Origin of the sequence: uncultured Halopseudomonas sp., from assembly GCF_963977355.1 — a bacterium.
Taxonomy (GTDB): domain Bacteria; phylum Pseudomonadota; class Gammaproteobacteria; order Pseudomonadales; family Pseudomonadaceae; genus Halopseudomonas.
In genome coordinates this window covers 1-174,864 of the sequence record NZ_CAXBOV010000003.1, presented here as the reverse complement: position 1 = coordinate 174,864, position 174,864 = coordinate 1, and the positions used below count along the sequence as shown (strand labels likewise).

General features: G+C 55.7%; 157 protein-coding genes and 2 pseudogenes. 105 read left to right on the top strand and 54 right to left on the bottom strand.

The genetic code is table 11. The annotated features are described in order from the left end of the window. Positions 1-335 precede the first annotated feature (335 nt). The 4 genes from AAC076_RS02610 to AAC076_RS02595 all read left to right on the top strand — a co-directional run bounded on the left by AAC076_RS02610 (position 336) and on the right by AAC076_RS02595 (position 4,103). Positions 336-554, top strand: coding sequence for a DUF1653 domain-containing protein (locus AAC076_RS02610; RefSeq protein ID WP_339842801.1), 219 nt, complete (start codon positions 336-338; stop codon positions 552-554). A 104-nt stretch (positions 555-658) separates the two neighbouring features. Next, positions 659-3,283: a type I DNA topoisomerase gene (topA, locus tag AAC076_RS02605; RefSeq protein ID WP_339842800.1), complete on the top strand. Its 2,625-nt coding sequence runs from the start codon at positions 659-661 to the stop codon at positions 3,281-3,283. Positions 3,284-3,293: 10 nt separating this feature from the next. Continuing rightward, on the top strand, positions 3,294-3,803 hold the full coding sequence (locus AAC076_RS02600) for a DUF6586 family protein (RefSeq protein WP_339842799.1): 510 nt from the start codon (positions 3,294-3,296) through the stop codon (positions 3,801-3,803). Between the two features lie 63 nt (positions 3,804-3,866). Then, positions 3,867-4,103, top strand: coding sequence for a hypothetical protein (locus AAC076_RS02595; protein ID WP_339842798.1), 237 nt, complete (start codon positions 3,867-3,869; stop codon positions 4,101-4,103). Between the two features lie 42 nt (positions 4,104-4,145). On the opposite strand, the gene sulA is transcribed toward AAC076_RS02595, so the two are convergent. Both sulA and lexA read right to left on the bottom strand, forming a co-directional pair. Then, positions 4,146-4,670 carry an SOS-induced cell division inhibitor SulA gene (gene sulA / locus AAC076_RS02590; RefSeq protein ID WP_339842797.1) on the bottom strand — a complete coding sequence of 175 codons (525 nt, stop codon included), beginning with the start codon at positions 4,668-4,670 and terminating at the stop codon, positions 4,146-4,148. Positions 4,671-4,681: 11 nt separating this feature from the next. Beyond that, entirely contained in the window at positions 4,682-5,290 is a 609-nt protein-coding gene (gene lexA / locus AAC076_RS02585) for a transcriptional repressor LexA (RefSeq protein ID WP_339842796.1), read from the bottom strand. A gap of 167 nt (positions 5,291-5,457) precedes the next feature. Here lexA and AAC076_RS02580 point away from each other — a divergent pair. The 5 genes and pseudogenes from AAC076_RS02580 to AAC076_RS02560 all read left to right on the top strand — a co-directional run. Then, positions 5,458-6,090 (top strand): annotated as a pseudogene (locus AAC076_RS02580) (TetR family transcriptional regulator); the annotation flags it as partial. A 186-nt stretch (positions 6,091-6,276) separates the two neighbouring features. Then, a complete protein-coding gene (locus AAC076_RS02575) occupies positions 6,277-6,804 on the top strand; it encodes a L,D-transpeptidase (RefSeq protein WP_339842795.1) in 528 nt (175 codons plus the stop codon). 23 nt (positions 6,805-6,827) lie between these two features. Beyond that, a complete protein-coding gene (gene nagZ, locus AAC076_RS02570; RefSeq protein ID WP_339842809.1) occupies positions 6,828-7,838 on the top strand; it encodes a beta-N-acetylhexosaminidase in 1,011 nt (336 codons plus the stop codon). Next, on the top strand, positions 7,835-8,983 hold the full coding sequence (locus tag AAC076_RS02565; protein ID WP_339842794.1) for a mechanosensitive ion channel family protein: 1,149 nt from the start codon (positions 7,835-7,837) through the stop codon (positions 8,981-8,983). Before nagZ ends, AAC076_RS02565 begins: the two co-directional genes overlap by 4 nt. Further along, the gene (locus AAC076_RS02560) at positions 8,980-9,720 is read left to right on the top strand and encodes an S-methyl-5'-thioinosine phosphorylase (protein ID WP_339842793.1); all 741 of its coding nucleotides are present in this window, start codon (positions 8,980-8,982) and stop codon (positions 9,718-9,720) included. Before AAC076_RS02565 ends, AAC076_RS02560 begins: the two co-directional genes overlap by 4 nt. Before the next feature lie 29 nt (positions 9,721-9,749). Here AAC076_RS02560 and AAC076_RS02555 read toward each other — a convergent pair whose 3' ends face one another. Then, positions 9,750-10,328, bottom strand: coding sequence for a CsiV family protein (locus AAC076_RS02555; protein ID WP_339842792.1), 579 nt, complete (start codon positions 10,326-10,328; stop codon positions 9,750-9,752). Beyond that, positions 10,325-13,819, bottom strand: a complete 3,495-nt coding sequence (mfd, locus tag AAC076_RS02550; protein WP_339842791.1) for a transcription-repair coupling factor — start codon at positions 13,817-13,819, stop codon at positions 10,325-10,327. Before mfd ends, AAC076_RS02555 begins: the two co-directional genes overlap by 4 nt. 152 nt (positions 13,820-13,971) lie before the next feature. Here mfd and AAC076_RS02545 point away from each other — a divergent pair, with 152 nt between their 5' ends. Next, a complete protein-coding gene (locus AAC076_RS02545; protein WP_339842789.1) occupies positions 13,972-15,411 on the top strand; it encodes a glyceraldehyde-3-phosphate dehydrogenase in 1,440 nt (479 codons plus the stop codon). Positions 15,412-15,504: 93 nt separating this feature from the next. Here the strand turns inward: AAC076_RS02545 and AAC076_RS02540 are convergent, their stop codons facing one another. Further along, on the bottom strand, positions 15,505-16,065 hold the full coding sequence (locus AAC076_RS02540) for a chalcone isomerase family protein (RefSeq protein ID WP_339842788.1): 561 nt from the start codon (positions 16,063-16,065) through the stop codon (positions 15,505-15,507). 282 nt (positions 16,066-16,347) lie between these two features. On the opposite strand from AAC076_RS02540, the gene AAC076_RS02535 reads away from it, so the two are divergent. The 9 genes from AAC076_RS02535 to sthA all read left to right on the top strand — a co-directional run bounded on the left by AAC076_RS02535 (position 16,348) and on the right by sthA (position 24,927). Next, positions 16,348-17,685, top strand: a complete 1,338-nt coding sequence (locus tag AAC076_RS02535; RefSeq protein ID WP_339842787.1) for a Na(+)-translocating NADH-quinone reductase subunit A — start codon at positions 16,348-16,350, stop codon at positions 17,683-17,685. A 3-nt stretch (positions 17,686-17,688) separates the two neighbouring features. Next, positions 17,689-18,903: an NADH:ubiquinone reductase (Na(+)-transporting) subunit B gene (locus AAC076_RS02530; protein ID WP_339842786.1), complete on the top strand. Its 1,215-nt coding sequence runs from the start codon at positions 17,689-17,691 to the stop codon at positions 18,901-18,903. Next, on the top strand, positions 18,893-19,669 hold the full coding sequence (locus tag AAC076_RS02525; RefSeq protein WP_339842785.1) for a Na(+)-translocating NADH-quinone reductase subunit C: 777 nt from the start codon (positions 18,893-18,895) through the stop codon (positions 19,667-19,669). The genes AAC076_RS02530 and AAC076_RS02525 overlap by 11 nt, the downstream gene beginning before the upstream one ends. Beyond that, complete coding sequence (locus AAC076_RS02520) at positions 19,666-20,343, top strand: NADH:ubiquinone reductase (Na(+)-transporting) subunit D (protein ID WP_339842808.1); 678 nt, start codon at positions 19,666-19,668, stop codon at positions 20,341-20,343. Before AAC076_RS02525 ends, AAC076_RS02520 begins: the two co-directional genes overlap by 4 nt. A 6-nt stretch (positions 20,344-20,349) precedes the next feature. Next, positions 20,350-20,958, top strand: coding sequence for an NADH:ubiquinone reductase (Na(+)-transporting) subunit E (gene nqrE, locus AAC076_RS02515; protein ID WP_150277097.1), 609 nt, complete (start codon positions 20,350-20,352; stop codon positions 20,956-20,958). Positions 20,959-20,971: 13 nt separating this feature from the next. Beyond that, the gene (nqrF, locus tag AAC076_RS02510) at positions 20,972-22,198 is read left to right on the top strand and encodes an NADH:ubiquinone reductase (Na(+)-transporting) subunit F (RefSeq protein WP_339842807.1); all 1,227 of its coding nucleotides are present in this window, start codon (positions 20,972-20,974) and stop codon (positions 22,196-22,198) included. 106 nt (positions 22,199-22,304) lie between these two features. Continuing rightward, a complete protein-coding gene (locus AAC076_RS02505) occupies positions 22,305-23,222 on the top strand; it encodes an FAD:protein FMN transferase (RefSeq protein ID WP_339842784.1) in 918 nt (305 codons plus the stop codon). Positions 23,223-23,225: 3 nt separating this feature from the next. Further along, positions 23,226-23,474 carry a (Na+)-NQR maturation NqrM gene (gene nqrM / locus AAC076_RS02500; RefSeq protein WP_339842783.1) on the top strand — a complete coding sequence of 83 codons (249 nt, stop codon included), beginning with the start codon at positions 23,226-23,228 and terminating at the stop codon, positions 23,472-23,474. Between the two features lie 55 nt (positions 23,475-23,529). Next, the gene (gene sthA, locus AAC076_RS02495; protein ID WP_339842782.1) at positions 23,530-24,927 is read left to right on the top strand and encodes a Si-specific NAD(P)(+) transhydrogenase; all 1,398 of its coding nucleotides are present in this window, start codon (positions 23,530-23,532) and stop codon (positions 24,925-24,927) included. 54 nt (positions 24,928-24,981) lie between these two features. Here sthA and AAC076_RS02490 read toward each other — a convergent pair whose 3' ends face one another. Genes AAC076_RS02490 through AAC076_RS02480 form a run of 3 tightly spaced genes read right to left on the bottom strand, consistent with a single transcriptional unit; the run spans position 24,982 to position 26,626 of the window. Then, positions 24,982-25,710 carry a glycerophosphodiester phosphodiesterase gene (locus tag AAC076_RS02490; protein WP_339842781.1) on the bottom strand — a complete coding sequence of 243 codons (729 nt, stop codon included), beginning with the start codon at positions 25,708-25,710 and terminating at the stop codon, positions 24,982-24,984. Continuing rightward, complete coding sequence (locus AAC076_RS02485; protein WP_339842780.1) at positions 25,707-26,024, bottom strand: phosphodiesterase; 318 nt, start codon at positions 26,022-26,024, stop codon at positions 25,707-25,709. Before AAC076_RS02485 ends, AAC076_RS02490 begins: the two co-directional genes overlap by 4 nt. After that, the gene (locus AAC076_RS02480) at positions 26,021-26,626 is read right to left on the bottom strand and encodes a PilZ domain-containing protein (protein ID WP_339842779.1); all 606 of its coding nucleotides are present in this window, start codon (positions 26,624-26,626) and stop codon (positions 26,021-26,023) included. The genes AAC076_RS02485 and AAC076_RS02480 overlap by 4 nt, the downstream gene beginning before the upstream one ends. A 109-nt stretch (positions 26,627-26,735) precedes the next feature. Here AAC076_RS02480 and AAC076_RS02475 point away from each other — a divergent pair, with 109 nt between their 5' ends. Both AAC076_RS02475 and lolD read left to right on the top strand, forming a co-directional pair. After that, positions 26,736-27,980: a lipoprotein-releasing ABC transporter permease subunit gene (locus AAC076_RS02475; protein ID WP_339842778.1), complete on the top strand. Its 1,245-nt coding sequence runs from the start codon at positions 26,736-26,738 to the stop codon at positions 27,978-27,980. After that, positions 27,973-28,659, top strand: coding sequence for a lipoprotein-releasing ABC transporter ATP-binding protein LolD (gene lolD / locus AAC076_RS02470; RefSeq protein WP_339842777.1), 687 nt, complete (start codon positions 27,973-27,975; stop codon positions 28,657-28,659). The genes AAC076_RS02475 and lolD overlap by 8 nt, the downstream gene beginning before the upstream one ends. Before the next feature lie 5 nt (positions 28,660-28,664). Here lolD and AAC076_RS02465 read toward each other — a convergent pair whose 3' ends face one another. Further along, positions 28,665-29,189 (bottom strand): DUF2062 domain-containing protein, encoded by a 525-nt coding sequence (locus AAC076_RS02465; RefSeq protein WP_339842776.1) that lies wholly within the window; start codon positions 29,187-29,189, stop codon positions 28,665-28,667. 32 nt (positions 29,190-29,221) lie between these two features. Between AAC076_RS02465 and AAC076_RS02460 the strand changes: the two genes are divergently transcribed. The 7 genes from AAC076_RS02460 to murB all read left to right on the top strand — a co-directional run bounded on the left by AAC076_RS02460 (position 29,222) and on the right by murB (position 35,764). Then, complete coding sequence (locus tag AAC076_RS02460) at positions 29,222-31,549, top strand: DNA internalization-related competence protein ComEC/Rec2 (protein WP_339842775.1); 2,328 nt, start codon at positions 29,222-29,224, stop codon at positions 31,547-31,549. Positions 31,550-31,615: 66 nt separating this feature from the next. Then, positions 31,616-32,302, top strand: a complete 687-nt coding sequence (locus tag AAC076_RS02455; protein WP_339842774.1) for a MotA/TolQ/ExbB proton channel family protein — start codon at positions 31,616-31,618, stop codon at positions 32,300-32,302. Further along, on the top strand, positions 32,299-32,733 hold the full coding sequence (locus tag AAC076_RS02450; protein WP_339842772.1) for a biopolymer transporter ExbD: 435 nt from the start codon (positions 32,299-32,301) through the stop codon (positions 32,731-32,733). Before AAC076_RS02455 ends, AAC076_RS02450 begins: the two co-directional genes overlap by 4 nt. Positions 32,734-32,756: 23 nt before the next feature. Then, complete coding sequence (gene lpxK, locus AAC076_RS02445) at positions 32,757-33,749, top strand: tetraacyldisaccharide 4'-kinase (protein WP_339842806.1); 993 nt, start codon at positions 32,757-32,759, stop codon at positions 33,747-33,749. 49 nt (positions 33,750-33,798) lie between these two features. Then, positions 33,799-33,984 (top strand): Trm112 family protein, encoded by a 186-nt coding sequence (locus AAC076_RS02440; protein ID WP_339842771.1) that lies wholly within the window; start codon positions 33,799-33,801, stop codon positions 33,982-33,984. A gap of 2 nt (positions 33,985-33,986) precedes the next feature. Then, the gene (gene kdsB, locus AAC076_RS02435; RefSeq protein WP_339842770.1) at positions 33,987-34,745 is read left to right on the top strand and encodes a 3-deoxy-manno-octulosonate cytidylyltransferase; all 759 of its coding nucleotides are present in this window, start codon (positions 33,987-33,989) and stop codon (positions 34,743-34,745) included. Beyond that, the gene (gene murB / locus AAC076_RS02430; RefSeq protein WP_339842769.1) at positions 34,745-35,764 is read left to right on the top strand and encodes a UDP-N-acetylmuramate dehydrogenase; all 1,020 of its coding nucleotides are present in this window, start codon (positions 34,745-34,747) and stop codon (positions 35,762-35,764) included. The genes kdsB and murB overlap by 1 nt, the downstream gene beginning before the upstream one ends. A gap of 76 nt (positions 35,765-35,840) precedes the next feature. On the opposite strand, the gene rne is transcribed toward murB, so the two are convergent. Beyond that, positions 35,841-39,110 (bottom strand): ribonuclease E, encoded by a 3,270-nt coding sequence (rne, locus tag AAC076_RS02425; RefSeq protein ID WP_339842768.1) that lies wholly within the window; start codon positions 39,108-39,110, stop codon positions 35,841-35,843. A gap of 677 nt (positions 39,111-39,787) precedes the next feature. Between rne and rluC the strand changes: the two genes are divergently transcribed. The 3 genes from rluC to AAC076_RS02410 are packed head-to-tail and all read left to right on the top strand — an operon-like array spanning position 39,788 to position 42,423. Then, entirely contained in the window at positions 39,788-40,747 is a 960-nt protein-coding gene (rluC, locus tag AAC076_RS02420) for a 23S rRNA pseudouridine(955/2504/2580) synthase RluC (RefSeq protein ID WP_339842767.1), read from the top strand. Continuing rightward, positions 40,740-41,408, top strand: a complete 669-nt coding sequence (locus AAC076_RS02415; protein ID WP_339842766.1) for an HAD-IA family hydrolase — start codon at positions 40,740-40,742, stop codon at positions 41,406-41,408. The genes rluC and AAC076_RS02415 overlap by 8 nt, the downstream gene beginning before the upstream one ends. Before the next feature lie 46 nt (positions 41,409-41,454). Beyond that, a complete protein-coding gene (locus AAC076_RS02410) occupies positions 41,455-42,423 on the top strand; it encodes a S49 family peptidase (protein ID WP_339842765.1) in 969 nt (322 codons plus the stop codon). Positions 42,424-42,429: 6 nt separating this feature from the next. On the opposite strand, the gene AAC076_RS02405 is transcribed toward AAC076_RS02410, so the two are convergent. After that, positions 42,430-43,008 (bottom strand): Maf family nucleotide pyrophosphatase, encoded by a 579-nt coding sequence (locus AAC076_RS02405; protein WP_339842764.1) that lies wholly within the window; start codon positions 43,006-43,008, stop codon positions 42,430-42,432. 116 nt (positions 43,009-43,124) lie between these two features. Between AAC076_RS02405 and AAC076_RS02400 the strand changes: the two genes are divergently transcribed. The 26 genes from AAC076_RS02400 (at position 43,125) to AAC076_RS02275 (ending at position 69,785) form a co-directional block, all read left to right on the top strand. Next, positions 43,125-43,646, top strand: coding sequence for a YceD family protein (locus AAC076_RS02400; protein ID WP_339842762.1), 522 nt, complete (start codon positions 43,125-43,127; stop codon positions 43,644-43,646). A gap of 21 nt (positions 43,647-43,667) precedes the next feature. Further along, the gene (gene rpmF, locus AAC076_RS02395) at positions 43,668-43,850 is read left to right on the top strand and encodes a 50S ribosomal protein L32 (protein WP_150276786.1); all 183 of its coding nucleotides are present in this window, start codon (positions 43,668-43,670) and stop codon (positions 43,848-43,850) included. Between the two features lie 3 nt (positions 43,851-43,853). After that, positions 43,854-44,891, top strand: a complete 1,038-nt coding sequence (gene plsX / locus AAC076_RS02390) for a phosphate acyltransferase PlsX (protein ID WP_339842761.1) — start codon at positions 43,854-43,856, stop codon at positions 44,889-44,891. Between the two features lie 85 nt (positions 44,892-44,976). Beyond that, positions 44,977-45,924 carry an ACP S-malonyltransferase gene (fabD, locus tag AAC076_RS02385; protein ID WP_339842760.1) on the top strand — a complete coding sequence of 316 codons (948 nt, stop codon included), beginning with the start codon at positions 44,977-44,979 and terminating at the stop codon, positions 45,922-45,924. A gap of 2 nt (positions 45,925-45,926) precedes the next feature. Beyond that, positions 45,927-46,670 carry a 3-oxoacyl-ACP reductase FabG gene (gene fabG, locus AAC076_RS02380; protein WP_339842759.1) on the top strand — a complete coding sequence of 248 codons (744 nt, stop codon included), beginning with the start codon at positions 45,927-45,929 and terminating at the stop codon, positions 46,668-46,670. 184 nt (positions 46,671-46,854) lie between these two features. Further along, positions 46,855-47,091, top strand: coding sequence for an acyl carrier protein (acpP, locus tag AAC076_RS02375; RefSeq protein ID WP_092385036.1), 237 nt, complete (start codon positions 46,855-46,857; stop codon positions 47,089-47,091). A gap of 202 nt (positions 47,092-47,293) precedes the next feature. Next, the gene (gene fabF, locus AAC076_RS02370) at positions 47,294-48,532 is read left to right on the top strand and encodes a beta-ketoacyl-ACP synthase II (protein WP_339842758.1); all 1,239 of its coding nucleotides are present in this window, start codon (positions 47,294-47,296) and stop codon (positions 48,530-48,532) included. Then, positions 48,532-49,374, top strand: coding sequence for an aminodeoxychorismate lyase (gene pabC, locus AAC076_RS02365; protein ID WP_339842757.1), 843 nt, complete (start codon positions 48,532-48,534; stop codon positions 49,372-49,374). Before fabF ends, pabC begins: the two co-directional genes overlap by 1 nt. A gap of 5 nt (positions 49,375-49,379) precedes the next feature. Beyond that, the gene (gene mltG / locus AAC076_RS02360; protein ID WP_339842805.1) at positions 49,380-50,441 is read left to right on the top strand and encodes an endolytic transglycosylase MltG; all 1,062 of its coding nucleotides are present in this window, start codon (positions 49,380-49,382) and stop codon (positions 50,439-50,441) included. Next, positions 50,438-51,070: a dTMP kinase gene (tmk, locus tag AAC076_RS02355; protein WP_339842756.1), complete on the top strand. Its 633-nt coding sequence runs from the start codon at positions 50,438-50,440 to the stop codon at positions 51,068-51,070. The genes mltG and tmk overlap by 4 nt, the downstream gene beginning before the upstream one ends. After that, a complete protein-coding gene (locus AAC076_RS02350) occupies positions 51,063-52,049 on the top strand; it encodes a DNA polymerase III subunit delta' (protein WP_339842755.1) in 987 nt (328 codons plus the stop codon). Before tmk ends, AAC076_RS02350 begins: the two co-directional genes overlap by 8 nt. A gap of 33 nt (positions 52,050-52,082) precedes the next feature. After that, complete coding sequence (locus AAC076_RS02345; RefSeq protein ID WP_150276793.1) at positions 52,083-52,439, top strand: PilZ domain-containing protein; 357 nt, start codon at positions 52,083-52,085, stop codon at positions 52,437-52,439. A gap of 11 nt (positions 52,440-52,450) precedes the next feature. Then, entirely contained in the window at positions 52,451-53,227 is a 777-nt protein-coding gene (locus AAC076_RS02340) for a TatD family hydrolase (protein ID WP_339842754.1), read from the top strand. Between the two features lie 327 nt (positions 53,228-53,554). Beyond that, a complete protein-coding gene (locus tag AAC076_RS02335) occupies positions 53,555-54,616 on the top strand; it encodes an extracellular solute-binding protein (RefSeq protein WP_339842752.1) in 1,062 nt (353 codons plus the stop codon). Between the two features lie 66 nt (positions 54,617-54,682). Further along, the gene (locus AAC076_RS02330; RefSeq protein ID WP_339842751.1) at positions 54,683-55,786 is read left to right on the top strand and encodes an ABC transporter ATP-binding protein; all 1,104 of its coding nucleotides are present in this window, start codon (positions 54,683-54,685) and stop codon (positions 55,784-55,786) included. Continuing rightward, a complete protein-coding gene (locus AAC076_RS02325; protein ID WP_339842750.1) occupies positions 55,783-56,658 on the top strand; it encodes an ABC transporter permease in 876 nt (291 codons plus the stop codon). The genes AAC076_RS02330 and AAC076_RS02325 overlap by 4 nt, the downstream gene beginning before the upstream one ends. Then, positions 56,655-57,506, top strand: coding sequence for an ABC transporter permease (locus AAC076_RS02320; protein ID WP_339842749.1), 852 nt, complete (start codon positions 56,655-56,657; stop codon positions 57,504-57,506). Before AAC076_RS02325 ends, AAC076_RS02320 begins: the two co-directional genes overlap by 4 nt. 84 nt (positions 57,507-57,590) lie before the next feature. Beyond that, a complete protein-coding gene (locus AAC076_RS02315; protein WP_339842748.1) occupies positions 57,591-58,241 on the top strand; it encodes a TetR/AcrR family transcriptional regulator in 651 nt (216 codons plus the stop codon). A gap of 114 nt (positions 58,242-58,355) precedes the next feature. Then, entirely contained in the window at positions 58,356-59,252 is an 897-nt protein-coding gene (locus tag AAC076_RS02310) for a radical SAM protein (RefSeq protein WP_339842747.1), read from the top strand. 43 nt (positions 59,253-59,295) lie between these two features. After that, entirely contained in the window at positions 59,296-59,901 is a 606-nt protein-coding gene (locus AAC076_RS02305; protein ID WP_339842745.1) for a DUF4823 domain-containing protein, read from the top strand. Between the two features lie 13 nt (positions 59,902-59,914). Beyond that, positions 59,915-60,499, top strand: a complete 585-nt coding sequence (locus tag AAC076_RS02300) for a DUF1285 domain-containing protein (RefSeq protein ID WP_339842744.1) — start codon at positions 59,915-59,917, stop codon at positions 60,497-60,499. A gap of 248 nt (positions 60,500-60,747) precedes the next feature. Further along, positions 60,748-62,901: an adenosylcobalamin-dependent ribonucleoside-diphosphate reductase gene (locus AAC076_RS02295; RefSeq protein WP_339842743.1), complete on the top strand. Its 2,154-nt coding sequence runs from the start codon at positions 60,748-60,750 to the stop codon at positions 62,899-62,901. Between the two features lie 76 nt (positions 62,902-62,977). Beyond that, complete coding sequence (locus tag AAC076_RS02290; protein ID WP_339842742.1) at positions 62,978-63,682, top strand: NrdJb; 705 nt, start codon at positions 62,978-62,980, stop codon at positions 63,680-63,682. A 255-nt stretch (positions 63,683-63,937) separates the two neighbouring features. Beyond that, positions 63,938-64,726, top strand: coding sequence for an alpha/beta hydrolase (locus AAC076_RS02285; protein WP_339842741.1), 789 nt, complete (start codon positions 63,938-63,940; stop codon positions 64,724-64,726). Between the two features lie 29 nt (positions 64,727-64,755). Next, a complete protein-coding gene (locus AAC076_RS02280; RefSeq protein WP_339842740.1) occupies positions 64,756-66,882 on the top strand; it encodes a PQQ-dependent dehydrogenase, methanol/ethanol family in 2,127 nt (708 codons plus the stop codon). A gap of 173 nt (positions 66,883-67,055) precedes the next feature. Further along, positions 67,056-69,785 carry a LuxR C-terminal-related transcriptional regulator gene (locus tag AAC076_RS02275; protein WP_339842739.1) on the top strand — a complete coding sequence of 910 codons (2,730 nt, stop codon included), beginning with the start codon at positions 67,056-67,058 and terminating at the stop codon, positions 69,783-69,785. Between the two features lie 100 nt (positions 69,786-69,885). Here the strand turns inward: AAC076_RS02275 and AAC076_RS02270 are convergent, their stop codons facing one another. Both AAC076_RS02270 and AAC076_RS02265 read right to left on the bottom strand, forming a co-directional pair. Next, on the bottom strand, positions 69,886-71,259 hold the full coding sequence (locus AAC076_RS02270; protein WP_339842738.1) for a DUF1329 domain-containing protein: 1,374 nt from the start codon (positions 71,257-71,259) through the stop codon (positions 69,886-69,888). A 17-nt stretch (positions 71,260-71,276) separates the two neighbouring features. Next, a complete protein-coding gene (locus AAC076_RS02265) occupies positions 71,277-73,091 on the bottom strand; it encodes a DUF1302 domain-containing protein (RefSeq protein WP_339842737.1) in 1,815 nt (604 codons plus the stop codon). 263 nt (positions 73,092-73,354) lie between these two features. Here AAC076_RS02265 and rmuC point away from each other — a divergent pair, with 263 nt between their 5' ends. Together rmuC and AAC076_RS02255 are read left to right on the top strand one after the other, a co-directional pair. After that, positions 73,355-74,929: a DNA recombination protein RmuC gene (gene rmuC, locus AAC076_RS02260; RefSeq protein WP_339842736.1), complete on the top strand. Its 1,575-nt coding sequence runs from the start codon at positions 73,355-73,357 to the stop codon at positions 74,927-74,929. A 67-nt stretch (positions 74,930-74,996) separates the two neighbouring features. Then, positions 74,997-76,352, top strand: a complete 1,356-nt coding sequence (locus AAC076_RS02255) for a TAXI family TRAP transporter solute-binding subunit (RefSeq protein WP_339842735.1) — start codon at positions 74,997-74,999, stop codon at positions 76,350-76,352. Here the strand turns inward: AAC076_RS02255 and AAC076_RS02250 are convergent. After that, positions 76,319-77,203, bottom strand: coding sequence for an alpha/beta hydrolase (locus AAC076_RS02250; protein ID WP_339842734.1), 885 nt, complete (start codon positions 77,201-77,203; stop codon positions 76,319-76,321). The two genes, AAC076_RS02255 and AAC076_RS02250, sit on opposite strands and share 34 nt — an antisense overlap. A 203-nt stretch (positions 77,204-77,406) precedes the next feature. Between AAC076_RS02250 and AAC076_RS02245 the strand changes: the two genes are divergently transcribed. Genes AAC076_RS02245 through AAC076_RS02230 form a run of 4 tightly spaced genes read left to right on the top strand, consistent with a single transcriptional unit; the run spans position 77,407 to position 81,859 of the window. Further along, positions 77,407-78,324: a MoxR family ATPase gene (locus AAC076_RS02245; protein ID WP_339842733.1), complete on the top strand. Its 918-nt coding sequence runs from the start codon at positions 77,407-77,409 to the stop codon at positions 78,322-78,324. Between the two features lie 5 nt (positions 78,325-78,329). Next, a complete protein-coding gene (locus AAC076_RS02240; protein WP_339842732.1) occupies positions 78,330-79,280 on the top strand; it encodes a DUF58 domain-containing protein in 951 nt (316 codons plus the stop codon). Further along, positions 79,277-81,346 (top strand): DUF3488 and transglutaminase-like domain-containing protein, encoded by a 2,070-nt coding sequence (locus tag AAC076_RS02235; protein WP_339842731.1) that lies wholly within the window; start codon positions 79,277-79,279, stop codon positions 81,344-81,346. The genes AAC076_RS02240 and AAC076_RS02235 overlap by 4 nt, the downstream gene beginning before the upstream one ends. A gap of 48 nt (positions 81,347-81,394) precedes the next feature. After that, positions 81,395-81,859: a DUF3429 domain-containing protein gene (locus AAC076_RS02230; protein WP_339842730.1), complete on the top strand. Its 465-nt coding sequence runs from the start codon at positions 81,395-81,397 to the stop codon at positions 81,857-81,859. Between the two features lie 8 nt (positions 81,860-81,867). On the opposite strand, the gene AAC076_RS02225 is transcribed toward AAC076_RS02230, so the two are convergent. The 5 genes from AAC076_RS02225 to AAC076_RS02205 all read right to left on the bottom strand — a co-directional run bounded on the left by AAC076_RS02225 (position 81,868) and on the right by AAC076_RS02205 (position 87,179). Beyond that, a complete protein-coding gene (locus AAC076_RS02225; protein ID WP_339842729.1) occupies positions 81,868-82,209 on the bottom strand; it encodes a zinc ribbon domain-containing protein YjdM in 342 nt (113 codons plus the stop codon). A 45-nt stretch (positions 82,210-82,254) separates the two neighbouring features. Beyond that, a complete protein-coding gene (locus AAC076_RS02220) occupies positions 82,255-82,866 on the bottom strand; it encodes a DJ-1/PfpI family protein (protein WP_339842728.1) in 612 nt (203 codons plus the stop codon). 11 nt (positions 82,867-82,877) lie between these two features. After that, entirely contained in the window at positions 82,878-83,081 is a 204-nt protein-coding gene (locus tag AAC076_RS02215) for a DUF3185 family protein (RefSeq protein WP_339842727.1), read from the bottom strand. 82 nt (positions 83,082-83,163) lie between these two features. Continuing rightward, entirely contained in the window at positions 83,164-85,521 is a 2,358-nt protein-coding gene (locus tag AAC076_RS02210) for an ATP-dependent DNA helicase (protein ID WP_339842726.1), read from the bottom strand. Further along, on the bottom strand, positions 85,518-87,179 hold the full coding sequence (locus AAC076_RS02205) for a VRR-NUC domain-containing protein (protein WP_339842725.1): 1,662 nt from the start codon (positions 87,177-87,179) through the stop codon (positions 85,518-85,520). The genes AAC076_RS02210 and AAC076_RS02205 overlap by 4 nt, the downstream gene beginning before the upstream one ends. A 156-nt stretch (positions 87,180-87,335) precedes the next feature. On the opposite strand from AAC076_RS02205, the gene AAC076_RS02200 reads away from it, so the two are divergent. Both AAC076_RS02200 and AAC076_RS02195 read left to right on the top strand, forming a co-directional pair. After that, on the top strand, positions 87,336-88,364 hold the full coding sequence (locus tag AAC076_RS02200; protein WP_339842724.1) for a DUF4105 domain-containing protein: 1,029 nt from the start codon (positions 87,336-87,338) through the stop codon (positions 88,362-88,364). Between the two features lie 64 nt (positions 88,365-88,428). Further along, positions 88,429-88,812: a hypothetical protein gene (locus AAC076_RS02195; protein ID WP_339842723.1), complete on the top strand. Its 384-nt coding sequence runs from the start codon at positions 88,429-88,431 to the stop codon at positions 88,810-88,812. A gap of 9 nt (positions 88,813-88,821) precedes the next feature. Here AAC076_RS02195 and AAC076_RS02190 read toward each other — a convergent pair whose 3' ends face one another. Beyond that, positions 88,822-89,883 carry an AI-2E family transporter gene (locus AAC076_RS02190; RefSeq protein ID WP_339842722.1) on the bottom strand — a complete coding sequence of 354 codons (1,062 nt, stop codon included), beginning with the start codon at positions 89,881-89,883 and terminating at the stop codon, positions 88,822-88,824. Positions 89,884-90,060: 177 nt separating this feature from the next. Here AAC076_RS02190 and AAC076_RS02185 point away from each other — a divergent pair, with 177 nt between their 5' ends. The 3 genes from AAC076_RS02185 to arfB all read left to right on the top strand — a co-directional run bounded on the left by AAC076_RS02185 (position 90,061) and on the right by arfB (position 91,936). Then, positions 90,061-90,459, top strand: a complete 399-nt coding sequence (locus tag AAC076_RS02185; RefSeq protein ID WP_339842804.1) for a nucleoside deaminase — start codon at positions 90,061-90,063, stop codon at positions 90,457-90,459. Positions 90,460-90,750: 291 nt separating this feature from the next. Beyond that, positions 90,751-91,482 carry a gamma-glutamyl-gamma-aminobutyrate hydrolase family protein gene (locus AAC076_RS02180; RefSeq protein WP_339842721.1) on the top strand — a complete coding sequence of 244 codons (732 nt, stop codon included), beginning with the start codon at positions 90,751-90,753 and terminating at the stop codon, positions 91,480-91,482. Between the two features lie 40 nt (positions 91,483-91,522). Then, entirely contained in the window at positions 91,523-91,936 is a 414-nt protein-coding gene (gene arfB, locus AAC076_RS02175; RefSeq protein WP_339842720.1) for an alternative ribosome rescue aminoacyl-tRNA hydrolase ArfB, read from the top strand. 24 nt (positions 91,937-91,960) lie between these two features. On the opposite strand, the gene AAC076_RS02170 is transcribed toward arfB, so the two are convergent. From AAC076_RS02170 to AAC076_RS02160, 3 genes are all read right to left on the bottom strand, one after another. Beyond that, a complete protein-coding gene (locus tag AAC076_RS02170) occupies positions 91,961-92,818 on the bottom strand; it encodes a PA4780 family RIO1-like protein kinase (RefSeq protein WP_339842718.1) in 858 nt (285 codons plus the stop codon). A gap of 49 nt (positions 92,819-92,867) precedes the next feature. After that, the gene (locus AAC076_RS02165; protein WP_339842717.1) at positions 92,868-93,920 is read right to left on the bottom strand and encodes a M14 family zinc carboxypeptidase; all 1,053 of its coding nucleotides are present in this window, start codon (positions 93,918-93,920) and stop codon (positions 92,868-92,870) included. A 125-nt stretch (positions 93,921-94,045) separates the two neighbouring features. Next, a complete protein-coding gene (locus AAC076_RS02160) occupies positions 94,046-95,263 on the bottom strand; it encodes a serine hydrolase domain-containing protein (protein WP_339842716.1) in 1,218 nt (405 codons plus the stop codon). A gap of 223 nt (positions 95,264-95,486) precedes the next feature. On the opposite strand from AAC076_RS02160, the gene AAC076_RS02155 reads away from it, so the two are divergent. After that, positions 95,487-95,876, top strand: a complete 390-nt coding sequence (locus AAC076_RS02155; protein WP_339842715.1) for a YkgJ family cysteine cluster protein — start codon at positions 95,487-95,489, stop codon at positions 95,874-95,876. Here AAC076_RS02155 and AAC076_RS02150 read toward each other — a convergent pair whose 3' ends face one another. From AAC076_RS02150 to AAC076_RS02140, 3 genes are read right to left on the bottom strand one after another with little or no spacing between them, the layout of a single operon-like run. Further along, entirely contained in the window at positions 95,877-97,031 is a 1,155-nt protein-coding gene (locus tag AAC076_RS02150; RefSeq protein WP_339842714.1) for a putative zinc-binding metallopeptidase, read from the bottom strand. It abuts the gene before it with no gap. 30 nt (positions 97,032-97,061) lie between these two features. Continuing rightward, on the bottom strand, positions 97,062-98,078 hold the full coding sequence (locus AAC076_RS02145; protein WP_339842713.1) for an alpha-E domain-containing protein: 1,017 nt from the start codon (positions 98,076-98,078) through the stop codon (positions 97,062-97,064). Positions 98,079-98,080: 2 nt separating this feature from the next. Next, positions 98,081-99,535, bottom strand: coding sequence for a circularly permuted type 2 ATP-grasp protein (locus AAC076_RS02140; RefSeq protein ID WP_339842712.1), 1,455 nt, complete (start codon positions 99,533-99,535; stop codon positions 98,081-98,083). Positions 99,536-99,777: 242 nt separating this feature from the next. Between AAC076_RS02140 and AAC076_RS02135 the strand changes: the two genes are divergently transcribed. The 3 genes from AAC076_RS02135 to AAC076_RS02125 all read left to right on the top strand — a co-directional run bounded on the left by AAC076_RS02135 (position 99,778) and on the right by AAC076_RS02125 (position 106,753). Then, the gene (locus tag AAC076_RS02135) at positions 99,778-103,104 is read left to right on the top strand and encodes a transglutaminase family protein (RefSeq protein ID WP_339842711.1); all 3,327 of its coding nucleotides are present in this window, start codon (positions 99,778-99,780) and stop codon (positions 103,102-103,104) included. Positions 103,105-103,228: 124 nt separating this feature from the next. Continuing rightward, positions 103,229-105,832 (top strand): circularly permuted type 2 ATP-grasp protein, encoded by a 2,604-nt coding sequence (locus tag AAC076_RS02130; RefSeq protein ID WP_339842710.1) that lies wholly within the window; start codon positions 103,229-103,231, stop codon positions 105,830-105,832. A gap of 6 nt (positions 105,833-105,838) precedes the next feature. Further along, positions 105,839-106,753 carry a transglutaminase family protein gene (locus tag AAC076_RS02125; protein WP_339842709.1) on the top strand — a complete coding sequence of 305 codons (915 nt, stop codon included), beginning with the start codon at positions 105,839-105,841 and terminating at the stop codon, positions 106,751-106,753. Positions 106,754-106,828: 75 nt separating this feature from the next. Here AAC076_RS02125 and AAC076_RS02120 read toward each other — a convergent pair whose 3' ends face one another. From AAC076_RS02120 to AAC076_RS02110, 3 genes are all read right to left on the bottom strand, one after another. After that, positions 106,829-108,493, bottom strand: coding sequence for an electron transfer flavoprotein-ubiquinone oxidoreductase (locus tag AAC076_RS02120; protein ID WP_339842708.1), 1,665 nt, complete (start codon positions 108,491-108,493; stop codon positions 106,829-106,831). Positions 108,494-108,638: 145 nt separating this feature from the next. Next, a complete protein-coding gene (locus AAC076_RS02115) occupies positions 108,639-109,364 on the bottom strand; it encodes a UDP-2,3-diacylglucosamine diphosphatase (RefSeq protein ID WP_339842707.1) in 726 nt (241 codons plus the stop codon). A gap of 9 nt (positions 109,365-109,373) precedes the next feature. Beyond that, entirely contained in the window at positions 109,374-109,868 is a 495-nt protein-coding gene (locus AAC076_RS02110; RefSeq protein WP_339842706.1) for a peptidylprolyl isomerase, read from the bottom strand. A gap of 163 nt (positions 109,869-110,031) precedes the next feature. Between AAC076_RS02110 and AAC076_RS02105 the strand changes: the two genes are divergently transcribed. Both AAC076_RS02105 and cysS read left to right on the top strand, forming a co-directional pair. Next, positions 110,032-111,699: a glutamine--tRNA ligase/YqeY domain fusion protein gene (locus AAC076_RS02105; protein WP_339842705.1), complete on the top strand. Its 1,668-nt coding sequence runs from the start codon at positions 110,032-110,034 to the stop codon at positions 111,697-111,699. Continuing rightward, positions 111,699-113,084: a cysteine--tRNA ligase gene (cysS, locus tag AAC076_RS02100; protein ID WP_339842704.1), complete on the top strand. Its 1,386-nt coding sequence runs from the start codon at positions 111,699-111,701 to the stop codon at positions 113,082-113,084. The genes AAC076_RS02105 and cysS overlap by 1 nt, the downstream gene beginning before the upstream one ends. A 67-nt stretch (positions 113,085-113,151) precedes the next feature. On the opposite strand, the gene AAC076_RS02095 is transcribed toward cysS, so the two are convergent. Then, on the bottom strand, positions 113,152-114,564 hold the full coding sequence (locus tag AAC076_RS02095) for an alanine/glycine:cation symporter family protein (RefSeq protein WP_339842703.1): 1,413 nt from the start codon (positions 114,562-114,564) through the stop codon (positions 113,152-113,154). A 212-nt stretch (positions 114,565-114,776) separates the two neighbouring features. Here AAC076_RS02095 and AAC076_RS02090 point away from each other — a divergent pair, with 212 nt between their 5' ends. From AAC076_RS02090 to AAC076_RS02075, 4 genes are all read left to right on the top strand, one after another. Beyond that, complete coding sequence (locus AAC076_RS02090; RefSeq protein ID WP_339842702.1) at positions 114,777-115,598, top strand: metal-dependent hydrolase; 822 nt, start codon at positions 114,777-114,779, stop codon at positions 115,596-115,598. A 91-nt stretch (positions 115,599-115,689) separates the two neighbouring features. Further along, a complete protein-coding gene (locus AAC076_RS02085) occupies positions 115,690-116,820 on the top strand; it encodes an NAD(P) transhydrogenase subunit alpha (RefSeq protein ID WP_339842701.1) in 1,131 nt (376 codons plus the stop codon). 2 nt (positions 116,821-116,822) lie between these two features. Continuing rightward, a complete protein-coding gene (locus AAC076_RS02080) occupies positions 116,823-117,155 on the top strand; it encodes an NAD(P) transhydrogenase subunit alpha (RefSeq protein ID WP_339842700.1) in 333 nt (110 codons plus the stop codon). Between the two features lie 3 nt (positions 117,156-117,158). Beyond that, positions 117,159-118,580, top strand: a complete 1,422-nt coding sequence (locus AAC076_RS02075; RefSeq protein ID WP_339842699.1) for an NAD(P)(+) transhydrogenase (Re/Si-specific) subunit beta — start codon at positions 117,159-117,161, stop codon at positions 118,578-118,580. 155 nt (positions 118,581-118,735) lie between these two features. Here AAC076_RS02075 and AAC076_RS02070 read toward each other — a convergent pair whose 3' ends face one another. After that, entirely contained in the window at positions 118,736-120,172 is a 1,437-nt protein-coding gene (locus tag AAC076_RS02070) for an aldehyde dehydrogenase family protein (protein WP_339842698.1), read from the bottom strand. 299 nt (positions 120,173-120,471) lie between these two features. On the opposite strand from AAC076_RS02070, the gene iscR reads away from it, so the two are divergent. The 9 genes from iscR to AAC076_RS02025 all read left to right on the top strand — a co-directional run bounded on the left by iscR (position 120,472) and on the right by AAC076_RS02025 (position 128,500). Then, positions 120,472-120,960 (top strand): Fe-S cluster assembly transcriptional regulator IscR, encoded by a 489-nt coding sequence (gene iscR, locus AAC076_RS02065; protein WP_339842697.1) that lies wholly within the window; start codon positions 120,472-120,474, stop codon positions 120,958-120,960. Between the two features lie 117 nt (positions 120,961-121,077). After that, a complete protein-coding gene (gene sufB, locus AAC076_RS02060; protein WP_339842696.1) occupies positions 121,078-122,514 on the top strand; it encodes a Fe-S cluster assembly protein SufB in 1,437 nt (478 codons plus the stop codon). Between the two features lie 58 nt (positions 122,515-122,572). Further along, complete coding sequence (gene sufC, locus AAC076_RS02055; protein ID WP_339842695.1) at positions 122,573-123,322, top strand: Fe-S cluster assembly ATPase SufC; 750 nt, start codon at positions 122,573-122,575, stop codon at positions 123,320-123,322. Positions 123,323-123,327: 5 nt separating this feature from the next. Further along, positions 123,328-124,638: a Fe-S cluster assembly protein SufD gene (gene sufD, locus AAC076_RS02050; RefSeq protein WP_339842694.1), complete on the top strand. Its 1,311-nt coding sequence runs from the start codon at positions 123,328-123,330 to the stop codon at positions 124,636-124,638. Continuing rightward, positions 124,631-125,875, top strand: a complete 1,245-nt coding sequence (locus tag AAC076_RS02045; protein ID WP_339842693.1) for a cysteine desulfurase — start codon at positions 124,631-124,633, stop codon at positions 125,873-125,875. The genes sufD and AAC076_RS02045 overlap by 8 nt, the downstream gene beginning before the upstream one ends. Positions 125,876-125,884: 9 nt before the next feature. Then, complete coding sequence (locus AAC076_RS02040; RefSeq protein ID WP_339842692.1) at positions 125,885-126,241, top strand: iron-sulfur cluster assembly accessory protein; 357 nt, start codon at positions 125,885-125,887, stop codon at positions 126,239-126,241. Between the two features lie 13 nt (positions 126,242-126,254). After that, entirely contained in the window at positions 126,255-126,788 is a 534-nt protein-coding gene (gene sufT / locus AAC076_RS02035; protein WP_339842691.1) for a putative Fe-S cluster assembly protein SufT, read from the top strand. Positions 126,789-126,801: 13 nt separating this feature from the next. Continuing rightward, the gene (locus AAC076_RS02030; protein WP_339842690.1) at positions 126,802-127,224 is read left to right on the top strand and encodes a SufE family protein; all 423 of its coding nucleotides are present in this window, start codon (positions 126,802-126,804) and stop codon (positions 127,222-127,224) included. Positions 127,225-127,426: 202 nt separating this feature from the next. Beyond that, positions 127,427-128,500 carry a GGDEF domain-containing protein gene (locus AAC076_RS02025; RefSeq protein WP_339842689.1) on the top strand — a complete coding sequence of 358 codons (1,074 nt, stop codon included), beginning with the start codon at positions 127,427-127,429 and terminating at the stop codon, positions 128,498-128,500. Here AAC076_RS02025 and AAC076_RS02020 read toward each other — a convergent pair. The 8 genes from AAC076_RS02020 to AAC076_RS01985 all read right to left on the bottom strand — a co-directional run bounded on the left by AAC076_RS02020 (position 128,491) and on the right by AAC076_RS01985 (position 135,622). Further along, on the bottom strand, positions 128,491-128,919 hold the full coding sequence (locus AAC076_RS02020) for a DUF411 domain-containing protein (protein WP_339842803.1): 429 nt from the start codon (positions 128,917-128,919) through the stop codon (positions 128,491-128,493). The two genes, AAC076_RS02025 and AAC076_RS02020, sit on opposite strands and share 10 nt — an antisense overlap. A 120-nt stretch (positions 128,920-129,039) precedes the next feature. Beyond that, the gene (locus tag AAC076_RS02015) at positions 129,040-129,198 is read right to left on the bottom strand and encodes a YqaE/Pmp3 family membrane protein (RefSeq protein ID WP_339842688.1); all 159 of its coding nucleotides are present in this window, start codon (positions 129,196-129,198) and stop codon (positions 129,040-129,042) included. A 30-nt stretch (positions 129,199-129,228) separates the two neighbouring features. Beyond that, positions 129,229-130,470: a benzoate/H(+) symporter BenE family transporter gene (locus tag AAC076_RS02010; RefSeq protein ID WP_339842687.1), complete on the bottom strand. Its 1,242-nt coding sequence runs from the start codon at positions 130,468-130,470 to the stop codon at positions 129,229-129,231. Between the two features lie 184 nt (positions 130,471-130,654). Next, positions 130,655-131,218, bottom strand: coding sequence for a flavodoxin domain-containing protein (locus tag AAC076_RS02005; protein ID WP_339842686.1), 564 nt, complete (start codon positions 131,216-131,218; stop codon positions 130,655-130,657). A gap of 18 nt (positions 131,219-131,236) precedes the next feature. Beyond that, positions 131,237-132,100 carry a DUF4198 domain-containing protein gene (locus AAC076_RS02000; RefSeq protein WP_339842685.1) on the bottom strand — a complete coding sequence of 288 codons (864 nt, stop codon included), beginning with the start codon at positions 132,098-132,100 and terminating at the stop codon, positions 131,237-131,239. A 56-nt stretch (positions 132,101-132,156) separates the two neighbouring features. Continuing rightward, entirely contained in the window at positions 132,157-132,678 is a 522-nt protein-coding gene (locus tag AAC076_RS01995) for a DUF2271 domain-containing protein (RefSeq protein ID WP_339842684.1), read from the bottom strand. A gap of 13 nt (positions 132,679-132,691) precedes the next feature. Next, positions 132,692-133,294: a PepSY-associated TM helix domain-containing protein gene (locus tag AAC076_RS01990; RefSeq protein ID WP_339842683.1), complete on the bottom strand. Its 603-nt coding sequence runs from the start codon at positions 133,292-133,294 to the stop codon at positions 132,692-132,694. A 72-nt stretch (positions 133,295-133,366) separates the two neighbouring features. Continuing rightward, positions 133,367-135,622 (bottom strand): TonB-dependent receptor, encoded by a 2,256-nt coding sequence (locus AAC076_RS01985; protein WP_339842682.1) that lies wholly within the window; start codon positions 135,620-135,622, stop codon positions 133,367-133,369. Between the two features lie 190 nt (positions 135,623-135,812). Between AAC076_RS01985 and AAC076_RS01980 the strand changes: the two genes are divergently transcribed. After that, a complete protein-coding gene (locus tag AAC076_RS01980; protein WP_339842681.1) occupies positions 135,813-136,814 on the top strand; it encodes a LysR family transcriptional regulator in 1,002 nt (333 codons plus the stop codon). Positions 136,815-136,816: 2 nt separating this feature from the next. On the opposite strand, the gene AAC076_RS01975 is transcribed toward AAC076_RS01980, so the two are convergent. Then, complete coding sequence (locus AAC076_RS01975) at positions 136,817-137,635, bottom strand: pyruvate, water dikinase regulatory protein (protein ID WP_339842680.1); 819 nt, start codon at positions 137,633-137,635, stop codon at positions 136,817-136,819. Between the two features lie 147 nt (positions 137,636-137,782). Here AAC076_RS01975 and ppsA point away from each other — a divergent pair, with 147 nt between their 5' ends. The 6 genes from ppsA to AAC076_RS01945 all read left to right on the top strand — a co-directional run bounded on the left by ppsA (position 137,783) and on the right by AAC076_RS01945 (position 143,533). Continuing rightward, positions 137,783-140,152 carry a phosphoenolpyruvate synthase gene (gene ppsA / locus AAC076_RS01970; RefSeq protein WP_339842679.1) on the top strand — a complete coding sequence of 790 codons (2,370 nt, stop codon included), beginning with the start codon at positions 137,783-137,785 and terminating at the stop codon, positions 140,150-140,152. A gap of 41 nt (positions 140,153-140,193) precedes the next feature. Further along, on the top strand, positions 140,194-140,679 hold the full coding sequence (gene rraA / locus AAC076_RS01965) for a ribonuclease E activity regulator RraA (protein WP_339842678.1): 486 nt from the start codon (positions 140,194-140,196) through the stop codon (positions 140,677-140,679). 83 nt (positions 140,680-140,762) lie between these two features. Further along, positions 140,763-141,023, top strand: a complete 261-nt coding sequence (locus tag AAC076_RS01960) for a hypothetical protein (RefSeq protein ID WP_339842677.1) — start codon at positions 140,763-140,765, stop codon at positions 141,021-141,023. A 1-nt stretch (position 141,024) separates the two neighbouring features. Beyond that, entirely contained in the window at positions 141,025-141,846 is an 822-nt protein-coding gene (locus AAC076_RS01955) for a mechanosensitive ion channel domain-containing protein (protein ID WP_339842676.1), read from the top strand. 44 nt (positions 141,847-141,890) lie between these two features. After that, complete coding sequence (sigX, locus tag AAC076_RS01950) at positions 141,891-142,478, top strand: RNA polymerase sigma factor SigX (protein ID WP_339842802.1); 588 nt, start codon at positions 141,891-141,893, stop codon at positions 142,476-142,478. A 92-nt stretch (positions 142,479-142,570) separates the two neighbouring features. Then, a complete protein-coding gene (locus AAC076_RS01945) occupies positions 142,571-143,533 on the top strand; it encodes an OmpA family protein (protein ID WP_339842675.1) in 963 nt (320 codons plus the stop codon). A 62-nt stretch (positions 143,534-143,595) separates the two neighbouring features. Here AAC076_RS01945 and AAC076_RS01940 read toward each other — a convergent pair whose 3' ends face one another. From AAC076_RS01940 to AAC076_RS01895, 10 genes and pseudogenes are all read right to left on the bottom strand, one after another. Beyond that, positions 143,596-144,036 (bottom strand): thioesterase family protein, encoded by a 441-nt coding sequence (locus AAC076_RS01940; protein ID WP_335607238.1) that lies wholly within the window; start codon positions 144,034-144,036, stop codon positions 143,596-143,598. A 165-nt stretch (positions 144,037-144,201) separates the two neighbouring features. Beyond that, positions 144,202-145,797 (bottom strand): isocitrate lyase, encoded by a 1,596-nt coding sequence (locus AAC076_RS01935; protein ID WP_339842674.1) that lies wholly within the window; start codon positions 145,795-145,797, stop codon positions 144,202-144,204. A gap of 484 nt (positions 145,798-146,281) precedes the next feature. Further along, positions 146,282-147,094 (bottom strand): secretin N-terminal domain-containing protein, encoded by an 813-nt coding sequence (locus AAC076_RS01930; RefSeq protein ID WP_339842673.1) that lies wholly within the window; start codon positions 147,092-147,094, stop codon positions 146,282-146,284. Between the two features lie 596 nt (positions 147,095-147,690). Next, positions 147,691-148,101: pseudogene (locus tag AAC076_RS01925) on the bottom strand (GNAT family N-acetyltransferase); the annotation flags it as partial. Further along, complete coding sequence (locus AAC076_RS01920) at positions 148,094-149,269, bottom strand: cupin domain-containing protein (RefSeq protein WP_339842672.1); 1,176 nt, start codon at positions 149,267-149,269, stop codon at positions 148,094-148,096. The gene AAC076_RS01920 and the pseudogene AAC076_RS01925, both read right to left, overlap by 8 nt. A gap of 30 nt (positions 149,270-149,299) precedes the next feature. Beyond that, a complete protein-coding gene (gene purB, locus AAC076_RS01915; RefSeq protein ID WP_339842671.1) occupies positions 149,300-150,670 on the bottom strand; it encodes an adenylosuccinate lyase in 1,371 nt (456 codons plus the stop codon). A gap of 66 nt (positions 150,671-150,736) precedes the next feature. Beyond that, a complete protein-coding gene (locus AAC076_RS01910) occupies positions 150,737-151,615 on the bottom strand; it encodes a DMT family transporter (protein ID WP_339842670.1) in 879 nt (292 codons plus the stop codon). Beyond that, on the bottom strand, positions 151,608-152,228 hold the full coding sequence (gene hflD / locus AAC076_RS01905) for a high frequency lysogenization protein HflD (RefSeq protein ID WP_339842669.1): 621 nt from the start codon (positions 152,226-152,228) through the stop codon (positions 151,608-151,610). Before hflD ends, AAC076_RS01910 begins: the two co-directional genes overlap by 8 nt. Continuing rightward, a complete protein-coding gene (gene mnmA, locus AAC076_RS01900) occupies positions 152,225-153,355 on the bottom strand; it encodes a tRNA 2-thiouridine(34) synthase MnmA (RefSeq protein ID WP_339842668.1) in 1,131 nt (376 codons plus the stop codon). The genes hflD and mnmA overlap by 4 nt, the downstream gene beginning before the upstream one ends. Position 153,356: 1 nt before the next feature. Continuing rightward, a complete protein-coding gene (locus tag AAC076_RS01895; RefSeq protein ID WP_339842667.1) occupies positions 153,357-153,791 on the bottom strand; it encodes an NUDIX hydrolase in 435 nt (144 codons plus the stop codon). A 356-nt stretch (positions 153,792-154,147) separates the two neighbouring features. On the opposite strand from AAC076_RS01895, the gene icd reads away from it, so the two are divergent. Next, complete coding sequence (gene icd / locus AAC076_RS01890) at positions 154,148-155,407, top strand: NADP-dependent isocitrate dehydrogenase (RefSeq protein WP_339842666.1); 1,260 nt, start codon at positions 154,148-154,150, stop codon at positions 155,405-155,407. 76 nt (positions 155,408-155,483) lie between these two features. Here icd and cspD read toward each other — a convergent pair whose 3' ends face one another. After that, positions 155,484-155,756, bottom strand: a complete 273-nt coding sequence (gene cspD / locus AAC076_RS01885) for a cold shock domain-containing protein CspD (RefSeq protein ID WP_339842665.1) — start codon at positions 155,754-155,756, stop codon at positions 155,484-155,486. A gap of 216 nt (positions 155,757-155,972) precedes the next feature. Between cspD and clpS the strand changes: the two genes are divergently transcribed. Then, positions 155,973-156,335 carry an ATP-dependent Clp protease adapter ClpS gene (gene clpS / locus AAC076_RS01880; protein WP_339842664.1) on the top strand — a complete coding sequence of 121 codons (363 nt, stop codon included), beginning with the start codon at positions 155,973-155,975 and terminating at the stop codon, positions 156,333-156,335. Between the two features lie 34 nt (positions 156,336-156,369). Further along, on the top strand, positions 156,370-158,637 hold the full coding sequence (clpA, locus tag AAC076_RS01875) for an ATP-dependent Clp protease ATP-binding subunit ClpA (RefSeq protein ID WP_339842663.1): 2,268 nt from the start codon (positions 156,370-156,372) through the stop codon (positions 158,635-158,637). A 94-nt stretch (positions 158,638-158,731) separates the two neighbouring features. Here clpA and xthA read toward each other — a convergent pair whose 3' ends face one another. After that, positions 158,732-159,547: an exodeoxyribonuclease III gene (gene xthA / locus AAC076_RS01870; RefSeq protein ID WP_339842662.1), complete on the bottom strand. Its 816-nt coding sequence runs from the start codon at positions 159,545-159,547 to the stop codon at positions 158,732-158,734. A gap of 118 nt (positions 159,548-159,665) precedes the next feature. Between xthA and AAC076_RS01865 the strand changes: the two genes are divergently transcribed. The 3 genes from AAC076_RS01865 (at position 159,666) to tpx (ending at position 165,661) form a co-directional block, all read left to right on the top strand. Next, entirely contained in the window at positions 159,666-161,378 is a 1,713-nt protein-coding gene (locus AAC076_RS01865; RefSeq protein ID WP_339842661.1) for an autotransporter assembly complex family protein, read from the top strand. After that, complete coding sequence (locus AAC076_RS01860; protein WP_339842660.1) at positions 161,375-165,082, top strand: translocation/assembly module TamB domain-containing protein; 3,708 nt, start codon at positions 161,375-161,377, stop codon at positions 165,080-165,082. The genes AAC076_RS01865 and AAC076_RS01860 overlap by 4 nt, the downstream gene beginning before the upstream one ends. Before the next feature lie 75 nt (positions 165,083-165,157). After that, positions 165,158-165,661, top strand: coding sequence for a thiol peroxidase (tpx, locus tag AAC076_RS01855; RefSeq protein WP_339842659.1), 504 nt, complete (start codon positions 165,158-165,160; stop codon positions 165,659-165,661). 98 nt (positions 165,662-165,759) lie between these two features. On the opposite strand, the gene wrbA is transcribed toward tpx, so the two are convergent. Next, positions 165,760-166,359, bottom strand: a complete 600-nt coding sequence (gene wrbA / locus AAC076_RS01850) for an NAD(P)H:quinone oxidoreductase (protein WP_339842658.1) — start codon at positions 166,357-166,359, stop codon at positions 165,760-165,762. Positions 166,360-166,832: 473 nt separating this feature from the next. Between wrbA and AAC076_RS01845 the strand changes: the two genes are divergently transcribed. From AAC076_RS01845 to AAC076_RS01830, 4 genes are all read left to right on the top strand, one after another. After that, positions 166,833-167,435 (top strand): SDR family oxidoreductase, encoded by a 603-nt coding sequence (locus AAC076_RS01845; protein WP_339842657.1) that lies wholly within the window; start codon positions 166,833-166,835, stop codon positions 167,433-167,435. A 75-nt stretch (positions 167,436-167,510) separates the two neighbouring features. Further along, the gene (locus AAC076_RS01840) at positions 167,511-168,248 is read left to right on the top strand and encodes an SDR family oxidoreductase (protein ID WP_339842656.1); all 738 of its coding nucleotides are present in this window, start codon (positions 167,511-167,513) and stop codon (positions 168,246-168,248) included. A 264-nt stretch (positions 168,249-168,512) separates the two neighbouring features. Next, a complete protein-coding gene (katG, locus tag AAC076_RS01835) occupies positions 168,513-170,768 on the top strand; it encodes a catalase/peroxidase HPI (RefSeq protein WP_339842655.1) in 2,256 nt (751 codons plus the stop codon). Between the two features lie 478 nt (positions 170,769-171,246). Then, positions 171,247-172,452 carry an integrase gene (locus tag AAC076_RS01830; RefSeq protein ID WP_339842654.1) on the top strand — a complete coding sequence of 402 codons (1,206 nt, stop codon included), beginning with the start codon at positions 171,247-171,249 and terminating at the stop codon, positions 172,450-172,452. 244 nt (positions 172,453-172,696) lie between these two features. Here the strand turns inward: AAC076_RS01830 and AAC076_RS01825 are convergent, their stop codons facing one another. Beyond that, positions 172,697-173,569 carry a DNA-binding protein gene (locus AAC076_RS01825; protein WP_339842653.1) on the bottom strand — a complete coding sequence of 291 codons (873 nt, stop codon included), beginning with the start codon at positions 173,567-173,569 and terminating at the stop codon, positions 172,697-172,699. Positions 173,570-173,649: 80 nt separating this feature from the next. Between AAC076_RS01825 and AAC076_RS01820 the strand changes: the two genes are divergently transcribed. Beyond that, entirely contained in the window at positions 173,650-174,777 is a 1,128-nt protein-coding gene (locus tag AAC076_RS01820; RefSeq protein WP_339842652.1) for a site-specific integrase, read from the top strand. Positions 174,778-174,864 lie beyond the last annotated feature (87 nt).

Below are 174,864 nucleotides of genomic sequence, written 5' to 3'. Positions count from 1 at the left end.
GCTCGTCGATGGCCGTCCCTGGCCATCGACGGCACTCACACAGGCCCTTGGTCGCCGACGCCAACGTAAATCGAGCCTCCTGCACGGAACCCGTTCTTTGGGTTCGTTCGTTGGTCCAGGATCCGAGTCAGTATCAGCGCAGCGCCCCGAAGGCCTTGGCGCGACCGTCGGAGCACAGGGATGTGCGACGACGAGCCCCATGGATGGCTAGTAGCGTGTCGTGCCAAGGCCTTCGGGGTGCTGAGCCAGGCACAGAGAGTGCAGAATCAATCCCGACAGATAAGTTAGTCTGCTTAACAAGCACCTTCGTCAGCACAATATACAAGGACCAAAGCATGTCACTAAAGCCAGGCCTCTACCGCCACTATAAAGGAAAGGACTATCAGGTCCTGGGTGTGGCGACACACTCGGAGACAGAAGAATCGCTGGTGGTCTACCGCACGTTATACGGGGATTTTGATCTGTGGGTGCGGCCCCTGGACATGTTTGTCGGCACAGTCGAGCTTGACGGCGAGCCTACACCACGCTTTACCTTTATCAGCGAAGACGTGTAGGCTCTGGCCCTCCGTGGGTCTGTGCGAGCTTCCAGACGCCGCGGCGCATTACTCCTTGTCCGACAGGACATCCAGATTCGATAGAGCTAGGAATACAGTTACCCATGGGAAAAGCACTGGTCATTGTTGAGTCTCCCGCCAAGGCGAAGACGATCAACAAGTATCTTGGCAACGATTTCATTGTGAAGTCGAGCATCGGTCACATCCGTGATCTGCCTACCAGCGGCAGCGGCAAGACCGAGACCAAAGCCAAGGGCGGCCGCAAGGCGGCCTCTGCTGCTCCCGAGGTGGACAAGAAGACCAAGGCCCGGATGCAGCTGGTCAAGCGCATGGGTGTCGATCCAGAGAATGGCTGGAAGGCGCACTACGAAATCCTGCCCGGCAAGGAAAAGGTCGTAGAAGAACTGCGCCGCCTGGCCAAGGACGCTGACGCCATCTACCTCGCGACGGATTTGGACCGCGAAGGGGAGGCGATTGCCTGGCACCTGCGCGAATCCATTGGTGGTGATGAAAGCCGTTACAAGCGAGTGGTTTTTAACGAGATTACCAAGAAGGCGATCCAGGGCGCGTTTGCCAAACCAGGCGAGTTGGATATCAACCGCGTCAACGCCCAGCAGGCTCGTCGCTTTCTAGACCGCGTAGTGGGTTATATGGTTTCGCCCCTGCTGTGGCAGAAGATTGCCCGTGGCCTGTCAGCCGGCCGAGTGCAATCTGTTGCAGTGAAACTGATTGTGGATCGCGAGCGTGAGATCCGTGCGTTCATACCCGAGGAGTTCTGGGAGATCCATGCCCTGCTTGATACGCCCCAGAGCGATTCGGTTCGCTTCGAAGTGGCCAAGCACAATGGCACCAACTTCCGTCCGGTCAACAAGGCCGAGACCGATGCTGCCCTGAAAGTACTCAAGGGTGCCGATTACACGGTTGCCAAGCGCGAAGACAAACCGACCAGTTCCAGGCCTAGCGCACCCTTCATTACCTCCACCCTGCAGCAGGCCGCAAGCACTCGCCTGGGTTTCGGTGTGAAGAAGACCATGATGATGGCCCAGCGTCTCTACGAGGCGGGTTATATCACTTACATGCGAACCGACTCGACCAACCTGTCCGCCGATGCTATTGCCATGGCGCGGGGCTACATCGAGAAGAACTTTGGCGAGAAGTACCTGCCAGAGAAGCCCAACATGTATAGCAGCAAGGAAGGCGCTCAAGAGGCCCATGAAGCCATCAGGCCCTCTGAAGTGAAGCTCAAGACCGGTGACCTCAAAGGCATGGAGAAAGACGCAGAGCGGCTCTATGAGCTGATCTGGCGCCAGTTCCTGGCCTGTCAGATGGTACCGGCACAGTACCTTTCCACATTGATCACGGTCGAAGCGGGTGATTTCGAGCTACGTGCCAAGGGCCGCATTCTCAAGTTTGACGGTTACACCCGCGTGATGCCCACCCAGGGCAAGGGCGGCGAAGATGAAGTGCTGCCTGACATGAAGGTCAAGGATTCGCTGGCTCTCCAGAAGCTCGATCCCAAGCAGCACTTTACCAAGCCACCGGCCCGTTACTCCGAAGCCAATCTGGTCAAGGAGCTGGAGAAGCGTGGTATCGGCCGTCCATCGACCTACGCATCGATTATCTCGACCATTCAGGATCGAGGCTATGTGTCGCAGAATAATCGTCGGTTCTACGCCGAAAAGATGGGCGATATCGTTACTGAGCGCCTGGCAGAAAGCTTTCCGAACCTGATGGACTACAGCTTTACCGCCAATATGGAAGAATCCCTGGATGAAGTTGCCCAGGGCGGTGTGGTCTGGAAGAAGGTGCTGGATAATTTCTATGCCGACTTCAGTGCCAAGCTGAGCGCCGCCGAGTCTGCTGAAGAAGGCAAGGGCATGCGCTCCAACGAGCCGACCCTGACCGATATCAAGTGTAAGGATTGTGGCCGACCAATGATGATCAGGACCGCGTCTACTGGCGTGTTCCTAGGGTGCTCGGGTTATGCCTTGCCGCCCAAGGAACGTTGCAAGACGACGGTGAACCTTGTGCCTGGCAATGAAGTGGCTGGCGACGATGAAGAGGGCGAGTCACGCGTACTTCGTAACAAGCGCCGCTGCCCGGTCTGCAGCACAGCGATGGACAGTTACCTGGTCGATGAACAGCATAAGCTGCATGTATGTGGTAACAACCCCGATTGCACCGGATTCGAGATCGAGGAAGGTGCTTTCAAGATCAAGGGTTATGACGGTCCGCGACTGGATTGCGACAAATGTGGCAGCGAGATGCAGCTCAAGACGGGTCGTTTTGGCAAGTATTTCGGTTGCACCAACAGCGAATGCAAGAACACCCGTAAGTTGCTGAGAAATGGTGAGGCGGCGCCGCCGAAGATGGATCCGGTACCAATGCCAGAGCTGGCCTGTGAAAAGGTCGACGACGTTTATGTGCTGCGTGATGGTGCTTCGGGGATGTTTCTGGCGGCCAGCCAGTTTCCCAAGAACCGCGAAACCCGCGCACCGCTGGTCAAGGAGCTGTTGCCGCACCGCAAGGAAATCGATCCCAAGTATCATTTCCTGCTCGAAGCGCCGGTTGCTGATCCTGATGGCATTGCAACGGTTATTCGTTACAGCCGCAAGACCAAAGAGCAGTACGTACAGAGTGAAGTCGATGGCAAGCCTAATGGATGGCGCGCCTATCATGACGGTAAGCGCTGGGTCGAGGATGACAAGCGGCCGAAACCGAAGAGCTGAGGGTTGAGTCATGGCTAACGAAGTCTATACCCGCACTAATCAGGCTTTGCATTTTGCCCGTATGGCGATCGATGCCTGGTACGAGGCTGAGAACTCCAATGCGTTATCGGCCATCACCATGGCGCGTTATCACCGTGAGCACGCACTTTTTCATCTGCACCGTGGGGTTCTGGCTGTTGCCCATGAGGTAGCTGATCGCTATCGGTGGCCTCTGCTGGAGGTTCGCTCGCTGGATGTGATGCTCGAGCCTCAGACCTCCGAACGCTTTCCGGGGCCCGAGTTTGCCGAGCTGAGCGAACTGGCGCATGCGCCTGATAGCTGGCTGGGGCGACTGCTGCGCGGTTGGGATATCTTGAACCTCCCTCCGCGGCCGGAAGAGGCCAAAGCTCCGGCCGATGATCTGATCGCTGTCAGTGCAGTGAAAGCCTCGGTGGATTGGTCACTGGACGATGCCCGTGAAGCCCACGCTGCTCTGACTGAGCGGGTTGCTTGCTATCGAGAAGGCATGGTCGAGTGGTAGCAGTGTCTGCGATTGGCCGCAGCATTGTGATAAACTGCTCGGCCAATCAACAGGAGACCCGACATGTCATCTTCATCTTTTCTGGAGATAGTAGAGCTTGAAAACGGCAAGGTAGCTCTGCGCCGCTCCAATGAAGAAGCCGAGCCTCTGGTGGTTATCGAGTTCTCTGCTGATGCTCAGGATTTTCTGCAAGGCCATTACATCGAAGTTGCCAAGGCGATGATCAGCGCTGGTATGCAGGTCGCCGGACAGGTAATGGAAGAGGGTGAGCCCTACTCGGAAGACCGTACAGTCCACTGAGGACAGGGCGGCAGATGTGCCTGCCCTGATCGTCCTGTTGAATCACGCAGCCAGGCAGCTATCCAGACACACATTCAGACTCTGACAACGTCCCTTGTTAGCGGCTGAGCGCAGCAGTCCGCTTGTCCGGCCGTTCTGGCCATCAGTTGCCAGCCAACTGACAACCGTATGGCTGCAGCCCAGACTGAGCAACTCACAGCACAGATCAAGGCTGTCCATCCCCGGCTTGCATCTCACGATCAAAATCCGTTCCGGATTGAGTCCTGCGTTGCGCAACCATTGATGGCTTACTGTTTCGGGTGGATCAAGCAGTGTCAGCCAGCCGGGCGCATCAGCGCGGCTCAGTTCACGCAGAACCGGAGCCAACCATTGAAGGCACTGTCTGGGTGCGCCATTGAGACGAATTTCGCTGAAGGCGTCTTCGGGCTCGGCCTGGCGCGTTGGTCGTGTGCTTGCCAGTGCCGGCTTGGAGGGCATCGCGTAACGGGACGCCATCAGAGCGTTATGGAAAAGCTCTGGTTGTACTGCAGCACTGATGGATCGGTTGTGGTCGTGGGAATACAACATAATGAACCCCTCTAGCGGCGTATTACGCCGACACTCAAGCCTTCGATGGTCAGTTCCTCTTCACCCAGATCAATTTCAATTGGTGCGAAATCCGGGTTTTCTGCGTGAAGCAGAACCTTGCGGCCCTGTTTCTGAAAACGCTTGACCGTGACTTCATCGCCGATGCGGGCGACTACGATCTGTCCGTTACGGGCAACGGCGGTGCGATGAACTGCCAGCAGATCACCATCCAGAATGCCGACGTCACGCATACTCAGACCCTGCACCCGAAGCAGATAATCTGCCCTGGGGCGGAAAAATCCGGGGTCTATCTGGCAGTGATCCTCGATATTTTCCAGAGCCAGTACCGGTGCGCCTGCGGCAACGCGGCCTATTACCGGTAGACGTCCTTCAGGTGTGTCTACGTCCTGCTCCGGTAGCCGAATGCCCCTGGATGCTCCAGGGATCATTTCAATTGCACCCTTGCGGGCCAGTGCACGCAGATGATCTTCCGCAGCGTTTGGTGATTTGAATCCGAGCACCCGGGCTATGTCGACGCGGGTAGGCGGATAGCCATTGGCATCCATGTACTCCTTGATGAAGGCAAGGATTTGTTGTTGTCTGGCGGTCAGTTTTTGCATCCGGCTCTACCTGTTTGTATATACAGTAACTGTGATTATATACAGTTGTTGGCAGAGGGCAAGCGTCGGCGTCATTTCCATGATTAACCGCAAATCGTTTCGGCTGCTTGACATGGAATGCGTTTGAAACGTATGTTTGAAACAATTGTTTATGAGTGTAATCGCCCATGGCCCAGTCTGATACCGTCGAACGCATTCTTGATGCTGCCGAGCAACTTTTCGCCGAGAAGGGTTTTGCCGAGACCTCGCTGCGCCTGATCACCAGCAAGGCCGGGGTGAATCTGGCGGCGGTCAATTATCACTTCGGGTCCAAGAAGGCATTGATTCAGGCGGTCTTTGTGCGTTTTCTCAATCCCTTTGTCAGCAGCCTGGATCAGGAGCTTGACCGCCACCAGCAGCAGGGCGGCAATACCCAGCTTACATTGGAGCAGTTGCTTGAGATGCTGGTCAGGCAGGCGCTGACAGTCAAGCCGCGTAGTGGCAATGATCTGGCTATTTTCATGCGCTTGCTGGGCCTGGCCTTCAGCCAGAGTCAGGGTCATTTGCGCAAGTATCTGGCAGAGGTGTACGGCAAGGTGTTCCAGCGTTATATGCAGTTGGTTTATGTTGCCGCGCCGCAATTGCCACCTACTGAACTCTTCTGGCGGGTGCATTTCATGTTGGGTAGCGCCGCCTTTACGATGTCGAGCATGAAAGCCCTGCGTGCGATTGCCGAAGCCGAGTTTGGTGTTCAGACCGGCATCGACCAGGTTCTCAAGCTTATGGTCCCGTTCCTCGCCGCCGGGATGCGCGCCGAGAGCGTCAAGCCGCCGGTAACCATCGAGTCCAATACTCGGTCAAGGCTTGAACACGTGTGAAGGGCTCGCACTTAGTTGCTGCCTGTGAGCCCTAACGCTATTCCCAAGTAGTCTCTCGTTTCCCCTGTGTGCCGGTTTCCTAGCGCAGTCTGATCCGTTATCGTGTGTGCACTTTTAACGGAGGTGGCAATGCCGCTGGATCTGATCCTTATATCCCTTGCATCCCAGCGCCTTATTGGGCTCAGTGGCGGTGTGCGGGTATGCGAATTTCCTGTCTCTACAGCACTCAATGGTCCTGGCGAACAGGACGGTTCCGGATGCACTCCACGGGGTGCGCACAGGGTCAGAGCACGCATTGGTGCAGGCCAGCCACTGGCCTCGGTGTATATAGGTCGCCGGCCCACCGATGAAATCTGGTCGCCTGAGCTTGCCCGCGAACACCCACACAGGGACTGGATTCTGACCCGCATACTCTGGTTGTGTGGTGAAGAATCAGGATTCAATCGCGGTGGTAGTCAGGATTCCCAGCGCCGCTATATATATCTGCACGGTACCCCGGACGATCAACCCATGGGTGTGGCCCTTTCCCATGGTTGTGTTCGGCTGCGCAACAGCGACATGCTTGCGCTGTTCGATTGCACGCCAGTAGGCTGCCGCGTTGAAATTCACGAGCAGGCCATCGATCTGCTCATGCACGCCAATTCCCGAACGGAGTAACACTGTTGAAACAAGGCACCCTGATGCTTGATGTGGCCGGCACCTGGCTTGATGCAGCTGACCGCCATTTGCTCAGACAACCCGAAGTGGGTGGCATCATTCTGTTTGCTCGCAATACCGAGTCGCCCCGTCAGGTTCGCGAACTGGTCCAGTCGATCCGGGCGGTCCGTCCGGAGATGTTGATCGCGATAGACCAGGAGGGCGGTCGGGTACAACGGTTGCGTAACGGCGTCGAGCGCTTGCCGGCGCTGGGCCGCATCGCTGCGCTGGTCGACTCTCAAGGCAGTAGCCAGGCTGAAATGGCGGCGAGAAGTGCGGCATGGGTGATGGCTACCGAGATGCTTGCCTGTGGCATTGATATCAGTTTCGCGCCGGTACTGGATCTTGATCACGGGCGAAGCGAAGTCATTGGCGATCGCTCCCTGGGCGGTGATCCCGAACAGGTGGTCAGTTTGGGGCGCGCTTACATCGACGGGTTGCACACGGCGGGTATGGCGGCAACGGGCAAGCATTTTCCCGGTCATGGCTGGGCTGAGGCGGATTCCCATACGGATCTGCCGGTGGATGAGCGCAGCGAAGCACAGATCCGCGCGCAGGATCTCGTACCCTTTGCAGGCCTTGCCGCCGTGCTGGATGGCATCATGCCGGCCCACGTAGTGTATCCCGCGATAGACGATCAACCGGCGGGATTTTCCACTCGTTGGCTGCAGGACATCCTGCGCAGCGAGCTGGGATTTAGCGGAGTGATTTTCAGCGACGATCTCACCATGGCAGGCGCCCATGTTGTGGGCGGTATTACCCAGAGGGTTGATGCTGCTCTGTCTTCGGGTTGCGACATGTTGCTGGTATGCAATGATCGGGGCGCAGCCGAGGAAGCTCTGATGCATTGCCAGCAGGTTGGGCTTCATCCGCCGAAGCATCTGGCAAGCATGCTCGCCCGGCACCAGCCCGGTGTCGATTACAAGGCCCAGCCCCAATGGTCTACCGCCATTCAGCTACTGCGCCAACTTGAACTGCTAGGGGAGCATGCATGAATGAGTTAATCGACAGTTTACCTCTTGATAGCCTTCCCCTCGCGGGGCAGTTTTGGGTTTACAAGGTTTTTGCGATTGTCTTTGCGTCGCTGGTAATGGCCTACGTGGGCAAACTGGTGCTTGACCGTCTGCAAGCGCGCGCGTCGATCAGCCCGAACGTCTGGGATGATGCAGTGGTCATCGCGATGCGTCGGCCGCTATGGGTGCTCATATGGAGTATGGGGCTGTTGTGGGCGGCGCGTATAACGGCCGTCGAAATGGACGAGGATTTTGCGGACGTACTCGAGACGGTTCAGAGTGTTCTGCTGATTGGCCTGCTTGCCTGGTTCTTGCTGCGGCTATCGAGCAGGATCGAGGAGCGTCTCGTCGATTCGCGTTATCTGCAAAAGCCCATGGATCAGACAACGGTCAGTGCTATCGGCAAGCTGCTGCGAATTTCCGTCATCATTACCTGTGGCCTGGTGATATTGCAAACCCTGGGCTACAGCATAGGCGGTGTACTTGCCTTTGGTGGCATCGGTGGCATTGCGGTGGGCTTTGCTGCCAAGGATCTGCTGGCAAACTTTTTTGGTGGATTGATGGTCTATCTTGATAGACCTTTCTCGGTGGGAGAGTGGGTGCGCTCACCGGACAGGGAAATCGAGGGCACGGTTGAACACATTGGCTGGCGATTGACACGCATTCGGACCTTCGATAAACGGCCTATCTATGTGCCGAACGCGATCTTCACCAATGTGGTCCTGCAGAACCCATCAAGGATGACCCACAGGCGGATATACGAACATATCGGTATTCGTTACGACGACATCCAGCATATGGAGCCCATCGTCAAGGCGGTTCGAGAGATGCTCAAGGAGCACCCTGATATCGCACAGAATGTGACCCAGATGGTGTACTTCGATCGTTGCGCGGCTTCATCGGTGGATTTTTTCATCTATTGTTTCACTACCCCCGTGTGGGCCGAATATCACCGGGTGAAGGAGGATGTACTGTTGAAGATTCTGGCAATCGTCACTGAGCACGAGGCGCAGGTGGCGTTCCCCACCTCGACACTGCATGTGCCAGATGGGTTGGCGCTGCGTGGCGGTGAGGTTGATCCCCGGGCTTCGGAGCAGGGTGGCAGCAGCGCAAAGGTGAGCCCATGAATGCTCTAGCGATCATTGGCGGTAGCGGTCTGACACGACTGGCTGGCCTGAAGCAAACCGGCGAAGCCAGCTCGGATACGCCCTACGGTCCGACCTCGGCACCCATCATCAAGGGGCTCATGGCTGGCCGCGAGGTATTCTTCATGGCGCGCCATGGCGATCCGCATCGGATTCCGCCCCATCGGGTAAATTACCGCGCCAACCTCTGGGCTCTCAAGCAGGCGGGAGCCGATGAGATACTGGCAGTCAATGCAGTAGGCGGTATACACCCAGCCATGGGCGTGGGGCACTTTTGTGTGCCCCACCAGTTGATCGACTACACCTGGGGGCGCCATAGCACCTTCTTCGAGGAAGATCTGGATGCAGTCACGCATATCGACTTTACCCATCCCTACGACGAGGGACTGCGTCAGCGTTTGATCGGTGTACTGGCCAGGGTCGGCGTGGCGCACAGTGCCTATGGCGTTTATGCGGCGACCCAGGGTCCCCGGCTGGAAACGGCAGCAGAGATCAGTCTGCTTGAGCGTGACGGTTGCGACATAGTTGGCATGACGGGAATGCCTGAGGCGGCGCTGGCCCGTGAACTGGAATTGCCCTATGCCAGTCTGTCGCTGGTAGTCAATCCAGCTGCTGGCAAGGGTTCGGGTGTGATAACCATGGCGGATATCGAAAAGGTCATGGAGAGCGGTATGGAGCAGGCCCGGATGATTATCAACGCAATGGTTGCCGGCGCCTGACCCTGACCTCAACCCCAACCCAGACCCGCCTAGCGGCGGGTAACCCTGACCAGCATGCCCATGCTTTGGTGATCGAGATAATGTACCTCGTCCAGGCGCAGGCGGCGGGACTGATGCAGTTTCTCGCTGACGACGGTGTTGGCCAGGCCATCCTGACTGCGCACGCCCGTGTGCCGCCAGGCCATGACCCCCAATAGCATTGATTCCTGTCCGCGCTCCAGGCCGACTACGGCTTCGACGGGATAATGCTCACCCAGCGATTCACCTTCGTGCAAGGCCACTGTCAGATTGCTGTCGGCCGGCTGAATCCATGCCTGATGCATGAGTATCTGGTAACCACTGGCCGCGAGCTTGTCTGCTTCCCTATCCATGCGATGCTGGGTCACATCCAGCTTGCGCACATCGCTGCGGGCGGTATCTTCGAGCACGACTGCATCGTCGGCCCAGTTGTACTCGGGTGTGCGACTTCCACTGAGTGGGGCGGAGGGTTGGGCGAACACAATGGTTTCAACCTGATAGGCTCCCAGGTCCTGTGCCTGGACGTTACTGGTCAATAGTGTGACGGCCAGCAGGGCGGGCACCTGCAAAGTGCGAATGACTGAGTTCATGAACGTTTTCCTTTCCCTTTGGGTGGCTGGGATTGCGGGGCTGGTGATTCAAGGCGATCAATCAATGCCTCAACCGTGTTCAAACGCAAATCCGATGCGCCCATTGGCGCACTGAAACGAAATACGGTAGCACCCTCAAGCTTATAGCGGTTGGGCTGGTCCTGAATCAGTTTGACCAGCGTCATTGGATCTACCTGGGTGTCGGCAGCGAATTCCAGGCGGCCATGTTCGGGTCCGACATCTACCTTGCTGATCCCTATTGGAGTGCAGCGCAATTTCAGGGATGTAACGCGGAAAAGCGTCTTGGCTGCCTCGGGCAACAGACCAAACCGGTCGATCATTTCCACCTGCAGATCTTTCAAGGCTTCCTCATCGGCAGCATTGGCGATGCGTTTGTAGAGTATCAGGCGGCTATGTACGTCGGGCAGGTAGTCATCCGGAATCAGTGCGGGCAACCGCAGGTTGATGTCCGGTCCGCCGCCCAGCGGCTGGTCGAGGGAAGGTTGGTTCCCTGACTTGATTGCCTTGATGGCGCGGTCGAGCATGTCCATGTACAGGGTGAAGCCAATGGCCTGAATCTGGCCGCTCTGGCCTTCGCCGAGCAGTTCACCCGCGCCACGGATTTCCAGATCGTGGGTGGCCAGGGTAAAGCCGGCACCCAGTTCCTGGGCTGCGGCAATTGCCTCCAGGCGCTTTTCCGCATCGCCTGTGAGTTTCTTGCCGTGGGGCGTGAGCAGATAGGCATAGGCCTGGTGGTGGCTGCGGCCAACGCGCCCGCGCAACTGGTGTAGCTGGGCCAGGCCGAATTTGTCGGCCCGCTCGATGATGATGGTATTGGCGTTGGGTACGTCGATGCCGGTTTCGATGATGGTCGTGGTCACCAGGACGTTAAAACGCCGGTGATAGAAGTCTCCCATCACCTGCTCGAGAGCCCGCTCAGGCATTTGTCCGTGACTGATGCCGATTCGTGCTTCGGGTACCAGTTCGGCCAGATCCGCAGCGCATTTCTCGATTGTCTGTACCTCATTGTGCAGGTAATAGACCTGCCCGCCGCGCAACAATTCACGCAGGATGGCTTCCTTGAGTACCGGCGCCTGTTGCTGCATGACGAATGTGCGTACGGATAATCGGCGTGCCGGTGGCGTGGCAATGATCGACAGCTCACGCATTCCCGACATGGCCATGTTCAGGGTACGCGGGATGGGCGTGGCGGTGAGCGTAAGAACATCGACTTCACTGCGCAGGGCTTTGAGCTGTTCTTTCTGGCGGACGCCGAAGCGGTGTTCTTCGTCGATGATCATCAGCCCCAGATTCTGGAACTGGGTATCGCCCTGCAGCAGCTTGTGGGTACCGATCATGATATCCACCTTGCCCTCAGCGAGTTCACCAATGGCTGACTTGATTTCCTTGGTGGACTTGAAGCGTGACATGACCTCGACCTTGACCGGCCAGTCGGCAAAGCGATCGCGAAAGCTGTTGTAGTGCTGCTGGGCGAGGAGGGTAGTAGGCACCAGTACAGCAACCTGCTTGCCGCCATGCACTGCCAGGAACGCGGCGCGCATGGCGACTTCGGTCTTGCCAAAGCCAACGTCGCCGCAAACCAGCCGGTCCATGGGCTGCGACTTGACCATATCGTTGATCACCGCCTCGATGGCCGCTTCCTGATCAGCGGTTTCCTCAAACGGGAAGGCATCGGCGAATACCTGATAGTCACGTTCCGGTGCGCTGAAGCTGAAGCCCTTGCGAGCGCCACGGCGGGCGTACACATCAAGCAGTTCGGCAGCCACGTCGCGGACCTTTTCGGCTGCCTTGCGCTTGGCTTTCTGCCATTGTTCGGAGCCCAGGCGATGCAGTGGGGCGTTATCGTCCTCGCCGCCGGTGTAGCGGGCGATCAGATGCAGGTTGGCCACAGGGACGTAGAGTTTGGCTTCGTCTGCATACTCCAGGGTCAGAAACTCTGCCTGTTGGTCCTCTACTGTCAGATTGACCAATCCCAGGAATCGGCCGACACCATGGTCGATATGCACCACAGGTGAGCCTTCACGCAATTCGGTCAGGTTGCGAATGACTGCGTCGCCAAGGTCGGTTGCCTTGCCGCGACGCCGACGCTGCATGACGCGCTGGCCAAATAGCTGATTCTCGGCAATCAATGCGATGGCCGGCGAGCCGCAGAGCATGCCCTGGTCTATGGCCGCGACCATGATCGAGTGCGCTGAGCCGCCAGTAAGAAACGCCGGCCAGCCATCGACAGTGTCGGGCTTGATCTCGATGCCCGCTAGCAGGTCGAGCATGGCCTCCCGACGACCGGCACTTTCCACGACATAAAGGATTCGCCCCTCGAAGGAGCGGGCAAATGACTCCAGGGCTGCAAGGGGCTGATCCAGACGATTGTCTATCGGCAGCTCAGGAGGCGGCTGACAGCTGAAATGGGTATTGCCCGCAGCAGGTCCGATGGCTTCCTGATGACAGACAACCCTTGGAAAACGCTTGATCAGGGCAAAGCAGTCCTCGACGCTCAGAAAGAGCTCTGCCGGCGACAGCAACGGGCGGGTCTTATCGACACTCTGTTCCTGATAACGATTGCGTACGTCTGTCCAGAAATGTTCTGCGCTAGCTTCGATTCCAGGCAGGCTGAAAAGCAGGGTGTTGTCTGGCAAGTAGTCAAACAGGCTCTGCAGTTCTTCGAAGAACAGGGGCAGATAATACTCTACGCCTGCGGGCACCATACCTTCGCTGAGGTCCTGGTATACAGGGCAGCGCCGATAGTCGACATCAAAGCGTTCGCGAAAACGAGCACGGAAACCGGTCAGCGCCGCCTTGTCGAGCGGGAATTCCTTGGCAGGTAGCAGGTGAACTTGTTCAACCTTGTCGATTGAGCGCTGGGTCTCGGGATCGAAGGTGCGCAGGGTCTCGATTTCATCATCAAACAGGTCGATGCGCAGCGGCAGACGGCTGCCCATCGGATACAGGTCCAGAAGCGCACCGCGAACGGCGTAATCGCCGTGTTCGTACACTGTATCGACGCAACGATACCCTGCGGAGTCCAGATCGAGCCGCATCTTGTCCATATCCAGCTGCTGACCCAGCTCCAGCATCAGCACCGAGCCGCCCAGGAAGGTCCGGGGAGCTATCCGGTGCAACAGGGTCGTCATCGGCACCACGATTATGCCCTGGGTGACCGACGGTAGCTGGTAAAGGGTCTTAAGACGCTGGGAAATGATGTCCTGATGCGGTGAAAAACGATCATATGGGAGGGTTTCCCAGTCCGGGAAGCTCAGCACTGGCAGGTCGGGTGCGAAGAAGCGCAGTTCCCGTTCCAACTGACCGGCCATTGCCGTATCGGTCGTTATTACCAGGCTCAGGCCCGGGTGCAACAGGGCGCCTTCAGCTATAGCGAGCGCCCGGGATGCGCCGGTCAGGTTGCCCCAGGCCGTCTTGCCGTGTCCGGCGAGTGCGTCGACGGAGGCAAGAATGGTTTTGTTCGCAGGCATGCGTTGACTGTCCATCTGTAAAAAACGCCAAGTGTACCTGTCTACGCATGACTATGCCGCGCTTACAGCGCTTTTTCCGGGAAGATTGCCTCGGTGCCAGAACAAAAGCATAATATGTGCCCTTTAGAGCCCATGACCTGGAAGGAAAAGCCGTGACTCAAGCCCAATATGACCAATGTCTGGAAAGCTGGACTGATCGTGAATCTACCGCAGAAGCAATGATTCCGCTGATTGGCCGACTATACCGTGAGCACAACGTGGTCACATCGATCTATGGTCGGGGGCTGGTCAACCGCTCTGTGATCAGTATTCTCAAGTCTCACCGCTTTGCGCGTCAGATTGACGACACCGAGCTGTCAGTGCACGACACCTTCCCTGTGATCAAGGCGCTGCTGGATTTGGATCTGGGGCCTGCGTCCATTGACCTGGCACGGCTGGTAGACAAGTTCCGCCGGGAAGGTGGAGACAATCTGGAGGCCTTCCTGCGTGAGGAGCTGGCCGACGTGATCGGGCACAAGGGCGAGCGTCGCCAGGGCCGTGATGTCGTACTCTACGGTTTTGGTCGTATTGGCCGGTTGCTGGCACGCATCATGGTCGAGAAGATCGGTGTGGGTGATGGCCTGCGTCTGCGCGCCATCGTTGTACGCAAGGGTGCGAGCAATGACCTGGTCAAGCGTGCCAGTCTCCTGCGTCGTGATTCGGTACATGGATCTTTCCAGGGCACGATCAAGGTGGATGAGGAAAACAATACCCTGACTGCCAACGGCATGATCATTCAGGTGATCTACGCAAGTAACCCCAGCGAAGTCGATTACACCAAGTACGGTATCGAAAACGCCATCGTTGTCGACAATACAGGCGTATGGCGCGATGCAGAGGGCTTGTCCCAGCATCTTGAATGCCCCGGTGCTTCCCAGGTGGTTCTGACCGCTCCGGGCAAGGGCGATCTCAAGAACATCGTTCACGGTATCAATCACGCGACTATTTCGCCGGATGACAAGATCATTTCTGCCGCGTCCTGTACCACCAACGCTATCGTGCCGGTGCTCAAGGCGATCAATGATAAATACGGTATCGTCAATGGGCACGTCGAGACTGTTCACTCGTACACCAACGACCAGAACCTGATCGACAACTTCCACAAGGGCAATCGCCGGGGTCGCAGTGCTGCCCTGAACATGGTTATTACCGAAACAGGTGCTGCCAAGGCTGTCGCCAAGGCGCTGCCGGAGCTGGGTGGAAAGCTGAGTGGTAACGCGATTCGGGTACCCACTCCCAACGTATCCATGGCTATCCTCAACCTGAACCTGGAGAAGGCAACCGATCGTGACGAGGTTAATGAATACCTGCGTTACATGGCGTTGCATTCGGATCTGCACAAGCAGATCGACTTCACCAACTCCCAGGAAGTGGTTTCCAGTGACTTCGTTGGCTCGCGCCATGCTGGCGTGGTCGATGCCGAGGCTACAATCTGCAATGACAGCCATTTGATCCTCTACGTCTGGTATGACAACGAGTTCGGTTACAGCTGTCAGGTTGTGCGGATTCTGGAAGATCTTGCCAACGTCAACCCGCCAGCATTCCCGGTCTGACAATAGCTGCTCGCTGATTTTAAAATCAGCTGAGAAAAAGAAAGGCGCCTAGGCGCCTTTCTTTTTGTTCGGAATTTATCAAGCTAAGTAAAATCAACGGGTTGCAATTAATCTTTTGCGAAGTTTGTCAGAAAGGCCGTTTTCCCTGAGCCAGATACCCACATAAGCCTGGGCAAGCTCTTTGTCATCGGAGCTGAAGGATTCCTTGCCGTTGTATTTCAGGCTAAGTGAATGTCCAGCATCAAGGGTCAAGGCATAGCGATCGCCGGCGCTTATGTCGGTGAAAGTGGCATGCAACTTATCAATCTCGGGCCGCAGCTCGCTAAGTGTCTGCTCGTCATATTGCCGCTCCAGGGCTACCCATGCAGCCTTGATCACGTCTTCCCGGTCGATATCACGGTAATAATACAATTCCAGATGCAGTGGCTCCCCATCGGTTATCGGGTTGTCCAGCGGTTGCTCTGGCGGTGTGAGTAGGGCGGCGCTGTATACGTCTACGAACAGATATTCGAGTACGCTGGCGTTACGCAACACCAGTTCCTGATCGCCAACTTCAATGCTTTGTGGAAAATCGGCTTCGGCCAAGCGCTTTTCGTTTGCGGCTGCACTTAGCGGCAGAAGACAACAGATCAGGACGAGGATCCGGGTGAGCATGTTTTTCCTTCGAATTGCAATGGGTTAACCCCCATTAAGTACTCTGGACAACTTATGGTCAATTCACCCGACGGCAGATTGTGTAACAGCAAAAAACCTGAAAAAACCAAGGCCTTGAGTAGCATTGACTGGCCATGATCTTTATACTTGACGGGATTTTTGATGAGGGTTTGTGGTCACATTCTGCTGGGTTCCTGTCTGCTTCCTGAAGCGTTCGGCGGCCCTTTTCGCCGGATGGCCGATCCACCCTTGACGATTCCAACCAGTGATTAGGCTATACGTATGATAAAAATCAAACGGGGCTTGGATCTGCCAATCACCGGCTCACCCGAGCAACTCATGGACGACGCGCGCAACGTGCGCAGTGTCGGCGTGGTCGGTTTTGATTACCACGGTATGAAACCAACCATGGAAGTTAAAGAGGGTGACCGGGTCAAGCTAGGCCAGATTCTTTTCAGTGACAAGAAGACCCCCGGCGTTATCTATACCGCTCCGGCGTCAGGTGTGATCAGTGCGATCAATCGTGGCGAAAAGCGCGTCCTGCAGTCGGTCGTGATCGACATTGAGGGTGATGAAGCGGTCAGCTTTGCCGCCCATGATGAAGCATCGCTGGCGGGTCTCGATCCGAAACTGGTACGCGAACAGTTGATTGAGTCGGGTATGTGGACCGCGTTACGTACGCGTCCTTACAGCCGAGTTCCTGCTGTAGACAGCGAGCCGCATTCCATTTTTGTCACCGCCATGGATACCAATCCGCTCGCGGCAGACCCTGCTCTGGTGCTCAAGGAGTACGCAGCTGCCTTCGAAAACGGTCTGAAGGTGCTGGCTCGTCTCGGTCGCATCTGGCTGTGCCGCGCCGAAGGCGTGTCTGTACCCGGTGAGAATCTTGACGGCGTGCGCTGCGAAAGCTTCGCGGGCCCCCATCCGGCCGGTTTGCCTGGTACGCACATTCACATGCTGGACCCTGTCAGCGTGAGCAAGAGCGTTTGGCAGGTCAATTATCAGGATGTGATCGCGATCGGCCATCTTTTCACTGACGGCAAGTTGTGGACAGAGCGGGTTGTGGCATTGGGCGGACCCATGGTTGAGCGTCCCCGGTTGCTCCGCACGCGTTTGGGTGCCAACCTGGAAGAGCTCACCGCTGGTGAACTCCAGCCCGGTAATAACCGGGTTATCTCCGGTTCGGTATTTGGTGGTCGTCTGGCACAGGGTCCGGTTGCGTTCCTTGGCCGCTACCATCAGCAGGTTTCCGTACTGGCTGAAGGCACTGATCGTGAGATGATTCACTATCTGCGTCCTGGCGTGAATAAACACTCGGTATTGAATATTTTCGTTTCCAAGTTGAAATCCAACAAGCAATTCGATTTCACTACAACAACTAACGGCAGCCCGCGAGCAATGGTTCCACTCGGCAATTACGAGATGGTCATGCCTCTTGATATTCTGCCAACGCAACTCTTGCGCTACCTCATCATCGGTGACACTGACATGGCCCAGAAGTTGGGCTGTCTGGAGCTGGACGAAGAAGATCTGGCCCTGTGCAGTTACGTGTGCGCCGGCAAATATGAATACGGCCCGATTCTGCGTGACAACCTCACGCGAATTGAGAAGGAGGGTTAAGCCATGGGTTTGCGTACATTCCTCGACAAGATCGAGCACAACTTCGAAAAAGGTGGCAAGCACGAAAAGTTCTATGCCCTTTACGAAGCGATCGATACGTTCTTCTACCGTCCCGGTAGCGTGACCCGGACCACCTCGCACGTACGCGATGGCCTGGATCTCAAGCGCATGATGATTACCGTTTGGCTCTGTACCTTCCCGGCGATTTTCTACGGGATGTATAACATCGGTTATCAGGCCAACATCATCTATGCGGCCAACCCTGAACTGCTTGCAGCACAGGAAGGCTGGCGCTTTGCCCTGATCGGGTCGCTAGCCGGCTTCAACGCAGAGAGTCTCTGGGATAATCTGATTCATGGTGCAGCCTACTTTCTGCCCGTATATGCAGTGACCTTCCTGGTAGGTGGCTTCTGGGAGGTGCTCTTTGCATCGATCCGCAAGCATGAGGTCAACGAAGGTTTCTTTGTTACCTCGATCCTGTTTGCGCTGATTCTGCCGCCAAGCATCCCCCTGTGGCAGGTCGCACTGGGTATCAGCTTCGGTATCGTGATCGGCAAGGAAGTGTTCGGTGGTACTGGCAAAAACTTCCTCAACCCGGCACTGACCGGCCGGGCATTCCTCTACTTCGCCTATCCCGCGGCATCATCCGGTGATGCCGTATGGACCGCAGTTGATGGCTACGCCGGTGCGACAGCACTGAGCCTGGCGGCTTCTGGTGGTGTCGAAGCGGTAATGTCCCAGGGGATCAGCTGGTTTGATGCCTTTGTCGGCAATATCCACGGCTCGATGGGTGAAACCTCGACTCTGGCGATTTTCCTTGGTGGTGCGATACTGCTGACAACCAAGATTGCCAACTGGCGAATTGTTGCAGGCGTCATGCTTGGCATGATTGGCTTGAGTCTGCTGTTCAACATGCTTGGTTCGACGACTAATCCCATGTTTTCGGTTCCCTGGTACTGGCATATGGTTGTTGGTGGGTTCGCCTTCGGTATGATCTTCATGGCTACCGATCCAGTGTCGGCATCCATGACCAATCAGGGCAAGTGGATTTTTGGTGCGCTTATCGGCGTCATGGTTGTGCTGATTCGGGTCGTCAACCCTGCTTTCCCTGAGGGCATCATGCTGGCAATTCTGTTTGCCAACCTGTTCGCACCCCTGATCGACCACTTTGTTGTTCAGGCCAATATAAAGCGGAGGCTTGTGCGTAATGTCCAGTAATAGAGAATCCGTCAGTCGTACTATCATGGTGGCATTGCTGGTCTGCCTGGTGTGCTCGGTGGTCGTATCGGTCGCTGCTGTATCGCTCAAGCCCGTGCAGATAACCAACCAGTTGCTGGACAAGAAGCGCAATATTCTGTCCATCGCAGGCTTGTTGGAAGAGGGCACCAGTGTCGAAGAGCAGTTCAAGAAGGTGACTGCTCGTCTGGTTGACCTGCGCACCGGCGAGTTCAGCGATGAAATGGATCCATTGACCTACGATCAGCAGAAGGCATCCAAGGAACCTGCGATGTCAAAGCAGTTGGATGCATCTGCCGATATCGCGAGTATTCGTCGTCGTGCCGATTACGCAACTGTCTATATGGTTGAAAACGAGGAGGGTATCCAGACCCTTATTCTGCCTATCCATGGCTACGGTCTCTGGTCGACGCTGTATGGCTTCGTTGCTCTTGAAGGTGATCTGGAGACTGTAGTAGGTCTCGGGTTCTATCAGCATGCGGAAACGCCCGGTCTGGGCGGTGAAGTCGACAACCCGAACTGGAAACAGCAGTGGACCGGTAAGGTTGTTTATGATGAGCAGGATGAAGTAGCTATCCAGGTCATCAAAGGCAGCGTGGATCCCGGTATGGCCAATGCCGAACACAAGATCGACGGCCTTGCTGGTGCAACACTGACCAGTCGTGGCGTAGAAAAACTGGTGCAGTTCTGGATGGGTGAAAATGGTTTCCGTCCGTTCCTCGATAACCTTAGCGCGGGAGAAGCATAATCATGGCCAAAGCAAGCGCCAGACAGGTGCTCTTCGAACCTATCTTCAGTAACAACCCAATCGCCTTGCAGATCCTCGGGATCTGTTCGGCACTGGCGGTCACTACCAGCTTGAGCGTCACATTGGTGATGTGCCTGGCACTGACCTCGGTAACAGCGTTTTCCAACCTGTTTATCTCGACCATCCGTAGTCACATTCCGGGCTCGATCCGGATGATTGTGCAGATGGTGATCATCGCGTCGCTGGTAATTGTGGTCGACCAGGTCCTGAAGGCCTACGCCTACAACATCAGCAAGCAGCTGTCGGTTTTTGTCGGACTGATCATCACCAACTGTATCGTGATGGGCCGCGCGGAAGCCTTTGCCATGCAGAACCCGCCACACATGAGTTTTCTTGATGGTGTGGGTAACGGTCTTGGTTACAGCTTTATCCTCATCGTGGTCGCGACGGTACGTGAGCTTTTTGGGGCAGGCAAATTGCTTGGCTTCGAAATCTTGCCGCTGGTCAATGTGGGCGGTTGGTATCAGCCCAACGGTCTGCTGCTGCTGCCACCTTCGGCGTTCTTCATCATCGGCCTGATCATCTGGGCCCTTCGTTCCTGGAAAACCGAGCAGGTTGAAGAGGCGGAGTTCAAGATGGCGCCACAGAGCCGTGCCCTGAAGGAGGCTATGTAAGCCATGATTGAACACTATATAAGCCTTATGGTCAGGGCCATTTTCGTAGAGAACATGGCTCTGGCGTTCTTCCTCGGCATGTGTACCTTTATTGCCATTTCGAAAAAGGTGCAGACCTCCCTGGGTCTGGGTATCGCGGTGGTAGTGGTACTGACCATCACGGTACCTGCCAACAACCTGATCTATACCTATCTGTTGCGTGATGGCGCGTTGGCGTGGGCCGGCTTGCCTAATGTGGACCTGAGCTTCCTGGGTCTGCTCAGCTATATCGGAGTAATCGCTGCGCTGGTTCAGATCCTCGAGATGTTGCTCGACAAGTTCGTGCCTTCGCTCTACAACGCACTGGGTGTCTTTCTGCCGTTGATCACTGTGAACTGCGCGATTCTGGGTGCTTCCCTGTTCATGGTTGAACGTGACTACTCACTCGGTGAGAGTACCGTTTACGGCTTTGGTGCCGGTGTGGGCTGGGCCCTGGCCATCGTTGCACTGGCAGGTATTCGCGAAAAGCTCAAGTACAGCGATGTACCTGATGGTCTGCGTGGTCTCGGGATAACCTTCATCACCGTGGGACTCATGTCCCTGGGGTTCATGTCGTTCTCCGGCGTGCAACTGTAAACAGGAGCTGTAACTGATGAACATGGAAATCTATCTGGGCGTTGGGATGTTCACGGCAATAGTGCTGTTTCTGGTTGCCGTGATCCTGATTGCCCGCTCCAAGCTGGTCACCAGCGGTGACGTAAGTATCGAGATTAACGGCGAACGCACGATCACCGTGCCCGCCGGTGGAAAGCTACTCAATACCCTGTCTTCCAACGGTATTTTCCTGTCCTCTGCCTGTGGCGGCGGCGGCACATGCGCGCAATGCAAGTGCATCGTGGAAGAGGGCGGTGGATCGATGCTGCCCACAGAGGAGTCGCACTTTACCAAACGCGAAGCCAATGAAGGCTGGCGTCTTTCCTGCCAGGCTCCGGTCAAGCAGGATATGAAGATCGAAGTGCCTGAAGAAGTCTTCGGCGTGAAGAAGTGGGAATGTACCGTTGAGGCTAACCCCAACGTTGCAACTTTCATCAAGGAACTGACACTCAAGCTGCCTGAAGGTGAGAACGTCGACTTCCGCGCTGGTGGTTATGTACAGCTGGAATGCCCCCCGCATACCGTGAACTACAAGGATTTCGACATTCAGCCGGAATTCCGTGGTGACTGGGACAAGTTCGACATGTGGCGCTTCGTCTCCAAAGTGGATGAAACTGTCATCCGCGCCTACTCCATGGCTAACTATCCCGAAGAGCGCGGCGTGGTCAAATTCAACCTGCGCGTTGCATCGCCTCCGCCGGGCCGTGACGACTTGCCGCCGGGCAAGATGTCTTCATGGTGTTTTGCGCTGAAGCCAGGTGACAAGGTCACCGTATACGGACCTTTCGGTGAGTTCTTTGCCAAGGAAACCGAAGCAGAGATGGTATTCATCGGTGGTGGTGCTGGCATGGCGCCCATGCGTTCGCACATCTTTGACCAGTTGGGTCGGATCAAGACTGATCGCAAGATTTCCTTCTGGTATGGCGCCCGCTCACTGCGCGAGGCCTTCTACGTCGAGGAATTCGACAAGCTGCAAGAAGAAAATGATAACTTCGAGTGGCATCTGGCCTTGTCTGATGCGCTACCTGAAGATAACTGGAAGGGTGCGACCGGCTTTATCCACAATGTGTTGCTCGACAACTATCTGAAGGACCACCCGGCTCCCGAAGACTGCGAGTACTACATGTGTGGTCCGCCGATGATGAACGCCTCTGTAATCAAGATGTTGCAGGACATGGGTGTCGAACCGGAAAATATCATGCTTGATGATTTCGGCGGCTAGAGTGATCCCACGCAACCTTCGGCCCGCTATTGTTGTTGCCCTGGCAACAGCTCTAGCGGGCTGTTTCAATTCTGCGGTGCCAGTATCGGAAATTTCCGGTAGCACTATGGGCAGCACCTATTCCATCAAATGGGTAGGAGTTGATGGCTCTCCCGGCCCGCAAGAGCTTCAAGCCAGTCTGGATAACCAGTTCGACGAATTTGATGCCGAGGTGTCGACCTGGCGTGATGATTCGTATCTATCCCGATTCAACGCGTTGCCGACCAACGGCTGTCAGGTTATGCCGCAATCCGTTCTGGATATGGTCGCCTTTGCGCAAAGGCTCAATCACGACAGTGAAGGTGGATTCGATGTCACCGTCGGGCCGCTGCTGGACGTCTGGGGTTTTCACCGCAGTGACGGGGTGCAGGTAGTCCCTGAGCAGTCTGACATTGATGTTGCATTGCAGAATGTTGGTCAGCAGCACCTGCGGGTTCAAGGTGACCAGTTATGCAAGGAGCATGATCTGGAGGTTGATCTCAGTAGTATTGCCGCTGGTTATATGGTCGACCGCGTTGCGGAACATCTTCTTTCCCTGGGAATCAAAGACTATATGGTCGAGATAACCGGGGAGCTGAAGGCGGCAGGGCTGAAACCTGGGGGGAATCCCTGGCGAATTGCGGTGGAGGAACCACGCGACGACGAGCGTACTGCTAGTCTGATAGTTGAGCTGGATGGCTACTCTGTATCGACCTCCGGTGATTATCGCAATTATTTCGAGTACGAAGGCCAGCGTTATTCGCATACAGTAGATCCTGGAACTGGTTGGCCGGTCATGCATAATCTGACGGCGGTCACCGTGATGGACCCCTCTGCCATGATGGCCGACGGGCTTTCCACCGTTTTATTGGTTCTTGGCCCAGAAAGAGGCTGGGAATATGCACTGAAAAACAATGTCGCGGCTATGTTTGTGCTGCGCGAGGGGACCGAGTTTGTTTCTCGGTCCACACCGCTATTTGAGGTTCTGGTAAAGAGCGAGGAGTAATTTATGGTTTGGCTTCTGGCATTTTTGTTGATGACTTTGGTTGTAGTCGGCATGTCCGTGGGCGTGATGATGGGTCGTAAACCCATTGCCGGTTCCTGTGGCGGGATCGGTGCGACTGGCCTGGATAAGTCCTGTGGTATTTGTGGCGGCGACGTCACCAAGTGCGAAGAGGCGAGTGAGAACGCTGGTGTAGAGGTTCGGGCCAAGCGTCCCGGCAATGATCTGGGGTACGACGCGACCAAGGTCGACTAGTGGCAGAAGGTTCTGGATGAGAGCATGCCCTCGAGCACAACAAGGAAATCAGTGAATGGCTGTATACAATTATGACGTGGTAGTGCTGGGCTCGGGTCCAGCCGGTGAGGGTGCTGCAATGAATGCGGCCAAGCACGGCCGTAAGGTGGCTGTGGTTGAAGAGCGCGATTCGGTGGGAGGTAATTGTACTCACCTCGGCACTATTCCCTCCAAAGCGCTGCGTTATTCTGTCAAGCAGATCATTAACTTCAATACCAATCCGATGTTCCGAACTATCGGTGAGCCCCGTTGGTTTTCCTTTCCGAATGTGCTGAAAAGTGCTGAAAAGGTAATGGCCAAACAGGTTACCTCACGGACCAGTTACTACGCTCGTAATCGGGTAGATCTGTTTTTTGGCAAGGGTAGCTTCTCCGCCGATAACACCATCGAACTGGTCAATTCCTCGGGAGCAGTCGAAAAACTGATCGCGAAGGAAGTTATCATTGCCACCGGTTCCAGACCCTATCGTCCCGCAGATGTGAATTTCAGCCATCCTCGGATCTACGATAGCGATACCATCCTCAAGCTCAATCATACGCCCCGTACCCTGATTATTTACGGTGCGGGTGTTATTGGCTGTGAATACGCGTCTATCTTCTGTGGTCTTGGAGTGAAGGTGGATCTGATCAACAATCGAGATCGGTTGCTCAGCTTCCTGGATGATGAGATCTCCGATGCGTTGAGCTATCACCTGCGCAACAACAGCGTATTGATTCGGCATAACGAGGATTACGACAAGATTGAAGGGCTGGATAGCCGGGGTGTCGTATTGCATCTCAAGTCGGGTAAGAAGCTCAAGGCTGATGCGTTGCTTTGGTGTAATGGTCGCACCGGTAATACTGATGGCCTGGGATTGGAAAATGTCGGGTTGAAGGCCAATGGCCGCGGTCAATTAAGCGTGGATGAAAACTACCGAACTCAGGTGCCCAATATCTATGCTGTAGGTGATGTGATTGGTTGGCCGAGTCTGGCCAGTGCGGCATTTGATCAGGGCCGTTCTGCTGCGGGTAACATTGTCAGTAATGATGCCTGGCGCTTTGTCGACGACGTACCCACCGGTATCTATACCATTCCGGAGATCAGCTCCCTAGGCAAGACCGAGCGCGAGCTCACCGATGCTCAGGTGCCTTATGAAATTGGTCAGGCCTTCTTCAAGTCCATGGCACGTGCGCAGATCACCAGTGAGCAGGTTGGGATGCTGAAGATTCTGTTTAACCGCGACACGCTGGAAGTGTTGGGAATCCATTGTTTTGGCGACCAGGCATCGGAAATTGTGCATATCGGTCAGGCCGTGATGAACCAGAAGGGGGAGGCGAATACCATCAAGTATTTCGTCAACACCACCTTCAATTATCCGACCATGGCTGAGGCCTATCGTGTGGCGGCGCTGGATGGATTGAACCGGCTTTTCTAGTTGCTGCCTGGTATCAATACAACAATCAGGCCCCGCTCAGCGGGGCCTTTTTCGTTATGGGCGCTGAGCCAGGGTTTCCACTGCCAGATGTGGCAGGTCAGTGATCAGACTATCGACGCCCATGTCCGCCAGTCGTGCCATCATCACGGGATCATTCACTGTCCATACCGACACATGCAGACCCATGGCCTGGGCCTTTCGTATGCGTGCGGGGCTACATAGTTTCCAGTTGAGGATCAGGTAGCGACAGCCATAACGGCGAGCACTCTTCAAAGGATCAATCAGGCCGTATTCTTCAACCAGCCCGGTCGGCAGTGAGTAGTTATGCTGGTAGGCGGTTTTCAGCAGGGTACGGCTGCTGGAGGTAAGTACCACCTTGTCCTGGAGCCCGTAGCGTTCGACCAGCTCACCTACAGCATCCAGTACGATACGCGACTGACCACTTGAGCCGCTCTTGACCTCGAGCTGATAATGTTCGAGCTCTGGGCAAGCCTGGAACAGCTGTTCCAGACTGGGAATCGGGCAGGGTTCCGGCCAGACTGGACCATCTCGACGTGCATCCAGGCGCATTAGTTCAGCTGCGGTATGTTTGCTGACCTTGCCACCCAGACCCGTTGTGCGCTTGAGGGTCGGATCGTGAATTACCATGAGCTGCTGGTCAGCAGACAGGTGCAGGTCAAGTTCTACACGGTTGACGCCTGCGGCCAGGGCCTGCTTGAAGCTTGGCAGCGTGTTTTCTGGTGCTTCGCCGCGTGCCCCTCGGTGGCCGTAAATCAAGGTCATGGGGTAATAGCGCTCCCGGATTGACGATGGCGTACGCTATCGATGACCTTGTCATATTCAAAATAGACGCTGAAGCCGGGATAGTCCCAACGTGTAATGGGCGGTTGCCCGACTGCGGCGTGGCGGGTTGTCGGCTCACCATGGCGCTGGGACACCGCTCCCTTAGTCTGACCCCGTTGGGGCATGGCAGAGATATTATCCGTTGCCTGCTGACCGAGGGGAATGACCAGTGTCTCTGCGTGTGCGGGCAGTGCGGTGAGTGCCATACCCAGCATCAGGGTGGTGGCAAATAGGGTAGAAGTACGGTTGTTCATAATTCTGTCCTTTCCTTGGTTGAGGCCTGAGTCTTGGTGACGCGGATTTCCTGCGCCTGTTTTTGCAAAATATGTCTTGCAAGCATCTGACGCTGGTTGTCCGCCAGGGCGTGGAAGCTCACGGCAATGATCCAGCCGTCGGTGTCTGTATCTGGCTCACAGCGGATAACCTGAGAAGGTAGTACGAGACCCAGGGGGGAGGGCAGCAATACCATGCGCAGCGCCAACCAGGCTCCGATTTCCAGGGTCTCCGGGTAGGCAAACGAAATGCCACCTTCACTTAACGTGACTTCCTGTGGTTCACCGACTTCATCCACAAGCTGAAGTGCCAGTGCCTTGCTGACCAGGTCGACTCGCTTGTTGATGATCTTGAGGTAATGCGCCAGCGGCCGGTCACGCTCGGCAATCTGACGCAGCAGATGCTGGGATTCATAATCCAGGGTGTGGAGGTCGCTCAGGAGACTGAACAGCGGCGATTCCTCGTCAAACGCAGCCTCCTCCATGTCGGCGCTGCTGACTTTACGTACATCCAGGGCGAGGCTGTCGCGAATTCTGAAAAAATCCCGTTTATCCTCTGCTGAGTCTTCTTCTTTGTCTGTCATTTGACCTGCCTGAGCCTATGCGAAGCGCTGAACAAATATGCATTTCAGTGTACCATGCCAATCCGAACTGCCATTCAACGGGCACCGCCCATCAGGTAACCGGTACTCCATGTTCAGACCCTTGCCATTCTTTATCGGCCTGCGTTATACGCGCGCCAAACGCCGTAATCATTTCATTTCCTTTATTTCATTGATCTCGATGCTGGGCCTTACCCTGGGCGTGCTGGTCATGATCCTGGTGCTGTCGGTGATGAACGGTTTTGACCGTGAGTTGCGTACCCGCATCCTGGGCATGGTGCCCCATGCGACGGTCAGCTCCCAGCAGCCTATCAATGACTGGCCGATGCTGGCTGATACCTTGCTTGAGCATCCCGATGTTGAAGCGGTTGCCCCCTTCGTCCAGCTGCAGGGAATGCTTACGCATGATGGCAGTGTAGCTCCTGTTCTGGTGAACGGTATTCTGCCGGAGCAAGAGAAGGATGTTTCCATCGTCGATCAGCACATGACCCGCGGTGCCCTGACCGACCTGGAGGATGGAGAATTCGGCATTATTGTCGGCGAGCAGATTGCCAGTCGCTTTGGCGTGGGTATTGGCGACAAACTCACTTTCGTATTGCCTGAAGCTTCGGTTACCCCTGCGGGCGTCTTCCCCCGACTCAAGCGCTTCCATGTGGTAGGCACTTTCAAAGTCGGCGCGGAGCTGGATGGTTCACTGGCACTGATCCATGCCGGCGATGCAGCACGATTGTCCCGCTGGCAACCCGGCCAGGTGCAGGGTTTACGTGTCAGGCTGGGTGACCTTTTCCAGGCACCACGTGTCGCATGGGAATTGGCATCGCTGCTGCCAGGCGACTACTACGCACAGGACTGGACGCGTACCCACGGTAATCTGTTTGCCGCGATCCGGATGGAAAAGACCATGATTGGTTTGCTGCTCCTGCTGATCGTTGCCGTGGCTGCATTCAATATCATTTCTACCCTGGTTATGGTGGTAACTGACAAGAAAGCGGATATCGCTATTCTGCGGACGCTTGGTGCCTCGCCCGGAACCATCATGGGTATATTCATGGTCCAGGGTTCGGTCATTGGCGTGGTAGGTACACTGGCAGGCTGTGTACTCGGTGTGTTGGCTGCGCTTAATGTGTCGGCCATGGTTGCAGGGCTGGAAAATCTGTTCGGTATCCAGTTCCTCAGTTCCGATGTGTACTTCATCAGTTATCTGCCGTCGCAGCTTATCTGGAGCGATGTTGTGTTGATCTGTACTGCAGCTCTGGGCATGAGCTTCCTGGCCACACTATATCCGGCCTGGCGCGCCTCGCGCACCGAGCCAGCGGAGGCGTTGCGTTATGACTGATTTTGTCCTGGAATGCCGGAACCTGAGTATGGAATATGCGATCGGACCGCAGCGCTTGCGTGTTCTCGATGGCATCAACATGCAACTGGTAGCGGGGGAGCGTGTGGCTATCGTTGGCAGCTCGGGGTCGGGTAAGACGACACTGCTAAACCTGCTTGGCGGGCTGGATACACCAACCGAAGGGGAGGTCTGGTTGGCGGGCAGGCAGATGTCATCCCTGAAGGAATCAGAGCGTGGGAAGCTTCGCAATAGCGGTCTGGGCTTTGTCTACCAGTTCCATCACCTGCTGGCCGAGTTCAGCGCCCTGGAAAACGTATGCATGCCACTGTTGATTGGCAATACGCCCATCAGCGAGGCACACCGACGCGGGCAGCAGATGCTTGAGCGTGTAGGGCTGGCCAAGCGTGCCGGACACAAGCCGGGTGAATTGTCAGGGGGTGAGCGGCAGCGCGTGGCCATTGCACGGGCGCTGATCAACGAGCCTGCCTGCGTATTGCTCGATGAGCCCACCGGCAATCTTGATCAGCATACGGCGCGGAGCATTCAGCAATTGATGCTTGAACTCAGCCAGAGTCTCAAGACTGCCTTCATGGTCGTTACCCATGACCTGGCCCTTGCGTCGCAAATGGACAGGGTGCTTACCCTGGTCGAAGGCCAACTGGCTGCGCGAACCGAATAACGCCATCAGTTCTGACGACGACGTCGCATTTTGCGCTTCTGCCAGTTGCGCCCCACCCATATTCGCCAATACAACATGGTAGCGGCATAGCCCGCTACCGCGAAAACGATCCCCAGAAGAACGGAACCGAGAAGCAGCGGCTGCCATATGTGGTGGATTTCGCTGGCCAACCAGGTCATCGACAGTTCCATGGGCATGCTGCGCTCAGGTGCGCCCAGCAACATGGTGCCAATCTTGTACTCTGCGAAAAGAATCATTGGCATGGTGACCGGGTTGGTCAGCCATACCAGGCCTACCGATATGGGCAGGTTGGCGCGCGCCGGCACCGCTATAAAGGCCGAGAGCAGCATTTGCATTGGGAGGGGTAGCATCGACACGAACAGTCCGATGGCCATTGCCCGCGCAACGCTATGACGGTTGAGGTGCCATAGGTTTGGATCGTGCAGCATGCTGCCCATAAAGCGAAGCGATTTGCTTTCCTTTATGCGTTCGGGACTGGGCATGTAGCGTTTCAGGAACCGGCGTGGCATTACTAGGGTAGCCAGGGAAATGTCACTCAATTATGCATGGAATGTCAGGCGCAGACTACTGCCTGGCTGCAAAGGAAGGCCGTACAGTGGATGTATTTCGCCGCCCTCAACCCAGGGTCGTCCTGACAGGATTTTTCCTGGGGCTGATCAGTCCCCTGATGCTGGAGCAGTTGCCGTCGCTACTGGTCACTGGGGTGTTGGCCCTACTCATTCCCCTGATCTTGCTCGTCGGGCCCAGTGGCCGCCTGTTGGCGGCCGGCCTGAGTGGAATGGTCTGGGCGCTACTGGCTCATCATCTTGTACTGCATGAGCGGCTCCCCATCGAGCTTGATCAACAAGTACTCTCAATCGAAGGGCATGTTGCCGGGCTGCCTGAAGCTACTGCCACTGGTTGGCGATTCCAGCTGCAAGACGCGCTGATAGTCGATACAGGTGAATCCCTGCCTTTCATGCGTGTTCACTGGTATGCAGGCGAGCCCGTGCTGCAAGGTGAATACTGGCGATTCGAGGCCCGTGTGCGTCGCCCCCGGGGCATGTCCAATCCCGGCGCCTTTGATTATGAAGCCTGGTTATACGCCCAGGGTATTGGTGCCCTGGCGAGTATCCGTAGCGGTCAGCGTCTGGACGGCCTGCGCCATGGTGGTGTTGATGGCACGCGCACGTTTGTACGTGATCGGATATTGCATGCCCTGGGGCCGACTTCCAGTACCGAGCGGCTTCTGGCTCTGATTGTCGGCGACCGCAGCGTGCTCAGTCGGGATGATTGGCTGATACTGCAGGCGACGGGTACCAGCCACCTGATGGTAATCTCCGGCCTGCATGTGGGTCTGTTCGCCGCTGGGATATTTGCTCTGGTCACACTCGCAGGTCGACTGGGGCTGCTGCATTTGTCTTTTCCGCGTATCTGGATGGCGGCTCCGCTGGCCATCCTGGCTGCTGCAATCTATGCCGCGCTTGCCGGCTTTGCCGTGCCCACGCAGCGTGCCTTGCTGATGGTGAGCATGGTCTTGCTGGCGCGGCTGCTCTATCGACAGCCTGGGCCCTGGCTCTTCTGGTTGCTTGCCCTGTGTCTGGTTGTGATGGCCGATCCTGCCGCGCCGTTGCTGGCCGGGTTCTGGTTATCGTTCATGGCCGTCGGTCTGCTTATTTTCGGGATGGCCGGCAGACTTAGGCAGAGCGGACTCTGGTGGCGCTGGGGTCGTGCGCAATGGGTTATTTTTATCGGACTCTGGCCATGGTTGCTGTTGTGGGGCATGCCGGGCAGTCTGATTGCGCCCTGGGTAAACATCCTGGCGATTCCCTTTGTCAGTCTGCTGGTGGTGCCTTCTGCGTTACTGGGTACGCTACTGGAGCTGACCCTCGGGGTTCCCTGGCTCCTCTGGTTTGCTGCCGAGGCGCTCGATGGGTTGTTTCTTGCGCTGCAATGGGCGTCCGGCTGGCATGTACCCACCTATCTGGCGTTCCCGGGCTGGATCAACTGGGTGTTGGGAGTGACTGGGGTTCTGGCCTTGCTGAGTCCGCTGTCGCGATTGCTTTGGGTGCCCGCTCTGGCATGCTTGCCGGTGCTACTTGCAGAGCCGCAGCCAAGGCCGGAAGAGGGTGAGTTCTGGGTAACTGTGCTGGACGTGGGGCAGGGATTGTCGGTGCTGGTGCAGACCCGACAGCACGCACTTCTCTACGATGCCGGGGCGCGCTTCTCCAGTGGTTTTGATCTGGGTGAAGCCGTGGTGCATCCGGCTCTCACAAACCTGGGAGTAACCGGCCTGGATACACTTTTGGTCAGTCACGCTGATAACGATCATGCGGGTGGAGCACCGGCGATTGTGCGTCTTTTATCCGTGGACCGCGTGGTCGCCGGACAGATCGAGGACCAGAGCCCCCAGCTCGATGCTGCCGCGTGTCGCCCAGGGGAAAGCTGGAGTTGGAATGCGGTGGACTTCGAGATTGTCTACAGTGCTCCGGCGCCCGCACCGGCCAACGAACGGTCCTGCGTGCTGCGTGTGACGACGGGCAGTAGTGGAGTATTGCTGACTGGCGACGTCGGCATTCGCGGTGAGTACCAGATGCTGGCCCATGACCTGTCTGCGGAGCTGCTGTTGGCTCCTCACCATGGAAGCAGAACCTCCTCTTCCTACGCCTTGATTCGAGCGGTGGAGCCCCGATGGGTGGTCTTCAGTGCGGGCCACAGTAATCGTTTCAACCACCCGCATCCAAATGTTGTGGCGCGCTACCGGGAATTGGCTGTCGAACCTGTTTATACTAGCCGCGCCGGTGCCGTTCGTTTCGTCTTTGACAAACAACACGGCGGCCACCGTGACTGGAACTGGCGAGACAGCGCCAAGCGCTTCTGGCATGAATAACAAGAGCGCACGGGGAGTGGCTGGCCCTGTGCTAAAGTATGCTGAATTTTTGGGGAGGGATCGCTTGTGTGGGAACTGATCAGTGCGGGCGGCTGGCTGATGCTGCCGATTATCTTGTCTTCGGTTATTGCTGCTGCCATCGTGATAGAGCGTCTCTGGGCACTGCGTAGCGCCCGTGTGGCGCCCCCAGCGTTATTGGGTCAGGTCTGGCAATGGGTGCGCGAGGGCAAGCTGGATCCCGAACGTCTGAAAACCCTGCGTAGCGATTCGCCCCTGGGCGAAATCATGGCTGCAGGCCTGAACAATTCCAAGCATGGTCGGGAGATCATGAAGGAGAGCATTCAGGAAGCCGCTGGCAAGGTCATTCATGAGCTCGAGCGGTATCTCAATACCCTCGGCACGGTCGCGGCCATTACGCCTCTTCTAGGTTTGCTCGGCACAGTGATCGGCATGATCGACGTCTTCAGCGCGATCATGATCCAGGGAACCGGTAATACCGGGGTGCTGGCTGGTGGCATTTCCAAGGCGTTGATAACCACTGCCGCTGGCCTGACTGTCGCGATTCCGGCATTGTTCTTCCATCGTTTCTTTGTGCGTCGGGTGGATGAGCTGGTCGTGGCCATGGAGCAGGAGGCCACCAAACTGGTAGAGGTTCTGCAGGGTAATCGTGAAGTGGAAGCGCCGACTGCAGCGCCTGCAGGCAAGGAGCCAGTCTCACGCGTTGGTAGCACTCGCAAGGGAGCCAGGACGTGAATTTCAGGCGCCAGAGACAGGAAGAGGCCAGTGTCAATCTCACTCCCCTGATCGACGTAGTGTTTCTGCTGCTGATCTTCTTTATGGTTTCAACCACCTTTACGCGCGAGACCCAGCTCAAGCTGGATCTTCCGGAAGCGGTGTCCGGCGAGCAAGTGGAAAACCGTGACCAGCAGCAGATCGAAATGACCATATCGGCCAGCGGGGATATCGCGATCAACGACAAGGCATTGATTGCTCCGGGCTTTGATACGCTCAAGACAGCGCTCGAGCGCGAATCAGCAGGCGATCTTTCATTGCCGTTGATTATTACCGCCGATGCGCAGACGCCGCACCAATCGGTGATCATGGCGATGGATGCCGCAGGTCAGCTGGGCTTTACTCGGCTCAGGCTGACGACTACCCAGGCGGAGGCGGGCGACGGGCAGTGAAGGGATTTTCCCTAGAGCAGTTCATGCTCCGTGCCTGGTATGGCCGGCAACGATGGCTGACAGCTCTGCGACCCCTGTCTGCGCTTTACAGTCTTGTTGTGAGCAGACGCCGTGCATCATACATACAAGACGCATCGCGCGTATGGCAGTCTCCGGTACCTCTGATCGTAGTAGGTAATATCACCCTGGGCGGTACCGGCAAGACGCCCATGTGTATCTGGCTGCTTGATCATCTCAAGGCTCAAGGTATGCGCCCGGGCCTGATCAGTCGTGGTTACGGTGCTTCGCCCCAATCAATTCCCTGGCTGCTTGACCCAGGCAGTGACGATGCTGTGACGGTAGGCGATGAACCATTATTGATCGCCAGGCGTTGTCAGGTACCCGTGGTCATTGATCCGGATCGCCCGCAGGCAGCCCGGCACCTGCTGGCCAGTGCAGATGTCGACATCATTATCAGTGACGATGGACTTCAGCATTACCGACTCGGCCGTGAGCTCGAGATACTCCTGGTTGATGATGCGCGGGGATTGGGCAACGGGCGATGCCTCCCCGAAGGTCCGTTGCGCGAGCCAGCCAGCAGGGTGGAATCGGTAGACTTTGTTGTACGCAATGGCGCGGTTTCCGATAGCGCGACGGACTATGGAATGCGGCTCAAGCCTGTTGCCCTTGTCAATTTGCTTTCTGGTGAGCGCATAGAGCCTGAAAACTGGCAGGGTAGCAGACAGGTGTCAGCGGTGGCCGGGATCGGTAATCCAGAGCGTTTTTTTATCGGTCTTGAGCAGCTATCCTTTGAGTTAGAGCGTCATGTCTTTTCCGACCATGCACATTACTCCGCAGCAAGTTTTGCCGATTGCGATCCGCACAGGCCATTGATCATGACCGAAAAGGATGCAATCAAATGCAGTGGCTTTGCTCGACCCAACTGGTGGTATCTGTGCGTCGAGGCGACCATGAGTGATGCCTTTGTCAGCCAGTTGGAGCAGCGAATAGCCAGTTTCAGTCCGCCTCCGGCCTGATTGGCCCGGGTGTTCGTCCTTTTTTATTCATTTTTTCAGGAGTTGTTCGATGGATCCCAAGCTGCTTGATATCCTGGCCTGCCCGATCTGCAAGGGCCCGCTGGTACAGAATGCCGACAAGACCGAGTTGTGGTGTCGCGTCGATGGTCTTGCCTATCCGGTTCGCGATGGCATCCCCGTCATGCTGGAAGTTGAGGCCCGCGCCCTGGATGCAGACGAGCGGTTGGATACCTGAATATGTTCCACGTCATCATTCCGGCCCGCTATGCTTCCACCCGCCTGCCAGGCAAGCCGCTGCTTGATATTGGTGGCAAGACAATGATTCAGCGCGTATGGGAGCAGGCAGGTAAAAGCCAGGCTCTGAGCGTGACCGTCGCCACGGATGATGAGCGCATTGCCGAGGCCTGTCGTCATTTTGGTGCCAGCGTTGTGCTGACCCGCGCCGATCATCCCTCTGGCACTGACCGGTTGCAGGAAGTAGTGACATTGATGGGACTTGATGCTGGTGATTGTGTGGTTAACGTGCAGGGCGACGAGCCGATGATTCCACCCAGCCTGATCGATCAGGTAGCGGCAAATCTGCTCGCGCATCCACAGGCGAGTATGGCTACCCTCGCCGAGCCGTTGACGGATATTGAATCGGTATTCAATCCCAATGTGGTCAAGCTGGTGACCGACCAGCAGGGTTTCGCCCTGTATTTCAGTCGCGCACCGATTCCGTGGTCCCGGGATACCTTTGCATCCGAGCCACGCAGTATCCCGCAGGGAATGACGTTCCGTCGCCATATCGGTCTGTATGCCTACAAGGTTGGCTTTCTGCATGATTATGTTCAGTGGCCAGCGAGTCCTCTGGAAACGGCAGAGTCCCTGGAGCAATTGCGCGCTCTCTGGTTTGGTTGCCGGATTCAGGTGGCTGATGCCTGTGAAGCCCCGGCGCCAGGTATTGACACCCAGGACGATCTGGAGCGAGTACGCGCGATGCTGGCTGGATCCTGATGCTCGCCGTGCAACAGCAGGCTGACCTGTGTGCATACAACTCCCTTGGTATTACCGAGCGTGCGGAGTATCTGCTGGAGATCGGCAGCGACCGGGAGCTCATCGGTGCACTGACTGAGGCCAGACAGCACGGCTGGCCTGTTACTGTGCTGGGCGGCGGAAGTAACGTGGTGATTACCGGATACCTGGCTGGTTTGGTCGTGGTCATGCGCAGTCGCGGTCGGCGAGTCTTGCGGCGTGACACAGATGCCGTACTGATAGAGGGAGAGGCCGGTGAAAACTGGCATGACCTGGTTAACTGGACGCTGGATCTGGGGCTGTACGGACTGGAAAATCTGTCTCTTATTCCGGGTACCCTGGGCGCCGCCCCGGTCCAGAATATTGGCGCCTATGGCGTTGAACTACAGGATACCTTTCACAGTCTGGACGCCCTGGACCGGGTGACCGGCAAGATTCGACAATTTGATCGAGCGGCATGCCAGTTCGCCTATCGCGAGTCCGTGTTCAAACAGATGCCCGGACGCTATGTGATTTTGCGGGTCCGGCTCAAGTTACGCCGTCATGGCCAGATCCGCGTCGATTATGCCCCCCTTGATTCGGCCTGGCAGGCAACCTGTCTGCAGCGGCCAGATCCGCGGGTGGTTGCCAGGCTGGTCTGTCAGATTCGCCAGTCGAAATTGCCGGACCCGGCGGTACTAGGCAATGCGGGTAGTTTTTTCAAGAATCCTCTGGTGACTTCGGAACAACTTGGCATCCTCCAGGCCTCCTATCCCGGCATACCGCACTATCCGCAGCCAGACGGCCGATACAAGGTTGCTGCCGGGTGGTTGATTGACCAGTCCGGTTGGAAGGGAGTTCGTGATGGCAGTGTGGGTGTACATGCCCTGCAGGCGCTGGTGCTGGTAAATCACGGTGGTGCGCGGGGCGAAGATATACTCTCGCTGGCCAGACGCATCAGTGAGGATGTTCATAACCGGTTTGGTCTGGAACTGGAAATGGAGCCGCAGCGGCTGGGTTGAAGGGTCTAGTCTGTTAAAGCCAAGATAAAAAAAGGGGATGCATTAAGCATCCCCTTTTTACATTGCCTTTGCCGTATCAGGGCTTGGGCTTTTCTTCCTGCTGCTGGCGCAGATCATGGGTCTCTGGGTGATCTTCATCACCTGTCGCATCTGCTGTAGCGGGCGACTCGACCGTATCGATGGGCAGCAGGTCAGCCTGTTCCGGATTGGCTGCACGCTCCTGCTCCTGCTCGGGCTGCGGTACCTCGGTTTGCTCAGCTGACGTTGATTGCTCCTCGACTACCGGCAATTGAGCGACCGGATCTACCACAGGTGCCGGTTGATCAGGCAGGGGAGTGACGTCCTGAACCGGTGTTACCGCTTCTGTTTCTTCGCTTGCAGCCTGCTGTTCAGCCAAACGCTTGGCTTCCTGCTGGCGGCGGCGAATTTCCCGAGGATCGTTATAGGCACGTCCACTTTCTGTTGGCGGATTCACAGGCTCCGCAGGTTTTTCCGGCTCGGGCTTGATTTCAGTCTTAGCCGCAATTGTCTCCTCCAGAGCGGGTGAAGGCGCAACCGGCTCCGCGTGTACCCGTACCTCGGGTTCCTGTTGAGTTGCTTCGACCGCAGAGGCACTGATTTGTACTGCAGGCTCGACCGGCGTCTCAACGACTGGTTCAACCGTTGCTACGTCAGGCTCTGACGTTGATGCTTTCATCTCCGGCACTTGCTCGACAGGAGCAGGAGCCTCGACAGGAGCAGGAGTGGCTTGCTCCTCAGTTGCGTTCGCATCTGCTGCTTTGGGTTGCGATTGGCTGAACGCCTGGACCGCATCCTCGATAGAGGACTCCAGATCAGTGGCGGCCTGCTTCAAACCGGCCTCTACAGGATCGGTTACATCGCTCAAGCTGCCACGTTGTTCCTGTTGTGGCTCAATCGCGGTGTCTTCCGTGCGAGCAACCGACGCGGCAGCGGTAGCGGCCAATGCGACTGCGCTATCTGCTACAGGTTGGCTTTGCTCGTTGGTCGACGACTCGTTGGATGTTGACTGTTCACCATCCTGAGCGCCTTCGGAACCGGCTGTAGTTTCATCCTGATTGACGCGACTGCGACGATTGTTCCGGCGACGCTGGCTGTTACGCGAACGACGTTTCGGACGATCATTATCGCCTGTCTCATCGGTGGTTTGCAGGTCTGTCTGATCGTCAGCAGTGGTCTGGTCCTCGGACGGTTTTTCCTCGATGCGACGCGAACGACGCTCCGCGGGCGCCTCGGAATGAGCCTGGTTCAGTTCTGGGCTCTGCTGCTCCTGCACTGCCTGCTTGGCCTCGGTCGGCGTTTCCGGCGTACCGCGACGGCGGCGACGGGTAGGTGTCTCGCCCGATTTGGTTTCAGTTACAGCTGGTGCTTCACGCTTCTCCGACTGGGGTGCCGCCTCGGTGCGTGCCGCTGGTGCCTTACGCTCGTTGCGCTCTGGACGCTCGCCGCGTTCAGGGCGTTCACTACGCTCGGGCCGATCACTACGTTCGGTACGGGGGCGCCGACCACGACCGCCACGGCGCTCATCGCCACCGCGTTTGTTATCACGCTGGGCAGGCTTGCTGGCAGATCGTTCTGTTGATTTGGCTGGCTCTTCACGAGCGGGCTCATCTTCAGAGGCAAAGAGGCTAACCAGAGATTTGATCAGACCCTTGAACAGGCCCGGTTGTGCATCATGAATCGCCTTGGTGGCGGCCACGGGAGCTGCTGCGGCAGGCGTCGGGGCTGGGCGAGAGGGCGCAAGCGTCTTGACTGCCGCTTCCTGACGCACGATAGCCTTGGTCTGGCTGACGGGAGTGGGCTCTTCGGCGACGATGTCGCTACTCATGGTGTAGCTGGTTTCGCCATTGAGAACGGCTTCATGGTCATCACGCAGACGCTGAACGTCGAAATGCGGCGTTTCCATGTGTTCACTAGGCAGAATCAGAAGGCGTACTTTGGTGCGCTCCTCAGTCTTTGCCAGCGCTTCGCGCTTCTCGTTGAGCAGGAAGGTAGCAACGGCAATGGGCACGTGTGCGCGCACTTCCGCAGTACGTTCTTTCAGGGCTTCTTCTTCGATCAGACGCAGGACTGACAGCGACAGGGACTCTACGTCGCGGATTGTGCCGCGGCCATTACAGCGTGGGCAGACAATACCGCTGGTCTCACCCAGGGATGGGCGCAGACGTTGACGGGACATTTCCAGCAGACCGAAACGTGAAATCCGGCCAACCTGTACACGGGCGCGGTCCGCTTCCAGACTTTCCTTGACGCGTTCTTCAACAGCGCGCTGATTCTTGGCCGGTGACATGTCGATGAAGTCGATAACGATCAGGCCGCCGATGTCACGCAGGCGCAACTGGCGAGCAATCTCTTCAGCCGCTTCCAGGTTGGTCTGCAGGGCAGTCTCCTCGATATCGGCACCTTTGGTGGCGCGCGAGGAGTTGATGTCGATGGAGACCAGTGCTTCGGTATGGTCGATCACGATGGATCCGCCGGAAGGCAGCTTCACTTCACGCTCGAAGGCGGTTTCAATCTGGCTTTCGATCTGGAAGCGGTTGAACAGCGGTACGGTATCCTCGTACAGCTTCACCTTGCTGGCGTACTGCGGCATCACCTGGCTGATGAAGTTAAGTGCTTCTTCCTTGACGGTATCACTGTCGATCAGCACTTCGCCGATATCCTGGCGCAGATAATCGCGGATGGCACGAATGATGACGTTGCTTTCCTGATAGATCAGGAATGGGGAAGGGCGCTCGTCCGAGGCGCCCTTGATGGCACCCCAGAGTTGCAACAGGTAATCCAGATCCCATTGCAGCTCTTCCGCACTGCGGCCAAGGCCAGCGGTGCGCACGATCATACCCATATCTGCTGGAACGTTCAGGCTATTGATAGCTTCACGCAGGTCGTTGCGCTCTTCACCCTCGATGCGGCGGGAAATGCCACCGGCGCGGGGGTTGTTGGGCATCAATACCAGGTAGCGACCTGCGAGACTGATAAAGGTGGTCAGAGCCGCGCCTTTGTTTCCGCGCTCTTCCTTGTCGACCTGGACGATGACTTCCTGGCCTTCGCGCAGGACTTCCTTGATGTTGACGCGGCCCTCGGGCTGCTTCGAGAAGTACTCGCGGGAAATTTCCTTCAGCGGCAAGAAGCCGTGGCGGTCAGAGCCGAAATCTACGAACGCAGCTTCAAGGCTGGGTTCTACACGGGTGATCTTGCCTTTATAGATGTTGGCTTTTTTCTGTTCGCGTGCTCCGGATTCTATATCCAGATCGTACAGGCGTTGGCCATCTACCAGGGCGACTCGCAACTCTTCGGGTTGAGTTGCGTTGATCAGCATTCTTTTCATGAAGTACCGTTGTGTTTCCAGTGCTGCCCGGATCACACAATGACGGCACCTGCGACTCGTATGACAGGTGTCAGGGGTGTTTCTGCTTGGGCCAACCTTGCCCTTGTTCAGATTTCATGCGCTACCACGGGGCAGGGCAATACTGTCTGTTACGGCGAGTACAGATAAACCGTTTCTGGAAGTCTTTGAAAAAGCCTGCGTGACCATGCCACAACAGCGCTGTACGCAAACCGATGCAACTACAAAATACGCCGGGAATGCATTTCAGGTCTCTGCTGACCGTGTCAGCACGTGGCCTGTTCAAAAACTGCCTTAGGGAGGAATCAGCCGGACTGGGAACGGGGACATATTGCTGGGCAACTGTCAGCGCTCGTCACATGATCCTGAAGCTGTGCATCTCCACCTGACACTTACCCATCTTGATCGGGTGCCGCTCATCGCTTTATCGGGAGCGGGTTTATATTCTGGCTGCCACCTGGCAACCAGCGTGTCGATCAATGGAACTTGCCGGCCTACTGTTTGATAAACGCCTGGCATAGCCCCAAATGTCGTTGTTTCTGGGGGCTGCGCGATGATGATGCGCCTGCTGTTTCCCCGGCTGCCTGTTACGCAGCTTCAGCGAATATAACAGCATTTTTTAAGTGCTTCAATTGCAAGAAAAAATGTATCATGCGCGAATGAATGAAAGTACATCTCCTGCCGCTCCTCCCGTCCAGTTTGACCTGATTGCCGAAGACCTGGCCGGGCAGCGCATCGACAACTATCTGATCACTCGTCTCAAGGGTGCGCCCCGTACGCTGGTCTATCGAATCCTGCGCAAGGGAGAAGTGCGCGTCAATAAAGGAAGGGTCAAGCCAGACTATCGTCTCCAGGCCGGCGATAGCGTGCGGATACCACCAGTGCGGTTGCCAGAACCGAACGAGCCGGTGCTGGTCGGGCAAGGCATTCTGCAGGCACTCGAGCAGAATATCCTCTATGAAGACAAGGGGCTTATTGTGATCAACAAGCCTGCGGGTCTTGCCGTGCACGGTGGCAGTGGTCTCAATTTCGGTGTTATCGAGGCGATGCGTCAGTTGCGTCCCGATGTACCCCAGATGGAGTTGGTACACCGACTTGACCGCGATACCTCTGGATGCCTGATGATTGCCAAAAAGCGCAGCATGCTTCGGCATCTGCACGCCGCGTTGCGCGGCGATGGTGTGCGTAAATGCTACCTTGCGTTGGTGCGCGGCCATTGGCCAGCAACCACGCGGAAGGTGCATGCGCCGTTGCAAAAAAATAATCTGCGTTCCGGCGAGCGGATGGTCGAGGTGAATGCCGAAGGTAAGGAATCCTTGACCGAGTTCAGCGTGCTCCAGCGCTTTGGCGACTTCGCTACGCTGGTGGAAGCGCGTCCGATTACCGGGCGTACTCACCAGATCCGCGTTCACGCCCGGCATGCTGGTCACGTGATTGCCGGAGATCCGAAATACGGTAGCGATGAGTTCTCCCAGCAGATAAAAGAGCTGGGTGGAAAACGGCTCTTTCTGCATGCGGCGTCGTTGCACGTTGAGTTGCCAGATGGTACGCAGCTGGACGTAAAGGCCGAGCCAGGTCGCATGTGGGATGACACGCTGCGCAGGTTAACCAATGCCTGAACTCAAAACGCTGATATTTGATTGGGATGGGACGCTATGTGATTCCATCAGTCGCATTGTTGAGTCCATGGTGGGCGCCGCGAAGCGGACCGGTCTTGACGTTCCTTCTGAAAGGGCGGTGCGCGATATAATAGGCTTGGGCCTGCCCGAGGCCATTGCTATTCTGTTTCCCGGTCTGGACGAGCCCTGGTTGGCGGAAAAGTTGCGCCAGGAATACAGCGAACATTATATCGCCTTGGAGCAGCAGCCCGCCCAACTGTTCCCAGGTGTGATTGAAGCCCTGGATAACTTTCGTTCTGCCGGTTTCAAGATGGCAGTGGCGACCGGCAAGAGTCGCCGCGGGCTTGATCGGGTTCTGTCTGCCCACGGTTTGACCGGTTTCTTCGATATGACTCGCTGCGCTGATGAAACCCTTAGCAAGCCGCATCCACGCATGCTGGAAGAGATTCTCAATCGTCTGGAAACGCCAGCCAGTTGCGCGCTGATGCTAGGCGACAGTGAATTTGATATACGCATGGCACATGGCGCGAGGGTGCGGGCTGTTGCTGCGAGCTACGGGGCGCAATCCAGGGAGCACCTGTTGCAAAGCCGTCCCGAGCATTGTATTGATGCGTTTACTGAATTTCCGGGGTTGGTCATGCCCGGTTCACAGGCTATTTAGCAGCAGAGGGTAGATGATGTCTCAGGATAAATGGACCGAGGGTCCCATGCTCAACCGCGATCAGGCTCAGGCCGGCGCGAATGATGGCAAGGCCTGGGAGCTGATCGAGCGCACCATGCTGGCGTCGGTCCAGGAGCAGCGCAGGACGCGGCGCTGGGGAATATTCTTCAAGCTGCTGGTATTCATCTATCTGTTTGGCGCCATCGCGTTGTTTTCACCCCTGTTGTCGATGGAGGGTGCAACCTCCATGCAGCCGCATACCGCCGTTATTGAGTTGCGCGGGCCAATCGCCGATCAGCAGGAAGCTAGCGCCGACAATCTGATTACGAGCCTTCGCGAGGCCTTCGAGGACGAAAATACCCGCGGGATTGTGTTACGAATTAATAGTCCGGGGGGAAGTCCGGTGCAGTCCGGATATGTATACGATGAGATTGTGCGGCTCCGCGGTCTGTATCCGGATACTCCCTTATATGCTGTTATCACCGATCTGGGGGCTTCAGGGGCTTATTATATCGCCGCCGCAGCTGACAAGATTTATGCAGACAAGGCGAGCCTGGTCGGATCGATAGGTGTAACCGCCGCTGGATTCGGTTTCGTTGAGACGCTCGACAAGCTGGGCGTCGAGCGCCGCATTTATGCCTCCGGTAAGCACAAGACGTTCCTTGACCCGTTCCAGCCCGAGAAGCCAGAGGAAATCGAGTTCTGGCAGGGTGTGCTAGGTACCGTCCATCAACAGTTCATTGATCAGGTCAAGGCTGGGCGTGGCGATCGTCTCAAAGAGCATCCCGATATGTTCAGTGGTCTTATCTGGTCGGGCGAGCAGGCTCTGGATCTGGGTTTGATCGATGGTTACGGCAGCGCTTCACAGGTAGCGCGTGACGTTGTGGGGGTCGAGGAATTGGTCGATTTTACTAATCGAGAGTCTCCAATTGAGCGATTTGCGCGGCAGATCGGCGCCAGTATGGGTAATACTCTGTCCACCCATCTTGGTCTGAGCGCGCCATTGCTTCGATAATAATGCTCAGGGGAGGGTCAGCCCCGCCGCCGCCAGCATGTCGCACAGTCTGATCAGTGGCAAACCGATCAGGCTGTTGGGATCTTCACCGCGCAATGCATGAAAGAGTGTGATGCCCAGCCCCTCCATCTTGAAGCTGCCGGCGCAGTCATATGGCTGCTCGCGGCGCAAGTAGCGCTCAATCTGATCCTGGGTAAGTTCGCGGAAAGTCACATCGTAAGGCTCTGTCGATATCTGGTGTTTGCCGGTGGATGTATTGAGCAGACACAGGGCAGTGAAAAACCGTACGGTCTTGCCGCTGCAGTTGTTTAACTGTTTATACGCGGCATCGTAGTTGCCCGGCTTGCTTACTGGAGAGCCCTCAAGTAGCAGAACTTGATCTGAGCCGATAATCAGGTGTGCGGGCCAGGATTTTTCCAGGGCTTGTGCCTTGGCTAGCGCCAGTCGCTGCGACAGATCGGTGGCACTCTCGCCAGCAAATGGGGTCTCATCTATATCGGGCGCGGACCACTCGAAGGGCTGGCCCAGGCGTCCGAGCAGTTCGCGGCGATAGGGCGAACCCGAAGCGAGTACCAGTGGCAACATGATGTGGCTCCTGCGGAGGTAAAAGGGGCCGCTATCCTAACCTGTGCTGCTGGGTCTTGCATAAATCTGCAAATAGTTTTGACAGCAAGGTGCATGATGCCTAGAATTGCGCGCTTATGTCTGGACCCATACCCGCACACATAGAGCCGCGCAAGCTGGTTGACCGTGAAATCGTTCTTGAAGGAACGGTGGCTACCGTCAAGATGCCCAGGTTGAGCGCGCTGTTGGACGCCCCCGCAGGGGACGTTCAGGTCAAGCTCGCTTTCGCACGGGACGAGCAGGGTATTGCTACTCTGCACGGGCACTACCAGGCCGAGGTAGCGTTGATCTGTCAGCGTTGTCTTGAGCAGGTCGTGGTACCGCTCGATAGTCAGTGTGACGTGGGTTTTGTCGAAAGTGACGAAGCAGCCAAAAATCTGCCGAAGCACTACGAACCGGTTATTGTGGATGATGAACCCCTGGATCTGCACGCGCTGATCGAGGACGAACTGTTACTGGCTTTGCCACCAGTTCCAATGCATCCAATGGAAACATGCGAGCATCCGCCGGGCTATACCCCCGACCCGGTGGACGTTGAAGAACCGGCTGAAAAGCCTAACCCCTTCAGTGTGCTGGCATCGTTAAAACGTGATACCTGAAAAGCTTAGGAGCTTATCGCCATGGCAGTACAGCAGAACAAAAAGTCTCGTTCAGCACGCGGCATGCGCCGTTCACACGACGCGCTGTCTTCAGCAGCCCTGTCTGTGGATAGCACCACCGGCGAGACTCACCTCCGTCACCATGTGACCCCAGATGGCTTCTACCGTGGCCGTCAGGTAGTCAACAAGGATAGCGAAGAGTAAGTCTTGTCCACGTCAATCCGCTTAGCGATTGATGTGATGGGCGGGGACTTCGGTCCCCGTTGCATTATCCCTGCGGTAGCCCACAGTCTCCGGCAGATACCCGATCTGCAGGTACTTCTGGTTGGTGACGCCAAGCAGATTGAACACCTCTGTAACAAGCATCAGCTTCCGTCCGGACGCATACGATGCATTCCCACGACTCAAATCATTCTTGCTGACGATCCGCCGGCCAGCGTTCTGCGCGGTAAGCCGGATGCATCCATGCGTGTGGCCATTCAGCAGGTACGCGATGGACATGCCGATGCCTGTCTTAGTGCCGGTAATACCGGGGCGCTAATGGTCCTGTCACGCTCCATCCTCGGTACACTCGATAAAATAGAGCGGCCGGCTATCATGGCGGCGCTCCCGGTAGCAGGTAAAACCTGCTATTTGCTGGATCTGGGTGCCAACGTGGATTGCTCGGCACTGCAGCTCGTCCAGTTTGCCGTGATGGGAGCCGAAGCTGCCCGTGAGCTTTCCGGGCTGAGTGATCCGCGCATTGGTTTGTTGAACATCGGCAAAGAAGTCAACAAGGGCAGTCAGCGGGTGCGCGAGGCCAGTGAATTGCTTCGCCAGCATGAGACACTGAATTATATCGGTCATGTGGAAGGTGATGGCCTGTTTCGGGGGGACGCGGACGTGGTGGTCTGTGATGGTTTTGTCGGTAACGTGGTACTCAAGGCCAGTGAGGGGTTAGCGAGCTACATGCAAGCCGAGCTCCGAACGGCGCTGAGAGCCAACCTGGTTTTGCGTTGTCTGTCACCCCTGTTGCACTTTGCCTTGCGGCCAATGATCCGGCGACACGATCCTGGCTGCTACAATGGCGCAAGTCTGTTGGGTCTGAAGGGTGTGGTCGTCAAAAGCCATGGAGGCGCCAATGAAGATGCCTTTTCGGCGGCCATTGACCGGGCAGCGCAGGCTGGTCGAAGCAATCTTCCGCAGCGCATCGCGCATCGGCTGGGAATGCGACCGGCTGGCTCCCGTGACACCCAGGCGCAGTAATCTGTGACCCGCGCCAGTCCGCTGCCATCCAAACAACAATTGCTGATGGCAAACAGCGAATATGACAATAAATGAGGATGATGGAATGTCTCAAACCCTTGCATTTGTTTTTCCCGGCCAGGGCTCCCAGGCGATTGGCATGCTTGGCCCGCTTGCTCAGGAGCACAGCCTGATCACCGAAACCTTCGCCGAAGCCTCCGAGGCGCTGGGTTATGACCTTTGGGCGCTCTGTCAGGAAGGGCCGGAAGCAGATTTGAATCGCACCGATCGTACTCAGCCAGCGATTCTTGCTGCGTCCATCGCACTTTGGCGTCTGTGGTGCTCAACCAGCTCGGTCCGTCCGGCGTACGTGGCTGGTCATAGCCTGGGTGAGTATTCTGCCCTGGTAGCGGCTGAGGTGATCAGCTTTGCCGACGCGTTGCGGCTGGTCGAGCGCCGTGGTCAATTGATGCAGCAGGCTGTGCCGGAGGGGCAGGGTGGTATGGCTGCCATTCTGGGCTTGGAAGATGGTCAGATTGTCGATATCTGTGCGCAGGCAGCGCAGGGAGAAGTGGTCAGCGCGGTCAATTTCAATGCGCCGGGCCAGGTAGTCATCGCCGGCCAGGCCAGCGCAGTTGAGCGCGCCATCGAACAATGCAAGGCAGCCGGGGCCAAGCGTGCTATTGCGCTGCCGGTCAGCGTGCCCTCGCACTGCGCTCTGATGAAGCCCGCCGCTGAGCAGTTGAGCAAAGATCTTGATTCCCTGAGTTGGCAGGAGCCGCGCGTTACGCTGGTACAGAACGTATCGGCGCAGCCGGCCGCTGATCTGCAAAGCCTCCGTCAGCAACTGGTCGAGCAACTTTATAATCCGGTGCGGTGGGTAGAAAGCATTGAATGGATGGCTGCCCAGGGTGTGACTGATCTTGTTGAGTGTGGGCCAGGACGTGTTCTGTCAGGCTTGAACAAGCGCTGCGTCAAGGGAATCAGCACCCATAATCTTGATTCGGTAGAAGGTTTTACCGCTGCCAGCAACACATTAACGCAAGGAGCCTGAATATGAGTATTGAAGGGAAAGTGGCACTGGTTACCGGTGCGAGCCGGGGTATCGGACAGGCAATAGCTCACGCCCTTGCCGCCAAGGGAGCGATCGTTGTCGGCACGGCAACCACTGATTCCGGCGCAAGCGCGATTGCTGAGAAACTTCAGGCCGCAGGCTACCAGGGCACTGGTATGAAGCTGGATGTACGCGATCCGCAGTCCGTTTCCGATGTGCTGGATCGTATCGGCAAAGAGTTCGCAGCACCGGCTATTCTGGTTAATAATGCAGGTATCACCAGCGATAATCTGCTAATGCGTATGAAAGACGATGAGTGGGATGACGTCGTCGGAACCAATCTTGGATCGGTCTTTCGACTGTCAAAGGCGGTATTGCGGGGTATGACCAAGGCCCGTTGGGGGCGTATCATTAACATAAGTTCCGTAGTGGCAGGCATGGGCAATGCGGGTCAATCCAACTACGCTGCATCCAAGGCGGGCATGGAAGGTTTTACCCGGGCTCTGGCGCGTGAGGTTGGCTCACGCTCGATTACGGTTAATGCCGTTGCGCCGGGCTTCATTGACACCGACATGACCAAGGCCTTGAATGAGGGCCAGCGCTCTGCGATGCTCGATCAGATTCCGTTAGGAAGGCTTGGTCAGGCTGAAGAAATCGCTGCAGTAGTCGAATTTCTGACTGGTGAGTCGGCCGGTTACATTACCGGTGCGGTAATTCCGGTGAACGGCGGCATGTTTATGAGCTAAGATGTAACCCTTCTGGCATGGGCCTTTGCGCCCACCAGACCGGAACAGTTTTTACGCGGTGAGGGTCTGATGGCCCTGACCTCTTTGAGATAGAAACGATTCATGCTTGAAATATCGTAAATTGTTTCTATAAACTACGCGCAGTCCGGCTTTCCGGAACTGCAACCAGGAGTGAGAACAAGGTATGAGTACCATCGAAGAACGCGTCAAGAAAATCGTTGCCGAGCAGCTCGGCGTCAAAGAAGAAGAAGTGACCAACAGCGCTTCTTTTGTTGAAGACCTTGGCGCTGACTCGCTTGATACCGTTGAGCTGGTCATGGCTCTCGAGGAAGAGTTCGAGACCGAGATCCCGGATGAAGATGCCGAGAAAATCACTACCGTTCAGGAAGCCATCGACTACGTGAATGCTCACCAGAAGTAATCACAAAGTCTGCTGACTGAATACAGAAAAGCCGTAGTTCTTACTTTGAACTGCGGCTTTTTTGCATCTATTTCACGTTGAGCTGCTGTTTACTTCGGCTGCTGTTATTGCCGAGGGCGCCCTTTATGCGGACAATGCTGTCCGATTGCCGCGAGATTATGTTTTGTCTCGTCATCCCTGAGAGTTGAATAAGGAGCATCCTGTGTCGCGCAGACGCGTCGTGGTAACCGGCCTTGGCATGTTGACCCCTTTGGGCAACACGGTGGACAGCAGTTGGCAGGCAGCCCTGGCGGGCAAAAGCGGTATCGGACCTATCGAGCATATGGACGTGAGTGCTTTTGGCACGCGCTTTGGTGGATCGATCCGCGATTTTGACATCGAGCCGTACATGGCGCCCAAGGAGGCGCGCAAGCTCGATCTGTTCATTCAGTACGGTATCGCTGCCTGTATGCAGGCACTTACTGACTCGGGCGTAGAAGTCACCGACGACAATCGTGACCGGATCGGCGTTTCCATGGGCTCGGGGATCGGCGGTCTGACCAATATCGAGAAGAATCACGAATTATTGCTGGCCAGCGGTCCGCGGCGCATTTCACCTTTTTTTGTGCCCGGCTCTATTATCAACATGGTGGCAGGCTACTTCTCCATACAGTTCGGTCTGCAGGGTCCTAATTATGCCCTGACCACAGCCTGCACCACGGGTACCCACAGCATCGGCATGGCTGCGCGCAACATTGCTTACGGTGAGGCGGATGTGATGATCGCTGGCGGGTCAGAGATGGCCACCAGTGGTCTGGGTCTGGGGGGCTTCAGCGCCGCTCGGGCGTTATCGACGCGTAACGATGATCCCACTTCGGCTAGCCGGCCATGGGATCGCGATCGTGACGGATTCGTGTTGTCTGATGGCTCCGGCGCGCTGGTACTCGAGGAGTACGAGCATGCCAAGGCACGCGGCGCTAATATCTATGCGGAACTCATCGGTTTTGGCATGAGTGGCGATGCTTATCACATGACTGCTCCACCAGAGGATGGACGCGGCGGGGCCAAGTGCATGACCAACGCCCTGCGTGATGCCGGTGTGGACCCCTCAGCAGTCGGTTATATCAATGCCCATGGTACCTCCACCTCCGCCGGCGATCTGGCCGAGACGCGTGCGGTGAAGACGGTGTTTGGTGACCATTCTCAGGCATTGGCTATCAGCTCGACCAAATCCATGACTGGCCATTTGCTTGGCGCAGCCGGTGCGGTCGAGGCGATTTTCAGTATCCTGGCCCTGCGCGATCAGGTGGCGCCGCCTACCATCAACCTCGACAATCCCGATGAAGGGTGCGATCTGGATTATGTCGCCCACCAAGCCCAGCAACGCTCGCTTGACGTTGTGGTGTCCAATTCGTTTGGCTTTGGTGGCACCAACGGCAGTCTGGTGTTCCGTCGTCTCTGATGACGGACTCCGGTCTGGACAGCGTGCAATCACCGCAGTGTCTGGTTAACGGCCAGCAGCTAAGCGAGCTTTCAGTGCTGGACCGGGGGCTGGCCTACGGTGACGGCTTGTTCGAAACCATGCGCGTTGCCGAGGGTCGCATTGCGCTGCTCGAGTATCATCTTGCTCGTTTGCGTCGTGGTATTGCTGCGTTGAAAATGGAAGCCGACCTGACTGAAATCGTCACAGAGCTTAATATGGCAGCCGCGCAGTTGCATAACGGCGTGCTCAAGATGATTCTGACTCGAGGGCTTGGCAAGCGGGGCTACGGCATTCCTTCCCCGGTACAGCCCACGAGAATCTGCCAGAGCTTGCCGCCCGTTGATTACCCTGTTGATAATGCCCGCAACGGAGTCAGATTGTTTGAGTGCCAGACACGTATGGCGATCCAGCCTCTGCTCGCCGGAATCAAGCACCTTAATCGGTTAGAGCAGGTGCTAGCCCGCAGTGAATGGTCTGATACTACCTATGCCGAAGGCATGGTGCGCGACACCTCCGGGAATGTGATCGAGTGCACCATGAGTAATATCTTCATGCTCCATGAAGGACGCTGGGTAACGCCGGATGTGTCCGGGTGCGGAGTGCAGGGGATCATGCGCGACTATCTGATTGATCAGTTGGGCCAGATCGATGATCCGGTTGAAGTCATGACAGTCGACCTTTCGACCTTGATGGAGAGCACTGAGGTGTTCTGCTGTAATAGCCTTTTCGGTGTGTGGCCGGTCATCGGTCTGAAGAATGCGAGCTGGCCGATTGGACCCCGAACACGCCAGGCACAACGCCTGGCAGAACAGGTGATATAGTGAAGTTGATTCTGCGTTTTATTCGTTTAGTTATTGTTATGTCAGTTGTTTCTTTTTCTGCGATAGGTTTGTGGGGATACCTAACCCTCGAGGATGTGCTGGAGCAGCCTGTCCGTGTGGATGAGCCTACCAGCCTGGATGTGGCGCCGGGCAGTACTCCGGCAGGGGTTCTCGCAAACCTTGAGCGAGATGGTGTCATCGACCGGGCTCAGTGGCTGCGTCGTTACTGGCAGTGGCAGATGCCGGACTCAGTACTGCAGGTGGGTGAATATCAACTCGAGCCCGGTATGTCGGCAGCGGAGCTTTTGCGCAGGCTGGATGCAGGGGAGGTTGTGCGCCGCAGCGTGACACTGGTCGAAGGCTGGAATTTCCGGCAGGTACGCGAGCAACTGGCAAAGGCGGACCGACTTCAGCAGTCACTGGACGCAGAGGCCAGTAACAAAGAGGTCATGGCGGCACTGGATCTGGAGGGGATACACCCGGAAGGGCGTTTTTTTCCTGACACCTACCAGTACACCTTCGGCATGAGCGATCGCGACATCCTGCTCAGGTCGTTCCAGCGCATGGAAGAGGTACTGGCTGATGTGTGGCAGTCGCGTGCTGACGATCTGCCGGTGAAGACGCCATACGAGGCTTTGATACTTGCCTCTATCATCGAGCGTGAAACGGGTGTGCCACAGGAGCGCGGCGAAATTGCTGGTGTGTTTACCCGCAGGCTGCGCATCGGCATGCGACTGCAGACTGACCCTACGGTTATTTACGGCATGGGCGATGCCTACCAGGGCAATATCCGTCGCAGTGATTTGCGCCGGCCGACTGCCTACAACACCTACACAATAGACGGTCTACCGCCGACACCTATTGCCATGCCGGGCCGCGAAGCTTTGCAAGCAGCTGTTAATCCAAAGTCCGGAACCAGCCTGTATTTTGTCGCTCGTGGGGATGGCAGCCATGTGTTCTCCGACTCCCTGCGCGAGCATAATCGAGCTGTGCAGCAATACCAGATTCGTCAGCGGGCCGAGAGCTATCGCTCCAGCCCTGGCGGCACGGGAGAGGGCTCGCAATGAGCGGATTGTTTATCACTTTCGAGGGGCCTGAAGGCGCAGGCAAGTCGACAAACCTGCAGTTCTTCGCCGCGGCGCTTCGCGAAGCCGGCTGTGATCCGCTGTTAACCCGTGAGCCTGGTGGTACACCGATTGCGGAGAAAATCCGTGGGGTATTGCTCAGCCACCACGATGAGGTCATGTGCTCGGATGCGGAGCTGCTGTTGATGTTTGCTGCACGTGCTCAGCACCTCGATCGTCTCATCCGTCCAGCCCTCGAACAAGGACAGGTAGTAATCAGTGACCGTTTCACGGATGCCACCTACGCCTATCAGGGTGGCGGCCGCGGGATCGCTACGCAGCGGATCGCCGCGCTTGAGGACTGGGTTCAGGGTTCATTGCGCCCCGATCTGACTATCGTTTTCGATGTGCCGGTGGAAATCGGCATGCGGCGGGCCCGTGCGCGCAGTGAGCTGGATCGTTTTGAAGTGGAGCAGACGGCTTTTTTCGAGTCGGTTCGTCAGACCTATCTCGACCGCGCCGCCGCGGACCCGGGCCGCTACCGGGTAATCGATTCCAGCGGCACGCTCGATGACGTTGCAGAGGCAATGCGGCCTTTGATTGCGCAGGTTCTGGAGCGGTGGCATGTCTGAGGTTGCCTTTCCTTGGCATCAGGAGGTCTGGTCTCAACTGACCGAACAGCAAGAGCACGCACACGCCTACCTGTTTAGTGGTTTGCCGGGCGTGGGCAAGCGGCGCTTCGCCAATGCGTTCGCCGCTTTTCTGCTATGTGACAAACCTGCTCAGGGCATGGCCTGTGGACGGTGTCGCAGTTGTCTGCTGCGCGAAGCAGGCACTCATCCCGATCTGTTATTGATCACGCCGGAGGAGGAGGGTAAAGCAATCCGTGTTGATGCCATCAGGCAACTGGTCGACTTCATGGGCCAGACGTCGCAGCAGGGAGGCAGCAAGGTGATCGTTCTGCATCCTGCTGAGGCGATGAATCAAAATGCGGCTAATGCTTTGCTTAAATCCCTCGAAGAACCGACTGCAGCGACCTATTTACTATTGGTCACGGATCAGCCAGGGCGCCTGTTACCAACAGTACGCAGTCGTTGCCGCGCACAACGACTCCCTACGCCAGCGCAGGCTTCGGCGCTCGCCTGGCTGGCTGAAACCGTGCCCGAGCTCAATGAAAATCAGCGGTTGATACTCTTGCAGATGGCCGCCGGTGCGCCATTGCGTGCCGCTTCTCTGTACGAAATGGATGCGGTACAGCTGCGCTTGGGTGTGGTTGAGAACATCAAGGCGTTGCTCAAGGACAAGCAATCTCCCAGTCAGGTAGCTGAAAGCTGGTCGAAAATCCCCCTCGAGTTGTTGATTGACTGGTTCTGCAGCTGGACGCTGGATTTACTCAAACTGCAAACGGGCGCGATTGCTCAAGCCGAGAATAGTGATATGGATGTGGTGCTTGGCTACATGGCCAAACACGTTCACGCGCAACAGTTGATGCAATGGCAGGACTGGTTGCTCGCGCATCGGTCGATGACGCTGGGCAAGGCGAACCTCAACAGGGGATTGTTTCTCGAGACCTTGTTGCTAGAGTGGAAACAGTTGCTGAAAAAGCGTTAATCTGCAAACACAATTGATCAGGATGAATACACCATGAGTAATCCGACCGCCCCCGGTCCCCGCAACGGTATCCTGTCCCTCACTATCAAGGACAAGTCGGTTTTGTATGCAGCCTACATGCCTTTCGTGAAGCACGGCGGGCTCTTTATTCCGACCAACAAGAGCTATCGACTCAGCGATGAAGTGTTCATGCTGCTCAACCTGATGGACGAGCCGGAGAAAATTCCTGTGGCTGGCAAGGTTATCTGGATCACACCGAAAGGGGCCCAGGGTAACCGAGCTGCGGGTATCGGTGTGCAGTTCAGCGATCAGGACAATACTGCTCGCAGCAAGATCGAAACCTACCTCGCAGGTGCCCTCAAGTCCGACCGACCCACCCATACGATGTAATTTGTATTTCCATGCTGATTGACTCCCACTGCCATCTTGACCGATTGGATCTCACTCCTTACTCAGGCTCACTTGACGCTGCACTGGATGCGGCGCGGGCGAAAGGGGTGGGCAAATTTCTCTGTATAGGCGTCGATGCAGCCAATGCGCCGGTGGTTAAAAGCCTGGCTCAGCGCTATCCGGATGTTTACTGCAGTGTAGGTGTGCATCCGCTGGATCTGGCGGACGAGCAACTCACCGAACTCGACTGGCTGCTTGGGGAGCTGGATCACCCCCGCGTGGTTGCAATTGGCGAAACCGGGCTGGATTATCATTATCAGCCCGAGATGGCTGAGCAGCAGAAACGCTCCTTTCAGTGTCACCTGGTGGCCGCTCGACAAACCGGCAAGCCGGTCATCATCCATACTCGGGCGGCGCGGCAGGATACCCTGGACCTGCTACGTGAGGCCGATCTTGCTGGCACTGGCGTGCTGCACTGTTTTACCGAAGATTGGGATATGGCGCGCCAGGCATTGGATCTGGGGTATTACATTTCGCTCTCGGGGATCGTCACCTTCCGCAATGCCGACGCGCTGCGAGATGTGGCGCGTCGAGTGCCCGCCGACAGACTCCTGGTAGAAACCGACTCTCCGTATCTGGCCCCCGTACCTCATCGGGGCAAACCCAACGAGCCTCAGTTCGTTTGCGATGTAGCGGCCTGCGTGGCCGATATCCGCGGTGAGCCCCTCGATACGCTATGGCAGAACACCACTGAGAACTTCCACCGGTTGTTTCCTCTAACCAGGTGATCTGACGGTCAGACACGCAAAAAAAACCCGAACACTGGGGGAAGTATTCGGGTCAAGACCATTAGGAGTGTTGCTCGGTTAGGCCTGGCCCAACCATTCAGGCCGGGCGCTTGGGGGAACGCATCAACCTGATGTATTGAGTATTACCCAGATCCCGCCATCCGCCAGCCCTTTGTTCCCGTTTCATAAACCGATTTGGAATACGCAGAAGCGATTTTATCGTCAACTGTTGTTAGCTGCCGGTCGGGCAGCTTTTTTTACTGTAACTATACTGTCACAGCCATGACTTAGTTTTCAGGAACCAACGACGATAAAAGGAAGTACATCATGCGTTTGCAGCAGATGCTCGTACCCGCGTTAATCACCCTTGCCATGCCGTTTTCCGCCATTGCCGAAGAGTTGCGCCTGCTCACCTGGGGCGGTTATGCCCCGGAAGAAGTTATCAGCCAGTTCGAGGCGCAAACTGGCATTGATGTGCAGGTCACCCTGTCCAACAACGAGGACATGATTTCCAAACTGCGCGCCACAGGCGGGTCGGGTTTTGACCTGGCGCAGCCCAGCCAGGACAGAGTTACCAGTGCCCAGCAGGAATATCGGATCTACAAGCCGATGGATATCAGCAAGGTGGACTCTTCGCTATTCATTCCTTCCATGCTGGCGGCTACCAAGGCCAATACCGAACTTGATGGAGATATTTATGCTGTGCCCCATGTGTGGGGCACGACAGGTCTGATCGTCCACGACAGTGTCCGGGATCAGGTGAGCGACTTCGCAGATCTGTGCAAGCCGGAATTGGCAGGTCGCGTCTCTTATCGTTTGCGTCGGCCAATATTGATCGGTATGGCGTTCTCCATGGGCGAGGACCCCTTTGCGGCCTATAACGACCCTGTGGCCTATGAAGCAATGATGACACGCGTTCAGGAGAAGCTGATCGCCTGCAAGTCCAATGTGAAGACCTACTGGACCGGAGGTGATGAGCTGATCAACCTTGTTGCATCAGGCGAAGTGGTTGCTGCCAAGGGCTGGGATGCAGGTGGCTGGAAATTGCAGGCAGAGAACCCGAAGATCAGCTTTGTAGCACCGGCCAGTGGCGCGCTTGGTTGGATCGACACCTTCGCGCTACCGCGCCGTGGCGAAAACGATGACGCTGCCTATAAGTGGATCAATTTTGTCATGCAGCCGAAAATTGCCGCTCTGATCACCGAGTCTGCAGGTAACTTCACTGCCTCGCGCGGCGCCGAGGCCTTTGTGGGTGCGAAACTGAAGGAGAGCTTCCAGAGTAGCTTCGACGAGGCGGCACTGGAAAACATCAAATGGTATCCACCGGTTCCCCCTGGTCTGGAAACTATTGAAGGTCGTATTCTTGATCGTGTGAGCGCTTCGAACTGAAATTGATGCCAGTTGACTCGCCCGGCGCAATGCCGGGCGATTCGGATCCTACGCAACGGACATGCCATGCAATCCTCACCCGATACCATTCTTGATCTCGAGTGCCATCAGCTGCACAAAGCCTTCGCCGGCCAAGCGGCGGTAGATAATATTTCCCTGAGCATTCCGGCCGGCTCGTTCTTCTCTATTCTGGGTCCCTCGGGGTGCGGTAAAACAACGTTGCTGAGGATGCTGGCGGGTTTTGTCGAACCCGACCACGGGGATATACGCATCAAGGGTCAATCCATGCTGGGGGTGCCGCCCAACAAGCGACCTCTGAACATGGTCTTTCAGCATCTGGCTCTGTTTCCGATGATGAGCGTGGCAGACAATATTGCCTATGGCCTCAAACGCCGGGGTGTTTCCAGACCTGACATTGCCCGGCGAGTGAACGATGTACTCGATCGGGTCGGTCTGCCTGACGTAGGTCAGCGCAAACCTGACCAGCTCTCCGGCGGGCAAAAACAGCGCATTGCCATCGCCCGTTGTCTGGTGCTGGAGCCAGCGGTGTTGTTGCTGGATGAGCCTCTGGGGGCTCTGGATCTGAAGTTGCGTGAGCAGATGAAGCTGGAACTCAAGCAGCTACAACAGACTTTTGGCACCACCTTTATCTACATCACCCACGACCAGTCTGAAGCGCTGGTTATGTCCGATCAGGTGGCGGTGATGAACAAGGGTCGCTTTGAGCAGGTGGCCAGTCCGCAAACCTTGTATTACGAGCCGGCCACGCCTTTCGTGGCGGGATTTGTTGGCGACTCCAATCGGCTTCAGGCACGCGTGACAGCTCCGGGCCGAGTTACCCTGGCTGGCGGTCAGATTCTTTATGCGACCGCTGCAGGTGCTTTGCCAGTCAGTGTGGGCGATGCCGTTTCAGTGTTTGTTCGCCCCGAAGGTATCAGCCCTTTTTTTCCAGGTGAACCATGCAGGATGGACAATTGCCTTAACGCACAAATCAATACGCTGTTATTTGATGGCGCGAACAGTCGTATTAGCGCAAAGGTGGACGAGGGCGCCGAGCTGACCGTCCGACTTCCCCAGACCCCCGAGTTTGCCAAGCTGAAACCAGGTGATCGACTGCAACTGGGTTGGATGAGCAATCAGGCGCAGTATTTTGCGGCGGCGCCCCAATGAGAGCGGGTAGGGCGACGCGGGGCGGATTGAAACTGGGCGTTTTTCTGCTCATGCTGCCATTGTTGCTGTGGCTTTTGTTGCTGATTCTGCTGCCGCATGTGGATATGGTGCTGGTTTCACTGCGCGAGCGCATCGGCTTTGCGGAGCATCGCTTCAGCTGGATGCACTACGAGCTGTTCTTTACCGAGTCGCTGTATTGGCGAACCTTTCTGCGTACCGCGGTAATATCCATCTTTACTACATTGCTGACGCTGGTCATTGCCTTTCCGGTCGCCTGGTACATCGCCAAGCTGGTGCGTGGTCGCAAGCGCTCGCTTTTGTTTCTGGCGTGCCTGGTGCCTTTCTGGGTCAGCGAGTTGGTGCGTACTTATGGATGGATGATCCTGCTGCGTGAAAGTGGCGTTATCAGTGGCGTATTGCAGTGGAGCGGCCTTGCTGCCGGGCCGGTGGAGATGCTCTATAACGATGTTGCGATCATGGTAGGACTGGTCTACGCGTCGATTCTGTTCATGCTGGTGCCATTGGTGACCACGCTCGATAGCCTGGACGACAGTCTTGTGGAAGCGGCCTACGACCTGGGCGGTAATCATCTGAGCGTCACGCGCGACATCGTCATCCCCCATGCCATGCCGGGAATTGTTTCCGGTTCGATTGTGGTGTTCATGCTGTCGGTAGGTAACTATCTCACGCCAGTGCTGCTGGGTGGCAAGGACAGCATGTGGTTCACCGAGCAGATCTTTACCCAGTTCATTACCCGGTTCAATTGGGAGCAGGGCGCCGCATTCGGTGTTCTACTTTTGGTACTGTCATCACTGATTGTCTGGCTGGGTCTCAGGTTGAGCCGGCAATCCTTTGCGGAGACCATGCGATGATTGCATCGTTACCGCTAACCCAGCGATTTCGCTGGATCTATGCCGCTTATGTGTTGGTGTTCTTCATTTACCTGGCGGCTCCCTTGATAGTCGTGGGGATGTTTGCTTTCAATGACAGCAGCTTCCCGGCACTGCCGTGGAAGGGCTTTACGCTTGACTGGTTTGTCGCCAATACCAGCGAGCGTACGGGGCTGTTCCATGATCGCGCCATTTTACGCAGCGTCGGGATCAGTGCCCTGGTAGCCAGTTGTGTCACGGTGCTGGCTGTCAGTCTGGCGACCCTGAATGCGTTTTTGTTCGAGCGACACCAATTTCCGGGCAAAAATCTACTGTTTATCCTGATGCTGTTACCCCTGGTGATTCCGGGTGTGATTCTGGGTATTTCCATTCTGGTTTTCGCTAGCCGCATCGCCAATTACCTCGACTTCAATCACGATATCTTTCTGGACATGCTTCGTCCGGGTTTGCTGTTGGTCGTCCTGGGCCAGTTCGCCTTCCTGAGCACCATTGCCACACTGGTGATCTCGGCGCGGCTGCGGACATTCGATGTGCAGCTTGAGGAGGCAGCGCGTAATCTGGGGGCCTCGCCATTGACTGCGGTACTGACAGTCACTTTGCCCTTCCTGGCTCCGGCGATTACCGGTGCCGCACTGATCTGTTTTCTGATGTCATTCGAGAACTTCAATACTACGCTGATGCTGGTAGGCTCTGATGCACCCCTGACAATCACTCTGTTCAGTCGACTGCGTGAGGGTGCTACTCCGGTGCTCAATGCCGTATCCCTGTTATTGATGCTTGGGTCTATGGTGCTTGCCCTTGTAGCTGTTCGTGTTCAAAAAAGGGCCTGACAGTCAGCTTTTAATCAATAATGGGAATTTGGTCATCAAGTTGGCATAATGCCGATTTTGCCGGTAGGGAAGTGCATAATCGTCATGCAAAAAGAATCACGCAAGGTCCGCGAGTTTCGTCGTCGCGAGCAGGAAATCCTCGATACCTCCCTACGCCTTTTCCTCGAGCAGGGTGAGGATAGCGTGACGGTGGAAATGATCGCCGACGAGGTAGGTATCGGGAAGGGCACCATCTACAAGCATTTCAAATCCAAGGCCGAAATTTATTTACGCCTGATGCTTGATTACGAGGGTGATCTTGCCGGCCTGCTGCACAGCGAGAGTATTTCACGCGATCGCGAAGCCCTGTCACGGGATTATTTTGCGTTTCGCATGAGTGACCCGGAGCGTTATCGCCTCTTTGATCGCCTGGAAGAAAAACTGGTCAAATCCAATCAGTTACCCGAACTAGTTGATGAGTTACACAAGATACGTGCCTCCAACTTCAATCATCTGACCGGGGTGATTCAGGAGCGTATCGACGATGGAAAACTCGAGAATGTACCGGCCTACTTCCACTATTGCGCGGCCTGGGCCCTGGTACACGGTGCAATGGCCATGTACCACTCGCCCTTCTGGCAGGATGTGATCGAGGACAAGGAAGGCTACATGCAGTTTCTGATGGATATCGGCGTGCGCATGGGGAACAAGTCAAAGCGCCGCCGTGAAGAGGAAACACTCAACACGCCGGCTTGAACAACGCCCATGGGCTCTGTTTGCGCACTTCTGATACCCGGAGTGCGGACAGTGCCTATCCATTCTGACCTGTAGATTGCAGGCTGAAGCACCCATCGTCATTCCGGAGAAATCATGCCCGCCCAGTCATTCCCGATCAGTTATATCGAACCTGTTTTTCGTCCACCCAGTGAGGCGCATTCGCTGATTCTGCCAGTTACCAATGGCTGCTCGTGGAATCAGTGTACTTTCTGTGAAATGTACACTGACGAGCAGAAAAAATTCCGCGCGCGGGATGAAAAGCAGGTGCTCGACGAAATCAGGCGCAGTGGCGAGCAATTGATCGTACAGCGTGTCTTTCTCGCCGATGGGGATGCCATGGTGCTTCCTACGCGTCGGCTGCTGACCATTCTCGACGCCATTCGTGAGCATATGCCGAGTGTGGAGCGGGTAACTTCCTATTGCCTGCCGCGTAATCTCAAGCGCAAGTCCGTTGAGGAGCTCAAGGAACTGCGTGAGGCTGGACTGGCCATGCTCTACGTGGGCGCGGAATCAGGGGATGACCAGGTGCTGGAGCGCGTCAACAAGGGCGAAACCTATGACTCCACCGAAGAGGCGCTTACCAAGGCGGGGGATGCCGGGATCATGCGTTCAGTGATGATTCTTAATGGACTGGGTGGCAGGAGTCTCAGCGAGCAGCATGGGCGCAACTCTGCCAGATTGATGAATGCCACCCAGCCTGAGTTTGTTTCTACCCTGGTGGTCAGCTTTCCCCAGGGTATGGAGCGCTACCGCGAGCGCTTTCCGGATTTTGAGCCACTGGACCAACAAAGCCTGTTTCTTGAATTGCAACAGTTTATCGAGGCCCTGGAGTTGAAAGATACGGTGTTCAGAAGCGATCATGCCTCCAACGCATTGGTCCTCAAGGGCATCCTCGGGGCAGACAAGGAGCGGATACTTGCGCAGGTACAAACGGCTATTGAGCGCCCCGAACGGGCCCGGTTACGTCCTGAATGGATGCGTGGTCTATAGTCGCTGAATCTGAATCCATATCTAACTCCTCGAGGGAAACAAGATGCGCTGGACAGGACTTGCTCTAACACTTTCAGCTCTGCTTGCACTGACCGGTTGCGTCAAACCCTCCGACATGCAGAAAAGCGCACGTTATTACCTTGGCGATGCGGGCTTGATGGATACCTACAGCATCACCCGGCAGGCCAATTGGAGTCTGCAGTCCGACTCCAGCCTGTTTATTGCCCAGGGGCATTTCGTTCCCGTAGGCCACCCCTATGCGAGACCTAATGTTGTCGCCGAGGAAGCTTTTGCAGCAGCCGTACAGGTCTTTCCGCTTATACGCCGAGCGGAAGCGCCAATGGGTCTGGAAGAGGCTCTGGATCAGGCAAGTGTGCAGGGTATGGACTATCTTCTGTACACCCGCTTTGCCAGTGCCGAAGATCAGGTCGGAGACCTTGAGCACTGGGAAGACTCTCGCCGGCTGGGGGATGTTGGCGTAGATCGCGCCACTCTGCAGCTTATCCTGATGGAAACGGCTACACGCCGGATGATCGATTATGCCGTCATCGCAACACGCGGTGGCTTCCTGCAATTTTACCAGTCCGAGCCAGCGGACCTGTTGCGTCCGCCGCTGGAAGATTATACCCGGCAGTTGCTCGGCCGTTGATGGAGGTAACACCATGACCCGACGACCACCACCGCACCAGTCTCTTCTGGACAGCATTCCCGGTGCCAGTTCTACCCGTCGTCCACAGCCGGCTCCGGTTGACGAGTGGGATCCGCCAGTCAGTGGCGAAATGGATCTGCAAATCACCCGCGATGGCACCTGGTACCACGAAGGTGATCCGATCAGCCGCAAGGCCTTAGTCCAGCTTTTTGCCAGTATTTTGCGACACGACGACGATGGCCGTTACTACCTTGTTACGCCGGTCGAGCGTTGGGCTATTCAAGTCGACGACGCCCCTTTTGTGGCTACCCAGCTCCACGTGGAAGGAGAGGGTGAGAGTCAGAAGCTGACATTCACCACCAATCTTGAAGATACGGTTGAAGTGGGGCGTGACAATCCGATTCGTGTCGAACTCGACGCGGCTACCCAGGAGCCTTCACCCTACGTGCTGGTCCGTCGTAATCTCGAAGCCCTGATTGGGCGCAACGTCTTCTATCAGATGGTTGAGTTGGCCGTAGAACGAGAGCATCGCGGCAAGTCCTGTCTGGGGGTGTGGAGTGATGGTTGCTTTTTTCCGATAGACGGCAATCCTGCCTGATATTGTCCCTGCATACTCGCCGGCCGTTCAGGTCGGCGCTCCCCAGCCACGTCTTTTCTGGCTCGCTCCAAGTCAAGTAGAAAAACCACCTTTTTGTAGTCCTTCAGATATTGATCTTTACCATATCTGGGTCTAGGATTGCTCGCTATGCACAACAAGTAGTGTTTCTTTCCCGGCAACCCCCAGGCGCCATTTCGTCCTGGAAGCGTGGTTTTGCGGGGTGTAACCGAGCGTTTCAGGAGAAAACAATGAACCAGACAGCCAAGGTGCAGCGCCTGCACAACACGGTCACCGACATTCCGATGCAGCCCGCCTCCGAGGATATCTGGGATACCAAATACCGGTTGAAAACCAAGGACGCAGTAGCGATCGACGCCACTGTTGACGAGACCTACCAGCGCGTAGCCCGTGCTATTGCCGATGTGGAAGAGCCTTCGCTGCGCGAGCACTGGTACGAGCAGTTTCTCTGGGCTTTGCGTCATGGTGCCATTCCTGCCGGTCGTATTACCTCCAATGCTGGGGCTCTGGAACACAAGCCGGCTACCTCGACGATCAACTGCACGGTTTCCGCTACTATTGGCGACTCCATGGACGACATCCTGTCCAAGTTGCACGAAGCGGGTCTGACGCTGAAAGCGGGCTGCGGCATTGGTTACGAATTCTCCACCCTGCGCCCCAAGGGCGCTTATGTATCGGGCGCTGGCGCTTACACTTCCGGGCCACTGTCGTTCATGGATATCTACGACAAGATGTGTTTCACCGTGTCCTCAGCTGGTGGTCGTCGTGGCGCGCAGATGGCGACATTCGATGTTGGCCATCCAGACGTGATGGATTTCATTCGTGCCAAGCGTGAGGGTGGACGACTGCGTCAGTTCAACCTGTCTCTGCTGATCACCGAAGATTTCATGCAGGCCGTTGCCGCTGATGCAGACTGGAAGCTGTCTTTCCCGCTGACACAGGCCGAAATCGACGCTGATGGTCTGGACCTGGACAATGAAGATCAGGTGATCTGGCGCGAGCTGCCCGCCACCCAGCGCTACCTGACCCGCGAAGACGGACGCGTTGCTTGCCGTGTGTCAAAGGTGCTCAAGGCGCGTCGGATCTGGGACATGATCATGACCTCGACCTACGACTTCGCAGAGCCCGGTTTCATCCTTATCGACCGCGTCAACCAGATGAACAACAACTGGTTCTGTGAAGAAATTCGCGCTACCAACCCCTGTGGCGAGCAGCCCCTGCCGCCCCACGGCGCCTGTCTGCTGGGTTCGATCAATCTGACCCTGTTTGTACGTGACCCATTCACCGAGAAGGCAAGGTTCGATTGGGAAGAGTACCGCAAGGTGGTTGACGTCTTCACCCGTATGCTCGACAACGTGGTTGAAATCAACGGTCTGCCGCTGGAAGAGCAGCGTGCGGAAATCTACCGCAAGCGTCGCCACGGTATGGGCTTCCTGGGCCTGGGTTCGACCATGACCATGTTGTGCATGAAATACGGTGAGCCCAAATCATTGGAGTTTACCGAGCAGGTTTCCAAGGAAATGGCGGTGCAGGGCTGGCGTACGGCGCTGCAGTTGAGCGAAGAGAAAGGCGCAGCACCGATCATGGACGAAGACTTTACCGTGACCGAAGCCATGCTGGTCAAGCGTCCGGAAATGCGCGCTGATGGCATCAAAGCCGGCGACAGCATCAAGGGCAAGGTTCTGTGGGCCAAGTACAGCCGTTACATGCAGCAGGTCGCCGGTGAAGATGCCGAGCTGGTTGCCGCCCTGGGCGAGAAGGGCGCGCGCTTTACCCACCACAGCTCCATCGCGCCTACGGGCACGATTTCCCTGTCGCTGGCCAATAATGCCTCCAATGGTATTGAGCCAAGTTTTGCCCATCACTATTTCCGCAACGTGATTCGGGCAAACAAGAAGTCCAAGGAAAAGGTCGACGTGTTCAGTTTCGAGCTGCTCGCCTATCGCCACTTCGTCAATGCTGACGCACTTCCGAGCATGGAAGCAGGTACACGCAACTTGCCGGACTATTTCATCGCGGCTGACGATGTAAAGCCGACAGAACACGTGGACGTGCAAGCCGCTGCGCAGAAATGGGTGGATTCATCCATCTCCAAGACCGCCAACGTGCCGACTGATTATCCCTATGAAGACTTCAAGGATATCTATCGCTACGCCTTCGAAAAAGGTCTGAAGGGTTGTACTACCTTCCGCTTCAACCCTGAGGCTTTCCAGGGTGTACTGGTCAAGGAGCAGGATCTGGCCAACACCACTTACCGCTTCAAACTCGAGGATGGCAGTTTCGTCGAGGCCAAGGGCGGCGACGAGATCGAATATGACGGTGAGATGCACAGCGCGGCGAACCTCTACGACGCCTTGAAAGAAGGCTACTACGGCAAGTTCTGACACATTGGAGCCCCTTGAGTGGCTCCCCGCTAACGAATAGTACAGAGCCCGGCCAGAGCCGGGTGAGGATCAGGAAATGGCATTGAAAATCAGCAGCAAGATCGTCGACTACGCGGTAGTCAAACCCGATGAGCCGGTCGCTCCACTGGATCTGGTTGTAGCGCCCGATGAACAACTGGAAGAGATGCACGAAAAGCTCAAGCGTCCCGAGTTTCTTGAAGGCTCGACCTACAAGATCAAGACCCCGACTTCCGAACATGCGATTTACGTCACTATCAACGATGTGATTCTCAATCACGGTAGCGATCACGAAATTCGTCGCCCCTTCGAGATCTTCATCAACTCCAAGAACATGGAGCACTACCAATGGATTTCAGCTCTTACGCTGATTATCTCGGCGGTATTCCGCAAGGGCGGGGATTGCACCTTTCTGGTTGAGGAGCTACGCAGCGTATTCGACCCCAAGGGCGGTTACATGAAACGCGGTGGTCGCTGGATGCCCTCCCTGGTAGCCGAGATCGGTGATGTGCTCGAACAGCACCTGACTCGCATTGGCATGATGACCAATGAGATGGACGAGCATCAGCGCGCCTATCTGGAACAGAAGCGTGCCGAGTTTGTCAGCCTCAAGCCCCAGGGCCAGGCTGCAGCAGACTGCGATGACAGCACAGAATCCTACCCTCCGGGAGCACAGATGTGTGGTAAGTGTCATACACAGGCTGCGGTGCAGCTGGATGGATGCATGACCTGTCTCAATTGCGGTGAGAGCAAGTGCGGTTAAGTCTTTCTCTTCACTGAAGCTGCGTTTACACGCTCTGCTTACTGCCCATAAAAAGCCCCTTTTTCAGGGGCTTTTTATTGTTTGGGGACGCGATTCAACGTTGCCTTTCTGTCTTCCTTCCAAACCCTTCTGATTAAATACCCGGTATCACTCCCTTGCCTCTCTCCCCCAACAGGGGGGTGAAGTTAACGCTTCTGCACGCCTAGGATCGATGTTGCTCCGTGATCCTACGGTGGCGTCAGCAGGAGGCCATGCATGCCCAGTATCCAGGTCAACGATACGACTATTCATTATCAGCGCAGCGGTGTTGCAGGCGGACCACGTCTGTTACTCAGCCATTCGTTGTTCTTTGATCTGAGCATGTTCGACCCACTGATCGGGCTGCTCGAGGATCGCTTCGAGATAGTCGCCTACGATCACCGGGGGCAAGGTGCCAGTGGCCGGCAAGGCGTGCTGGACATGGATAACCTGACACGTGACGCGGCCGCGCTGATCGAAGCACTGGATTTTGCCCCCTGCCACGTGGCCGGCAACTCCATGGGCGGTTTCGTCGCCTTGCGCCTGGCCACTCGGTATCCGCACCTGGTTGCAGGGTGCATCGTCATGGGCAGCAGCGCCGACCTGGAACACAAGCTCGATGCCTTCGAGCCTCTGGTCGAGGATCTTGCTCGCAATGGCCCAGGCGCCCACATCGATACTCTGATGCACATCATGTTTGGCGATCGCATTTTTTCAGACCAGGCCAGCGAGCCGCTGCTAACCCATTGGCGCAGCAAGATGCTTGATCTGGATGTAGCCATCGGCGGAGCTGCACGGGGTGTGATCCATCGTCAGAGCGTCCTGTCAGAGGTCGCCTTGCTTGAAGTGCCATTGCTGGTTCTGGCGGGCGAACAGGACCACGCCTACTCAGTGACACTGTCACAACAGATCGTCGATACCAGCGGGCACGGCGATATGTACGTGATTCCTGGGGCTGGACATTCGGTGGCGCTGGAAGCTCCGCAAGCGGTTGCCCAGCGTATCAGTGACTTTGCTGGAGTTTGAGTAATTCAATCACCCATAGAGAGAATGCAATGACAAAAATAATAAAGCGCGATACGTGCCTGGTCGGCGTTGCCACTGCCTTCGCAATAGGGATGTTTGGCTCTTTGAATAGTCATGCGGACCAAACCCTTAACAGTGTCGCGCATGCTCCCAAGATGGAAAGTGGCGAGTGGCTCAGCTACGACCGTACGCTGGCTGGTCAGCGCTACAGCCCCCTGACTGATCTGAATGAACAGACCGTAGGCAAACTGGGTCTGGCGTGGTCTATAGATCTGGATAATAACCGCGGGCTTGAAGCGACACCGCTCTATAGCAATGGGGTGTTATACACCTCTCTCTCGTGGAGCCGGGTCATGGCGGTGGATGCCGTTTCCGGTGAAATTCTCTGGAGCTTCGATCCCAAAGTTAACAAGGCAAAGGGTAGGCACGCATGCTGCGATGCCGTTAACCGAGGTGTTGCCCTGTATGACGGCAAGGTTTATGTGGGGACGCTGGACGGCCGGCTGATTGCCCTGGACGCGAAGACCGGCAATGAAGTCTGGAGCCAGCAGACAACCGATAACAGCCAGCCCTACACCATTACTGCGGCACCCCGTGTGGTCAAGGGCATGATCATGATCGGTAATGGCGGTGCCGAATTTGGCGTGCGCGGTTACTTTTCCGCCTATGACGCGGTAAGTGGCGAAATGAAATGGCGTTTCTTCACTGTTCCGGCAGATCCTTCCAAGCCGGTAGAGCATCCAGAGCTGGTAGATGCCGCCAAAACCTGGAGCAAGGATACCGATTGGTCGCTGGGCGGGGGTGGTACTGCCTGGGATAGCATGGTCTACGATCCAGATCTTGATCTCTTGTATGTTGGAACAGGTAACGGCTCGCCCTGGAATCGTGAGATCCGCAGTCCAGGCGGCGGGGACAATCTGTTTCTGTCATCGATTCTCGCCTTGAAACCGGAAACCGGGAAGCTGGTCTGGCACTATCAGGTCAATCCGGGTGATACCTGGGATTTTACTGCGACTCAGCAGATGACACTGGCCAACCTTGAGATCAATGGCAAACAGCGCCAGGTATTGATGCAGGCGCCGAAGAATGGATTCTTCTATGTGCTTGATCGTGCCACGGGCGAGCTTCTGTCAGCCGAAAAAATCGGCAAGGTGACCTGGGCAGAGCGCATTGATATCGCAACCGGACGACCGGTAGAAGTGCCTGGTGCGCGGTACGAAGAAGAGATGGTGGTTATGTGGCCGAGCCCATTTGGCGCGCACAATTGGCATCCGATGTCGTTCAATCCGCAAACGGGTTTGGTCTATATTCCGTATCAGGAAGTACCCGGTACCTATAGCAATGAGGGTAAGGGATTCGTCAAGCGCGAGGCGTTCAATACCGGCGCAGGCTCATCGGAAATTACAGAATTGCCGCGTGATTACACCTCCGGTGCATTGCTGGCCTGGGATCCTATCAAGCAGGAAGCGGCTTGGCGCGTTGAGCATGACAACCACTGGAATGGTGGCACGCTGACTACGGCGGGTAATCTGGTTTTCCAGGGCACAGCAGCAGGCAAGCTGGTCGCCTATACAGCGGACAAGGGCGAATCACTCTGGGACTTCGATGCGCAGACCGGCATCATCGCCGCACCCATGACCTTCAAGCATGGCGATGACCAGTACGTTGCGCTCATGGCGGGATGGGGTGGGGCTGCAGCGCTGTTTGGCGGTGATGCCGCAGTTGCTACCGGTGTGCGCAACGTCAGTCGCATGCTGGTATTCAAGGTTGGTGGCCAGGCCACATTACCCGCCTTGGCCGAGCCCCCAGTATCAGAGCGGATACCGGAGCCGGTGGTAGCCGCGAAGGCTGATATCGAAGCTGGCAAGCAGTTGTATGCGCAGTATTGCGCGGTCTGTCATGGAGCAGGGGTGATTGGCGGAGGTGTGCTACCGGACCTGCGGCATTCCAGCGACGCGATACGTAACGCCTATACGGCAATCCTTCTGGAGGGCATGCTTGAGCCTCTTGGAATGCCCAACTTTGCTTCCAGCCTGACGCCCGAGCAGGTTGATAATATCCGCTTGTATGTTTTGCATCGTGAGTATGAGACCTATATGCAGGCAATGCAGGTGGTCGCTGTATCAACCGGGGAGGGTGATACTACGGCCGAGTAATTACTCTAATATCAGTGATCCTTATGATAGGCTCGTTTAAAGCGCTTGCGCTTTTCTCGGGCCTGTTCGCTGTTATGCTGAAAACAGGCCCGTACCTTGACCGGGCGTTGCAGTTCAGCCAATAACAAGAGGTCGGTATAACCCGGCCCGTGCGATTCAGGATGACTGACCTTATGAATATGAAAGGCGGTGCCATAATTCCGATTACCGCTGGTGACGTGGTATCCAAAACCACGCTGCCGGGCAATGACATTCCTCTCCTGCTCTCCACCAAACTCACGCCACCTCGCCTCGGGCGCGGCATCCTGCCGAGATCACGACTCGAAGACATGGCGACTCAAGTGGCCGAGCGACGTCTGTCGTTACTCAAGGCACCACCTGGTTTTGGCAAGACCACCCTGGCCACTATCTGGGCGGATCGGCTTGCCTCCAACGGGCATACCGTCGCCTGGTTGTCGCTGGACGAAGAGGATGAGTCAGTCCAGCGCGTCCTTTTTTATCTGGCAGCCGCCCTTAATCACGCAGCGCCGGAAATTGGACGAGCTTGCCTCAGCCTGCGTGCTGAACTGACCTTTTTCACCATGGAAACCCTGGCCAGCCTACTTATCAATGAGCTGACGCACTATGGCCGGCCGGTAGTGCTCTTTATCGACGACTTTCATCGGATAAGCGACAGCGTTCTGGTCGGAGCATTGCGCTTCTTTCTGCAGCGTGCCCCCGAACTGCTCCACGTGGTGTTCATCGGACGCCGTGAGTTACCCAATACTCTGCTTGAGCATGTATACGCCGATGACCTGCTCGAAGTAGACGGCTATCACTTGCGGTTCATTCTGGATGAAACCCGTGATCTGCTGAAAAAGGCCGGAGTGGAACTCGAGCAGGCGAGTGAGCTGAGTGCCATTCAGCAGGGCTCCGACGGTTGGATAGCCTCTCTGCGTGCTTTTCTCCTGACGCCACAGATCAATCCGGGAGGCCGACCGCGTCTGGCAACGCGCAGCATCTGTATCCTGTTTGATGAGCTTATGCAGTCATTGGAAAGCAGCAGTCGAGAGCACCTGTATCAACTCGGGCTGCTCGACAAGTTCAGCATTGGCCTGCTTGCCGAGCTTTTTGGTGCGCCGAGGGCGCGTCAGATGTTGACGCTATTGCAGCACCGACAACTGTTCATCAGTGCTCTGGATGAGCGGGAAAACTGGTTCAGTCTGCATCCACTGTTTCGCAGCTACCTGAAAAAAGCCTGTATCGAGCAGGACGAATCTGCTGCCCGGGTCCTGCTGTCGCGAGCGGCCTGCTGGTTTGCCGGTCAAGAGCACTGGCTGGATGCAATTCGTCTGGGGCTTGAAAGTGGACATACCGAGCAAGTGCGTGGGTGGATAAACCAATGCGCAATGGAATTACTTGAGCAAGGTGATTTCACTACACTGGTCATGCTCGAAAAACGTTGGAAGTTGCAGGAGTTTGATGCTCCGATCCAGCTGAAGATGGCGCGGGCATGGGCTATGGGGCTTGCCCTGGAAGTCGACGCAGCGCAGACACTGCTTGCCGAGGTGCAGAGCCAGATGGAGCCTGAGGCTAGCGAGAAGGATTCTGCACTGTACTGGGAAATGCAGGCCCTCAATGCCATGTTATTGGGCCTGGCAGATCATAACGAACGTTCCGGAGCGCTCGCGGCCAGTTGTTTCGAAGCGGTACCCCATCGCCCATGGGTGACCAATGTGCTTCTCAATCTGATGAGCTGCAGTCACTACCATGCCAGCCGCTGGGATGCCTTCTATACATTGCCGCCAAGCTTGCTGGATAAGCGTCAGTCATCAAATCTGCTATTTCACGACTGCTATAGGCAGTCGATTAATGCATTGGCGGAGTCTGCCCAGGGCCGTATAGATCCGGCCACCGAATGCCTGCATAGTCTGCTGGCGCGAATAGACAAAACCTTCAACATGAGCCACAACCGGCCCAATCCTGCCCTGGTCGCACTGCCCCAGGCTCTGTTGGCTCAGCTCGCCTATCTTCGCGGTGACCGCCAGCTTGCGGAATCCTATCTTGCGCAGTGCATGGATTTCATTGCCATGGGGGGCTTTCTTGACTGCATGGCTGCAGCCTATTGCACCAGTGCCCGCCTGCAGTGGCGGCAGGGGTTTGCGGCCCGTGCCAGGCGTACGCTTGAGCAGCTTGATGTACTTGCCACACAGCGTGGCTGGACGCGCCTGCGTGCCAGAGTTCTGTTGGAGCGGACATGGCTGAACCTGCGTGATGGTAAACACCGCGAGGCTATTGCGTGCAGTCATTACCTGGCGGACCTGGCGAGTGACGAACGCGACGACGTAAATCTTGATCGTCAGATATATGCGCATCTCAGCGCTCTCTGGCTGGCCGTCAACGGTTTGGAAACAGGTGCCAGTCTGTTGGAAAAAAGCTCGGTTTTGCTGGTCGAGCTTGGCCAGAGGCAGTTGCAGATCATGTATGCAGAGGTGGCGCTGGCAGCAGGGGTATTGTTCTGTATGCAAGGGGCCAGGGAGCGCGGCGAGCATCTGTTAAGCGAGGTGCTGAGTGTAGTCCGTGAGACAGGAGCCATCAGCGTGCTGCAGGATTTACCCGTACCTGATCTTTGTGGCGCACTGGCAGATAAGGTCTCTGATCAGTGGTGGGCTGGTGCCCAGGGCCTGTTCAGCAACAATCTAACGGGCGAGGGAGTTCAAAGCGTCTGCAACGCTGCGCTGCTCGAGCTGACGGTAAAGGAACGCCAGGTAATGCATCTGGTGGCCGAAGGCAAATCGAACAAGCAGATCGCGCGCGATCTGAATGTCACACCTGAGACCATCAAATCCCATATGAAAAGTATCTTTGCCAAGCTCAAGGTAGATAACCGCGCCCAGGCAGCAGTGATGCTACAGGCTGGTTGAGTGAACAGTTACGAATTTGCAGGGAGGATGCGCAGGAGAAACACGTGATCTGGAAGATATGGAAACCGCCGCCCGGTATGACCGGAGCGGCGGTTTTTTCTTAGCGGATACCTGAAGCGCGCAGGGCGTTCGGAGTGTAGTCGGCTGAGGATGCTTCGAAGTTGGTGTCGTAATTCTCACGTTCTTCGTTGGTCATGCCCAGTGCCACGTAACGACCGTTCTGCAAGTCATACAGGGTTTCGACTGCGTAGCTGGGGATCTTCTCGTCGTAACGCTGAAGCGCGATGGCTTCTGCTACTCGCCAGAGACCGCCGCGGCCATCGTAGTGATCCAGTGCGGCCACTTGCCAGTTGTCTTCGTTAATGAAGAAGTGACGCTTGGCATACACGTGACGCTGACCTTCCTTCAAAGTGGCTTCGACTTCCCAGACCCTGTGTTTCTCGTAACGAACCAGGTCCTGGTTGATGTGACCGGGCTGGATGATCTGGTCGTACTTGATGTCCGGCGAGCCGATCTTGTAGTTGTTGTAGGGAATCAACATCTCCCGTTTGCCAATGAGCTGCCAGTTGTAGCGGTCCGGCGCGCCATTGTAGAAGTCGTAGTTGTCGGACGTGCGAGTACCGTCGGAGCCGAAGGCTGGGCCGTCATAGGCAACCTGGGGAGCGCGACGCACGCGACGCTGACCAGCATTGTAGATCCATGCCAGACGCGGTTCCTTAACCTGGTTGATGAATTCGTGCACCAGCAGCACGTCACCAGCCAAACGCGAGGGCGAAAGCACGCGCTGGGTGAAATAGAACATCAGGTTGGGGTTGGTCTCTGCGCTGTAGTCGGTCAGTGCAGTTGAAAAGGTGAATTCATCCTTGAACACCACCATGGTGTTGGAACCGTTGGCCTGAGGAGTGGCCTGTGCAATGGTGCGGCTGAAGCTGCCACCACGGTAGCGGGTAATGTGGTTCCATACCGCTTCTACGCCTGTCTTGGGGATCGGGAAGGGGTAGGCAGTATCGAAATTCTCGAGACCGTTACCGCCTTCTACTGTCACCGTATTGACCGCGTTGCGTGCAACAGCTGCGAATACCTCATCCGGCACGGTGTTACTGCGCCGGGATGGATACACGTGCATGCGATAGGTCTCCGGGTAGCGGGCGAACATCGCCAACTGGCCGGGGCTGATCTGGTCCGCATACTGATCCACGTTATCTGCTGTTACGGTAAACAACTTCTGATCATCGGCAAAGGGATCCGAGAAAAAGCCGTTCTCGCTCACCGGTGCCGCATCGGTTGCCAGGCCACCGGTCCACTCCGGAATGGTGCCTTCGGCATTGCCCGCGCGCTCAGCGCCCATGGGTGTCAATGTCGTTTGCAGTGTCGCTGCTTCTTCAACCGATACTGCCGCCGATACCGCCATCGCCAGGCTGCTCAGGGCAAGCACGGCGAAGGTTTGGCGACCCAGGTTCTTGACTGATTTCATATTATTCTCCATCCAGGTCAGAAGTTCGCACCAACGCTCAGCGCAATAAAGTCACGATCCGCCATGGCGTTGTAATCGCCACCGAAGAAGTTCGTGTAATTGATGCTGGCATTGTATTTGTTGTTATAAAGAGCGTTCAGACCGATGCTCGCGGCCTTGGATCCTTCGTTGAAGTTCGGACCGTAACCTTCCACGTCCCAGGCAAAAGCCACGTTAGGCGTCAGCTGAACACCGGCAAAGCCGCGATACTCCAGCGATGCAACAGTGCGCAGACCCCAGGAGTGCTGGGTGTAGAAGCCTTCGTCGTTACAGTATTTGGGCTGAGAGGCATTTAGTGCGGTTTCGCACAGGCCGGCTATTGGCAGTTCGCCTGAGCCGTAGAGCGAGTCACGACCAAAGCGCAGTTCGGTGGGGCTGCTCTTGATGCCGCCAATGTGGTTATAACCCACTTCACCGACCACGGTCAGACGGTCAGCGCCCCAGACGTTGTCGATAAAGTTGATGACGGTAACCTGAGCCTGGGTTACAGGCATACGCTTGTAGCCTGGCAGGTCGGTGCCGGGTGCAGCAGGAACGCCGAATACGCTGCCACCCAAGCCCTGGGAGTTGACTGGAGAAACCGGATTGCCAGCCGCGCCCAGTGCAGCACCTACCAGATCATTAGTGCTGATCTGCAGTGGCTGATTGGGACGGTAGCTGACTTCACCTGAAACCGACATGCCGCCCAGGTTGGTCTGGAAGCTCACCCCGTAGAGTCGGATGTCCTCCGGATATTCGATGTAATAGGCAGCGTCTACAGGAATTTCCCAGGCGTTGGTGTCGTTGTTGAAGCCAAAGCCTGCTGGATTCGCTGCACCGGTACCGGCAGTTGTACTGAATACCGGATTGCGGCTGTGATAGTTCATTGCAAACAGGCCAAACTCGGTCTGATTCAGACTGTCTACGTACAAGCGAAAGGCAACACCAAACTGGCCGCTATCACGTGCTTCACGGTTCTCCGTGCGAGGCACGTAAACGAAAGGATTGACTTGCGAATTTGCTGAAGCTTGAGAGCCGCCAATACCTACCTGATCACAGCCTTTGGCTACTGAATCGGTAAACGAGAAAAAGGTGCCACAGTTGTCGAGTACGGTCGGATCCCACTCAAGCTGATAAAAGGCTTCCATACCCAGGTTTTCAGTCAGACTCTGGGATACGAACAACATGTTGACTGGAATCAGTCCTTCCTTGATCTCGGCGCCAGGGCGACGGAATGCAGCTACGTCGATCGGGTTGATACTGTTGACGCTGTTCTGGATGAAGGTACTTTCACCCCAGCTGACTACCTGCTTACCCACACGTACAGAGCCCGGCAGGTTGCCGATGTTGTAGTTGTGGTAAATGAAGGCATCAAGAATCTGGCCTCCGGATGACTTGGCTGCCTGACGCCGGCCGCTGTCGTTTATATCGTAGAGCTCACGGCTGCCGTCCTTGGTTTCGAAGTCATACCAGTATTTGCCGCGTACAAATACGCCGGTATTGTCGTATTGCAAGGACAGGTCGTGGGTCGCTTTGAAAATGGTCGAGAAGGGTTCGCCCTTCTTGAAGTTCTGGCGGCCGTCGTCTGAGTTGGCGGCGTTAGCCTTGCCTCCATTGTTAACCCAGATCAGATCATCATCTATCTCACTGGTGCCGATACTGGTGCCTACCGACATTTGTGAGTCGAACTGGCCCTGCACTTCGCCGAGGTCGAATCGAACTGCATGGGCAGGGAGGGAGATGGCTACTGCTACGGCCACGGTCAATGGCTTGAGTAAGGCATTGAAGGATTGCTTTGTTGTTGTCCTAGTCATGGTATTCCTCGCGCCGGACGCTTTGTTTTTATTTGGAACCCTTGGCAAGTGCATGCTGGCTCGAATGCTGCCTTCAAGATGGTCCGCCAGGCGGAACATCGCACTGCGTACGACACTAGTCCCCTGTATGGTCTTGATGTACCCCCCTAATGGGGGGGAAGCTTTGTTGAAAGCCGTGCCAGAGGTGCTTGGAGCGTGTGCAAAGGTTACAAACCGGTGGGTAAACCGGGATAATGCGCGGCATCAGACAAGGAGAGATATCCATGCCCTTAAGCGACGCGCAGATCCAGTTGGCCATCGTCAGTGCAGTCCTGTTACTGGGCTGGGGGCTTACGGCATGGTTGCAGGTGCGCCGCCAGGCAGCTCAGCAACAGGAGCTCGACGAGGCTCGGCGCCAGACCGAGCAGCAGCGTGAGCTCTGCCAGCAACTGCAGCTTGAGGCCCATCAGCAGCACAGCGAACGTGCCGGGTTGCAGGTGCGCCTCGAACATCTTCACGAAAACATCGACTCTCTACGCGACCAGTACCAGTTGGGGCAGTCGCGGCAAAGTGACCTGGAGCGGCAAGCCCACGAATGGCAAGTGCGGGCTGAAAAGGCCCAGACGCTTGGGGAGGAGCAGGCGCGCCAGTTGGCGTCTGTGAAGCAGGAGCGTGATGCGTTCAATGCCAGGCTGCAGGAACTGCAAGCCAGCCATGAGGTACTGGGGATCGAGCACTCGACCTTGCAGAATACGCTCGAGCACCGTCAGCAGCACTTTACTGAACAACAGCAGTTGCTCAAGGACAGTCGCGACCAACTCAAACTGGAGTTCGAGCAGCTCGCCAGTCGTATATTCGAGGCAAAGGGCCAGGCTTTCTCGCAGCAAAGCCAGCAGTCGCTGGATAACCTGCTCAAACCCTTTCGCGAACAGATTGATCAATTCCGCCTCAAGGTCGAGGACATTCATCACAAGGACACCCAGCAGCAGGCGACCCTGGCCAGTGAGCTGAATCACCTCAAGGAGCTCAACCGGCAGATCACCCAGGAAGCCCATGATCTGAGCACTGCCCTGCGCGGTCAGAAGAAAACCCAGGGCAACTGGGGTGAGCTGATTCTGGAAAATGTCCTGGAACGCTCTGGCCTGGTCGCGGGCAAGGATTTCAAGCGCGAAGTGAGCATGACCAACAGCGAAGGTCAGCGGCAACGTCCGGATGTGCTGGTGTACCTGCCCCAGGAAAAGCATCTGATCATTGATGCCAAGGTTTCGCTCAACGCCTATACGCGCTACATCAACAGTGAAGACGACAGCGAGCGCCGAATCGCCTTGGCCGAGCATGTTCAAGCGATAGGACAGCGTATTCGCGAGTTGTCTGATCGTAATTACTTTGACCTGCCGGGCCTGAATGCGCCGGAGATGGTATTCATGTTCATTCCAATCGAGTCGGCCTTTGTCGAAGCGCTCAAGGCTGATGAGAGTCTGTTTCAGAAGGCTATCGAGCAAAACGTCCTGGTCGCCACGCCAACCACCTTGCTTACCAGTCTTAATATCGTGCGTCAGTTATGGCGCTTCGAGGACCAGAACCGCCACACCGCGGAGCTAGCCGAACGGGCGGCCAAGGTTCACGATAAGTTGCGCACTTTTCTGGGGAGCATGGACGGCATTGGCAAGAGCCTGGAAAAAGCCTCTGATGCTTATCAGAAGGCCTGCGATCAGCTGGTTGGAGGCCGTGGCAATCTTGTCAAACAGGTCAACGACTTCAAGGATCTGGGTGTGTCGGTCAAGGCGGAGCTGGGCGAAACTTGGCGTGACAAGGCAGATCTTGAGCTGGGTCGTGATGCGCCCAGCGATATCAATTGACCAGGGATTGATTCGCCCCGGTCAGCCCCAGTGTATAAACTGAGTAAAACGGGCGCAGGGGAATCGGATGAATGTGCTGAAGCAAGGTGCGCTTTTTGTACGTGCCAATCTATGGATAGTGCCGCTGGTAGGAGTATTGGTCTGGGTCTTGTTCCGCTTTCTCGATCCGGCACCGCCGCGACATATCGCGATGGTAACGGGGGGCGAGGGGGGCGGTTATCACCAATTCGGACTGGCGCTGAAAGAGCGCCTTGCCGAGGATGGCCTGACACTCGAGCTGCATGCCACACGCGGTTCAATGGACAACCTGGAGCGACTTACCGCTGATTCTCCAGATGTGCAGCTGGGGCTGGTCCAGAGTGGAACGACTCGGCTGCTCGAACGTGCCGATTTGAAAAAACTGGAAGGTCTGGCCGCCTTGTACCACGAACCATTGTGGCTTTTTCAACGCACGGGTTTACAGATTGAGCGTCTATCAGATCTGGCCGGCAAGCGTGTGGCAGTGGGTAGTGAGGGTAGTGGCACATGGGCTGTGGTGGGTAGTTTGTTCGAGGCTCGCGGCGATGCATCCCGCCTCCAGAACCTGGACGGCGGGAATTGGCAGAAATTGCCTGGCGATGCCGCCTCTGAGGCACTTGAGAAGGGTGAGCTCGACGCGGCTTTTTTTGTTCTGCCCGCGGATAATGAACGTATTGCAATGCTGATTGCCAATCCGAACCTGGAGTTGGTCAGCCTCGTCCAGGCGCGAGCCTATGCCGCCAGATTGACCTTTCTGGATCACCTCACTCTGACCGAAGGTTTGCTGGATATTGCGGGGAATGTGCCGCGTCAGGATGTGGAGTTGCTATCGCCTGTCGCCACCCTGATTGCCAACCAGACACTCCACCCGGCCTTGACTTCCCTTGTACTGGAGGCAGCGCGTGAAGTGCTCAGCAAAGGAAATCTGCTTGACCCTGCAGGTGCCTTTCCCGCTGCCAAACCCCTTGAACTGACACTTACTGGCGAAGCTGACTATTACCACCGTCGAGGTGTGCCTTTTTTGCAGCGTTATTTGCCGTTCTGGATAGCGTCGATCGTTGATCGCTATGTCGTGCTTCTGATCCCGTTCATTGCGATTATGGTGCCTTTGGTGCGGAGTATGGGGCCGATCTACAGCTGGCGCATGCGTGCGCGGGTATTTCGCTGGTATGCGCAACTGCGGGAAGTGGACAAGCTTATTCACCAGGGCAATATTCAAGCTGAGATCGAGGCGCAGATCGAGCGCCTGCACAGGCTGCAGGATGAGCTGACACGGGTCGACGTTCCGCTATCCTATGCCCATGAGCTATACAGTCTGCATTTGCACGTGCGCTATATGATCAACAGGTTGGAAAGCATGCGCACCGGCGCTCAGGAATCTGGTTCGGACGATGCTCTGGAGTGACGCATGACAAAGTCGTGCACCTGATCGACGACCGGCTCCCACCATTGCAGGGGGTCGGCCATCACTACGATAATGGTCACGTGATGCAGTGACTCGTAGTAATGGGTTTCGACATCGACCCCGGCGGAGCGCAGTTTTTCGGTCAATTGACCGGTGTTTCTCTGGGGATCAACCAGCTTGTCCGGTGTGGCGGCCATCAACAGCGCCGGAGGACTCTGCGGACCCGCATGGTAGAAGGGCTGGGACGTCTCGGGGGTGTCTGGATGATGGAATATGGGTTTGACGTCCGGATTGATGATGGGCAGGAACTCATAGGGACCTGACAAACCAATCCATCCTGCAATTTCTTGTGCATTCATCCCGTGTTCACTCAGCCAGCGCTCATCCAGGGCAAGCATGGCCGCGTTGTAGGCTCCAGCGCTGTGTCCCATGACAAACATGGGCTGACGCTTGGTCTGCCAACTGTCCTGTTGCCTGCGCACCCAGGCAGTTGCCGCTGCGCTGTCCTCGACAAAGGCGGGGTAGGTGACCTCAGGATAAACCCGGTAATCAGCCACCACGGTAATGATCCCGCGAGATGCCAGCGCCTCGCCAACAAAAGCGTAATCAGCGCGGTTACCACTTCGCCAACTGCCCCCGTAGAAAAACACTACCACTGGCGCCTCGGCTGCGCCCTCCAAAGGCATGTAGACATCGAGCTTTTGCCTTTCATTCTCACCGTAAGGCTGGTCTGCCATCAGTGTGTAGGTGTCATCGGGCACCAGCAGATTAACTGGCGTAAGGGGAGAGCAGGCAGTGGCTAGTAACAATGCCAGCAAGGCCACCAGAATTTTTGCAGAGCCAATGGACATGTAGCACGATCCCCGAACTTGACGTAGTTTTGAAAGTGAACTTTCAACTGATAGACGCTTGAGAATGGATCAAGGCGCATTGAGTTCAATCGACAAGCTGTTACAAGTCATTGCGTGCGCCTTCTATCCGGTCGGAGGCAACCCTAACATGCGGTTGCGGTACTTTGCCCTGATCACCCGGGATCACTGAATAAGGATGGACCATGAAGGATGTGTTGAATCGTGCACTGGCAGCTGTAGATCAGGTCGTGATGGGGAAAGAGCACGCAGTTAAACTTGCCGTGGCTTGTATCCTCGCTCGCGGCCACCTGCTGATCGAGGATTTGCCCGGGATGGGCAAAACGACCCTTTCCCAGGCACTTTCACGGGTCATGGGCATGAGTTACCAGCGCATCCAGTTCACCAGTGATCTTCTCCCCGGGGACATTCTTGGTACCTCGGTTTTTGATCGCAATACCTCTCAGTTTGTTTTTCATCCTGGGCCCATTTTTGCTGAACTGGTGCTGGCGGATGAAATCAACCGTGCTACGCCCAAGAGTCAGAGTGCCTTGCTGGAGGCGATGGAGGAATACCAGGTGACGGTTGATGGCGCTACCCGAAAGCTGCCAGATCCGTTTTTTGTCATAGCCACCCAGAACCCCGTATCCCAGGCCGGCACCTATGCCTTGCCTGAATCCCAGCTCGATCGTTTTCTGATGCGCCTTTCCCTGGGATATCCGGGGCCTGCGGCGGAAAAGTCACTGCTGTTGGGGGAGGACCGCAATGCGCGTCTGGACCGCGTCGAGCCAGTGCTGGATCACGTAACCCTCAAGAGCCTTCAGGCAAGTGTGCCGAAGATCACTGCCAGCCCGGCAATCATCGATTACATCCTGCGGCTGGTTAATCGCACCCGTGAAAGTCAGGTATGCGCCTGGGGGCTTTCGCCGCGTGCGAGTCTGGGTCTATTGGCTGCCTCCCGGGCCTGGGCCATGCTGGAACATCGCAGCTACGTGATTCCTGAAGATGTGCAGGCCGTGCTGCCGTCGGTAGTCAGCCACCGTCTGCGCGCCAGTGAAGATCCGGCAGGACACGGCGGTGGCGGTCTTGCCCAATGGCTGCTTAACGAGGTGGAAGCGGTTTGATCCCCATGCCGCAGCGTGCCAGGAGCCTCTTCGATAAATGGCTCACAAGACGCATTCCACCCGCGCCCATGGTGACCTTGTCCCATCGGCAGATTTTCATTGTGCCTACCCGCGCAGGTCTTGCATTGCTGTTGCTGCTGCTGATCCTGTTGATTGGTGCGATCAACTACCAGAACAGTCTCGTTTACGGTGTGACTTTCCTGTTAGGCAGTCTTTTTTGGGTCTCCCTGCACCACACGTACCGCAACCTGGCGAGCCTTGAAGTGCATGCCGCAGGCAGTATTCCGGTGTTCGCCGGGGAAATGGTGCCTCTTGAGCTGAATCTGCTCGCACCGCGGCACGAGCATCAGGCTCTGGTATTTTCCTGGCCAGATGCGCAGTCGCGGCAGATCGATCTAGGCCGCAATGGTGAGTCCAGGATCACCCTGTATCACCCCACTCAGAAGCGTGGATGGTTGAGACCCGGTCGATTGCGTATCGAGACCCGCTATCCGCTCGGCTGGTTCGTTGCCTGGAGTTTGGTGGATCTGGACTGGCAGGTTCTGGTGTATCCACGGGTTATCAGTTTGCCACTCCCTTCGTTCGTCCAGGGCGGTGAAGGTGAAACCGAACAGCAAATGGTTGAAGGCTCGGACGATTTTCAGGGGTTACGGGACTATCAGCCTGGAGATTCGCGCAAGCGACTGGACTGGCGCGCTTACTCCCGGGGCCAAGGCCTGCACAGCAAGGTTTTTGCCGAACCGATGCGAAGTACGCATTGGCTCGATCTGACCCAAACTCCGGGTGCAGATATGGAACAGCGGTTGAGTCACCTTACAGGTTGGGTCATGCAGTTGGAGCTCGCCGGTCAGCCTTACGGCATGCAAGTAGGTGAAACACGCATCGCGCCTGGTAGCGGGGATCAGCACCGGGACCGCTGCTTGCGCACCCTGGCTCTTTTCGGGGGCGGTCAATGAAACCGGCAGCACACAAAGCACGGACACTGATACCACGCAACAGCCTGGCCTGGCTCCTCACTGCGCAGGTGGTAGTGCTTCTGCCTCATCTACCGCGTCTTCCGTTCTGGGTAACCGCCATCTGGCTGGCATGCGCAATCTGGCGCGTCCAGATCCAGCGCATGCGCTGGGCCTACCCGGGCATTATTTTCAAGACCTTGGGTGTTGTAGCGATCGGACTCGGCGTCTGGCTTACCGAACGGACCCTCATAGGCCTGGATGCGGCGGTTATGTTGCTGCTACTGCTATTCATGTTCAAGTTACTGGAAATGCGCAACCCCCGTGATGCGATCGTGGTTATCTATCTGGGATTTTTTATCGTTGCTACAGCTTTTCTGTTCAACCAGTCAATCGTCCTGGCGCTATACCAGTTGTTTTCTCTCTTGGTGCTCGTTGCTGCACTCGTCGGGTTACAGCAGACAGCGGGGCGCAACGACCCCTCCCGTGCACTGCGCACCGGGTCTGTGCTGCTATTGCAGGCAGTCCCACTGATGCTGGTGCTGTTTGTACTCTTCCCGCGTATCGGACCGCTCTGGTCTGTGGATACCCCAGGGGGGCGCGCCACCACCGGGCTGGCCGAAAGCATGGCGCCGGGAGATATAGCAGACCTCGCCCGGTCCAGTGATCTGGCTTTTCGCGTACAGTTCGATGGGGAAATACCTGTCCACGATGCGCTTTATTGGCGTGCTCTGACGCTATCGAGCTTCGACGGTCGCAGGTGGAGCCATCTGGATTTTGCCTCGCGTGCGGAACCCAGGAACTGGGAGCAACTCGGCGAACCCATCACCTATCAGGTCACTACCCCGGCGACTCAGCAGCCCTGGGTTTTCAGTTTGCGGGGTGCAACTACCGCGGATGAGCGCCTGGTGCTCACCCGCGATTTCATGCTCCGAGCTCGGCGGCCGCTGACCGATACCACCAGTTACCAGGCCACCTCCTATCCCCAGAGTCTTCTCGAGCCTCAAGCCCTGACAGCCATGCAGCAGCGGCTGTACACCATCTTGCCGGAAGAGGTCGACCCGCGCAGCAGAGCATTTGCAGCGGAACTGCGCAGCCAGTACTCCGATGATGCGGAACTGGTTCAGGCGCTACTTCGGCACTTCAATTCAGAACCGTTTTTTTACACCCTGCGGCCCGAGACGCTCGGAGTTAACACCAATGATGAGTTTCTCTTTGATACACGGCGCGGCTTTTGCGCCCATTTCGCTGGCGCAATGGCATTCGTACTTCGCGCAGCGGGTATTCCTGCGCGCATCGTTGCCGGATACCAGGGAGGCGAGATCAATCCTGCAGGTAACTACGTGCTGGTCCACCAGTTTGATGCCCATGCATGGGTCGAGGCCTGGTTGCCTGGTCAGGGTTGGACGTCGGTTGATCCGACTTTCCAGGTAGCTCCGGAGCGTATCGAGCGTGGTATCCAACAGGCGCTGCAGGGCGAGGGCAGCTTTCTCGAGGACTCACCGCTTTCGGCTGCCCGCTACCGCGATATAAACTGGGTTAACGTGATCCGTATGCAATGGGACGAGATCAATTTTCAGTGGCAGTTGAGGGTCCTGGGGTTTCAGTCTGATAGCCAGGCTGGCTTTTTTCAGCGCTGGCTGGGAACTACCGACTGGCAACGAATCGGCATCATTCTGTTGGGATGTGCCGCATTGGTGATGATTCCGTTAGCTATCTGGACGCTCCGCCCTGGGCGCAAGCCCCAGGATCCGCGCCGCCGATCCTGGGCAAGGCTGGATCAGCGGTTACAGCGGCTGGGCCTGCAGGCCAAACGGGGTGAAGGTCCTCGCGACTGGCAAGCTCGATTGATAGGTGCTTTGCCCGGATGCAAGGCGGAGCTTAGTGCGTATTTCGATGAATATGTGCGCCAGACCTATGCTGGCGATGGCATACCGGATCGGGTGATGCAGGGGCAACTACGGGATCTCGAGCGTTCATTGAGGCGGTCCTTGCCGCGCAAACCAATGCGCAGACCCACGGCGTCCCTGGACAAGGACGACTTGCCGGGGCGTTCCACCCGCCTATAATAGGGCAAGTCGTCACTCTGGCGTTTACCCTCTTGCAGCGGAGCACCCATGCATCCTTTCAGCGCTATCAAACCGCCCCCTCTGGCCGTCGGGCTAGGACTCGCCGGGTTGATTCCCTTCGTCAGCGCAGCCTTGGGATTATGGGTAACCCCTGAGGCTTGGCGGGAGCGAGTGATGGAGGAGTTGCTCAGTTACGCCGCAGTTATTCTGGCTTTTATGGGGGCGATACACTGGGGGCTTGCCATTCGTGCGGATGAGGCCAGTGATCAGGCCCCTGTCCAGCTGGGCCTGTCGGTCATTCCCCCGTTATTGGGCTGGGTCGCCCTGAGTCTGCCCATCGATCTGGCCTTGCCGGTGTTCTTCGTGGCTTTTGCCGGACTGTATCTAGCTGATTTGTGGGCGGTCAACCATGGCCTAGCGCCGGTCTGGTATCCGGCTCTCCGCAAACCACTCACTTTCGTGGTGATCGCATCACTGGCGATTGCCTGGCTGGCAACGTGGGTGAACAGATAGCCCGGTACTCAAGACTTCTTGACGAACTCGGACTTGAGCTTCATCGGTCCGATACCGTCAATCTTGCAGTCAATATCGTGATCGCCGTCTACCAAGCGGATATTCTTCACCTTGGTTCCGACCTTGACTACCAGTGATGTGCCCTTGACCTTCAGGTCCTTGATGACCGTGACCACATCCCCATCCTCAAGCGGGTTGCCATTGGCATCGCGAATAATCGACTGATCGCCCGCAGGCTGGGAGTCGGCACCCTCAGCCCATTCGTTGCCGCATTCAGGGCAAACCAGCATAGCCGCATCTTGGTAAGTGTATTCAGATTGGCACTGGGGGCAGGGCGCTAAGTTACTCATGGGGTACCTGGCTGTCGACTGGGAAAGAGGCGCGATGATGACCAGTCAAACGGCTTCTGTCCAATCGAACTCCATCTGACGTGCAGTGGCAACAGCCAATTCACGGCCAGCCAGCCGCTCGACCAGATGCAGGCTCATATCGATGCCTGCGCTTATGCCGGCCGAACTGATGATCTGACCTTCGTCTACCCAGCGCTTGTCCGACAGCACTTGGATATCCGGGAATTGCGCACGCAGATCATCAATATCTTCCCAATGCGTGGTGGCGCAACGATTATCCAGCAGTCCTGCCTTGGCCAGCAGGAAAGCGCCGGTACATACCGACGCAAGCATGCATTGGGTAGATGCATTGCGAATCCAGTCGATAATATGCGGTTTTTCCTGCTCATCCGAGACCACGCCACCCGGGATTACCAGCAAGTCAAGACCAGCGCTGCACTCAAGGGCGAGGTCGGAGTAAACGAGCAGGCCTGCACGCGCCCGCACAGCGGTGGTTTCCGCTAGCAGCGAGACGCTGAACAGGGATGGGTCTTCGAGATGAGTTCGAGCCCAGACTCTGGCCGCAGTAGTGAACACCTCGTAAGGTCCCGCGAAATCCAAAACTTCCATGCCTTCGAATACAAAAATACCAATTTGGAAACCGGGTTGACCTTGCATAGGATCCTTCCTTACTTCTTGATTGCCAAAAGACAGACTCCAACCACGCTCGTCACAGCTCCAACGATAAAGTACCACATGGTGTTGTCAGTAAATCGGCCGGTAATCGTTTCCACCAATTGCTCACCAATGGACTGTGAAGACTGCCAGCCAAAGAAGAGCAGCAAGATGCCGGCTATTAGAAGCGCGATACCTGCTATTTGCTGAATTTTCATGTTATCTGCCTGTCCAGGTTTTTGATCTTGATAGTATCGCATGACTGGCGCATGGCCATATTGGCTTTGCAGAAACGCCTGACTATTCCACGTTGCCGGGCCGCTCAGTCAGGTCCGCGATATTCTCGGGCAAACCAGGTCCGGAGGGCTTTGCTCCGCCCATGGGCGACAGGCGATAATGCATCGGGGCCCACCATTGCGGCAGCAGACTGCGTACGCCTTGCTGACCAAACCGATCGTCAAGCAAGAAAATCACGCCCCTGTCCTCTGGGGTGCGAATAACCCGGCCTGCAGCTTGAACTACCTTCTGCAGACCGGGAAACAGGTAGGTGTAGTCATAGCCGGTTTCCTGACCGAACATCGTCTGCATACGACTCTTTATTTCCTCGTTGACCGGATTGACCTGTGGGAGTCCAAGGGTGGCGATAAAGGCACCGATCAGCCGATCCCCAGGCAGATCTATGCCTTCACCAAAAGCGCCGCCAAGTACCGCGAAACCGATGCCCCGGGAATGTGTCGTGAATCGCTGAAGAAAATTCCGCCGCTCGTCCTCCTTCATGCTGCGTGACTGAACCCAGACGGGTATTTGCGGATGCATATGGGAAAAGGCGTCCAATACCTGCTGCAGATAGGCATAGCTGCTGAAAAAGGCCAGATAGTTCCCCGGTTGTTGCGCGTACTGTTCGGCCATCAACTGGCTGATGGGCTCAAGGCTAGCGGCCCGGTGCTGGTATCGGGTCGACAAATTGGCCGTGATACGCACCTCGAGCTGTTCTGCCTGAAAAGGGGACTCCACATCCAACCACTTGCGTTCACTGGGCAAACCCAACAGGTCCGTGTAGTAATCCGGCGGGCTCAATGTGGCAGAAAACAGGGTGCTGCTGTGTGCAGTGGCGAAGCGTGGTGCAAGAAAGGGTGCAGGCACCACATTGCGCAGGCATAGGGTCGAAAGCGTACGTGTACCCCGGGACGCTTGTCGGGTTATATCAAACAGCGAGTGGGGCCCGTAAGCTTCAGCGAGGCGACAGAACAGCATCGCGTCGAGGTAAAAGCGCAGCAGCGCCGTATCGTTGCCATTTGGCTGATCGGTCAGATGATCGGTTATTGCCCCCACCGACTTTTGCAGACTGACGATAAACAGGTCGGCGATGGCCGGGTACACCTGATAGGGCACTTCCTGGTCGCGGTGCAATTGGTTCCAGTGCCGGCCTACGCGGTCCAGTGCACTCTTGAGGCCGGAAGGAGCAATCTTGCGCAAGTCATTGAAACGATTCTGATCCAGCTCCGCTGTGTACATGCCTCGGCCGCGCTCGACAAGGTTGTGCGCTTCATCGACCAAGAGCGTGACTCGCCAATCGTTGAGTACGGTGAGTCCGAACAGTAGCGCTGTCATGTCGAAATAATAGTTGTAGTCGCAGACCACCACGTCGGACCAGCGGCATAATTCCTGGCTCAGATAGTAGGGACAAACCTGGTGTTCCAGGGCTACCTCGCGCACAGCCTGCTGGTCAAGCCAGCGTCTTTGCAACGCTGCCTTGCGAGCCGCTGGCAAGCGATCGTAAAAACCCTGTGCCAATGGGCAGGACTCCCCATGACATGCCCGGTCAGAGTACTCACATGCCTTGTCGCGCGCCACGTGCTCAAGCACGCGTAAGGGCATGTCGGTTTCCTGGCTACGCAGTGTGGCCAGGGCATCAAGACCCAGACGCCGTCCCGGGGTTTTAGCGGTCAGGAAGAACAGGCGGTCGATCTGCTCACCGGGAAATGCCTTGAGCTGAGGGAAGAGAGTAGCCAGCGTCTTGCCGATGCCGGTGGTCGCCTGGGCCATCAGGGTCTTGCCGTCACGTGCGGCGCGGTATACGGCCTCGGCAAGCTGACGCTGGCCCCGACGGTAGGTAGGATGTGGAAAGTGCAGTTGCTCCAGGCTCTGGTTGCGTTCAGTCCGGTGTGCTTCTTCCTGTTTGGCCCAGGCCAGAAACCGAGAGCATTGCAGCTCGAAAAATTCGCGCAAGGCTTCGGCACCAAAGCGTTCACGCAGTACGGTTTCTTTCTGGCTGATGACATTGAAGTAGACCACGGCCAGATCCACCTCGGTCAGCTCCAGCTCCTGACAAAGCAACCAGCCATACACCTTTACTTGTGCCCAGTGGAGCAAGCGATGGTTCTGTGGAATGCGGCTGACGTCGCCGCGATGGGTTTTTACTTCTTCCAGCAGGTTAAGGTCCGGGTCATATCCATCGGCGCGCCCGGCTACCTGCAGGTTCTGATAGCTACCGCTCAGCACCACCTCACACAGATAGTTCTCACCACGCCGCGAGGCGACAGTGCGGTGTCCGGCCATGCCTTCCTGAGCGGTGGGAGCAGGGGTGAAGCGCAGGTCCAGATCACCCTCCTTGGCGGTAAACTCACACAGGCTGCGAACGGCGACGCGATAACTCATGCCTCGGCCCATGTCACATGGCAGACATCCACTGGCATACCATGCTGCTCACAAAAGGCGATCCACCTGCGCTGATTATCCTGCAATCGATCGCCGGGGCCTTTCACCTCGATCATCCGGTAGCGTTTCTCCTGTGGCCAGAACTGGATGAGGTCCGGCATGCCGGTTCGGTTGGCGCGTATGTCGAGCAGCAGCCGCTCAAACCAGTGTTGCAGATGCGTGGGAGGCAGACACAGCAGGGCCTGATCCAGCACCTCCTGACTTAGCCCCCAATAGACAAATGGTGACTGGATTCCATGTTTAGCGATGTAGTTACCGCGAATCACCTGTGGGTAGGTGCCCGTATGCAGGTGCGCCAGACAGCCCTGGAACAGATCCGCCCGACGCCGGTAGAAATCGGTGCTATGCAGGTCTACAGGCGCGCTGTGGAATGGATGAAAGAAGGCACCTGGTAGCGGGGCAAATATAGCCTCCCAGCAAAGGAGACCAAACAGGCTGCTGATCAGGGCGTTTTCCACGTAATACACCGGCGCGCTGGGGGTCGCGAGTTGCTCGCTGACCGCACGCTCGACCGAGCCATGCCCAGGTCGGCTGAGCACTAGATCCATGCGCGCACCCTTGCACGTGGGCTGGACATGCCTGCGCGGCTGTCCCAGTTTGCGTGACAGCCTGACCAGCGAGCGTTCTACCAGCTGCCGTTCGCTTTCACTCTCAGGATTGGCCATGGCCGTCGTTGCCAGAGCATGGGCCTGGTCGTAACGAGCGAGTTTTTCGAGAATGCGGATGCGCCGCTGCCTCGATCCAGCGTAATCGCTCCGTCGGTAAAGTATGAGCGCGGGCGCCAACGCGGCCTCACGCTCCAATTGCCGCGCCATCTTGAAGAGCAGCTTGCCGTGACGTTCCTGCAGGTAGGGATTGGAATTGGAAAAATCACCTATAGTCTGTTCAATCTCTTCAATCGGCATCCCCGCCTCGAATGCCTCACGACATGCATGCAGATGTAGAAAGTCATCAATATCTTTCCTGAAGCGGAAACCCCGAGACTCAGGGGCAATATCGATGGTTTCGTAACGAAAGATCCCTAGATCAGCCAGCACGAACTCGGCCCAGGTCTGATTCAGATTGCCAAAGAATATCAGGCGCAGGCGATCACACAGGGTATTGATGGTCAGGCTGTAGAGGATCTCCCGGGAGCTTGGGCACCAGAGGCTAAAGGGTTTTTGCCTACAATCAGCATCTCCATTGTCACCCAGGCTAAGGGTCTCGAGCATACCTCCCTTGGTGCAGGTCCTGAGCTTTGCGGCCGCAGGCAACTGGGCCAGGAGCTCATCCTTGCGCATTAACGAGAAAAGAACCTCGAGGTCGATCTCGACATCGGTCCGCAGCCAGCCCAGGGCGCAGAGCGGCTCAGCAGCCTCGTCAATAGGTCCAATTTCACTGTAGCTCAGCTTGCTCGCTCGAAAATGCAGACCCTTGCGCATGATCATGCGCACCAGTAATGCCTGAGCGGGAGTGCTCAGCGAGTCAAATTCAGCTATGAATTGCAGCTCATCCGCGTTCAGCAGATCGCTATAACGCGCACTTATCCAGACCAGGACAGTACGGAAGTTATCCAGGTAGTACAGGGGGCTGAGTACGGGGGTTGCGGGAATCGACATCGTTGGAGTCTACTAGTTATCTATCCAGTAGTCTGCCCCCTGCTCAAGGGCTATTCAAGCCCGAAGTCAGAGTCAGGCTTGAGTTCAGGAAATCGGTAATCGACGGGTAAGGAAATCCTGTTGTCCTAATTGGAGTAAAGTGCGGATATTCGGGCTGTGCGACGCGTCGCCGGCCATATCATCAGTGAGAGGTCTGCTTTGCGCATCATGTTGTCTCTGTTCACTTTTCTTGTCATTTTGTTCAGCCTTTGGGCTGTTCTGGCCCTGTGGTTCCAGGCGCCCTGGGGTGTTGTCGGGCGTTACCTGATTGTCGCCCTGTGGATTCTCGGGACCGTCGTGCTCATCTTTATGGCATGGAAAGGCTGGGCATTGGCGGGCATGAGTGTCTATGTCATCGCGTTTGCAGGGTTACTGTTCTGGTGGAATAGTCTCGAACCAAGCCATGACCGGCATTGGGCAGACGATCTGGCACATATCACCACTGGAGAAGTGCAGGGCAGCAAGGTTCTGCTGCATAACGTGCGTAACTTTACCTGGCACAGTGACCAGGAGTACGACACTGTCTGGGAGACACGCCAGTATGATCTCAACCAGTTGCAGTCGGTTGATGTTGTGACCTCCTACTGGGGCATCCCGGCCATCGCCCATGTTCTGGTGTCGTTTGGTTTCAGTGATGGCAGCTTCATTACGTTCACCGTTGAGGTCCGGCGTGAGCAGACCGAGGTTTTCTCCGAGCTGGGTGGATTCTTCAAGCAGTTCGAGCTCGCGATTATCGCCAGTGATGAGCGTGATGTGATTCATGTGCGTACCAACGTGCGCGGTGAGGATGCCTATCTGTATCGCGTTGAATTATCCGATGCGGCCATGCGCTCGCTTTTTCTTGCCTATGTGAATCAGGCAAACCAACTGGCTGAACAGCCTCGTTTCTATCAAACGGTCACGGCCAACTGCACAACTCTGGTTTTCAAGATGATGCAATCGATTGTGGCCGGCTTGCCCCTGGATTATCGGCTTTTGCTGTCGGGGTACTTGCCTTCTTACATACAGAAGATGGGTGGTCTGCAACCAGACATGAACATGGCTGAGTTGCGGAGGGCGGGGCGCATCACCCTTCGGGCCAAAGAGGCAGGACGCAGTGATGACTTTTCCAGGGTCATACGACGCGGCGTACCTGGCTGGCGATAGAAAGTGGAACCTTCATGGGGTCAGGGTGCTCGAACAGGTATTCAACCTTAGAGGCAACTACCCCATGAATCAGATCAGCTACCCGCTGCTAATTGCAGGATTACTGGCAACCGGCCTGAGTGTCGGTGTCAAGGCTCAACAGGCACCTATCGTTGCCGCCGAGGCGGAGCGTATTGTCGCCAACCCGCAAATGCTAGACCAGGAGCGCATGGACAGGTCCATTACCTTGGTCGAGTCCCGTGCCAATATCGAGCGGAGCCGGGGAATGCCCGATGTGGCCGAGAGGCTTCATCGGGTGGCAGATCTGTTGCGCACGGCACCCCAGACAGGAGAGACAGCGCAGTTGGCAGCGGAAGCGGCAATTGCGGTAGAGCGAGGCGCGTTTGCCGATGCTTTGGTGCTGGCTGAGAGCGCGGCCATGCTACAGGGACGCGAACACTTGCAGTAGCGGGCAATCTCAGTCGCGCACGCGTCTGGCAGTATCGCTCATCATGATGCCGGCCCAGCGAGTCTGCGGCGAAGAGTCCAACGCCAGTTTGGCAATCATTGTCAGGGGAACCGCTAGCAACATCCCGATAGGGCCGAATACATAACCCCAGAGCAGTAACGAAATCAGTACAACCAGCGGTGAAAGTCCCAGACTGCGACCCATCAGGCGCGGCTCAAGGATGCTGCCGATAATGGTGTTGACTCCCACATATAGCGCCAGTACCAGCAATCCTTCTACTGGCCCGATACCCATCATGGCAATCACTACCGCTGGAATGGCGGCAATAATCGAACCGATAGTGGGGATGAAATTAAGCAGCCCTGCAACGATTGCCCAGAGCACGGCAAAATCGACCCCCATGAAAGTCAGCCCGATACCTACAATGACGCCCGTTGCGGTGCTCGCCGCAGTCTTGATAACCAGGTAGCGGTATACCGAGCGCAGGAAGCGACGCCCACGTACTCGGGCACGCCGGCGACCGGGGAACGCGGCATTGAGCTTGCCGGCAAAGGTACGCTCCTCCAGCAACAGGAACATGAACGCCAGGAGCACCAGCAGGGTACTCGCGGTGAACTGCCCAAGCCCCCCAGCCAGATCTCGGGCCACGCCGGTAATAGTCGCCGTAGCCGGCAACGGCATGGTGGCCGGCAAAAGCTCCGCCGGCAGCCCACGCGCAGCGATCATTTCACGCAATTCGACCATCCATCCCGAAAACCGCGCCTGATAAAAGGGCGCCTGGTTTGCCATGCTTTCCGCGGCGCCCTTGAGCGCCAGAAACAGCAGAAAGAACGTCAGCCCTACCACTGAAAACAGCACCAGTACCGACAAGGGACCAGGCACGCCGCGCCGCTGCATCCAGCTCAGCGGCGGTGCGCAGATAATCGCGAGAAACGCCGCCAGCAAAAACGGCGTAAGAATATGGCTGATAGCTTTCAAGCCGCCCAGCACAATGACCAATGCCGCAGCGCCGAGCAGCCATTGCACTGCTGTGGAATAGGATCGATTGGTAGGGGGGAGATAGGATTGCATCGGGTTTCCTGATGGAAAAATTATTGGCTCCATCTTAATGGGAAATTACTTAAGCCTATAGTCTGGCTCGCATGAAAAATGCCACGCTGTAAATTAATCCATCCGCAACACAGGAAGTAACCCATGCCTACCATCGACACCTTCATGCGCGCCACCATAGACTAGGCCTGCTCAGGCCTGGCCGAGGGCGGTATCCCCATTGGATCTGTGCTGGTCCACGACGGCAGGATTATTGGTCGGGGGCACAATCGGCGAGTTCAACAGGGCAGTGCGATTCTGCATGGCGAGATGGATGCGCTGGAGAATGCCGGTCGCCAGTCCGCTGCGGTGTATGCGGCCTCGACGCTCTATACCACGCTGTCGCCCTGTGCGATGTGTACTGGCGCGATCTTGCTTTATGGCATCCCCAGGGTGGTGATTGGTGAGAATCAGACTTTCATGGGCGAGGAAGATCTGTTGCGCAGCCGAGGGGTGGAGGTCGAAGTACTGCAGGACGAAGAGTGTATCGAGCTTATGCGGTCCTTTATTGCTGCCAATCCAGAGCTATGGAACGAGGACATCGGTCAGGAAAACTGAGTTATCAGTTTTCTGGCGCAATCTTGAGGACTGGCTATCTTTGGATAGCTAAATATTTGTGCTGGCATTGTAAGTCTTACCTCGATTACTCAGCCGATGCACGATGTATCTGTTTTTTAATTTTGGGCGTTCTGATCAATACTTAACCGAATAAATCCTTGGTGAGTTGGAACGATCTGATTGCGATAATGGCGGTTGTTGATGGGGCGTCGGGTAGCAATCCCATCGCCCATGATGAATAAAAGTATTGTGAAATACTCATAAGCGAAATTAAAGGTGTGTTGTAAGTATATGAAAATAGGTCTTTTGCAGTGTGATGATGTGGCTCAGGATCTGCAGCCAGCCCATGGCAACTATCCACAAATGTTCGAGGATCTGCTGCGCAGCCAGATACCGGATTTACAGTTGACCATCTATCGTGTGATGGATGGTGAGTATCCGGTGCGTCTGGACGAACACCATGCTTATTTCACTACCGGTAGCAAGTTCGGTGTGAATGATGGTCTGGCCTGGGTGGATGTGCTTGAAGATTTCGTGCGTGAGTTATGGCGCCAGCGCATTCCCCTCATTGGCGTCTGTTTCGGCCATCAGTTAATGGCCAAGGCGCTTGGCGGTGAAGTTGGCAAGTCGGAAAAGGGCTGGGGGGTAGGGATATCCTTCAATCAGGTGGTCACGCGCAAGAACTGGATGTCTCCCTGGCAGGAAAAGCTGGATCTGATTGTCAGCCACCAGGATCAGGTGATTCGTCTCCCCGCCGATGTTGCAGCCGAGGTGCTCGTCAGCAGCCTCTTTTGCCCCTATTACGTCGTGCAATACGGGCGCCATTTCATGAGCGTGCAGGGCCATCCGGAGTTCTGCAAAACCTATTCACGGGATCTGATGGAGATGCGCAAGATTTCCATACCCCAGGCGCGGTTGCGGGAGGGTCAGGTGTCCCTCAATGCCGAGGTGGATGCCGATGTAATGATGAGCTGGATGCTCAATTTTCTCACCCAGGCGTCGCAGTCACCTTCAGCCACATGAAAAACCTTGGCATGCAGCTGTCAGGCAGTAAACTTGGAGCATGATCAATTTAAGCCATGATATGCAATTGGGTGACTGGGAAGTGGATATAACGGCTATCCGCTCCCAGGGTGCGGGCGGCCAGAACGTCAACAAGGTCTCCAGCGCCATTCACCTGCGATTCGACATAAACACCTCCAGTCTGCCGCCGTTCTTTAAGGAACGGCTCCTGAAGCTGTCTGATCAGCGTATAACCAAGGATGGGGTCATTATTATCAAGGCCCAGTCCTATCGGACCCAGGAAATGAACCGCGACGATGCAATCAAGCGCCTTCAGGAGCTGATCAATGGGGCGGTGGCAGTGCAGAAGCGTCGGCGGCCTACAAGGCCCACCAGGGGCTCGCAGGAGCGACGTATTGAAGGCAAGAAGATACGCGGCAAGGCCAAGTCCTTGCGCGGCAAGGTGGACCTCTAGCGGGCTGGACTGACTTCAGTTACTTCAGTCCTGCTCGTCAGCCTCGCGTATACGTTCGCGCCGCTCGCGTTCTTCTTCCATAACGGCCTTGATTTCCTGCACGACAGAATCCACGTCAGCGGCGTTCTCGTCTTCCTTGAAGTAGCCCGTCAGCTCGGTCTCGGGCGTAAGCTCGCCATCTTCATACAGAGCCCACAACTCTTTTGCATAGCGAGTGGCAAGGAGATCGGGTGCGTACTGGCCGTAATACTGAGTCATGTTGTTGACGTCGCGATCGAGCATCGACCGGGCATTGTTGTTGGCCGCTGCATCCACTGCCTGGGGTAGATCGATGATCACCGGGCCGTAGGCATCCACCAGCACGTTGAACTCGGACAGGTCACCATGCACAAGACCGGCGCATAGCATCAATTTGACGTACTCCATGACCACAGCATGGTCTTCCCGGGCTTGCTCGGCATCCATGGATACATCGTTCAAGCGCGGGGCCACGCCGCCCTCATCATCGGTCACCAGCTCCATGAGCAGGACGCCCTCAAAGCAGCCGTAGGGCTTGGGCACGCGGACACCAGCCGCATCGAGCTTGTAAAGCGCATCCACTTCGGCACTTTGCCAGGCTTCTTCCTGCTGGCCTCGGCCAAACTTGGAGCCCTTTTCCATTGCCCGCGAGCGTCGCGAGTTGCGGACCTTGCGGCCTTCCTGATAAAGCACTGCCTGTTTGAAGCTGCGCTTGGCCGCTTCCTTATAGACTTTTGCGCAGCGGATCTCCGAACCGCAACGCACCAGATAGACAGCCGCTTCCTTTCCGCTCATCAGCGGACGGATCACTTCGTCTATCAGGCCATCTTCGACCAGGGGTTCTAAGCGTTTTGGGATTTTCATAGCGCCCTTATACCTCAAATGGGCGGGGTATGGGTACTCCGGGAGTGACTTAAAGGAACCATTCTGCGATCGCTGCCTGGGTTATGGCATCGCGCTGGGAGGGCCGCGGCACCCAATTGCGCCAGGATTGGCTGGCGCCAAGAAGAAATTCGAAGAGCGGCAGATGTTGGCGCAGCACACGGCGTTTGCGATGGGTGATAACCGGGTTGAAGTAGCCGAAATAATCCAGCATCTGCCGTGGATTCTTGCGTACCCACAGCCACGAGCCCATTTCCAGGGTAAAAGGCAGAAATATGTTGCCAGGGTGCTGTTCCACCGACTCGTCGTACAGGTAATCCCACAGGTCGCCGTGGGTGGTGTACTGCACCGACTGGGGTTCAATGATATAGGGGTGATGGTTGGGGAAGGTGTTCTGATACAAGCGTTTGAGCGAGAGTACTTCGGCAATATTCTGGATAGGTCGGTGTGTGCGAGCATAACTGCACCAGAGTCGATCCTGCCTTCCGAACCCGCTGTGGCAGTCGATGCTCATGGAGAAGGGCGCGCAGAGCAACCGTTGACGCACTGTATCAACCAGCGCAGCAGACTCGGCCTGCATAGGGTCGCCCTGCTTGCCCCGGTACCATGGCAGGCGTGGGCTGATGCGATGACCACTGACCAGCCAGGGAGTTGCGCCCATTGCATCAATAGGGGCATTGCGCATCAGGTCTATGCCATTGAGGTTGCTACGTTTGTGATGCCATATGCCGCCGGGGTTGATCATCGGCATGAAAACCAGACGTATCCGCTCCAGTTGACGCCGCAGTTGATCATCCCAGTCGAGCCGATGGATCAGGCTATGGAGCCAGGACAGCAGCACCTGGGTGCCTATCCGTTCAACGCCATGTACGCCTCCGAAGAAGCCGATAACGGGCACCAGGGGGGAGCGACTACCCATTTCAATAACCTTGATGGGTATGTCGATCCCGTTGATGTCCACGCGGTGTACGGTTTGCCAGCGTAAATGCCGTGCACCGGTGTGCAGCAGATTTTCCAGTTGCAGGTGCTCTGGCAGATGACGCTGAATCTGTTGCTGGATCGACTCGGGGGTCTGTCTGGGCATGAATATCGGGTACCGCTGCGGATTGTTACCGCAGGATGACACCGGTGTATTGCAGCGCGATGACAGTGCCACGGCGGCGGACCTTGCTCAGGCTGAGGCCACCCGCTCATAGAGCCCCTGACGCCTCAATCCACGATGGCCCCGTTGATAATGGCGCGTAGCTCCTGCCGTATCTGGTAGGTGGAGGACGGGATGAGCTGCGTCATGAAAATCATCATCAGGTCCTCCACTGGATCGATAAAGAAATTGGTGCTGGCCATGCCCCCCCAGCCGTACTCTCCAACTGATCCATTGGTATGGGATTTGGCAACATCGGTCTTGACCGAAAAGCCTAACCCGAAACCTGAGCCCTCGTAGGGCGTTTCACTGAAAGCGCCCACCGAGACGGCCGGCAGATCCTGGTTGTCTGGCAAATGATTCAGACGCATGAACTCCAGCGTTTTACGGCCTATGATGCGTGCGCCCTGAAATTCGCCGCCACTGGCAAGCGCCTGGGCAAAACGGTAGTAGTCGTCGACCGTTGAAACCAGCCCGCCGCCACCTGACAGATAACCGTGAGCATGGGTGAATGCCGATTGCTTTGGATCATCCTGCAAGCTGAAGGTGTCGCCAGGCTGATACTGGTAGCAAGCCGCAAAGCGCTCGATCTTGTTTGCCGGTACGGTGAAGAAGGTGTCCTGCATGCCAAGCGGTTTGAAAATGTGCTGGGCGAAATACTCCTCTAGGGTCATACCGGACAGTACCTGAACCAGATAACCAACCACATCGGTGGACACCGAGTAGTTCCAGGCCGTGCCCGGGGAGAATTCCAGCGGCAGGCGTGACAACTCGTCGATCAGCTTCTCAAGCGTCAGGCCGGCGCCTCCATCGAGTTTCAGGGCGCGGTACCCCGCGTCAACGTTGGTCCGATTCATGAATCCGTAGGTCAGGCCCGATTGGTGCGTCAGCAGATCACGGATGGTCATCGGTCGCTGTGTCGGGGTTGTCATGAACTGCGGATGTACGCCGGCCTTGTAGACTCGCAAATTGGCCCAGGAGGGAATGTATTTGTGTACCGGGTCGTCGAGTAGAAAACGACCCTGCTCGTACATCTGCATTAACGCGATGGAAGTCATGGGCTTGGTCATCGAGTACACGCGGAACAGGGTGTCGCGTTGCACGGGTTTGTTACGCTCCACATCCATCATTCCCTGGGCATTCAGGTAGCATATTTCACCGCGGCGGGCGACCAGGGTGAGCGCACCCGGCAGCTTGCCTGGCTGCAGATAGGCTTGATCAATATGGGTCGCGATACGGTTCAGATGGCCCGTATGCATACCGGCGATGATGGCTGACTCAGACATGCGGTTATCCATGGTTCAGGTGGAAAGAGATCTATGATCTTACCTTTTCTTGAAGCTTTTCGGGGGCTTGAGGATGAGCTGAATGATTAGCCAGAGGATTGGGTTATTTCCTGGCGGTAAGCCTTTGAAAAATTCTTGCAATTTTGGCTTTAGACCCCCTTGTGTAGAGGCCTGCAGACACTGTACAAGTCGTTCACCGTAGCCATATGAGTAATGCAATACCATGAACAACCCCTCGCCCTGTCTGAATTGCGGTGCCTGTTGTGCCACTTTCAGGGTTTCCTTCTACTGGGGAGAGACCGATGCTACTGAAGGTGGTCTGGTACCAGGTCATCTGACCGAACAGATTTCACCCCACCTGAGTTGTATGCAAGGCACCAATCAGCCCGTTCCGCGCTGCACCGCATTGATGGGTACCGTAGGGGAGGGCGTGCGTTGCAATATCTACGAGCAGCGTTCTTCCAGTTGCCGGGAATTTGCCTGGCATGGCGAGAACGGTCTGGCCAATGTCGATTGCCAGCGAGCTCGGGCTCGGCATGGGCTGCCGCCGCTACCCGATGCGCCCCTGGAGCCGGAACTGGCTCCCATGCTTATTCCTATTGTGGCAGCTTGATCACAGCGGGTTGGTGTAATCCGCGACGACGCTATGCACCATGTAGAGCTTGCGCAGGCTGGGTACGGTGAGCACAAACGGATAGATATCCGACTGGCCCATGCTGCGAGCAAGCACATTGAGCACGCCACTCAATTGAACCCAGCGGTTGATGAACGATAAAAAGGCAGCCTGATCATCGTTGCCCCGTGCGCATCCGTCCAGTTGGCTGGTCTTGAACTGGTCAGGCTTGAGTTCCAGGGTGTCCAATCTGATGCCGAAATCCAGAGCGACGTTCAGGGTATCGGTCATATGCAGATAGTGCGCCCAGGTCTCGGCCCAGTCTTCCCAAGGGTGGGATGCGGCGTAGCTGCTGATGAAGGTGTTTTGCCAGTCTCCCGGAGGGCCGTCGCTGTAATGCTTTTCTAGTGATTTCTGGTAATCCTGCCGTTCATCGCCAAACAGATTACGGTAGGTCTTTAGCCAGGGGCTGTTCTGTACCAGGCGGTCCCAATAGTAGTGACCGGATTCATGGCGAAAATGACCAAGTAGCGTGCGGTAAGGCTCGTGCATGTTCTGGCGCACGCGCTCACGGTGGGCCGGGTCGGCTTCTATGACATCGAGCGTGATCACTCCGTCCATATGCCCGGTCATGACTGCAGGCCCGCCTTGCTGCTGACGCAATAGCTTGAAGCCCAGGCCTTGCTCTGGGTCGAGCTCCTGGGAAACCGTTGGCAGTCCAAGCATGATCAACTGGGCTATAAGGCGGCGTTTGGCTTCTTCCGTGCGGTGCCAGTATTCGGCATTTACCGGCACGCTCAGATCGGGGACCACCAGATTGAGCGCGCAGGCAGTGCAGAAGGGCTCTGTTTGCGGGTCAGTAACCAGCCAGTTGCACTGTGCCGCGCTCTTGAGATTCTGGCAGCGAGAGAACAGCTTGTCCTTGAGTGGGCCAGCTGTCTCTACTCGCCACTGGCCAACGGTCTTATCTGCCTTCAGCGCGCAAAGCATACCCTGAGCGGGGTGATAACCCAGCTGAGCGCCACAGCGCAGGCAGTGGGTATTGTCAAAAAAAATTGCTTGCCCGCATTGGCATTTCTGCACATGGCCGTTGGGGTGGTAATCGAAGAGCTGGTGCCCCTCGCTACGGCTGACCAACTGATCAAAATAGCTCATTTCGCTGTTTCTTCCGATAGGGGCGAGGCGTTACTTTGACTGTGTCTGCTTTTGACTTTGGCCCTCGCTCCCACTCTGACCCTGGCTCTGGATATTAGTTTGACCAGTATCTTCCGTTTGGGCGAAATAAGTACGGCGTATTGCCTCATGCACTTCGTCAAAGTCGATCTGTATTTCGTCGACAAATCCATGAAGCAGGTCAGGTTCGGCAGCCATCCGAATGATTTCAGCATTGGCAATATGCGTTCTGCAGTTTTCAACCTCTTCCAGGGCCGCTTCGTGCATTGGCAGGCTCTTCAGCGCAATAGCCAGACGCTCGAGACTGCACGCCACTGCTCGGGGAAAGCGGCGATCCTGCAGGAGGTATTGCAGAACGTCCGGTCCGCGTATACGCAGACGGACATGCTGACGGTACATCTGGAAACCACTAAGGGACTTGAGCACGCTCATCCACTGCAGATTTTCGAAGGGCGTAAGGTCATCGGGACTACGCGGCAGGAGGTTAGCCGAGCGCACATCAATAATCCGGGTGGTCATGTCGGCGCGTTCAAGCTGGCGACCGAGCATCAGGAAGGTACGTGCCTGCGTATAGCTGAGCATGCCCTCGATAAGGCCGTTGACTGTCTGGCAACTGCGGATAACCCGACTCAAAAAGGCATCTCGTCGTCTTGGCGTTATCCCTGCTTCAACCTGTTCCTTGACGTTGAGATACAACTGGTTGATTTCCTCCCAAATTTCGCGGGGAATAATCTCGCGGGTAGTGCGAAGATTTTCCCGTGCGGCAGCCAGGGAGCTTAGAATAGAACCGGTGTAGCGCACGTCACCGCACATGAACGAGAGAACGCTGACCTCGTCGCGTGTGTCGTAAAGTTCGTCAAACAGCTCATCGTTACCGGTGATGGCTATAATCTCGCTCCAGCCGAGTTTTGTCGATTTAGGAAGGTCCAGCAAAAGGTGGCTATTGACGCTAAGCAGGCGGGCGGTATCTTCAGCACGTTCTACGTACCGCGCCAGCCAGTAAATGTTTTCTGCAACTCTTGAAAGCATAATCAGTTCCCCGCCAGGTCGACGATCCAGGTGTCCTTGCTACCACCACCCTGGGATGAATTCACCACCAGGGAGCCCTTGGTCAATGCCACACGAGTCAGTCCACCCGTGGTAACCCAGGGGCTTTCACCCGAAAGAATGAATGGGCGCAAATCCACATGCCGTGGTTCCATTCCGTCGGCGCAGAGGGTGGGTGATGTCGACAGGCTCAGCGTGGGTTGCGCCATGTAATTGCGTGGATCAGCCTTTATCAGCTCGGCAAATTTGTCCCGCTCCTTCTTGGTCGAGTGAGGGCCAATCAGCATGCCGTATCCACCTGATTCATTGGCTGGTTTGACCACCAGCTTGTCCAGGTTGGCGAGTACGTACTCTCGGTCCTTGTCGAACATGCAAAGATAGCTGGGCACGTTGGGCAGCAGGGGTTCCTGGTCCAGATAGTACTTGATGATCGCCGGTACAAAGGCATACACCACCTTGTCGTCGGCCACGCCGGCACCCGGAGCATTGGCCAGGGCCACATTGCCCTTGCGCCAGGCGCGCATCAGCCCACGCACACCCAGGATCGAGTCTGGATTGAAAACTTCTGGGTCGATGAACATGTCATCAACTCGTCGATAGATGACGTCAACCCGGCTCAGGCCGTCGATGCGGCGCATGTAGACGCAATCGTCTTCGCCAACCACCAGATCAGAGCCCTCGACCACTTCCACACCCATCTGCTGGGCAAGATAGGCATGTTCGTAATAGGCGGAGTTGTAGATGCCAGGGGTCAGAATCACGATGCAGGGATCGTCACCCGGCCGTGGCGACATTGAAGCCAGCATGTCGTAAAGCTGAGAGGTGTAGTCGTCTACGGGCTGAATGCGGCCGCCGGCGAAAAGCTCCGGCATGACCCGCTTGGTCACGTTACGATTTTCCAGCATGTAAGAAACGCCGGATGGCACGCGCAAGTTATCCTCAAGTACATACAGCGTGCCGTCGTTGTCTCGTACCAGGTCCGAACCGCAGATGTGCGCCCAGATGTTGTGGGGTGGATGCACTCCTACACACTGGGGTCTGAAGTTGACTGACTTCTGCAGTATCTCGGCGGGAAAAACCTTGTCCTTGATGATCTTCTGGTCGTGGTAAAGGTCGTCAATGAACATGTTCAGCGCCTGAACCCGCTGCTTGAGTCCGGCTTCGGTTTTTTGCCATTCACTCAGGGGGATAATCCGCGGCACGATGTCGAATGGCCAGGCACGGTCGATCATGCTGCCTTCGGTATAGACCGTAAAGGTAATACCCATTAGCTGGATGGCAACTTCTGCTGCCGTCTTGTGCTCGTTGATTTCTCGTGAATCCAGATCTGCCAGATATTGGCACAACATGGCAGCTTCTGGCCGGGGTTTACCCGGCGCTGCGATCAATTCGTCGAAAAAGCCCTTGGAGGCGTAGTTTTCCCAGTTAACTTTGCTCATTAGGCTACTCTGTCCGCTCCGATGATTATAAGTACACACGATGCAATAGCTGTACCAGCCTGTCACCGGCAGTGTCGAAATCGTTCGACAATACATATAACGGTAACTTCTAGTTGGTATTAGCCTAGCACCGGTTTGCCATTCGCGTTGGTCAATCATGCTCGGCGTTGGTTTTGTCGGGCATTTGGCACAGGGGTTGCTATGCTGGTGAAGATAACTATTTCAGATTTGGGAAGCGATTCATGACTATCCGCGTAGCACTCAAGCATTCGACACGTTACGACTTCGACAAGCCAGTTGCTGTCGCGCCTCATCAGATTCGTTTGATGCCAGCCCCCCATTGCCGCACTCCGGTGGAGGCTTACAGCCTGAAAATCGATGGTGGCGAGCACTTTATCAACTGGCAACAGGACCCCTTTGGCAACCACGTTGCACGGGTAGTCTTTCCTGAAAAGATCGATCATCTGTACGTGGATGTTGAACTGGTTGTGCCCATGACAGTGGTCAATCCCTTCGATTTCTTTGTTGAAGAGTACGCCGAGGAATTTCCTTTCAGTTATCCCGAAGCCCTACGCAAGGAGCTGGGGCCTTACCTCGAGAAAGAAGACAAGGGTCCTCTGCTCAAGCGCTGGATGCAGACCCTGTCTATGGAAAAACGTCCGATCACCGATTTTCTGGTGATGATCAACCAGCGACTATCCGAGGACGTCGAGTACCTGATTCGCATGGAGCCTGGCGTGCAGACGGCCGAAGAAACGCTGGAGCTCAAGCGAGGTTCCTGCCGTGATTCAGCCTGGTTGCTGGTCGAAATTTTCCGCCAGCTGGGGCTGGCAGCGCGGTTTGTTTCAGGTTATCTCATCCAGTTGACGGCAGACGTCAAGGCTCTGGACGGTCCCTCTGGTACCGAAGTGGATTTCACCGATCTTCACGCCTGGACCGAAGTGTTCATTCCCGGCGCGGGCTGGGTAGGTCTGGATCCCACCTCCGGGCTGTTTGCTGGTGAGGGACATATTCCCTTGGCCGCGACCCCGGAGCCTTCCAGCGCGGCACCTATTACCGGTGCCTCAGAACCCTGCGAAGTCACTTTCGGTTTCGAAATGAGTGTTACCCGTATTCATGAGGATCCTCGCGTTACCAAACCCTACACGGAAGAGGCGTGGGAGAGGATCAAGTCCCTGGGCGACCAGGTTGACAGGCAGTTGGTAGACCAGGATGTGCGTTTGACCATGGGTGGTGAGCCCACTTTTGTGGCAATCGACGATATGGATGCACCAGAATGGACCATTGCAGCCCAGGGGCCGACCAAAAGAGCGTTTGCTGAAAAGCTCCTGATGCGTTTGCGCCCTCACTATGCGCCGAAATCACTTCTTCATTATCAGCAGGGCAAATGGTACCCCGGTGAACCCCTGCCGCGTTGGGCACTTGCCTGCTACTGGCGTCGAGACGGCAAGGCGGTATGGCAGGATGATCGCTGGCTGGCGGACATCAATGGCGATTATCAGGTAAATGAAGAACAGACCCAAGCGTTTGCCCGTGAACTGGTCAAGCGACTTGGGCTGGACGAGCGCTACCTCATTCCCTGCTACGAGGACGCTTATTATTACCTCTGGCTGGAACAACAGCAGCCGAGCGATGTAGAGCTTGCCGACAGTGATCTTAAGGATGATGAGGCGCGCGCACGCTTGGTGCGTCTGCTTGAGCGCGGTCTCGATGAAATGACCGGGCTTGCCCTGCCCCTGGCACGTAATACGAAAAAAGAGACCTGGGAGAGCAGCAAGTGGCCGGTACGCAGGGAAAACCTCTATCTGGTTCCCGGTGATTCGCCTATGGGCCTGCGTTTGCCTCTGTCTGCCTTGCCTTTGCGCAAGCTTGAAGAGCCGCAACCGCGTTCGCTTTTCGAGGCGCCACCTGCATTGGCTGACATCCACGGCGAAGTTGCCAGCCGCTACAGTGAGTCGCAGGCTGCTGCCGAGAGTGACGGTCGTCATCATCAGGGTCAGGGCCAGGACTGGCAGGAACAGCTCCCTGAACTGACGGAGGAAGGGGTGATTGGCACTGCACTGTGCCTGGAACCACGGGACGGCAAGCTTTTTGTGTTCCTGCCGCCCCTCACTCAGCTCGAAGAATACCTGCAACTGCTCGCCACGATTGAACAAACCGCCGCCCATCTGGAGTTGCCGGTATGTATCGAGGGCTATGCACCGCCTAGCGATACGCGTATTGAAAAGTTCATGATTACCCCTGACCCGGGCGTGATCGAAGTGAACGTCATGCCGGCGACCAACTGGCGGGATCTGGTTGCCAATACCGAGATCCTGTATGAAGAAGCCAGGCTTACGCGCCTGGGTAGCGAAAAATTCATGCTTGACGGCCGCCATACGGGTACTGGTGGCGGCAACCATGTAACCCTGGGCGGCAGCACCCCGACCGACTCGCCATTTTTACGCCGGCCGGACCTGCTCGCCAGTATGCTGATCTTCTGGCAGCATCATCCGAGCCTGTCATATCTCTTTTCCGGGATGTTTATTGGTCCCACCAGTCAGGCGCCCCGGGTCGACGAGGCTCGCCACGAAGCCCTTTATGAGCTGGAAATCGCATTGTCACAAATGCCCGAAGGTGAAATTCCCCAGCCCTGGATAGTTGATCGACTCCTTCGCCATCTACTCACCGACATTACTGGCAATACCCACCGCGCCGAATTCTGTATAGACAAGCTCTATTCCCCGGATTCTTCTACTGGTCGGCTCGGCCTGCTGGAACTGCGCGGTTTCGAGATGCCTCCGCATCCACAAATGAGTCTCATGCAGCAACTGCTGATTCGTGCCCTGGTTGCACGTTTCTGGTCCAAGCCCTATCGCAAGCCGCTGGCCCGTTGGGGAACCGCGCTGCACGACCGCTGGATGATGCCGCATTTCATCTGGGAGGATCTGTGCGATGTTCTCTCGGACTTGAGGGAGCATGGTTTTGCGTTCGAGGCGGAATGGTTCGCGCCATTCCTCGACTTCCGTTTCCCACGGGTGGGGGAGGTGCGCTATCAGGGTGTGGGTATCGAGCTGCGGCAGGCGATCGAACCCTGGCACGTGCTAGGCGAAGAGGTTAGCGGTGGCGGTACTGCACGTTATGTAGATTCCTCAGTGGAGCGGATGGAAGTGCGGGTTCAGGACTTTAATCCGTCACGGCATATTCTCACCTGCAATGGTTTCCAAGTGCCGCTGCAGTCAACTGGCAAGCCGGGCGAGGCGGTGGCTGCAGTACGCTACCGGGCCTGGCAGCCACCATCGGCTATGCATCCGATGATTCAGGTACACGCACCGCTGGTATTCGATCTGGTGGATAACTGGAATAACCGCTCGCTGGGCGGCTGTACCTATCACGTGGTACATCCGGCGGGCCGCAATTATGAAACCTTCCCGGTTAATGCCAATGAGGCTGAAGCACGGCGTATGACACGGTTCTGGTCACACGGGCATACCCAGGGCACCTTTGGTCGCATTGTGCAGGCACCTGGCCAAGAATATCCGCATACTCTCGATCTACGTCGTGCCCGTGTGCCCGCGACTGGTTTATAATCCCGGCTCGCGGCGGCACGGACTCCGCACTACCTACAGAAAGGGCATACGAATCTAGCTCACGTATGTCCCTGCTCAGCCGATACAAGGATGTTCGCTTGGGGAGCTCTTTCAGGAAGCAGCTATGCAGCAATCGGGTAGTCTGGATCACGCATTGAAATCATTGCTCGGTGACTATCCAGGTCACCCGGAACATGACGAGCTTCTCGATCGTGATATGCAACCCCGTGCCCACTGGCAGGGGCTGATGGATGAGTTTGCCGCACTGGGCGTTGAGGCAATGGTCACGCGCAGTGAGGAGGCTCAAAGCCTGCTGCACGAAAACGGCGTCACCTTTAATCCCTATGAGGATGACCCTGGCCAGTTGCGCTCCTGGCAGCTCGACTGTCTGCCCTGGGTGATTGACACCGCGGAATGGCAGGTTCTAGAAGCCGGGCTCAAACAGCGCAGCCGGCTTCTCGAGCACCTGCTGGACGACCTCTATGGCGAGCGCAAGGTCATCAACGAAGGATTGCTGCCGCCGGAGCTGGTGTTTACCCATCCTGGTTACCTTTTTGCCGCCGCCGATAATCCGACACAGCTCGACCGTCCGTTACTCATTTTTCATGGTACCGACGTGGTGCGTGACGATCAGGGTCGCTGGCAGGTACTGGGCGACTCAACACAGTCTCCAGCTGGCGCCGGTTATGCGTTGGAAAATCGCATCACTCTGAGTCGTGCATTGCCCAGTATTTACCGCGATGCACCAATTAAGCGCCTGGCAGGCTTTCTGCAAGCCCAACATCGGTGCCTGGCGAGCATGGCGAGCGCTCAGAAAGAGCAGCCTAATATTGTTTTGTTATCTCCGGGTCCCGGCAGCGCCGGCTACTTCGAGCACGCCTGGTTGGCAAATTACATGAACTTCTCGCTGGTGGAGGGGGATGACCTGGTAGTGCGCGACGGCCAGGTGTCCGTACGAACCCTCGGCGGCTTGACCCAGGTGGACGTGATTGTTCGACAGATCAACGATCCCTGGTGCGATCCATTGGAACTGCGTCCTGACTCACTGCTAGGTGTTCCAGGTCTGCTGCAGGCGGCCCGTAATGGCGAAGTGCGTATCGCCAATGCATTGGGAGCCGGGGTTCTCGAGCATCCCGCGCTGGCTGCCTTCATGCCGGGACTATGTCAGCGCCTGCTGGGCGAAACTCTTCTGTTGCCGTGCCGTGAAACGCTCTGGTGTGGCGATCGGTTTGCTCTGGACCAGGTCTACCAGTCCCTGGATGAATGGATCCTGCGTGATATATCCCATCCTGGGAAAATGATTCGTGCTGACCAGATGTCCCTCAAGGATGTACAGGCGCTGCGGCACGATCTGGAACGCCGGCCCTATCTGTTTACTGCTCAGCGACCGGTCGTATCGGCTGTTACCCCGGGGTTCAATCCAGACTCCCGGGAAGTAGAGCGCCAGCACACGACGCTGCGTTTCTTCAGTCTTGTCGAACCCGATGATCTGGATAAACCAGTCTATGAGCGCAGTTATCGCATCATGCCGGGAGGGCTGGCGTGGGTTGGTGAGCCTGGCTCACCCTTGATGCAAAGCCGCACTGTCAAGGATGTGTGGGTGCTGGCGCCAGTACCTCAGCCGCATATCAGTATGCTGCGCCAAGCCTTGGGCCCTATTGTAGTTACGCGCGATGGCAAGGACCTGCCATGCCGGGTTGCCGAAAGCATGTTCTGGCTGGGCCGTTACGGAGAACGTCTTGACGTCCGAGGGCGCTTGCTACGTGAAGCACTTGGGCGCTTGCTGCAAAACGACAGGCAGGAAAACGGCGCCAACGTACTCCCTGATCTGTTGGTCGCGCTTGGAGTGGCCCCGGATGCAGAATCTGAAGAGGCAGAACTTGAGGCTCTTGCCGGGCACAAACGATTCTCCGCTGAATATCTCATGGCCCGTGAGCGTCTGATGCAGTTGTTTGTCGAAGATCAACCCGATGGTATGCCTGCGTTGTTCGGCCACTTTGTGCGCAACAGTCGGGCGGTCCGCGATCACCTGGGAGACGACAGCTGGCGCGCGATCAACAGTATGCGCCAGCGTTTCAACGGCATGTCCCGGGCCAGGGGGATTGTTGCCGGTCAGCGTCATCTGGAAGCCACGGTGCTGGATCTCTCGGCGTTTTTTGGTTTGTGCAACGAGACAATGCCCCATCACTATGGTTGGCGCTTTCTGGATATGGGCCGCTTTATAGAGCGTACTTTGAGCAGCCTGGAACTCCTCAAACTGGCACTGCTTACTGCTGCCCAGCCGGGTATCCCGCTCTGGGAGGTCGTACTGGCGACCACCGACAACTTTACGGTTTATCGTCGACGCTACCGCTCACAGCTGCATCCAGCGGCCATTCTTGATCTTCTGCTATTCGACGAGGCCAATCCAAGGTCAATCGGTTACATGCTCAGGCGGCTGGAACGGCAGGTCGAGAAGCTACCCTCGCCGGGTAACTCGCCTTATCGTAATCTGGAAAAGCGGCTGATCATTCAGGCTACCAGTCAGCTGCATCTGGTAGATATCGATATGCTCGCAGATCTGGAGCATTCAGAGTCTGCCCGGGAAGCACTTACAACCCTGCTGGATGATTTGATCGAACCCATGTCGGAATTGTCGAACGCCATCTCGCACAGCCATTTCAGTCATGTCGAGGCGCCTCGCCAGCTGGTAACGATGCACCATGGTAATAACACCCGAGTAGAGTAAATTGTCATGAAATTCCAGCTGCGCCACACCACGCGTTATGAATACAGCAGCTCTGCCAGCCTGAGCCATAACGAAGCGCGTATTCTGCCTCGTAATCTTGCGTGGCAGCACTGCAGTAATGCACAGGTAGAGATTTCTCCTGCGCCCGTGCGTATGCGCGAGCGCACCGATTTCTTTGGTAACAGGGTGGTGTATTTTTCCCTGGAAGCATTGCACGACGAGCTCCAGGTGAGCGTGACCAGCGAGATAGAAACGCGCCCGAGGCCTACGCAGGATTTCTTCTCTACCATTGCCTGGGAGCAGGCGGTCAGGGATACAATGGCTGATCCGCGATACAGTAACCGCGACTGTCTGGATGCACGCCTTTACGTCCTTGATTCGCCCTTCGTACGTCAGCATGAAAGTCTGGCACGCTATGCGCTGAACAGCTTCCAGCCAGGGCGCAATATGCTCGATGCCGTACTGGATCTGAATTTGCGCATTTTCAACGAGTTCGCCTACGATCCGGATTCAACGACCGTGGCGACCCCACTGAGTGAAGTTCTGGCCACTAAACGGGGTGTCTGCCAGGATTTTGCCCATCTGGCTATTGGTTGTATGCGTTCGCTCGGTCTTGCAGCACGTTATGTCAGCGGCTACATGGAGACATTGCCGCCGCCGGGTCAGGAGAAGTTGTTAGGCGCCGACGCTACCCATGCCTGGGTTTCAGTATTCATTCCAGGTTGGGGCTGGCTGGAGATTGACCCTACCAACGGCTGTACGCCTGATGAGCGATACATCATTCTCGGCTGGGGTCGCGACTTCGCAGATGTGACGCCACTCAAGGGCGTTATGACCGGAGGCGGAGAGCACAAACTGACCGTGGCAGTGGATGTAATAGCACTGAAGGATGAGCTTCAATTGGCAGCCGGTAATTACTGACTTGTAGCAGTTCATGAACGCAAAAACCCCGGCTATTGCCGGGGTTTTTGTTAGTGCAGAGTGCAGATAATACGCTTACATGTTCGGATAATTCGGGCCGCCAGTGCCTTCCGGTGCAACCCAGTTGATGTTCTGCGAAGGGTCCTTGATATCACAGGTCTTGCAGTGCACACAGTTCTGGGCGTTGATCTGGAAGCGTTTCTCACCATCATCCTGGGTCACTACCTCGTATACGCCGGCCGGACAATAACGCTGCGCTGGCTCATCGTACAGGGGCAGGTTTGTGCCGATCGGGATGCTCGGATCCTTGAGGGTCAGGTGGACTGGCTGGTCTTCCTCGTGATTGGTGTTAGAAATGAACACCGAGGACAGCTTGTCGAAGCTCAATACCCCGTCAGGCTTGGGATAGTTGATCTTGGGCGCTTCGGAGGCCTTTTTCATGCACGCATAGTCCGGAGTCTTGTCGCGCAGGGTCATCGGTATCTTGCCGCCGAAGATGTTCTGGTCGACAAAGTTGAATGCACCACCCATCAGCGCACCGAACTTGTGGATCGCCGGGCCGAAGTTGCGTGAGCCAAAAAGCTCTTCATACAACCAACTGGACTTGAACTTCTCCGGGTAGGCAGCCAGTTCATCACCGCCTTCACTGCCGGCCTTCAATGCCTCGACAATGGCGTCAGCGGCAAGCATGCCGGACTTCATCGCAGTGTGGTTACCCTTGATCTTGGCGAAGTTCAGCGTGCCCAGATCGCAACCGATAAGCGCACCGCCGGGGAATACCATCTTCGGCAGTGAGTTCAAGCCACCCTTGCAGATCGCGCGAGCACCGTAAGAAACACGTTTGCCACCTTCCAGGTATTGCTTGATAACCGGGTGGTGCTTCAGACGCTGGAATTCATCAAAAGGCGAAAGGTGCGGGTTGGAATAGGACAGGTCAACAATCAGACCTACAAGCACCTGGTTGTTCTCGGTGTGGTAAAGGAAAGAGCCACCGGTGTTTTCATTGCCGGTTACTTCCAGCGGCCAGCCGGCCGTGTGAACCACTAGGCCTTCCTTGTGCTTGGATGGGTCTATGTCCCAGATTTCCTTGATACCAATACCGTAGTGCTGTGCATCAGCGTCGGAATTCAGATCGTAGCGCTTGATCAGCTGCTTGCCGATGTGGCCGCGGCAGCCTTCAGCGAACAGGGTATATTTGGCGCGCAATTCCATGCCGGGGGTATAGAAGCCTTCCTTCGGGTTGCCTTCACGGTCAACACCCAGATCGCCAGTCAGAATGCCGCGCACCACGCCGTTTTCGTCAATCAGCGCTTCCTGTGCGGCAAATCCCGGATAAACCTCTACACCGAGATTCTCGGCCTGTTCTGCCATCCAGCGGCACAGGTTGCCCAGGGAAATGATGTAGTTGCCTTCGTTGTGCATGGTCTTGGGGACCAGCATGTTGGGCAATTTTACCGACTTGTCTTCACCGGTAAGCATATAGATGTCATCGCCGGTTACCGGGACGTTCAACGGAGCGCCCAGCTCTTTCCAGTCAGGGAAAAGTTCGTTGAGGGCGCGCGGCTCGAAAACAGCACCGGACAGAATGTGGGCACCCACTTCGGAACCCTTTTCTACTACACAAACGCTGACTTCCTGGCCGGCTTCGGCTGCTTGCTGCTTGATGCGACAAGCGGCGGCGAGACCCGAAGGCCCGGCGCCCACGATGACAACGTCAAACTCCATGAATTCGCGTTCCACTATGTATCTCCTACTCTAGGCCAGATCTGAAATCGATTATGTGAGTGATCTTCCGTGATCGTTTAGCACGAAAGTATAACAGCCTGCCGTACCCGCTCCAAATGCGTAATAAGAACGGCATGTGTTATGCAATGCGACCTTTGGGTCAAGATAAGGGAAAAGACTCGAGCCGATAGCCATTTTCGTCCACCTCAAGATACCAGCCAGAGGTATCCCAGTCGCCCAGCACTATGCGTTGCGCTGGCTCACCTTCCATGATCATTTGATGGACGACGGGGCGGTGCGTATGGCCGTGTATGAGGGTGCGCACCCTGTGTTTGCGCATGGTTTCGGCTACCTGACCAAGGTTGACATCGGTGATATCGCTGGGCTTCTGGCGGGTCTGTTCCCGGCTTTCATTGCGCAATTTACGGCCAATCTTGCGGCGTTGGGCCAGGGACAGATTATTCAGTATGAAAAGGCTCAGCGGATTGCGCAGTAAACGCCGCATCTTCATATAGGCCAGGTCGTCAGTGCACAGGCTGTCACCGTGCATGAGTAACACCTGCTCACCATTTAACTGCACAACATGGGGATCTGGCAGTAGCGTGCAACCCGCAGCGCGACAAAAACGCTTACCTAGCAGGAAATCCCGGTTGCCATGCATGACATATATTCGCGTTCCTGCCGCTGAAAGCCGAGCGAGGGCGTTGATGACCTCGGTCGCTAGTGAGTTCTGTTCGTCATCGCCTAGCCAGACCTCAAAAAAGTCCCCGAGAATATACAGCTCATCGGCCAGGCGGGCTCGCGTATCCATACAATGCAGAAACGCCCGGGTGATATCCGAGCGTTCAGGCTGCAGGTGCAAATCTGAAATGAACAGATAGCGCATCGGTAATGCTTACTCGGCCAGTTCAGCGCGCTCGATGATGACATCGTCGGCGGGTACATCCTGATGACCGGAACGCATGGTCGTAGGAACGGATTTGATCTTCTCCACTACATCCATGCCGTCGCTGACCTTGCCGAAGACCGCATAACCCCAGCCCTGAACAGTTTCGGCACTGTGATTGAGGAAATCATTGTCGGCAACATTGATAAAGAACTGGGCGCTGGCAGAGTGGGGTTCCATGGTGCGGGCCATGGCAACGGTACCTACGCTGTTGCTGACGCCGTTATTGGCTTCGTTCTTGATCACCGCCCGGGTATCTTTCTGTTTCATGCCGGGTTCAAAACCGCCGCCCTGGACCATGAAGTTCGGAATAACACGATGGAAGATAGTGTTGTCATAATGGCCATCGCGGACATATTGCTTGAAATTCTCGACCGTTTGCGGCGCCTTGTCCTCGAACAGTTCCAGGGTGATAACGCCGTAATTGGTATGCAGCTTGACCATATGCTCAGTCCTCGGGCTAGATTTGAATTCTGCTTGGCGCCAATCCGCATACTGCGTTCAGGCGCTTGACACTTTGCGGTATGATAAGCGTTTTGGCCAACATGGCCTAGCCAAAATCCGTGACGCCCCGGCGGCTTCACCCGTATCGAGTCTTGCATATCCTATGAACAAACCGGAAACCACCGCACCCGCACACTTCCTGCGCCAGCTTGTCCGCGCCGATCTGGAGAGCGGCAAACATGACAGGATCGTCACCCGTTTCCCGCCTGAACCCAACGGTTACCTGCATATCGGCCACGCCAAGTCGATCTGTCTGAATTTCGGTCTGGCCGATGAATTCGGTGGTGATTGCCATCTTCGCTTCGACGATACCAATCCAGCGAAGGAAGAGCAGGAATACATCGACGCCATCAAACAGGATGTAGAGTGGCTGGGTTTCCAATGGAAAGGCAATATTCGTTTTGCCTCGGATTATTTCGACCAGCTGCATGCCTGGGCAATCGAACTGATTCGCGCGGGCAAGGCCTATGTCTGCGATCTCAACTCTGATCAGGCACGCGAATACCGCGGTAATCTTACCGAAGCGGGCAAGAACAGCCCGTTCCGCGACCGTAGCGTCGAGGACAACCTTGATCTGTTCGCGCGCATGACAGCCGGTGAATTTCCCGATGGCGCCAAAGCTCTGCGGGCGAAGATCGACATGGCCGCGCCAAACATGAATCTGCGTGACCCGATTCTTTATCGTATTCGCCATGCCCATCACCATCAGACGGGGAACAAGTGGTGCGTGTACCCGAGCTATGATTTTACCCACGGCCAGTCTGATGCCATAGAGGGTGTTACCCACTCGATCTGTACCCTGGAGTTCGAGGACCACCGTCCGCTGTACGAGTGGTTCCTGAATAACCTTCCGGTGCAGGCCCAGCCACGTCAGTACGAATTCGCGCGGCTGAACCTCAATTACACGGTTACCAGCAAGCGCAAGCTCAAGCAGTTGGTCGACGAAGGCCATGTTGATGGCTGGGATGATCCACGTATGTCGACTCTAAGCGCCTTCCGCCGCCGGGGTTATACACCGGGGTCGTTGCGTGATTTCTGTGAACGAATTGGCGTGACACGTTCCGATGCGGTCGTCGATATGGGTGTGCTGGAATTCTGTATTCGTGATGATCTGGACGCCAACGCGCCGCGGGCCATGTGCGTGCTGCGCCCGCTGAAGGTGACCATTACCAACTATCCGGACAACCAGATCGAAGAACTGCACCTGCCAAGACACCCCAAAGCAGATATAGGTACGCGCGAGCTACCATTCAGCCGTGAGATCTACATCGACCAGGACGACTTCATGGTTGAGCCGCCCAAGGGCTACAAGCGTCTGATACCCGGTGGCGAAGTGCGTCTGCGCGGCAGTTATGTTATCCGTGCCGATGAGGCCGTTACCGATGCAGACGGTAATATTACCGAGCTGCTGTGCTCCTATGACCCTGAGACCCTTGGCAAGAATCCTGAAGGTCGCAAGGTAAAGGGTGTGATCCACTGGGTGCCAGCGGCGCAGAGTCTGGAATGCGAAGTGCGTCTTTATGACCGTCTGTTCCGTGCTTCCAATCCCGACAAGAGCGAGGAGGGTGGTACCTTTCTGGAGAATATCAATCCTGAGTCTCTGGTTGTGCTCAGTGGCTGCCGGGCCGAGCCCTCGCTGGCGAGTGCGGCTGCTGAAGAGCGCTTCCAGTTTGAGCGCGAAGGCTATTTCTGTGTCGACAGCAAGGATTCGCGGCCGGACCGTCTGGTGTTCAACCGCACTGTGACGCTACGCGATTCCTGGGGGCAATAATGGGGCTTTCGATTTACAACACGCTGACAAAAGCCAAAGCACCGCTCAAGCCGCTGGAAGATAATCATGTACGGCTTTATGTATGCGGTATGACCGTTTACGACTACTGCCACATTGGTCATGCGCGAGTGATGGTTGCCTTTGACGTGGTCGCCCGGTGGTTGCGCTTTCGCGGTTACAAGCTGACCTATGTGCGCAACATTACTGATATCGACGACAAGATCATCCGTCGCGCCAATGAGAACGGCGAGACTTTTCAGGTACTGACCAATCGTATGATCGCCGCAATGCACGAGGATGAAGCCCGCCTGAATGTATTGCGACCCGACATGGAGCCACGCGCGAGTGATCACGTGCCGGGCATGCATGCAATGATTCAGACGCTGATTGACAAGGGCTACGCGTACGCTCCAGGCAATGGCGATGTCTATTACCGCGTGGGCAAGTTTGATGGTTACGGCAAGCTGTCACGTAAGAAGATCGAGGATCTGCGGTCCGGTGCGCGGGTAGAAGTGGACGAGGCCAAGGAAGATCCGCTGGATTTCGTGCTCTGGAAGGCAGTAAAGCCGGGTGAGCCTAGCTGGTCCTTGCCTTGGGGAGAGGGTCGTCCCGGTTGGCATATCGAATGCTCGGTCATGTCCAACTGCTGTCTGGGTGACACCTTTGACATCCACGGTGGCGGACCGGATCTGGTGTTTCCGCATCACGAGAACGAAATAGCGCAGAGCGAAGCGGCCAATGAAAAGCCCTACGCTATGGCCTGGATGCACGCTGGCGCCGTGCGCGTAGACGGCGAGAAAATGTCCAAGTCACTGGGCAATTTCTTCACTATCCGCGAGGTACTGCAAAAATATCATCCTGAAGTGGTGCGCTATCTGCTGGTGTCCAGCCAGTACCGAAGCTCCATCAACTATTCGGAAGATAACCTCAAGGAAGCCAGGGGTGCACTTGAGCGTTTCTATCACGCACTCAAGGGCCTGCCTGACGCCCAGCCTGCCGGTGGTGATGATTTTGTCGAGCGCTTCGGTGCAGCAATGGATGATGATTTCAATACGCCTGAGGCCTGCGCTGTGTTGTTCGATATGGTGCGTGAAGTCAACCGCCTCAAAGATGGCGATCCGGAATCTGCCGCAGCACTCGCGGCACGGCTACGTGAGTTGGCCGGTAACCTCGGACTTTTGCAGCTTGATCCGGATATGTTTCTCCAGGCCGGCGGCAGCGGCAAGGTCGATGCCGCAGAAATCGAGGCCTTGATCAAGGCGCGGCTTCAGGCTCGTGCTGACAAGAACTGGGCCGAGTCTGATCGCATACGTGATGCGCTGACCGACAAGGGTGTTGTGCTTGAGGATGGTAAGGGCGGGACCACCTGGCGTATCAAGGACTGATTGAACACAGCCAGTCAGAAAAAAGGCAGCCTACGGGCTGCCTTTTTTATACGTATGCCTTGCTGTTTTACCTCCAGATATCGTTCTTGATCTTGTCTTTCAGTTCGGGGAAATCCTTGAGCTTGAAGGTGGGCACCAGACCCTCCTTGCGTTGGGCGAGATAATCCTTGGTCAGTTTCGCCACGGTACCGGATAACAGCACGATGGCGATCAGATTTACCGTAGCCATCAGGCCCATGGACGCATCAGCGGCGTTGAATACCGTAGAGACTGCCTGCATCGATCCCCAGACGACCATGCCCAGAGCTGCAATGCGCAACACGGTAAAGCCGGTTCTGTTACCCATGCCCAGAAACGTCATCGCGTTTTCCGCGTAGGAGTAATTGGCTACGATCGAGGTGAAGGCGAAAAACAATATGGCAATAGCGATAAAGTAGGTACCGCTCACCCCAATATGGGAAGCCATGGCTTGCTGGGTCAGCTGGGTGCCGGTAATGCCCGAGCCAGGTTCAAGCACGCCGGAGAGCAGGATCATGACCGCCGTAGCAGTACAGATCACTATGGTGTCGATAAATACACCCAGCGCCTGTACCAGACCCTGGGATGAGGGGTGGTGGGGCGCGGGGGTTGCTGTAGCTGCCACGTTCGGCGCCGATCCCATGCCTGCTTCGTTGGAAAACAGCCCACGCTTGATGCCGTTCAACATCGCAGCAGTCACGGAGCCAGCCACACCTCCGGCGGCTTCTTCCAGCCCGAATGCACTTCGGACAATAGTCGCCAGCACGCCCGGAACATCAGTGATGTTAATGGCCATGACCACCAGGGCCATCAATACATAAGCTCCAGCCATGAACGGCACAATAATCTCGGCGAAGCGGGCAATTGAGCGTATTCCTCCGAAAATGACCAGAGCTGCTCCTATTGCCAGGCCGATACCCACCCACATCTTGGAAAAACCGAAAGCACCTTCCATCGCATCGGCGATTGAGTTTGCCTGAACCGCATTGAAAACAAGTCCGAAGGAGATGATCAGGCAAACAGAAAATACACCGCCGGCCCAGGGCGCATTCAGCCCTTGGGAAATATAGAAAGCCGGCCCGCCCCTGTACTGCCCACTGCCATCGCGGATCTTGTATAGCTGGGCCAGGGTGCTTTCTGAATAGGCGGTTGCCATGCCGACCAGGGCAACCATCCACATCCAGAAAATCGCGCCCGCGCCACCCAGATACAAAGCGACTGCCACGCCCGCAAGATTCCCCGTTCCTACCCTGGACGCCAGACTGGTTGCCAGGGCCTGAAAGGGAGAGATCCCGTTCTTGTCGCTTTGACGGGAGCCCCTGATCGCCCGGATCATTTCGCCAAAATTGAGAAATTGCAGGAAGCCCAGGCGAATCGTGAAGAACACACCGACCGCCAAAAGCCCGTAGATGAGGACATAGCCCCAGAAGATAGTATTGAGAAAATCAATGATCGCTGTCATGGCTCTTCCTGAGTAGTTAGGTTCGCAAGGAGTACTTTTTAACCCTAGCCTCAATCAAGAAATGTGCCAGCCAGAGGTACCCTCTCTTCGATCTACGCCATATACGCCTTGGTAAATGGCTGTATCCGACCTGTTACTTGTCAAACTGAAAGCCTACTATCGCGAGATACATTAGAACGGGGCAATAAGCCTCGCTTGCCTCAGGAGTCGATATGAGTCTTACGCCTGCACACCTGCAAATACGTCCGCGTCGTATGGATTTCAGCCTGCCGGACCCGCTACCGCGCTACTGGCACGGCAATGACCCATTCAAGACCCATTTTTTCAACGCCATGTCGGTTTTGTTTCCGGATGGCGAGCGCTATTTCATCGATTCGGTACGCCAGTTTCGTGATCAAATCACCGATCCGGTGCTACAGGAGCAGATCCGTGGCTTCATCGGTCAGGAAGGTCATCACAGCCGCGAACATATCGATTACAACAACCGATTGCGGGCACTTGGGTATGACATCGATCGATTGGAGATGCACGTCAAGCGGCGTATCAGGTTCGTGCAGAAGCAGTTTTCTCCGGATCGCCAGTTGGCCGGTACGGTTGCGATGGAGCATTTTACGGCGATTTTGGCTAATGCGCTGCTGAGTGAACCGGAATGGATAGATAAGGCCAACCCGGAAATGCAGCGACTCTGGCGCTGGCATGCCCTGGAGGAAACCGAGCATAAGGCAGTCGCCTTTGACGTTTATATGCAGGTGTCAGGAGACCGCAAGATCCTACGCAAGGCGATGCGTCAGGCGACCTTCTTCTTTCTCAAGGATGTCACCAAGGGCACGCTGCACATGCTTAGAAAGGATGGGAAACTGAATTTTGGTACGTGGTGGAACGGTATGGTCTGGCTTTGGGGACCAAAAGGATTTTTTACTCGTTTGATTCCAGCGTACCGCGATTTCTTTCGAGAGGATTTCCATCCCTGGCAGCACAATAACGCACAGTTGATGGACGAGGTGGCTCGGGAGTTTGAGCCGCAGCCAGCCTGAGCGTACCCAGCGCTCCATAACAGGGCGCCCTATCGCAAACAACCCAGACGATGGTCTATGATAGGCCATCTTTTGAAGCGAAGGGTCTGTCATGACTGTTCAGTTGTTTGTCCCCGGGGAAACCCGACTGCACGAGAAGCGCGTTGCCCTGGTCCCAGTGGTAGCGGAAAAACTTTCCAAACTCGGGATCGAAATCAGCTTTCAGCCGGGAGCCGGTGAAGCCGCCAGGATTCCCGACGCTGCTTATGAAAAAGTGGGCGTCAAGGTTGCCGAGCCACCTACCGGTGTCGATCTGGTGTTTCGTGTGCAACCGCCATCGATCGCGGAAATCGAGCAGATGAAACCCGGCACCGTGCTCTGTTGCTTTGTTTATGCACACCGTGAAGCCCCTATCGTGCAGGCCTTGCGTGATCACAAGATTACCTGTTTTGCGATGGAGCTTGTGCCGCGCATTACCCGTGCACAAGCCATGGATGCCTTGTCTTCCCAGGCAGCTCTGGCCGGTTATTATGCCGCTTTGCTAGCAGCGACCAATCTCAACCGTATTTTGCCAATGATGACCACGGCTGTGGGTTCACTTCGCCCGGCGCGCATCCTTGTAATGGGGGCCGGGGTAGCAGGCTTGCAGGCTCTGGCTACGGCTAAGCGGCTCGGTGCAATCGTAGAGGGCTATGACGTTCGTCCGGAGGTGAAAGAGCAGGTTGAGTCCGTAGGCGGCAAATTCGTTGATACCGGGGTATCTGCCAGCGGTTCTGGCGGTTATGCCCGAGAGTTGACATCGGAAGAACAGGCCAAGGTTGATGAGGTGCTTACCCGCCATATCCAGAATGCCGATGCGGTAATCACTACAGCGTCCATTCCAGGTCGTCCCAGCCCCAAAATCATCAGTGAATCCCAGATCCTCGGCATGAAGCCAGGCTCGGTGATTGTTGACCTTGCGGCAGAGGGCGGCGGCAATACGCCCCTGACTCAGCCCGGCGACACCGTCGAGGTTGGTCCGACCACCATCGTCGCGCCACTGAATATTCCCAGCCACCTTGCGGAGCACGCATCAGAGTTGTACTCGCGCAACCTGTTGGCTCTTATCAGCCTGATGGTCAAGGATGGTGAATTGACTATCGACTGGGAAGACGAGGTTCTGGCGGGCGCCGTGTTGACTCATGACGGTGAAATCAAGAACGAAGCGGCCCGAAAAGCAGCCGAAACCACTACGGGGGAATGATCATGGACGCTACAACCACTATTACCGGGTTTGTTGCCCTGTATATCTTTATGCTCGCCGCCTTTACCGGCTACGAGATCATCGGTCGCGTTCCGGCGATTCTGCACACGCCCCTGATGTCCGGTTCCAACTTCATCCACGGTATTGTTGTCGTAGGTGCCATGTGGGCGCTGTTGAATGCGGCGACACCACTGGAACAGGTTATCGGCTTCTTCGGCGTACTCCTGGGGGCGGGCAACGCAGCGGGCGGTTACGTTGTGACCGAGCGCATGCTGCAGATGTTCAAAACCAGCGACAAGCGCGCTGACAAAGCCTCAACGTCGGATAAGGAATAGGTCATGGATACAACGCTGATAATCGAAGCGGCCTATTTTCTTGCGGCCCTGTTGTTTATTTACGGACTCAAGCGCATGGCGAGTCCGGTAACTGCTCGCTCAGGTATTGTTGTTGCCGGCTGGGGTATGGTTATCGCCGTGGCTGTGGCTTTCCTCTATGGCCTGGACGTTAACGAAAAAGCTCAGCCCCATGTATGGGTCAACCTGGTGCTGGTTGTCATAGCGCTTGGCATAGGCATTGGTTGGGCCTGGTACAGCGGCAAGAAAGTCGCCATGACTGATATGCCGCAGATGGTTGCCCTGTATAACGGTATGGGTGGCGGCGCGGCAGCTGCAATTGCCGCTATCGAGCTGTTTTCGGGTAACGCTCAGTCCCACGGGCTGGTAGTGACTGTACTTGCCGTACTTGGCGGCCTTATTGGTGCTGTGGCGCTGTCGGGCTCATTGATTGCCTGGGCCAAGCTTGATGGTCGAATCAACAAGACCATCCGTCTGCCTGGCCAGCAAGCGCTCAATGCGGTGCTGTTTTTTCTGGCATTGGCAACTGGCGCGGCAATCACTACCGCGGGCATGGCAAGCGAGGTGTCCATCACACTGGTATCAGTATTCTTCATTCTGTCGCTGGTGTTGGGTGTCATGCTGACCAACCCGATTGGCGGCGCCGACATGCCAGTGGTGATCTCCCTGTACAACGCCTTTACCGGTCTGGCTGTTGCATTTGAAGGTTTCGTGCTGCAGAACCCTGCGATGATCATTGCCGGTACCGTGGTTGGTTCGGCGGGTACGCTGCTGACGCTGATGATGGCCAAGGCAATGAATCGTCCGGTGTCCAACGTAATCTTCAGTCAGTTCGGCGAGACAGCCGATGCCGGCGACAGCGAGATCGAAGGCAGCATGAAAGCGGCAGAAGCCTCCGATGCGGCAATCGCGATGTATTACGCCAATAAGGTCATCATCGTTCCGGGTTACGGCCTGGCAGTTGCCCAGGCTCAGCACAAACTCTACGAGTTCGTGAAGATGCTGCAGAAGCAGGGCGTTGACGTGCGCTTTGCTATCCATCCGGTTGCCGGCCGTATGCCTGGTCACATGAACGTATTGCTGGCGGAAGCTGGCGTGCCTTACGACATCATCTTTGACCTGGAAGACATCAACGAGGACTTCGCCCAGGCGGATGTTGCAATCGTACTGGGTGCCAACGACGTTGTTAACCCGGCTGCGCGAACCAAGAAGTCGAGTCCGATCTACGGTATGCCGATCCTCAATGTGGATATGGCGCAGACTGCCTATGTGGTCAAACGCGGGCAGGGCAAGGGGTACTCCGGGGTAGAGAACGAACTGTTCTATGCCGACAATACCTCCATGGTCTACGGTGATGCCCAGAAGGTGATGGCGCAAATGATCGAGGCGATCAAGTCACTCGGTTAACGGACGGCGCTCCATAGGGGCAGTATGTTTGAGAAAATGTCATCCCCGCGAAGGTGGGGATCCATTTTCACTTTTGCACCAGACACAAAAAAGCCAGCGTAAGCTGGCTTTTTTGTGTTCAGAAAACAGGCGCCGGGGTAGCCCCGGCGGTCTGCTTACTTGGCAGCAACGTTGTAACCGAAGATGGACTTGACCTCGAGGAAATCCTCGAAGCCGTAGTGGCCCCACTCACGGCCGATACCTGATTCCTTGTAACCGCCAAAGGGCGCCTTGTTGTCCAGCGGAGCGCCGTTGAGGTGCACCATGCCGGTACGAATGCGGCGAGCAACATTACGTGCACGATCCAGATTGGAGGAGGATACATAGCCAGACAGCCCATAGACGGTGTCGTTGGCAATGCGCACAGCATCTTCTTCATCTTCATAACCGATGATCGACAGCACGGGCCCAAAGATTTCTTCGCGAGCAATGTGCATGTCGTTAGTTACGTGGCTGAACACAGTCGGCTTGACATAAAAGCCCGTCGCGAGGCCTTCAGGACGATCCGGACCGCCGGTGACGAGTTTAGCGCCTTCCTCGATACCGTCCTTGATCAGACCCTGAATTTTCTTCCACTGGTTTTCCGAAGCCACCGGGCCGATGACAGTATCGCTGGCGTTCGGATCACCAGCCTTGACCTTGGCAGCGACGGCGTTGGCAATAGCAGCCACTTCGTCCATACGGTTGTTGGGTACCAGCAGGCGAGTCGGCGCGTTACAGGACTGGCCGGTATTGTTCATGCAGGACATGACCGCATGGCCAACCATTTTTTCAAAGTCGACATCATCAAGCAGAATATTGGCGGACTTGCCACCCAGCTCCAGAGCGATACGTTTGATGGTGTCTGCACCGGACTTCATGACCATCCGGCCAGCGGCGGTGGAACCTGTGAAGGACATCATGTCGATGCCGGGGTGTGCAGACATGGCTGCGCCAACAGTGGGGCCGTCGCCATTGACCAGGTTGAATACACCAGCGGGTACACCGGCTTCTTCAAGAACTTCAGCCAGAATCAAGGCAGACAAGGGCGCAACTTCAGAGGGCTTGAGAACCATGGTGCAGCCAGTGGCCAGAGCGGGGGCAACCTTGCAGGCCATCTGGTTCATCGGCCAGTTCCAGGGGGTAATCAGACCGCAAACACCAATTGGCTCCTTTACGACCAGCGTGGTGCCCATCTCTTCTTCGAACTTGAACTCCTTGAGCGCGTCCAGAGCGGCTGAAAAGTGCCCGATACCTGACGGCGCCTGTGCAGTCTTGGAGAGCTTGGCCGGTGCACCCATCTCGATGGAAATGGCTTCTGCAACGTCGGGGAGGCGCTTCATGAAAACTTCCATGACTCGCTCAAGTAGAGCGATGCGCTCTTCGCGCGTTGTCTGGGAAAAGGTGACAAAGGCATTTCTGGCGGCTTCAACAGCCAGATCGACGTCTTCCTTGTTACCCAGTGCGATGGTAGCAGCGACCTGTTCTGTCGCTGGGTTGATCACGTCGATAGTCCTGTCGCCTTTTGGCTGGACCCACTCGCCGTTGATGAAGAATTCGTGGTAATGATTCATTGATGGACTCCTTTTCTTACGGTTCGAATATACCTCTGAAGATACCATTGTCCAGCCCGGTCTATCAGCCTCTTTGTGCATCATCTGCTTTCCATTGATGTCGGAACATCGGTTGACCTGATGTGGCCAGGCAATAACAACTGAGTCGGTTATCAGTGCGGGGATGTATGGATACGTGTCAGCGCCTTCTGGATGCGCACAAATAGCCTTATAATGCGGGTCGCAGGACAGCTGAATACTTGACTAAAACGCTTGGCTATTGCATAGTGCGGCAATGTCCAATCGGTTCGGGATCGCTAATGCGACTGACAACGAAAGGCCGCTATGCGGTAACCGCCATGCTGGATCTTGCCCTGCACGAAGATCAGGGGCCGATCACGCTGGCGGATATTTCACAGCGTCAAGGTGTGTCCATTTCATATCTTGAACAGCTTTTTGCCAAGCTGCGTCGATGCAAGCTGGTCGAGAGCGTACGCGGGCCTGGTGGTGGTTATCGTCTGGCCGGTGGTCCCTCCGCCATCAGTGTGGCGCAGATTGTCGAAGCCGTTAACGATTCCATGGACGCCACACGATGCCTTGGACGCGGTGACTGCCAGCAGGGTGAAGTCTGCCTGACGCACCATTTATGGTCTGATCTGAGCGAACGACTGCACGACTTCCTTAGCGATATCAGCCTTGCTGATCTGGTTTCACGTGAAGATATTCAGCGTGTCCGTATTCGGCAGGATCAAAGCGGCTGCATCAACAGCTCTGCATCCAAAGCATCAACGTTGGAACGAATTATCTGAAGCGGTCACAAGAACCGTCCGATTCATGCAGTGCAGGCCACCGTTGGCCCGTGCTGCTGCCTGAAATAAGCAGCGACAGATGGTTCACACCATCCGTTGCCTGACCGAGGTGATACCGTGACTGAACAAGTCGAAAGCCTTATCAAGCGCGATTACGCAGCTGGATTTCACTCCAGCATCGAATCCGATACTCTGCCTCCCGGTCTGGATGAGAGCACTGTACGCTTCATATCCGAGAAGAAGGGCGAGCCCGAGTGGCTGCTTGAGTGGCGCCTAAAGGCGTTCCGCGCCTGGCAGGAGATGGATGAGCCTACATGGGCCCACGTGCATTATCCGGAAATTGATTTCCAGGCGGTTTCCTATTTTTCTTCGCCCAAGAGCATGGCTGACAAGCCGAAGAGCCTGGACGAAGTCGATCCTGAACTTATTCGTACTTATGAAAAGTTGGGGATCCCGCTCCACGAGCAGGAGATGCTTGCCGGTGTTGCTGTCGATGCGGTATTCGATTCGGTATCGGTAGTGACCACCTTCCGCGCCAAGCTGGAAGAGGCGGGCGTGATCTTTTGTCCTATCAGTGAAGCGGTGCATCGTTGTCCGGAGCTGGTCAAAAAGTATCTGGGTAGCGTTGTCCCTCAGAAGGATAACTATTACGCAGCGCTTAACTCGGCGGTCTTCTCCGATGGTTCCTTCGTTTACATCCCCAAGGGCGTGCGTTGCCCCATGGAGCTGTCGACCTATTTCCGCATCAACGAGATGAACACAGGACAGTTTGAGCGCACGCTGATCATCGCCGAGGAGGGCTCTCAAGTGAGCTACCTCGAGGGTTGTACCGCACCGATGCGTGACGAGAATCAGCTCCACGCTGCTGTCGTCGAGTTGGTTGCACTCGATAACGCGACCATCAAGTACTCGACTGTGCAGAACTGGTATCCGGGTAACGCGGAAGGTAAGGGTGGTATCTACAACTTTGTTACCAAGCGCGGCATTTGCCATACCAATGCAAAGATTTCCTGGACTCAGGTTGAGACCGGTTCTGCAGTCACCTGGAAATATCCAAGCTGCATCCTCAAGGGTGATAACAGTGTCGGTGAGTTCTATTCGGTCGCTCTGACCAATAATTTCCAGCAGGCCGACACCGGCACCAAGATGATTCACCTGGGCAAGAACACCAAGTCCACAATCATCGCCAAGGGTATTTCTGCGGGGCAGAGCAATAGTGCTTACCGTGGTCTGGTGCGCTTTAATCCCGGTGCCGACGGCGCGCGTAACTTTACCCAGTGCGACTCATTGCTGATTGGTGATCGCTGCGGTGCTCATACGTTTCCCTATATAGAAAGCCGCAACCCGACAGCGGTAGTCGAACACGAGGCTACGACCTCCAAGGTCAGTGATGACCAGATGTTCCTGTGCCAGCAGCGAGGACTGGATGCCGAAAAAGCGATCTCGATGATCGTCAACGGCTTCTGCCGCGAGGTATTCAAGGAGCTTCCAATGGAGTTCGCGGTCGAGGCAGGCAAGTTGCTTGAAGTCAGTCTGGAAGGGTCGGTGGGTTAATCCCGACTTTCAGTCTGCTCCAGATATATAAAATTCACACAGTTATTGGGCGTCAAATATGTTATCAGTCAAAGGGTTGCACGCTAAAGTTGAGCAAATAGATATCCTTAAGGGCCTGGACATCGAGATCAAGCCGGGCGAGGTTCACGCGATTATGGGGCCCAATGGCTCCGGTAAGAGCACCCTCGGTAACGTTCTGGCCGGGCGTCCAGGCTACGAAGCAACAGCCGGCTCCATTACCTACAAGGGGCATGATCTGCTCGAGATGGATACCGAGGAGCGAGCCCGTGAAGGCCTGTTTCTGGCATTCCAGTATCCGGTAGAAATTCCCGGTGTCAGCAACATGGAGTTCCTGAAGGTTTCTCTTGATGCGCGGCGCAAGCATGCCGGGCTGCCGGAGCTCTCGGCCGTCGACTTCATGAAGTTGGCCCGCGAAACCAGCAAGCGTGTAGATCTGCCTGCGAGCTTTCTCAAGCGTGGAGTAAACGAGGGTTTCTCCGGCGGTGAGAAGAAGCGTAACGAGCTGATGCAGATGATGCTGCTCGCGCCAGACCTGTGCATTCTCGACGAGACCGATTCGGGTCTGGACATCGACGCTCTGCAATTGGTTGCCGATGGCGTGAACAGCCTGCGTGACGGCAAACGTAGCTTCATTGTCGTGACCCACTATCAACGCTTGCTTGATTACATCGTTCCCGATCACGTCCATGTATTGGCCGGCGGTCGGATCGTCAAATCCGGTGACAAGAGTCTGGCACTTGAGCTGGAAGCCAAGGGATATGCCTGGCTCGAAGAAGAGGTGGCCTGATCACCATGACGGATTTTCAGAACAGGGCGCTTGAACTAGCCGCCCAACAGCAAAGCCCCGACTGGTTGGCCAGTCTGCGCCGGCAGGGTGCGGATAACTGGTCAGCCGCTCCCTGGCCCAGCCGCAAGACCGAGCACTGGAAATACACGCCACTTGCTCCGCTGCAAACGGCAGTTTCGGGCACTTGGGGTACATCTCCAGGTACGGATTGGAAGCAGGATATTGAGCCGATCGATGAGCTTGATGCCATCCGCCTGGTTTTCGTCAACGGGCAGTTCATGCCTGGTGAATCCAGCGCCTTACCTGCGGGTGTGGTGCGTTTCGCCGACGCCGACGAGACCCAGCGCGAACTGGTGCAGGAGCATCTTGGCGCCGTGGTTGATTCCGGTCGCCACCTCTTTGCTGCGTTGAGCAATGCCTGGACTGCGGACGGTCTGCTGATTCATGTTCCCCGTGGCGAAAAGCTCGCCAAGCCGGTGTATATCATCAATGTCTCTACGCCAGCCGCCGAGCCGGCCATCAGTAACCAGCGCGTGCTGGTGGTTCTGGAAGAGAATAGCCAGGCGGAGTTGATTGAGCATTATGCTTCAAGTAGCGAGCAACAGAACGGCTTTGTTAACTGCCTGACAGAGGTTGTCGTCGGCAATAACGCGCAAGTTCAGCACTACCGTATCAACCTTGAGCAGGAAGACCTGCTGCATGTGGGTGGTGTGCATGTGGATCTGCATCGTTCTGCCCGCTTCTATGGCTTTACTATCGCCCAGGGTAGCCGTCTCAAGCGCATTGATTACCAGGTCAACCACCGTGGTGAAGGTGCGCATCTGGAGCTGCATGGTGTCTACCTGCCACGCAACAAGCAGTTGATCGACTATCACACCAACGTCGAGCACTGCGTACCGCATTGCACCACTAACGAGGTTTTCCGCGGTATTGTCGGAGACTCATCCAAGGCCGTGTTCAACGGGCGTATTCATATTCATCCGCACGCGCAGAAGACGCTGGCCGAACTGAGTAACAAGAACCTGTTGACCTCGCACAATGCCGAGATCAATACCAAACCGGAGCTTGAGATCTACGCCGACGACGTACGGTGCGCCCATGGCGCTACTATCAGTCAGCTTAACGAGACGTCGCTGTTTTATCTCCAGAGCCGCGGTGTGTCCCACGCCGAGGCCATGAGCATGCTCAGCTTCGGCTTTATAAACGAGCTGCTCAACGACGTACCGGAGCCCTCGATACAGCACTACCTGCGCCCGCGTCTGGCCGAGCTGTTTGGCCGCAAAAGCGGCAAGATAGGACAATTGGCCTATGACTGATCCGGCACTGAAGGCAGTTACCGCGTTTGATGCTGAGCAGGTGAGGATGGATTTCCCGATCCTGCACCAGCAGGTAAACGGACATCCACTGGTTTACCTGGATAACGCGGCGACCACGCAGAAGCCCCAGGCGGTCATTCAGGCGATCGTCGATTACTATCAGCAGGACAACAGCAACGTGCACCGCGGTGCACATGCGCTGGCCGAGCGGGCTACCGAAAAGTTCGAGGCAGCGCGAAGCAAGGTTGCCCGGTTTATCAACGCCGCTGAAGCACGTCAGGTGATCTGGACCCGGGGTACCACCGAGAGTATCAATCTGGTGGCTGCCAGTTGGGGCAGAGCGAACCTCAACAAGGGCGACCGCGTTCTCGTTTCAGCGATGGAGCATCATTCCAACATAGTTCCCTGGCAGATGGTCGCAGCCGAAGTCGGCGCCACCGTAGAGGCTATTCCAGTTGACGCCACTGGCACCATCGATATGCAGGGACTGGTGGCTATGCTGGATGATCGGGTTCGCATGATTGCCTGCGGCCATGTATCCAATGCCTTCGGTAGCATCAACCCGATAGCGGACATTGTGAAACTGGCCCACGATCACGGTGCACTCTGTCTCGTGGATGGTGCGCAAGCCATCAGTCATTGGCCGGTCGACGTGCAGGCGCTCGACTGCGATTTCTATGTGTTTTCCGCGCACAAGCTCTTTGGTCCTACGGGTCTTGGCGTGCTTTATGGCCGCCTCGACTTACTCGAAAGCATGACCCCCTATCAGGGCGGTGGCGAGATGATCGAATCAGTCAGTTTCGATGGGACCACCTATAATCAATTGCCTTACAAATTCGAGGCAGGCACACCGGATATTGCCAGCGTGATCGGCATGGGTGCTGCCGTGGATTATGTGCAGAGCCTTGATCGGGAAGGGGCTGCCGACCACGAAGATGCTCTGCTTGCCTATGCTCAGCAACGTGCCCTTGATACCCCGGGTATGAAACTGGTAGGCACGGCCAAGGACAAGGTCGCGGTGATGAGCTTCTTGCTGGAGGGCGCCCATCCCCACGACGTGGGCATGCTGCTCGACCAGCAGGGTGTTGCGGTGCGCACAGGTAATCACTGCGCGCAGCCGATCATGGACCAGTTCGGTATTCCTGGCACTATCCGCGCCAGTTTCAGTATCTACAATACCTTTGCCGATGTTGATCGTTTGTTCGAGGCATTGGCCAAGGTCAGACAGTTCCTATAGGAGTCATGCATGAGCGTTGAATCCTTTGATCCGGGCAGTCAGGTGGTAACAGTTACTCCCGCTGCTTTGGAACATTTCCGTCGTCAACTTGCCAGCCAGCCAGGACGTTCCGTCCGGCTGAGTGTTAAAAAGAGTGGCTGTACGGGTTTCATGTACGTGATCGATATGGTCGAGCAGGGCGCCGAGAGTGACCTGCGCTACCAGCTCGATGGCGAGATAGAGCTTTTCGTCGATGGCGATAGCCTGCCGATTCTCAGTGGCACGCAAATCGATCTGGTCAAGGAGGGCATCAACAAACAGATTCGTTTCGTCAATCCCAACGTCATCGACGAGTGTGGTTGCGGCGAAAGTTTCAGCGTGAATTAAGGCAGACCTACAGATGGAAAGACGTATGGTGGTTGCGCAGGCAGATTGTCCTGCGCGCCGGGTTCCGGACGGCACGCCGCTGACCATTCCCAAGGATACTTTTGTCACCATCACCCAGGCTCTGGGTGGGAATTATACGGTGACCTATCACGGCCAGATGGTTCGCGTGGACGGCACTGATGCGGACAAGCTTGGCCTTGAGCCCGAGCTTCTCAGCTTTCCCGAGCCAACAGATGACCAGATTCACGAAGAGCAGGTATGGGAAGCATTGCGCACAGTATATGACCCCGAGATCCCGGTTGATCTGGTGAATCTGGGGCTCATCTACGCTGTCGAGGTTGATCAGGAACGAAAGCGTGTGGATATCCGCATGACCCTGACGGCACCCGCCTGCGGTATGGGTCCAGTCCTGGTAGGGGACGTGGAGTACCGAGTACGCCGGGTACCCAATGTAGAGGCCGTCAAGGTTGATCTGGTGTTCGATCCGGCCTGGTCCCGCGAAATGATGAGCGAAGAAGCTCAACTCGCTACCGGCATGTTCTTTTAAGGAAACGCAGACCATGAGTCAGTTTGGCACCGAAGTCACCAGCGACGATATTATCGATACGCTGTCTTTCTTCGACACCTGGGAAGATCGTTATAAATACATCATCGACCTGGGTCGTGAGCTTCCCCCCCTGGATGAAGCACAGCGTTCGGACGACCATATCGTGCGTGGATGCCAGAGTCAGGTCTGGCTGGTGGGTCATGAAAAGGACGGACGGCTGTACTTTGATGCCGACAGTGATGCTTTTATCGTCAAGGGGCTGCTTGCGGTGGTTCTCGCAGCCTATAATGGCAAAACGCCCGAGGAAATACGGGACTTCGATATTGAGCAGTATTTCGCAGAGCTGAATTTGCTCAAGCATTTGAGCATGACCCGAGGAAACGGCTTGAAAGCCATGGTCAAACGCATTCAGCAAAGCGCCGAATCCAAAGTCTGACCCACCTTGCATCACGGAAATGAGACTGAGCCTTATCGGAGCCTCACTCCAGGAGTTAATTGGAAAGCGTCAAGGCGTGAGTCAGCTTTGCCCGCCGCACAACTGCCTCTTGTCTGAGACACTATCTGGTTGTAAGGTTCGCACTGCGAAACAATCCCGACTATGATCGGGTTGCACAATAAAAAAAGCAGGCAATGGCCACATGCACAATGTCTGGATGCGCCTTAAGGGCGACTTTCAGTTATCCATCATTACCCTGGTAGGGATCTGTTCCCTGATCGGGATTACCCCCTATACGGTGTACCGTCTACTCGAGGGCAACTTGCTCGTTGGCGGTGTGGACGCTGTTATGGTCTGCAGTACCTGTATTGCAGTGGTATATGCCTGGAGAACGGGTAATACCCTGAAGCCGGGCCAATTCCTTGCGGTGGTCTATTCGATTGGTACGTTCCTGGTAGCGATCAAACTGGGCGTCAATGGCCTGTTCTGGTTCTATACCCTCATCCTGTTCAACTTCTTTGTTGTACCCCCCCTACAAAGCGCTGCGGCAACCTTCTGTTCGCTTCTGGCTATCTGTATTTACGGTTACCTGCATCCGGGTGTAGTGTTTGAAAGCCTCTATCAGATGACATCGTTTTTTGTTACTTGTCTGATTGCCAGTTTTTTTGCATCGGTGTTTGCCTACCGTGGGCGTCGTCAGCGCGAACAGCTTGTCGAGCTGGCTACACTGGACCCTTTGACCAGGGTAGGTAATCGCAGGGCAATGGATTCGGAGCTGGAGATCGCTTTGGCTGAGCACAGGCGATACGGTACGCGCTATGGCATGTTGGTACTGGATCTTGATCTGTTCAAGGAGGTCAATGACTCACATGGACACAAGGCAGGGGACCGCGTCCTGATCGAGTTTACCCGCATAATCAAACAGTCTTCCCGCCAGTCCGACAGGTTGTTCCGCATGGGGGGCGAGGAGTTTGTACTCTTGCTTCCCAAATTGTCCCGCCAAGGTCTGGAAAAAACGGCAAGTCACATTCGCACTAGCGTTGCCGAGCAACTCAAGGGACCTGGCGGGCCGGTTACAGTGTCCATAGGCGGCAGTGTGCTGGACCAGCACTCTAGCGTAGATGCCTGGATGCATGAAGCTGATACGTGCTTGTATCAAGCCAAGGAAGGAGGGCGTAACCGCTACGTTATAAGCCCGACAAACGAGTCTTACGGTCGAACGCAAGGACAGACTCAGCTCGAAAAAGAACTGAGTCCTGCGGAAAATCAGGGATAGTTGCTGAAGGTTGTCTGAGTGCCGTCGGCTTCGACCGCAACCACATCGTAATTGTCTTGCCGATCACCCATTTCCATTCCGGGTGAACCTACAGGCATACCCGGTACTGCAAGTCCCAGCAGATCCGGTTGATTCTGCATGCGCAGGATGTCTGCAGCGGGGACGTGACCTTCTACGAAGCGACCATCAATCACACCGGTGTGACAGGAAGCCAGTTCGCGAGGCACGCCATGCTGCTGCTTTATCAATCCCATGTTGTTTTCCAGGTGATCGTTGACCGCAAAGCCGTTTTCTTTAAGATGCTCAATCCAGGCAGAACAACATCCGCAGTTGGGATCGCGGTAAACGTCTATGGAAACGGGATCTGCTGCGTATAGCCAGCTTGCGCCGAGCATACTGCTGGCCAGGACTGCGGTCATTGCTATCAACTTCATGGGGATCTCCTGTTGGTAGTCCCAGCATACGGCTTCACTCCTGCGCTGACAATAAAGAAGACCAAGAGAAACAGTGATCTAGACAGGATGCTTTGTTACCTGTCTTTACCGCTTGGCGATGATCCATACCGCATGGACGATGCCGGGGATATAACCGAGCAGAGTGAGCAGGATGTTCAGCCAGAAGGCGCCACCCAGACCGACTTGAAGAAATACACCCAGTGGCGGTAGCAGGATGGCTACCAGTACTCGAATCAGGTCCATTTAATGCTCCTTTTCATGATTGATGCCGATTCAGACAGATTTACGGTCACTGGGTTCCTTCAGTGCCGAATCTCCCGTTGTCGCTGCCTGGCGCGGCAATACTATCCAGGCGATCAATCCGGCAACCAGACCCCAGAACGCTGCTCCAATGGAGAACAACGTAAAGCCCGAAGCGGACACCATGAAGACAATTAAAGCGGCTTCTCGCTCCCCGGGATTCTCCATTGCCTTGGCGAGTCCGCTGGCGATCGAGCCAAGTAAGGCCAGAGCCGCGATGCTGATTACCAGTACGGGCGGCAGCGCCATGAACAGTACCGCAAGGGTGCCGGCAAACAGGGCGATAGCAGCGAAGAACAATCCACACCAAAGCGCCGCCGTGTAACGCCGTAATGGATCAGGGTGAGCCTCCTTGCCGGTGCAGACCGCAGCGCTGATTGCTGCAAGATTCAGCCCGTGGGAGCCGAAAGGGGCGAGTAGTATTGACGCGATACCGGTTAGCGACAATATGGGTGCAGGATCGGGCTCATAGCCGTCCGTCTTGAGAACGGCCAGGCCTGGAAGATTTTGTGAGGTCATGGCGACGATGTATAGCGGCAAACTGATGCTGATGATTGTGCCCATCGACCAGCTGGGCGTTGTCCAGACTGGCATGGTCAGCTGCCAGCTTACCTCGGGCATATCCAGCATACCCGCAAGCCAGGCCACCAACGTTCCAATCACCAATGTCAGCAATACGGCATAACGTGCCATCCAGCGTTTACCCAGCAGATAGCTGGCAAGCATGGTCATGACCAGCCCGATATGCCCATCGGCGGCCTCAAGCATTTGTGCGCCAATACGAAACAGGATGCCGGCCAGTAGTGCCGCGGCCAGGGAGCCGGGGAGCCAGCGCATCAGTCGCGCGACAGTGCTGCTCACGCCGCTCAGCAGCAGCATCAGCCCGCAGACCATGAAAGCGCCTATGGCATCGCTATAAGCCACGCCCGGTAGGCTGGTGATCAGCAGGGCAGCGCCCGGTGTGGACCATACGACCACCAGGGGCATGCGGTAACGCAGGGACAGAGCAAGGGTACACACGGCCATACCGATCGACAGTGCCCATATCCAGGATGCAATCTGGCCTGGTGTCAATCCAGCGGCCTGACCGGCCTGGATCATCAGTACAACTGAGCTGGTGTAACCGGTCAGCATGGCTATAAAACCGGCAGACAGGGTTGCAAGGCTAGAGTCGCGGAAAATGTTGCGGTGCTGATTTAGGGGCAGAGCTTGCATTCGAGGGCGTGCCAGTCAGGGTCCATTTTACCGAACAATAGCTTGAACCGGGCTTCGGGCCGAGGTACAGCCAGCCCCTGATGCGACATAACAGTTGGCGTGCGACCCTTGCTGCGGGCTCAATCGGTCAAAGCGAAACGGTAGGCGTTTTGCTCGAGATCGCATTTCTTCACCAAGGTCGAGATCAAGCCTGGGCGATTGACTCAATATTCTGCTGCCATTGCGTCAATGTACGCGGGTCTTTTCGATCTGATCTGAGCGTGATAGTTATCCGGCGCGCTCCCTGCGCCGATAGCCATTGGTCAAGACTGTCGGCAAAACCACAGAACTGTTTGTAACGCCGGTCACCTAGACCCAATAGGGCATACTCCAGATGAGTGAGATTCTGGGAGCCCTGCATGAATCTTTGAACGAATTGTCTGGCATTGTCTGGGGCTGCACCTTGTCCCGTCGTGCTGATAATCAGAAGCAGCCGACGAGTACTCTGTAAATCGTTTCGTTTAATGCTACCCAGCGCTGACAGATTGACGCTGCGATCATCGCCGGCAAGGTCTTTTATCTGCGTAACCGTAGCCTTTGCCAAGCCTTCGGCAGTGCCAGTCTGACTGGCAAAAGCCACTAATAGCGGTGCTTCGGCGTAGTTGTTCGAATTGCGATAGCGGTAGGTAGCTCGGAGACAGATCCCAACCCAAACCAGCACAGCCATTAGCGCCATGCCCCAGCGCTGCGCTCCAATGGTTTGCACCACGTCCAATGGCTCCATGGTTCAGAGCGCCATGACTTCAAGTGTCGCGCTATAGCTGGCGCGCCTTCGCGTAACAGGCGGCGCTACACCTTCGGTGGTGTCGAGTTCCGCTTCAAGCCAATACATACCAGCCGCCGGCCAGGTAATGTCTACCTTGCCATCAGCATTGGTTTTCAAGGTCATTTCTCCCAGCTCATCGCGGTAACGATTGCCACCAGGAATGATATTCACATCAATATCAGCGGCCGGCTCGCCGTCGATGGTAAAGACGAATTCGGCGGTCTCGCCGGCATACAAATCATTGGGATGGGTGAGGGGGGTTATCTCAAGGCCCTCGCCTGTTGTTTGAAATACCGTTTCGGTCGGTTTGCCAGAGGTAACGAAGACTTCCATGCGCGAGTTGCTCTGCACAACCTCGATATCGTCTGCCGAACCGGGGAGGTTGGCCTGCAGGTCCTCAAGCTCTCCGATCCAACGGCCACGCTCACCGTTTTCAGTGTAGGTAGCCATCAGGCGCGCATTTTCCAGGGCCAGCTTGTAAGTGCCTTTTTGAATCAGATGCACATCGAAGGTGGTGCGATAGCGGCCGGTGTTGCCATTCTCACCCGCCAACTGAGTGCCGTCCGGGGCGGTAATCTGTAACTGCGAGGGTGTTCGCTCATTGGCTGCTTTATTTGCAGAGGCAGTTTCACCTATGCCGGACAGGCGCAGGGGAAAGTGCTCGAAATTGAACAGGTTGTTGGAAACAGCTGCGTCCACGGTAATCCAGGGGTCTTCACCCGAGAGCACTGTTGCCGAAGGCAGCATCCATGCCCTGTGGGCGTGAGCGGGCACTACCGCACCCAAAGCCGCAGCTATAAGTGCATATTTTAAAATACTGTTCATGCAATTACTCCAGGTTGTGTTCGAGCGGTTCGCGTTTATTAAAGGATGTTGATTAGTCAAGGACTCACAGAGAGGGTGACGCGGCCCAGTTCGCTGTCGCCATTGGCGTTAACAGTGGTTAGGTTTTGCGGCGGCCAATTGAAAGGCAGTCTCAGCATTTCACGACTCCCTACTTCGCGGGCAGCTTCGATCACCAGATCATATTCGCCCGGCGCAAGATCGTTCAGGGGGACTTCGTCACTCTTGAGGTGCAGTTGATGGATTCCTGGTGGCTGGGTGGCTGCGCTAAGCCCATCGACAGGCATATCAAGTTCGCGGCCGCTGCGCCGCCACCATAGGCGTAGATCCTTTAGCCACTTCTCACCTTCCTCGTCGCTTAGTCTCAGGTCATACCAGACAGCAATATCAGCTGCGTGGCGATTGTCCTGTTCCAGCCAGAGGGCGACATAGGGGCGGTGGTACTCGGCCACATCCAGCCGTGGAATCTGTACCTCGATGTTCATTTCGGCAGCCGCCAGTGGGTTGCCGATGGTTGCGATACTTGCCAGAGCACCGGTCATCAGTAGAAGTTTGTTCATTCGTGAATTCCTGTCAGTGGATCAATAACAGCATTATCAATACGGGCACCAGAAGCCCCAGTCCGGTCAGTGGCCAGGTCGTAGGTCGGCTGGATACCTGACGTTGCAGCAGCAATAGTCCGGTAATGCTGAACAAGACGCAGATCCCCGCGAATACATCAATGAACCAGCTCCAGGCGATACCGGTGTTGCGCCCCTTGTGAAGATCATTGAAATAGGCGATCCAGCCACGGTCAGTGTCCTCGAAGAGAAGCTCGCCTGTTTCCAGATTCAGACTCAACCATGTATCAGCGCCGGGCCGGGGGGCGGCAATGTAAAGCTCGGTTTCGGACCATTCGATTCTGTGCCCGCGCAGGTGACTACCGGTTTTTTCTTGCAAAAAGCCGTCAAGTGCAGCCGGGAGCTGTTCTCCGTTTACTGAGGCTTCTCGGGCAAGCATCAGCAGGTTGTCGGGCATCAGGATCTCTATTGTTTTGGTGTCGCTTCGCCCCTCGATCTGAGCGGCGTGGTTCAGCGTGATACCGGTCACCGCAAACATCAAAAGCCCAGCCAGACACAGTGCCGAGCTGATCCAGTGCCATTGGCGCAGTGATCCTAGAGTGAAGAGGGGGCGCATGGTCTTCCTACCAGATATTGGAACGCCTGGATCCCGGCTGCAGAGCAGCCGGGACAGTGGCTGGGGAGTCGCTCAGAATTGGTAGGTTGCGGACAGCCATAGTCGGCGGCCTTCTTCCAGGGTGCCGTCGGTGGACCGGCCACTCTGAATGTAATCTGAAGCCCAACCAGTCACACCCGCATTGGTGGTGTAATAGCTGCCCTCTGTAAAATCTCTACCCAGAACGTTGTATATGGTCGCGTTCAGCATCAGGTCATCGGTAGCCTGAAGCGACCCACCCAGATGGAATACCTCATAGGCCTTGAGATCACCGGTAGCGTCCTGGAGAGCCTGATTGCCCGCACTCAGATTTTCGTATCGATCAGTGAAGCGTGCGCGCTCACTACGATACTCACCCTTCAGCCAGACATTGATACGCTGTGTAGCAGCCCAGTTCACGCGAGCGAAAAACAGGTGATCTGGGGTATTGGTTAGCGGCGCACCCTTATTCAGACCGCTTTTTTGTTCGCTGTCTGTGTAGGTGTAATTGGCACTCAAGGTCCAGGCGGGTGCAAATTCCCAGCGACTGCCGAGTTCGATACCCTGCGTCTCAGCCTTACCAATGTTGGTGCTTTGGGCAAAGCTGCCCTGGGTAAAGCTTGCACCGAAGTCAATACAGCCTGATTGGCCTGCAGGAATATCAGGGTCGGTTGAGAAACAGTTGGGGATGGCTGTACCGCCGTCGATCTTGTCCTCAAACTTGTTGTGGAAGAAGGTTACATTGGCGTTGAAATTATGCAGATTATCGTAATAAACACCGAATTCAGTATTCGTGGTAGTTTCCGGCTCCAGGTCCGGCGTGCCGATGGTCAGAATCGTGCCTTGGCCACTTACACCGCTGATACCGTCATGTAACTGATTCAGGGTAGGGGTCTTGTACCCGCGACTCACGCCGCCCTTCAAGGTCCAGCTATCGGTTGTGTTCCAAACCAGATAGGCGCGGGGACTGACATTGCCCCCAAAGGCTTCGTGATTTTCATAACGACCGCCCAGGGTCAGGGCAAGATCCTCACGAAGGCGCCATTCATCCTCTGCGAACACAGCCCATGAAGTTTGCTGGAAGGTGTCATCAGCTATGCCGTCAGTCACCTCTGCGTCCCACCACTGAGCACCCAGAGTTGCGATATGAGATGCACCGAGCGGGGCGACCAGCTTGGTATCAAACACCAGATCCCGGGATTCCAGCTCACGATCATCACCGACGATTATCTGCGGGTAGCCGTCATAGCTGGTTCCGATGGGGGTGCCCGGTATAGTGCGGCCCAATGTCTCCGTTGTGCTGCGTGTCAGACTGCTGGTGGTTGTGCCGAATGCCAATCGACCACGGTGGGTCAGGGCAATCTGCTGACGTTCAAAGCGCAGCTCATCGCTGTAGCCGTTGGCCCGGGTGGGCGCTGCAGCATTGCATCCGGCCACTGCGTTGCCGCCACTGCGGCCGTCCAGCGTGCCGAGCTGGCAATCGTCGTTTTCGTAACGCTGTGCGCTTTGATCAAGGTCCAGAGAAAAGTCATGGTCTGCATTGGGAGTAAGATTTAAACGCACACCGGCAGTGTAGTTGCGGCCCTCGACGGGCGAAGCGCCCCGTTTGCTCACGGTGCTGTCATCTTCGAAGGTCAGGTCTGACGATTGACGGTCGTACACGCTGCCCCGTACGGCAAGGCCTAACAGTCCTTCGACAAGCGGACCACTGCTATACAGACTTGCATTGCTTGTGGCGCCGTAGTCACTGTTTTCCTGGAGGGTATGGTCAATGGTTACCGACGTACCCCATTCGTTGGATACTTTTCTGGTGATGATGTTGACGACACCTCCCATTGCATCCGATCCGTAGAGGGTGGACATGGGTCCGCGGATCACCTCAATGCGTTCGATTGCCGAAAGGGGGGGCATAAAACCGGTTGAGGTTTCATTGAAACCATTCGGAGTTACGTTTCCAGCTGTATTTTGTCGCCGTCCATCTATGAGAATCAGCGTGTACTCGCTGGGTAATCCTCGGATACTGATATTCAGGCCCCCGGTTTTGCCGGTTCCCTGACGAATATCCACACCCTCGACGCCATCCAATGCCTGCGCCAGGTTAGCGTAACGATTACCCTGCAATTCTTCACTGCTGATGACACTGATGCTGGCAGGAGCATCGGTGATCTTCTGTTCAAAACCTGACGCTGTGACCACGGTTGCTGATAGCGCTACAGGGGAATCATTGGCAACGGCGATGCTGCTGGCCAGCAAAGAAAGGGTGGTCAATATACCGGCGGAAAAACGTGCGGCACTGTCGTTACTGCTCATAGATTTGCTGCTCCTTAAAAAACTGTTGAAACTCACGCTTCATGCTGTCTATTAGGAATGATTATCATTCGTTAGCGGAGCTGATTCTATGGCGCTGATTGACGAAGTTCCACTACCAGGAGAACAACGGTGAGTTGAATAAAACGGAACAGATGATATCAGTTCGCAATTGATACTGAATCGCATTAGTATGAGGATCAACGACCACCCGGCTAAAGCGAGCGCCGCACGAGGGCTTGATAGATGCAGGATATATTTCAAGGAAGCCAAGCCAGTGGTAAATCATGACTTTAATGAGCTGACTGTTTTCGCCGCGGTAGTCGAACTGGGAGGGTTGACACCTGTGGCTACGAGTACAGGCTTGCGGAAATCAACCTTGAGCCGCAGGATCGGTCAGCTTGAAAACAGGGTTGGCCAGCGTTTGTTGCTACGCCATTCCAACCGCCTTACGCCTACCGAAGCCGGAAATCTCTTTTACGGCTATTGCAGGCAAATGATAGATCTGGCGGAAAGCAGCCAAAGAGCCTTGGACAACTTGCGTGAGGAGGCCAATGGACGGGCAGTGCTGCATGTACACAACGCTTTTGAACGCGGTTGGCTGCCCACAGTTCTCGATGCTTTCATGCAGCGGTATCCAGGCGTCGTTCTGGATCTGCGGGTAGGTCCAAGAATGCCTGCATTTGAGCCCGAGAACGCGGGTGATCTCTGGCTTTGGCTGGGTGATCTGAAGGATACCGGGTTGCGCTCTGAACGCATCGGAACCTGGGATGCAGGCCTGTATGTCAGTCCAGAGTACGCGCGCATCAACGGTCTGCCCCAGCACCCCGATGAATTGCATGATCATGCCTGGGTGAATGTGCTGGATGCTGGGCGCGAACCTATACAGTTACATCACAGGAGGGAAGGTGTGCACGTCTTTCAACCCCCTGCCACCCGCATGACCGCAGACAGTCTTGTCATGCAGGCTGATGAGATAGTCCGTGGGAAAGGCGTTGGGGTGATGCCTAGCTGGTACGCAGAGCACTACGAAATCGCGCATCCGGGCAGTTTTCTTGCTTGTCTGGAACAATGGCGCCCTGAGAGTCTACCGGTCACTCTTTTGAGTCACTATGGCCATCCAGCAAAAAAAATCTCTGCCCTACAGGAGTGGTTGCGCGAATCTGTTCCCGAAGCGTGGCTGACGCCCGATTAGCTTTACTTCAGCCGTCGTTCGATCCCCATCTCAACCAGGATTTTCGCGGAGATTTCTTCAATCGAGAAAGTGGTGGTATTAACGAAGGGAATATTCTCCCGGCGGAACAGGCTCTCCACTTCACGCACCTCGAATTCACACTGGCCAAAGCTGGCGTAGCGACTGTTGGGGCGACGTTCATGGCGAATACTGGTCAGTCGATCCGGGTCGATGGTCAGGCCAAACAGCTTTTGTTTATGGGCTTTCAGAGCTGCAGGTAGCTGTAGACGCTCCATATCCTCTTCGGTCAACGGATAGTTGGCCGCCCGAATGCCTGACTGCAAGGCAAGGTACAAGGAGGTTGGAGTTTTGCCGCAGCGCGAAACGCCGACCAGAATGATATCGGCGCGGTCGTAGTGCTCCGTCCGCGCGCCGTCATCGTTATCCATGGCGTAGTGCACCGCGTCGATCCGATCTTTGTACAGTCCACTGTGCTGAATCGAGTGGGATTTGCCGACAGAATAAGATGAACCATCACCGATTTCCTGCTCCAGAGGTGCCAGGAAAGTGGAGAAAATATCGATGAGATAACCATTCGAAGCGGCCAGCTCTGTACGGATATCCTTGTTGACCACTGTGTCGAAAATAATCGGTCTGATACCGTCCCGCTCGGCAGCTGCATTGATTTGTTGTACTATGTTCCGCGCTTTTTCCACGGTGTCGACATAGGGTCTGAGCAGCTTGATGAACTCGATGTTCTCGAATTGTGAAAGCAGGCTTTGACCCAGCGTTTCGGCAGTGATGCCGGTACCATCGGAGATGAAAAAAGCGGTGCGTTTCATGCGCGAGGCCTTAAGATGTTGGTGTCTGAGCGCGAAGGCGGGAAATCAGCCTCTGTCTCGGTGACGCCATTGTGGCGCATTTGCGACAGTCCGGCCAGATATCAGCGCGGCAGCGCTGCCAATTCATTGATTTACGGAGAGATCACCTTGTTAGAGTACGTAGTGTCCTTCGAGCAACTGGGTGTTGACGATGTCGAACGGGTTGGCGGCAAGAATGCCTCCCTGGGTGAAATGATCAGCAACCTGGCTCATGCCGGCGTCTCCGTCCCCGGAGGTTTTGCCACCACAGCGCAGGCCTATCGCGACTTCCTTGAACAAAGTGGTCTGAATGAGCGCATCAATGCCTCGCTGGACGCGCTGGACGTCGAAGACGTAACCGAGCTGGCAAAGGTCGGAGCCCAGATCCGCCAATGGATCATGGACGCACCTTTTCCTGACGCTCTGGACGCAGCCATTCGCAAGGCGTTCGCTGAACTGTCGGGCGATAACGACAATCTCGCCGTAGCAGTTCGTTCGTCTGCGACAGCCGAGGATCTGCCCGATGCGTCCTTTGCCGGCCAGCAGGAAACCTTTCTGAATATTCGCGGCGTGGACAATGTGATCCGTGCTGCCAAAGAAGTTTTTGCCTCACTGTTCAACGACCGCGCCATCTCCTACCGTGTGCACCAGGGTTTTGATCACAAGCTGGTCGCCCTGTCAGCGGGTGTACAGCGCATGGTGCGTTCGGAAACGGGTACCGCAGGTGTCATTTTTACCCTGGACACCGAATCGGGCTTCCGTGATGTGGTATTTATCACCGGCGCATATGGATTGGGCGAAACGGTGGTGCAGGGTGCTGTCAACCCGGATGAGTTCTACGTTCACAAGCCCACATTGGAGGCCGGTCGCCCAGCCATACTTCGTCGCAACCTGGGTAGCAAGGCGATCAAGATGATCTACGGCGCCGAGGCCAGCGCAGGACGTTCGGTACAGACAGTTGATGTCGACAAGGCCGAGCGTGCCCGGTTTTGCCTGAGCGATGAAGAAGTGACCAATCTGTCCAAGCAGGCGTTGATTATCGAGAAGCATTATGGCCGCCCGATGGATATCGAATGGGCCAAGGACGGTGATGACAACCAGCTGTACATCGTTCAGGCACGCCCCGAGACAGTCAAAAGCCGGAATAACGTTAACGTGATGGAACGTTACCTGCTGAAGGAAAAGGGCAAGGTATTGGTCGAGGGCCGCGCTATCGGTCAGCGCATCGGAGCCGGCTGTGTACGCATCATTCATAATGTCAGCGAGATGGACAAGGTCCAGCCGGGCGACGTGCTTGTCTCGGACATGACTGACCCGGACTGGGAACCGGTCATGAAGCGCGCCAGCGCGATCATTACCAACAGGGGCGGGCGTACCTGTCACGCGGCGATCATCGCCCGCGAGCTGGGTATTCCGGCGGTTGTGGGGACCGGTGATGCCACCGCGCGGCTACATGATGGCCAGGAAGTCACGGTTTCCTGCGCTGAAGGTGACACCGGCATGATCTATGAAGGTCAACTTTCCTTCGACATCCGTACCAACAGCGTGGATGCCATGCCGGCTATTCCGTTCAAGATCATGATGAACGTGGGTAACCCGGATCGGGCTTTTGATTTCGCCAACCTACCCAATGAAGGCGTGGGTCTGGCGCGACTGGAATTCATCATCAACCGCATGATTGGTGTGCATCCTAAGGCATTGTTGAACTTCTCCAGTCTTCCTGTGGATGTCAAAGACAGTGTCGAGAAGCGCATAGCCGGATACGCAGACCCGGTCAGCTTCTATATCGACAAGCTGGTTGAGGGTGTCAGCACGCTGGCCGCTGCATTCTGGCCCAAGAAGGTCATCGTTCGTCTGTCGGACTTCAAGTCAAACGAATACGCCAACCTGATCGGCGGTCGTCTCTACGAGCCCGAAGAAGAGAACCCCATGCTGGGCTTCCGCGGTGCTTCGCGTTACATCAGTGAGTCTTTCCGCGACTGTTTCGAACTCGAATGTCGGGCAATGAAGCGCGTGCGTGATGAGATGGGCCTGACCAACGTTGAAATCATGGTGCCGTTCGTGCGTACCGTGGGCGAAGCGCAACAGGTAGTCGAGTTGCTTGCAGAGAACGGTCTGAAACGCGGCGAGAATGGTTTGCGACTGATCATGATGTGCGAGTTGCCGGCCAACGCCCTTTTGGCTGATGAGTTCCTGGAGCATTTCGACGGCTTCTCGATTGGTTCCAACGATTTGACCCAGCTGACACTGGGCCTGGACCGGGATTCCGGCATCATTGCTCACCTGTTTGATGAGCGTAACGCTGCAGTGAAAAAGCTTCTGAGCATGGCGATTTCATCCTGTATCGCGGCGAACAAATACATCGGCATCTGTGGTCAGGGCCCTTCGGATCATCCGGATCTCGCCCGCTGGCTGATGGAACAGAAAATCGAGAGCGTTTCGCTTAATCCTGACTCCGTAATGGATACCTGGTTCTTTCTTGCCGAAGACCAGAAGTAAATGTCCATCTGAATCATGTCTCATTGAAGGAGAAATACGCTATGCACTATGTAACCCCGGATCTGTGTGACGCCTATCCCGATGTTCTGGTGTTAGAGCCGATGTTCAGTAACTTTGGTGGCCATGATTCATTTGGCGGCGAGATCGTTACAGTCAAGTGTTTCGAAGACAACTCCGTGGTCAAGGAGCAGGTTGATCTCGACGGTCGCGGCAAGGTCATGGTGGTTGACGGTGGTGGCTCCATGCGCCGTGCCCTGCTGGGTGACATGCTGGCTGAGAAAGCGGCAAAGAACGGCTGGGAAGGTATTATCGTTTACGGCTGTGTGCGTGATGTTGATGTGCTGGCTCAGACACCACTGGGTATACAGGCCCTGGCAAGTCATCCGATGAAAACAGACAAGCGCGGAATTGGCGACCTGAATGTGGCGGTTACCTTCGCCGGGGTTACGTTCCGACCCGGTGAGTACGTCTATGCCGATAACAATGGCATTATCGTATCCCCCGACGCTCTGCAGATGCCTGCTTGAGGTGATAACCCGCTCCTGTTGAGCGGGTTATTTTTTTCAGCTACCCGTTTTGCACGTAATTGTCAGGTTCACCGGAGGTTTTAATGGAAGACCCGATCGAGCAACGCCTGCGTGCATTGATGCAAGGCGATCAGGCTGACGATTCCGAAAACGTTGACGACGCTAGAATGGAACGTGTATTGCACAAGATACACTTGCGTGGTGGTGCTCTTGATCTCGTGCGCCTCTTTGCCAACTGGGGCTGGGTAATATCCGAAGGCGGCGCCAGGGGGTTACGTCATGCTCGACCCACCCGCCGCAGCATGAAATCTTCCCCCGATCCTTCCAATAATCAGAGAACCTAGTATGCAACTCGATACCTGGGGCCAGAGCTTCATGGCCAGCATGGCAGCACTGTGGGGCAATATTGCTGCCTTTATTCCCAATCTGATTGCAGCGCTGCTAATTGTGCTGCTCGGATTTATCGTGGCAAAAGTAGTGGATACCCTGCTTAGCAAGGGTCTGGCCAGAGTTGGACTGGACCGGCTGATGAGCGGTGCTGGCGTGTCCAAACTGCTGAGCAGGGTGGGTATTGTCATGCCCGTCTCAGCGTTGGTGGGCAAGATTCTTTACTGGTTCATCGTCCTGATGTTCGTGGTTTCTGCGTCGGAAACTCTGGGGCTGGCCAGGGTTTCTTCCACACTGGATGCTTTCACGCTTTATCTTCCCAAGGTGTTTGGTGCGGCCCTCATCCTGCTTTCCGGTCTGCTGCTTTCACATCTGGTCAACGGCCTGGTCCGTGGCGCAGCTCAAGGTATAGGGATCGACTACGCAAGCGGCCTGGGAAGGCTCGCACAGGGCCTGCTGTTGATCATTACGGTTTCCCTGGCGATCGGCCAGCTGCAGATAGAAACCCAATTGCTCAACATGGTAATTGCCATTGTGCTGATTTCGTTTGGGTTTGCCGCGGCCCTTGCGCTTGGTTTGGGTAGCAGGTCGGTGGTCAGCCAGATAATTGCCGGTATATATGTGCGGGAGCTTTACCAGGTGGGTGACCGGATCAGCATGGAGGGGCTAGAGGGTGTGGTAGAGGAGGTTGGCACAGTCAAGACTCAGGTAATGGATGATACGGGGCAGTTGGTATCTGTCTCGAACCGCTCCTTGATCGAGCAGCGGGTTTCTCGCTGATATTTTCTACAAATCAACCAAGTCCCTCACCGTGGTGAAAGCGTATTTTGACCAGTCAGAATAAGACGGCACGCTACAATCCGCTCGAGCTCTCGGATGAGGAGCTGGTTGAGCGAGCGAACCGGGAACTTTTCCATACAACCGTTGCCTATGAAGAGCTGATGCGTCGTTACCAGCGCACATTGTTTAATGTGTGTGCCCGCTATCTGGGCAATGAGCGTGACGCTGACGATGTTTGTCAGGAGGTTATGCTCAAGGTGCTGCATGGATTGCGTCAGTTTGAGGGAAAAGCAAAGTTCAAAACCTGGCTTTACAGTATTACGTATAACGAATGCATCACGCAGTATCGCAAGGAGAAGCGCAAGCGTCGCCTACTCGATGCGCTGAGTCTGGATCCGCAGGAAGAAGAAAGTCCGGAGCTCGACGCAACGCAGGTGACCGATCGAGTCAGTCTGGATCGCTGGCTGGTGCACGTTAATCAGGTGGATCGTGAGATACTTGTTTTGCGTTTTATAGCCGAATTGGAGTTTCAGGAAATAGCGGACATCATGCGCATGGGTCTAAGTGCAACCAAGATGCGGTATAAAAGAGCATTAGAGAAACTCAGATCACACCTTGATAACCCTTTTTGAACGGAATTTATTTGCTTTTCATTATTTCTGTTATACTCCAGCGTGAGTTTTACGCAAGTTAACGTCCTAAACGGATTGATGGGGATTTACTAATGAAATTGAAAAACACTTTGGGTATCGTTGTTAGTGCCGCAATCGCTGCTTCTGCCATGCCTGTTATGGCTCAAAGCGCCGGTTCAGTTGAAGTTGAAGCGTTCGCAAAGCGCTACTTCACAGGTAGCTATCGTGACTTGAGCGACGGCACCCTGGTGGGCGGCGGCATTGGTACGTTCCTCACCGATGACGTTCTGCTGAACGTTAACCTGGGTACTTATCGCGACAGCCTCGAGTCTGACCTCACCGGTGAAGATATCGATGGTCGTTTGATGACCGTTGAAGCTATCTACCACTTTGGTGAAGGCGCAATCCGTCCTTACCTGTCCGGTGGTCTGGGTCACCAAGAGCTTGACGGCCTTGGCGGCAGCTCTAACGACCGCACCACCATGGCGCTGGTTGGCGCTGGTGTGAAGAACTACCTCAGCGATAACTTCTACGTTAAAGCAGGCGTTGACGGCATGTATGCCATCGACACCAGCGAAGTGGAATGGATGGCTGGCGTTGGCATGGGTCTGAACTTCGGTAGCGCTCCTGCTCCTGTTGCCCAGGCACCTGCTCCGGCACCTGCACCTGCTCCGGCTCCACAGCCTGCGCCTGAAATGCAGAACGTTCGCGTTGAGCTGGACGTCAAGTTTGACTTCGACAAGTCAAGCATCCGTCCTGAATACCGCAACGACATCAACAGCCTGGCAGAATTCATGAAGACCTATCCTTCGGTCACTACTACCGTTGAAGGTCACACTGACTCAGTCGGTAGCGATGCCTACAACAAGGATCTGTCCCAGCGTCGCGCTGCTTCAGTCCGTCAAGCTCTGATCAACCAGGGTGTTGAGGCTTCACGTATCGATTCAGTCGGTTACGGCGAAGAGCGTCCGATCGCTGACAACTCAACTGACGAAGGTCGTCAGATGAACCGTCGCGTTGAAGCTGACGTTGAAACTCAGGTCGAAGTTCGTTAAGAACTGATCTGTAGTACAAAAAACCCGGCCTCGGCCGGGTTTTTTTATGCCTGGATTCTGCTTCAGATATAGTTGACTCCGGGGAACCGCAACCGGAAGTCCTCGGGCATTGGCGCCACCTTGGAGGTGGTGAAATCGTAGAATACGAATCCGGACTTGGCGAGAGCGACAAGCTCCCCACCGATAGCCTTGGTAATACGGAATATGATGTCTCCACCGTATTTGTTCAGATCCATCATGCCCACTTCAAATATCAGTGCATCCCTTGCGAAAGCTTCACGCTTATAGGTGGTCGCGAGATCTGTAACGATGATGCCGGTATCCATATCACTGACTTCCTCGATACCGAACTGGTAGAGAAAGCGTGCACGCGCCTCTGAGATCATCGATACCATCGAGTCATTGGCAAGGTGCTTGCCTGCGTTGATATCGGTTATGCGTACGGTCAATTGCGTGGTGAAGTAGAACTGATTGTCAGGGAATTCGAGGGTGAGGCGAGCCATGCGATGGGAACCTTTAACGTCGGAGGAGTGCAGGGGCGAAATCAGCGCGCATTGTACTCAAGATGTCCCGGGGCAGACACTCCAAGCAGACGCACGGCAATAAAAAAGGCCACCCGAAGGTGGCCTTTCTCTTAACACCCGGACCTAAGTCCGATCAGTTAATTATCAACCGAACTGATTCATGGTGTTGTCTTTACCACCAGCTTTCAGAGCAGCTTCGCCAGCGAAGTACTCTTTATGGTTGTCACCGATGTCGGAGCCAGCCATGTTCTGGTGCTTGACACAAGCGATACCCTGACGCAGTTCCTGGCGCTGAACGCCTTTCACATAAGCCAGCATGCCTTCTTCTGCAAAGTACCCTTTGGCCAGGTTGTCGGTAGACAGCGCGGCGGTGTGGTAAGTCGGCAGGGTGATCAGGTGGTGGAAGATACCTGCTTCACGCGAACCGTCAGCCTGGAAGGTACGGATCTTCTCGTCAGCGATCTGAGCCAGCTCGGTTTCGTCATACTCAACGCTCATCAGCTTGGCGCGATCGTATGCAGAAACGTCCTTGCCTTCTTCAGCCATGTTATCAAATACTTGCTGACGGAAGTTCAGAGTCCAGTTGAAGGACGGGCTGTTGTTGTAAACCAGCTTGGCAGTCGGGATCACTTCACGGATGCGATTGACCATCTTGGCAATCTGACCAACGTGGGGCTTCTCGGTCTCGATCCACAGCAAGTCGGCGCCATGCTGCAGGGAGGTGATGCAATCCAGAATAACGCGGTCTTCGCCAGTGCCAGCGCGGAACTGGAACAGGTTGCTTGGCAGACGCTTGGGACGCAGCAGCTTGCCACCACGGTTCAGAACGACGTCGCCGTTCTTCATGTCGGCAGCAGACACTTCTTCACAATCCAGGAAGGAGTTGTACTGGTCGCCCAGATCGCCTGGCTCTTTGGTGACTGCGATTTGCTTGGTCAGGCCAGCACCCAGCGAATCTGTACGGGCAACGATAACACCGTCGTCAACACCCATCTCAAGGAACGCGTAGCGTACGGCGTTGATCTTGGCCAGGAAGTCTTCATGGGGAACAGTTACCTTGCCATCCTGGTGACCGCACTGCTTCTCGTCGGAAACCTGGTTTTCGATCTGGATGCAGCAGGCACCAGCCTCGATCATTTTCTTGGCCAGCAGGTAGGTAGCTTCGGGGTTACCGAAACCGGCGTCGATGTCAGCAATGATCGGCACAACGTGAGTTTCGAAGTTGTCGATCTTGGCTTGAATTTCAGCTTCCTTGGACTTGTCGCCAGCATCACGGGCAGCATCCAGATCCATGAACAACAGATCCAGTTCACGTGCGTCAGCCTGGCGCAGGAAGGTGTACAGCTCTTCAATCAGGCCGGAGACGGCAGTCTTTTCGTGCATGGACTGGTCAGGCAGCGGGCCGAAGTCGGAACGCAGGGCGGCAACCATCCAGCCGGACAGATAGAGGTAACGCTTGTTGGTGGTCTTCAGGTGCTTCTTGATCGAGATCAGCTTCTGCTGCCCGATGAAGCCGTGCCAGCAACCCAGTGACTGAGTGTAGACAGAAGTGTCGGCGTCATACTCGGCCATGTCCTTGCGCATGATGGCGGCAGTGTACTTGGCGATGTCCAGGCCGGTCTTGAAACGGTTCTGGGCGCGCATGCGAGCCACGGATTCTGGGTTGATAGCGCTCCAGCTGTTACCGGCAGTTTCTTTCAGCGCGGCTACGGCCTTGATGTCGTTTTGATAAGCTGACATGGTCAATCCTTCAAGTTTGCGTTTGGTTGAGCACGAAAATTCCACCCAAAACCCACATGCTAAAGGTCGTGCATGGGCGGTGCACCGCTGCGCGTCTGAACAGGACTGAAAGAAATAGAGCCGAAAGGAGAGGGGGTATGAGCAGGTGAAGGACTGTCACTGCTAATGCGAACGTGGTCGCGTTTGCCGGAGGAAAAGGATGTATCCCCAAAGCACAGCAGCGGTATCACAATCATTCAGACTGACGCTAAATCGCTTCCCCGTCCCTCAGGACAACTTCGTTCCAGTCGCAACCTCGTCGAACTGCCTTTTGGGCTGTTGAGACACTGACCGATCCGATGGTTAAGGATGCGGTCCGGAGAGTCCTTTCGGAATCTCTGGCTAGCGGGAGCGACGCAATGATGCGACTTGGCCGGCAATAAGTCAATCGTATGTAGTGATTTTTTCGACCAACTACAGGAACCATAAGTAGCGGCTACGACTGTTACAGACGCTCGACCATAAGCCGGATACTGCTGTCATTCTGATTACGAGTGGTAATACGCTGGCCAATGTCCTTGTCATTGCTGCGTGCGGTGTCGCCCAGTCCACCAATGGTGATCCATTCCCCCACGCGTCCTGTAACTACGGTATCAGCCTGTTGGACGTCTATGACGCGGTTGTCATTGGGGTTCAGGCGGTCGTTATTGGCGCTGAGTGTAATGGTGGCCTGATTGCCATTGAGCCTTACGGTGGCATAGAAACCCTGGGTCACATTACGGTATTGAGTTTGCTGCACGACTCGCCCAAACGCATCAGTGGTGGTTGTGGTCAGGGGGACGCTTTGACCGGACTGAATAAGTACCGGGTAGCCTTCGCTGGCCGTTAAACGGCGGACTCCGTCGCTCTGGCCCCGTGTTTCCCTGCGAATAATGCGTGACTGATTACTGCCGTCACCTACAACGATATCGCCCGCTCCGGTTTCAAGGCGGCTATTGATCTCGAAGCCCCGCTCATTGCTGACCGCATTGCCACTGTTGGCTACGCTGATTCTGATCTGGGCGGGCTTGCGATCGAGGTTGGCGAGCAGAGCCCGTATCTCCTCCAGCCGCTCAGGTTCGGCCCGTACGATCAGTTGATTACCATAGGCTGACACCCGTTCGTCGTCGCGAAGCATGGGTTGAATGGCAGGAATCATGCTGTCGGCCATGCTGTAACCGAGGGTGAAAATCTCGGTTTGTGGTGCCGCCTGTATTGGGCCCGAGACTGCCAGAGCAAGAATCAGCACAGCCGCTTGTTGCCAAGGTGGCATTTTCATAACAGAAATCTCCTGATAGCAGAGTCGCTTTGGCTGCTCGCCCACAAATCCTCGAAGGTTCCGTGCCAGCGTCTGACCTGGTCGGGACTGTTGTATCTGACAAAGCCCTCACGGCGTATAGACCGGGGCAGCATCATGATGCCGCTGCTATCGATGAGCATATATACCTGGGTGCCCTTGAGACGCTCAGGATGTTGTTTGCGAATCTGCAGCAGGCTGGGAAATCTGTGCATCAGATTGACCAGGCTGTGGCCTTGCAGAAAAGCCTTGCTGGCCTCGTGTAGCAGAATCTGGATGCGGGCCTTTGGCTGACGGGCCACTAGCTGCTCAACAGCGACGATGACGTCCCGTCGATTGAATAACCAGACGGCCTGATCAGCGGCATAAATCAATACACGCTTGCGGGCCTGACCAAGTATCCAGAGCAAATGGTCGCACGCCTGCTGCTCATCTATTTCTATCAGGTCTCGATGCTCACCCAGTTGCCAGCTTAGGTCCAGCTCAGGTGTGGGGGCACTGACCTCCTGCGGGTTGTTGATACTGAAGCGTCCCGGGGAGATGAATTCGATGGGCGGCAAGTCACCGGTAATATGCTCACGCTGCATGGCAAAGTGCGCAATACCAGCTTCCAGATATTCCTCGGAAGACACCTGAAATCCCAGCCTGCGATAGAAGTCCAATGCGTAGCTCTGGGCGGAGAGCTTAAGCACAAGCATTCCACGTGCCTGGGCGTGGTCCATAACCGCAAGCATGAGTTGTTCGCCCAGCTTGCGACCGCGCCACGCCTTTCGTATGGCTACGCGGCCAATATGGCCATCCTCAAGCAGCCTGGCAGTGCCGACCGGTTCTTTATCGTAGGTCAGGAGAAAATGAATGGAAACCGGGTCGTCCGAATCCCATTCCATCGATTCGGGGATCTGCTGCTCAGCAATGAAGACGTCCCTGCGAATATCACGCAGTGCCTCGGTGGTATGCCAGTCAACTACCCGAACTGAAATCTCATTCATCATCTCCCTCCAGCAGGAGGTCTCCCTTGGCCAGCAGCTGTTCCAGCAGGGTCCATGCCTCGTCGTCGGTCTGCCAGCCGAGCAGTGTTTCACTATCGAAATAATCGTTATTACAGACTAGTTGAACCAGGGGCAACAGGGTAGCGGGCAACAGACAATGTTCACCGCTGGCAAATAACAAAAGGTGTTCATCTGAATCCACCCGGTAGGCCAGTCGGGTACTGGGATTACGCATCAGCCCATAACCATTCTGGAGCTCCTCCAGCAGAGTACCCGCTGGCAGCTCCTGTGGCTGGATCAGTTCAGGGTAGCGAGGCTCAGTCATGTGTCGGCCGAACCAGGTAGCCAAAGCGGCCTTGTCGTTCACCAGTTCGAGCATAATATGCTGAAGTCGTTCGATACTTTGATCATCTATCGCGGCGGGATGAGCGACTGGTTTGGCATCCGGATCACCGTAGCGCTGGCTGTCAGCCAGATACTGACTCAGGAAGTCAGTGTAATGCAGCAGGATATCCTGATGGCTTGGCGCTCGAAAGCCGATTGAGCAGGTCATGCATTCGTCTTCGGCAATGCCATGGTGGGCAATACCAGGCGGTATATAGAGCATGTCGCCGGGTTCCAGCACCCACTCCTGCTGTTCCTCGAAATGACTCAAAATACGTAGATCGGGATGATCGAGTAATGGGCTCTGATCATCACAGTGCTGCCCGATTTTCCACCTGCGGCGACCATGGCTTTGCAGCAGAAAAACATCATAGTTGTCGTAATGGGGGCCAACGCTGCCGCCCGGTGTTGCATAGCTGATCATGACGTCGTCGAGACGCCATGATGGAAGAAAACTGAAAGCTTTCATCAGCTCGGCAACATCCGGCACGAACTGATCCACAGCTTGCACCAGCAAGGTCCAGTCCTGCTCTGGAAGGGTCTTGAAATCCTCTTCTGTAAACGGACCGCGGCGCAGTTCCCAGGGCGTTGCGCCTTGTGTCAGCACGATCCTGGACTCGACTTCATCCTCCAGTGCCAGTCCTGCCAGTTCATCGGGCGAAAGCGGATTCTCCAACGCAGGGAATGCCTGACGAATGAGCAAGGGCTTTTTCTGCCAGTAGTCGCGCAGAAAAATGTCCGGGCTGATACCGCCCAGCAGGACGGAAGGATGTGGCAGAGACATGGGGCAGACCTTATAAAGTGATTGAAGCCGTCAGATCCGTTTTGCCTGAGCGACGGCGCTGCCGATGTAGTTAGCCGGGGTAAGGGCTTTCAGATCAGTCTTGGCCTGCTCCGGAATTTCCAATGTGTCGACAAATTCAAGCAACGCCTGTGGCGTAATGCCTTTGCCACGGGTCAACTCCTTAAGCTTTTCGTAGGCGTCCGGCACCGCATAACGGCGCATGACCGTCTGGATCGGCTCGGCCAGAACTTCCCAGGTATTGCCTAGATCATCAGCAATACGTTGAGCATTGAGCTCCAACTTACTGATTCCCTTGAGAGTTGATTCATAGGCAATCAGGCTGTGCGCAAAACCGACGCCCAGGTTACGCAGTACGGTAGAGTCGGTCAGGTCACGCTGCCAACGCGAAATCGGCAGCTTGCTGGCCAAGTGCTGGAGTATCGCGTTGGCGATACCCAGGTTACCTTCGGAGTTCTCGAAATCGATTGGATTGACCTTGTGCGGCATGGTCGAAGAGCCGATCTCGCCAGCGATAGTCTTCTGTTTGAAATATCCCAGGGAAATATAGCCCCAGATATCACGGTCAAAATCGATCAGAATGGTGTTGAACCGTGCGGTCGCATCATAGAGTTCGGCGATGTAATCATGCGGCTCGATCTGAGTGGTGTAGGGATTGAAATCCAGCCCCAAGGTTTTTTCCACAAAGTTCTGCGCATTGGCTTCCCAGTCTATCTCCGGGTAAGCCGACAGGTGAGCGTTGTAGTTGCCTACTGCGCCGTTGATCTTGCCCAGCAAGGGTACAGCTGCGATCTGCTGAATCTGACGCTCAAGACGATAAACCACGTTCGCCAGCTCCTTGCCCATCGTTGTGGGGGAGGCCGGTTGGCCGTGGGTACGCGACAGCAGGGGTACGTCTGCGTGCGTTACCGCGAGGGAGCGAATTTCATCAGCGATACGTTGCATCAGTGGCAGCATCACGTCATCACGGCCGGCGCGCAGCATGAGCGCGTGGGACAGATTATTGATGTCCTCGGAGGTGCAGGCAAAGTGGATGAATTCATTCACTGCCTTGAGCTCTGGCAGGCTCTCTACCTGTTCTTTGAGCAGATACTCAACAGCTTTTACATCGTGATTAGTTGTGCGCTCTATTTCCTTGATGCGCTCGGCGTGCTCAAGCTGAAAATCATCGACCAGACGATTCAGCAGAGCGTTTGCTTCATCGGAAAAAGGACCGATTTCAGGGATCTGCGGATGTGCCGCCAGACATTGCAGCCATCTCACCTCGACCTGAACGCGAAAACGGATCAGGCCATATTCACTGAAAATGGTACGCAGGCTGGAGGTCTTGCTGCCGTAGCGGCCATCAACCGGGGATACGGCGGTCAGGGAGGAGAGTTGCATAGTTTTTCTCGTCAAAAGATAGGGCGGAAAAAGATAGGGCGGAAAAACGCCAGATCATACACCAGATCAGGCAGCTTTGGCCCGGGTACCGGGCAGGAAGATGCTGATCATGGTGGACGCAAATATCAGTCCTGCGCCAATCCAGGAAGACAGGCCGGGCATTTCACCCCAGATAAACCAGGCAAAGATGCCGGAAAAGACGATTGCCAGATAGCTCAGGGGGCCGATCTTTCCGGGGGGCGCCAGACTATAGGCTCGTGACATCAACAACTGACTGACAGTGGCGACCAGACCAATGGCGACCAGCATGCCCAGCTGTCTGGTATCCAGTGGTTGCCAGGCCCAAAGCAAGGGAATGGCCGACAGCAACGAGGAAAATAGAGCGAAATAAAACACGATCCTGGTAGCCGGCTCCGTATTGCTCATGGCGCGGATCGACACAAAAGCGCACGCCGCGAGCAAGCTGGCTCCAACTCCAGCCAGGGCATTGGGGTCGAACATGGCTCCAGAGGGTTTGGCGACCAGCAATACCCCGGCAAAGCCCAGCAGGACCATGAAGATCATGCGTAATGTCAGTGATTCCCGTAGCCACCACCAGGCCAGAAGCGGAGTGAACACCGGGGCTGCATAGGTAAATAGCATCGCATCTGCCAGTGGCAAGTGAGCGATGGCGTAGAAGAAGCAGTACATGGCGCCCAGGCCAAAAAAGGTACGCAGAAAATGCCTGCCAAGATGGGCTGTGCGAAACGGCCCAAAGCCCTTGGTCAGAATCATTGGAAGAAAGAACACCACGCCGAGCAGGTTGCGAAAAAATACAACGTTCTCATTATTCACGGTGGCGGACACTTCGCGGATCAAAATGCCCATTACCGCGAAGAGGAGCGCCGAACAGGCAAGAAACAAGGCACCTTTACGTGGATGGTCAAGCCTAACCAGCTCAACCATTGAGCACCGACTGGGTAGCTTCCAGCAGCTTTTTGCGAGCGAAAAGCAACTGCCAGCGATGCCCGCCGAGTTGCCGCCAGAGCCTCGCAGAACGAATGCCCGCCAGCAGCAGCGCCCGAATCCGATTGGCAATGTCTGGTTGCTGCAGGTAGCGCATATCACCGTGCACCTGAATACGTAGCCGAAGTGTGCTGAGAGTGTCCTGGTAAATGCTCCCGAGCGAGGCCGCCACGTTGTCGTGCATGATGCCGAAATGTTCAACCTGTGAGGTAGCTTGCTCAAGTCGTTGACCGAGCACGCTGAGCATGTCGTCGCGCTTGCTTAGCTGCCGCTCCAGCGTCAGCAGATTCATGCTGTAGCGCAAGGCGTCCCGTTGCAGGGAAGCGGTGTCGCGTTCAAGCATGGCCTGCAAGGCCTGGAGGCCGCGGCGGATATCGTGATGCGATCCGCCGTAAATTGTCATCACGTCGTCAGGAGAACGCTCGAGAATGCTGCCCAGGAGGCAGGTGACCGGTCCTTCGCTGACCTGGCCCGTACGCGCCAGTTTATCGACCTGAATAGCGGCTTCAAAGATCGCTCCAAGGGCTATTACCTGTTCTTCTGCATCAGTCATGCTACGTCCTTATCAAATGCGGGAACGGCGCTTTCGATAACGCCACCGCCCAGGCAGACTTCACCCTGGTAAAGCACGACAGATTGTCCAGGCGTAACCGCGCGCTGAGGGGTATCAAAGCGTATCAGATACCCGTCTGCAGTCTGCTCGAGGATGCAATCCTGGTCGGGTTGTCGATAGCGAACTTTGGCAGTCAGACGTAGCGGCGAGGAGACATCTACGGCGTTGACCCAGTAGATGGTTGAGCAACCCAGTGCGCTGGAGAACAGCCAGGGATGCTCGTTGCCCTGGCCGACAATCAGTACGTTGCGCTGCAGATCCTTGTCCAGAACATACCAGGGATCATCGCCAGCACCTTGCAGCCCGCCAATACCCAAACCTTGCCGCTGCCCAATGGTGTGGTACATCAGGCCATGGTGACGGCCGATGACTTTACCCTCGGTCGTTTCGATTTCGCCTGGCTGGGCGGGGAGATACTGCTTGAGAAAATCGCTGAACCGTCGCTCACCGATAAAGCAGATGCCGGTGGAATCCTTCTTGCGCGCGGTGGCCAGCTCGTACTTTTCCGCGATGCGCCGTACCTCCGGTTTCTCAAGTTCGCCCACCGGAAACAGCGTCCGCGCAATCTGTTCTGCGCCGACTGCGTGCAGGAAATAACTCTGATCCTTGTTATTGTCCAGGCCACGTAACAGAACGGTCTGGCCATCCAGCTCGTCACGGCGCACATAGTGTCCGGTCGCGATCAGGTCTGCGCCAAGCATCAGGGCATAATCGAGAAACGCTTTGAACTTGATCTCCCGGTTGCAAAGAATGTCGGGGTTGGGTGTCCGCCCAGCCTTGTACTCTTCAAGGAAATGTTCGAATACGTTATCCCAGTACTCTGCGGCAAAATTAGCCGTATGTAACTTGATGCCCAAGCGGTCACTCACGGCCTGGGCGTCATCCAGATCCTGGCGGGCAGTGCAGTACTCGGTACCATCGTCCTCGTCCCAGTTTTTCATGAACAGACCTTCGACCTGATAACCCTGCTCAAGAAGCAGGGCAGCCGAAACGGATGAATCAACACCTCCAGACATTCCAACAATCACGCGGGTCTGGGCAGGGGGTTTGGTGGAATAGTTAGTCATCTTAGCGAAACAGGTCCAGTGAATGGTGGGGCTTGGTCAGGTAGTCAACTATACAGTCCAATACGAGAGGGCTGCGCAGGTCGGCGCTGCGCGCAAGAATTTCATCCAGAGTCATCCAGAGCGCGCGAACAATTCCCTCGTCCAATTCCATTTCCGGATGTTCTTGTAAAAACTGGCCCGCAAAGCAGCTACGCTGGTAGTAAGTCCCGTTGGCTGCCTTGAACAGATAGATACCCACCACACCGGTGATTTCTGCAGAACAGCGGGTTTCCTCGAGAACCTCACGTCTGGCAGCATTAATAAGACTTTCGTCTTCTTCCAGATGACCGGCAGGCTGGTTTAAAACTAGCCGCCCATCACGGTGCTCCTCAACCATCAGGAATCGACCGTGCTTCTCGATTACGGTGGCAACTGTGACGTGGGGTATGAAACGCATGAAAGGCTCCTGAGCAGGGTGCATAGGTTAGCCTATATCCACTGTGAGGGTGAACCACCGTCCCGTCCAATGGTATGACACGACTGGATTTGATGGTAAAAAAGGCTAGGATGCTTGAGAACGCTCCGGTAGTGGAAATGTAGTGATACTACATATTTCGCCCTACCTGGTTTTTAAGACATCGTACGGGGCTTCAGGGCGTATTGCTGCTTTGGAATACCAAGCTTCCAATTGAAAAAAGCGTGACTTTTTGTAGGAAAACTACAACAATATGCGCCACCAATAACACCGTATTTTGTGGTCCCGTTTTACCCTGCGGGTCCACGTGTGACAACGACAACTTAACGGAGTCAATAATGGGATACCAAAAGATCCAGGTGCCGGCTAGCGGCGACAAAATTTCCGTAAACGCCGACCAGTCCCTCAACGTGCCAAACAATCCAGTCATTCCTTACATCGAAGGAGACGGGATTGGCGTCGATATTTCACCAGTAATGATGAAGGTAGTTGACGCTGCAGTTGAGAAAGCTTATGGCGGCAAGCGCAAGATTTCCTGGATGGAAGTTTACGCTGGTGAAAAAGCTACTCAAGTGTATGACCAGGATACCTGGCTGCCAGAAGAAACCCTGCACGCGGTCAAGGACTTTGTTGTTTCCATCAAAGGCCCCCTGACCACGCCGGTCGGTGGCGGCATCCGCTCACTGAACGTTGCTCTGCGTCAGCAGCTTGATCTTTACGTATGTCAGCGCCCGGTTCGCTGGTTTACCGGCGTACCAAGCCCCGTTAAGAAGCCGGGTGACGTTGACATGGTGATCTTCCGTGAGAACTCCGAAGACATCTATGCAGGCGTGGAATTCAAGGCCGGCACTCCCGAAGCCAAGAAAGTCATCAAGTTCCTCCAGGAAGAAATGGGCGTCACCAAGATCCGCTTCAGCGACATGTGCGGCATTGGTGTCAAGCCGGTCTCCGAGGAAGGCACCAAGCGTCTGGTTCAGAAAGCGCTTCAGTACGCCGTCGACAATGACCGCAAGTCAGTGACAATTGTCCACAAGGGCAACATCATGAAGTTCACCGAAGGTGCCTTCAAGGAATGGGGCTATGAGGTAGCACGCGATGAGTTCGGCGCCGAACTGCTGGACGGTGGTCCCTGGATGCAGTTCAAGAATCCCAAGACAGGCCGCAATATCGTAGTCAAGGACGTCATTGCCGATGCGATGCTTCAGCAGATTCTGCTGCGCCCAGCCGACTATGATGTGATCGCCACCCTGAACCTGAACGGCGATTACCTTTCCGACGCGCTTGCAGCCGAGGTAGGTGGTATTGGTATCGCTCCGGGTGCAAACCTGTCTGATACCGTAGCCATGTTTGAAGCTACCCACGGTACAGCCCCCAAGTATGCGGGCCAGGACAAGGTAAACCCGGGTTCATTGATCCTTTCAGCTGAAATGATGTTGCGTCATATGGGCTGGATCGAGGCTGCAGACCTGATCATCAAAGGCACCGAAGGCGCTATCGCCAACAAGACAGTGACATACGACTTTGAGCGTTTGATGGACGGCGCTACCCTGCGTTCTTGCTCCGAGTTTGGCGATGATATGATTGTCAGCATGGGCTGAAACGCTCAGGCAGGGCAATAATGACAAGGCCGGCTAATGCCGGCCTTGTTGTTTCCGCTTTATGCTACGCAGGAAATCAATGCTGCGTGGCGTGTGCTTCTTCTGCGGTGTCTTCTGTTTGCAGGCGAGTAGCGGGCTCAGCCGTTTCATGGGACTGAATGTTCACCGCGTGCAGGCCCTTGGGCCCTTGTATGATCTCGAAGCGAACGGGCTGCCCCGCCTTGAGGGTACGGTAGCCGTCCATCTGAATTGCTGAGTAATGAGCAAAGAGGTCTTCATCTCGGCCTTCGGCTATAATGAAGCCAAACCCCTTGGCGTTATTGAACCATTTAACCTTGCCGTATTGCATGCCACATCCCTCGTGCTGCCCCAGATTGGGGTTGTTGTATTCGCGGTATCGAGTTGCATGACGATGTGCTTGTAACAGATGACCGCCAGGCAATGCTCGTTTACACTTTTTAACACTGAATCAAAGTAAGTCAAGTCAGCCTCTGGCAAGCTGAGTACCAGCTCACAGTTTGTCACCGGGCTTTTATCCAATAGCCTGTAATCAGCGATGTTTCTCATGTTTGCAATGACCAATTTTCAGCTAACCTTGAACCAGAGACCGGACGATCCAGAGCACGAGGATGACTCCGGTCTGGCGGTAGAGACCAGCAAGCCGGAACTCAAGCCGCCGTCACGTTATCAGGTCGTCATGATGAATGATGACTACACCCCGATGGATTTTGTAGTAGAAGTACTTGAAACGTTTTTCTCTCTGAACAGGGAGGCCGCTACACAGATCATGTTGAGGGTCCATACTGAGGGAAGAGCGGTCTGCGGGATCTTTACCCGAGACATAGCGGAGACCAAGGCCGCTCAGGTCAATGAATATGCCAGGGAATGCCAGCACCCGTTGATATGTCAGATTGAACGGGAAGCGTAACAAAGCGGCTAAGGCCGCATGATGAGGTGGCACCATGCTCAATAGAGATCTCGAGATCACCCTTAATCTGGCGTTCAAGGAAGCGCGCAACAAACGGCATGAATTCATGACCGTGGAGCACCTGCTGCTCGCTTTACTGGATAATCACGCCGCCATTGATGTGCTACGAGCCTGTGGTGCGGATATAGAGCGCTTGCGCCGGGAGCTGGTCGAGTTCATCGACTCCACTACGCCGCTTATCCCCAAGCAGGACCATGAGCGCGAAACTCAGCCTACGTTGGGCTTTCAACGTGTTCTGCAACGGGCCGTATTTCATGTGCAGAGTTCCGGAAAGGGGGAGGTGAGTGGTGCAAATGTGCTGGTCGCCATCTTCAGCGAACAGGAAAGCCAGGCGGTGTTTTTCCTCAAGCAGCAACAGATTGCCCGGATCGATATCGTCAACTTCATCTCCCATGGTATTTCCAAGGTGGGCGGGGAAGCGGACCAGACACCGCCGGACAGCGACAATATTGATGAAGAGTCAGGTGAAGCTGTAGGCAACACCAATCCGCTGGATGCTTACGCCTCCAATCTCAATGAGCAGGCGCGTCTCGGCCGTATCGATCCGCTGGTTGGGCGTTCTCACGAAGTTGAGCGTGTCGCCCAGATTCTGGTGCGTCGTCGAAAAAACAATCCGCTCTTGGTAGGTGAGGCTGGAGTGGGCAAGACCGCTATTGCTGAAGGTCTCGCCAAGCGTATCGTCGATGGCGAAGTGCCTGAGATTCTCTCCGAGGCTGTAGTCTACTCGCTGGATCTGGGCGCCCTGCTAGCGGGAACAAAATACCGTGGGGACTTTGAGAAGCGCTTCAAGGCACTTCTTAAGGCTCTTAAGAAGCGTCCGCAAGCTATTCTTTTTATTGATGAAATTCATACCATAATCGGTGCTGGTGCAGCTTCGGGTGGTGTGATGGATGCATCCAATCTGCTCAAGCCGCTCCTGACATCCGGCGAGATGCGTTGTATCGGATCTACGACCTATCAGGAATTCCGCGGTATTTTCGAGAAGGATCGCGCGTTGGCACGGCGCTTCCAGAAAGTCGATGTGATAGAGCCGTCGGTTGAAGATACCATTCAGATTCTCAAGGGGCTGAAGAGTCGCTTCGAGGACCATCATGGTATCGGTTATACCGACGAAGCCCTCAGATCAGCTGCAGAACTTGCTTCACGCTATATTAACGACAGGCATATGCCTGACAAGGCTATAGACGTGATTGACGAGGCGGGCGCCTATCAGCGGCTCAAGCCGGTGTCCGAGCGTCCGGCTGTGATCGACGTCGCAGAGGTTGAGGCCATTGTCGCCAAGATCGCGCGTATTCCTCCCAAGCACGTGTCGTCCAGCGACAAGGAACTGCTCAAGAATCTGGAGCGCGACCTAAAGCTGGTGGTTTTCGGCCAGGACGAAGCCATAGATTCACTGGCTTCGGCCATCAAGTTGTCGCGGGCTGGACTCAAGTCGGCGGACAAGCCGGTCGGGTCGTTCCTGTTCTCGGGTCCCACAGGTGTGGGCAAGACCGAGGTCACACGGCAACTGGCTAAAAGCCTGGGTGTCGAGTTACTGCGCTTTGATATGTCTGAGTACATGGAGCGGCACACGGTATCGCGTCTCATAGGTGCGCCCCCTGGTTACGTTGGATTTGACCAGGGCGGTTTGTTGACAGAGGCCGTCACCAAGAATCCGCACTGTGTTCTGCTACTGGACGAGATCGAGAAGGCTCACCCCGAAGTGTTCAACTTGCTGCTGCAGGTCATGGATCACGGTACATTGACGGACAATAATGGTCGCAAGGCGGATTTCCGCAATGTCATCATTGTACTGACCACCAATGCGGGTGCTGAATCCATGGCACGTGCATCGATCGGTTTCACCAGGCAGGATCACACTACAGACGCTTCCGAAGTGATCAAGAAGACCTTCACTCCGGAGTTCCGCAATCGTCTGGATACCATTATCCAGTTTGGCCGTCTCAGCCATGACAGTATCAAGTTCGTGGTCGACAAGTTCCTCACCGAGCTGCAAGCCCAGCTAGAAGATAAGCATGTACTGCTCGATGTGGACGAAAGAGCTCGGGATTGGCTGGCTGAGCATGGCTATGATCCGCTGATGGGTGCGCGCCCCATGGCACGCCTGATACAGGACAAGATCAAACGGCCCTTGGCCGAAGCGATTCTGTTTGGCGAATTGGCTGATCATGGTGGTACGGTAAACATCAGCTGTAGAGATGATGAGTTGGTGTTGGATGTGCTCGAGGAGGAAATGGCCTGAGTTCCAAATCTGGCTGCCAGATCTGGACCTGACGTTTTTATCCAGGCAAAAAAAGGCCCCGCTTCGGCGGGGCCTTTGCATTTCTGGTGGGTAATCAGTCCTTGAAAGTGGCCCAGATCGGAGCATGATCTGAAGGTTTTTCCATGCCCCTGATATCGTAGTCGACACCTGCGTCCATGCAACTGTCGATCAGGCCCTTGCTTGCCATGATCAGATCTATGCGCAGTCCGCGCTTAGGGTCGGCCTCGAAACCCCGGCTTCGGTAATCGAACCAGCTGAAGCGATCATCTACGTCGGGGTACAACTGGCGAAATGTATCGATCAGTCCCCAGTCCTTGAGGCTTTTCATCCACTCACGCTCTTCTGGCAGAAAACTGCATTTACCCGTGCGCAGCCAACGTTTGGCGTTATCCGCACCAATGCCAATATCGATATCTTCAGAGGAAATATTCACATCGCCCATCACTACCAGGCGTTGATCGGGGGTGAATTGCTGCTCCAGATGAGACTGCAGGTCGGCATAGAAACGGGTTTTGGCAGGGAACTTTATCGGGTGATCACGGCTCTCACCTTGAGGGAAATAACCATTGAAGACGACCGTTTGTTCGCCATTCTTTCCGGTTATGGCGGCGCTTATCATGCGTTTTTGCGCGTCCTCGCCGTCGCCCGGGAAACCCTTGCGCACCCAGTCAGGTTTCTCTCTGGTCAGAAGTGCGACACCGTAATGGCCTTTCTGACCATGAAAATGCACGTGATAGCCGAGGGCGGCCACGTCATCGAGGGGAAACATCGAATCGTCAACCTTGGTCTCCTGTAAACCGATCACATCGGGCGCATGCCTTTCGACGATTTCCTTCAGTTGATGAGGTCTGGCTCTCAGCCCGTTGATATTGAAGGAAACGAATTTCATTGCTCATCCTGTTCAAGTTGGACCGGGTGCCGGTCTGTAAGAAGATGTATCTCTTGCCAGCCACGTCTGTCCGGCATGTTAGCATCACTTTTGGCTTATTTGTCGCTGGAAAAACTACATGGTTCGTTCGTTACTGCTGATTATCCTGACCTTTTTATCCATGACAGTACGAGCCGAACTTGAAGTGAATGTCGAGCCTGAAAATAAGCAGGTGCGAGACAATATTGAAGCTTTTGTTGGTGACGTCGACGCGTCTTCCCGGCGCGATATGGAGCGGCTAGCCGGGCATAGCAAGGATCAGGCGACCGATGCCGCACAGGCGTTGGGGTATTATCAAACTGATATCAGCCATCGCATCACAGGTAGCCGGTCGGAACCGGTCCTGGTGCTGGATGTGAAGTTGGGCGAGCCGGTAAGACTCAACAACGTCGATATTCGCATTGAGGGTCCCGGTATGGGAACCGAGCCCTTCGATCTGCAAGAGGCGCAGAGAGGGCAGCTGCAGCCAGGTGATGTGCTGCACCATGGTCATTACGAAGCTATCAAGAGTTACATGGCCAATCAGGCGCTACGATATGGATACTTTTCCGGCAAATTCAGTCAACAGCGGATGCTGGTCGACATCGAAAAGAACATGGCGGATATCACACTGGTTTATCAGACCGGTCAGCGATTCCGTTTGGGTGATGTTGTCTTTTCTGAAACACCTTTCAATGAGAACCTGCTGCAGCGCATGGTCAGCTTCCAGACCGGAGCTCCCTACGATGCAGATCTGCTTGCGAAGCTGAATCGGGATCTATTGGCCAGCGGCTATTTCGAGAGTGTCCTTGTGTCAGCTCCAGCCTCGCGGGCTGAGGAGGGCGAGATTCCGGTTGAGGTCCAGGTCGCTGAACGCAAGCCCAACTCGCTGGGATTCGGCGCAGGCTATTCCACTGATGTGGGTGCACGTGGGCGCGTAAGCTGGACTGAGCACTGGGTCAACGCCTGGGGCCACAAGCGCGGGGCGGAACTCGAGCTTTCACTGCCAAGGCAGAAGATAACAGGCTTTTATCAGGTTCCGCTGACCCCGCCCCAGACCAACTCGATTCGCTTTTTTGGCGGATGGCAGAATGAAGATATCGACGATATCGAAAGCCAGAGTTTCACCGTTGGTGCCCAGCATGAAAAGCTCCTGGATAGTGGCTGGGAAAGGGTAGCCGGGCTGCGTCTGGAGCATGAAAGGTTCAGCCTGGGCAACGATTCCGGCCAGAGCACACTGCTTATCCCAGGAGTCTCCTTTCAGCGCACCAAAAGCGTCGGCGGGATTGACCCCAGCCGAGGCTACAGTCTGATGCTGGATCTGCAGGGGGCAAAGGAGGGTATCGTCTCGGACGTAGACTTTGCTCGTGTCTTTACGACTGCCAAAGGCCTTTATACGGTCCAGAACAATCACCGATTTCTGGCTCGGGTCGGAGTAGGTGCGGTATACACCAATGACTTCGAAAAGATTCCCCCCTCGTTACGTTTTTTCGCTGGTGGTGATCAGTCGGTACGCGGCTATGACTATCGAACCCTGTCGCCGACAGATGCTTCCGGCGAGCGGGTGGGGGGTCGCTACCTGCTTGATAGCAGTCTCGAGTATCAATACGAGTTTATTCCCAAATGGCGCGCAGCTACCTTCGTGGATCATGGTAACGCCATGGACTCCCTGTCTGCAGCCCGCAAAACCAGTGTCGGTTTTGGTATTCGCTGGGTTTCTCCGGTGGGTCCCATCCGTGTGGATCTCGCTCAATCCATCAGCGACTCGGACGAAGGTTTCCGTATCCACTTTTCCATGGGACCGGAACTATGATGCTGTTTGTCCTCAAAGTGTTGGTGAGAGGCCTGCTGGTACTGCTTCTGATTCCTTTGCTACTTGCTCTGTTACTCCTCAGCGAGACAGTCAACAGCTGGCTGTTCGACCGCATACAGGGATTCGAGCCCCGGCTGGAACTGGGGCTTGAGGAAGGGCATTTATGGCGGGGATGGGATTTTGATCGAATAGTCTGGCGCGATGAAGGTATTGAGGTCGTTGTTGAAGATATCCGGTTTGCCTGGTCGCCCGAATGTCTTTTTGGCGCGCGTTTTTGTATTGATGAACTGAACGTGGACAGCATTCAGGTAACGACGCAGCCAACGGACCAGGAGCCAACCGAGCGCACCCAGGTTGTCCTGCCGGATATCAGGCTACCGGTTGGCATTCAGCTCGATCAGGTACGTATAGGTAGCTTGATGTTCAACTCAGAGGAGCCCTTGCTCACCGACGTCGAGATGGCAGCGCATCTTCGCGACTCTGAACTGGTTATTCATCGCTTTATCGGCACCGGCCCGGACCTTGATTGGCAAATGGACGGAGACGTTCGGATGGTCAATGGATGGCCGCTGAAAATTCATGCATTGATCAACCTGCCTCAAGTTGATAGTCAGCCCTGGTCCCTTGATCTGCGTCTGGGTGGACAAGTTGATGACTTGACAATCGTCGCTACCAGCCAGGGTTTTGTGGATGGCCGATTGAGTGCACAGGCGCAAGTGCTTGATCCACAGATACCCGCCACGCTGGAGTGGCAGGGTAACCGTTTTGTGGTACCTGTGGAGCTACCCAGAGAGCTCGTCATAAGTCAGTCGTCCCTCAACGCCGAGGGCAACCTGCAGGACGGCTATCGTATTAATGGTGGCGCCATGCTGCCAGGCGAGGGCGGAGATATAGAACTGGATCTGGCTACCGTCGTCAGCATGAATGCACTGGATGATCTGATCTTATCGCTTTCAGTGATCGAGCAGCCATCACGTCGTGTGGATCTAAATGGCAACGCAAGCTGGGATGATGAACTTGCTGCGCAGGCCGAGCTTAATCTGGATCAGTTTCCATGGCAGTGGTTATATCCTCAGGATATCGGGGAGATTGAACTGCAGCAGCTCTCGCTGATCGCCAGCATGCGCGACATGCAGGGACAGGCCAACCTGCAGGCGCAACTTGCCGGTGTGGCTGGACAGAACGTTGATCTGAACATGGACGTTTCGGGCAACCCCGACCAGGTTCGTGTGACCTCGGTCGAGATGGTCACCGAGGCTGGTTCGGCGACGGGAAGCGCCACCCTGGAGTTGGCCAATGGTCTTGTTTGGGACGCCCGTATGCTCCTCGAAGGTATCGACCCCGGTGCATTCGTGAAGGATCTTCCAGGCGATCTCAACGGGACTGTCACATCTACCGGCAGTCTGGTAAACGAGCAACTTGAACTCGACGCCGAATGGGCCCTGGACGGGACGCTGCGCTCCCGACCGCTTGAGCTGGCAGGCTCGGTGAACAAGAGTGATGAGTCCTGGGTCCTCGAGGATCTGCTCCTGCGCCAGGGCCAGAACAGCATTACCGGGAGCGGGCGAGTCAGCAACGACATCGATGCCCGATTGGATGTGCGGATGCCTGAGCTTGCAAGCCTCTGGCCTGGTCTTGGTGGGGCTCTCACTGGTGCTATCAACACCAGTGGGCCGCAGACCGCGCCAGTGATTGACGCTGATCTGCGCGGTGAAAGACTTGCCTATGGGGAATCCAGTATCGCCGGCCTATCATTGAAGGGCACAGTGACTCTCTCGGAGCAGACGCCAGGCAACCTCACATTGAGCGCTCGACAGATTCGCAGCGGCGAGACGGGCGTTGGGGATCTGGATCTGACCTTGCGGGGGAACCGAGCAGATCATCGACTGACAGTCCAGTTGGCAGAGGGTGTTGCCGAAATCAACGCCAAAATGCAGGGCGCACTCAATGAGGTTCGCTGGCAAGGGCTGCTCAATAGTGCCCAGATTGGATACGGCGCCCTGAATTGGAAGCTTGCCGACGCGGCCAGGCTGACATATCGGCTCGACCCCGCTCAGCTGCGTCTTGCTGCACACTGTTGGCAGCACGATGGATCGCGGCTCTGTTTCAATGGGGAGCAGCGACTACTGCCTGATCGGAAGCTCGATATCGCATTGACCGACTTTTCGCTCTCGTCGCTTGAGGATCTGCTTCCCGAAGGTTTTGCGTGGAACGCAGACCTGAATGCCGATCTTGAACTTCAGCAGGCCGTTGGCGGAGAGCCCGTTATTGATTTGAGCGTGCGCAGCGTCGACGGCATGGTGGCTATTACCGAAGCTGAACAAACGCTGGCCTTCCCCTATGACCTACTGGACATCAATACCCAGATGCAGTCGGGTACCGCGCGTAGCCGAATACAGCTGGTCAGCGAGGGCTTTGGCTCATTGGATATCCAGGCGGATATTGATGATCCGGCAGGCGAGCAGATTCTCTCCGGACAGTATGATATCGAGGGTCTGAAACTGAATATTCTCAGACCGTTCCTGCCCCAGATAGATACCCTTCGTGGTGAGCTGAGCGGCACTGGCAGGCTTGCTGGATCCTTGCGTCAGCCAGAAGTAGTCGGAAGGCTCCAGCTGGCAGAGGGACATATCAGCGGCCCCGAACTGCCTGTGAGCCTGGAGGAGCTTGAAGTCGATATCGATATCAACGGGCAGCGAGCCGTAGTGGACGGCCAGTGGACCGGCGGCGAGGAGGGTGAGGGAAGTCTCACCGGCTCCATTACCTGGGCACCGGAACTTGATCTTGATCTGGCCCTTGTGGGCAGTCGATTGCCGGTGATTGTCCAACCCTACGCGGATCTGCGTGTCAGTCCTGACCTGCAAGTCACATTGGCCAACAACCAGTTGCGGGTCAGAGGGCAGATCGCGGTGCCTGAGGGGGATATTACAGTCAGAGAGTTGCCAGAGCAGGCTGTCAGGCAATCGCCAGACGTGGTTATCGTTGGTGAGGAGCTTGAGGAAGAGGGGTCACCGCTGGATATTGACGCCCGGGTACAACTGGTTATTGGTGATCAGTTGCGCTTTTCTGCCTTTGGCCTGACCGGGCGTTTAAGCGGCCGTATCATGGTTGAAGAGGATATGAATGCGACCGGCGATTTGAATATTCTGGATGGGCGCTTCCGTCGTTACGGTCAGCGGCTCAGTCTGCGCCGGGCGCAAATCCTGTTTGCCGGGCCTATCTCCCAGCCGTTCCTGAATATCGAAGCTATCAGGCGCGTGGACGATGTGGTCGCAGGCTTGCGCCTCACCGGGCGTGCCGAAGCTCCGCAGACGGATGTCTTCTCCGAGCCCGGCATGCCTCAGGAGCAGGCCTTGGCCTACCTGATCCTCGGCCGTCCGCTGGGGGCCGATGGTGGCGACAGCAACCTGGTTGGTCAGGCGGCGCTGGCCTTGGGGATGGCAGGGGGCGCACCGCTTGCCAAGAACCTAGCCAACACACTGGGTATTGAAGATTTTCAGCTGGAAACGGAGGGGTCAGGAGTTTCGACACAAGTTGTCGCAGCAGGCTACATTACGGAAAAGCTCAGCCTGCGCTATGGTGTCGGGGTTTTCGATCAGGCGAACCAGCTGGCTATACGCTATGATCTGACTCGCAGGCTGTATCTTGAGGCGGTAAGCGGCTTTGCCAGTTCGCTGGATTTCTTCTACCGTATCGATTTCTAGGATCTCTCCGGTGCATGCCGGGGAGCGTTCGCCGTGCAAGTTCTGCACGGTTTCTACAAGTACAAAGGAGTTCTTATGTCTAGCGTTACAATGGGCGGTAAACCTGTTCAGGTCGGTGGCGATTTTCCCAAGGCAGGCGGCAAGGCCCCGGCATTCATCCTGGTAGCCAAGGACCTGTCGGATGTTGAGCTGTCCAGCATGGCTGGCAAGCGCAAGATCCTCAATATCTTCCCCAGCGTTGACACGCCTACCTGTGCTACCTCTGTACGTACATTCAATGCCAAGGCCAACGATGTTGAAAACACTGTGGTCCTGTGTATTTCGGCTGACTTGCCCTTCGCCCAGTCACGTTTTTGCGGTGCTGAAGGGCTGGAGAACGTAATCAACCTGTCGACCATGCGCGGGAGCGAGTTTGTCCACAACTACGGCGTAGCGATAGAGAACGGCCCTTTGGCAGGTCTGACTGCCCGGGCAGTGGTGGTGCTCGATGAAAACGACCAGGTTCTCTACAGCGAGCTGGTCCCGGAGATTGGCCAGGAGCCGAACTACGAGCGTGCCTTGGGCGCACTGACCAAGTAAATACGGTATTGCAGGCTCGGTATCATCGAGCTGTATCCTGTGCCAAGCACATGAAAAAGCCGGAAAGCAGATGCTTTCCGGCTTTTTTCATCACGACCTCAGCTTTTCAACTTGGCCGTTATTTTTGCCACGTGCTCGCCCTGAAAGCGCGCAATGTTCAATTCACGTTCGTCGGGTTGCCGTGAACCGTCGCCGCCCGCCAGAGTTGATGCGCCGTAGGGTGTGCCACCGCTGACCGTGGAAATATCAAACAATTCCTGCGCGCCATAACCGATGGGTACTATGGTCATGCCGTGGTGGGCAAGGGTGGTCCATACCGATGTAATAGTCATCTCTTCGCCGCCGCCTGTGCCCGTGGAAGTAAAAACACTGGCAACCTTGCCGAACAACGCACCCTTGGCCCAGAGTCCACCCGTCTGATCAAAGAAGGTGCGCATCTGGCCAGACATATTCCCGAAGCGGGTCGGAGTGCCCACAATGATGGCGTCGTAGTCGGCCAACTCAGAAGGGGATGCCACGTTACCAGTCAGATCAGTCTTGCCCCCGGCGTTCTTGAAAGCTGCCTGATCCATCGTCTCTGGGACGTGCTTGAGGGTTACTTCTACGCCGTCAACTCGGCGAGCACCTTCGGCTACGGCCTGGGCCATGGTTTCGATATGTCCGTACATTGAATGGTATAGAACAAGTACCTTAGTCATTGATATCTCCTTGAGCGGATAAGTTACGATTTCATAATGCATCTGATTAACTGCTGTTAAAAATCAAAATACAGTGCAAATTAATCGCTTTATTCGATGAGTAAGGCTCCGGATACCCTGTAACGAGATCAGACTAGCTGAAAATCTCTACCTGGACTTGCAAGCCGCCCGTGCGAGCGGGCACGAAGCTGATACGTCCGTCGTAGCGCGTGATTGAGTTATGACCCGGTCGGTCGCTCTGTATCACCTTATGATGGCGACGAGACCGAAGACCAGTTCCCGGTTATTGAAGCCGGAGCCAGTATAGTCTTTTAACCGTTCAAGCCGACTGCCAGACCTGACCTCGTAATCCAGGAACTATAGGGGAGGGTGGGTAGTCAGTTGTAGCGACACACAACTGATACACCCCAGCGCGGCCTCCTTAACCACTAGTCACTTTGGGGCGTATTCACTCGACATGTGAGGATCGCTTTATGAGCATGACAGTTCTTGTCGCCGGTGCGACCGGCAAAACCGGCCATCAGGTGGTCCAGTATCTGCTTGATCAAGGTCATAAACCTACGGCACTAGTGCGCGACGGCTCTGACACCAGCGGGTTACCCAGTGGCGCAGAGTTGCGCCAGGGTGATCTGACTGACTTGAAAGCGGGCGTGTGCGATGGCATGGAGGCTGTGATCTTTGCCGCAGGCTCCGGTTCTTCCACCGGCCCTGAAATGACTCAGAAAGTGGATAGGGACGGCGCAAAGCGCCTGGTCGATCTGGCCCGTGAGTCAGGCGTTAAACGCTTCGTAATGCTCAGCTCAATTGGGGCAGACCAGACCAACCCCTCCGGCAAGATTGCCCACTACCTTAATGCCAAGCATGAGGCCGACGAACACCTCAAAAGCTCCGGTTTGACTTATGCAATCGTGCGCCCAGTGGCACTGACCAATGAGGGCCGAAGCGAGAAGGTGATATTGGGCGAGGGCGTCGATAAAGCCGCCAAGGCATCACGCGCGGACGTAGCTTACGTGCTTGCGGAGGCAGCCACTACAGGCCGCTACGATGGCCAGGCGCAGGATATGCAGTCCGCTTGAGCGCCTCACAACTGCCATAGGGCGCAGCGTCCAGCTTCAAGTTGAACAAATAATCCATTTATAGGAGAAGAATCCATGTCAGAGATCAATGGCAAGGTCGTAATTATAACCGGTGCTAGCAGCGGTCTCGGCGAAGCAACTGCACGGCGCCTGGCTAAAAGCGGCGCCAAAGTAGTGCTCGCTGCCCGCCGCGAGGATCGCCTGGTGGCGCTGCGCGACGCCATTGTCGAGCAGGGCGGTGATGCCATCTACAAGGTTACGGACGTGACTGACCGCGAACAGATGCAAGCCCTGGCACAGGCGACCCTGGATGCCTACGATCGTATCGATGTGCTGGTGAACAATGCCGGGCTGATGCCGTTGTCGCCGCTGGACAAGCTCAAGGTCGACGAGTGGGACACCATGATAGACGTCAACATCAGAGGCGTGCTTTACGGCATTGCTGCGGTACTGCCGACCATGCGTAAACAGCACGCTGGACACGTTATCAATCTATCCTCGGTGGCCGGACACAAGGTCTTTCCATCCTCTGCGGTCTATTCGGCGACCAAGTACGCAGTCAAGGCCATATCGGAAGGTCTGCGTCAGGAAGGCAACGGTGAAATCCGGTCCACCAATATTTCCCCGGGTGCTGTAGCCACGGAGTTACCCAGCACCATCAGTGACACAGACACCGCCAAGAATGTGGATGAACTCTACAACATGGCGATTGATCCGGATGCTATTGCCCGCGCGGTGGCGTTCGCCATTGAGCAGCCAGCGGATGTGGATGTTAACGAATTGATCATTCGTCCCACTAAACAGCCGCTCTGATTGCGTTGGAAGGTCTGAGAAATGCCCCGAATGACCGCCGGATATCGTACCAGGGGCAGTCCATACAAGGCCTGGAGGTGTCTACGAAACCAGGGCCGACTCACCGGTGGGTATTTCGGCATTGCGTGACCCATACCGTCCCCGGAATTGGATTTGGGTAAATCCGATCAGGCGACAACTTCACTTACACTTGAGGAGGCATGGGGCTAGTAAAAGTGAGTCTCTGAGGCTACGGTATTTTCTAGTCCTAAAAGTGAGAACGCTATGACAAAACAATCGAAATGCCCAATTGCCGGTGGATATAAGGCCATTGAAAGTGACCGTATTGGCGGGGCGATTGGAACACCGCCCATGAATGCCGACTGGTGGCCGGGACGACTTCCGATTGAATTACTTCACAACCAATCGCCGATGGCAAATCCGCTCGGCGAAGATTTTGATTACCCTGCGGCCGTTGCAAAGCTCGATGTCGACGCCGTCAAAGCCGATATTATGGAGTTTTTGACAACATCCCAGGATTTCTGGCCAGCAGATTATGGTAATTACGGACCACAGATGATCCGCATGGCGTGGCACTCCGCCGGATCCTATCGAGTATTTGACGGTCGCGGCGGTGCGGCGAAGGGTCTGCAACGCTTTGCCCCTCTCTATTCATGGGAAGACAATGGCAATATCGATAAGTCCATTCGCCTGCTCCAGCCGATCAAACTTAAATATGGTGAGAATCTATCTTGGGCCGATCTCATTATCCTGACCGGAAATCTAGCCCTGGAACAGATGGGCTTTAAAACCCTGGGATTCGGCTTTGGCCGCATTGATGCATTTGAAGCGGATGACGCGACCTATTGGGGTCCCGAAACCGTCATGGCGACACAGGACAAGCGTTGGGTAGGGGAACCCGGCACAGAAGAGTATGACCTGGAAAATCCATTGGCGGCGTCCCGCCAATCCCTGATCTATGTCCATCCCGAAGGTCCCTTCGGTAATATGGACCCCGCGGCCTCGGCGCAGGAAATTCGTGTCACCTTTGGCCGTATGGGCATGGATGACCGCGAAACCGCCGCGCTGATCATCGGGGGCCACGCTTTCGGCAAGAGTCATGGCGGCTCCCCCAAAGAACATCTAGGTCCGGAGCCGAGTGGGGCGCCTATCGAAAATCAAGCCTTAGGCTGGTTGAACAGCAACGGTACAGGCAAGGCCGAATACACAACAACCAACGGGATCGAGGGCGCCTGGACATCAAACCCGACCCGCTGGGATCATGAATATCTTCAAACCCTGTTTAATAATGAGTGGGAGCAGTATGAATCAGTTGCAGGCGGGAAAGCCTGGCATCCTAAAGATCCTTCCACTCATAAAATGGTGCCGGATGCCCACATCGAAGGATTACGTCACCCTCCAATGATGATGACCAGTGACATCGCCCTGCGCGTCGATGACGCCTACCGCGCGGTTTGTGAAGAATTCATGGCCGACCCCGCGGCGCTGGACGATGCCTTCGCTAAAGCATGGTACAAGTTGATCCACCGCGATATGGGTCCGAAAAACAGGTTGCTGGGTAAGGACGTCCCAGAGGAAGAGTTCACTTGGCAGGATCCCGTTCCGGCGCTTGATCACGAAGTGATTGGCGACGCGGATATTAAAGCTTTGAAGGCAGATATTTTGGGTTCTGGTCATGAAGTCTCGGCCCTTGTCAGCGCAGCGTGGGGCTCGGCCTCGACCTATCGCAAGACGGATCTGCGGGGCGGGGCCAACGGCGCCAGAATTCGTCTGGAGCCGATGGTCAATTGGGAGGTCAACCGTCCGAGTGAATTGAAAAAGGTGCTGACTTCGCTCGAGTCTATTCAAAGCGATTTCAACGGCAAGCAATCCGGTAATGTAAAAGTTTCCATGGCTGACCTGATTGTCCTGGCGGGCTGCGCCGCGGTTGAAAAAGCGGCCAGCGATGCGGGAGTTGATGTTGATATGCCTTTTGTGCCCGGACGTATGGACGCGACACAGGAACAGACAGACGCGCACAACATCTCCTTCCTCGAACCCTATGCAGACGGATTCCGCAATTATGTGAAGGGCGATTATGATGTTCAACCTGAACGCATGCTGATCGACAGGGCCCACTTGTTGGATCTCAGCTCGCCTGAACTGACGGCGCTTATCGGCGGCCTGCGCGTGCTGGGCACAAATTATGACGGGTCCAGGCACGGTGTTCTGACAAGTCGTCCGGGCGCACTCAGCAATGACTTCTTTGTCAATCTGCTGGACGTTTACACGGAATGGTCACCTCTTGATGAAGCGGCTCAAACATTTGAGGGCAAGGACTCCAAGACGGGTGAACGAAAGTGGACGGCTACCCGTTGCGATCTGGTTTTCGGTTCCAATCTTCAACTGCGCGCGGCAACTGAAGTCTTCGGTGCGGGGCCTGGCGGTCAAGACCGTTTCGTCAAAACCTTTGTCAGTGCCTGGCATAAGGTCATGATGTCGGACCGTTTTGAACTGCAAAACGATCAGTACAAGGCCTAGGCTTTCGTAATAATCAGCCGGGCATCTTGCACCGGCTGAACCAATTGAAAGGCCAAGGCACACTAACGGTGTGTCTTGGCTTTTTTATTTGTATGGGCATCATATGCATTCAGTAATCTGGTGCGGACATCCGCAACGTTACTTGACGCAAAGCACTACGTATAATCTATATTATGTTAAATAGGATATAACCATATTGGCACTGAAGATTCCATGTGACAGCTTATTAAAGATGAGGAAAAAACGCAGTGAAAAGAAATGTTCATAAACAGAGCCTTAACCATTTCAATAATTGCTCTCATCAATCAAAACGTATCGGTGACGCATTAAATTGGCGAAAATACACAACCCAAATGGCGCATAAAAAGCGATAAAAAAGATAATGCACTGAGATTTTGCAAACCTTTGCTTCGCATACTACATTTTAGCTCAGCTTAAAAATTTCCGAGCAGTATTTGCCATGTTGGAGCAAAGGGTTATGAAAACCATCGTACCGCGCCCTCTCTTTGCCGAAGCAAGTTCGATGGTCCTACAGCAGGAAGATTACTTTTTACTTCAACCTTCGGTATGTCAATACCTGAATGAATTTCCGCTTGGTCTGAATGCTAAGCGCGATTTCGAATGGGCTCGATTCTTTTTAGCACAACATACTCTTTCGCCAGGAACATATGCTAGTTACAGAGGATTGGTCGAGCGATTGCTGCTATGGAGCTGGATTTCCTGCGGCAAATCGATTTTTGATCTGGATCGTGATGATTTCGAAGATTTTCTGTCCTTCAATCTGAGCCCGCCTCCGGATTGGATTGGTGATGCAGTGCGACGTCGTTTTCTAAAGAAGGAAGAAGCCTGGGTCTTCAATGATTACTGGCGTCCTTTTTATGCAAGAGCTTATTGGCCGAGCGATGAGATAACAGGGAGTCTCGATGCCGCCTCTTATAAGCCTTCCGCCGGAGGGTTGAGAACTTTATTGAATATATGCAGTTCGTTTTATTGCTTTTTGTATACAAAAGGTGTGGGGAATGTTAATCCTGTTGTCTCTGTGAGGTCGAAGGGCATAAGAATACAAAGATCCTACCGTTTAGTAGCTAGGAGCCTGACATCAAACCAGTGGAATTATGTGGTTGGTGCCGCGGAAAAACTGGCAATCAAAGATCTTGCCGGCGAAAGAGCATTATTCATCCTTACAGCTATATATTTTATGTACTTAAAGGCAACTGATTTATCATCAGATGAGGGTGCACTCCACACTATGGGTGAGTTTGTTCTGCGTAACGATGAATGGCGGCTTGAGCTAGAGCACCCCCGTAGACCTACCGCACGAATTCTCGTGAATCCAGATTTTCTTCCATATTTGAAACGCTACCGAAAATCGAGAGGACTGTCTCCGCTCCCATTACCTGGTGAGACATCACCTCTTCTTCAGACAATTCGCGGTCGCCCAGGGCTGACGAATCGCCAGATAAGAGGCATTGTGAAGCCGATTTTCAGGCAAGCTTACCAAGACATGTGTAAGGCGGGGGAACCTTCCTCAGAATGCGCTGCTTTACTGTCAGCTTGCTTAAATTCAATTAGAGATACGGGCGCTTTGGCAGGCAGCAAAGCGTTCTCGCCTCAGGACCTCCAGCGAGATTTACGAAATGCGAGTGTTTCGTACACTTACGAAAAATATTATGGATGTAAATAGATATTGTATTGACCGCAGGACTCGGATTACCTGCTCTGGGTGTCGCCAAAGTGCCTCGCCTCTATCAGAAGCTGTTAATTACAAGCGCTTCTCGCATAAAAATATCTTGTTCAAGCCACTGATTAATAGGCTCATTTTACCCTAAAATCATCCAGCGTGTGATGCGTTAAGATAAAGCCCGCCCGCTTAAACTAGGCCGCCTTATGCGGCGCTTTCACCGCACTATTTCCCCTGCTCAACTCGTTCAAGGTCTTCGTTTAGCAGTCGCTGAGGCTCGCCTCCGCCCCTTGGTCTTCATCGGGGGCACCGCAAGAAACTGGCCCAATTGCTGGGCTAAGGTGTCAGCACGCGCTTGCTCTGCGGCGGCCTTTTGCTGCGCACCGTTTTGTACAGTGTGTGCAGCCTCCAGACGTGTTTGCAGGTCGGCTAGCTGACGACTAGCTGCTTTTAGTTGCACGGCAGTATTCTTAGCCTCTTCACGGGCGCGATCAATCTCACAATGGGCTCGATCCTCGACTCCGCGGATGTAATTTTCATAACCAATGCGGTCCTTTTCGGCCTTGACCGCCTGATCCTGTAATTGCTGCTCCAGTACCTGAGTGCGCAGCTGAGCCTCATCCCTTAAATAAACCAGCTCGTCTCGCTGTTGGCGCAGATCGTCGATCTGGTTAAGGCGCTGGACTAACAGCAATTCCAAATCTGCTAGTCGCGTCTCTGCAGCCTGTAAACCGGCCAACGCCTCTGCTACTTGCTGTCGAGACTGGATAGCATCCTGAAGGGCTCGGGCCTCAGCAGCCGCGAGCTGTTCCCGCTCGGAGTTCAGAACCTTCCACTGCGCAGCTAGTGTTCGTTCAGCATCGTCACGGGCCAATTGAATCGCCTGTTCCCAGACGGTCAGAAAAGCCTGCGATATTTCTGCCGGTAGCTCAGGCAGCCGAGTATGCCCGGTCAAGCGCTCCGCCAGTCGCGCCCACCATTGATCGAGCAGCCCGCCGATCCGCGCTGGGGAGCCGCGACCGAGCTCCAAGCGCACGCGCTCTACCGTCGGTCGTTCGCCGCGTGCCAATACCGCATCAGCGGCGGCAAAAACATCTGTTTCAGGTACGCCAATTGCCATAACTGTGCCCTCTCTCTAAATTAGGTATGATAATCAAATGTTATCCGACGTTATTTCCTTTATATAGAGATTATAATACGTTGCACGTATTAAATATTACAGAACAATTGGCACTGGTGCCTGAACCGCGGTTAGACCCGCAGGCATTGGCCCAGAGTGCTCAGGACGCGGTGGCTGCGTTTATTGCCGCAGGCACCGCGCCCAATACCGCGCGCAGTTACCGCGGCGCCCTCTCCTACTGGTCAGCCTGGTTTCAAGCACGTTACGGCCAAACGCTGAGTCATGCCCCAGTGCCGGCGGCGGTGGCAGTCCAGTTTGTGCTGGACCATCTGGCCCGGCCCCTAGCCGAAGGCGGCTGGGCGCAGATGCTGCCGCCAACAATCGACGCGTCGCTGGTGGCGGCCAAGATCAAAGCCAGACCGGGCCCACTGAGCTATAACACCATTTGCCATCGGTTAGCGGTGCTCGCCAAATGGCATCGTATTCATAACTGGGACAACCCGTGCGAGGCGCCGGCGCTCAAAGCTCTCGTCCGCGAGGCGCGGAAAGCCCAGTCGCGTCACGGTGTGGTGGTACGGCAAAAGACCGCGCTGTTGCTTGAGCCGTTGCAGGCGCTGCTGGCCACCTGTACCGACGGTATCCGCGGCCAGCGCGACCGCGCCCTCCTCCTGCTAGCCTGGAGCGGCGGCGGCCGGCGGCGTTCAGAAGTGGTCGGGCTGCAGGTCACTGACTTGCGCCGGCTCGATGCCGATACCTGGTTGTATGCGCTAGGGGCAACCAAAACCGATCTCGGCGGTACACGACGGGAAAAGCCGCTGCGCGGCGCCGCGGCGCACGCGCTGTCAGCCTGGCTAGAGTTAGCCCCTGCGGAAGAAGGGCCGCTGTTTCGTCGGGTATACAGGGGCGGCAAGGTCGGTATCGCGGGCTTGTCTGCAGACCAGGTCGCACGCATCGTCCAGCGTCGGGCGCAACTCGCGGGGCTCGACGGCGATTTCGCTGCGCATAGCTTGCGCTCGGGCTTTGTTACCGAAGCCGGGCGTCAGGGTGTACCGCTAGGGGATGTCATGGCAATGACCGAGCACCGCAGCGTCAGTACTGTCATGGGCTATTTTCAGGCCGGTTCGCTGCTGGATAGCCGAGCCACCACATTGCTGAACAACGATTCTAGCTTGGATGTAGGTTCATGTCCTGTTGAAAAAGACAGCTAAGACACCTCTGTCCCAGGCTGGCCATGGAACTCCCCGGGTTCTACCCCGTTTCCACGGACGGTTATAAAACAGCTAAGAGCTTTTGAT

Bases quoted from the DNA above. Each gene is read 5' to 3' on its own strand.
- AAC076_RS02410 (WP_339842765.1), top strand. From the start codon at position 41,455: ATGCTCAACCGCGATCAGGCTCAGGCCGGCGCGAATGATGGCAAGGCC.
- AAC076_RS02010 (WP_339842687.1), bottom strand. From the start codon at position 130,470: ATGCAAGCTCTGCCCCTAAATCAGCACCGCAACATTTTCCGCGACTCT.
- AAC076_RS02530 (WP_339842786.1), top strand. From the start codon at position 17,689: ATGGGTTTGCGTACATTCCTCGACAAGATCGAGCACAACTTCGAAAAA.
- katG (WP_339842655.1), top strand. From the start codon at position 168,513: ATGACAAAACAATCGAAATGCCCAATTGCCGGTGGATATAAGGCCATT.
- AAC076_RS02040 (WP_339842692.1), top strand. From the start codon at position 125,885: ATGAGCGTTGAATCCTTTGATCCGGGCAGTCAGGTGGTAACAGTTACT.
- tpx (WP_339842659.1), top strand. From the start codon at position 165,158: ATGTCTAGCGTTACAATGGGCGGTAAACCTGTTCAGGTCGGTGGCGAT.
- AAC076_RS02205 (WP_339842725.1), bottom strand. From the start codon at position 87,179: ATGTCGATTCCCGCAACCCCCGTACTCAGCCCCCTGTACTACCTGGAT.
- AAC076_RS02290 (WP_339842742.1), top strand. From the start codon at position 62,978: ATGGCATTGAAAATCAGCAGCAAGATCGTCGACTACGCGGTAGTCAAA.
- AAC076_RS01825 (WP_339842653.1), bottom strand. From the start codon at position 173,569: ATGGCAATTGGCGTACCTGAAACAGATGTTTTTGCCGCCGCTGATGCG.
- AAC076_RS02440 (WP_339842771.1), top strand. From the start codon at position 33,799: ATGGATCCCAAGCTGCTTGATATCCTGGCCTGCCCGATCTGCAAGGGC.
- AAC076_RS02255 (WP_339842735.1), top strand. From the start codon at position 74,997: ATGAATGTGCTGAAGCAAGGTGCGCTTTTTGTACGTGCCAATCTATGG.
- AAC076_RS02210 (WP_339842726.1), bottom strand. From the start codon at position 85,521: ATGAGTTATCGCGTCGCCGTTCGCAGCCTGTGTGAGTTTACCGCCAAG.
- AAC076_RS02130 (WP_339842710.1), top strand. From the start codon at position 103,229: ATGCAGCAATCGGGTAGTCTGGATCACGCATTGAAATCATTGCTCGGT.
- AAC076_RS02085 (WP_339842701.1), top strand. From the start codon at position 115,690: ATGACTGTTCAGTTGTTTGTCCCCGGGGAAACCCGACTGCACGAGAAG.
- AAC076_RS02115 (WP_339842707.1), bottom strand. From the start codon at position 109,364: ATGCGCTATCTGTTCATTTCAGATTTGCACCTGCAGCCTGAACGCTCG.
- AAC076_RS02465 (WP_339842776.1), bottom strand. From the start codon at position 29,189: ATGCCACGCCGGTTCCTGAAACGCTACATGCCCAGTCCCGAACGCATA.
- AAC076_RS02285 (WP_339842741.1), top strand. From the start codon at position 63,938: ATGCCCAGTATCCAGGTCAACGATACGACTATTCATTATCAGCGCAGC.
- fabD (WP_339842760.1), top strand. From the start codon at position 44,977: ATGTCTCAAACCCTTGCATTTGTTTTTCCCGGCCAGGGCTCCCAGGCG.
- xthA (WP_339842662.1), bottom strand. From the start codon at position 159,547: ATGAAATTCGTTTCCTTCAATATCAACGGGCTGAGAGCCAGACCTCAT.
- AAC076_RS02335 (WP_339842752.1), top strand. From the start codon at position 53,555: ATGCGTTTGCAGCAGATGCTCGTACCCGCGTTAATCACCCTTGCCATG.
- AAC076_RS01995 (WP_339842684.1), bottom strand. From the start codon at position 132,678: ATGAACAAACTTCTACTGATGACCGGTGCTCTGGCAAGTATCGCAACC.
- AAC076_RS02305 (WP_339842745.1), top strand. From the start codon at position 59,296: ATGCGCTGGACAGGACTTGCTCTAACACTTTCAGCTCTGCTTGCACTG.
- AAC076_RS02535 (WP_339842787.1), top strand. From the start codon at position 16,348: ATGATAAAAATCAAACGGGGCTTGGATCTGCCAATCACCGGCTCACCC.
- AAC076_RS01935 (WP_339842674.1), bottom strand. From the start codon at position 145,797: ATGTCAGCTTATCAAAACGACATCAAGGCCGTAGCCGCGCTGAAAGAA.
- AAC076_RS02565 (WP_339842794.1), top strand. From the start codon at position 7,835: ATGAATGAGTTAATCGACAGTTTACCTCTTGATAGCCTTCCCCTCGCG.
- sufD (WP_339842694.1), top strand. From the start codon at position 123,328: ATGACGGATTTTCAGAACAGGGCGCTTGAACTAGCCGCCCAACAGCAA.
- sthA (WP_339842782.1), top strand. From the start codon at position 23,530: ATGGCTGTATACAATTATGACGTGGTAGTGCTGGGCTCGGGTCCAGCC.
- AAC076_RS02250 (WP_339842734.1), bottom strand. From the start codon at position 77,203: ATGTCCATTGGCTCTGCAAAAATTCTGGTGGCCTTGCTGGCATTGTTA.
- AAC076_RS01920 (WP_339842672.1), bottom strand. From the start codon at position 149,269: ATGTCTCTGCCACATCCTTCCGTCCTGCTGGGCGGTATCAGCCCGGAC.
- AAC076_RS02275 (WP_339842739.1), top strand. From the start codon at position 67,056: ATGAATATGAAAGGCGGTGCCATAATTCCGATTACCGCTGGTGACGTG.
- AAC076_RS01895 (WP_339842667.1), bottom strand. From the start codon at position 153,791: ATGCGTTTCATACCCCACGTCACAGTTGCCACCGTAATCGAGAAGCAC.
- AAC076_RS02080 (WP_339842700.1), top strand. From the start codon at position 116,823: ATGGACGCTACAACCACTATTACCGGGTTTGTTGCCCTGTATATCTTT.
- AAC076_RS02235 (WP_339842731.1), top strand. From the start codon at position 79,277: ATGAAACCGGCAGCACACAAAGCACGGACACTGATACCACGCAACAGC.
- AAC076_RS02220 (WP_339842728.1), bottom strand. From the start codon at position 82,866: ATGCAAGGTCAACCCGGTTTCCAAATTGGTATTTTTGTATTCGAAGGC.
- sufT (WP_339842691.1), top strand. From the start codon at position 126,255: ATGGAAAGACGTATGGTGGTTGCGCAGGCAGATTGTCCTGCGCGCCGG.
- icd (WP_339842666.1), top strand. From the start codon at position 154,148: ATGGGATACCAAAAGATCCAGGTGCCGGCTAGCGGCGACAAAATTTCC.
- nqrM (WP_339842783.1), top strand. From the start codon at position 23,226: ATGGTTTGGCTTCTGGCATTTTTGTTGATGACTTTGGTTGTAGTCGGC.
- AAC076_RS02150 (WP_339842714.1), bottom strand. From the start codon at position 97,031: ATGAGCTATTTTGATCAGTTGGTCAGCCGTAGCGAGGGGCACCAGCTC.
- iscR (WP_339842697.1), top strand. From the start codon at position 120,472: ATGCGACTGACAACGAAAGGCCGCTATGCGGTAACCGCCATGCTGGAT.
- AAC076_RS02595 (WP_339842798.1), top strand. From the start codon at position 3,867: ATGTCATCTTCATCTTTTCTGGAGATAGTAGAGCTTGAAAACGGCAAG.
- AAC076_RS02190 (WP_339842722.1), bottom strand. From the start codon at position 89,883: ATGCAATCCTATCTCCCCCCTACCAATCGATCCTATTCCACAGCAGTG.
- sulA (WP_339842797.1), bottom strand. From the start codon at position 4,670: ATGTTGTATTCCCACGACCACAACCGATCCATCAGTGCTGCAGTACAA.
- topA (WP_339842800.1), top strand. From the start codon at position 659: ATGGGAAAAGCACTGGTCATTGTTGAGTCTCCCGCCAAGGCGAAGACG.
- AAC076_RS02560 (WP_339842793.1), top strand. From the start codon at position 8,980: ATGAATGCTCTAGCGATCATTGGCGGTAGCGGTCTGACACGACTGGCT.
- AAC076_RS01930 (WP_339842673.1), bottom strand. From the start codon at position 147,094: ATGAAAATGCCACCTTGGCAACAAGCGGCTGTGCTGATTCTTGCTCTG.
- AAC076_RS02195 (WP_339842723.1), top strand. From the start codon at position 88,429: ATGAATCAGATCAGCTACCCGCTGCTAATTGCAGGATTACTGGCAACC.
- AAC076_RS02155 (WP_339842715.1), top strand. From the start codon at position 95,487: ATGAACAACCCCTCGCCCTGTCTGAATTGCGGTGCCTGTTGTGCCACT.
- AAC076_RS02320 (WP_339842749.1), top strand. From the start codon at position 56,655: ATGATTGCATCGTTACCGCTAACCCAGCGATTTCGCTGGATCTATGCC.
- rraA (WP_339842678.1), top strand. From the start codon at position 140,194: ATGCACTATGTAACCCCGGATCTGTGTGACGCCTATCCCGATGTTCTG.
- hflD (WP_339842669.1), bottom strand. From the start codon at position 152,228: ATGACTGATGCAGAAGAACAGGTAATAGCCCTTGGAGCGATCTTTGAA.
- AAC076_RS01865 (WP_339842661.1), top strand. From the start codon at position 159,666: ATGGTTCGTTCGTTACTGCTGATTATCCTGACCTTTTTATCCATGACA.
- AAC076_RS02460 (WP_339842775.1), top strand. From the start codon at position 29,222: ATGCATGGAATGTCAGGCGCAGACTACTGCCTGGCTGCAAAGGAAGGC.
- pabC (WP_339842757.1), top strand. From the start codon at position 48,532: ATGACGGACTCCGGTCTGGACAGCGTGCAATCACCGCAGTGTCTGGTT.
- cspD (WP_339842665.1), bottom strand. From the start codon at position 155,756: ATGCAATACGGCAAGGTTAAATGGTTCAATAACGCCAAGGGGTTTGGC.
- mnmA (WP_339842668.1), bottom strand. From the start codon at position 153,355: ATGACTAACTATTCCACCAAACCCCCTGCCCAGACCCGCGTGATTGTT.
- sufC (WP_339842695.1), top strand. From the start codon at position 122,573: ATGTTATCAGTCAAAGGGTTGCACGCTAAAGTTGAGCAAATAGATATC.
- AAC076_RS02315 (WP_339842748.1), top strand. From the start codon at position 57,591: ATGCAAAAAGAATCACGCAAGGTCCGCGAGTTTCGTCGTCGCGAGCAG.
- clpS (WP_339842664.1), top strand. From the start codon at position 155,973: ATGTTTGCAATGACCAATTTTCAGCTAACCTTGAACCAGAGACCGGAC.
- AAC076_RS01990 (WP_339842683.1), bottom strand. From the start codon at position 133,294: ATGCGCCCCCTCTTCACTCTAGGATCACTGCGCCAATGGCACTGGATC.
- AAC076_RS02475 (WP_339842778.1), top strand. From the start codon at position 26,736: ATGTTCAGACCCTTGCCATTCTTTATCGGCCTGCGTTATACGCGCGCC.
- AAC076_RS02280 (WP_339842740.1), top strand. From the start codon at position 64,756: ATGACAAAAATAATAAAGCGCGATACGTGCCTGGTCGGCGTTGCCACT.
- AAC076_RS02400 (WP_339842762.1), top strand. From the start codon at position 43,125: ATGTCTGGACCCATACCCGCACACATAGAGCCGCGCAAGCTGGTTGAC.
- kdsB (WP_339842770.1), top strand. From the start codon at position 33,987: ATGTTCCACGTCATCATTCCGGCCCGCTATGCTTCCACCCGCCTGCCA.
- AAC076_RS01960 (WP_339842677.1), top strand. From the start codon at position 140,763: ATGGAAGACCCGATCGAGCAACGCCTGCGTGCATTGATGCAAGGCGAT.
- AAC076_RS02270 (WP_339842738.1), bottom strand. From the start codon at position 71,259: ATGAAATCAGTCAAGAACCTGGGTCGCCAAACCTTCGCCGTGCTTGCC.
- nagZ (WP_339842809.1), top strand. From the start codon at position 6,828: ATGCTTGATGTGGCCGGCACCTGGCTTGATGCAGCTGACCGCCATTTG.
- AAC076_RS02025 (WP_339842689.1), top strand. From the start codon at position 127,427: ATGCACAATGTCTGGATGCGCCTTAAGGGCGACTTTCAGTTATCCATC.
- AAC076_RS01860 (WP_339842660.1), top strand. From the start codon at position 161,375: ATGATGCTGTTTGTCCTCAAAGTGTTGGTGAGAGGCCTGCTGGTACTG.
- AAC076_RS02165 (WP_339842717.1), bottom strand. From the start codon at position 93,920: ATGCCCAGACAGACCCCCGAGTCGATCCAGCAACAGATTCAGCGTCAT.
- AAC076_RS02265 (WP_339842737.1), bottom strand. From the start codon at position 73,091: ATGACTAGGACAACAACAAAGCAATCCTTCAATGCCTTACTCAAGCCA.
- AAC076_RS02525 (WP_339842785.1), top strand. From the start codon at position 18,893: ATGTCCAGTAATAGAGAATCCGTCAGTCGTACTATCATGGTGGCATTG.
- AAC076_RS02045 (WP_339842693.1), top strand. From the start codon at position 124,631: ATGACTGATCCGGCACTGAAGGCAGTTACCGCGTTTGATGCTGAGCAG.
- AAC076_RS02095 (WP_339842703.1), bottom strand. From the start codon at position 114,564: ATGACAGCGATCATTGATTTTCTCAATACTATCTTCTGGGGCTATGTC.
- AAC076_RS02030 (WP_339842690.1), top strand. From the start codon at position 126,802: ATGAGTCAGTTTGGCACCGAAGTCACCAGCGACGATATTATCGATACG.
- AAC076_RS01830 (WP_339842654.1), top strand. From the start codon at position 171,247: ATGAAAACCATCGTACCGCGCCCTCTCTTTGCCGAAGCAAGTTCGATG.
- rmuC (WP_339842736.1), top strand. From the start codon at position 73,355: ATGCCCTTAAGCGACGCGCAGATCCAGTTGGCCATCGTCAGTGCAGTC.
- tmk (WP_339842756.1), top strand. From the start codon at position 50,438: ATGAGCGGATTGTTTATCACTTTCGAGGGGCCTGAAGGCGCAGGCAAG.
- AAC076_RS02180 (WP_339842721.1), top strand. From the start codon at position 90,751: ATGAAAATAGGTCTTTTGCAGTGTGATGATGTGGCTCAGGATCTGCAG.
- fabG (WP_339842759.1), top strand. From the start codon at position 45,927: ATGAGTATTGAAGGGAAAGTGGCACTGGTTACCGGTGCGAGCCGGGGT.
- AAC076_RS02015 (WP_339842688.1), bottom strand. From the start codon at position 129,198: ATGGACCTGATTCGAGTACTGGTAGCCATCCTGCTACCGCCACTGGGT.
- AAC076_RS02170 (WP_339842718.1), bottom strand. From the start codon at position 92,818: ATGAAAATCCCAAAACGCTTAGAACCCCTGGTCGAAGATGGCCTGATA.
- AAC076_RS02000 (WP_339842685.1), bottom strand. From the start codon at position 132,100: ATGAACAGTATTTTAAAATATGCACTTATAGCTGCGGCTTTGGGTGCG.
- mfd (WP_339842791.1), bottom strand. From the start codon at position 13,819: ATGCCTGCGAACAAAACCATTCTTGCCTCCGTCGACGCACTCGCCGGA.
- AAC076_RS01940 (WP_335607238.1), bottom strand. From the start codon at position 144,036: ATGGCTCGCCTCACCCTCGAATTCCCTGACAATCAGTTCTACTTCACC.
- AAC076_RS02105 (WP_339842705.1), top strand. From the start codon at position 110,032: ATGAACAAACCGGAAACCACCGCACCCGCACACTTCCTGCGCCAGCTT.
- AAC076_RS02020 (WP_339842803.1), bottom strand. From the start codon at position 128,919: ATGACCGCAGTCCTGGCCAGCAGTATGCTCGGCGCAAGCTGGCTATAC.
- AAC076_RS02110 (WP_339842706.1), bottom strand. From the start codon at position 109,868: ATGGTCAAGCTGCATACCAATTACGGCGTTATCACCCTGGAACTGTTC.
- AAC076_RS02230 (WP_339842730.1), top strand. From the start codon at position 81,395: ATGCATCCTTTCAGCGCTATCAAACCGCCCCCTCTGGCCGTCGGGCTA.
- AAC076_RS02225 (WP_339842729.1), bottom strand. From the start codon at position 82,209: ATGAGTAACTTAGCGCCCTGCCCCCAGTGCCAATCTGAATACACTTAC.
- AAC076_RS01845 (WP_339842657.1), top strand. From the start codon at position 166,833: ATGAGCATGACAGTTCTTGTCGCCGGTGCGACCGGCAAAACCGGCCAT.
- AAC076_RS02295 (WP_339842743.1), top strand. From the start codon at position 60,748: ATGAACCAGACAGCCAAGGTGCAGCGCCTGCACAACACGGTCACCGAC.
- murB (WP_339842769.1), top strand. From the start codon at position 34,745: ATGCTCGCCGTGCAACAGCAGGCTGACCTGTGTGCATACAACTCCCTT.
- AAC076_RS01985 (WP_339842682.1), bottom strand. From the start codon at position 135,622: ATGAGCAGTAACGACAGTGCCGCACGTTTTTCCGCCGGTATATTGACC.
- arfB (WP_339842720.1), top strand. From the start codon at position 91,523: ATGATCAATTTAAGCCATGATATGCAATTGGGTGACTGGGAAGTGGAT.
- AAC076_RS01910 (WP_339842670.1), bottom strand. From the start codon at position 151,615: ATGGTTGAGCTGGTTAGGCTTGACCATCCACGTAAAGGTGCCTTGTTT.
- AAC076_RS02090 (WP_339842702.1), top strand. From the start codon at position 114,777: ATGAGTCTTACGCCTGCACACCTGCAAATACGTCCGCGTCGTATGGAT.
- AAC076_RS01975 (WP_339842680.1), bottom strand. From the start codon at position 137,635: ATGAAACGCACCGCTTTTTTCATCTCCGATGGTACCGGCATCACTGCC.
- AAC076_RS01840 (WP_339842656.1), top strand. From the start codon at position 167,511: ATGTCAGAGATCAATGGCAAGGTCGTAATTATAACCGGTGCTAGCAGC.
- rluC (WP_339842767.1), top strand. From the start codon at position 39,788: ATGAATGAAAGTACATCTCCTGCCGCTCCTCCCGTCCAGTTTGACCTG.
- AAC076_RS02300 (WP_339842744.1), top strand. From the start codon at position 59,915: ATGACCCGACGACCACCACCGCACCAGTCTCTTCTGGACAGCATTCCC.
- AAC076_RS02415 (WP_339842766.1), top strand. From the start codon at position 40,740: ATGCCTGAACTCAAAACGCTGATATTTGATTGGGATGGGACGCTATGT.
- clpA (WP_339842663.1), top strand. From the start codon at position 156,370: ATGCTCAATAGAGATCTCGAGATCACCCTTAATCTGGCGTTCAAGGAA.
- AAC076_RS02485 (WP_339842780.1), bottom strand. From the start codon at position 26,024: ATGAACAACCGTACTTCTACCCTATTTGCCACCACCCTGATGCTGGGT.
- AAC076_RS01955 (WP_339842676.1), top strand. From the start codon at position 141,025: ATGCAACTCGATACCTGGGGCCAGAGCTTCATGGCCAGCATGGCAGCA.
- wrbA (WP_339842658.1), bottom strand. From the start codon at position 166,359: ATGACTAAGGTACTTGTTCTATACCATTCAATGTACGGACATATCGAA.
- AAC076_RS02075 (WP_339842699.1), top strand. From the start codon at position 117,159: ATGGATACAACGCTGATAATCGAAGCGGCCTATTTTCTTGCGGCCCTG.
- rne (WP_339842768.1), bottom strand. From the start codon at position 39,110: ATGAAAAGAATGCTGATCAACGCAACTCAACCCGAAGAGTTGCGAGTC.
- AAC076_RS02070 (WP_339842698.1), bottom strand. From the start codon at position 120,172: ATGAATCATTACCACGAATTCTTCATCAACGGCGAGTGGGTCCAGCCA.
- rpmF (WP_150276786.1), top strand. From the start codon at position 43,668: ATGGCAGTACAGCAGAACAAAAAGTCTCGTTCAGCACGCGGCATGCGC.
- AAC076_RS02405 (WP_339842764.1), bottom strand. From the start codon at position 43,008: ATGTTGCCACTGGTACTCGCTTCGGGTTCGCCCTATCGCCGCGAACTG.
- AAC076_RS02240 (WP_339842732.1), top strand. From the start codon at position 78,330: ATGCCGCAGCGTGCCAGGAGCCTCTTCGATAAATGGCTCACAAGACGC.
- AAC076_RS02505 (WP_339842784.1), top strand. From the start codon at position 22,305: ATGGGCAGCACCTATTCCATCAAATGGGTAGGAGTTGATGGCTCTCCC.
- AAC076_RS02245 (WP_339842733.1), top strand. From the start codon at position 77,407: ATGAAGGATGTGTTGAATCGTGCACTGGCAGCTGTAGATCAGGTCGTG.
- cysS (WP_339842704.1), top strand. From the start codon at position 111,699: ATGGGGCTTTCGATTTACAACACGCTGACAAAAGCCAAAGCACCGCTC.
- AAC076_RS02610 (WP_339842801.1), top strand. From the start codon at position 336: ATGTCACTAAAGCCAGGCCTCTACCGCCACTATAAAGGAAAGGACTAT.
- AAC076_RS02325 (WP_339842750.1), top strand. From the start codon at position 55,783: ATGAGAGCGGGTAGGGCGACGCGGGGCGGATTGAAACTGGGCGTTTTT.
- acpP (WP_092385036.1), top strand. From the start codon at position 46,855: ATGAGTACCATCGAAGAACGCGTCAAGAAAATCGTTGCCGAGCAGCTC.
- purB (WP_339842671.1), bottom strand. From the start codon at position 150,670: ATGCAACTCTCCTCCCTGACCGCCGTATCCCCGGTTGATGGCCGCTAC.
- AAC076_RS02145 (WP_339842713.1), bottom strand. From the start codon at position 98,078: ATGCTTTCAAGAGTTGCAGAAAACATTTACTGGCTGGCGCGGTACGTA.
- AAC076_RS02125 (WP_339842709.1), top strand. From the start codon at position 105,839: ATGAAATTCCAGCTGCGCCACACCACGCGTTATGAATACAGCAGCTCT.
- AAC076_RS01980 (WP_339842681.1), top strand. From the start codon at position 135,813: ATGAGGATCAACGACCACCCGGCTAAAGCGAGCGCCGCACGAGGGCTT.
- AAC076_RS02540 (WP_339842788.1), bottom strand. From the start codon at position 16,065: ATGCTCACCCGGATCCTCGTCCTGATCTGTTGTCTTCTGCCGCTAAGT.
- AAC076_RS02215 (WP_339842727.1), bottom strand. From the start codon at position 83,081: ATGAAAATTCAGCAAATAGCAGGTATCGCGCTTCTAATAGCCGGCATC.
- AAC076_RS02330 (WP_339842751.1), top strand. From the start codon at position 54,683: ATGCAATCCTCACCCGATACCATTCTTGATCTCGAGTGCCATCAGCTG.
- AAC076_RS02575 (WP_339842795.1), top strand. From the start codon at position 6,277: ATGCCGCTGGATCTGATCCTTATATCCCTTGCATCCCAGCGCCTTATT.
- AAC076_RS02140 (WP_339842712.1), bottom strand. From the start codon at position 99,535: ATGAGCAAAGTTAACTGGGAAAACTACGCCTCCAAGGGCTTTTTCGAC.
- AAC076_RS02600 (WP_339842799.1), top strand. From the start codon at position 3,294: ATGGCTAACGAAGTCTATACCCGCACTAATCAGGCTTTGCATTTTGCC.
- AAC076_RS02345 (WP_150276793.1), top strand. From the start codon at position 52,083: ATGAGTAATCCGACCGCCCCCGGTCCCCGCAACGGTATCCTGTCCCTC.
- AAC076_RS02310 (WP_339842747.1), top strand. From the start codon at position 58,356: ATGCCCGCCCAGTCATTCCCGATCAGTTATATCGAACCTGTTTTTCGT.
- lexA (WP_339842796.1), bottom strand. From the start codon at position 5,290: ATGCAAAAACTGACCGCCAGACAACAACAAATCCTTGCCTTCATCAAG.
- AAC076_RS02340 (WP_339842754.1), top strand. From the start codon at position 52,451: ATGCTGATTGACTCCCACTGCCATCTTGACCGATTGGATCTCACTCCT.
- AAC076_RS02480 (WP_339842779.1), bottom strand. From the start codon at position 26,626: ATGACAGACAAAGAAGAAGACTCAGCAGAGGATAAACGGGATTTTTTC.
- AAC076_RS02135 (WP_339842711.1), top strand. From the start codon at position 99,778: ATGACTATCCGCGTAGCACTCAAGCATTCGACACGTTACGACTTCGAC.
- AAC076_RS02350 (WP_339842755.1), top strand. From the start codon at position 51,063: ATGTCTGAGGTTGCCTTTCCTTGGCATCAGGAGGTCTGGTCTCAACTG.
- AAC076_RS02555 (WP_339842792.1), bottom strand. From the start codon at position 10,328: ATGAACTCAGTCATTCGCACTTTGCAGGTGCCCGCCCTGCTGGCCGTC.
- AAC076_RS01945 (WP_339842675.1), top strand. From the start codon at position 142,571: ATGAAATTGAAAAACACTTTGGGTATCGTTGTTAGTGCCGCAATCGCT.
- AAC076_RS02490 (WP_339842781.1), bottom strand. From the start codon at position 25,710: ATGACCTTGATTTACGGCCACCGAGGGGCACGCGGCGAAGCACCAGAA.
- lolD (WP_339842777.1), top strand. From the start codon at position 27,973: ATGACTGATTTTGTCCTGGAATGCCGGAACCTGAGTATGGAATATGCG.
- lpxK (WP_339842806.1), top strand. From the start codon at position 32,757: ATGCTCCGTGCCTGGTATGGCCGGCAACGATGGCTGACAGCTCTGCGA.
- AAC076_RS02160 (WP_339842716.1), bottom strand. From the start codon at position 95,263: ATGTCTGAGTCAGCCATCATCGCCGGTATGCATACGGGCCATCTGAAC.